Raw genomic sequence first — 208,187 nt, forward strand, 5'->3', positions numbered from 1 at the left:
ATCTTTTTGTTTCAACAACTCTTTAATCTTATCAGATCCAGAAGAGAATGTCAACAACTTTTTTTGTTTATTTTTTCTAAATACCTTTATCGCTCATTAGCAGCGACTTGATTATCATACCATTTCATTTGTTATTTGTCAATAACTTTTTTGAAGTTTATTTCGATAAAATCAAGCTTTATAAACTTTCTCATCTAAGCGACTTCGTTATTATAACATGATATCAAAAGTGCGTCAACACTATTTTTTATAATTTTTAGCGACACCTTAAAGGAATCATTTAGAACAAATAATAATATAGCAATCTCTTTATAAAATTGCAATAGAAAATTTCCTATTTTTCTTTATTATTTTTAAAGACGAATATTAAAGTATTTTTATTGTTTTTTGTTCACCTAAAAGCTATTTACAATTTACCAACGAATGTTATTCTATTTTATTGTTCGCTAGATTTCTTTATAATGACCATCCTAAATTTCTTATCTGCTTTTATTTGGCTTCTTCTTTCTTAATCGATAATATAAAAAACAAGCAAAGCACATGCTTTACTTGTCTTCTGTTTTTGCGATAGGAATAAAAATTCTAAAGATAGTCCCTTGCCCAACTACGCTTTCTGCTAAGATACGACCTTTGTAGTTTTCAACCAATTGTTTTGCGATAGACAATCCCAGACCATTTCCGCCCTTCGTTCTAGCCCTCGCTTTATCCACACGATAAAAACGATTGAAGATCTTATTAAGGTCTTCTTTGGGTATTCCTTCACCAAAGTCCTGTATAGCAATCTCAAATTCATTCAGAGTAGAAGAAATAGAGATATGGACTTCTTTTCGTGTAGTTGAATATTTTACTGCGTTATCCAATATGATAATAATTAATTGCTCAAAGTGATTACGATAAATTTGCAGGGTCACTTCTTTTGTCAAATCATCATCTAAAGTAATCACATAGTCTGGGTATAATATCTTGAAATTATTATAAACTTGATAGGTGACTTCTTTTCCTTTAGTTGTTTCATTTGCATAATGGACATCTACTTGTTCTGCTCTAGATAAGTCTAGCATCTCTTGAACTAAGCTTTTCATGCGGCTGATTTCTTGCATGCTGGCGCTTAATGATTCTTCCAATATTTCAGGATCATCTTTCCCCCAACGATTTAGCAGACTAAGATGCCCTTCAATGATTGCTACAGGAGTTCTTAACTCATGAGAGACGTCTTCCACGAACTGCTCTTGTTGTTCGATATACAAACGCATGCGGTCAAGCATCTCATTGAATATTTCAGCTAAATCTGCCAATTCATCATTCGTGTCGATTTCAGGCATGTGGATATCTGATTGCGGATCTTTACGTATAGTATCCATTGTATCTCTGAGTACCTTGAGTGGTTTCAAGAAGTAAGAAGATAAAAAGAAACCTAAAATACTACTTAAAATCAAAGAAACGACTTCTAAAACAATAAGAGTCAATAATAGCTTATTTCGGATATCATAGAAAGAAGATAATTCATAGAAGCTTTGCGCATAACCAATCTTTTCTCTTGTTCCTTTAGAATATATAGGCTGTATAGATAAAAAGCCAGTTTTCCCTTCTAGTGTAACAATCGTTGGCACTTTACGTGTTGTTTGGATCAAGTTTCGACTGTTTTCGTGAGTTTTAAAAATCAAGTTCTCATCTAAATCATACACATAAAGATCCATCGAAGGCTGCCCTAGCTCAGCTATAAAGGAATCAATCTTCATTAAGTTTCCTTCGACCAGTGAAGTATGATCTATGACCTCATCTCCGTCATTTGTCGCTTTTGTCAGATTACGATACGTATTCACTAATGTCAGTTCTTCATCCGAGTTAGCCAAACGAGAGGCTACTTCTGAAATCGTACGTTCTACATTGTTTCTTTCTTTTGCAACAATCAGATTGATAGATGATTTATAGGTAATGACCGCAAAAATTGTAAATACGACGAATATGAAGAAAGAACTCGCAAAGGCCCACTTGATTGTCAAGGAGGGCCCTTTCAGTTCTCTTTTTTCCGATTTTTTCGGCTTTATCACGAGCGCATCACATAACCTGTTCCGCGGACAGTTTGGATATAGCTTTCCTCCCCTGGAACGTCAATTTTATTGCGAAGATAACGAATATATACATCCACTACGTTTGTTTCAACTTCCGTTTCGTATCCCCACACTTTATTTAGTAAAACATCACGTGCTAATACCACGTTCACGTTTTCCATTAAAGTAAGTAGCAATTCGTATTCTCTTTTTGTTAGTTCAATTACTTCGTTTCCGCGACGTACGACACGGTTTTCTTTTTCGATAGTCAAATCACGATAAGTAATAGTGGTTTGTTTTGCCACATTTTTGTCACCTTCAATATCGATTCGACGCAACAATGCTCGAAGACGCGCTAATAGTTCTTCGATAGCAAATGGTTTGACGATGTAGTCATCTGCTCCATGGTCAAGTCCCGATACACGATCAATTACAGAATCTCTTGCAGTCATCATAATGATTGGTGTATTTTTGACTTGGCGTACGCGTCTGCAGACTTCTAAACCGTTCAATTCTGGAAGCATCAGGTCCAACAATATGGCATCCCACTCATTATTTAATGCCGCATCTAAACCAGTACGACCGTTGTAATGGACTTCTGCGTTATACCCTTCATGCTTCAACTCTAGCTCGACAAATCGAGCTAAGTTCTTTTCATCTTCAATGATTAGAATATTACTCATTTATTATTTTATCCTTTCTATCTACTGGCTTTTTAAAAACTCTATCATTATACCGATAATCTGCTTAAAAATCTATAGTCATTTTATCATGAATAGCAGTTTTAAAAAAGAGCTGAAGTCTACTCATAACAATTGACTTCAGCTCTTTCGTCCTCTTTTTATTTTCTCATTTCCTAACAGCCAAAAGACTATTATTCTTCATGGTACCATGAGTAATGGAAGATTCCTTCTTTGTCGACACGTTCATATGTGTGTGCGCCAAAGTAATCGCGTTGGGCTTGGATTATATTTGCAGGCAGACGTTCTGCTCTGTATGAATCGAAGTAAGCGATGGCTGATGAGAAAGTTGGTACAGGTACGCCAGCTTGGACAGCCAAGGCAACGACGTCTCGGACTGATTGCTGATATTTTTTCGTGATTTCAACGAAATAATCATCTAGCAATAAATTTTCGATCTCAGGATTTTTGTCATAAGCATCCGTGATTTTTTGCAAGAATCGAGCTCGGATGATACATCCAGCGCGCCAGATTTTTGCGATTTCGCCAAATGGCAAATCCCAATCAAATTCTTTTGAAGCGACACGTAATTGAGCAAATCCTTGAGCATAACTCATGATTTTACTGAAATACAACGCTTCTCGGATTTTTTCGACCAATTCTTTTTTGTCTCCTGTGAACTCAAAATCGTTCGTGCGAGACAAAATTTTACTTGCTTGTACGCGTTCTTCTTTATAAGCAGAAATGTAACGAGCAAATACAGATTCAGTAATCAATGGAAGTGGCACGCCTAAGTCAAGCGCACTTTGGCTTGTCCATTTACCTGTTCCTTTATTTCCAGCTGCATCAAGGATCACATCTACGACTGGTTTACCTGTGCCTTCATCGTCTTTTCGAGTCAGGATGTCAGCTGTGATTTCGATCAGGTAGCTGTCTAATTCACCTTGATTCCATTCTTTAAAGATATCAGCCATTTCTTCTACTGAAAGGTCTAAAATATTCTTCATCAAGTCATAAGATTCAGCAATCAGTTGCATATCTCCATACTCAATACCGTTGTGTACCATTTTCACATAGTGTCCGGCTCCGTTTGGGCCAATATAGGTAACACATGGTGCTCCGTCTTCTGCTTTTGCAGAAATTTGCTCTAAGATTGGTGCAACTAGCTCATACGCTTCTTTTTGTCCACCAGGCATGATTGAAGGTCCTTTTAAAGCTCCTTCTTCACCGCCGGAAACGCCTGTACCGATAAAGTTAATACCAGAGTTGGCTAATTCTTCATTACGACGCATCGTATCTTTAAAGAATGTATTTCCTCCGTCAATCAGAATATCGCCTTTATCAAGGTGAGGAAGCAACTCTTGGATTGTTGCATCTGTTGCTGGTCCTGCTTTGACCATCAGAAGAATCCGACGTGGTTTTTCGATTGATTCTACAAATTCTTCGATTGTGTACGTTGCTTTGAAATTTTTATCTGGGTGTTCTTCTACTACAGCGGTTGTTTTAGCCCCTGTACGGTTGAATAAGGCCACTGAATAGCCGCGGCTTTCTATATTCAAGGCTAGATTTTTACCCATAACGGCCATACCGACAACGCCGATTTGTTGTTTTGACATATGAACTCCTCCTACATACGGGATTTCTCCCTAATCTCTTACATTATAGCTTAACACGGCTACATTGCAAACTAAAGAACAACATATTTTTTATTTACCGCTTATAAAAAAATAAACCTCAAGGCTCCATGGTTAGCCTTGAGGTTTTACATTTTCTAATTAAAATGTATTAAGCTTCTTTTGACATTACGTCCTTACCATCATAGTAACCACAATTTGCACATACGTGATGGCTTTTTTTCATTTCACCACAGTTTGGACATTCGTTTAATCCTTTGATTGTCAACTTGTAGTGTGTACGACGTTTTGCTTTTTTAGCTTTTGATGTTCTTCTAGCTGGTACTGCCATTTTGCTACACCTCCTTGTAAAGTCTTGCACCTATAATAGATACAATATATTCCAATCTTACTTGTTATCGTCGTTTTTTGATTCAGAATCAAAAAGTTCAGATAGTTTTGCAAGACGAGGATCAATTTTATTCTCGGCTTCTTCCATTTTTCTGCGTTGGTATTCTTCTTCGGAAACAACTTCCCAATCATTGCCTTTTGGAAGTTCTGTTGCTGCTTCCTCTTCTTTCGTCAATACCCGCATCGGAATCGCCAATAAGATGTTGTCTTCAATTGACTCTGCTAAATTCAATAACGGACCTTCAATCAGCAAAATCTCATCTGCAGACATTTGCTCATCTCTGCTTTGGAATTGTTCTTCTGTCATGAATACTTCGTCTACAGAAAAATCCATCGGCAGTTCAACAGGTTCTAGCGAACGTGTTGAAGGAACTGTCAAAGTCGTCTGCACAGTGTAATGAACGATATAGCCTTTCTTATCAACTGAGACCAAACCTTCGACTTCCACTGGCGCAACATCAAGTATTAAATTGTCTCGCTTCATGAGAGCGGCTTTCAAGTCGAGCGTCTCATGAAAAGTTAACGGTGTCTCCTGGTATTTTCTCAATTCCAATAAAGACCATTTCATTTTTCATCACTCCTAAGCAACAAAAGCAATTATACAGGGCAAAAACCATGTTGTCAATGAAATTTTCTTGACACCTTGCAGTTCATAAAAAAACAGAAATATCTTTAACAGAAAGCCTCTGTTTGCTATCATCTTCAGAATCATTTACAATAATCATTATTCTATCAAAGGAGCGGATGATCTTTATGAACACGAAAGATATTGAATACTACGTCCAAATCGTCAAACAAAAAAACTTTACGAAAGTGGCTAATTATTTCCGTGTGAGCCAACCTACTATTACATATGCATTACAACGTCTTGAAAAAGAGTTTGACGCCGTACTTATCACAAGAGATCGTTCGCATCACGAATTAATCGTCACACCTTCTGGAAAGCAGCTGTTTCTCCATGCACAAACTATTCTCCAAGAGATTTCTACTGCAAGGGCTGAAATCACTCAGTTACAAAAGAAAAAGCTGCGTTTTGGCTTGCCGCCTATTATCGGCAATGAGTACTTTCCAAAACTGTCAGGTTACTTTATTAAGCATGAGTTGATGAATCAGATTGAAATCACCGATGGAGGCTCTCGGGACTTATATGGAATGATCCGTCAAGGGAGGATCGATTTAGCCGTATTAGGCTCAACACAGCCAATCGTAGATCAATATTTAGAAACAGAATTGCTTTTGGATAAACGTTTCATGATCGTCGTTCCGCCTACTCACCCTCTGGCCCAGCAGAAGGCGGTCTCTTTCAAAGATATATCAGATGAACAGTTTGTGTTATTGAACGAACATTATGTCCACCCAGCAGCATTCACTAAACTTTCTAAACAAACACACACTCAACCAAAAGTTGTTTATCAAAGCAATGATTTGACGATTTTAAAGAGTATGATCCGTGAAAATGTTGGTATCGGTTTTTTGACAGAGATTGCTGTACATCCTGAAGATCATTTAGTTTGCCTCCCACTTTCAGACGAAGTTCAGCCTCGCTTCTTGATTTCATTGGCAAAACGAACACAACAGCTTGTCACACCGCTTCAAGAACAAGTAGTCCAAGTCATCCATGAATTCGTTACAGCACAAAAAAACAGCTCTTCGTAAATGAAGAGCTGTTTTTATTTTGTATTAAGCTAAATTAGATAGCTGTTGTTTCGCCACGGTAAACGATGCCGCGACGTGAATCAACAGTAATCAATTCGCCATCAGTAATTGTTGTTGTTGCGCCTTTAGCACCAACGATTACAGGAATATCTTGTGCAATTCCTACAACTGCAGCGTGAGAAGTCAATCCGCCTTCTTCAACGATAACAGCAGCTGCTTTTTCGATTGCAGGCATGTATTCTTTGTCAGTTGATGGTACAACTAGAACCATTCCGTCTTTTGCTTTTTTTACAGCTTCTTCAGCAGATGAAGCAATAACTGCATTTGCAACGACAGATTTTTGTCCAACGCCTTGAGCTTCTAATAATTTAGAACCAATCATTTGAATTTTCATCACGTTAGTTGTTCCGCGTTCGCCAACTGGTACACCAGCAGTGATCAAGATTAAATCGCCTTCTGATGCGAAACCTAATTCAACAGCTTTTTTAGCTGCTAGTTCAAACATTTCATCAGTTGTTGATGGTTTTTCAGCAACTGTTGGGTAAACACCCCAGTTTAACATCAAACCACGTTTTGTGCGTTCGTCAAAAGTAACAGCCAAGATATCTGCATCTGGGCGATATTTTGAAATCATTTTTGCAGTGTAGCCTGATTCAGTTGCAGCAACGATTGTTTTGACCCCTAGATTTTTTGCAGCACGAGCTACAGATAAACCGATTGTTTCAGTTACATCTGTTTTATCGAATTCGTTCAATTGGAATGTACCTAATTCTGATAATGCATTTTCAGCTTCTTGGTCGATACGTGCCATTGTTGAAACAGCTTCAACTGGGTAGTCTCCGTTTGCAGATTCACCAGATAACATTGTTGCATCTGTTCCGTCAAATACAGCATTGGCAACGTCAGAAGCTTCCGCACGTGTTGGACGTGGGTTTTCTTGCATTGATTCTAACATTTGTGTAGCAGTGATAACTGGGATACCAGCAGCGTTACATTTTTTGATGATACGTTTTTGAACCATTGGTACTAGTTCAGCTGGGATTTCCACACCCATATCTCCACGGGCAATCATAACACCGTCAGAAACTTTGATGATTTCGTCAATGTTGTCGATACCTTCTTGAGATTCGATTTTAGGGAAGATTTGAACATGAGTCATGTCTTTTTCTTCTAAAATTTCGCGAATATCTAGAACGTCTTGTGCTTTACGTACAAAACTTGCAGCGATAAAGTCGATATCGTTGTCTAAACCAAAACGAATATCATCAGCATCTTTTGGAGTAATACCTGGCAAACTGATAGAAACGCCTGGTGCATTTACTCCTTTACGTGATCCTAGCATACCTGCATTTTTAACTTCTACGACTAATTCACGGTTTGCTTCGTCTTTTTCAATGATTTCCATGTCGATCAAGCCATCATCGAATAAAACGTGTCCGCCTACGTGAACATCGTCAAATAATCCTGGGTAAGTAACCGCGATTTTTTCTTTTGAACCTACATGTTCAGGATCCATAGAGATGCGTGTTTGATCTCCTACTTCAAATTTGATGTATCCTGCACGACCAAAATCAGCTTCTGTTGTGCCTTGAACAGTTGTACGGATTTCAGCTCCTTTTGTATCTAAAAGAATACCGACATCTTTTCCTGTCTTTTTAACTGCTTCACGGACCATAGTCATACGTGATAATTGTTCTTCATGGTCACCATGAGAAAAGTTAAAGCGGAAGACATTTGCCCCAGATTCAATCAATTGAGAAATAATTTCTACTGAGTTACTTGCTGGTCCTAATGTACTAACGATTTTGGTTTTTTTCATTTAAAAAACTCTCCCATTCAATTTTGTTTATTTAAAGCTGTACACAGCTTAAATAGCTTGGTTTCTTTCACTCTTAAAATGAAAGTGAATTATTTAGATCATATAATGATAAGTCTGGTTTATGCTTGTTGTTTTCTAGTGTATCAATGATGTCAGCTGCAACGATTTCGTTGTCATGGATACCGACACATAATCCACCTTTTCCTTCTTGAAGCAATTCGACAGCGTAAGCACCGAATTTACTTGCTAAGACGCGGTCGCGTGCGCTTGGTGCTCCACCACGGACAACGTGTCCCAAGATAGATACACGTGTATGATAGTCGCCAAATTCTGAAAGTTTTTCAGCGAATTCATTTCCGCCCATTACACCTTCAGCCAAGATGATCAAGCAATGTTTCTTCCCACGATCACGGCCTTCTTGGATTTTTTTAGCAACTGAAGCCATATCAAAATCATGTTCTGGGATGATGATTTCATCTGCTCCGCCAGCTACACCTGACCATAAAGCGATGTCACCTGCATTGCGTCCCATTACTTCGATAACGAATGTACGAACATGAGAAGTCGCTGTGTCACGAATACGGTCAATTGATTCTAGCACTGTATTGATTGCTGTATCAAAACCGATTGTGAAGTCAGTACCAGGAATATCATTATCGATTGTTCCAGGAATACCTACTGCTGGGAATCCACGTTTTGTCAAAGCCATTGCGCCATGATAAGAACCGTCTCCTCCGATAACCACTAGACCTTCGATCCCGAATTTTTTCAATTGTTCGATTCCTTTTAATTGACCTTCTTCAGTTGCAAATTCTGGATAACGTGCAGAATACAAGAATGTACCACCACGTTGGATCTTGTCACCTACATCTGCCACATCAAGACGACGAATATCTCCAGCAACTAAACCGGCAAACCCATAATTGATCCCGTATACTTCCAGTCCTTCGTAAATACCTTTACGAACAACGGCACGAACAGCTGCATTCATTCCAGGTGCGTCTCCGCCACTGGTCAAAATTCCGATGCGTTTCATAATAAACATTCACCTCATTAAAATACTTTATCCTAAGTATAACTTAGGTTTACAACCATTTTTGCGTTAACCACGACTAACATTCTAACATTATTTTTCTCGCTTGTCTTGATTTACGGATAAAAAAATGAAAAAAAATGAAAGCAAGTAGTATTTTTTACCGTAAGTTATTTGAAAACCACATTATCTTCGCCAAGTAGAGAAACAAGTTGTCCCTTTATACTCTTGCTGTCATCCACCCAATAAGCATCTGACAGAACAACTTTTCGTTGTGTTTTTTCGTGGTACATAATTACTGGAATATATCCTGGGTGTTTCTGAAAAATCCCTTGTAATTGTTTCATTATCTCAGGGTCTTCCCGTTCTTCTGTTATACGCAAATAGCACGTTTGTGAAGGATACTGTGTTTCTAACTGACGAGGATCAGCAAAGCTTTCTCCAATCAATTGTAGTTCCTGGTTATATTTGCTGATTTCGCTACGCCCTTGAACAAAAATCACTTGATCAACTGCAAACAGGTTACGATATTTTCGATAAAGAGTTGGAAAAACCGTGACAGAAATTTCTCCGCTACTATCGGTTCCTTCCACGAAGGCCATCAGTTCGCCTTTTTTTGTCCGAATCTCTCTAACTTCCTTTATCATCAATAGTAAATTGACTGGTTGATTAGGAACGATATCTGTAATCAGCTGAACCTGTTTAGCTAAACGAAGCCGGTCAAACCCTTCTGCAGGATGTCCTGACAAATAAACACCTAAGTATTCCTCTTCCAGCTTCAGTCGTTCTTCTAGTGTATAGTCAGCAACTTCTTCTTCTTTTAATGCCATGATTCCTAGCAAATCTAGACTGCCACCGCTGTAAACGATATTTTGGATTTTTCCTTCGAGATCAAGCATCAACTGTTTCCTGTTAGGAGATAATTCATCAAAAACACCTACTGCTGTCAGTGATTGCAGTAACTCTAATTTCAGCCACCGCTTATCGATCCGTATGAGGAATTGATCTACTGACTTGAACGGGCCATTTTGTTTTCTTTCATTCAATACATCTTCTACAAAATCACGTCGGATGCCTTTTATCGCTGTCAGCCCGAATCTGATTTCTTCCTTATTGACCAACTCAAAACTATAATTGCTTTGATTGATGGATGGTGAAGAAAGTTTGAGTTTATTTTTACGTGCTTCTGCAATATATTCTTTCAATTTCGTTGTGTTATGCCGAACAGAATTCATTAGACTGGTAAAGAAAGCTCCTGGATGATGAGCCTTTAGATATGCCATTTGGAATCCCACGAAGGAATAAGCAAATGCATGCGACCGATTGAATCCATAGTTTGCAAATTTTTCAATATATTCATATACAGTCACTGCTGTTTTTTCCGAATATCCTTGTTGTAATGCTCCTGATACAAAATGCGACTTTTCTTCATCTAATACGTCTTTTTTCTTTTTACTAACTGCCCGCCTCAAAATATCTGACTGTCCTAATGTAAATCCAGCCATAGTCGAGGCAATCTGCATGATTTGTTCCTGATAGACAATCACCCCGTATGTGTTTTTCAAAATCGGGATCAGTGAATCATCGGGGTAGCGAATGGCTTCTTTTCCTTTTTTTCTGGCAATGAAAGTATCGATATTTTGCATAGGACCTGGACGATACAACGCATTGACTGCGGCAATATCTTCGATGTTTTCTGGTCCTAATCTTCGTAAAACGTTTCGAATACCAGCGGATTCAAATTGAAATACTCCTGAAGTTTCGCCTCGTTGAAACAAGAGTAGCGTTTTTGCATCATTTAATGGGATCTCTTTTAATCGGATTTCCTGCCCTTCTACTCGCTTAACAGCCTTTAAAGTAAAATCAATAATCGATAAGTTACGTAGTCCTAGAAAGTCCATTTTCAAAAGACCGATGGCTTCTACCTCATTCATCGTATACTGAGTCAGAAAAGCTTCATCAGAACCGCGTTGGAGCGGTACTAATTCAAGTAGATTCCTATCGCTGATAACTACCCCTGCTGCGTGAGTCGAAACGTGTCTTGGCAATCCTTCTAAAATCACTGCGGTTTTGAATAAAAGTTGGTTTTTTTCGCTTGCCTGAACTAATTCTACTAGTTGACGCGATGTTTTGTAAGCTTGGGTCAATGTGATTTTCAGTTGGTTTGGTATTGCTTTTGACCAGCGGTTTGCTTCACTTTGTGACAGACCAAACACTCTAGCTGCATCTCTAAGAACCATTTTTGCAGCCATTGTACCAAATGTCGCGATTTGCGCCATGTGATATTGTCCATACTTTTCTCGAACATAATTCAATACTTCCTCACGTCGGTTGTCAGGAATATCCAAATCAATATCCGGCATCGTAAAACGTTCAGGATTTAAAAATCGTTCGAATAGCAAGTCATACTCTAATGGATCCACATCTGTGATTTCTAACACATAGGCTACTAATGAACCAGCAGCAGAACCACGGCCTGCACCGGTAACGATTTTATTTCTATGAGCAAAAGCCATTACATCCCATACGATCAGGAAATAATCATCGAATCCCATTTGATGGATGACAGATAACTCATAGTCCAAACGTTCTCGGTACTCCTTTGTATAATCAACGATCCGATGTTCTACTTGCGAGTAGCATAGCTCTCTTAAATATTCTCCAGCTTGTTTTCCCTGAGGGACGGGATAATGCGGGAGTAATTTCTGATGAAACTGAAATTCAAATGAAATCGATTCAGCTAAGCGCTGAGCACCTATTACAGCTTGTGAAAGACCTGCTTCTTCGAATCGTTTGATCATTTCTTGTTCTGAAATCAGGTAACCATTTGCTGATGGTAAAGGTGCAGATAAACTTTCTAAAGGCATCTGACTTCCCTCTTTGATATGCTTCATCACTTCAAGCGCAAAAAGGTCTTCTTGCTGTAAACTAGCGATTGGATGCAATGCACAAAGCGGATAATTTTCTTTTGTCACATACTGATACCATTCAGGCAATTGATTAGGCGTGTTTTCTGACAAGCCGATATAAAAATCTTTAGTAAAAACATTTTCAAGCAAAAACTGCCAATGACTGAAAAAATGTTCCTCTTTATTGAAAGCCTCAGAAACAGAATGAGTTGCCGGAACGACAAACACTAGATGGTCGGTTTCTATCATATCATCAAGTGCCATTTTTTCTTGGATCATTTTTCGACTGGAAAGTTTCATCAGTTGCTGATAACCTGTCTCATCTTTTGCGTACGCAAGCAAACCATAATTTTTTTCTTCATAAGTATAACTAAGATGTAATCCAATGATTGGCTGTATTTCTTCTTCTACACAAATACGATAGAATTCAGGTGCACCGTATAAGACATCTTTATCCGTTATGGCTAATGAAGTGTAGCCTTGTTTTTTTGCTTCTTGTACATATTCTCGAATACGGATCGTACTTTGTAAAAGAGAATAAGAAGTAATTGTATAAAGTTGTGGGAAAAACATCTTGCATTCCGCCTTTTTTTTCGTTAAAATTCACTAGCGTTAAAAGGTATGATCCTTTTACTTTCATTAAATAACAAGTGCTGAAGTTAATTGTTCTGCTTCATTTGCTTGCTTCTAGTCTGTAGAAATGAGTTCTTTCACAAGAACTCGAATTTTATTGAGATTTAGTCTCGTTTCTTTACATTCAAAGAAAATCTGGTAAAATTAAGATAGAAAAGAGGTGTTCTTTATGCGATATATCGTTACATTATTCTGGGCTGTCGTTCTAGGTCAAGTAGTCGGTTATATTGGTGCTGCATTAACAAGCGGAACATATGATTTTACTTTGACAACAATCATTTCATTAATTGCGGGTGTCATTATCCTTTTGATTGGTGCAGTTGCGCCAAGAAAAGAAACCTCTGCCCATTCGTAAAAAAACAGCCAAGAGCTTGAGATATCTCAAGCTCTTTTTTATTTCCAATTTTCACCACTATTATAATCTACTGCGAAGAACTTTACGAAAATTGAATAGAGAAAGAAGAATATTTGACAGGACGAATAAACTTGTCACAATAAAAACAGCACTGTAATTATAAGCATGCGCAACTGTCGACCCCAACATGGGTCCTAGAACCTGTCCAAAGTTACTGAACATCTGATTATAGCTATAGATTCGGCTAACCCCTTCTTGTGGCGTGATTTTACTGATCAGTGTATTGACAGAAGGCATCAAAGCACCAGTTGAAAAACCTAAAATAAAACGAAGTATACCTAATTGGAGTGGTGTCGTGACAAACGCCATGGGCAAATAACAGCAAAATGATAAGATGAGTCCGCCAATTAAAACTTTTTGATTCCCAATCTTATCCCCTAGTTTTCCTAGTTTTGGTGAAGAAAAGACTGCGGAAACACCAGCTATCGAAACAATCAAGCCGCTGACAAACAGGATATTTTCTGTATTTCCGCTCAATTCACGAATATATAAGGTCAAAATAGGGCTGATCGTAGTGATCCCTATCTGTAAAATCAAGGTCGTGATGAAGAGACCAATCAAAATAGAGAGATGATCCATTTTTGAAAAAATTTCTTTGGTGCTTATCAGATCTTTTTTCTCGATTGGATGGAAATCTTCTTTGACTAAGAAGATGGTCAACACCGTTGTGATCATCAACAAAGCCCCTGTGATCAAGAATACATTTTCCATACCAAACCACTGAGCCAATGCACCGCCCATAGAAGGTCCGATCAGATTTCCCGCAATCGCTCCGGTGGATAATGTTCCTAATGCCCATCCGCTCTTTTCTCTAGGCGCTTGTGAAGCAATCATTGCTGTTGCATTTGGAATATACCCAGACAAAATCCCGTTCCAAAAACGCATGATCAAAAGCCAATACGCGTTCGGCACAAAAGCTAAAGAACCCATCGTCAACGTCATCCCAGCTGCTGCACGGATCATCATGAGTTTTCGACCTTTTCGATCAGCTAGATTTCCCCAGATTGGTGCAACCACGGCAGATGCAAAAGCAGTAACAGAGATTGCTAGTCCCGAAAACAATTCGATTTGATCTTTTGGTGTTCCTAGTTGCTCAACATAAACTGGTATGAATGGCATAACTAAACTAATACTTGCACCAGTGAAAAAACAGCCAATCCATGCAATCACTAAATTTTTTCTCCAATTAATCTTCATCTATCATCCCTCTTTCGTCTCTTTTATCATACCTATTTTCGAATAAACAAGCAACGATCTCGCCAGTAAAAAGAGAAAAATCCCGCAAAGATTATTTTATATGTAACGTTCTTTTTATGTAAAAAAAAAGAGACCGGAAAAAATGCTGTTCCAATCCCTTCTCTTTATTTAAATCGTTGCTAGAATGATGAAGTTGATGATGAATAAAATATCAACAATCCACAAAGCAACAGAAACTTCATTGAATTTTCCTTTGATTACTTTGACAATTGTATAGAAAATAAATCCTGCTGCAATCCCATAAGAAATGCTATAGCACAATCCCATAAAGATCGATGCAAAGAAGGCTGGTAAAGCTTCTTCCATATCTAGCCATTTGATGTCTGCGAAAGAAGCCATCATCATTACTCCGACCAAAATCAGTGCTGGCGCAGTTGCTTGATTTGGTACAATGGCGATCAGCGGGGAGAACAGACTACTTAATGCGAATAGCACTGCCACTACTACTGAAGTCAAACCAGTACGTCCGCCGGCCCCGATTCCAGCTGCAGATTCGACATAAGTTGTTGTATTTGATGTACCAAAGATAGCACCTACGGAAGTAGCGATTGCATCGGCAAATAGCGCTTTATCCATTTTTGTTTTGAACCCGCGACCATCTTCCAATGCAATCTCGTCCTCTTTTGAGAAAATACCTGTGCGGCGTCCTGTACCGATAAATGTTCCGATTGTATCAAATGTATCAGATAAACTGAATGCGATGATCGTCATCAATACTTGAGGGATCTTGGAAGAATCACTGAATAAAGATTGCATTCCTTCAGAACCAAATGCTGCACCGAACGTTGTTCCTAATTCTTTAAATGAATTGCCTAACGAATTCGTTTGCCAATCAATGGAACTTAAATCAACAACACCCATAAAAATCCCAAGGACTGTGGTCGCTACGATACCGATAAGAATAGCACCACGGACGTTTTTTACAACTAAAATGGCTGTCAGTACCAAACCAATCACAGCTAACAAGATAGGTGCGTTGTCAAAGTTGGCTAACGCGGGAACGATTCCGCCATTTATCGTAACATTTGTTGCTTTTCCACCTTCAACGACAGAACTCGAAATAGCAGATTGGTCTGCTGAAAAAGATAAAAATCCTGCATTTTTGATCCCGACATACGCAACGAAAATACCGATCCCGCCACCAATCGCATGTTGAAGACTTTCAGGAATCGCCCGAATGATCATCTTTCGGATATTTGTAACAGTAATAAAAATATTGATTAATCCGCAAATAAAAACCATTGCCAAGGCTTGTTGCCAAGAATAGCCAAGCCCGAAAACGACCGTAAAAGTGAAAAATGCGTTCAATCCCATACCAGGTGCCTGAGCATATGGTACATTCGCGAACAATCCCATGACTAGCGTACCAATGATTGATGCAATGATTGTGGCTAGAAATACTGCTTGGAACGGCATACCTGATGCTGATAAAATCGTCGGATTTACGAATAAGATATAGCTCATGGCAAAGAATGTCGTTACTCCCGCCATTATTTCAGTTGATACATTTGTATTGTTTTTCTTTAAACCGAAAAACTTTTCCATAAAAAGTTCCACTCCCTGAATTTTTTTCTGATGGAAAACTATAATAATAAAAAATATGCAAAATATGGCAAATCCATCGAACAATTTCAAATTATATAGACGTTTCATTCGTTTTTCAACGTTTTTTTAACAAAAAAACCGAAAACAATACTTAATGTTCGTGTTTAACTCGTATTCATTTATTTACATAGCCATAACTGTATTTTTTGTTAGGAATAACTGATTCCTCTTGTTAATTAACTAAAATATGCTAGACTAAAACAAATGCTAGTTGAGGAAGGAAGGACCTTTATTGAATAAAAAATTAATTGCCATCGATCTGGACGGAACCACCCTCAATCAAGATTCGATGATTACCTCTAAAACAAAAGAAACCCTGAAAAAAGCAATCAATGCTGGTCATCATGTCAGTATCGCTACTGGACGCCCATTTCGAATGAGCCATCAATTTTACCAACAATTAGAGTTAACAACACCGATGGTTAATTTTAACGGCGCACTGGTGCATATCCCTAATCAACATTGGGATGGCGAAAGAGAAACATTGATTAATCGTGAAATTGCTTTTGAAATCTTATCGCAAAAAAAACAATTGAATTTAGACTTTATCGCTGCTGAAAATCGGGATACTTTTTTTATCGACAGCTTTGACTTCTTTGATGAAAAAATTTTTGCTTCTTCACGTCCTGGAGAAAAAAACTTGCTTTCTCCTAAAAATCTGACGACAAATCCTACATCTTTGCTTGTCCGAACAGACAAGCGTTTTGCAGAAGCTGTATCTGCTGAATTAACACGTCAATTTGGCAGTTATGTGGATGTTCGTACGTGGGGCGGTCCTACGGCGATCTTAGAGATTGTTTCAAAAGGAATACAAAAAGCAAAAGGTGTGCAAGAGATTGCTAACTACCTATCTATTGATCAACAAGACGTGATTGCTTTTGGTGATGAGCATAACGATTTGGAGCTGCTGGATTATGCAGGCTGGGGAGTGGCTATGGCTAATGGTACTGATCAGCTCAAAGGCATCGCAAATGATGTCACTCCTTTGAGCAATCAAGAAGACGGTTTAGCTGTTTATCTGGAAAAATTACTTAAACTACAATAGAGAATTAGATTCCACTAAAAAAGGTTGTGACAATTTTTGTCACAACCTTTTTTGCCGAGTAAACGGTGCTCAATCAGCTGTCCTTCGGTATTAGCTCAAAAACAGCAAAATATGAAAATCTATTTTCCCATTTTGTTTCTCTAATACTCAGATCAGGGTGCTGATTTCACACCCTCTTGATAAATAGTGTTCAAAAGCCAGTTTCTCGGTATGAAGTCAAATTTAAGCAAAAATATGAGAAGCTATTTTCACAAAATTTTTCTTCATACTCGAAACTAAGTGGCTTTTTCACGACCTCTTTTTTATTTTGCCATGAACATATCATAATACGCGTCCATTATTTCTTTAGCAATCGTCAAGTTCATGTGGTCTTGTTCATCTAATAAGTTCGGCAAGACCACACTGATTGCGATTTCCGGATTGTCTGTTGGTCCGTATGCCACGATATTACTATTGACTGTCGTAATATCTGGGTGACCTTCCGCAACCGTTTCTGCAGTCCCTGTTTTTGCAGAAAGGTCCATTTTCGCACTGGCTAATGGTTTAGCTGTTGTGTAAGGGTCGGTACCATGAACAACCTGATGGAATCCTTCACGGAGGATTGCCATATTTTCTGCAGATATATTGACCGTATTTTCTACTGTCGTGCCAATTTCTTTTTTCACTTCACCTAAATTCCCATTTTCGTCATTGCCATAGATTGCTTTGACTAGGTGAGGCTGTACTCGTTTCCCGCCATTAGCGACTGTTGAAGCATATTGAGCTAATTGGATCGGTGTATATGTGTCAAACTGTCCAAATGCCAAATCGGTAAAGTTACCAGGAGTATACCATTCTTTGCCATTATCCGCATTGAACTTCTTCATATACTCAACAGAGCGTGAAATCCCAGGAGATTCATTCGGCAAATCAATCCCAGTCGTTGTACCAAGACCAAATTCTTTGAAAGAGTCTCTCAATTGTTGATAAGCTTTAGCTTCTTCGTCTAAACTAGGTAGTCCCATTCCAGGAGTATAGTCTAGTCCTAGCATCTTTAATGCCACTTTGATCATATACGTATTGGAAGACAATTCCAATGCTTTGACTGCATCAAGAGCAACTTGTCCGTTTCGGTTAAAGACAGAGCTTTTTTCTGAAGCACCTTGTAGACGAATCGGTTCATCAATCAACACTTGATTCCCGCTGATCGCGTTACTTGCCCAACCTGCTGTCAAAGTACCAGCCTTGACTACAGACCCTGGAGCAAAGGCGCTAGTGATCGTACCCAAAGCATTCTCGGTGATTTCCTTGGAACCTTGCTCATGACTGAAACCAGTCATGGCTAACACTTCTCCTGTCTGAGGATTCATGGCTACTGCATAAGCACCAGGCGAGTACTGTGCTTTACCATTATTGATCAATGTTTGATAATTTCTTTTTAAGATTTCTTCTACTTTTGATTGGAATTCTGCATTCATCGATAACATTAAATTAGAACCTTTTTCCCCAGAGAAGATTTCTTTTTGATTCGAAACATTGCCTTCATTATCAAGAGAAACTTCATATTGGGTTTTAGTTCCTTGTAGGACATCTTCATATTGTTTTTCCAAATAACTTTGTCCCACACGATCATTTCGAGAATAACCTTTTGCTAAATACTTCTCTGCATCATCTGCCGGAAGTCCTTGTTTTTCAGTCGTCACACTACCTAAAATACTTTTCAGTGAATCTGCTGCGTTATATTCGCGTGTCCAGTCTGTGCCTGTCGAAACTCCTGGAAGCTCAGAAGCACGTTCCGCCACAACAGCTAATTCTTGGTCAGTAACACCAGAGTTCTTGATATAGACCGTGTTTAATTCATATGCACTGTTCATCCGTTTAAAGATGGTAGCGATCTTTAATTGTTCCTCGTTTAAGTTGATCTCATCATCTGTTACTTTATTGACCATCGCGCTGTATTGTTCGCTGTTTCCTAATTGCTTTTCTTTTGCCGAAAGTCTTTTTGTGACTTCCTTCAAATGTTCCGGATCAGCCAGCCAAAAATCTTTTTTATCTCTATCTGTCAGATTTTCATCTGCCGGCACATCAATCAGCGAGTTCAGCTTCGTTGCGATTTCAAGTAGGTCTTTAGCCGTCACTTGTGTGCCCCTCGTATAGGTGATTGCCTGATTCGCTTTATTTGTGACTAACGCTTTTCCTGTGGAATCGTAGATCATTCCACGAGGGGTACTTTCTTGGACTGTAATCGTAGAAGTAGATTTCACTCGCGCTTCCATCTCTTCACCATTCACGATCTGCAAATAGCCCAATCGAGCAATCAACGCAACAAATAACGTAAATATAATGAAAAAAAGAAAATTTAAGCGAAAAGGAACATGCGACCGGCGAAACGTTTTGTTTTTAGGCTCTTGTGCCCCTTTTCTTATTTTTTCTATCCAAGAAGTATTTACTATTTTTTTCATAAAATCTTTCATCATTTCCTATCCTTCCGCCTATTTACATTCATGCTTCATTGTACCCAAAAACTTCTTAATAAAAAAGAAAAAATGAGCGGAGCAAGAAATTCTTTACCTAATTTCAAGATAAAATCAACTTTTTGTTTCACAGCAAACCTCTGAAGTTGCATATCCAACTATTTTTTCATTAAAAACTAAACTTATTTTTGAAAATTATGCTTTCTAAAGTCGTGAAACACTTTAATAGAACATTTCTTTGTGGAAAACTATAAGTTGTTATTCTAAAAAAACTTATATCAAAAATAGTAAGGTAAATTTAGTTTTTTTATTTTGAATCCATAAAATAGTCTTGAATTGCTTCTCTTGTTTTTTTCACTTTTTCACTAAGTGATTCGTTTTTAGCCATATAAAAATAAAAAATGATATCAATCGTAGCGAATTGGGCCAAAAGTGAATTGGTTGCCGCACTTCGATTGGTGATTTCTTTTGGTCTTGATGTTTGTACGAGTACATCGGCTATCTTGCTAAGTGGGTTATTTCCAAATTGCGTCAACGCAATGATCTCGATATTCATATTTTTTGCTAGCTCAGCTAATGCAACTACATCTGCGCTTCTCCCTGAGTTCGAAACAAGCCAAAGTACTTTCTTCTTCTCATTGCTGACAAGTTGTGGGAGCAAGACATGGATATCTTTTTCAAAAATGATGGGCTTACCGACACGAGACCATTTTTGCAGAATGTCTTCTACCACTAAAGAAGAGGCACCCACACCATATAAAAAAACAGACTCAGCCGTTTCCAAACATTCTACGACTTTTTGGATCGTTTCTTCTTCCAGAATATCTACTGTTTCTTTTATCGCTACTTGCGCATTGTTCCCAAGTTTGTTTTTGATAGAGTAAAAGGACTCATTTGCTTCGATATCGCTAAATCCTTCATCGATTCCAGTCTGTAATTCTGTTGAAATCGTGATTTTGAAGTCCGTCAAACTTTGAAACCCGATTTTTTTTGAAAAACGTACAACTGTCGGCGCACTCAAACCTGAAGCCTCCGCTAATTCATTGGCTGTCATTGTGGGAACCTTCTCAATATTTCCAATAATGTAGTTGGCCAACTTTTTTTCTGCTGAAGAATAATCTTCCATCATACTTTCAATACGACTAATTACGCTCATAAGTTCCTCCATCCTTTTAATAATCGTCTATGTAAGTATACCATATCAGTTCCCTGTTAACGGTCGTGTACTGGATAAAAAAACAAAAAAACAATCCGAACAATAGGATAGCTCATTCCATCAATCCCACAAATTCTATTGTCCATCTGTGGGATTGTGGAATATCTGTTCTCTATTGTTTGAATTGTTTTTTATTTAGTGCTTTTTTATAGGCAGCTTATCTATTTGTTTTCTCTGCTGTAATTTTTGACTTCTGCTTCCATAGCATCAATAAAGATATTCAAATCTTCTACAGCTGTTTCTTTGCTTCCGTAACGACGTACATTCACTGTTGCGTCTTCCAATTCTTTGTCACCGACAACTAATTGGTAAGGAATTTTTTGTGTTTGAGAGGCACGAATCTTATAGCCCATTTTTTCATTGCGGTCATCGACTTCTACACGTAACCCTTTCATTTGCAAGCGTTCTTTGATTTCATAAGCATAATCGCCATGTGCATCAACAGAAACAGGGATGATTGTCGCTTGTATTGGTGCTAGCCATGTTGGAAAAGCACCTTTGTATACTTCTGTCAAATAGGCGACAAAACGTTCCATGGTAGAAACGATTCCGCGGTGGATAACTACTGGACGATGCGTATTTTCTCCATCTTCTCCAACATATGTCAAATCAAAGCGTTCCGGCAATAAGAAGTCTAATTGTATAGTTGACAATGTTTCTTCTGTCCCAAGTGCTGTTTTGACTTGGACATCTAATTTTGGTCCGTAAAAGGCTGCTTCCCCTTCTGCTTCAAAGTAATCTAGCTCTAATTCATCCATAGCAGCTTTCAGCATTGCTTGGGCTTTTTCCCACATTGCATCATCATCAAAATATTTGTCTGTATTGTTTGGATCGCGGTAGCTTAAGCGGAAACGATAATCTGTAATATTGAAGTCAGCATATACCGCGACCATCAATTCAAGCGTACGCTTAAATTCATCTTTGATTTGGTCAGGACGAACAAATGTATGACCATCGTTCAACGTCATTTCTCGTACACGTTGTAAACCTGACAAAGCACCTGATTTTTCATAACGGTGCATCATTCCTAATTCAGCGATACGAATTGGTAATTCACGGTAAGAATGGATGGCGTTTTTGTAGACCATCATGTGATGAGGGCAGTTCATTGGACGAAGAACAAGCATTTCGCCATCTCCCATATCCATTGGCGGGAACATGTCTTCTTGATAATGATCCCAGTGTCCAGATGTTTTGTACAACTCAACATCTCCCATGATCGGTGTATACACATGTTGGTAACCTAGACTAACTTCTTTGTCTACGATATAACGTTCGATCGTGCGTCGGATTGTTGCCCCTTTTGGAAGCCAGAATGGCAAACCAGAACCAACTTCTGGAGAAACCATAAACAAGTCAAGTTCTTTCCCTAGTTTACGATGATCTCTTTCTTTTGCTTCTTCACGCAGACGGATATATTCTTTCAAAGCTTTTTTATCAAAAAAGGCTGTTCCGTAAACTCGTTGCATCATTTGATTGTTTGAGTTTCCACGCCAGTAAGCACCTGCCACTGATAATAATTTGAATACTTGTATACGACCAGTAGACGGAACATGTGGGCCACGGCACAAATCGATGAATTCACCTTGTTGATAGGCAGTAATCACTTCTTCTTCTGGCAATTCACTAATCAGTTCTACTTTGTATGGGTCACTTGCAAAAATTTCTAATGCTTCTTGTTTCGAAAGAACACGGCGTTCGATTGGCAGATTTTCTTTGACGATTTTCATCATCTCTGCTTCGATTGCGGGAAGATCTTCTGCAGTTACTTGATTTTGTCCATTGTCTGTATCATAGTAAAACCCTGAATCAATAGCTGGCCCAACACCAAAGTGGATATTTGGATAGAGGCGGCGCATTGCTTGAGCCATCAAATGAGCTGCTGAATGTCGGACTAATCCAAGTGCATCTTCATGGTCTGGTGTGACGATCTCAATACTTGCATCTTCCTCGATTGGACGAGTCAAATCAATAAGTTTGCCGTTCACTTTACCAGCTAAAGCTTTTTTTGCTAAGCTTTTTGAAATACTTTCAGCGATTGCCAATGTTGTTGTACCAGCCTCAAATTCTTTGACTGCACCATCTGGAAAAGTAATTTTTATCATAATAGTTTCCTCCTTGAAATGTTTTGATTGATCAGATCATCAAGCTGAAAAACAAAAAATCCTAGCATCTCTTGAAAAGAGATACTAGGACGAAAAGTTCGTGGTTCCACCTAATGTTCAAACGCACATGCGTTCCTCAAACGTTGTAACGGTCCGACCGCCCTTGCTTCAACAAGGGTTTCGAAAGTGGTCATCCTTTGGTTTTCTCCTGGAAAAGTTTCAGCCTAGCTTTTCCTCTCTTATCGAAGACTCTCAAATTCAGTTGGCTTTCTCATCAATCAATTATGTGTTTATTTAACCACTAATAAATAGAAAAATCAAGTGTGAAACCAAACTTATTTTTTCCATTCCCCATTTACACCGTATGTTCCTTTTTTCATCTCGTTGATGATAACATGGATGTGTTCTTTTGGTGCTTGCGTGTTTTTATGAACAGCTTCCGTGATATCTTTCATCATATTTTCTAATTGTTCCGGACTGCGACCTTCTACTAATTCGACATGTACGAATGGCATAATGTTCTCTCCTCTTTCTGATCGTTCTTTTTTCATCTCGATTCTATCATACTATGTTTGTCTTGGGTACTGAATCCGGAAAAATGGCTGGGTCTTTTTTTGCTCTCAGCGCACTCAGGATAGAGACCGTATCCACGACTTCTTGCAAAACAGCCCCGAATAACGCAGGAACCAGACCCGTACTTGCTATTAACATCAAAAAAATACAAATAAAGATGCCAATCAGTACAGATTGTTTCGCTATTCTCATCGTATCTTTTGAGATCACTACTGCTTTTGCTACACGCAAAAGATCATCTTTCAAGATGACCGCATCTGCACTTTCACTAGCAACTGTAGAACCATGAGCGCCCATTGCAATGCCGATATCTGCAGCAGCAAGTGCTGGTGCGTCATTCACACCGTCTCCTATCATCGCCACAGGTCGTTGATCTTTAGGGATACGTTCTAAAATGGTCAGTTTATCTTGAGGCAAGCAATGAGCATGTACAGAATCTAATTTGACTTCCTCTGCAATCGCTTGAGCAATGGCTGATCCATCTCCGGTAATCATCATCAAATTTTTCACACCAAGATTTCTTAGCTCTTTGATTGTCCTTGCTGCTTCTGAGCGAATCTGATCCGAAAATAGGATGGTTCCTGCAAAGGATTGATCAATGGCTACATAGATTGCTGTTTCAGAAGTCTCGATTTCTTCCACTGAAACAAAAGAAGCGCGTCCAATCTTTACGTCATGATTATTGACTACTGCTTGGATTCCTTGACCTGTCACTTCTTTCAGTTGACTAACAGGATACAGTTGGCTGTTTTTCACGTTGTTCACTAACGAACGAGCTAAGATATGGCTAGATTCCTGTTCTGCACTTGCTGCATACATAAGTAGCTCTTCTTTTTTCATTCCATTGACTGGTTGAATCGCCTCTACTTCTAATATTCCTTTGGTAAGCGTTCCTGTTTTATCAAAAGCAATCGTTTTTGTACGTGCGAGCTTTTCAATCGTTGTTCCAGTTTTAACAACAATCCCGTTTTTACTTGAACGGCTCATCCCAGCAACTAAAGCGATCGGCGCAGCTAAAATCAATGGACAAGGCGATGCTACGACCAATACTTCTGCAAAACGCAAAGGATCTTTTGAGAACCACCAAGAAATACCGCCAATCAAATATGCGATCAATGTAAAGGGAACCGCATAACGATCAGCTAAACGGACGAATCGGGCAGGTTTTTCTTTTGATTCTTCGACTAATTTAATGATCATTTGATATTGGCTATCTGCAGCGCGTTTTTCAGCAATCATTTGGATTGATCCGTCTCCATTTAAAGACCCAGACATGATCTGATCTCCAGGTTTCTTTGTTTCTGGACGAGACTCTCCTGTCAAAGAAGATTCATCGACTGATGATTCTCCTTTGATCACTCGACCATCAACTGGTACAAGCTCGCCAGGCTTGACTAGCAGCTGATCATCCACATTTATTTCATCAATTACTATATCCTGCCATCTTCCTTCTTTGAATCGATGGGCGATTCTTGGGGTGTTGTCTAATAAAGATTGCAATTCTTTACCTGCTCGTTTATTCGCGTAATCTTCTAGACTATCTCCGCCTGTAAGCATGATCAATATCATCAAACTAGCCCAATATTCTTTGACGGCTAATGTTGCAAGGATTGCGGTAATCGCTAATATATCTACACCATATCTTCCTGAACGCAATGTTTTGATCATTTCCAAAAACATCACGAAGGCGAGAATCCCTCCAGTAAATGCAACAATCATAAAAGCAAGTCCCGGCTGATGGAAAACAAATTCACTTAACAAAGCTACTCCGCCAATAAATAAAGTAAGTAAAAATTTTTTTAAATGTGTCATAGTTTCTTCTCCTCTTTTTTGTGACTTAGAGGTTAGTCATCTTCAATTGCCTCTCTTTCTCTTAAGCATAGTACTTGCTTAACACTTTTTAAAACAATAGGCCTTAATTGAAAACAACTATCACTATCAGCGTTTCCAATAGTCGCCAGTCCGACAAACGAATCTATCGAGCAAAGAGGACTTTTTTCGATTCATCCGTTAAAAAGTACCTTTTTTCGAAAAACTGTGCTATACTTTTAATTCGTTATTTACGGCGGAAGGAGCAAACATGTGATGAATGAGAAACAACTAGAACAAACGCACGTGGATGAAACGATCGAACTAATCCAGATCGAACAAAATATGCTGGATACAAAACAACGAGAATTGACTCAAGAAATGAATCATTCGACAAAAGACACAGCTAATCACAAGATTCGAGCTGGTTCCAATGAAGCTTTTTATGAATCTGCTGTTGAATATCGTCAACATGAGCAAGAATTGCTTTTAAAATATCATACTCTTGAGGCGCAGCAAAAACGCCTACAAACGTTGTCTGTTATGAAAGACAGTCCTTACTTTGCCCGTATCGATTTTAAAGAAGACCGTGAAACAGAAACATTGTATCTAGGTATCGCTTCTTTAAGAGATCTAGCAGAAGAAACAATTGTTATTGACTGGCGCGCACCAATTGCCAACCTTTATTATGAAGGTGAGATTGGTCCCGCATTTTATGAAACTGAAACAGATAGAATAGATGTCGATCTGCAGTTGAAACGACAATTTAAAATCCAAGAAGGACGTATTTTATCTATGGTAGATACGTCGGAAGTAATCAACGATGACTTTTTGCTAGAGATATTGGACGAAGCATCAAGCAACCATATGAAAAATATCGTCTCTACGATACAAAAAGCACAAAATGCAATCATTCGGGACACAACAAGTAAAGTGATGCTGATTGAAGGAATCGCCGGAAGCGGAAAAACGTCTGCTCTGCTTCAACGTATTGCTTTTCTGTTGTATCATAATCGCAAATGGCTAGAGGCAGAAAACGTGCTTCTATTTTCACCAAACCATTTGTTTTCTGATTATATCTCGACTGTATTGCCTTCATTAGGTGAAAGCGGTGTGCCTACACAAACATTCAAAAATTATATTTCACAGCTGTTGCCAGAGTTTTCTTTATTAGACGAACAGCAACAGGAAAGTGGTTTTTTGCTAGGCGAAAAAGATCCGATACAAGTGATGAAAAGCGGATTGACCTTAGTGGATCAGATTGATCGCTATATCCAAAGCATCACAAGCTACGGTCCCTTGTTCCGTGATATGAAAATAAATGGTCGTACGATCCTATCGAGGGAATCGATTCGCCAATGGTATAAAGAAACAAATGAACAACTTCCCTTGCACCACAGACTCTCTCTGTTACAAACGAAACTACTGAAAAAATTAGGCGGTCTGCAAAAAGATGAAACACGTCAGCAATGGGTCAAAGATCTCGCGGAAGAGCAGCTCCAAGAACTATACGCAACAGATCCTAATCTTGAATATACAGAACAAAAGGAGCGTTCCTTACGTAAAAAACTGGCTAACCAAATCGTACGTAAACGATTCCGTCGAATTCATCGAGGAATCATGAATTATCAATTTGTCAATATAACGAAACAATATCTCCACTTTTTACAAACTGTGCCACTTTCTCTTCTGACACGACATAAAATCAGCGAGACCAGATGGCAAGAACATTTAGCAACTATTCGTACACATTTGCGTCAAAGAGAGTTGCCCCAAGAGGATGCTGTCCTATTCTTTTTACTAATGCGCCGAACGTATCCGGTGACGGTCACACACAAAGCTCGCTATATCTTTATTGATGAAATGCAGGATTTCGCACCATCACAAGTGGCATTGTTGCAAGCCTTGTTCCCAAAAGCAAATTTGACTTTCTGTGGAGATCTAAATCAAAATGTCTTTGGAAATGAAACGATTGTGGGATCATTGGAAGAACTTTTCGTGGACCGTGAAGTTACCCGTTTCCAATTAACGACAAGCTATCGCTCCACAAAAGAAATCACTGATTTTGCTAATCACTTTATTGCAAAAGAACATCAAGTAGAGACTACAGCAAGAAAAGGCGATTTGCCTTTGCTCATCCAAGGAACAACTGATGATGTCAAACTGAATTGGTTAGCAGATACCATTCGAACGACTCAGGGAAAAGCCCGGTATTGGCGTACAGCAATCATTGCTAAAACCCAAGAAGAATGCGAGACTCTTTATGCTCAACTGCCAGACGAGTTGAAACAACAAGTCCAGCTGATTTTAAATGAGAGTGATTTTATGAAGCGTTCCATTATTTTACTTCCAGCCTTTTTAGCAAAAGGTCTGGAGTTTGACCGAGTTTTCTTGTGGGATGTAGATGCAGATCATTTTTCTTCTCAGCAAGACAAATTGATCCTTTACACCATGTGTACACGTGCGATGCATGAATTGACACTTTTTACCTCCAATAATGAAAGTCCTTTGTTAAACAATATGGATATTTCATCTTATGAGAAAAAAGTATTGTAACTAAAAAGACAACTGCTATCGTCAATGTTAGCAGTTGTCTTTTTAGTTACAGCAATAATTGCAGAAAAAGTAATTTCATCATTTAAGGTCATTTATTCTATATATAAATCCAAATCTGTTTCAGGATATTTTAATTTGACAAGCGAAATAATCATTTTTAGTTCTTCCATGTTTTCTGGATATTCTGGGTCAAATACCTTGCTATGACGTCCAATACCGCCATTATCGATCAATCGGTAAATTCGGTTCCATTCAATGAACTGATCGATTGATTGGAAATTGCTGATTGGATAACCCCCACAATCCAAAATTTCTGATACACGAAATGCTAGGTATGCACTATCGACCACTTTATTTTTTTTCGTATCTATCTTCTCATTTCTTTCGATGAGAATTTTTTCAGGATGATGCTTTAAGCTCCACTCCAATAGTAGAAAGAAAGCCTCCATCCGATACTCTTCTTCAAATAACCGAAAGGCTGAATCAGAACGACGAAAAAGCAGCGGAATCAAATATTTTTGTCTATAAATCAGCATTGGTGCGCGGTCCACCATACACTCTAAATAACGGTTCAGATACCCTGTACCGACATAGTTTCCTAATCGATAGCCTTCAACGCCGAATCTTGCGTATTTTTGCGCTAATTTTGAACAATCAGTTACGTTCACTGCTAACTCTTCTACTTTGCGGTAACCGCTTAAGATACGTTCAAAAGGTTCTAAAGTGATTTTTGCTTCCATATTCTTCCCCGTCCATCTTCCACATACTTCATATCATTTCATATGATACTTATGCTCTCATCATACCACAGGTTGAATTAGAATAGAAAATAAATCACACAAAAAAACAAGACAATCTGTTAGTGAGATTGTCCTGCTTTTTGAAAAAAACTGAATACTTTTCGTTAAAACTGATTGCTTAGTCTTCTAATGCCACATTATGGAACACATGCTGTACATCTTCTAGATCTTCTAGCGCATCAATCATTTTTTCAAATGTTTCTTGGTCTTCTGAAGATAATGTAACTTCGGTTTGAGGAATCATTTGGATCTCAGCAATTGAAAAATCAGTGATTCCTTTTTCTTTTAATGCTTCTTGGATACTATGGAAATCCGCTACTTCACCGTAAACGATGATTTGTCCATCTTCTTCCATTACGTCACGAACGTCGATGTCTTTTTCCATTAGATATTCAAGGATCTCATCAGCGTCTTCTCCTGCAAATGCAAAGATTGCTGTATTGTCAAACATATAAGAAACCGCTCCAGAAACACCCATGTTCCCGCCATTTTTCCCAAATGCTGCTCGTACGTCTGCTGCTGTTCGATTCACATTGTTTGTCAATGTATCAACGATCACCATTGAGCCGCTTGGTCCAAATCCTTCATAACGTAATTCAGAGTATGTTTCATCTCCTGCACCTTTTGCTTTTTCGATTGCTCGGTCAATAATATGTTTTGGTACATTATAAGTTTTAGCGCGATCAATGACGAAACGTAGTTTTTGGTTTGCATGCGGATCAGGATCACCTGATTTTGCTGCTGCGTAGATTTCAATCCCAAATTTTGCATAAATCCGGCTATTATTAGCATCTTTAGCAGTTTTCTTTGCTACGATATTTGCCCATTTACGTCCCATATTTTCACTTCGCTTTCTGATTTGATAGTTTCATAACGCAAAAACGTCCTGTTCCATTATACTTGTGAATCACGATTCTGTGAAGCTTTTTTTCTTTCTTCCTTCATTCTTCTCATTTTCAGTCAAAGGTCTATACTTGGATTGGGATTTGTCCGAAATTCTGTTCTGGAATATTGCCTCCCAATTGATAGATTTGATCACTTCTAACTAACAGTTCCGCTTCTTGTGCCTCTTTTTTTCCGATTCGGGAATAAATAGAAATCTCTTTTTTTTCTTTTAAGAAGCTTCTTCCAGCATCGGTAAATCCAAGTAGTCGAAGATAGTTTTTATTTTGTTGGATAGGAATCTCTTGCTTTTTGATATTCAACAAGACATAACAAGATAATCGTTGGATCCGCGTCCATGTATATCTCTTTGTTTTTACTTTTGACACAAAATCTGCAAAATCGTTAGCTGTTGCTGCTGCTGTCTTCATACGAGTTTCTATTCCTTCGGTCATCTGATAGATATCTGTCAATTCCATCAAAGTAGAAGATAACAACCGATAACGCAAATACGGCCAATAGGATTCCCAAGTCTGTAACGAACAAGTGGAAAGATCTTCTTCTGTCTGAAATGGCACAAGTCCAGCGATCCTTTTTCCTTTTTCTAACGCATGGCGAATGGCTGTTGCACTGGCTATTGTTTGATCTGTAATTGTTTTTTCATGATAGCCTGCACTTTTACGCTGGATCGGATGTAACTCCATAGGGTGGATATACTTGGCATTTTCTTTTGCATAACTTAATCCTAAAATATGATTGGGTGAAGAAAAATCAAGCGCAATATCGGGATACAGACTGCGAAAAACTGCAGTCATTTTTTGCGGATAACTATACGTTTGATCAGACAGCTCGTGAAAAGACTCTTCTATCTTATCTTGATTCTGTTGAACAAATCGGCCGAAACTACCATAGTCAAACGAGGTTTCTTCTTCTGTTCCAAAACACAAACTGTCACAGTCCAATGCTTGCAAGATTTTCACTGCACCTTTGGCGAAATAATCAGCTGACTGAACCGCCCATTCGACAGGAAGCTCTACTACTAAATCCACACCATTTTGCAAAGCTTCATTCGCACGATGCCATTTATCGATGATAGCTGGTTCGCCTCGTTGCAAAAAGTTCCCGCTCATTACAGCAATGACGACCTCTGCTCCTGTTGTTTTTCGTGCCATTTCAGCATGATAGCGATGTCCATTGTGAAATGGATTGTACTCTACGATAATCCCGCAGCTTTTCATGTCCGCCCTCCTTCATAGTTTATCGATAAAAAAACACTAGAGACAAGTAAGGAAAAGTCAAAAATCAGAAAAAATACCCGAACTATATAAACTATTCTCGCAAACACAATACTTCTGCGACGAGAAGCTGCACCGCAAGAGCAATGCCTATATCGTTCGGATATATAATTTATGTTGACGATTTATTCTTTTCTTGTTAACTCAAGCAGGCAAAATTGCTAGTCTTTGTATGCTACGAAGAACCAGCGCTTTGATTTCTCTGATGCTGCTTCGTCTGTAAAATCAGAAAATGCTTCGACTTTCGAAAACCCACTGTTTTCCAGCATTCTTAAATAGCTTTCCAATGGATAGGTACGCTCTTCATGTAGTTCATCTTCACGGATAAATTGCCCAGATCCTTCTGGTTCCTCAACGAAAAAAGTCAGAAAATGTTCGATGCTGTGTTTCTCACTTCCTGGATAGCTATCCCACAAAAAAGCAAAATTATCCCCTTGATAATGATAGCTATATTCTGGAAAAACCTCGTCTACTTGATAGGTGGAGTGCACGTCAAATAAAAAACGGCCATTTTCTTCTAACGCTTGATAGACTTCATCAAAAACTTGCTGTACCTCTTGTCTATTTTTCATGTAGCACAACGAATCAGAAAAACAAGTAATTGCTTGATATTGACCGATTTCTGATAAATCGAGCATATTGCCTTCTACAAATTGGATCGATACGTCTTCTTCATATGCTCTCTGGCTTGCGATCATCAACATCTCTTCTGAAAGGTCTAACCCTGTCACTTCATATCCATCTTTTGCAAAGGCAACCGCTAATGCTCCAGTACCGCACGCCAGTTCCAAAATATTTTTTGTGTCTTCTTGCAAATGACGTTTCGAAAAAGCTAACCACTGCTGGTAAAGCGTTTCGTCCATCACTTCATCGTAAATGAAAGCAAATGTTTCATAAGCCATGTTAATCCAACCATTCATTAAGATCGACTAACGGCGCATCTGACCATAGTTTTTCCAAATTATAGAAGCATCGTTCTGGCGCATGGAAAACATGTACGATCAAATCTCCAAGGTCGATCAATACCCATTTTCCGCCTTCTTTTCCTTCAATACGTTTTACTTCATATTTGTTTTCTTCTTCTTTATCAATGATTTCTTCTGTAATTGCGTTGATTTGACGTTCACTATTTGCTGAACAGATCATGAAATAATCTGCTAACAAGGAAACATTTCGAACGTCTAAAGCGATAATGTCTTCTGCCCGTTTTGAATCTGCTGCTTTAACCGCAATTTTTAATTGTTCTTTACTATCTATGATGATTTCCTCCTAATATTGAATGGCTTATTTTTTTGCTACCCAGTAATTATATGTTTCGATTGTTTTTGGATAAATCTGTTGTTCTTGTGCAAGTAGATGGGATAGCGTATGTTTTGTTTCAAATGCTACTGCTTCATCTAGATCAACCCATGCAATTGTCCGTGCATCTTGCACCCCAGGAAAATCCCGACCTGGTTCAATATAATCTGCTACATAAATGATTTTGTCCAGGAGACTCATTTTAGCAGCGCCAGTCGTATGCACTCGTATCGCGTGAAGAATCTCTGAATCAGTGATTCCTAATTCCCGTTCTACAAATGAAGCACCAACAAGCCCATGCCAGATAGCATTATTATAATTCAATAATTCTGGATCAAAACCGTCTCTTACGATCACCATTTTGAACTCCTCATCTGGTCGTTCTTTCGCATAATCGTGTGTCAATGCAGCGATACTAGCTTTTTCAGGAGAAGCACCGTATTTTTTGGCAAGAGCAACAGCTGTTTCTTCTACTCCAAGCACATGCTTGAAACGTTGTTCGCTCATTCTCATCTGTATTTTTTGCATCAGGTTTTCTCTAGAATAAGCAGTATATTCATTACTATAGTCCATCTTCATACAACCCTTCATTTTGGATATAATCAATTACTTTATCTGGAACAAGATAGCGGATAGAACAGCCTTCTTTGATCTTTTGACGTATTTTTGTGGAACTGATGTCGATTTCAGGTACATCTACCCAAATCACAGGATATGGCGTATCTGTTGTGTAACCTGGTCGACGTATGCCCACAAAATTGACCATCGAAGTCAACTCATCAATTTTATACCATTTTGGCAAATATTCTACCATATCCCCGCCGATAATAAAGTAATAATCTGTATCCGGATTGTTTTGTGTCAATTCCTTCATCGTATCATAGGTGTAGCTTTTCCCACCACGAGCTAATTCGATCGTTTCAATCTGCAAAAAAGGGTTGTCTTCCACCGCTAATTCCAACATGTTGAGTCGATGTTTTGCATCAATCGTCTGTTTCTCATCAACATGAGGCGGCTGATAAGAAGGCATTAAAAATACGCGGTCAAGACCTAAATTCCGGCCAGCTTGTTCAGCCATCACTAAATGAGCAAGGTGAACGGGATTGAACGTTCCGCCTAGGATCCCTACTTGCTTTTTCTTCTCTAAGAATTGAGGCATTTCTTTAGGAAATAGTTGTGAACGAACAAATGTCTTAGCTTGCGTATTCATCATGGTCACTCCTTATATTGCTTTTACTTCATTTGATAACTTTTGATACTTTTCTTTTGTAGAAGGTTTGTATAATACGATCACTCGTCCAATGATTTGGACGATTTCACAGTCGATTTCTTTTTCTAATACTTGAGCTGCTTCTTCTGCAACCTCATCTGTATTTTGAAGTAGAGATACTTTGATCAGTTCTCTTTTTTCTAAAGCTTCTTCAATTTGGACGATCATTGCTGAATTAATTCCACCTTTACCGATTTGAAAAATCGGCTGAAGATGATGCGCTTTGCTACGTAAAAAACGCTTTTGTTTTCCTCTTAAACTCATAATTTTCCTTCTTCCTTAAATCAATGCTTTGCGTTTCAATACATCTACACCCTTTGGCGCCCAGCCCGCAATTACTGCTGGCGCTGTTACAGTGATCCAGCCTAGACCGGCAAAAACGATGTCTGTTTTTTCTTTCACAGAAAACTCAAAACGAACAAGCTCCGGAAATGCCTCGACTTCATCAGGACGAGGAGGCTGTAATAATCCACCTACATGTTTTTGATAAAATTCGTCTGCTTTTTCCAGTTTCGTTCGATGAATATTTACATCATTTGACACATAAGCAATAAATGAAGCACGATTGCCGCTGATAAAATCAAATCTTGCAAGTCCACCCAAGAAAAGTGTTTGCCCTTCATTCAGCTGATAAACTTTAGGTTTGATTTCTTTTAACGGGGCAATGATCCGCAAATCTTTTTTACCTAAGTAATGCGCCATTTGATGACGATGGATGATCCCCGGTGTATCAATCAAAAAATGTCCATCATCTAAAGGAATCTCGATTTTATCCAAGGTCGTTCCGGGAAACTGTGAGGTTGTGATCACATCTTGTACTCCCGCTGTATTTTTGATGATTTGATTGATAAGCGTTGATTTCCCTACATTTGTTACTCCGACGATATAAACATCCCGTCCATCGCGGTATTCTTCAATTTTTTCTAATAGTTCCGTCATCTCATGTGATTTCTTAGCACTAGTTAGTAATACATCTACTGGACGAATCCCTGCTTCGTGAGCACGTTCCTTCATCCATTGTGTTAATTTAGGTTTTTTCAATGATTTCGGTAATATATCCACTTTGTTTCCCACTAAAAGTACTGGATTATCGCCGACAAAACGGTGTAGTCCTGGAATCAGCGAACCATTGAAGTCAAAAATATCCACCACATTGACAATCAATGCATCTTTTTGCCCTAATTCATTCAGTAAGCGTAAAAAGTCGTCATCCGTCAATGAGACATCTTGGATCTCATTATAATGGCGTAATCTGAAACAACGCTGACAATAGACTTCGCCGGAAGCTAACCCTTTTTCCAAAGCCGTTTGCGGCGTGTATCCTAATTCACCGGGTTTGCTTGTTTGTATAACGGCACCACAGCCGATACATTGTAATTCTTCTGTCATTCGATTCCACCTCGCCAGCCCATATCAGGGTATTTTGCTAATAGATAGGCCATAATTCTTTTTTCCCAAAAACGATTAAATTGTGTCTTCCAACTATCTGTTGCGATAATGGGTTTTACAAGGATGCTACGTATCCCTGCACGATTGGCTCCACGTATATCAGTCATGATTTGATCGCCTACCATTACTATCTCATCATCTGCTAAATCCAATTGTTTCTTTGCTATGTTGATCCCTCTTGCTAAAGGTTTCATTGCTCGTGCAACATACAAAAGATCAAATTTTTCAATCGCTCGCGCGACACGTTTTGAATTATTGTTTGAAACAACAACAACAGGAATTCCTGCATTTTTCATTTCTAAAATCCAAGTAAGCAACTCTTCTGTTCCATCTGGATTATTCCATGCAATCAACGTATTGTCTAAATCTGTCAATACTGCTTTGATGCCTAGATTCTTTAATTGGGCAGGTGTAATCTGATAGATGGCTTCTACCATCCATGTTGGTTTGTAATTTGAAAACATGTTGTCTCCTCATCTGCAAAAAATGAAGGAGCACATAAAGTACTCCTCAACCCCGTATTATACTGCATATCAGCAAAAAAAACTACCTCTATACTCGTCCCTCTTTCAGAAAAAGCATTTCTTTACAAAATGACCCAAAATAAAGATTGATCACAGAAAAATTTAGAAACAAAAAACAACTAAGCGAGCAAGAATCATTCTTTACTCTTTGCTTAGTTGTTAAACATCTAATATTGTCGGAACCTCTTGTATCGTTTTTCCAATAGTTCATGGTGGTCGAATCGAACAAGTTCCGTTAATTTTTCAATCAACGCTTTTTTCATGATGTGAGCGACTTTTTGCCGTGGCAACTGCTCGCCGTTGAACGTTTCAGGAATCACTCGATCCACGATCCCTAGCTCACGTAGTTCTGGTGCAGTAATTTTCATCAACTCGGCTGCTTCTGCAGCGCGACTGCCGTCTTTCCACAAAATCGAAGCAAATCCTTCTGGGGAAAGCACAGCATAGATCGTTTCTTCTAACATCCAGACTTCATCCGCTAAACCTAGAGCAAGGGCACCGCCACTTCCACCTTCACCAATGATGACGGCGATGATTGGTACTTTTAAATCAGACATTTCGAGCAGATTTTTGGCAATTGCTTCTCCCTCGCCACGCTCTTCTGCTCCTATACCGCAATAGGCACCTGCTGTATTGATCAATGTAATCACCGGTCTATTGAACTTTTCCGCTTGCTTCATCAGTCGTAAAGCTTTGCGATAGCCTTCAGGATGAGGAGAACCAAAATTTCTGCGGATATTTTCCTGCAGATCCCTTCCTTTTTGAATACCTATCACTGTTACTGGTTTGCCATCTAATCGAGCGATGCCACCAACAATCGCTTCGTCATCTGCAAATAAACGGTCACCATGGCATTCCTCGAAAGAATCGAAGATCTCTTCAAAAAAGTCCAAGCTAGTCCATCGTTCTTTAGCTCTTGCTAACTGAACGACATCATGTGCTGTTTTATCCACGATCTATCCATCCTTTCTGTGTATGCAATTCAAGAAGCGTATGGATTTTCTGCTTCAATTCCATGCGGGGAACAATCTGATCGACGAAACCATGAGACAATAAGAATTCGGCCTTTTGGAAATCTTCTGGAAGTTCCTGCTTGATCGTCTGTTCAATGACACGTCTTCCAGCAAAACCAATCAAGCTTTGGGGTTCTGCTAAAATGATATCACCTTCCATTGCAAAACTGGCAGTTACTCCTCCGGTCGTCGGGTCTGTCAAAACAGTTAGATAAAAAAGACCTTCATTACTGTGTCGTTTGACAGCAGCAGAGATTTTCGCCATCTGCATCAGAGAAAAGATGCCTTCTTGCATCCGAGCGCCTCCAGAAGCCGTGAACAAAACGACTGGAAGTTTTTCCTTTGTTGCTCGTTCGAATAACCTAGTGATTTTTTCTCCAACAATCGTGCCCATGCTTCCCATGATAAAATTGGGGTCCATCACTCCAATAATGAAGGGAATTCCCTGAATGGTTGCTTTACCAGTGAGGACTGCTTCATGAAGCCCCGTTTTGTCTTGCATTTTTTTTATTTTTTCCGTATATTCAGGAAATGCTAGCGGATCTTCGGTTACAAGATCCGTATCCCATTCTTCAAAACTTTTTTCATCAATGATCAAAGCTAGACGCTGCCATGCACCGATTCGAAAAGCGTATCCGCAATGGGGGCATACTTTTTCTTCACCGATGTCTTTCGTATAAAGGATATGTTTACAATTTGGACACTTCGCCCACATGTTATCGGGAACAGATGGCGAGTTAGCAGGTTTGCTCTCTCTATTAGGATTGATCCGAATATATTTCTTTTTCTTAAACAGAGCCATCTATGCGCCTCCTATCTCCGTTTCTGGTGTCCAATTCGGTAAAAATTCTTCTTGTAAAAATGCTGTGCTGTAATCACCTGCTATTACTGCTGGATGACTAATCAAATCCATCTGAAATTCTGCGTTCGTAATGATCCCTTCTGTGATAAATTCACTTAAGGCTCGCTGCATCTTCATCAAGGCTTCAAAACGTGTATTTCCATGGACAATAATTTTTGCAATCATTGAATCATAATATGGCGGGATCGTATAGCCTGGATAAACTGCACTGTCTACCCGCAACCCCATCCCACCTGCTGGAAGTAGCAAGTTTTGGATTTTCCCTGGTGAAGGAGCAAAATGAAAAGCGGGATTTTCTGCATTGATTCGGCACTCGATGGCGTGTCCTTGGAATACTACTTCTTCTTGACGTACATTCAAAGGCTCACCGGCTGCTATCTCCACCTGTTTTTTTACTAAATCGATTCCTGTGACCATTTCTGTTACGGGATGTTCCACTTGGATTCGAGTATTCATCTCCATGAAATAAAATTCGCCTTCTTCATCCATCAGAAACTCGATCGTTCCGGCATTTTCATAATTGACTGCTTTAGCTGCTCGAACAGCAGCGTCTCCTAGTGCTTCTCTTTTTGATTGTGAAATCACTACAGAAGGAGATTCTTCCAGTACTTTTTGATTATTACGTTGCAAAGAACAATCTCGTTCACCTAAATGAATAACATTGCCAAAATGATCACCTAAAATCTGAACTTCTATATGGCGAGCAGGATAAATGATTTTTTCCAAATACATATCATCATTTCCAAATGCCGCTGCTGCTTCTTGCTGAGCTGAAGAAAAATGCTGTGGAAGTTCTTCTTTTGATTGAACTTTTCGAATGCCTTTCCCGCCACCACCTGCAGCTGCTTTCAGCATCACTGGATAGCCGATTCTGTCTGCTATTTCCAATGCTTCTTCTACAGTAGATAATACACCAGTACTTCCTGGGATGACCGGGACATTTGCTTCTTGCATCAATTGACGCGCATTGATTTTATTCCCCATTGCATCAATTGTTGCGCTTTTAGGACCAATAAATGTGATATTGCACTCTTCACACATGGAGGCAAACCGGCTATTTTCAGATAAAAATCCAAAGCCTGGATGAATTGCTTCAGCTTTTGTTACGATTGCAGCGCTCAGTACTTCTTGAACATTCAGATATGAATCAACCGCTTTTGCCGGACCAATACAGATTGCTTCATCTGCTAGCTGTGTATGAAGTGCTTCGGCATCTGCCTCTGAATATATCGCTACGGTTTGGATCCCTAATTCGCGGCATGCACGAATGATACGCACAGCGATTTCGCCACGGTTAGCTATCAAGACTTTAGAAAACATATTTCACCTATCCAATCATAAAGGTTAATTCCGCTTCGGCTACTTTTTTACCGTCAACCTTAGCGATTCCTTTGCCTATTCCGGCTGAGGCTTTCACTTTCAATATCTCAACTTCAAGATATAAGGTATCTCCCGGTGTAACTTTCTTACGGAATTTTGCTTTGTCCAATCCGCCGAAGTAAGCCGTTTTACCCTTGAACTGTTCAAGAGAAAGTAATGCGACTGCTCCTGCTTGCGCCATTGCTTCAACAATCAGTACCCCTGGCATAACAGGTTCTTCTGGAAAATGTCCTTGAAAAAAGGGCTCGTTGATCGTTACATTTTTCTTAGCAATGATCCGTTCTCCTTCAACCATCTCTTCCACTCGATCAATCAAAAGCATTGGATAACGATGCGGAATAATTTCTTTGATTTCTTGTATGTTCATTTATTTCCCTCTTTCCTGCTTTGCTTATTTTGGCTGGATCCTAAAGAGTGGCTGCCCATATTCAACAACTGACTCGTTCTCTACAAGGATTTCTGTGATTACTCCGTCGGTCTCACTAGTTATCTCATTCATCAGTTTCATCGCTTCAATAATGCAGATAACTTCTCCTTTGGCAACTTGATCACCTACTTTTTTGAAAACTGGTTTGTCTGGTGCCGGTTGCAGATAAACGATTCCCACGATTGGCGAAACAACCTCGATTCCATCAAATACTACCGATTCTTTTTCCTTCGTTGGTTTTGGAACAGTTGTTGCTTCTTCAGGCATGGCGTTAACTGGCTCCGAAACTGGCAACGTTTCGTTTGTTTGAACCATATTCATGCCTCGACTTGTTTTATTTTTATTCATGTACAATTCAAATTGACCTTCACGCAAGTCAAATTCCGTTAGCGAAGATTGATCAAATTGACTAACTAATTCTCTAATTTCATTGATATCCAAAATTATTCCTCCCAGCGTTTCATACAAAGAACCGCATTATGTCCGCCAAACCCTAATGAATTGCTCATTGCATAAGTAAAGCTTGCAGGTTTGCTTTCGTTTTTGACAACTGTCAAATCAATCTCAGGATCTTGTTTTTCTACATTGATTGTAGGTGGGATAAATTGATGTTCCAATGCCATCAGAGTGGCTAATGCTTCGATCCCGCCGGCTGCTCCCAATAAATGTCCAGTCATTGATTTCGTACTGCTGACATAAGTATCTCTGAAATTTTCACCTAGTGCGAGTTGGATTGCTTTTGCTTCTGCCTGGTCATTAGCTGGCGTACTCGTTCCGTGCGCATTGATATATCCAACTTGCTCCGGCTGTATACCAGCTTCTTCCATCGCAAGCTTCATTGCTTTAGACGCACCAGAACCATCTGGAGTAGGGGCTGTCATATGGTAAGCATCACAATTTGCACCGTATCCAACGATTTCTCCATAGATTTTGGCACCGCGAGCCTGTGCATGCTCTAAAGATTCAAGAACTAGAACACCTGCTCCTTCACCCATCACAAAACCATTTCGATTTTCATCAAACGGGATCGAACCACGATTAGGATCAGTTGATTCCGAAAGTGCAGTTAAAGCTGCAAATCCAGCAATCCCCATCTCACAAATCGTTGCTTCTGTTCCTCCAGCAAGAATGACATCTGAATAGCCATGTTTGATGTTACGGAATGCTTCACCGATTGAATTCGTTCCGCTAGCACAAGCTGTTACGATAGCTGTACAGATGCCTTTTGCGCCTACTCGTAAAGCAATATTTCCAGCTGCCATGTTGGCAATCGCCATTGGCACGAACATTGGAGAAACTCGTTTTGCGCCTTTTTCATGCAGACGGATAACTTGATTTTCGATTGTCGGAAGACCACCGATTCCTGATCCGATGATGACACCAAACCGGTCTTGATTCATTTTTTCTTTATCTAAACCGCTTATCTCCATTGCTTCTAAAGCAGCGTAGATCCCATAGATCGAAAACATATCCATTCGTTTGCTATCTTTTTTAATAAAATATTTATCGTGAGGGAAATCTTTGACTTCACCCGCTAAGGTGATCCCTGTTTCTGAAGCATCAAATTTAGTGATCGGTGCGATGCCATTCGTACCTTCTTTCAAGCTATTCAAAAAGCTGTCTGCGTCATTTCCAATAGGTGAAGTGACTCCATAGCCAGTAATTACCACTCGATTCATTTATTTGCTCTCCTTTTCTTATCCGTGCATGACCAATCCGCCATCGACATTGATGACTTGGCCGGTGATATATGGATTTTGTGCTAAGAAAACTGCTGTTTGTGCAACATCTTCTACTTGTCCGAAACGTTGCATTGGAATTTGCTTTTCCGCTTGCTCTTTGACTTTATCTGCTAAAACTTCCGTCATATCAGTTGTGATGAATCCTGGTGCAATGGCGTTGCATGTGATACCTCTAGTCGCAGCTTCTCGTGCAACCGATTTTGTCAATCCTACGACACCAGCTTTGCTAGCTGCATAATTTGCTTGTCCGATATTTCCAATCAATCCAGATACGCTAGAGAGATTGATGATGGCCCCTTCTCGCTGCTTCATCATTTTTTTCAAAACGTGCTGCGTCATATTGAAGGTACCGATCAAATTGATATCAAGACATTTTTTGAAATCTTCTGCATCCATCCGCATCACAAGTTTGTCATTTGTGATTCCGGCATTGTTTACTAAGATATGGATCGATCCAAGCTTTTCTTCTGCTTCTTTGATCATTTGTCCTACTTTCTCATAATTAGAGATATCGCCGGAAACTCCTACGCATTTTACACCGAATGCTTCAATTTCTTCTATCTTTTCTTTTGGAATCTCTCCGCGCCCATTCAAAATAATATTTGCTCCAGCGTTTGCAAAAGCTAAGGCCATCGCTTTGCCAATTCCTCTTGTGCTACCTGTGATAAATACATTTTTCCCTTTTACATCCATAACCTTCCTCCTTATAATTTTGCTATTGTTTCATCAAATGTCTGCTTATTTTCAACACGCAGAACTGGTATCGTTTTATCAATTTTTTTCATAAATCCGCTTAATACTTTTCCAGGACCGACTTCAATGACTTGCTCGATACCGATTGTTTTTAATTTATGGATACTCTCGTAGAAACGAACGGGTTGCATGACTTGCTGTTCGAGTAGTCCCGCAATCGTCTCTTTCTTCATTATTTCCGTTGTTGTGTTGCTGATGACTGGAAAAGAAGGGTCAGAAAATTGAATATGACTTAGATCCTTCGCCAGTTTTTTTGATGCTGGTGCTAAAATAGCTGTATGGAAAGGTCCACTGACATTTAGTGGGATCATCCTTTTGATTCCTTTTTCTTTTAAGAGCAAAACAGCTTCATCTACGGCTTTTTCTTCGCCACCAATCACGATCTGCTGAGGTGTATTGTAATTAGCAGGAGACACGATGCCGTACTTGCTTGCTTCATGACAGCTTTCCTCAATCGTCTCAATCGGCGCATTCATTACTGCGACCATTTTTCCGCTTCCAGCTGGGGCAGCTTCCGTCATATAAACGCCTCTCTTCGCTACTAGTGCAACGGCTTCAGTGAAGGATAACGCATCACTGGCTACTAATGCCGAATATTCTCCTAAACTCAGTCCTAAAGCTGCATCTGGGATGATTCCATGCTCCTTCAATAAGCGATAATACGCAATGCTGACTGTTAGAATAGCTGGCTGTGTATATTGTGTCTGATCCAAACGTTCATTTTCTGAAAAGCAGAGTTCGGCCATATCGTAGCCGAGAATCTCACTTGCTTCATCAAATGTCTGCTTTACAACGGCTTCTTCATATAAATCTTTTCCCATACCTTGATATTGTGCACCTTGGCCACTAAATAAGAATGCTGTTTTCATGTTTTTCTCCAATATATCCAGAATATATGTTTGATTCTTCTTATTCAAAAAGGCCGAGACATCCCTATTTCAGGAAATGTCCCAGCCCCCAACCTAATTTTAATGATTATGCAGTTTGTTTTTCTACGTAAGTCACTAAATCTTGAACCGTTTTGATTCCGTCTTCTGTTTCGATTTTTACATCAAATTCATCTTCAATTTCATTGATGATTTGGAATAAATCCAAGCTGTCAGCTTCTAAGTCTTCTTGGATGTCAGTAGTCAATTTGATTTCTTCAGTTTCTTTTCCTAATTCTTCTGCAATGATTTCTTGAATTTTTTCGAATACCATAATAATATATTCCTCCGATATTGTTTGCTTTTTTATTTTTATAATTTAACAGTTTACAGCCCCATGAGAATACTTCCCCACGTTAAACCTCCGCCATAGCCTGTAAATATTACTTTCTGTTGTTTTCCCAAGGTGATCTTTCCGCTAGAAACTGCTTCATCCAATAAAATAGGGATACTTGCAGCAGAGGTATTCCCGTACTTATCCATATTGGTCAGGAATTTTTCTTGCGGCATCTTTACTTTTCGGGCGATTTTCTCAATGATCCTGAGATTTGCCTGATGCAAAAGCAGATAATCAACTGGCGTGTCTTTCATGACTTCTTGGATATTGTTTGCAACATCTCGAACAGCGAAATCAAAAATATCTCTGCCGGTCATTCGCAAATAATACGAACCTTCTGAATCTTCTGAATAGAACGGGTTTTTATTTTGCTGGTAGCCAGCAGTCAGTGAGGTACTTCTGGTACCATCAGTTGCTAATTTTTCTTTCAGCAATTTTTTTTGTGGGTTTGCTTCTAAGAGAACCCCGCCTGCTCCATCACCAAATAATACAGCAGTCGTGCGATCAGACCAATCGATTAGCTTAGACAGTGTTTCACCACCAATTACCAATCCTTTAGTTGAGCCGCAGCGGATCATTTTTTCAGCCATGCTTAACGCATAAACAAATCCTGAGCATGCCGCGCTGATATCGAAAGCAATAGCATTAGCTGCTCCCAATTTTCCTTGCACTTGTGCTGCTACAGATGGTGTCGAGTAATCGGGCGACATTGTTGCTACTAAGATAAAATCCAAATCTTTAGGGTTCAGATTTTTTTGTTGCATCATTTTTTCCGCCACTAAGAGGCATAAATCAGATGTCTCCTGATTTGTTACACATCTTCGTTCACGAATACCCGTCCTTGATGAAATCCATTCATCCGAGGTATCCATCATCTTGGAAAGATCATTATTCGTAATGATCTTTTCAGGAAGGACGCTGGCTGTTGCAGTAATCATTCCAAATTGTTCCATTAAATATCCTCACTTATAGTCTTGCAAGAAGTCATGCAAGTTTTTCAGTGCATCCAGCAAGGCATGCTGTTCTTCCGTAGCCATTCCTTCTAAGATGTTCTTGACCATTTCACGATGAAAATGCTGATGGACCCGAAACAGTAACTTTCCTTTTTTCGTTAGTCCCAACTTTACAACACGACGGTCATCTTCACTGCGGATACGTTCGACATAGCCTTTTTTTACTAACTTGTTAATAGCAGTGGTCAAGGTCCCAACAGTAATTGATAGTTCTTTGGCTACTTCTGAAGTTGTTTTTTTCTTGTACATCCCGATTGCCTCGATCGTGTGCATCTCTGTGATTGACAGATCTTTGAATTGAGATTTTTTCAACTCAGATTCTTCGATTGTCAAAATATCATTGAAGACACTAACAAGATAATCATTTACTGTTTTTAAATCTGGTTCCATGTTCCACCGTCCACTAATTAGTTTGATTATCAAATCTTTTGATGTTCAAACTATATCTTAACTTTTTTCAAAATGCAACCGTAAAAGTTCATTTTTTTGTTATATGAGTTTATTTTAAGATTTTACTCATTTGAAAAAACTGATAAATCAGCATTTTTTATTTATTTTATTAGAAAAACTATTGCACCGACATATTTTGATTATCAAAGTATTTCTTGTTGATAGAATGTTCCAATTACCTAAAACTTGTCCATTATTTTAAAATTTGTTATAGTCTTTTTATTCAAAGCGTGAAAGGAGACCCTATGTTAAAAGAAAAAATAAAAAATCTCCCCATGCTGCCGGGTGTCTATCTTATGAAAAACCAAGAAGGGATGGTCATCTATGTTGGTAAAGCAAAACGGCTCAAAAATAGAGTAAGCAGCTATTTTCATCAGAATAAGCAGCATTCAAAAAAAGTATTACGTATGATTCATCATATAACAGATTTTGATTTTGTCGTAGTAGATACAGAATTAGATGCTTTGTTGCTTGAGTGTCAACTGATCCAACATTACCGTCCTTTTTATAACCGACAAATGAATTATTTCAGTAACTACAATTATGTACATATTTCCAATAAGGGATTTGTATTAACAGATACTCCTACGGCTCGAACATACGGGCCTTTTCGTCTCTATAAAAAAATGCCGTCTATTTTGCGTATAATGGAAGAAACGTATCAAATGCCTTGGTTGTCTGAAATCAGCTTATTAGCTTTGCGAGTCCAGCTTCCTGACTTACAGGAAATGACTTTTGAACAGAAAAAGAAGGAGATCCAAGGATTGTTTCAGGGTCGCAATAAAAAGCTACTGACTTACTTGAAAAAGAGACAACAACATTTCATCTATCAGCTGAATTTCGAAAAAGCTGGCATGCTTCAAAAAGATATCGAATTAGTTACTTATTTCATCAGACGGATCCAAGAACAAAAGCAGTTTTTAAGAACACCATCCCTCACATTCAGCATGCCACTGGCAGCGGACGATAGTCAGAAAAAGCACTACCTTATTTGTTACGGACAGCTTGCAGAAACAATGATTACTTCTGGGAACAATCCACCTGACTTTTATTATGAAAAAAAAGAAGCTCATTTATCTTTGAAACGCCAATTATCAAAAGAAGAAATCGATCCTGTACAAATTTTGATTAGTTACCGCAAAAAATTAGAAAAGGAACAGATTGAAATGGAGCAATTAAATAAAAAAGAAGCTGAAAAGCAACTAAATTAGCTGCTTCTCGGCTTCTTTTAGCCATCTTCAACTTCAAATGTCAATTATCCTAAAATTTATTGGATTAAATCATAGATTTCCATCGCTACGATATCGATATTATCGAATTCGTATTGCTGATGAGTATCTGTTTCAGTTAATTCAAATGTATCGGTCGCTTTATCATAAGTTACTGTACACTTTTCTACGCCTTCTTTTTCAAAACGGCGAACTTGCAGTTCATTATCTGCTGACTCGACCATAGCCTCCAGTCGTTTTATGATTGCGACTAATTGTGAATGTGTCATCGGAGGTCCTCCTTTTCTTATTTCTGTTATATTGTATCAAAAGCATAGCCTACTTGCATTGATTTTCTCTAAAAAAACTCGTTTTTTATGATTTTTTTTCTGGTATTTTCCCTTCAGGCCACCAAAGTTTGATCAACGCTTGAGTTCCGTCATTCTCAAAACCTTTATCTGCCAACTCTTCGTATAGTTTCAACGCTTGGATGGTTGCTGGCAAGACAAGGTTCATTTTTTCTGCTTCTTCTAATGCAATCTTTAAATCTTTGATAAAATGTTTGACAAAAAAACCAGGCGTGTAATCTTCTTTCAAGATACGTGGGGAATAATTACTTAAAGACCAGTTAGCTGCACTTCCGCCTGAAAGTGTCTCAATCACTTTCTCTAAAGCGAGACCGTTTTTTTGTGCATAGACAAGCATTTCCGTCATTCCTGTCATCGTGCCTGCAATCATGATTTGATTGGCCATTTTCGTATGCTGACCTTTCCCAGCAGAGCCATACAATGTAAATGTCGTACCAAATTCCTTGAATAAAGGAAGTACTTGATCATAGACCGATTCTTCTCCGCCCACCATGATCGTCAGTGTGCCATTCTTTGCTCCTAAGTCACCGCCTGACACCGGTGCATCTAATGCATCTGCACCTTTTTCTTTTGCTGTTTTTGCAATTTTTTCTGCCAGAGTTGGTGTACTTGTAGTCAAATCAACTAAAATACGTCCTGAGACATCTGCAGAAAAAATCCCCGATTCTCCATAGTAGATTTCTTCTACATCTTTAGGATAACCTACCATTGTAAACAGAATATTACTTTGTTCTGCTACAGCCTTTGGTGTATCCGCCCAGACAGCTCCTTCTGTTACTAAAGGATCAGCTTTTGCTTTTGTCCGATTATAAACAGCGACTTCGTGACCTGCTTCTAGTAGATGGCGTACAACAGCACTTCCCATAACGCCTGTTCCGATAAAACCTAGTTTCATTCTTTCGACCTCCTAAAAATCAAAAATCCTTGCTTCTATGCTAGTATACGCTAGAAACAAGGATTTTTTTATAAAAAATGTTTGAATTTTATCTTTTAAATGAATTTAATTTGATTTTGATTCGTTCAATCGAAGCTTCTTCTTCTTTTCTTCGCATCTCTTCTTCATGGTAAACAACCATATCTTGATAAAATTCGATCATTGCTTCGCCGAAATGAGTAGACGAAATGTCATAAAGTTTGGCTTCTAAAACCTTTGGATTTCTAGGGACTTCACTGGAAATATAATCAATAAGTGCGGGTGCAAAGTCTTCGTCGGTTTCAAAAGTTTTCCCTAATGAAGGATGATCGAACAATCGGTTCAAATAAGCATTTCCTTCTACGACACAAGGCGTGCCGGCTGCCATCGCTTCGGTATAAGTAAGCCCCTGTGTCTCTGAAGTAGAAGCACTGACAAAATAATCTGCCGCTTTATAATAAAGGGCTACATCATTGTTATCCACTTCTCCTGTAAACTGCACAAATTCTTCTAACTGCAGTTCGGAAATCAATTCCTCTAACTCTTCTACATAAGGACCTTTTCCTACAATAACTAATCTGGCATTAGGGTAAGCCGAGATAACCTGAGGAAATCCATTAACCAATGCTTGGATATTTTTCTCATAAGAAATCCTGCTTAAAGAAAGAATCATCAGATGATTTTCCTGAAGTCCTAATGACTCCCTTAACTTGTTGATATCCTCCTGAGTGATATCAGAACGTTTGAACTTCTCAATGTCGATACCAGTAGGAATCACACGAAGTGGTGCTACTACACCATAGCTACGTAATGTATCAATAACACGTTCACTTGGACAGACTACACCTGTCGTATGATTAGCAAATAATCTGGATAAGTATTTTACATGGGATTGCCTGATCACTTTTCCTTTACCGATATAATGAAGGTAATCTTCATACATCGTATGGTAAGTATGGATCAGGGGTATTTTCAACTTCTTAGCTACCATCTTCCCGAGTATTCCTGCTCCGAATTCTGTATGGGTATGGATCAGATCTAATTCTAGTTCTTTGGCAACCAAATAAGCATACCACATGCCTCTAACAACAACTCTTCGATCCTTGAAAGAAATAAACGGTACACTTGGCATTCGAATCACATCTTTTTCCAACTTGTCCGCATTAGGATCGGTTGTCGTAAAGATATAGACTTCATGCCCATGTTTTTCTAATTCTTGTTTTAATGTTTTGATCGATGTAGCCACTCCGCTGACTTGCGGAAAGTAGGTATCGGTAAAAAAGCCGATTTTCATGTTTTTCGCCTCCAAACTAGTCCTTTGTCTGATGTACTTTTTTTAATTTGCTAGAGACTTTTTCATTCAGCACACTTTCATATACGTTTTTAAGTTCTTCACCGATTTTATTGATACTTCGTTCTTTTGCTGTTTGATAACCGGCTTGTGTCAAACTCGGTAGCTCTTCATTGGTAATCTGTTGAATCAGTTGGATAAACGCTTCGTTTGTCTTCCCCATATAGCAGTTCTTGCTATCTTCTAACCAGCCATTATACACTGGAATATCTCGAACAAGTACGTTTTGTTTGCTTGCTAAAGCTTCTAAAACAACGATCCCTTCTGTCTCTTCATAAGAAGGGAAAAAGAATAGGTCTGCACCTGAATACGCACCTTCTATGATCTCTCCACGAATGTATCCAGGAAACAGGACATTTTCAGGATGATCTTCTTTTACAATTTTCCGGATGTTCCGAGGAATCGAGTACATGGGAACATGGCCAAACCAAATAAATGTGTATTCGGGCATCTTCTTAGCAATTTCTACGAAATCAATGATTCCTTTACGTTCGAAAAACAAACCGACACAAATGATTACTTTTTGATCCGGAGACAGTTTGAAATATTCTCTGAACTTTTGTTCTTTCATTGGATCAGGGCGATATTTCTCTAAGTCGATCCCATTGGAAATAGCTTGAATCGGCACACGGATACCATAGCTTTCCAACAACTGTTTTGAATAAGGTGTTGGCGTGATCAGATAGTCCGCTTTTTGGTACAATCCTACCAGATATTTTTTTACGATAGGAGAAAGCTGGTTCGATCCGATAAAGGAATTTCGGAAATCTTCCTCTGTAGAATGCGCATGATAGACAACTTTTTTTCCTTCTCTTCTGGCTTTATTGACCATGTTATGACTATTGATTCCGTATGTATTGATGTGCAGGATGTCATAATCTTCTTTTTCATCTAGTGTATAAGAGATACCGACTTCCGTCAGAGCACGTTTTTGATGATCAAGCGCACGCCCGATTCCAGATTTTGCAAGCATCTTTTCACTTTCAAAATATAATAATACCTTCACCTTACGTCCCCCTTCACTTATATAGTATAACATAGCCTACAAACTGTCACTCAAACTTAAGCCCTATTTTTGTCTATTCTTACTGACGAAAACGTTTTCTTAAAAAAGAACAAAAAAACTGGCGTAGCTCTTTTACAAGCCACACCAGCTTTTGATACGTTGTTTATTTTACATATTCATGAACAAGTTCAACGACTTCTTCCATCGTATCGCATTCTTTCAATGCACGATCAGCAAGTTCAGCCATTTTCGCTGTGTCCAAGCGTTTCATTAAACTACGCGTTTTAAGAATAGATGTCGCACTCATTGAGAACTCATCTAGACCCATACCTACTAGCAATGGAACAGCTGTTTGATCTCCAGCCATTTCTCCACACATACCTGCCCATTTTCCTTCAGCGTGTGCTGCATCAATTACATTTTTGATCAAACGTAAAATTGATGGGTTATATGGTTGGTACAAGTAAGAAACGCGTTCGTTCATACGGTCTGCTGCCATTGTGTATTGAATCAAATCGTTTGTACCTACAGAGAAGAAATCTACTTCTTTTGCAAACTTGTCTGCTAAGACTGCTGCTGCTGGAATCTCGATCATGATGCCGACTTGGATCGTATCAGATACTTCCTTGCCTTCACTGATCAATTTTTGTTTTTCTTCTTCAAAGATCGCTTTTGCTGCGCGGAATTCTTTGAGTGTAGCTACCATAGGGAACATGATACGTAAGTTACCATGAACAGATGCACGAAGCAATGCACGCATTTGTGTACGGAACATTTCATCGCCTTGTTCAGATAAACTGATACGCAATGCACGATATCCTAAGAATGGATTCATTTCATGAGGTAATTGCAGATATGGTAGTTCTTTATCTCCACCGATGTCCATTGTACGAACAACTACAGGTTTTCCTTCCATACCTTCTAATACAGCTTTATAAGCTTCATATTGGTCATCTTCTGTTGGGAAGTCTGGAGAATCCATATACAGGAATTCAGTACGGTACAGACCAACTGCTTCTCCACCATTATTATGGACACCAACTAGATCTTTTGGTGTTCCGATGTTTGCAGCTAATTCAAAATGCTTGCCGTCAGCTGTGACAGTTTCTGCATTTTTTAATTTTTCCCATTCTGCTTTTTGTGCTGCGTAATCTGCACCTGCTTTTTCAAATTCAGCTTTTTGTTCATCTGTAGGATCGATGATTACATCGCCTTCGATCCCGTTGACAGCCAAAATATCGCCTTCTTTGACTTTAGCAGTAATTTCTTTTGTCCCAACGATTGCTGGAATTTCTAAAGAACGTGCCATGATAGCAGAATGTGAAGTACGTCCACCAATGTCTGTTACAAACGCTTTTACAAAATTGCGATCTAATTGTGCTGTATCACTTGGAGTCAAGTCATGTGCAACAACGACCACTTCTTCGTCGATCATTGATGGATTTGGTAAAGTAACGCCTAATAAGTGCGCTAAAATACGTTTAGCAACGTCACGAATGTCTGCAGCACGCTCTTGCATATAAGCATTATCTTCCATTGCTTCGAACATACCGATATACATATCCGTTACTTCTTTTAGCGCTGATTCAGCATTTACGCTGTTGTCTTTAATATTTTGCTTGATTTGACCTACCATTTCTGGATCTGAAAGAACCATCAAATGGGCATCAAATACTTGCGCTTCTGCTTCACCTAAGCTTTGCGCTGCTTTTTCACGAATTTGCTGCAATTCTTCAGTAGATTTAGCTAATGCAGCATCCAAACGAGCTTCTTCAGCCGCAGTATCTTCTACTGTTGCCTTACTGAATGTTAAATCCGGTTGAACTAGCAGGTAAGCTTTTGCAACGGCTACACCGTCACTAGCGGCAATCCCTTTTAGCATTTCAACCATTATTCAGATAAGCCTTCTTTCTTCATTGTTTCAACGATTGCTGCCATTGCATCAGCTTCGTCAGCACCTTCTGCAGTAATAGTAACATCAGAACCTTGACCTACACCTAAAGACATAACGCCCATGATTGATTTCAAGTTTACTGATTTACCTTTATACTCTAAGTTTACATCAGAGTTAAATTTGCTTGCTGTTTGTACTAATAGTGTAGCTGGACGAGCGTGGATCCCAGTTTCTGCTACTACGTGAAATTCTTTCTTTTCCATATTAATCGGTCTCCTTTAAGTGAGTGTTGTTTTTATGTGAGGGTTTTCTTTTTTAGTAATTCAGAGAATCCTAACAAATGCCACCCTTTCATCTGTAAAGATTAACATTTTTTTTCGTTAGATACAACAGTTTTCATTCAATTTCAGATAAAAGTATTCAAATTATTCCGGATTCTTTTTCATCCTTTTCTTCACATTTTATAACAAACATGTTTATTTTCTTTTTCTTGTCGCTTTTTCTTCTCCTGACGTTTATCATTCTTTCCTTTGACCCTCTTTGTTTTCATATGAAACGAATTACTTGCTTCCTTTTTTATTTTTAGTATAATAAGAGTCAAAGGTCAGGAATGGTCAATATAAATTTCACCTTTTCTACCTCATAAATCTCTTAAAAAACTAGGGGTTATTCTTTTACCTCATGAAAAACGAGATGTAAAATATGGATGTACCCATTTTTGTGAAAGGACGTGAATGATTCATGCTTTGTCAAAACTGCGGCAAGAATGAGGCAACGATTCACTTGTATGCCACTGTCAATGGTCAGCGGACACAACTTGATTATTGTCAGAGCTGTTATCAAAAAATCAAAAATCAACAAAATGGAGGTCTGACTAATATGGCCCAAAACGATCCATTTGGATTTGGCAGTTTGGACGATCTTTTCCGTTCCATGTCTCGCCAAATGCAACAGCAAGGAAATTATGAGCAAACACCACCAACACAATTTGGCGGAAACAACAACTTCAATGGTGGTCAGCCACCTCAAGGCAATACAGAAGGTTTATTGGGAGAATATGGAATCAATATCACAGAACAAGCACGACAAGGTGATATCGATCCTGTGATCGGACGCGATGACGAAATCAAACGAGTCATTGAAATTTTAAATCGCCGAACCAAGAACAATCCTGTCTTGATTGGAGAACCAGGTGTTGGTAAAACAGCAGTTGTTGAAGGTTTAGCACAAAAAATCGTAGATGGTGATGTACCGCAAAAATTAATGGACAAAGAAGTCATTCGTTTAGATGTCGTATCTTTAGTCCAAGGTACTGGTATACGAGGACAATTTGAAGAACGTATGCAAAAATTGATTGAAGAGATCCGTCAAGCAGAAAATGTGATCCTATTCATAGATGAAGTTCACGAAATCGTCGGTGCTGGTTCTGCTGGTGATGGAAATATGGATGCTGGTAATATTTTAAAACCAGCTTTAGCTCGAGGAGAATTGCAAATGGTTGGTGCTACTACCTTAAACGAGTACCGCATCATCGAAAAAGACGCTGCTTTAGAACGTCGTATGCAACCTGTACGGGTAGATGAACCAACTGTCGAAGAAACGATTAGTATTTTGAAAGGTTTGCAAAAACGTTATGAAGACTATCATCATGTAAAATATACTGATGAGGCCATCGAAGCAGCCGCAACTTTATCCAATCGTTATGTCCAAGATCGCTTCTTGCCGGATAAAGCCATCGATTTGCTAGATGAAACAGGTTCTAAGAAAAACTTGACGATCCAAATCGTTGATCCTAAAACAATCGAGAAAAAACTGCAAGAAGCAGAAGAACAAAAAGTTTTAGCTTCTCGAGAAGAAGATTTCGAAAAAGCAGCTTATTATCGCGATCAGATCAATAAACTTCAAAAAATGAAAGAACGTCAGCTCACTGAAGAGGAAACACCTGTGATTACCGAAAAAGATATGGAAAAAATCGTTGAACAACGGACAGGTATTCCAGTGGGTGAATTAAAAGAAAAAGAACAGACACAACTGAAAAACTTAGCAGATGACTTGAAAGCTCATGTCATCGGACAAGATAACGCTGTAGATCGAGTAGCGAAAGCGATTCGCCGAAACCGTGTTGGATTAAACAAACAGAATCGTCCAATCGGCTCCTTCTTATTTGTTGGTCCAACTGGTGTAGGTAAAACAGAGCTTGCGAAACAACTTGCCTACGAACTATTCGGTTCACAAGATTCAATGATTCGTTTCGATATGTCTGAATATATGGAAAAACATAGTGTCTCTAAATTGATTGGTTCTCCTCCAGGTTATGTCGGATACGAAGAAGCTGGTCAATTAACAGAAAAAGTACGGAGAAATCCTTACAGTCTTGTCTTGTTAGATGAAGTAGAAAAAGCTCATCCAGATGTTTTGCATATGTTCTTGCAAATCTTAGATGATGGTCGATTGACAGATGCACAAGGAAGAACGGTCAGCTTTAAAGATACGATCATCATTATGACAAGTAATGCCGGAACTGGTAAAGTAGAAGCAAACGTTGGTTTTGGTGCGGCACGCGAAGGTGTTACTCGTTCTGTATTGAACCAATTAAACAACTACTTTACACCAGAATTTCTGAACCGTTTTGACGGGATCATCGAATTCAGTGCATTATCAAAAGAAAACTTGATGACAATCGTCACACTAATGCTAGACGATGTCAACCAAATGCTGGCAGCACAGCAACTTCACATCGAAGTTCCTACGAATGTCAAAGAAAAATTAGTTGACTTAGGCTATGATCCATCTATGGGTGCTCGTCCTCTTCGACGCACGATCCAAGAACAAATCGAAGATGGTATCGCTGAATTTTATCTTGATCACCCTTCTATCCATGAGTTGAAAGCAAAACTGGATAAAGATGGAAAAATCATCGTTACTTCTAAACCAGAACGTTTGGCAAAAGAATCAGCCGAAGAAACGGCTGAATAAATCCAGTTTTATAGCGTGAGACGGTATTTCTTTGAGAAATGCCGTCTCATTCTTTTTTCAGAAAAGTCAAAATACTGTTCATTTTATAAAAAAGAAATTATAATAAGAGAAACAAGCAATTAAAAATACATAAAAGAGGTGAGCGCCATGAAATTGGTAAATGTAACAAACAGCCATTCCCGTCTTGTATTAAACCAGCTTGAAAACACTGATGCCCATCTAGTCAAGGTCTACACAGCCGGAAATACCACTATTGTCTACACTGAAGCCCCTGAACATAATGAAATTCTGCTGATCAATGACAAACGTAAAATCCAGCCGAAAGAAATCGAAGATGCTAAAAATTATTTCTTAGATAAAATCAAAGACGCCGTTTACCACGAGGATGAAATCAAAGTAATCGAATTGGCAGGCCTTGTTGAGATCTCGATTCCAAAACATGAATTAGGCGCTACATTAGCCGTGTAAACAAATTTTGAACATAATAATTAAAGAGCGTGGGACAAAAGTAAAGAACACTTTTGTCTCACGCTCTAAACACGTATAAACGGCGGAAGCAGAAGCAACTCCTTCGGAAATAAGCTGAAATTCACAAAAATTTGAAAAGCAATTTTCGTGAATTTCTTCTTATTTCTTGGAGTTAAACGCTTCTGTCCCAGCCTCTTTTTCTTTCTAGCTTTTTGATTTTTCTCTTTTCTTTTGTACTTTTCTCTTTTCATTTTCAGTTCTACGCGTGTCTTTATTTTTAACTTTTTCCTCTTTATGGATGATTGATCGTACTTTTTGTGCAATCTGCTCGTTTTTGTCCCAGTCTTTTACATCTAATAATTGACATAATTGTAACATCTCTTCTTTTTTCTGTTTTTTTCTTTCACGTCTTTGCCATTCTGTTTCCATGTGTCACACTCTCCTTTCTTTAATCATATGTACGCAAAATAATTTTTATATTTTTTTGATTAGACATTTCTATGATTTTAAATAGTAAAAAGAGCCGTCACGGCTCTAAACAAAATATGAGAAGCTGTTTTTGTTTGGCTATTCTTATTACTTGATGCAGGGCAGCTTGTCAAGACTTCTTTACATCAAACTTTTTAATTTTACATTAGGATATTTATCCGCAAACCAGCGTTCTGCAAATTGGTTCTCGAATAAGAACAATGGTTGGTCGAAACGGTCACGAGCCAAGATATTGCGGCTTGAACTCATCTTCTCATCCAAATCTTCTGGATCGATCCAGCGAGCGATTTTGTGTCCCATTGGAGACATGATTACTTCGGCGTTATACTCATTTAACATACGATATTGGAATACTTCGAATTGTAGCTGACCAACAGCTCCAATGATATATTCTTCCGTTAGATATGTTTTATAAAGCTGAATCGCTCCTTCTTGAACTAATTGATAGATTCCTTTGTGGAAGGATTTTTGCTTCATGACATTTTTTGCAGTCACTTTCATAAATAGCTCTGGAGTAAATGAAGGGAGTTCTTCATAAGCAACTTTTAGTTTTCCTTCGAACAATGTATCCCCAATCTGATAATTACCTGTATCATATACACCGATGATATCGCCTGCTACTGCTTTTTCGACGTTTTCTCTCGAATCTGCCATAAATTGTGTGACATTGCTTAATTTCAGTTTTTTATTTGTACGTTCCAAACAGACATCCATTCCTCGTTCGAATGTTCCAGAACAGATTCGGACAAAAGCGATTCGGTCACGATGGGCTGGATTCATATTTGCTTGGATCTTGAATACGAAACCTGAAAATTCTTCCTCATAAGGACTTACCATCTGATCATCTTGTGTTTTGTGTCCATAAGGAGCTGGTGCCAATTCAACGAAAGTCTCTAAAAAAGTCTGTACACCGAAGTTAGTCAATGCAGAACCAAAAAATACTGGTGTCTGATCGCCACGAGCAATTTTTTCTTGATTAAATGCATCTCCAGCCTCTTTGATTAGTTCTACTTCTTCTAAGACTTGTTCATATAAGGAATTTTCAGTTAGAGGATGATTTTCGGGAAGCAGTCCATCTTCATCCAATTCTACTAATCGTTCATCCTGATAATTTTCCGGACGATAAAACTCTACACGATTATGGTAGATATCATAAAGACCTTCTAGCCCTTTACCCATACCGATTGGCCAATTCATCGGATAAGATTCGATATCTAATAGCTCTTCTAATTCTTCTAACAATTCCAATGGTTCACGACCATCACGATCTAGTTTGTTGATAAAAGTAAATATCGGGATGCCACGTTTTTTTACAACTTGGAATAATTTCTTTGTCTGTGCTTCGATCCCTTTTGCACTATCGATTACCATAACCGCACTATCCACGGCCATCAAAGTACGATAAGTATCTTCAGAAAAATCTTCATGTCCTGGTGTATCCAAGATATTTACTCGTTTCCCTTGATAATCAAACTGCATAACAGAACTAGTAACAGAAATCCCACGTTGTTTCTCGATTTCCATCCAGTCTGATTTGGCAAAATTACCTGTTTTTTTGCCTTTTACGGTCCCGGCTTGACGGATAGCCCCACCAAACAATAGTAATTGTTCTGTAATCGTTGTTTTCCCAGCATCCGGATGGGAAATGATCGCAAAAGTTCTGCGATTGTCCACTTGTTGCTTTAATTCTGGATTATTCATAACCTAACTCCATTTCTTCCATTCAATTATTTATATTTTCTCTAGGCACAGATTGTCCGATCTCTTAAAGAAAGACAATTTCATATAGGGCTGTGACAAAAGCCGTGTAGCAGTCTCTTTTTCCGAGTAAACGGCGTTCTAGAGACAGCCTATCAGCAATAAGCCCACCCAAGCCAAAAACACGAGAAGCTGTTTTTGCTTGGCTGCTCTTATTACTTAATGCAGGATAGCTTTTTCACAACCTTTGTCAACTACTACAACTGAATCAGTATAGCATGGATTCAGCGAATGAAAAAGCCACCAAACCATAAGAGTCAAATATTTTTTTGTCAGCTGACTAAAAGAAAAGACGTGTTGCTTGTTTATTCAAGCAACACGTCTTTCATAACCAAGTTTCCAATTATCTTCTTGGCTCGTCATCTTCGAATTCTTTTCTGAAGTATCTTCGTTCTTCTTCAGGTTCCGCTTCTGTTTCTTCCGGATCATGAAAAATGACACGGATTTTAAGGATTCGAGAACCTTCCATTTCTTCAGAAACCAGCGTAATATTATCGACATCAAACGATAACTTTTCGCCTTCATCCGGAATCATGCCTAATGCTGTAATCAAATAACCAGCCATCGTATCTACATCACTCATATGCAGATCGCTGTCAAAAGCTTCATTGAACTCATCAATCAGCATACGTCCTTGGATGATATATTCGTGTTCATCGATTTTTTCATAAAGATTCTCAACTTCATCTGATTCATCATCGATTTCTCCGACGATTTCTTCTAAAAGGTCTTCTAGTGTTGCTAACCCAACGACGCCGCCATATTCATCTAATAAAATAGCCATCTGATTCTGCGTCTTTTTCATTTCATATAACAGATCATCAATAAAGACCGTTTCAGGAACGAATAAAGGCTCCTGCATGATTTTCTTGATATCTAAATTATCAAAGCCGAATTTATGGGCAGCTTTTAGTAAATTCTTTGTATGAAGGATTCCGACTACTTTATCTTTGTCTTCGTTATAAACAGGGATTCTTGAATAGTTTTCGGATAAAACTTTATTCACATTTTCTTCCACAGTGTCGTTGATATCAATCATAAATGCATCCGTTCGTGGGACCATGACTTCTCGGGCAACTTTCGTATCAAGAGAAAAAACCCCTTGGAGCATTTCTAATTCTTCATTATTCAATACGCCTTCGTTTTCAAGCATATAACGCATTTCATCTCTGGTCATTTTTGAATCTTCATCATCAAAAGTCATCGGCGTGATACGCGCCAATAAACTTGTGGAAGCAGAAAGCAGCCAGACGAAGGGCTTAGCTACTACACCAATCAAGCGTATCAGCCCTGAAGTGAACTTTGCGACTTCTTCTGATTTATTTAAAGCAATACGTTTAGGGTACAATTCTCCAAAAACAATCGATACATAGGTCAAAATAGCCAGCACAATGATATTTGCAATATTTTTTGCCGCTGTGCCGCCACCTAATACCGGAGCTAACCGTTCCGATAAAGTATTAGCTAGTGAAGCACCAGACAAAATGTTGACCAAAGTGATTCCTACTTGGATTGTCGATAGGAAATTATTTGGATTCTGCAATATTTTTAAAAGCTTTTGAGATTTCACATCTCCTTCATCAGCTTTTTGCTCGATTCGATTCTTATTGATCGAAACAACAGCAATTTCGGAAGCTGCTAAAAAAGCATTGATCAATGTCAAAACGATCAATAATAAAATCTGCGCTAACAGCGACTGACTCTCAGGGTCAGCATTCATAATCGCATTCTCTCCTTATAAAATTAATTTTTAGTTTACGATAGAAAAAAACGTGGCACTATAGCCACGTTAAAATGGTATCACAAAGCAATTTTCTTTGCAATAAAAACAAGTGTACTAAAACTACCTACGAGGTCGTAGCAATTTTCTTCTTGTTTTCATTTTGCTTGTCTTCTTTGACGATTTTGATTATATAGGAAATGATCGTCTTGCAGATTGCGTAAAAAGGAACACCTAAGAAGATACCAAGCAATCCGGCAATATTTCCAGCTACTAGAAGAACGATAATGATCGTTAATGGATGGATTTTCAGTGATTTCCCAATTACATTAGGATAAATGATATTCCCATCCAACTGTTGGACGATTAGCACAACCACACAACAAAGTAATGCTTTTACCGGATCATTGAAGACTGTTACTAGAAATGCAGGTGCTAGTCCTAGATAAGGTCCTAAATATGGGATTAGGTTTGTCAATCCCGCAATGACCCCAAATAAGAAAGCATAATCCACACCAATTACCATATATCCTAAAAATGTGAAGGTACCAACGAATAAACATTCGATCGCTTGTCCGCTAATGTAATTAGCCAATGTTTTATTCAGTTGCCCCAATAACTCCACAATTTGGTTTCTTCTTTTTTCTGGGAAAAACTGTTGGATGTTTGGCACTAGTTTTTCTCCGTCTTTCAACATATAGAACAAGATGAATGGTGCTGTAATGATTACTACGGTTGCCGAAGCGATCGTTCCAACGATCGAACCTAAACTATTGGATACTCCACTAAGGAATTGCTGAATGATTGTCCCGTAAGAAATGTCTAATTGCTCAAAATATTTATTAATATCTACTTCCTTGAACAAAGGCAATTCGGCTACCTCTTTCAACCAGCTTTCTACCTGTTTGATGAAATCAGGCATATTAGATGCCAATGAGGAAATTTGCTGTACTAGACTTGGGATGACACTAAGTAAAATCCAAATAATTGCTGCAACTAAAAGGAGCAGCACAATTGCGACAGCCCATATTCTTTTGATTTTTGCTTTCATCAACAGCTTGACAATAGGATTCAATAAATAGTAAAGAAAGCCTGCAATCAGTACAGGTGCAAATAACGTGGAAAAAAATGTCCCGATCGGTTCGAAAATAAAGTTTATTTCTGATGAAATCATGATCAATGCAGCTATGATTAATAATTCAAGCGACCAAAACATTAGTTTAGACTGTCTAAGTTTTTCAAACAATAGATTTCCTCCTTTCTTTCTTACTAGTATATATTATATTCGTTAAAAATTCTTTTATTCTTTTTTTATTTTTGAAAACTTGCCATACTTTTTATTTGTTTTATTTTCCAGTATACTATACGAAAGGAAGGTGGCTAGACCATGAAAGTTGTACAAACAAAAGATACAATGAGCAATATTTACTTAGATGCTGTACGGATCAGGCATCAAGTTTTTGTAGTCGAACAGGGTGTGCCTTTGTCTCGAGAAATAGACAAAGATGAAGCCCATTGTATCCACTTCGTCCTGTACTCAGATAAAAAAGAACCGCAAGGAACTGTACGTCTTTTGCCTTTAGAAAACGGAAAAATGAAATTACAGCGGATGGCGATTCTTTCTGAATACAGACACCAAGGGTTAGGAAAAATACTGATTGAAGAAGCAGAAAACTTTGCTAAGAATCAAGGCTATAATACGATTTTATTAGGGGCACAGTCCACAGCTGAAACTTTTTACGAAAAACTAGGATATACAGCTTACGGCGATCCTTTTGAAGATGCTGGCATGCCTCATATTTATATGAAAAAGACTTTATAAAAATTTATTTCGAAAAAAGCAAAAAACAGCAAGCTTTTGAGAAAAATCTCTCACTGGCTTACTGTTCTTTTTTGTGTTTACTTACGCGACAATTGCTTGTAACGGTTATACCAAATATCAATATAGCCTTCCGAGAACGGGCCATCTCCATTATTGATCCAGTCAACCAGAATCTTCACATTTTCTTTTAGGATGAAGTCAATATCGTTAGGATAATTCATCATTTTGCTGTGCATCTCATATTCATCGACATCCAATAGTCGTTTCTCGCCGTCAGGAAATACCTTGATATCCAAGTCATAGTCGATATATTTCAAGGCCTCATCGTCCAGCAAAAAAGGTGAAGCTAGATTACAATAATAGGAAACCCCCTTTTCTCTGATCATTGCTATTACATTGAACCAGTATTTTTTATGAAAATAAACAATCGCTGGTTCGCGCGTTACCCATCGGCGTCCATCAGATTCAGTGACTAATGTGTGATCATTCACGCCGATCATAGAGTGTTCGCTTGTTTTTAATACCATGGTATCTCGCCACGTTCGATGCAATTTGCCGTCGTGCTTGTAACTTTGGATCGTCACAAACTCTCCTTCTTTTGGAACTCCCATAGCAACCCTTCCTTAAGCAGCATTTTGTGCTTTGTGTTTGGGTGTTCATTACACCGACATCATAATTATTATATCAATAAAAATGAGCTTTGCCTAGAAAGGATTCCTTTTGTTTCGATTTTTCTCTAACTGATCTACCAGTTTCATTTGGACCTTAGGAAAAACGACCGAATCAAATGCATCAGGCTTCAACCACTTCGAAGTTTTGTTCTCGGTAAATTCTTGTTCTGCTCCCTCGGTTGCCCGTCCGTAAAAAAGGAGAACATGCCATTTCAGATGACTAAAAATATGAGTAACTTCTCCTAAATGTCGTGTCTGCCAAACAAAGAGTTCCTGCTTTTCAAATGGGAGATTTTGCTCTTCTTCTGCTACTAGGTCATCAAACAGATCGATTTCTGGCTTTGTTTCCCATTCTTTTTTCAATCGCTCATACTCCTCTTGTGTCACTTCCATCATTGGAAATGTCCACATATTCGCCAGCAATTTTTGGCTATCTCTTTCTTCAAAATAATACGCTCCAGAATGATTTTGAAGAGCCGCACTGATATAATAAACGTCTTTTGGCTTTGCTTTTTTTGTTTTTACAGGAAAACTCGTTTGGATTCCTCGTTTGTTAGCTAAACAAAAGGCTTGGATCGGACAAGTCTCACACTTTGGAGAAGTTGGTGTACAGATAGCTGAACCTAGATCCATCATTGCTTGGTTGAATTCGCCTGGATGCTTTTCATCAATGATTTTCCGCATCGCTTCATCAAAGATTTTCCTGCTAGAAGCTTTTGCGATGTCTGCTTCAATGCAAAACAATCTGCTGACTACTCGCATCACGTTGCCGTCAACTGCGGGTTCTGGAAGTCCAAATGCGATACTTGCAATCGCTCCTGTCGTATAGGGGCCTATTCCTTTCAATGAGCTGATTTCTTCAGGCGTTTGCGGCATTTTTCCGTCAAATTCAGACATGATCTGTTTAGCAGCAGCTTGGATGTTTCGGGCTCTTGAGTAATAACCAAGGCCCTCCCATGCTTTTAAAAGCTTTTCTTCTGGAGCATTTGCTAACTCTTCAATTGTAGGAAACCATTCCATGAAACGATAAAAATAATCGATCACTGTGTCTACTCTGGTTTGCTGAAGCATGATCTCAGAGATCCAGATACGATAAGGATCACGATTATAGCGCCAAGGCAGGTTTCTTTTTTCTTGTTCATACCATTGAATGAACTGATCTTGAAATTCTTTTGTTTCTTTATCTGTCCATTTTTCCCATTCTTTATTCACTTTCCTCTTCCTTTTCCGTAATGAATCGCTGGATCATATCCAAATCAAATCCTTTTTGATATAAGCTTTGCTTTACTTTTAGATTTCTTTTTTTAGGTTCAAATCTTAAATTTCTTCGCCATAGTTTATCTCCTTGTTTGACTAAATAATCATATTCTATTTCTTGATCTGCTTCTTGCGGAAGATCAGCCATCGCTTGTTGGATCACTTCTTGAGAAAAGCCTTTCGTCATCAATGTTTGTTGGATTTTTCTCAATAATTCTTTTTGGCTTTTTCCGTGATTTTTTCCAAACGCTTTTTCGGCTGTCTGATGTGCATTTTGAACTTGGTCTTCAAATGTATATTGGCTGAGCGCTTGTTCAATGATTTCAGGTTTCAAACCTTTTTGCTGCATCTGCTGCGCTAATTTCTTTGGTCCTTTGTCACTTAAGCGTATATTCGTGCGCACATAACTTTCCCCATAGACCAAATCATCGACAAGGTCCAATTCTTTTAAGCGGGCTACGATTTTATTTCGATCTTCTTGAAGGATTTCCTTTTCTTTTAAGTATGTTCGGATTTCTTTTTCCGATCGCAACTGATAACTTAAGTAATTCATTGCTAGGTGAAAACCGAAATCAGCTCCGCTACTCTTCTTGATCTCTTGGATAGTTTCTTCGTCTAATTCCCGTCCTTTTAATAATCGATAGCGTACTAATACATCTTCAGATACTTGTAAAGCTTCTCCTTCAGATAAATCTACGCGATAGAAAGGGCCTTTGCCTTTACTGATTCTCGTAACGGTTAACATAAACATCCTCCTCGAACATATATTCTCTATCATACCACAGAAAATCCCCGTAATCAGGTATTATATGTTAGAATAAACCACAGAAAAAAGAAAAAAGGGAGATACTTATGGCAGAAACAATTGTCAAAACTGGACAAACGGTTCCTTTGAAAATCAAGCGTTTAGGCATAAATGGTGAAGGAATCGGTTATTTCAAACGGTTGATCATATTTGTTCCATATGCACTACCAAAAGAAGAAGTACTAGTGAAAATCACGAAAGCAACCCCTCGCTATGCAGAAGGAGAATTAATAAAAGTCAAAAAAACAAGCAAAGATCGCGTAGTGGCACCATGTCCTGTTTACTATGAATGCGGTGGCTGTCAATTACAACACTTAGCTTATCAAGCCCAATTGGATTTTAAAAAGGATCTGCTTTTGCAAGCATTGGAAAAATTCAAACCAGCAGGCTTTCGATCTTATCAACTTTTGCCGACGATCGGGATGGATGAGCCTTGGCATTATAGAAACAAAGCACAATTTCAGTTACGAAAAAATAAGCAGACTCAAAAAATTGAAGCTGGTTTATACGAAGCAAACTCTCATCAGTTAGTCCCTATAACAGACTGCTTGGTTCAAGAACCTCGAACACAAAAAGTAATGAATACTGTTGTTCAACTATTGAATAAATTTGATGCACCCATCTATGATGAACGGACAAACAGTGGAATCTTCCGCACAATCATGGTTAGAATCGGTGTCAAAACTGGGGAGTTACAAGTTGTTTTTATTACTCGCAGTAAAAAATTCCCGCAAAAAAACGCAATGATCCGTGAGATCAATGAACGACTGCCCGCAGTTGTTTCAATCATGCAAAATGTCCAGGCACAAAAAACGTCTCTCGTGATGGGGGATGAAACGATCCACTTATGGGGAAAAGAAGCCATTGAAGAACAAATCAATGAAGTGACTTTCGATCTTTCTCCTCGTGCCTTCTTTCAACTCAATCCTCAGCAGACCGAATTGCTTTATGGCGAAGGAATTAAAGCATTAGATGTCCAGCCTAATGAAACGATCGTGGATGCTTATTGCGGAGTTGGGACGATCGGCTTAAGTGTAGCAAAACAAGCCAAAGAAGTACGGGGAATGGATACCGTTCCTCAAGCAATCGCTGATGCAAAAAAAAATGCGGAAAGATTAGGATATCACAACACTCGATATGAAGTCGGGACAGCAGAGCAAGTTCTGCCTAAATGGTTGAATGAAGGTTTTCAGCCTGATGGTATCATCGTAGATCCACCACGTACGGGTTTGGATAACGCATTGATCCAATCATTATTGAAATACCCTCCAAAAAAACTTGTTTATATTTCCTGTAATGTTTCTACACTTGCCAGAGATCTGGTTGATTTAAGTAAAAAGTTCAAGATTGAATATTTACAGTCTGTCGACATGTTTCCTCAGACTGCACGTTGTGAAGTTGTCGTGAAGATGACGAGACTCGCTGACTAAATGAAAGAGGTTGTGAAAAAGTCTGCCCTGTATCAAGTAATAAGAACAGCCAAACAAAAATAGCTCTTCATGTTTTATGAATACTGTACTTGTGACCGAAGAGTTAACAGGAGGACACTATTTATTTAAAAAAAGGGTTGTGACATAGTTTTTGTCACAGCCCTTTTTGATTATTATTGGATATTCACGTCTATCACTTGATAAAATGCATTTGTCGTATCGCTGATATTCCATACTGCTAAAATCACATTATATCCTTTTCGATCCTGCGGAAGTGTGATCGTTTGGTTGACTGTTTTTGGTGGAACAGTTGCTTTGTCGTCTATTTTTGTGATCAATTCAAAATCACTAAATTTCAAAGGTTGATTAGGATTCCAAGTTGGTTTGGTAATGTAGTAATCCCAAGTACTTGTCCGATGTTGTGCTGTTAAATTCCAAGTAATATTTAATGTTCCTGGATTAACCATGTTTTTATGCCATCTGTTAGATGTCTGTTCATCTAAAGGCTCAAAGCCGCTGACTCCTGCACTAGCAATTTTTCCATCAATGAATGTATTTTTGGTAGCTTCGATACTTTGCGGTTCCCATTGTGCTCTTCCGACATTTTGATTTAAGTTTCCTGCTGCTGATGTTCCTAGGTATGCACGGCTTCCTGGAGAAGTAATATAACCATGCGCAAAACCTGGAATGCTAAAACCGAACAACCCTAAACTAACTAACCCAATAAACAATAACGTACTAATCTTTTTCATGTAGAAACCTCCTTCATTTGATAACCACATTGTAAACGCTTTATTGCATTAACACAAACATTATGATTTTATAATTTTATGTTGAAGTAAAAAAGGTGAAAAAAGTAAGATGCAGATTATAACAGAAGTAGACGAGAAAAGTACAAATAGAAAACATGAGAATCAAATCATATGATCTTTTTCAAAAACATCATTCATATAAACAAATGTTCAACTTTTTAATAACAACAATTATCAATTTTTTTCTTACTTCACAAACTAAATACAGGTCTTGCTGTGAGCCTTCATGGTAAACTACTATTATAGAAAGGAGTTAGTAAAATGAAGATGATAAAAGATATTCGTTTTTGGGTTTGTGTTATAGGAATTGTCATATTAGGCTTTTTATCAGGGTTGCTTAGCGGAAATCCCGGAGAATATTACTATTCTTTGCAACTTCCACCATTTGCACCACCTAGCTGGATATTTGGGCCGATGTGGACCTTACTGTATATATTGATGGGTATTTCTCTTTATTTGTTACTTAATCACAACAACAAAAAACAGCGAAACAATCTTGTCGGTCTTTTTGTGATTCAGTTCATTTTTAATTTTATATGGTCTGCTCTATTTTTTAATTTAAGAAATATTTTCATTGCAGCAATCGATATTACACTTTTAGTTATTTTCTTGTCAGTGCTTATGTATCAGTTGTGGCTGCATCATCGCCTGGCAATGTGGCTCATGATTCCTTATTATTTATGGGTACTATTCGCAACTCTATTGAATTATTCAATTTATTTTTTAAACTAAGCGCTAAAAAGAGACGTCCTGTAATTTAACACATAGAAAAAGTGCCACCTAAGTTAGATTTTTTGTCTAATTTAGGTGGCACTCTTTATTAACCAAACTATTTTTTTCTAGTACCCACTTGTTGTTCCATACTCATTATTCTGGTCATAACCATAACCATTTTGTTCCTGTCCAGCGTAAGGATCATAACTTTGAGTATCTTGACTTGGTGTATAGTACTGACTTGTATCTTCTGTTTGCTGATAATAGGTATTCGGATCTTGGTACTGATCATATGTGTTTTCTGAATAGGAAGAATAATCGGTGTACCCTTCACTATTCGATCCATCACCGTTTGTCGAATCGCCATCTTCCGAATCATCAAAGAACATCATTGAAGCATTCTCATTTTTCAAATTAGGTAATGTATCGCTTGTTTTTATATTTAATTGTTTCTTCAGTTCATTTTGGATCGAAAGAAGATCATTTTTTCCTAAAATTTGATAGTAGATATCATTGATCATTTGTCCTTCGCCTTGCAACTGGTCTTGTTTGATTGTTTCAAACGCCGGGGTGTAGTTCGTCGCTACATCAAGCATGTCATCCCAATCTAAGTCCGTCGTCACATTGTTCTCAACTGCTTTTAAAATTTTTCTATAATTGCTTACGCCATCTAAACTTAAAACTTTATTGACGATTTTCGTCACTACTTCCCGCTGACGACGTTGTCGACCGATATCGCCTTCTGGATCTTCGTGTCGCATTCGAGAATAGGCTAAACCTTTTTCTCCATTCAATGTTTGTTCACCTACTGGTACATGGACACCATCCAAAGTAAAGTCAATTTTATTATTCACTTTGATGCCACCGACCGCATTGATCAAATCTTCCATGCCATCCAAATTGATCGTTACATAATGATCAATAGGAATATCGAGCAGTTGCTCAATTGAATCCATGGCCATTTCGACACCACCAAATGCATAGGCATGATTTAATTTATCTACCGTTCCATAACCTACGATATTCGTATAAATATCTCGGTCCAAACTGATGATCGTTGATTTTTTTTGTTTCGGATTAACTGTTACTACCATCATCGTATCAGAACGTCCTTGTTCCGTTCTTCCTAATCCACCGGTATCTAAACCTAATAGCAAAACCGAAAAAGGTTCTTTGTCATCAATGCTTACTCTCTCAGAACGTTTGGAGGATATTCGATTAGAGTTTTTAGAAATTTTGTTTACTGTTTGGCTCGCTTCTCCCATAAATCTGATTCCGTATGCTGATAATCCGGCAATCAGCAAAACGAATACCCCTAACAAGGTTAATAGAACTTTTTGCCATCGCTTCATAATACACCTCTGTTTCACATTTTCTAAAATATTGTCTCATATAACTGTTCAATCAGCAAATTCACTTTTTAATCATAAGAAAACTTTAAAAAACATTTTTGTGTAACGATTATTATTTTTTAAAATTTCTCAAAATTCTTAACTATCATACCATACCGTGAAAAAGATCGAAAGACCGAATACACGCAGTTCGCAATCGTTTTATCTTTTTTTATGTATTTTTTCCAGAAAAAGCGAACAACAAGGTATTTTCCAAATAATCGTGCAGTAAAATGATCGCACATACCTTTCTCATCTTTTTAACAGTCTTTGCCTACCGTTCAGATTATCATTCGATTTCACGAAAATTTCTTCCTATGACTGTTCCTTTTGTTAAACCCATCTTCTATTCGTTTTATTTCCAGCTCACTGCATGGCTATTAAAATGACTCGAACTAGTGATTGCATTACCATCATCTTTTAATGGATAGATATGCTCCTCTTCAAAGTAAAACGATTTTCTTTTAAAGTAATAGAATTGACATGAGAATGAGTATGTATACTAGTGGTTTCACAAATGGTCTTTTATTCAACATCCAAAAAACTGAAATTTCTTTAAAATCCATTACTAACGAAGAAAATGTTCCTTGCTTGATAATTAGTTAGGACATGTCAAGTGAACAAATGCATTTACTTAGCCAAAAAATCTAAAAACTTCATAAATAGACAAAAAGACACGACTCTCTAAGAAGTCGTGTCTTTATTCAACAAATTATTATAATTTAGTCACTTCAGCAGCTTGAGGTCCGCGTGCACCTTCAACAATCGTGAATTCTACTTCTTGACCTTCTTCTAGGCTCTTGAAGCCGTCTCCTTGAATTGCTGAGAAATGAACAAATACGTCATCTCCGCCGTCTACTGTAATAAACCCAAATCCTTTTTCATTGTTGAACCATTTAACCGTTCCGTGTTCCATAAATGTATAGCCTCCAAAAAAGTTCTTGCAAGTAACCTTGCAAGAACATTATACCCAATTTAGAAAACGCTAGCAAGCTTTCGCTCTTTTATTTTCCAAATTATTTTTAAGACTGATATGACGGAGGAAATGGTTATTTTGCTGCTTCGAAACGTTTGTTTACTTCATCCCAATTAATAACATTCCAGAATGCTGCAATATAATCTGGTCGGACATTTTTATATTTCAAATAATAAGCATGTTCCCAAACGTCCAAACCTAGAATTGGTGTCTTTCCTTCCATCAATGGAGAATCTTGATTTGCAGTAGAGGTAATAGCTAATTTTCCATTTTCCATTACAAGCCAAGCCCATCCAGAACCAAATCGTCCAACGGCTGCTTTTTTGAATTCTTCTTTAAAAGAAGAAAAATCACCAAAAGCTTCATTAATCGCTTCTTTTATTTCTCCTGTAGGTTCGCCACCAGCATTTGGTGCCATGATTTCCCAGAAAAATGAATGGTTAGCATGTCCGCCACCATTGTTACGTACAGCTGTCTTGATATCTGTTGGAATAGCGTCCATATCAGATAATAATTCTTCTATTGTTTTTTCGCCTAATTCTGGGTATTTCTCAATTGCTGCATTTAAATTCGTCACATAAGTATTGTGATGCTTATCATGATGCAGATGCATCGTTTCTTCGTCAATATAAGGTTCCAATGCGTCATATGCATAAGGTAGATCTGGTAATGTGTAAGTCATAAAAAAATTCCTCCTCAATGTTTTCTTAATAATGTCTACATTACAAAGAGTAACAAAGAGAAGGAAATTCTTCAATTGTTATGCCTAGTCGTCTTTTTCACTTTGACCTACTTCTTCTTCAAAAACCTCAGTTTCTTTAAAAATAAACAACTTGCTGAAAATATAGTTCGCTAGGATAACAATAATTTGAGTGATGATTTTCGCCACATACTCATTGCTGTTCATAACATTGATCAACAATACCATTGCCCCCATGTCCAATCCGTAAGAAAGGATACGGTAGAAGAAGAACTTACCGCATTCAATAAGTGCATGTGTAAAATTCGGTGATTTTGAATGGAATACCCAAAGTTTGTTCGTTACAAAAGCAAACAATACAGAACAAAACCACGAAATAGAATTGGATAAGGCCATACTTAAATCAAAATATTGGCGTGCGAGAGCAAAACTAACAAAATTTACAATCGTAGCCAAACCACCAAAAAAGAGATAGACTAGTATCTCCCAATATCCTTTTGCTTCTAAATATCCTTTTAACTGTCGATACTGCTTCATGAGCCAACCTACCTTATTAAAAATTCTTATTTATCATACTCTATATTTCAATAACTTTCATCTTTATTTAAAAAAATTAATTTTTTTTGATCCTTTGCCTTTGTCTCTGCTTGGATCGTCACATGTGTAATACCATATTTTAATTTTAATAAAGAAATTATACGAGGATATATCTTTTCAATCTCGCTTAGTAGCTGATCTTCAAAATCAATATGTCCGTCGAAAATAATTATCTTTTCGCTATACTGCCAAATATGGACATGATGAACATCCTTTACCCATCGATTGCTTCAATTTCTTGTTCCATTTTTTCATAGTCGATAGCAGGTGCACTTTGTATCAAAATAGCGGCAGCTTTTTTGATCACCATTATCGCTTCTATCAATATATATATCGAAATGATCAGTGTAATAACTGGATCGATCCAGTAGATATCGAAAAAACGGATCAAAATTGCTCCGATAATCACACTTACCGAAGACAGTGTATCACTTAACAAATGCAAATAACTAGATTTTATATTCAAACTTTCATCTGCTTCTTGTCGTAATAATAATACTGAGAACAAATTCGCGAGCAATCCAATAACTGCTACTGTTAGCATCAAATGACTATTTATCTTTTCTGGTGAAGTGAACCGCTTGAATGCTTCAACGGTTAAAAACAAGGATAATATGATCAATATGAATGAGTTGATGAAAGCACTCAATATTTCTAAACGCTGGTAGCCATACGTACGTTTTTTATTTGCTTCTTTTCGGGCCATTTTTTGTGCCCCGTAAGAAAAAATAATTGCCAATGTATCACTAAGGTTATGGAAAGCATCTGAAACAAGAGACAAACTCCCTGACATAATCCCTCCAATAAATTCTGATAAAGTGATCACCGCATTCAAAACCACTACTCCAAATAGTTTTTTTGATGATCTCTGTGGCTGTGTAGGCACTATTCCTTCCTCCATTTTATTTATATTGGATAGTCTTTAGACAAGAATAACATTTTTTTGATATTTCACCAATCATTCAGCTGTTTCCCTAAAGCACTTGTATTTCACTTGATACTTCGCTAGAATTGCAAGTGATGACACTACTAGATGAGGAGTACTTATGACAACAAAACAATTAATTATCAGTTCCTTTATACGATTCAAAGACCTAAAGGAGGCGAGAAATGTCCCATTTTGGAAAGCCATTGTCTATCTTTTAGTTTTGAGTATAATTATGGCTTTGCCAATCTCTTTTCAAGTTTTTCAAGTCTTAAACAACATTCAATTGGATGGGCAAAAGATTGCTACTCGCATTCCTGATTTTACAATCCAAAACGGGCAGCTTCAAACCGAAGAAAAAGAAGGATTCATTTACCAAACAAACTCCATTATCTTCACATTTGATCCAGAGGGAAAACGAACAGAACAGGACATCTCTACTGATTTGATGGGGAATTTTGTTAGTGTCGGGATGTTAAAAGACAAACTTATCATTGCTCTTCCCAATACAGGCACTACCTCTGCTTTATTGAATAATAATCAGTTAGAACTTCCCTACACCAATGAATCTTTAAAAAATTTAACAGGTAAGCAGCTTCGATCCTTCTTAAGTGAAGCATCTATACCGATTTGGGTAAAAGCCCTGACCTTTCTATTTTCGATTTATCCTAGTTTCTTGAATCTGCTGATCACTTTACTATTTGCCAATGTCGCTGCTTTTCTCTATGCACGCTTTCGACTAACAAAAGCTACTTTCCTTGATTGCTTGAAGACATTGATTTATTCAATCTCGTTACCGACTATCATTGCAACACTCTTGATGATCTTTCTCCCTTCTTTTGACACTAGTGCATTTATTGCTTTTGCAGGTATCTTTATTTTTGCTCAAGCTGTCAAAGGATGGTCAAAAATATCGATCAGTTAGAAATACAGACAACTTATTATTTCAACTTCAATAAACTCTTTTAGAGGTTGTGGCAGAAGCTACTTCTGGAACACCGTTTATTCGGAAAAAGAGTTGTGACACATCTTTTGTCACAACTCTTTTTTATTTATACAATATTAATTTCTAAAAAAGCATGGCACTTCAAAGTTCTTCTTATATGCGCTACACTTAAAGTAAAGAAAGGCGGGTAATTAACTATGTCAGAAAGAATCATTTACGCAGATCGTCCATTTCGTGACGAATTTATCGAAGAAATCCATACTATAGCGCCTGGTTATGTCTTCAAGACAGAATTACAACCAGAAGATCTACCAAATGTAGAAATCAGTTTGGGTTGGAACTCAAACTATCAAGAAAAACTATTAGCCTCTTCTAACTTGAAATGGGTACAGTCTATCTCAGCGGGAGTTGATCAACTCCCCCTTGAAGCATTTTCAAAAAAACATATCTTACTTTCAAATGGAAGTGGTATCCACAGTGAATCGATCACCGAGCACGTATTAGGAATCATTCTAGGTTATTCTCGCGGTCTTTTCCAAGCACAAAGGGCACAGAGTGAAATGAAATGGTTAGGTTCCTCAATCCATTACCAACCTATCCAAGGGAAAAAAATATTAATCATTGGAACTGGCCATATTGGAAAAATGATTGCAAAGAAAGTCAAAGCATTGGATATGATTTGCTATGGAATCAATACATCCGGTCATCCAGCAGAAGGAATGGAAAAAACTTTTTCTTTAAAGCAACTTCAGGAAGTTCTTCCTGAAGTAGATTTCGTCGTCAATATCTTACCTCTAACGGAGGAAACAACTGGACTCTTTGATCAACACATATTTGAACACTTTGATTCAAAAGCTGTATTTATCAATGTCGGTCGTGGCGCTTCTGTTAAAACGCAAGATTTGATACAAGCATTAAACAAGCAGCAACTTTCCTTTGCGGCATTAGACGTTTTTGAGGAGGAGCCTCTCCCACAAGATCACCCGCTTTGGAAAATGGACAATGTACTGATCACGTCCCATATTGCAGGTTTGACACCTGATTTTCAAAAGAAATTAATGTCTATTTTTTTAACTAATCTAAAAAGCTACCTTGCTACTCATAACCTTCAAACCAATCAAGTCAAATTGTTTGCAGGATATTGATAGCTGAATCAGCCTACTTTAAACAAGAGGGTGTGACAAGTTGTCACACCCTCTTGCTTCTATTGTTTTTTAAAGTGATAGGTTGGTTCTTCTAATTTTGGATCATAATCTACAAGTAAATCATATCCTTTAAAAAACCATTCATCTGCATCCTCAATAAAAAACAGTGTCCCATCTATTTCCACTTTCTTGACAGGATGTTCAGGCTGTTCCACTGACATCCCAATCGAAAAACCATCATGAACTTCTGTTTTGCCGTAGACTTTTCCAAAAAAACGTATTCCGTAAGTTTCTGGCAGATCGATTTCTGATTCAAACCATTTTTGTGCTTTTGGTGTTACTGTTAATTCCATCCTAACAACCTGCTTTCTATTGATTCATCTTATCGTCTAAAATATCCACATCGCCTGTCTCACCAATCACTAGTAGATTATCGTTTTCACGAACGTATTCATCTGCTGCAGGTGAAGCGATCACCGTTTGATCTACTCTGCGAATTGCAACTACTGTTAGGTCAAAACGTTGTCTGAAATTTAATTCAGATAATGTTTTATTGAAAAATTTAGGATTGGATACTCGGATTTCTGCTAAAGAATATTTATCTGACAACTCTAGGTAATCTAAAATATTCTTTGACACTAAATTATGCGCAATCCGTATTCCCATGTCTCGTTCAGGATGGACGACGCGATCAGCTCCGATCTTTTCAAGTACTCTGGCATGATACTCATTTTGGGCTTTTGCTAAAATATTTGGTACGCCCATTTCCTTTACCATCAGAGTAACTAAGATACTGGCTTGAATATCTTCTCCAATAGCGACAATTACATGATCGAAATTTCTTATGCCTAATGATCGAAGTGTCATTTCATCCTGTGCATTTGCCACAACAGCATGAGTGGCTATATTCATATATTCATTGACCCGATCTTCATTACTATCAATAGCCAGTACTTCTTGACCAGCTTCGATCAGTGTTCGGCAGATACTTCCGCCAAATCGTCCAAGACCTACAATTGCAAAATTTTGTTTCACCGTTTTCCTCCTTTAGTATCTTCTTTTCTCAGTATAACAAAGCCTTTACAAAAACAAAAGCAAGCATCATTATTGTAAAAAAGCCAAGAAAAATAATAGTTATTTTCTCAGCTTTTGATTATCCTCTTTATCATCGTTTTTATTTCACCAAACCATGTTTGAATGCATAGATAGCGGCTTGTGTACGGTCTTCCACTTCTAGCTTAGCCAATATATTGGAAACATGTGTTTTTACTGTTTTCAGTGTAATAAACAATTCGTCCGCTATTTCCTGATTACTTTTTCCTTCAGAAATCAGCATTAAAATTTCATTTTCCCGATTCGTTAGTTCTTCATGTAATACAGGCTCATTTCGCCGACTCATTTTTTCCATCATTTTTGTTGTCACTTCTGGTTCTAATACTCGCTCGCCACGTTGCGTTGCCCTTATAGCATCAGCAATTTCATGTGCGGTAGAGGTCTTCAACAAATACCCTGCTGCACCTGCTTCAATGGCAGGATAAACTTTTTCGTCATCAATAAAACTGGTTACGATAATGATTTTAGCTTCTGGCCAATCTTTTAAGATTGCTTTTGTTGATTCGATACCATCCATTTCTTCCATGACTAAGTCCATTAAAATGACGTCCGGTCGAAGTGTCATCGCCTTCTCATAGCCTTGTCGTCCATTTTCAGCTTCTCCAATTACTTCAATGTCTTCTTGAATAGATAAATAAGAAGAGACGCCTAAGCGCACCATTTCATGGTCATCTACTAATAAAACTTTTATCATCCTTATCTATGCCTCCTTCATCAAAGGGACCTTGATTTCTACACTTGTACCTTGCCCTTTAAAACTAATGATTTTTACTGTTCCACCAATACCAACTACTCGTTCTTTGATATTGTTCAATCCATAACTTCCCGTTTTCGTTTCATTCATATTAAACCCTGTTCCGTCGTCAATAATACGTAACAAAAGATTATTGTCTATTTTGTGCAAATATACCTCTAATTCATTGGCTTTGGCATGTCTTAATGTATTTGATAACAATTCTTGAACGATTCGGAACAAGTGATCCTCAATGGAACTAGATAGTTTTACATCTTCTACATCCCATTTCAGCGAAATCTGGATTTTATTTTGCAATTCCTTCAATAACTGCTCGATACCTTGCTTTAAACTTTTCTCTTCTAAATTGACTGGACGTAGATGAAGAAGCAGCGCACGCATCTCGGACTGGGAAGCGTTGATGATCTCTGCTACCATTTTCAACTGCTTGCGGAACATTTCTGGTGTCTCGCTTTTTTCTGCTTGCTCCCTCAATGCCGACATCATCATCATTGCTGCAAACAATTGTTGCGAAACTGAATCATGCAGCTCACGGGCTAATCGATGTCTTTCTAATTCTAAAATTTCTTCTTTGGTTTGTCCATCTACATATTGGGGACGGCTCGTTACAATTTGTAATTCACTAGATACTTCAATCATTTTTTCTTTTATCTTAGTGATTTCCTTATCAATATCTTTGATGTATAAATCGTCCGATGCACTTGGGATCGGAAGAAGCAACAATTTGGATTCATAATTGCCAGAAGAAAGTGCACGCAGCTTTTCTTCGATTTTCCCGTATTTTGTCTTTTGAATAAGTGATAATAATAGAAAGACAATTAATCCTACACCTAAGGAAATGGCTAACAAATGGAAGATAAGCGGAACATATAATAAACGTGCACGCAGTAATTCTCCCCACCAATGACTTTGATTGCTGGCATAAAAATAAGTGAAAAGTGAAAATAGAATAATAAGGAAAACCGCAATCCCCGAATAAACAGCTAGCATCGCTCTGGATATTTTTCCCATCATATTCGTATCACCTCGACATCTCCAATCAAGGTATTAGTAATAATCTTCAATCTACGAGGGTTTTCATCATAATCACTGCTGTAGATTTTGATTTGTTCATTTTTCAAAGAAAATTGCTCTTCTTCAAACAAGACATTTCCTACTAATGTCGCATGCTCTAATCGGATGGCTACGCCCAAAGGTACTAAGATCCGTGTTCTGCCTATCCCTTTTCTTACAATCACAATATTATCATCTTTTGGCAAAAGCGTATTGCCCAAATCTATGATAGTATCACCAGAAATGACGGCGATGTTGATATCGTCCCATTCATAGACGTCGTTTCCAATACGTTGGTTACCGAATAATTGCTGTCTTTTCCGCTCATTATTATGTGTTTTTAATTGCTCTGTTTGGATCATCATGATCTGTTTCTTTCGCCAAAAAGCATTTTTGGTTAAATCTATCCCTGAAATCTCTACACCTTTCAGACCAATAAATAAAACGGCAAATACAGCCATCATCCATAAAGCAGGACTGTTGACTAAGCTAAAAAAAATGACCAAACTTCCTAATATCAATTGAAAATTTTGAAATTTAGTACGAGGATGTTTGCGCATAGCTAGATATATATTGAAAATACCGAATATCACTAAAAGCAAAAGTCCAGTATTGTTTACGATTTGCCAAACAGCAAATAACAGCAGTAGTGCTTCAACTACCACAAAAAAACGCCAAGAACTATTCATCGCTCTTTCTCCCTCCTGACACATTCTCATTTCATCATACCTATTTTTTTAACTGTTGGCTATAGGACTTTAGATGTAAGATCGTTTGTTGAAATCTAAAATACACAAAGAGAAAAAGATCTAGAGTGTATCATCAGTAAGATGAACTCTCTAGATCTTTCAGTCAGACTACGCTTGTTCTACTTTGACGATTTTAACTAACATATCGCCACCTGGAGTAACAATAGTTACTTCATCATTTTTACGTTTGCCAATCAATGCTTGCGCAATAGGAGAATCATTGGAAATTTTGCCAGAAAACGGATCTGCTTCAGCGCTTCCGACAATCGTGTACTCTTCTTCTTCTCCATCTGGTAGTTCGATGAATGTAACTGTTTTACCAATTGATACCTCATCTGCATCTACACCGTCGTTATCGATGATTTGAGCAAAACGAATCATATTTTCAATTGTTGTGATTCTTCCTTCAACAAATGCTTGTTCATCTTTCGCTGATTCATATTCAGAGTTTTCGGAAAGATCTCCGAAACCGCGGGCAATTTTGATTCGTTCAATGATTTCCCCGCGTTTGACTGTTTTTAGTTCTTCTAATTCTTTTTCTAATTTTTCTTTACCTTCTAGAGTCATTGGATAAACTTTCTCTACCATGTGTAACGTCTCCTTTTTTCGATAAAATACCGCAAAAGGTAATCTTTTGAGGAATATAGTCCAAAAAAGATTACCACGCTTTTCTTCAAATGTAAATGTTTTTCTAAAAATGATCAATGTCTAGAGCCTGTTTTTCTAAGAATTATTTACATATTTTTCCACTAATTCCATATGTTCTTCATAAGTTTTAGCGAAATAAACATTTCCAGTGCTCGTATCTGCTACGAAATAATAATAGTCATTTTCTGCTGGTTCTAATACTGCCTTGATTGCCTCTTCGCTTGGATTGTCAAAAGGTCCAGGTCCATAGCCGGTATTGGTATACAAATTATATGGTGAATCTACAGCTGTATCTTCATACGTCACTAATTCTTTGTGTTCACCTAATGCGTATAAAACAGAGATATCTGACTGAAGTGGCATATTTGCTTTGATTCGGTTAAAGAAGACTTGTGCAATGTTTTTACGATCATTTTCTTTTACGCCTTCTTTTTCAACTAGAGAAGCTAGAGTTAAAACTTCTTGTACAGTCAAATTTTTCTGCTTGATAGCTGAATAATAGTTTTGCATGACCGTATTCGTCTTGTTCACCATTTCAATCACTAGATCCTTAAGCGAAGTACTCGTGTAATAATCATATGTGGCTGGGAATAAGTAACCTTCCAAACGGTATTTTGTGTTCTCAGCTTTAGATGCACTTTCCAACAGTTCTGGGAATTTTTGGTGCAACTCGTTAAAGAAAGTCTCATCATTCACTAAATCTAAAAATTCTTTCTTGTCTTTACCAGTTACCTTCGCTACCCGTTCAGCAATCTGATCGATATCGTACCCTTCTGGAATGGCAATTTTCCCATCTGCAACTTTTGTTGGCTCAGAAGTACCGCCTTCTTGCAACTGTTTGCCAATCTCGTCAAGAGTCATATTAGGCGCTAACTGATAATAGCCAGCTTGAAAGCCAGTTAAATTTTTAAATTTTGTATAATAATTGAAAACAATCCCGCTTTTAATAATATTGTCCTTCTCCAAAATCTCACCAATCTGCTTGTTAGAAGAGCCACTCGGGATCTCGACTTGGACTAATTGGTCATCTGATTTATCTAAAGGCTTCAACCCGCTATCTACATAACGATACACGGTAAATCCAAGAAATCCGCCAATAATCAATAATGTAAGAGCAATCACTAAAATGATCTTCCTCACAATCTTATCTTCTTTTTTACGCAGATTTCTCCGCTTGTCGATTATATCTGCTGTAGCTGCCTTACTGGCTTCTTTTTTATCTTTACTTGGGTGTTGTTTGTTTCCTGACAAAACAACTCCTCCTTACTATCAAGTTCGTAACTTTATTCATTATACATGATATTTGAATTGGCGTGAATGATTTTATTTAAATATTCTATCAAAAATGTAAGTAGTAAATCCATTACTATAAGATTAAAATAAATGTTATCAAGATACAAGCTATTTTAGCTTTATTCTTTCTGTAAAAAAGAAAGGAGACTAAATAAACTATTATGAAAAAAGGAAAACATGCTAAAAAAAGAAAATATTCATTTTTAATGATCGTTGTCGTGTTGTTTAGCCTTAGTGCGTTCTCTACAGGAACTATTCTTGGATGGCAATTTTACAATAATGAACACTCTCAGATAGTTGCCCATGCTCAATCAGCTCAAAAAAAGTTGATACTGACTACCAATGAACAACAGCTCGTTGAAAAAATCGATCAACTATTAAGAAAAAATGATTATATTGGCTCAATTTACGTAAAGAAAAATAATCGCATCATCATGGAAAAAGGCTATGGCTATGCGAATAAACTCACGCAACAACCAAATGATCCTTCTCTTTATTATCAGATTGGTTCGGTTCAAAAAGCATTGACTACTCTTTTGATTTTAAAACAAGTCGAGCGTGGGCACCTTTCTTTAGATACTAAGCTGGCTCAATTCTATCCACAAATTGCTGGCAGCCAGCAAATTACTATCCGTGACTTGCTGTATATGCGCTCAGGCTTGCACCGAACTGCTTCTCCAACCATACCGATGACTGATGAAGAAGTCGTTCAATTTGCGATTCAGCACTTAAAATTTACAGATTATCAGACCTCTCATTATGATTCATTGAACTTTACCATATTGACTGGAATTTTGATCAAATTAACAAATCAACCGTATGAAAAATTATTGACCGATGATATCATCGAACCTTTAGGATTACAGCATACAAAATTTTATGACCAAGTCAAAAATTCATCCAATCATGCACTATCCTATCAAATGTCTAAAGAGGATGATTACTTTAAACCACTGACAGAATCTGAAACAGAGATCCATAACGAATTAGGGACTGGTAATATCAGTATGTCCGTCTATGATTTAAATACGCTGTTTACACAAGTTTTATCTGGAAAACTAGTTTCCAAAGACTTACTCTTCTCATTATGGCGTGAAAATGCGAATGGACATCCATATAGTGGTGGGGTATATAGCGGAGATAATTATATCCTGTCGCAAGGAAATATCGACTCTTTTGATACATCTGCTATATTTAGCAAAGATTCACAGGATGCTATCATCATGGAAAGCAATATAAAAGCTGACAAAACTATCAAACTGCCTACTGCTGATCTAAGAAACCAAATCTATGACCTGATGGAAGGAACTACTAAGTTGGCAAATAGCTGATATGATGAAAAGATAGCAAATACTACTTCTTTGAATAGCATTTGCTTAAAAAAAGTACTCGACTAAACGTAGGAAAGAGTGTGGGACAAATCTAAAAATCAATTTTTGCTACAGACTTTAATTCCAAATAAACAGAACAGAAAGAGGTGTTCTTCTTTCTGTTCTGTCCAAATTATTCTAAGATTTCTCTTTACCAACATTATTTGACAAAGGGCCTATTAAATCTAAAATAGTATCTTTAGATTGCTAAAATATGTGCTAGCAAATCATTCATGGCTTGTTCTTATTTTTAATTTTATGCAATAAAAAAGAAGAACAATTAGCGTGATTATAGAAATAAATAATGAGATTTTAGAAAAAAATGTGTATGAATACCTGATTGTTACTTTATTTATTCCACTTTCACTTTTTACTGTAACAAAAGGACCTCCTTGTTTTAGTACTGTAGCATTTTTTGAATTAACAGTAACCGTTAATCCTTTATACCGGAATACAGGTAAAACTATTGTTTTGCCTTTTGAAGATTTAAACGTAAATGTAATTTCATCTTTATTTGGAGAAAAGCTACTATAAATAACTTGACCATCTTCTGTAACTTGATGGTTTTTCAAAAGCAATTGATCTTTTTTATAGCCTATAGGTACATAATCAAAATTCTCAAATTCTTCAAGTTTATTTTCCATTTGTTCATTAGAATAAGTTCCTTGAAAATTCATTTCTTTCACCATGTTAACTACTGATGAATAATTTAAAATTGAAATAGCTAATATTAATAATAGTATAAAATTTCTTCTCCTTGTATAAGAAAATTTTTCCAACTGTGGAGAAATAAATAGAGATACTGAAAAAGATATGAACAATGTTGAAAATATCATAAAACGCCAAGGAGCTTGAATAATATTTAAAGGAGTATTTTGTAAGGCAAACCATGGAAATATTTTTGTACAAAGTAGAATAGATATTATACCCATTATATAAGTGATTTTAGATAAGATTCCTAATTTTTTAAAGTTAAATGTTAGTATAATTAAACAAATAAGCAAAGTTAAGCCAATACCAAATGATAGTAATTCTGAATCTATACTTCCAATCAAAAACTCTTTACCCAGATAAATTGCTCTTTTTTGTAATATATCCACATAAGGTCTATTCAGATCTTGATACAATGTCTGCTCAATCATAGGACCTATAAACGCTAGTGAAAGAAGTAAAGTAACTATAGCAGCTTTTATTAATTTAATAATTAAGAAGATTTCTATTTTCTTTTTCCGATAAAATTGAATAATTAAAGCAATTATAATCATTACCATAGTCATAGCTACAGAAAGAACATGAGTGTAAATTAATAAAGTCATGCTAATCGCCAACATAACCCAAGATTCTTTTTTTGAGTCGTAAAGCTTTATAAACCCGAGTAAAATAAGAGGAAGTATTGACATTGCGAGTAATTCCCCCATTGCCCCTCGAAGAAATATTTCTACACTCCTAAAAGAAGATGTTGTATATATAATAGCGAAAAAGGAGCTAGTAACATGTTTTTTGGTAATTTCATACATTACATAATGACATATAAATAGAGTAATGAGCGTAACAATATAAAGAAAAAGGTTATAGCCTATTGCTAAATTAGTAAACTTGATCAATAAAAATAAAGGATATAGAGTTAACCATGGGTAAAAATTATTTACTTGCATGCCATATGATCTAAACGTTTCAAAATTAATAGGGGAGCTAAAAATAGATTCTAAACTTAACGCACGATTAATGTGAAATGCCGTATCATAAAAGCCAAATATTTCCATGTTTTTAAATGCTGGAAATAAATATAATAAACTAACAAATGCATAAACTATAAATATTTTTACAGAAAAAATTTTTTTCAAATTCATATACCACCTCATGTTTTTTTATATTACATATAGTATCATTTATTTTTTTAAAACACTAGATTAGTCACTATATAAAATGTGATTAATTTTATTATTAATAAAATATTTTTTATATTACAAAAGTAGTGTTTCAAAGTTAGTAGAGAAAATGTAGTTATATATTTAAATTTTTACCAGAAAGAAATGAACACCTTCAATTATCTAAATCTCGAAAATGGTTAGATGTAATCATCAGGAAAAACAATCTTAAACGAATTACTATTCATGGTCTTAGACACACACATGCTAGCTTGCTTTTAGCAAGCTAGTGCAAATATTAAAGATGTGCAAGAGCGTTTAGGCCACTCTTCTATTCAAATCATTATGGATCTATATATTCATATTACAGACAAAAGAAAAGAAGAAACCGTAGCGCAATTCGCAAAATATAGGCTCTATAATTTATGGGACTGATGAATCAAAATTGATTCTTCAGTCCCATTGTTATTTTAGGTATATGATTCGTACATTGAAAGAGTTGAAAAACTATCTTCCGAAGCCGTCAAAAAGGACCCTGCCAAAAGTATTGATGGTGGATGAATTTCGTTCGCACGCTTCAATTGTGGATAAAATGAGCTTTATTTGTGCGGATGGCGAGACTGGAAAACTCATTGATATTTTGCCTACACGAAAATTGTCTCGATTAACACACTATTTTAGTCGCTGTGCAAATCCTGAAGCGGTGGAATATTTAGTGACAGATATGAACGCCGCCTACTTCCAACTGACAAAACGTGTCTTACCAAATGCGAAAGTCGTCATTGATTGTTTTCATATCATCAAACATTTGAATCAGGCGTTCAATGATTTTCGTGTACAAGAAATGAAAAGATTACACCAGTTAGGGCAACGACGGGAAGCCGAGAAAGTGAAAAAGAACTGGCGCTTTCTTCTAAAAAACCGTCAAAAAATCAATCACTATGATTACAAAACATGGCGCAGTTTTCGTGCACCTAAATACCCGCTACTCACTGAAGCAATGATGATTGATCGATTGCTGGCATTTTCAACGCCTTTAAAGGACGCCTATACTTTTTTCCATGAGCTGACCGAAGCCTTTAGAGACAAGGAATCAGACTTATTTTTTACCTTATTAAAAAATCTTCCTGAAACACTTGATGCACAACTTCGCACGAAACTTCAAAACCTTTTAACGTATGAAGAAGGTATTTACAATGCTATGATTTACCCGTATTCTAATGGCAAAATAGAGGCCAAGATTCCCCATATCAAGACACTGAAACGATTATCTTATGGATTTAAATCATTTGAGAACATGAAAATCAGGATTTTTTTGATCAATCAATTGATTCAAGTGAAATAACAAAAAAATCTGAGACAGAAGGTCAGTCCTTCTAGCCCAGATTTGATTTTACAAAACTCATCAGTCCTTATTGACAAAGAGCCTGAATTTACCCTCTAATCTTATCTTAGTATGTTTTAATTGATTTCAGTTTTCAAATAATTAGTCATTCCACTTAAAATACCATATTTCGGTTGATAGCCAATTGACTGGATCTTAGTAATATCTGCTAGAGAGTCATGGATATCACCCGAACGCTCTTCTTTGTATTCAAGTGTCAATTCTACACCGAGAATTTCATTGATTGCATGAATCAATTCCAAAAGTGTGGTTGCTTTACCCGTTCCAACATTGAATTGTTTCCCCAGTGCAGCTTCCTCATTCGCAACTAAAAGTAATGCTTGGATTACATCATCTATATAAACAAAGTCTCTAGACTGGCTTCCATCACCAAATAATGTAAATGAAGTTGCTTCTCCTACGATTTGTTTCTTATAGCGATCTACGAGAATAGAAATCACACCACTGTATGGAGAATTCGGATTTTGATTTGGACCATAGACATTGAAAAAACGAACTGCGCTACCGGGTACATCATATAAATGACAATAATCTAGCACATATTGTTCTGCAGCGAATTTATCAACCGCATAAGGCGTCAATGGGCGAATCACGGACTCTTCTTTTTTTGGTAAAGTCGGTTCATCCCCATAAACAGCCGCTGAAGAACTAAACACGATCCGTTTTAAATCAGGTTGATACTTGCGGATCAATTCTAAAATCATTAATACACTTTCAAAATTCACACGATGTGTTTCTACTGGTCGGGCAACTGAATCTGCCACACTAGCAACTGCTGCTAAATGAAAGATATAATCAAATTTATTAGCTTTCATGATCTCTTCCATCAAGGATTTCTCAGCGACATCTCCCTCAATAAAAGTGATATTTTTCGTCATATCAAGATTTTCTACTTTTCCCATTGATAAGTCATCGACGACGATTACCACATGTTCTTCTCCTAAATGATTGGCTAAGGTAGAACCAATGAAGCCAGCCCCACCGGTGATAAGATAACAGCTCATCCTTTTACCTCCGATATAAATAATTATAGATATCTTGAAGCTCCGAAGAATCTTCTAAAAATTTAGGAAACAAAAATTCTAACCATTTAAAATCTTCTTCACTATCAATATCTAAAATTAGATAATCTCTCATTTTTATTATCCCACATTGCCCATCAAAAATATAATTACTTTTTTTTAGAAATTCAGGTTTAAAAGAATACATTGAGGCATTCATTTCAAAAACTTCAGGTGTCTGTTGCCTAGATGTGTATCTTGATTTATTAACTATAGTAACTTCATTTTCAATTCTTTTTACCATATTAAAATAGGGATTACGTCTTGCAGAAACAACTGAAAAGTAGACGTCTTTATCTAAATTTTTTAGATGTTCATCTATTAATTCTTCAAGATTAGAAACTTCACGTAAAGGTGAAGTCAAATCTAAATCTATAATTAAATCAAATATATTATCTTCTCTTTCTAGTTGTAAGAATGAATCACGTATCACTTCAATTTTCCCTACAGTATCTGTAGCTAATTCAGGTTTACGTTCTACAATTTTCACAGACGGATTTAACTTAGTCGTCAATTCTACTAACTCATTACTGTCCGTATTCAAACAAGTCGTGCAATTATGTTCAGGATGTTTTTGTTGATAGATATCTATCATTGCTAAAGCGAAATGGACTAGGGGCTTTCCTGCCAAATATTTCAAATTTTTATTTTTAAACCCCTTAGACCCAGCTCTACCACAAATAGTAAATAAAATTTCCATTTATTTCTCCTCAGCTATTTTCAATACTTCGTTTGCATGATATAAATCATTCCAGTTTTCTTTGCCTGTTACTACGTTTTCAAAGAAATATTTCAACTCCTTCTCATACATATCATTAGCAGATTCAGGCATTTCTTTAACAATGTTTTCTTCAAAACTTATTTTATTATTTAATAAGTCAACATTGATACATTCATCTAAAGTAAACAATTGAAATTTTCTTGTAGGAACTCTTCCAAAATAATCTAAATGAATTTCTATAATTTTATCATCGTATCTCAATATATATGTTGCTAAATCATTACTGTTAATTTCAAGATTCGAATATTTACCAAACTGTTTTTTTACTGATTTAGGGAAACCAAATAGGTTTATAATATAATCCAATTCATGTATACAGTCTAATTCTACTCCTCCCCCCATAGATTTAAAGGCAGAATAATTATTTCTATAATCAGTACCTTTTCTCCAATCAGGAAGATAAGTAGAACAAATAGCTCTTACAGAATATACTTTTTTACTTTGAATACTATTACGAACAACTTCCATGATATTTTTATACCTCAGTGGAGCAGCAACATAAATATTTTTGTAATCATAATTATATTGAGTAAGATCAATACTCTCAGAAAAAGCAGGTTTTTCTAAAAATATGTAATCAACTTTTTCAACAATTACATTTAGTGTTTCCAGATGCTTAAAAGTCGGATTTGTAATAAAAGCTATATCATAATGTGTATCCAAATCGTCTCTATTTTGAATATACGTTATTTCTTCAAACTCTTTTTTTCCACTGCTACTATAAGCTGTTATATCAAAATTAATAGAATTCTTTTTTCCATAGCTTATTAGATTTTTTAGATGTCTCTTTCCAATTGACCCTAACCCAAAAAAAATTACTTTCATCATTAATTTACCTCAATGTCGTTAATTAAGTTAATAATATACTTATCTTTTTCAAAAGTATATTGGGGTTCCATTTTCTTTTCCAAAAGCGTGAAAAATTCTTTAATCTCCTCTAAATATGCATCTTCAATAATAGTATGTGAATAATTATTATCATGCATAACCTCATCGTACAATTGAATATCTGTCATACTAGAAGTTTCTTCATTCCATGAAAATAGAGAATCCGGGTTACCTTCCCATTCTATTAAAATCTTTTCACCAATTATAGTTAAATTTCTTTTAGCTACTCTTGAAACAACATCTACACTTAAAGTTCCAACTATACCAGTTTCATGCTCAATAATAAGAGTGAAACTGTCCGAATAATCAATATCAAGATTGGATAATTTCTGGGTCATTACAGTAAACGATTTAACTTTCCCAAATGTATCTATAATCCAAGGTAATTCAATAGCGAATATTTCTCTACACCCATTAGTTTTTTTGTTTGAAACAAAAAAATTGCGATAATCTTCCCAAGGATGCCAGTCGGGTAAATACTGTCCTACATGGTATTGATAAGAAATTTTTTTATTATGCGTCACTTTAGACTTAATGTATTGAATTTCTTTTCTCTTCAAAAATGTAGAAGATAGATAAAGTAATCTATCTTTCTTTTTAGCTACTTCGATTATTTCATCATAATATTCATTTAATAAATTGATTTCCGTAAAGATATTACAATCTAAATTTAAAGCCTCTTTTATAATAAATTCATGGGTTATAGGGGATGTACAAACAAAAACTGAATTTATTTCAAACAAATTTTTTGCCTCTGTTAGACTATTATAAGTTGGTATTCCAAATTCCTTTTCAACTTCCTTTCGTCTCGCCTCATTAGTATCAACACCACATAGTAAAATATCATTAAAGTGTTCTTGAATGAGTCTAAGTCTTCTTTTCCCCATGGAACCTAAACCAATAATTCCTATGTTCATAAAATATCACACCTACTTGAATATTTTTTTAAACTCATCAATAACAAATTCTTGTTCACTATCTGTCATATTACTTCCAGAAGGTAAGCATAAGCCGCTATTAAATAACTTTTCTGACACACTAAGATTATTATCATGGTAATACATTTTTACCCCTTGAAATACTGGTTGCAAATGTAGTGGTTTCCACAAAGCTCTTGTTTCAATGTTTTTTTCATTTAGTTTATTTATTACGTTAACTACTTGATCAATAGAATTATAATCATTGATCGTTAAAGTAGACAACCAACGATTTGGCACCATGCCATCCACTTCTGGCATCATTTCAATTCTATCAATTCCAGAAAAAGCTTCCTTATATCGATTGAAAATTTCTCTTCGTTTAGCTACTCTATCATTCAATACTTCCATTTGTCCACGTCCGATACCGGCAGAAATATTGCTTAGACGGTAATTATAACCTATTTCGCTATGTTGATAATACGGTGCTTGATCTCTTGCTTGTGTTGCTAAAAATCTTGAATGCTCAACATATTTTTTATCACTAGACACTAGAGCTCCTCCACCTGAGGTTGTGATGATCTTATTACCGTTAAATGAATAGATCCCAATTGTCCCAAATAAGCCTGACGAAATTCCCTTATAAGTAGAACCTAACGATTCCGCTGCATCTTCTATCACTGGAACATTAAATTGGTTTGCAATAGCTAAAATTCGTTCATAATCAGCCATTTGACCATATAAATTCACTACGATGATTGCCTTAGGTAATTGGTTGTTTCTTTCAGCTTCTTCTAATGCGCTCTCTAGTGCAACAGGGCTCATATTCCATGTATTAGGTTCTGAGTCAATGAACACTGGTACAGCCCCTTGATATAAAATAGGATTTACTGTAGCTATAAAAGTAAATGAAGGAGCAAAGACAATATCGTTTTTTCCAACATTAAGCAGTCTTAAGGCAAGATGTATGGCAGCTGTACCTGAACTTAACGCAGAAGCTCCGCCCTTAGAACCAGTATATTTTGTAATACTTTCTTCAAATTTATCCACATTTTCACCTAATGGCGCTATCCAATTATCTTTAAAAGCCTTAGCAACATATTTTTCTTCTGTTCCTCCCATATGAGGACTTGATAATAAAATTCTAGAATTCAAAATTAATTCCTTCTTTCTTAATTTTAGCTGGATTGCCATAAGCTAAGGAATGTGAGGGAATATCCTTAACAATAGTGCTCCCTGCGCCTATCATACACCAAGATCCAATTTTCTTCATCTGGATACATTGAGAACCAATTCCTATTTGAGTTCCTACACCTACATGTACTCCACCCGCTAAGCATACACCTGGAGATAAATGAACATAGTTATTAATTCTACAATCATGCTCAACAATGCTACCTGTGTTTATTATAGCATGCTCTCCAATTACAGCATCTGGGTTAATTACAGCATTCGCAAAAATAACAGTTCCATAACCAATTGAAATTTCTTTTGCCACTATAGCACTTGGATGAACAGCTATTCCATATTGCTCACTTGGCATATTCAATTTTTTTATAATCTTTTTTCTTACTACACAGTCACCAATAGCTACAATAAATTTATAGATTTTTTTTTTGCTATCCGCCCAGCTATTCAATTCGTTTATTTTCCCAAGATATTTCAGATCTTGCATTTTATTTTGCTTATCATCAAAAAATCCATATATTAACTTATTTTCTAATCTTAAGGTTTCAATAATGACTTTTGCGTGTCCGCCAGCCCCAATAATAATGTATGGATCACTAGTATATTTTAATAAGCTATTTGTTTTTGAATCCACTTAATATCTTCCCCATCATTCAATATTTGATTCAATGTTTTTGTTATTCTTCTAGAACTGTTGCCGTCACCGTAGATGTTCTTAACATTTTTCAAGCTTTTTATAAACTGAGGATCTTGTATTTTATTCAAAGCAGTTTCAATTTCATTTTCATTTAGATTTGCATTTATAATATTTTTAGATTGTTCTCGTCCATTTTGTCTGGTTCCTAAATTTATTACTGGTATTTTGAATGATGCAGCTTCAATTATCCCAGAAGAAGAATTTCCGATCATAAATTTGCACTCTTTTAATATAGTCAGGTATTCCTCCGGCTCTAAATTCGTAATATAAATAATATCCGTTTTTAAATATTTCTGGTACATTTTTCTGATAATTTCGCTACCAGCATCACTATTAGGTAAAATGCAAATAATTGGTTGAGATTGTTGTTCCATTGAATTGATCAAAGCTAAAATTTGTTTTTCTATATTTTCTAGTTCGGTTACAACTGGATGAAATACTTGCAAAACGTATTTTTTCTTTTCAAATTTTAGATGATATTTTTCTTTTATATCTCTAAAACTAGGTAATCTATTATTTAAAATAGTATCTATTCTAGGAGCTCCGACGGGAAAAACTCTCCAAGAATCTTCCCCCATTTTTATTAAACGCTCTTTGCTTTTTTCCGTAGCAGCAAAATGAACAGATGCTATTTTCGTTATGGCATGTCTTATTGATTCATCTACAGTACCAGACACTTCGCCTCCGTGAATATGTGCTGTTTTGATTCCAAGATACAAACAAGCTATCGCAGCTGCCAACATTTCTCCTCTATCCCCTAGTAATAATACAAAATCAGGGCTAGTTTGTTCAAATATATTTGTGAAACCATTTATCTCTAATGCCACAGACCGAGCCATGTTTCCCTTATTGTTCTCTAAAAACAAACTTTGAACTTCTCCACTAATTCTAAATCCGTCAGCTAAGATCAATTCTTTAGTAAATCCATATTTATGGGATAAATGCATTCCAGAAACAACAAATGATACATCCCAATTATCTTGTAGTAAATTCTCAGCAACAGGTTTATATATTCCATAATCAGCTCGTGTTCCACTTACTATAAGTATTTTTTTCATTCAACATCTTCCTCAAGCAGAACACTATCTGCACTTATTGGTCTTTTAACTTTTTTGCCAATATATTGATATAAAAACTTAGGAGCTATTCCATTTCCAGGACGTTTTATTGTAAGAGATTTCTCTGTAAGAATATCTCCCACATTTAAATTCTCAGTGACCACTAGGCTTTTTCTTGATACTTCTTTTGTACTAAGTTCAGAAGGCATTGCTCGCTTAACACCATCACCTAAAAATATTTCAGTGTTTCTAATATGCTTTACAAAATCTGCAAATTCCTGAGGATCTAAAGAAGCTTTATGATCTGGACCAGGTAGTTCCTTATCCAAGGTAAAATGTTTCTCAATTACCTTAGCACCCATCGCAACAGCACAAATACCAACATCATATCCCAATGAATGATCGGAGTACCCAACGGGTATCCCGAACATTTCTTTTAATGTGTTAATCGCCAATAAATTAATATCTTCAGAACTAGCCGGATAATTTGAAGTACAATGTAAAATAGTAACTGGACTATCTATGAAACAATCTACAGCCTCACTGACCTCATGAATATCAGCCATACCTGTAGATAATAAAACTGGCAACCCATACATATCTATTTTTCTAAGAAAAGGTAAATTTGTTAAATCTCCTGAGCCAATTTTAAATCCTTGTACACCAATTTGTTTTAGAAAGTCTGCACTTTCTTCATCAAAAGGAGTAGACAAAAAATCAATTTTATTTTGTATACAATAATCTTTTATTCTAATAAAATCAGATTGAGATAATTCTAATTTTTTTAGCATTTCAAATTGAGAACTGTCCTCTTTAAGATTATCCTTCTGATATTTTGCCATTGGAGCCTTTTTGGAAACTAGCTTATTCGTTTTAAATGTTTGAAATTTAACCGCGTTAGCTCCACATTCTTTAGCTTTATCAATACTTTCTAAAGCTAAATCTAGACTTCCATTATGGTTTACACCAATTTCTGCAATTACATATACTTCTGATTTCATCATAAAACTCCTTACCAAGTCACGACATTATTCTCTTTTGCGATTCTAATAAATTCCTGTCCACTCATTAATTCTGTTGCATCTGAAGAGTATGCAGTGATTTTAATTTTTTCATAATCTTTGTACAGTTCGTCAGTAGCATGATAGTGTGGTGGAATGATATACATTTTATCATTTTCATATGAGCGTTCAATTTCGTCTGTAGTCATTAGCTCTTCATATAATTTTTCTCCTGGCCTGATACCTACAACTTTTATTTCACCTCTATATTTTTCATCATGTGTATCATTATATATTTTTATTAATGATTGAGCTAAAGTTAAAATATTGATTGCCGGCATTTTTAAGACATATGTTTCTCCAAATTTTGAATTCATAGCAGCAGACAGAACTAATCTTGCAGCATCCGGTATTGACATCATAAATCGTGTCATATCAACATCTGTCAAAGTAATATCTTTATTGTTTTTTATTTGTTTACTAAAAAGAGGAATAACAGATCCACTTGACCCCATGACATTTCCAAACCTTACACAAGAAAATATTGTTTCTGTTTTTCCTTTATACTGATTGGCAGCTATTATTAATTTTTCACTCAATAACTTTGTCGCACCCATGGTGTTAGTAGGACTCACTACTTTATCTGTACTGATACCTACAAAATGTTTTACATTATTTTTGATCGCTGCATCTATTACATTTTGAGTTCCCATCACATTTGTTTTTACAGCTTCCATAGGATTATATTCACTTGCTGGAACGTGTTTCATTGCGGCAGCATGAAAAATAATATCCACATCACGACATGCATAATCAATCCTTTGAGAGTCTCTGATATCACCAATTAAAAATCTCAAATTAGTGTGATTTGAGAGCTCTTGTTGCATATAAAATTGTTTTTCTTCACCTCTACTATAAATTCTGATAGCTTTTGGTTCATATTTTAAAAGCTGACGAACAATTTCACTTCCAATGGAACCAGTTCCGCCAGTTACTAATATTGTTTTTCCTTTAAACACTTATATCTCCTCCTATGAATTATAGTCATCTATAATTCGATTCTTAATCTTTAAAAAATATATAACTAAACTAATTATCAATAATGATGTCAAAACGTAACGAATCAACATTTGATTGATTAAAATATGAAGTATCAAAGAAAAAATTGATACAAAAATTATTATGATACATATTTTTTTTGTGTCAAATAATTGTTTATTCGTAATTTTTTTAGCGATATTATAATGAAAAATAAAAAGTAAAAAATACGTAAATACGGTTGTGTATCCAGCAGCAATTATTCCTAACCTAGGTATGAAAATCATGTTTAATAGTATATTAACTATAGCACTTGCTACTGTACCAATCGCAATAAACGATGTTTTTTTCTCATAAAATTCAGCATTAACTGGTAAACTATATAAAAACTGAAAGAAATAGCCTAAGGTTATCGGAACCACTAAAGATAACCCAGAATAATAGTCTTTCGGAGCCATAAATTTTGCTAAATCAATCGAAACTACCATTACAATCATCGTAATCAAAGTAAAGACTACTAAATAATAGTTACTAACTTTCTTCACTTTTTTTTCATTATTTTTACTCATCTCACCATAGAACCATGGAACCCAGGCGTTATTAGTAGACATCCATATTACGCTTAGAATAATACCTATGTTACTAATGTAGGAATATATTCCACCCGCAGCAGGACCTAAATAAGAATTAATCATAATTCTATCGAATTGTGCTAAAACTATATTTGCTAAGGAATGTGGGATTAGCGGCAAAGAGATTTTTAAAGCGTATCTCCACTGTTTTTTATCAAAAAAATGAGCACCCTTTATCATTATTCTTAAATAAATTACTAAACCTATCAACACAAATGACAGTGTTCCGCCGACTACTCTGCCAACATATTTATCATCAAAATATAATGTCTGCATCAAAGCTACAGAGATTGCAATATTCAAAAAAGTAGATATAAAAGATAAAATCAAATATTTAAAATGGTTAAAGTTAATCGTAAAATAAGACTGGATATAACTAATTACAAAACTAGCAAAACTTTGTAATAACATCAAATTAAATACAAGTTGGTTCATATCAAAAAAAGCATTTGAAAACAAAAAATATATGTTCCCTATTAATAAGAACACAATTAACGAAAGTGTAGCTAGAGAAAGTACCGATGACATAAATTCATTTATGTCATCTTTATAGTCAAAACTTGCATTATTAATTGCCGAATTTAGGCTTAGCCCAACAAGAATCGAAAAAATTGATACAAATGAAGTGAAATTATTAATCAAACCATATTCTGCTTGAGTAGTAATATTTACAAAAATAGGAATAGTTATGAATGAAATTCCCTTAATAAAAAAATTCCCTATAGTATACCAGAAACTGGACTTAACTAATTTTGACTTGGAAAGTGTGTTAAATAATCCCATACTCTACCAACTTTCTTAATTCTGCCCAGTTTTCTGGGAGTAAAATTTTTTCTTCTGATAGACGGTTATATTGTTCACAGAAAAGAACAATATTTGTCAATGTTTCTTTTTTATCTTCAGATAATGCTGTATATTCATTTAAAATTAATTTAGCCAACATAATAGAGTTGATCGTCTTTTCAAACATCATAGATGGTGAAAAAGAAATTGTAGATATAGGACTAATCAAAAGTGTTGAAGAGAAGTCATTTTCAAGTAGCAAGACTTCAAACGGTAAACTGGAATTCAATATGTTTTTTTCACCATAACGATTTGTCCTTGCTCTAGGATGAAGCTTAATTAAAGTTTCTTTTTTTCCAGAAAATATACTATTTACTTTAGCGAAAATATCTGTTTCATCTATGCCATAACCATCAGATAATAAAGGTTGATCAAAAAAGATACATTTATCTCCGACAAAAACTTCTTCTATCCCAAAGATTGATTGTATGTTTTTCATCAATTTACTGTTTTCATCTATTTTGGGAATTTTTTTTATATTTTTTACATCATAAAGTAACAATTCCGGACAATAGACAAAATAATCGTCAATTTTTTTTTTGAAGATGCTATTTTTATTTAATATTTTAAAAACTCTTTGAACGTTTTTACTTGTTGAAAATATACTCTTCTTCAAATAAGTACCCAAACCATCTTCTATATAATTTAGTTTTACATCTGGATTTTTTTTGTAAACATTGGAGAAAAGTATTTTTGTGAAATAATTTTCCCCCTGTATAAAAATTTCATCATAAACGGATAAATCATCCGAGAAAAATTGATTATGGTTAGTTAACAAGTTAATTTTACGTTTAAAGGAAGAACCGATTTTCCGGTGATTCACAAAAACAACATCATTAAATAGCCCTAATTCTTTTATACGCTCACTATATCTTCTAGCGTTTTCAAATTCAGAATAAATAAATAAATCTCCTTTTGATTCTCGGTAAAAATTTTGATAAACATTTAATATATTAATCAAATGTAAAGGAGTCCAAGCAATGAAAGCTGTCTTCATATTAATTCTCCTTTTTTAAATACAAGTAAGAAATGCTTCCCAAATAATACCAGAAAACAATTGAAATGACATCGCGCTTATTGAAAAGTACATGAGCCTCCACCATTTCATCTATAAAAATAGATAGTATAAAAATTAAAACAATACCAAGAAACGCATAATTCACTTTACTTCTAAAAAATGTTTTGAGTAAACTAAAGATATTTAACACATAGAAAGCATAGATACATATAAAAGCAATTATACCACTTGATACAAGTACTTGAAGAAATCCATTATGCATGTTTCCATGTGCTCTTTTTAGTTCATTCACATCTGTAGTATCAAGATCTACTTTTTTCAAAAATTTTGCATCGCTATTCCCATAGAAATCGGTCTCTCCATAACCAAATAACAAAGTTGGTCTTATAACTTTAAGCGCAGCTTTCCAAATCGTAAAACGACCAGCTGAAATTTCGGAGTTATCACTAGAATGCTGTAATATTACTTCTTTTTCTGGAAGTGGAGTTTTATCTGATTCATTTGACTCTATAACTTCTACTTTTCTATCAATCGATACAGGAATTGTTGCTAAAAAATCCTTAGCATAATTAGTACCAAAAGAAAAATATACCAATAGAACTAATAATATGCTTACCATCCATTTGATTTTTACAGGTAGTACTTCTCTAATGCTCTTTCTAAATTTTGAATTGGCAAACAACAAAAGAAATAATACTAAAAAAGAACAAATTACTACCTGGGCACCTCTAGACGAAGAAAGTGTAATATAAAATATTTGTACGATAAAATTCATCATATAAAAAACACGAATCGTTTTTGTTATTTTTGAAATTAATACACTAATTAAACTTAAAATAATAGAAGTATATCCAAACATAGCTCCAACATTTGGACTTGTATAGACACCAAATAACCGATGTTCAATAAAACCTTGTCTTGCAAGTAATCCTGGCGTTCCTGTTGGGACATGATAAGAAATCAAAAAAATAAATTGATAGATAGATATTAGCGCAGCTAAAAAAATTATGATAATGAAAACATTATTAAAATACACCATTTTTTTCTTTTTTTCCTCTTCACTTTGTGAAAAGTCTGCAGGAAAAATTACTATCAAAGTAATCAGCAAATATCCAAAATTATAAATAGATGGAATTAAAAAATTTTCTCTGTTAATGATTATAGTTAAGATAAAACTAATCATTGCTCCAATCAGTAGCCAAGAAAAACGCATTTTAAAAAAATTTTTCTTTATAAAAACCTCATACAAAACTATAATTCCACCCCAAGCAAAAGCTATTTTCATCGGGATATTAGTTACATTAAAAGTACTAGGCATAAAATAAAGCAGACAAATGATTAAATTTATTACTCGAAACGCATCTCGACTTAATAAACTCTTCTCTAAAACAGGTACTATTCTATTCATCTATATTTCCAACTTTCAAAATTTCTTTATCAATTCTATTTAATAGTTTATCAGAGTAATCCGATTTAACTTTTCTTACAAATAATTTTTCACTTTCTTTTATTTGATCTATATCCCTTTCATCAAACCATTTGTTCATGGAAGGATCAATAATATGAATATTTGCTAATTTCGAAGTTTGTAAAGTAGTTTCTTCAATATTTTTCAATTCAAGTGGTAAATCTGGTCCTCCAATAACATTTTTATTTTTGAACGAGGAATTAAAAAAAAGTGTATGAAAAAATTTTTCATCTGGGGCAAACATACCTATTTTAAAATTCAGGTAGTCTTGTTGATTTTGTTCATACATTTGTATTAATTCTGTTAGGCATTCTTTCGACAAAGCCCACCATTGAGAACCATGATACAAATCAAATTTATGGTGTCTAATTTTTGGGGGAAGTTTAATCATCCTCAGACAACGATTAATTATAGCTCTAAAAATTTTAAATGCAGTTGTGTTATTCCTATTAATTCTAGGATAATCATGTTTTTGATATACATCTATATGTTTATAATAAAATTCTTTATGTTTAATTTGATCTAGATCTATTCCACGAATAAATTCCACTGAACTATTCTTTTTAAAATAATTATAAATATACTCATTATCTTTGATTGGATAATCAGCACCAGATAATAATACATATTTTAAATATTTCTCATTTTGTAATGCTCTCTTTACTAAATTGATTTCTGCTTGTACAATGGAAAAACCACCCCAATAAATTTTAACACGGTTTTTATTACATAAAAATTCAACATTATCATATGATTTAAATGCTTCAATAAATGGTTCTATATCAGTTTTTTTATCTATATGAATAATAAAAACTGCATTTTCGTTCAATCGATTGACCAATCTCTTTAAGTTGCCAATATCATTGTATGCCAATATCAAATAACATATTTTCAAAAATAATCACTCCTAAAATATCTTGAACATTTTTAATGATCTCTACTATATATACTCTCCATTTGTTCAGTAGTGTACGAAACATCATAACTCTTTAGTTCTTGTGTTATTTTATTAGCATACGGCTCTTTTATTACTTTTTTTGCCCATTCTTGTGGTGTTTCATCTAATGATACAAAATCCACATTATTTGTTAACTTTGTATCTTTGGAAATAGTATCTGCTAAGACTAATTTTAATTTTGCTGCTTGTGCTTCTAATCCAACCATTGGCAGACCTTCATAAAGAGAAGGCATTACAAAAACATCCATCACAGATAATAACTCGGGAATATCGTTTCTTTCTCCTAAAAATTTTACTCTTTTCTCTATATCCAATTCTACTGCTTTGGCTTTCAGTTTATTTCTAAGTGACCCTTCACCTACTAAAATCAAGTAAGAATCAGAATTCATTTTTAGTATTTCTAAAAAAATCTCTAACAAATAAGATTGATTTTTTTGTTTCTCTAATCGTCCAATGTTTCCCACAACAAAAGTACTCATTGAGATATCCAATTCTTTTCTCTTATTAACCTTAGCTTCTGAATTTTTACTATAAAGCTCTAAATCAATACCATTATGAACTATCTCAAAGGGATGGTTTTGAAACAGACTTTCACCAGCTTCTTGACTAACGGCAAGGTAGTCTGTTGCATTTTGTAACAACAATTTGGTTAAAAATTTACGCAATACATTCATTACAATATTTTGAGATTTTCCATCTTCAGTTGCATGGCTATGAGCAATTCTCTGTCTGATTCCATTCTTTTTGGCTAACCATAAATTAATTCCCCCGCCAAAATAAACCTGATTGTGAACTATAGAAAAAGATTCTTTTTTTAGTAACTTATTCACTTCTATTAAATATTTAAAAATATTTTTCTTAGGATTAGGTACAACAAAAATACGGCCTCCTAATCTTTCAATCTCTGAATGATAGTCTTGAACATCTGCATAATCTTCATAAATCAAAAAATCAAATTGATAGTTTGTACGATCAATTTTACGATATAAATTCATCATGAAAGACTCTGCTCCACCTAAACCCATTCGTCCCTGAAAGTGCAAAATTCTTTTCATTATATTTTCCTCCATTAACTAATATACTCGCTTCAAAGCAGCCATTAACCCTGGCATTTTCACTTCAACGAAGCTTCCAACTTTTACAGCAGATAAAAATAGTGGAGCTGGCATATTGTAAAGCAACTTTGTTATTTTTTTTGCTGAAGAATCCGTCTTAGCAATTTGCTTGGCTTCTCGGATCACTGGATCACTCAATATCTGCTTTGCTTCGTCTTTCTTCTCTTTTGAAGTTCTTGCAGAGGTACTATAAATAGAAAAAATAACTGAAGTTGTCCCTTTTAAAAGAAGCGCCGCCATACCGTCTTTATTAATATCGTCTGTTACAGTATTTGCTAATGAATAGAATTCTTTAAATGTTTCGAACTTGTTAGGTCGGTATTGATTAGTGATCCCCTTCCCACCTTCAAATTCATAAATATATTCTACTTTTGGGTTCATGATCACTTGATGACAGTATTCATAATAATGTAAGTTAAATATTCGATCCTCACAACTATTATAAGTTTTAAATAGAATTTGGTTATTTTTCAGAATATCGCTACGATAGCATTTGTTCCATACAACATACATCAACTGTTCATTCATTAACTGATACATGTCTTTTATAAACTCTTCGTGAGTTAGATAGTGACATTCTGTAACTAAGTTTTCTTTTTCGGAAACGATTCTTCCCTCGTCCATTGTACGAAAAACAAACGAACTAACAACAAGATCCGCTTTTGGACTCTTTTCTAGCAAATGATCATAATCTGACAAGATCGTTTTTACTGGCGTGTCATCTGCATCGAAGAATAAGAGATATTCTCCTTTTGACTGTCTTATTCCTTCGTTTCTTGCTAATCCGGGCCCTTGATTGGTCGTAGTAATCAATTCAAAACGTTCATCATTTTCAATCAGTTCTTGAATGATTTCCTGTGTTTGATCTGTTGATCCATCATTTACTAAAACGACTTCGTACTCTTCATAATCCAATTCTTTTAGAATATCAATCGTTCGACCAATAGTTGCTTCTGCATTGTATACTGGTACGATTATGCTGAATTTCGGATTGTTCATTTTTACGCCTCCCAACTAGCGAAAGATTTTTTCATTCGGAAAAGCAATTTCTGCCAATGAGATCACATTTTCGTCTTCTTCAAGTCCTTGAGAGGACATTTTATCAAATAGGATCTTGATGGTTTGCAGCAAGATCTTTAAATCAAGCATCAATGAATATTTTTTGATATAAAGTAAATCAAAACGTAATTTACTGTTGTAATCAGAGACATATTTTCCATAGACTTGTGCATACCCAGTGATACCAGCACGAACATTATGCCGTAAGTAGTAATAAGGGTTTTCTGCATTGAACTGATCGACGAAGAAAGGACGTTCAGGACGTGGTCCTACGATCGACATATCGCCTTTCAGCACATTGAAGATTTGTGGTAATTCATCAAAGCGGACAGCTCGAATAAATTTACCTACAGGCGTTACTCGTGCATCATTGCTCTTAGCTAAAACTGGTCCAGATTTTGCTTCGGCTGTGGCGGTCATCGAGCGGAATTTATAGATTGAAAATTCCTTTTGATTTTTTGTGATCCGCACTTGTTTATAGATGATTGGTCCCGGTGATGTCACTTTGACTAAAATTGCTGTGAATAACATAAATGGTGAAGCAATAACTAATAAAACAAGTGAAACGATGATATCAAACAAACGTTTGAATAGTTCATATTCAGGTTGGATTCTAAATCCAGATGCTTCAATAATACTTTCATCTTCGAAATTCATAATATTTGGATTGATCAATGTCAAGTTTTCAAATGTTGTATTCAAAAACAATTTTTTTTCATTTTTAGTAACTAATTGATAGATTTTGATTTTTTCAGTTTCTTCGATATGAGAAGCAAGATAGACAATATCGATGTCTTTAATCATATTTTTGATGTTTGCATAATAGTTATCAAGAATGACTGCTTCGACTTTATGTTTGTTGTTTTTCTTTGAACCAAAATTTTGGATTGCTGGTGCGACATCCTTTTCTAACCCAATAATGACGACCTTTTTATCTCGACTTACGCGTAAATAAAGTTTATATACGAGAATACGATAGATACTTAAGAAAAGCGTACCGAGAACAAATGAAAGTAAGATAACAAGACGTGGAAAAGCAAACCAGCGGCCCGCAAAAGTCACTACCATGATCCCTAGTGTCATCAATACCTGACCGATGACTGTGACAAACACGATGTCACTGATCATTCGATTATAAAAAACATATGCACCCAACAAAATGTTCAACGCAATAAAAATCACTGAAATAATAATTGCTGAGTGTTGGAAAGTTTCTAAATTTCGTAATGGGATCTCTCCACGAAACTTCAGTAAGAAACTACTATATATTGCTGCATTGTATACAATAACATCCATTAATATAATGAATATCCGTCGTGCAGCACTCCATTCTCCATTTTTATTCATATATACACTCCTAATCACAAAATAATACCTCTATTATCTTACCATAGTCACCTTTAAAAACCTAGTTTATAAGCAAATTGTAATGGAATTTAAAAATGTCTAATAAAAAGCTTTATACACCTCTAATCAAGACAAGGACTCTAAATTACAAATCTCCAGATGAATCGATTTTCACTAATGTTGGTAAATTAAAGAAGTCGAAGTATTTGCTGCTTTTTTTATCCACTCATAAAGTGAACCTTTATATTTTTCAGAGAATCCATCTTCCCAAAGCGCTGTCTAGTCCATAAGAATACCTGTATTACGTGAAGAATCGAAAAAATTGAAATCGATTTTTAATGACATTATGCTTATAGAAGAAAGTGAGGTAATATCTTATGAATAAACAAGAGTTGCATGATTTTATTGGTTTTCGACAACCAAATATATGTCAAATTGTCGCATATAAGGATGGGGTAGAAGTTTATACAGATGAATGGAATGGTTATAAAAAAGACGATACTTGTCATATCATGTCAGCAACGAAAAGTATTGTATCTTTGCTGATTGGCATTGCTTTAGAGCAAGGATTAATCAAAAGTATCGATGATAAAGTATTAGATTATTTTCCAGAGTATAAAGTGAAACGCGGGGAGAAAACTATTTACGCTATTACAATCAAGCACTTGCTAACAATGAAAGCACCCTACAAATGTAAAGGCGATCCATGGACAAAAGTCTGTTCAAGTGAAGATTGGACAAAGACATCACTAGATTTATTGGGAGGAAGAAAAGGTATAACCGGCGAATTCAACTATCAAACTGTCTGTTTACACATATTAACTGGCTTGTTGTATCAGACAAGTAAGCTAACAACTGTTGATTTTGCCAATAAGTATCTATTTGATCCTATAGGGATACCAAACCATGTCAATTATTATGCTGAAACAGCTGAAGAACATAAGCAGTTTACAATGGATAAGTCTCCTAAAACCAATGTCTGGTTTTGTGATCCACTAAATATCGGGACGGCAGGATATGGTTTGTGTTTATCGGCAAGTGATCTGGCAAAAATTGGTGTATTATGCCTAAATAAAGGGATGTATAAAGGAAAACAAATCGTACCACCCATGTGGATAAACGAGATGTTCAAACCTAGAACCAGTGCTTTAGAAGACTTACAAAATATGAGATATGGCTATTTATGGTGGGTATTAGATTCTGAGAACGAAATATATTCAGCAATTGGTAATAGTGGAAATGTTCTTTATATTGACGCTAAGAACAATCTGGTTATCTCCATCACTTCTTATTTTAAACCCATGATAATTGATAGAGTGGCTTTTGTAGAGGAATACCTTAAACCATTTATTTTAAAATAGCCTATATTAAAATAAAATATCGATTCTTTGACAGCTAGGGTTCGTGAAACTTTGGCTATGATTTTGTATCTATTGGCGCTCTGAGCATGAATAAGAGCGTGGGACAAAAGTAAGAAACACTTTTGTCTCATTCTTTAAAAACGAATAAACGGTGGGAGCAGAAGCAACTTCTTCTTAAATAAGCCGAAATTCACAAAAATTTGAAAAGCAATTTTCGTGAATTTCTTCTTATTTCTCGGAGTTAAACACTTCTGTCCCAACCTCGACTTATTTTTTTGAGTCGGCACCTTCTGCCTTTTTTTGACAAAAAACTATAAAAAGCCGTTATGTGCGAGCGAATCACAACATAACAGCTTTTTATTATAGTTTAATCTGGTCTCAACGAAAAGTCGCCGATTCCTTCTTTTGTTAAATTATCATTGTAAAATGGATCATGCGCAATATATGCTGGCCATTTATCTTGCATTTTTTTGATTTCACCAGCAAAACGTCTTTGTTTTTCTGGAGTATCTTCATAACCTCTTGATTTAGATTCGAAATGGTACAATTCTGCTTGATGTGCATAGACATTGTAACGACCCAGTTCATAAACTTTCAAGCACAAGTCAACATCGTTGAATGCTACTTCTAATGTTTCATCAAACCCGTTAACAGCATTGAAGTCAGCTGCCTTGACCATCATACAAGCTGCAGTGACTGCTAAGTAATTGACGTCAATGACCAATCGGCCGAAATAACCACAATGTGTTCGATCATAGTTATTCAATGCATGCCCTGCAACACCACCGATTCCTAATAATACTCCTGCATGCTGCGTTGTATCATCTGGATAAAACAGTTTTGCTCCTACACAGCCGATTCGATCAAACTGTGCATAAGAAACCATCACCGTCATCCAATCTGGCTCAATCACTTCTGTATCGTTATTCAAGAATAAAAAGTATTTGCCGTTTGCTTTTTCTGCTGCTAAATTGTTAATTCGAGAATAATTGAATGGAATGTCAATCAATTCTACGATAAAGCGGTCTTTCAGCTGATGCTTGTATTCTGCAAATAATTCTTGCATTTTTGGATCTGTACTTCCGTTATCCGCAATAATGATTTCATAATTTGAATAAGACGTTTTTTCGATGATCGAATCCACACAAGTTTTTAGATCTTCATAGCCATTCTTCGTTGGAATGATCACACTGACCAAATCCTCTTGCAAGACGTCATAAGCAATCTCATAAAATCCAGAAATTCTGCCAGGACGTACGCTTCCTTTGATGTTTCTTCTAGACAGGGCATCTGTCAATGCTTTCACTCCGGAATCATAGATATAACTTTTGGCTTCGCCATTACTTGCAGTTGATCCTGGGATCGTCCGCCAATGATACAAGACTCGGTCAATGTGGTAAATATGATCTGCAGGGATTTGTTCTGTCACACGAAGGACCAAATCATAATCTTGAGAACCTTCATAGCCTTTACGGAAACCGCCAAGTTCTTTAACAATGCTTGTTCGATATACGCCTAAGTGAGAGATATAATTATTTCCCATCAATGTATCAGGCGACCAGTCTGCTTTGAAATGCGGATCAAAGCGATTGCCATCTGCATCGATTTTATCTTCGTCACTGTAGATCACATCCAGTTCTGGATGTACGTTTAGCACTTTTGCCACTTCATATAATGCAAATGGCGGTAATTCATCATCATTATCTAAGAGTGCTATAAATTCTCCTTCTGCTATTTCCAATGCAGAATTAGTTGCCAGACTGATGTGTCCATTTTCTTTTCGGAAAACGACTTTGATTCTATCATCTTTTGCTTGATAGGATTCCAGACACTTTCGGATAGCTTGATCAGTAGAAGCATCATCACTGATACATAGTTCCCAATGATCATACGTTTGATCCAGTACCGAATCAATGCATTTTTCGAGCCATTTGATTTCAACGTTATAGACAGGCATAAGTATGGAAATCAATGGACGGTACGCAAATCCTTGTGCTTCTTTCCTTTGCTCTTTCAAATCTGGTTTCTCATGACGACTGATCCACTCTGCATAGTCGATCGATCCTAGCTTCAATTCCAATTTGACCCGACGGATCGCTTTTTTTACGCCATGAGTCCTTGCATAATTTATCCCTTTTTTCAGTAATCTTTTTTTTCTTTCCCATGAAGATTCAATGCCGTCATCATAAGGGTATTTACCGTTTAATTTCACAGCTATGCCATTTTGATGTCTCGCTGTTTGGAAGTCTAAGATGGCTTTTCCTCTCATTTTCCCTGATAAACGTACCTTAAAACCGCTTTGGGTCTTAACATCAAGATTATATAAATGATTGATATCCAATCTTACGACATGTGTTGCTTCAGCAATCACATTTTCTTTTTCTACCTTTATCGTAGGGATTTCTTTGGTCACTTCATCAATTGCCCAGCCCACAATAAGCAAATCGCCAGTGGCCCGTTCACGAGTGATTTGATCGATAAATACGGCAATTTCTTTTTTTTGCACGATTCGTTTACTCCTTATCTTTATAAGTTAATCATTATTTACATTTCAATGATCCATGATTGGCCATTTTGAGCTACTGCTTCCACTAAGAATGAACGTTCTTGCTCGCAAAGGATTCGTAACTCAAATCCCGCTTCTGTTCCTTTTGCGAGCTGTTCTGCTTGATTGACTTCTTCTCGTGAAACAGGAATTGCTTCGAAAAATGGCGATTGGTCAGCTGATAACTTATAGGACAAGGGCTGGCGATCCGAATTAGCGATTCCCCATCCGATGATTTTTAATATTTTTGTTTCTGCATCCCAGATTTTCTCGTCAATACATATAGAAAGTTCTTTTTCTTGGATTTTTTTCGAAGTTTCTTTCTTACGTCGTCCTAGTCTATGTTTTATTGTCCATTCATCACTTTCCAACAATGTGCAATAGCGATTTGTGGTTGTTTTTAACGTATGGTCTAGTCTTGTATTTTCCTCAAGAAGATGATGATTTTCTCTTTCTAATTCGTCATTTTTCTCAGAAAGCTGCTTTGTGACTTCAGCCATGGGACGAATCGTTTCCAACAATTCTTTCATTGTTGGTGTCAATTCCCCGATAAAGCGATAATGACAATGGATAGTCACTTCTTTCCCAGAAATATCCGTTAGAACGAACTCTGGTAATTCTTTCCCATCAAACAAATAACAATCATTTACTGTTTTGACTACAGCATTCGAATCGATAAATGTTAGTTTTTCTCCGGCAGCTTCTGCGCTGAATTCGATAAAGCTAGGTTGTTGCGCGAAGCGAAACACCATTCTTTCTGTTGTTTCTGATACGGGGAAACTTAGTGTCTCATTTTCCCCTGTGAAATTATTGAATGGTATTTGTTGGATTGTTTCATCTTGTTTCGTTTGCTGGGTTACTTCTAACACTTTTACATAATTAGAATTTTGTGGCTCTGCAATGGAACTTTGTGCTACTGGATGTTTCATCAATGAGAAAAAGTATTGGTAGACTTCACCAAATGGTCGCATTTTGAAATCATAGCGTACAGCTTCCGGCAATTCTTCATAAGTTGATTTTAATTCTGTATCACCTACAGCTAAGTACAAATAATCTTCAATATTAATGAATAATCCCGCTTTTTCAAAAACTTTTTGGAAGCCATCATGAGTATAAAAAGAATTATGGGTTTCATCTAGGAGACCATAAGAAGCCCACGGCAACTGGTTATTGAACAAATCGATCATGACAGAATTATGCGCCAAGTTAGGGAATGTAATCAGGATCTCTCCTTCTTCATTCAAAAATTCTCTGACTTTCTTCAATGTTTTTCCAGGATCTACCAAATGTTCTAAAACATCCGCAAACAAGACGTAATCAAATGTCTGTCCAGCATAATAGTTTGCCCACTCAAAACTTTCGATATCACCATAAAATCCATCTTGAGCAAATTCGCTGACAAAATCGAACAATTCCTTATCTAACTCAACAATGCTCACTTCACATTGTTTTGCTCCGATTAAATGTTTCGTTAATCGGCCGTTTCCGGGACCAAACTCTAAAACTTTACTTCCTGGTTTGATCTGTGCGGCAATTTTTCCCACACTGCTTTGTTCATCTAGGTCCATTTCAAAATCATATTTCATTGCTATGAGTCCCTTCTTCCCATTTATGGTCTAAGACCACGATGCCTTCTCCGATATAAGAACCGCTGACAAACAAGTTCATGTACTTTGTCTTATATACCAAAGGAACCGTTGCATTTTCTTCAAAGACCGCAACGTCAAAATAATATTCACCAGCTAACAAACCTAACTTTTCATACTCCAGATAAAAGATATTCTCTCCTTTTTTCCAAGGAATCTTGATACCATCTAGTAGAGTATTAAGTCCGCATACATAAAAATTGTCGACTGTTCGTAGCGCAATTCCTAAAACCGGATTTTTGATTGTATCATCTTTTACTTCATAAGTTACTTTAACGTATAGTTTTTCTCCTTGTTCCAGCATATCCACCGGATTTTTGTCTTTATCCAACAATTCCGCTTTCGTCACGTCGACGATATCTGGAGCGGCGAACCGTTCTACTTGGTTTTTATTCCGATCCACTGTTTTAACTGATTTTTTCTTTAAAAAGTTTTCATAATTCGTCGTTACTTCCATCGTATCGCCATATTCGACGACTTCTCCGTTTTTCAACCAATAGGAACGATCACAAAAACGACGAATCGAACTGATATCATGAGAAACGAATAAAATCGTCTTTCCCGAGTTCTTGATTTCTGTAAATTTTTCCATACATTTTAGTTGAAATTCAAGATCGCCTACTGCCAATGCTTCATCCACAATCAAAATATCGGGATTCACATTGATTGCTACAGCAAAAGCTAGACGAACGAACATCCCGCTTGAATAAGTTTTTACAGGTTGATAAATATGGTCTCCGATGTCAGCAAATTCAATGATATCATCGACCATTTCATCGACTTCTTCTCTTGAAAAGCCTAGTACCATTCCATTTAAATAGATATTTTCATAGCCAGAATACTCAGGATTGAATCCTGAACCTAGTTCTAGCAAAGCAGAGATTTTCCCTTCGATTTCCATCGTACCGGATGTTGGTGTCAGTACCCCTGTAATGATTTTCAACATCGTAGATTTTCCGGATCCGTTTTCTCCAACGAAACCGATCATCTCACCTTTTTTTATTTCTACATTCACGTTTTTCAACGCATAAAACACATCATGATAGGATTTCTTAAAAGGATTAAGAGCTTCACGAAATCGATCCGACGGTTTTGCGTACATATTATAAGATTTTGTGATATCTTTTAGTCTAATTGCATATTCTGTCATAGCTATTCTCCTTACAGCACATCTGAAAAATGTGGTTTCAATCTACGGAACACTGCAGAGCCGATTACGAACATTACTAACGTGAACACCCAGAAATACAAAGTATATGTTCCATGCTCCCAGAACCAAGCTTCACTTAAAAACGACTCACGATAGCCTTGAACAACATAGTACAGCGGATTTAATTTCAATATGCTTACAAGACCTGAGTCAAACTGGTTCGGGCTCCATAATATCGGCAATGTCCACATAATCAACTGCAGGACGATCGTAATCAATTGCATGATGTCTGGTAAAAATGGTTGGATGGATGCTGTCAGCCAAGTCAATCCTGTCAAGAAAGCACACATGCAAAATAGATAGTAAATCAGCTGTAAAGACATGGCTGAAGGATATATACCATTTATAAGCGCAACAGCTATGCCAATCAGAATGAAGAATAAATGGGTGTACAGATTAGATAGGATTTTCGTCGTGGGCAAGATACGAATATTGAATACGACTTTCTTTACTAAATAAGTATATTCCCGAAAAACAACCGTAGTTGATGCAAAGGCATCAGAGAAGAAGAACCAAGGAATCATCCCTGTAACTAAATATACGATAAATGGGTATTTTGCATCGATCATTTGTGCTTTCAATCCAACGCCAAATACCAGCCAATAAATCAATACAGTAAATAATGGATTGATAAACGCCCATAAGATTCCTAAAAACGATCCTGCATATCTTGATTTGAAGTCATTGATCGAAAACTGTAGCAGTAATTTTCTGTTCTGATAAATGTCCTTCATAAATAAATACAAATCTTTAAACATTTGTGTTCCTCCAAGCGATTTCAGTGAATTACAGTCAAGTGCCATTTTACCATATTTTTGGTACCGAGCTGCGTTCTTATTTATTTCTTAATTTTCTATGATACAAGATTTTCTCTAACGTTTCTATTTTACAGAAGATGCTAGACAATTGCAATAAACCAAAAAAGGCTGCGACGGTTGTCACAGCCTCTCTCGTATTTTGCGCCTATCAATGATAGCGTTGGATCCTGGAAGAATGAGCGCTATCTGGTTGTTCCTCATAACTTGGATCTCCAGCATTCATGTCGTCATATGGCTCTTCTATGTCATAGTATTCTTCCATAACTTTCGTTTCGTCATAGCGATGAACGGCCATAGCCAACAGGATATAAATAATCGGAACCCACGGGTATGAAGTCAATGTATCCTCCATAAATGACTGCATCATCACCGCAAAAAAGGCCCAGATAAAAGTCATCTGCCCGTTGGATAAATCTGCTTTCAACGTTAAGCGACCAATAAAAAGGATAAGCAGCAAAGCAGCAATTCCAAACCCTATTAACCCATAGATATTCAAAATAGAATTATAACTATTGTGGTTTCCTAAAAATTGGTTTCCTCGTTGGAAGATGAATGTTTTCATCCCAAGTAAAACTTGCTCAGATTTTTCTCCTAGCGTCTGATAGAATTTATGCCAAATATCTTCTCGACCGGTAAACAAATTGACTTTTTCGGAAACAGCGGCTAGATAAGAAATCGGTAAAGCTAAAAGAATCGTAGCCGTATAGGCAATAAACGGCGCACGAATGACACGCATCAATGATTTAGGGAAAAGATCCAATATCGCAAAAACAATCAATGCAACTAATGCGCCTCTTGATTGACAGACCCAAATGCCTAAAAAGGCTGCAACGACTGCTATCGCACCGATGATACGAACATACCACCGTTCAAAAGAACTGGCAAATCCGCTGATCAATAAAGCAAGAGTCATCAAAGAACTTCCGATTGTATTCGTATTGATCCAAATATCAGAAAGCGAATTGCCTGGAGTCCAGATGCTTTGTCCTTCTGGTACTTGGATCTCTGTAAATACACGATATAATGTGATTCCGAGGAAGACCGTAAAGACAAGCAGATAAATACCGCGATCCCATTTTGTCCACTCAATCCATTTAATTACTAAACAAAATAAAATAATCAAAGGAAACAGTAAATCTCCAAATAAAGACTCATTTCTTAATTCCCGAAAGTAAGAAAAGAAAATGAAAAGTGCAAGCGCAACACCTAGATAAAGAAAATCGACGCCTTTTGCTTTATAAACATTTAAAATGAGCAAAATAGCCACACTAAAAGTGATAAGTAGCGAACTGTTGTTATATATAAACAAAGTGGTTGGGAAGCTTAATCCTGCTGTCCAAACAGAAAAGACCAGCGTCAGCAACAAAAGCAAGAAACCAGCACTCATTTTGTTGACAAATTTTTGTACGATTGCTTGAATTATCTCCACTCTCCTTTCTAATAATACTTCAGGGTTATTCTCAGCTAGCCCATTACTGTAAGACTAGCTGATTTTCCTGAGTTTGTGTTTGTGGTACATCTGGATAATCCGGATATTCTACTTTAAAAATCATATAACCGTCTTTGTCCGGTCCATATAGTTGTGTGAATTGAGCTTCATATAACTGATTGTAATCAGTTAACGGTCGCTTACTGATTACATAGTTGATCCCTAATTTTTCTGCGTCTTCAAAATTCAACGTGACCGAGAACATATCTGGACGATCTAAAATGAACTTTGTATCTTCCTTAGCGATAAAAGCTCTTGTGTGAGCATACCGATTATAATACTTCTCATGTTCTTCTTTTGGATCGATTTTCTTCCATGCAGCCATATCTGGATAAAAGCGGACTGTATTGAAAGATTTCACACCCAAAGTTGGGGTGAAATTATACAGTTCATCTTCAGTCAACCAGACTTTGCCAGGATCTTGTTGATCGATTTTTCGGATTTCTTTTGCCAGTGTTTTTTCAAAAATCGCTCCAGTACCTTCTACGACTGGATTGACAAAGAAACCAGATGCGATGATCACGGCGGTAAAAGCAAGATAAAACGAGCGTCTCCAGCCAAATAATGCAAAAGCTAGAATCACTGTTCCCAACACAGCAACTGCGATGGTTTCGAAATCTGAAAAATAATTATCCATCTTCGAATGAGTAATTGCATAGAAATAAGACCATGCGTTTACTGCCAGTAAAATGAATTTATACCAAATAGGAATAACATCTTCTCTCCAAATATAAGCGATGAACCAAATTGATAATAGGCAAGCCGCAAAACTAAAAGTAAGGATGGCTCTTAAAGGAGGAACATAAGACAGCAGAGTAATTTCTGCTAGCCATTTTGGCAATCCAACGGTAATCCAAAAGATAGAAAACAGACAAAAAATCATCAAAATACGTCCCAATAACTTTTGTTCACTATCTTTTTTGCCAAATAACACAAATGGACTGGCTAGGAATACAGTCGGAAAGAAGTGATAGAACAAAGCCACTTCAGAGTTATTCGAATAGTTGATGTCTTCAAAAGGGATTTTCCAGTTTGTCAGGAAAGAAAAAAATTCGCCAATCGTCCACTTTCCACCGGTGCTGACTCGTTTTCCTGGATATAAGGTATCCAAAGAAGCTAACAATGCGTCTTTTGACGTCAACCAGAAATGAACCATGACTCCGCCAATAAATAAAACTGCCCCTCCAATCAACACTACATCCAACAGATCCCAAGAAATTTTCTTGCTGTAGTAAATAAGCAGGCCAACAAAATAAAAAATCAGCAAGTACGCTAGCATCACTTGATGGGCTGGGTAAATCACTAAAATAAACCCAATACCGAAAATAACTACCAAAAGCATCATCAACGTTCGTAGCCATTTTTTATCATGATTGTAGAAATAATGATAAAAAGCAGTCATCAATCCCAAAGTAAAGAAAATCAAATCGCCCACATGCTGCATGAACCACCACTGGACTGCGGGAGAAAATGTCAGCGCAAATGCACCGATCAGCGATAGAGCTTTTTTTCTCTTCGTTAATATCATCAGTACTTCGAATCCAAGCAAGACCATGACGACTAATTTCATCGCCCAATAAAAGGAAAGGCCTCGATCTCTTCCGAGGAAAAAGAATCCCCAGTTGAATGGTTTTCCGATAACCGTAATATCCTTTACAGGAGAATTATACGCAATGATCATGTTTTGTCCGTTCAGTGAATAATCTTCGTTCACCAACGGAAAGTCCTCTTCAGCTTGTGAGAGGTAAAAAGGTGTCTGCACCAGCCATTCATCTGACCGTACTTCCCGATTCTGTCCAAAAATCACATCAGTTTTTTTCCCATCGTCTCTTTGCGACACATATTTATCCCAAACACCAAGTGAACTTCCGTTTAAATTAAAAGTAACAATGACCACGATGACTAAAACGCCAATAAGGTATCGGAGTTTTAGAAACAGGTCAAGCACCAAATTCGAATCTGCCTGATTCGCTTTTGGTTTTTCTTTTCGTCGTGCACTTCTTGTTTGTTTTTCCATATCATGCTCCAAATTCTATTTGATAAAAAGGAAATTACTTATTCATTTTTTTGGCAGCTTCCAGCATTTGCGCAAGTGCTTCTTGCCAAGTTGGTATGACAAATCCTAACGCTTCTGTCTTTTTCAGGCTCATGACTGAATACTGCGGACGCGTTGCTTTTTGTGGAAATTCTTCCGATGTAACAGGCGCTACTTCCACATCTGTATCTTTCAATATTTCTTTGGCAAATTCATACCAAGAACAGCTATTTTCGTTCGACAAATGATAAATACCGAATGGTGCTTTTTCTTCGATGACATATACCATAAATTCTGCCAAAGTACGTGTCCAAGTTGGCCGCCCGAACTGGTCATTTACTACAGTCAGTTTGTCGCGGGTTTCCGCTAGGCGTTGCATCGTGAAGACGAAATTGTGTCCATAAATCCCGAAAACCCAAGAAGTTCGTATGATATAATAGTCTTCTAAAATCTCTTCTACTGCTTTTTCACCTAATAATTTCGTACGACCATATTCATTTAGTGGATTCGTTTGGTCATCTACTTCGTACTCTACATTTTTGTTTTTTCCATCGAAGACATAGTCTGTACTGATATAGACGAATTGAGCATTCACAGCTTTTGCTGCAAGTGCTACATTTCTTGTGCCATCGACATTGATTTTCTCATCTAATTCTTTTGCTTCATCTTCTGCTTTATCTACTGCTGTGTAAGCTGCGCAATGGAAAATAACATCCGGTTTTAATTCTGTAATATAAGCCATTGTTTTCTCGGCATCTGTGATATCCAAGTCTTTTGCATCTGTTGAAACATATGGCAGATTTTTTTCATCTAATAAATGACGCAATTCTGTACCTAATTGTCCATTTCCTCCAGTTAATAAAAACATATGGTTATCCGCTCCTTGATTTTTATTTTAAAAAAGAGACAGGCGAGCGCCTGCCTCACATGTGTTTTTCCATTAATACAGTGAAATTTCCTCTGTATTATTGTCCATTTTTGGCATATGCTGCTTCAACGGCCTCTTTTTCTTTTTTCCACCAGTCTTCATGTTCTTCGTACCATTTGATCGTGTCAGCCAACCCATCACGGAAGTTCGTAAACTCAGGCTGCCAACCTAGCTCTTCTCGCAATTTTGTCGAATCGATTGCATAACGCAAATCGTGCCCTGCACGGTCGTTTACATGGTCGTATGCGTCTTTTGGTTGACCCATCATTTCTAAGATCAATTCCATCACGGTCTTATTATCTTCTTCGCCGTCCGCACCGATCAGATAGGTTTCGCCAATTCTGCCTTTTGTCAAGATCAACCACACTGCTGAAGAATGATCATTTGTATGGATCCAGTCACGAACATTTTTCCCTTCACCGTATAGTTTTGGACGAATACCGCTTAAAATGTTCGTTACTTGGCGAGGTATAAATTTTTCAATATGCTGGTAAGGACCATAGTTGTTTGAACAATTTGAAATAGTTGCACGTAAGCCAAAAGAACGTACCCACGCTTTTACTAACAGATCTGAACCAGCTTTTGTAGAAGAATATGGGCTTGAAGGATTATATGGTGTTTCGGCAGTGAATTTTTCTCCTTCGCCTTCTCCATGTCCCGGTAGGTCTTCACGTAATGGAAGATCTCCGTAAACCTCGTCAGTAGATACGTGATGGTAGCGTACATCATACTTGCGGCAAGCTTCTAAAAGTGTATACGTACCAATGATATTCGTTTGTACAAATGGGAAAGGATCTTTTAATGAATTATCGTTATGGGATTCTGCCGCGTAATGAACAACTGCATCCGCTTCTTTTACTAGACGGTCCACTAATTCTGCATCTGCAACATCTCCTACGACTAATTCTACGCGATCGCTAGGAAGTCCAGCCAAGTTCTCTTTGTTTCCTGCATAAGTCAGTTTATCCAAAACAGTGACATGCACTTCTGGATGATTGTTTACCACGTAATGAACGAAATTAGAGCCGATGAATCCGGCACCTCCGGTAACAATGATGTTTTTCATAAGAAAATTTCTCCTTAATTCTTAGATTTCTCCGTAAACAAATGGATTTTCTGCTTCAAATTCTTTTAATGTCGGATGACGGTGATCTTTTTCCGACATAATCGCTCTTGATGGATCAATTGGCCAATCAATCGCTAAATCTGGATCATCAAATGCGATGCCTCCATCTGCTTCTGCATTATAGTAATTATCACACTTGTAAAGGAAGTTCACGTTTGGTGTCAAAGTAACGAATCCATGTGCATATCCTTTAGGTACAAGCAACTGACGATGATTATGTTCAGATAAGATAAATCCGTCCCATTGACCATAAGTCGGGCTGCCTTTGCGGATGTCCACTACTACGTCTAAAACTGCTCCAGTAACCACACGAATCAATTTTGTCTGTGCAGCTTCTCCTTTTTGGAAATGGAGCCCCCGAAGAACACCAGCTTCAGCAGATAACGAATGATTGTCTTGAACAAAGTCATAATCTAATCCATGTTCTGCAAATTTTGCTTTTGAATAGCTTTCTGTAAAAAAACCGCGATGGTCGCCAAAGACATCCATTTCCACGATTTTTACATCTGTTAATTTTGTATCTGTTACTTTCATCTGTAGGAACTCCTTATTCAGCGGCCAAATTCAATAAATATTGACCGTATTGATTTTTTTTCAAAGGCTGTGCAAGGGCTAGCAGTTGTTCTTTATCAATGTAGCCCATACGGTAAGCAATTTCTTCCAAACAAGCCACTTTTAAATTCTGACGTTTTTCAATCGTTTCGATAAAGGTAGATGCTTCAAGCAATGATTCATGTGTTCCTGTATCAAGCCAAGCAAATCCGCGTCCCATAAGTTCTACAGATAATTTTCCTTTATCCAAATATGCTTTATTGACATCTGTGATTTCTAATTCTCCACGTTCTGACGGTTTGATTCCTTTAGCAATAGAAATCACCTCATTGTCATAAAAATAAAGGCCAGTTACTGCGTAATTTGATTTTGGCTGAGCAGGCTTTTCTTCAATCGACAAAGCTTGCATATTCTCATCAAATTCTACTACACCAAAGCGTTCTGGATCATTGACATGATAGCCAAATACTGTCGCGCCTGCATCTTTTGAAGCTGCTCGTTGCAACATTTTAGACAGACCGCCACCGTAGTAAATATTGTCTCCTAATACCAAGCAGACACTATCATCTCCAATAAATTCTTCTCCAATGATAAATGCTTGTGCCAATCCATCTGGACTTTCTTGTACTGCATATTCGATCTGCAGTCCTAAATCATTTCCGTTTCCAAACAATTCCTTGAAACGTGGTGTATCTTGTGGCGTTGAAATAATCAGAATTTCTTTGATTCCCGCCAACATCAGAGTAGACATTGGATAATAAATCATTGGTTTGTCATAAATCGGCATCAATTGTTTCGATGTTGCCTTTGTTAAAGGGTACAGACGTGTTCCGCTGCCCCCAGCAAGAATGATTCCCTTCATGGATATATGCTCTCCTTTTTGATTTCAAATTTCACTTTGCTATTATCTCATCAATCGTTATATTTGTCATGGAAATATTAAGGATTTAAACATCTTTTATCAACGTTTAAACCATTTTCGTTTGATCAACGCCGTAATCAGATGAACACGCCAGGAAATTTTTTGGCGTAATTTAGAATGCGTTTCAATCTCACTCGCATTTAAATCATGTCTTCGATACAGTGTCAAAGGTTCTCTCAGAAACCCAGTCTTCCTTCCTCCCAACAAACCGATCCACATGTCATGCATAGGCACTTCTGAGGGAATCGGCAAAATATCGGATTTCAACGAAGAGCGAAAAGCCATACCTGCACCAATATAATGACTTCGTATCACATTATTGACCCATCCTTCTTTGGAATTTCGGAATGAAAAATAGGAAGCATGGATCTCTTGCAGCTTACTGTTCACAATGATCAAATCTGAAACGACTACTAACTGATCCGGATGCTGTTCAAAATAGTCAGTGATTTTTTTCACTTTTGTCTCTAACCAAACATCATCTTGATCTGCCAAAAAGATTAGCTCTCCTTTTGTCTGCTGGATCGCATAGCCAAAATTAGCGATCAACCCTTGACGAGGTCCTGAAAAAAGCTTTATCCGTCTATCTTTTTCTGCGTATTCAGTCAATATATCCCATGTATCATCTACTGACCCATCATCAGAAATAATCACTTCATCTTCTGCTGAAAGCTGAGATAAAATACTATCCAACTGCTCTCTTAAATATCTGCCCCCATTAAAGGTAGCTATACAAACCGAACGCACGAATTCACACCTTCCAATTCTTAACATATGAGCGCAAAGTCATCCGCCAGATATGCCGGTTTTTGACGGTCAAAAACTGTTTAACTGTTCTTAACAATAATTGTTGTCGGTGACTGGATAAATGTCTTTGATCATATTCATGATAAAATCGATTTTCTGCTTGTAAAATAGAACGGTATCTATTGCTTGTAACTTTTTCATAGTCTAATACCGAAAGATCATGTTCCAGTCGTACTGGTAATATCTCCACCATTTTTTCCAACTGATTCACTTTCCAAAACAGCCAATGGTCCAAAAAATCTAAAGAAAAAGCAGGATTAAACCCGCCAATCTTTTTTAGAAATTTGACAGACCATGCCACACCTGAATTGATTGCCATGATTCTTTCAGCTGTCGTACCGTCTACTTCTACTGCTTGTGCTGTACGATTGATATAATGATTTGAATAGACGGGAGAAACTTGCCGTCCCCCAGAAAAAATCATCGGAACTGCAGCAACACATTCATCTGTAAAAGCTACCTTACGCAAGATTTCAAAATAGTCGTCGACTAGCCTCGTATCCTGATCCAATGTAACGATACAACGTGTTCTTTCATTTGCTTGAGACAACGCATAATTATAAGCCGCCGCTAATCCAGGGTTTTGCGGATCATGATAGTAAATGGTGTTTTCTTTTTCAAACAGCTCATTTTGCTGTCTTTGAGGACTATTATCGTAAATAACAAGCTGAATATGCTTTTCGCTAAGTGCTTTGCTTAATGGTTCATAAGTTGGAGATTGGCTGAATAGTTGCTGATATAGCACGACTACTACTACTATTTCTGGTTTCATCAGAAAAAACGCCACCCCCACTTATTGAAAAATTTCATCATAGAAGTCAAAAACACACGAAAAAGTTTTGCATTTCGATGTGCACCCTTTCCATAAAAATGGACGACTGCATAAAAGGGTGTGTACAATAATTTGTAACCTGCTTTTTCAAAACTCAAGCACAAGTCATTATCTTCAAAGTACATGAAGAAACGCTCATCAAATCCCCTTATCTCTTTAAATTTATCAATATCAGCTACCATAAAACTGCCCGAGATCATTCGCACATAACTATCAACATCAGTGGGCAAGCCACGGCATTCAAAGACAGCTAGCCGTTTATCAAACCTTTTTTTGACCCATTTGAAAGGCACAAAGCGCAAAACATAATCAAAAACAGCCAGCCGCTCACGAATGAGGTGCTGAGTGGTCCCATCTTCATTAAGAATCTTAGGTGCTAACATCGCGCATTCGGGATGTTCTTTCAGTAACAACACCAATGCTGTAACTGTTTCTTCATCCACTAAAATATCTGGATTACAAATAATGCCATAGTGGCAATCGCTCTTCAGCAGATTGTGATTATGTCCATAACCGAATCCGGAATTTTCATCATGAAAATAGATTTCGATATACGGATATGTCACATATTCTTTTAGTCTGCTTTTATATTCCGGAAGGGAGTTGTTGTCAAAAATCCGAATTTTTATCGCTGTTTCATCTTTTACAGTGGAAATAAAATTATCTAGTGTCCGAAAAATCTTATCACTGTTCGCCGTTACAATACTAATAAGAATTGGCTGGTTTAATTTGTTATTCATCTATATGACGGTTCCATTTCTTCAAATATTTCTGTTTTACTTGCGTACGATACTCTTTATTCCCTAAAAATCGCAATGTTTTTAAAATAAACTGATGTTTCTCGTTAATCAGACCAATCAATTCAAATAATAAAATTGCAGCAAATAGCATAGCAATAATCAATACAATCGTTCCGATTCTTCCAGTATAATTCATGACCATAGCTGTGAAAGAAAACATCAAAGCCATCGCATAAATCGTCAGGACGGCACCTTTATGAGTAAATCCTAAACTGATTAGTCGGTGATGAAGATGTTTTTTATCTGCTGTAGAAAAAGAAACACGGTTTGCTTTTCTTCTAATGATAGCAAAAAACGTATCTGTTACCGGAACGCCCATGACGATCAGTAGAGAAATTGACGAAACAAAAGTTACGTTCTTCAGCCCTTGTAGTGAAAGGACGGCCATCATGAACCCTAAGAATAACGCTCCTGTATCGCCTAAATAAATCTTTGCCGGATAAAAATTGTACGGGAAAAATCCGATAATACTTGCTACAAGACAGAAAATAACGACCGGGATGTACACTGTGGAAGCATGAAGGAAAAAATACCCAATGATGCCTATCGTGATTAAACCAATCAATGAAATCCCTGCCGCTAACCCGTCTAAACCGTCAATCAGATTGACTGCGTTCGTGATACCGAAGATCCAAAAAATCGTTACAGGGAAACTAAGCCATCCTAATTGAACATAGCCAATAAAAGGAAGCGTAAAGGAATCAATACGTATATCTGCTACAAAATAAATAATAAGAGAGGCAAGCAAGATCCCTACACTCTTTTGTTTAGGCGTCAACTCAAATTTATCATCGAGTACTCCTGTGACGATGATCACCAAAGAAGCGAGCAAGATCGGCACAATATACGATTGTGGAATGATTTTACGGAATAAGAATAAAGTCGATATAACAAATGAAATAAAAATGGGCAGTCCGCCTGCGGAAGGCATTGGAACTTTGTTTATCCTTCTTTCATTTGGTTTGTCGACCATACCCGTTTGTACTGAAATGATTTTAAATACAGGTGTTAATATCAGTGATAATAAAATTGTCAGAAAAAATCTTATAACCATACTAAAAGAAACAAGCATATGGGCACCTACTTTAATTAAGAGTCATAATTATTATAAATTACTGATATAAATTTACAATAAGAACTCTTGTTTCTACTTTTTTTTATGAGAAAATTTAGCTTTCAATTTATTGAACCATTTTCGGCTTGGATCTCGACGTTTTTTGATTTGATGTCCCGTCACGTATTCTTGAACAACTGCATTGATGATTCCGCCCAAAATGATGATCGTAGCAGCAAAATTAAGCCAAAGCATGAGGACAATAAAACTTCCTATGATCTGATAACCGCTGATCCTCGTTGCAAAATATCTGGCATAGATACTAAACACTTGTGATAACAGCATCCAGCCGACGGTAGCGAAGATCGTACCTGGAATAATCGTCTTCAACTTCAACTGAGCATTAGGGACAATTAAATAAATCAAGAACATGATGACAAATAAAGCCACCAATGTGATTGGCCATTTCAAGGTTTGGAACTGATCAATAAAGTTCACAGGTATTTGTACAATCGGTTGGATAGCATCTAAAATCAGCTGTCCTAAACCAAGAACGATAGTTACTCCACTAATGGCAATCATGAACAAGACGATTACGATCAGCGAGAAGAAGCGAACGATCAAAAAATTTTTTCTATTTTCTACGCCATACGCTTTATTCATCGCAATTTGTAAAGCGTTAATACTTTGACTGGCAGACCACAAGGCCGCTAAAGCAGAAACGGATAGCAAACCGCCTGAACTTTGTGTCAAAAGGTCCTTGATTGCAGGACCAATAAACTGGTAAACGGTCTCAGGAATCACTTCTCGTAAATAGGTCAGCACAGTCTCTTGATCGATATGGAGAAACGGCAAAATATTACCAAAAGCAATAATCAATGGAAATAAAGACAAGAGTAAATAATAAGCAACGACAACCGAGGTCGTACTCATTTCTGAATCAGTGATGCGCTTTTGAGTCGTCTCAATAAAGCGCATCAGATTTTCATTTTGTTTTATTTTGTTCCAAACTTTCATGTACCTCTCCCGTACCTATTAATTGGCTGAATCAATAGGTACCTTCTTCTCCTTGTGATGTCAAGATTCTAGGGCCATCTTTAGTAATAGCCAATGTATGTTCATATTGGCAAGATAGTCCGCCGTCTCTTGTATAAGCAGTCCAACCATTAGGATCCATTTTCATTTTCCAAGTTCCGGTATTGACCATAGGCTCGATCGTGATGACCATACCTTCTTTCAATCGCAAACCTTTTCCAGCTTCTCCGTAATGAGGAACGGCTGGTTCTTCATGGATCGTCGGACCAACGCCATGACCAATAAAATCACGGACGATCGCTAGATTTTCACCTTCTACATATGTCTGGATAGCATGACCGATGTCGCCGATCCGATTTCCTACTTGTGCTTGCTCAATACCGATGTACAATGCTTTCTTCGTTACTTCCATCAATCGGTCGATCTCAGGTGTAGATTCTCCTACTACATAAGCCCAACAAGAATCGGAAATGCCGCCTTTCAAATCGATACACATGTCGACTTTTACCAAATCGCCGCTTTTCAAAGGTTTTTTACGAGGAAATCCATGACAAATTTCATCATTGATACTGATACAAGTCGCATATTCATACCCTTCGAAGCCAATTTGCGCAGCGATTCCTCCATGACTCTCGATATAGTTTCTGACAAATACCTCAATATCCCAACTTGTTATGCCTGGTTTGATAAAATCACGCAGATTTTTATGTACATCTGCCAATAAAGCGCCAGATTCTGCCATCATTTCAATTTCACGTGCTGATTTTAAAGTAATCATATTTTCGTCTCCTTTTTACAAATCTCTCTCATTTTAACATAGCGGCATACATTTAGCCAAATGACATTTCCCATGTGTCTCTAGGTTTTATTTTCTTTTCAACGATGTTTTGGTATAATTCATAATTGTTAAATAATTTTAAACAAGGAGGCACATCATGGCTTTAGCAAAAATCGTATATGCTAGCATGACAGGAAATACTGAAGAAATCGCCGATATTGTTGCAGAAGCATTTGAAAATATGGATATCGAAGTCGAAATCAACGAATGTACCCAAGTAGATGCAGATGAATTCGAGGAGGCAGATATTTGCGTCGTAGCTACTTATACATACGATGATGGCGATCTTCCTGATGAGATTGTAGATTTTTATGAAGACTTGCAAGAGTTGGATCTATCAGGGAAAATCTACGGCGTCTGCGGATCTGGAGATACTTTTTACGATGAATTCTGTAAATCAGTGGATGACTTCGATGCTGCTTTTGGAAAAACAGGCGCATCAAAAGGCGCAGAAAATGTAAAAGTAGACTTAAATGCTGAGGAAGAAGATATCGAAAATCTAGAAGCTTTCGCTAAAGAATTAGTCGCAAAACTTTAATATGCTTGAGATATAAAAGAGCCGTCCAGATTGAATCAATCTAGACGGCTCTTTTATTGTATTCATGGAAGAGTTCTTCGGGAGTTAAAAATGTATACGCTGTAAGAAAAACGAAATTTTCCTTATGTTGACACATCTCTTGTTATCTACTGATTGGCGAAACTCTTGAGTATATTCAATCGATTTCGATTGGTTCTTTGAGATTCAAGATTGCATCAATGCTGTCTTGGATCATTTTTTCAATCTGCTCATCAGTTGGATGGATAATGCTTGAAGACATCAAAGCTGCAATCCCGGTAGCTATGATCCATGTACCGTTATGCAAGGATTCGATCTGTTCTTCTGAAAGATCCGCGTAGGCTGGGTCCCGTTTCACTGTATTCACAAAGTAAGTATAAGAGAAATTTTGCATCTCTTTTCCTCCACCATATTCTTCTAAGTACAGTGAACGATACAACTTCTTCTCTCTTCTTGCAAAATGGATATAATTAAAAGCAAGATCGATAATCGTATTCCCTGTATGCTCAACTGGAAACACTTCGTATTGCAAATAATCATAGATTTGCTCAAAAAGTGCTTGTCTCAAGTCATCCATATTTTTGAACTCAAGATAGATCGGCTGCGTGGAACAATTCATTTTGTTCGCAATGTTTCTCGCAGTAAATCGTGTAAATCCCTCGGTGGCAGCTACTTCATAAGCAGCTGCCAAAATCTGTTCTTTAGTAATCGTCTTTTTTCTTGCCATATTTTTTTAATCTCCTCAATTTTTTTATAACGCTTCCACCATTGATTAATTTCATTGTAACATGTTTTTTTTGATATGCAAAATTAGTTTTCGATTTTCTTCACAAGCTAAAATAGCAAGTCGTGTCATAGAACGTGAAACGCAACCAGAAAAAAATAACCTCCTTTTTTTATTTAAAGCTACATTGTTTGAATCATGATTAAATGGTATCATGCTAATAGTTACCAGAAAAAATGGTGAGGAGGAATTTTTATTATGTTATCGAATTTTAATGAACTTCTAAAAAAATATGCACGCTTAATTGCAGAAACTGGCGTGGCCACAGAAAAAGGTCACACAGTCGTTTTACAGATCAGTGTAGACCAAGCACCCCTTGCTCGCTTGATCACACAAGAAGCTTACAAATTAGGAGCTGCTGAAGTCATCGTTCAGTGGACAGATGATCAGATTCAAAGAGAATTTCTTTTACATGCAGCAACAGATCGTATTGAGGATGTACCACAATCTAAAATCGTTCAAGCGGATGAATGGCTTGAAAAAGGAGCAAGCAGGATTAGTGTCGTTTCTGCCGATCCTGATGCGTTTGCCGGTGTAGACAGCCACCGAGTAGCAACTTATCAAGCAGCTGCCGGTAAAGCACTAATGAATTTGCGCAAGGCAACTCAGGCAAATAAAGTCAGTTGGACTGTTGTAGCTGCTGCTGGTAAACAATGGGCAGCAAAAGTTTTTCCAGATCTGCCAGAAGAAGAACAAGTTGATGCATTATGGGATCAAATTTTTAAAACAACTCGTGTCTACGAAGAAGACCCTGTTTTAGCATGGAAAAAACACGATGAGAAATTAGCAAAAAAAGCAGAAGAATTGAATCAAGAACAATTTTCTGCCCTGCACTACACTGCTCCTGGTACGGATATCATCATTGGATTGCCTAAAAACCATCTTTGGGAAGGTGCTGGAAGCTACAATGCTCGAGGGGAAAAATTCATGGCAAATATGCCAACAGAAGAAGTGTTCACCGCTCCTGACAGTCATCGTGTAGATGGGTATATTTCAAGTACAAAACCACTGAGTTATGCTGGTACGATCATCTCTGGTATGAAATTTACTTTCAAAGATGGAAAAGTAGTTGACTTTTCTGCCGAACAAGGCGAAGATGTCTTAGAAAAATTGCTTGATACCGATGAAGGTGCGCGTCGTCTAGGAGAAGTGGCACTTGTTCCTGACCCTTCACCTATTTCTCAATCTGGTATCATTTTCTTCAATACACTATTTGATGAAAACGCATCGAACCATTTAGCCTTAGGATCTGCTTATGCCTTCAGTGTGAAAGGCGGTACAGAAATGTCCGATGAAGAATTAGCAGAAGCTGGTTTGAATAGAAGTCAAACCCACGTAGATTTCATGGTAGGATCTGACAAGATGGATATCGATGGTATCCGCGAAGACGGTTCTACAGTACCGATTTTCCGTAATGGAGATTGGGCTTGAGCAAAATCTTGTTAGCACAAATAAAATAACGAAAAATATATAAAAAAGAGAGTGGGACAATAGTCAGAAAAAAATCTGATTATTGCCCCACTCTCTAGATATAAGTCAAAAAGATTGAACGTATTAGTGTACTTCCATTTTTCTCTTTTAAACTTCTCCTTCAACTTGTACAATGAATCTTTGCTCCCAATTCCAATCAAATGCAGTAGACCTCAACGCCCGATCAGTATGACCTCCTCTGGTCCAACTCATATAGTTCCCGTTTGACATATTTTCTATAAAAAATATATTTCCCAACGAATTCTGTCCGGCTGAATATAACTTCCACAGAGTCCCTACCCTCTCTTTGTTACCCGAGAAGTCCAAAAAGCTTCCTCCACTATCCCAAATATATTGCGGTGTAAAATTCATACTTCCCGGAATCTGCTCCCGGATATAATAACCACCGGCATTTGCATTGTACTCCATTACCCAACGTTGGGTTGAGTCAGATTGATTATAATTTTCCATTGAAATTTCAAAATATAGAATAGGATTATGAGGTATGCGTGACACAGTAAGCGTTGTATCACTAGCAGCTCGAAGCGAAAAAACTTTATTATTATATTCACTGGCATCCACCGTCCCAGTCCCTAAAAAACCACTACATAAAGATGTCAAGACGATTGTACTAAGTATCAATTTTGCTTTTTTCATTTTCTACTTCCTCCTTTTTTATCAAAGATTGAGAAACCCTTTAATTTCTCTTTTAAATGTTTTTTATATTTTTTATTAAGTGCTAAATAAGAAGATTCTTTATGTACTTATTCAAACTAACTAGGTATTTCAAATCGAACAAAAAACTTCTGACTTTCCAATTATTCTAGCTGTGAAGTGCTGTTTGTATCAACTATACTTAGTACTAATCCCACTTTCGAGATTCTCTATGTAGTGCGCCTGTACATTATGTGCCCAGATTAGCATAAAAAGTTAAACATACTTATGCCCACTAGAAAGGCTCTAGCTCCATAGCATTGGAAAAGCTACACACCTACCAGTAAAACCACTTTGTTCTATTACCCTTGCATCTGCGAAAGCCCTAAGTAAAACAATCAATGTAGCGCTAAGAATCCATTTTTTTAATTTTTCTCCTTCTTTCATTTTTATTTTTATTTTTTGCTTTCCGTTTTAATGAAAATGTTTTTTTATCACCTTCCTTCAACAACAATTATACCCTTATATCAATAAAAAATGAAGTTTTTTTAATTATAAAACATTTAATTTTTGTTGTTTTAAAATAAAAAAACCTGTACCACAAAGGATACAGGGGTTATTTATACGTTCCTGACTGGAATCGAACCAGCGACCTATCGCTTAGGAGGCGATTGCTCTATCCTACTGAGCTACAGGAACAATTTCAATAAATCAATTGTAGCTTGTTTGTTTTTTACTTGCAAGCTTATCTGCTAAAAAAATCAGCTTGTAGGTTAGGCAAAACGTTTCCACTAGCTCTTAACAGATGATAAACTAGGAGTAGAATGAAATAATACAGGGAGGTTCTTTCCAATGAATGATAAGCCAAAAGAAAAAGTATATGCCGAACGCTTAGATTCATCTAAAAAAAATCGGGAAAAGATCACGAAAGAAGCAATCCAAGACCACAAAAAAGAAAACCCTAAAACAAAAGAAAACAAAAAATTCAAATTTACGAAAAAAGATGATTTACTTTAATATTTTCCTTCAAATGTCAAACGAAAAATAAACGGGTGGTGACAAAAATATTGTCATCCCCCGTTTTTTATCAAAAATAGTCATTAAGGATTGGCTGTTGCTGTGGCAAGATCGAACTTAACATTTCTTCATATTCTTTTGCCACCTGTATCCTCTCTTGGAATACCAGCTCTTCAACTTTACGATATCCTAATAATAGCTGTGTGATATGTTGGATACTTCCGCGAACGATCGGTAACGCCGTTTGTTCTACTTTTGAGAGATGGTTTTTTCCATTTTTAATCGTTACTTCCACGATTCCTTCATTCCATTTTGCATACTGATCTTCTTCTATCTGAAGAGCAAAGGCAGCTTGTTTCTTTCTAAATGGATATTTTTCCAAAAACAAAGAAATATCCACGATCCTCGCCATCATATAAGGTGTGATCGTTACAGAAGCAAATGGATTTGCTAATAGATAATTTTGATCATTGCCACCGTAGCCACATGAATATTCAAATGTTTCAAAAGCACCGTTATGGGAACTTACAAAGCGGACAAGGCTGCAAAAGGCATCGTGATTCAAAAATCCCCATTCCACAATAATAAAGGAAGACGCTGCAAGCTGGTAAACGACATAGCCCATTGCTTCCCCAGTATCATCAAAATACAAAGCAAACTGGTAATTACCTTTTTGCTTGAATTTATACGTATACCACCAGTCTTCGCGCTTCAGACCAGCTCGTTGATTTTCAGGCATCTGTTCATAAATTCGTTTGATAGCAGCTTTTGCATCTTCGAAATTCATACGCTTCATCTTGCCAGATTTCTTTTTGGTAAAAGGCACGTCACGACTGTTTAGTTGATAACTGATTTTATCAAACGATTGTTCATAGCCATAGCGCCGATAGAAGGGATAGGAGAAGGGCGCCAGATAAGATAAGCTTACTTTACGATAACGGCAATCTTCAAGAATCTTTTCCATGATCTGATTGATTCCGCCTTGTCCCCTTGCTTCAGGATAAGAAGCAACATAGCCAATACCGGCCATTAAATACTCTTGTCCGTAAAAATTCACTGGGAAAGGAGTCGCAGTGACTTGACTTGTTAGCCGATCCTCCTCATCAAAAAAACCGTAATTCCAGGAATTCTCCGCAAGTGTACGAAAACGTTCTCTCCTTTCAGGTGTATCTGCCCCATTAAATGCATATGTGGCTAAAGCAAACATTTCCTCAATCGAAGATCCCCCTAGCTCTCTTACTTGTTTTGTCATTTTGCTGCCCCTTCCTACAAAAAAGCTAGTGAGGAATCTCAGGAAAGACTTTGCTTCCTCTGAAAAATCTCTTCTAGCTTACTTCATTTTTCAATAACTAAATAGTACCATTTTTTCAATGGTTTAATACGTTGCTTCGATCATCTCTAGCATTTTTTTGAAACGTCTCCGCTTAAAGTACATCAAGATCGTTCCTAAAAGCATATCATTCAACTTTTGAAGCATGCCGTAAGACTCCATTTTTTCTGTGTAATGAATCTCACAGGTCGAATCGTCTACTGGTTTGATTTGATAATGAACAACGAATTCATTCTTCGTTGTCGATGTACGAAACTTATAAGACTGGTTTTCAATGACTTCTTCGATTTTTATACGAGCCCGGTTATTTTGCGAGAATTGTTTGACGTACTCCAAATTTTTCAGCTGTTTTCTGGTCACTGATTTGCCGGTCGCTTTACGTACATCGAAAAGAACAGAATCCATAACTTTATCGTAAAAAAACGACGCTGGAATATTTAATTTTTTTGTGATTTCCATTAGTTATTTTTCTCCTTTGCTTCTTCTCTTTTTTTCCCCTTCATGAAGAAGTAGATTCCTAATCCTGTTAGGAAAAGACCCGTGACCATACTATACAAATCATACCTTTGCGAATGTGGATTCAAACTATACAACACGATCAAAGAACCAATACTACATAAAAATAAACCGTTTTTTATCATATCAACCATCCTATCTTTTTGAACCATTTTCTTAAACAGCTGTTGACTGAAAATAAAGGACTGTTCCCCAAGGCTGTGCTTTGATTAGTTCCTTTGCTTTTTTAGCCGCAGCTTCCGGATCTTCTGCACTTGTCTCAAAGAACATTTTGATTCCTTGTTTTTCTTTAAACGTAAATGTCATTCCTTCTTCATTGTATCCTTCTAACAATTCTTTGATTGCATCTTGTTGCATTGCACTGGCAATTGAAATCATTTTTCAGCTCCTCCTCGAAAATTCATTATGAGGAACGGAACTTAAAGCGTCCCGCTCCTCAGATTCATCTTATTGTTGTTCGCCTGCGGCAGGGTCCATTTTGTTTGCAGAAATGACAAACGGTGCCCAAATCAAGAAAGTCACGACCATACATACCAATGTTACGATTGGTGCTCGCCAATCCGCTCCTGTTGCTAAGAATGACAATAAGAACGGCGGTACTACCCATGTAACTTGTTGCGATACTGGTGCTACAAGTCCAAAGTAAGTTGCTAACCAACCGATAGCTGTCGCAACTACTGGAGCAATCAAGAATGGGATGAACATGATGGCATTCAATACGATCGGCAGACCAAACATCACTGGCTCGTTGATATTGAAAATACCGGGTCCAATGGATAATTTAGCTACTGTTAAATAATCCGCTCGTTTAGAGAAAATCAAGATAGCTATCAGTAAGACGATCGTTCCACCTGATCCGCCAAACCATGCAAAAGCATCGAACGATCCACGGACCCACATATAAGCTTTTCCATCTTCGATTGCATCTAACACGGCTGGTGTACCAGTTTTTCCGTTATAACCTTTTTGGAAAATATCAATATTGATTAGTTGTGCTTGTCCCCAGATTCCCTCTAGCACTGGTGCCAATACATTTGGTCCATGAATACCAAAGAACCAGAATACTTGAACAAACACTGTGACGATCAATACTGCTCCCAACCCTTGAGATAATCCTAGGAATGGTTCTGCAATATATTTTTGCACCAAATCAATGATTAGTTGCCCATCAGCTACACGACCTACGATATAATTGATAATAGCAATGACATATAAAGCGATCGTAGCTGGTAAAATGGCTGCAAATGCTTTAGATACTGCTGGTGGTACTGAATCAGGCATTTTGATCGTAATGTTAGCAAGCATCAATTTACAAAAAATAATGACTGAAATTGCTCCCATGATCATAACTGTAAAATAAGCGTTTCCATTCAAATGATCTAGTTTTAGCCAACCCCATAATCCAACTGACAGTGTACCATCTGCAATCGTTGCACCAATCTCAGAACTATTGATTGCATCTGCGACATTTGAAGGGACATTCACATCTAATGCTGCTGATAATGCTGGACCAAAGGAAATACCTTGAATCAAGGTAGCTAGACCAACGATTCCCCCAGCTAGATCATTTACTCCATAAGCTCGGGCAAGATTATACCCCCAAGAAAAGGCAAAGATCAATCCGGCGATTGCTAGTGTACCGTTCCAGACAAAACCATTGATTCCGATGATGACATTCAATACGGCAAAGATTCCTTTGTCTGCTGCTAAACTGTCAGCGTAGGTACTGTTAAACTGTTGCGGTAAATCTCGAATAATTGCATTGATCATTACAGCGACTGATCCCGCCATTGTTGCGGGCAGTGTGCCGATAAAAGCATCACGCAAAGCAACTAAATGTTTTTGCGCTCCGATTTTTGCGGCAACTGGCAGGATGTATTTCTCCATCCAACTTGTTAGTCCGTTCATTTTTTACTTCCTCCTATAAGTTTTTTATATAAAGAGAGTTCTCTTTATAACAAAATAAAAAATCCGTTCAAAAATTTTTCTTCTTCCGTTCAAAAAAGAAGTTGTATTTATTCGCTGTATACGCGACGATAAAGTTCGATGATTTCTTTTGCTAAATCAGTAAACGCAATAGACGTCATTAAATGATCTTGACTATGAACAGTCAATAACGTCACTTGCATATGATTTCCTTGTGCTTCTTGTGTCAACATATCTGTTTGTGCATGATGTGCTTGTATAAGAGATTCTTCTGCATCAGCGATTTTTCTATCCGCTAACTCGAAATCACCGATTTTAGCAGCCGCAATCGCTTCCATTGCGTCGCTCTTTGCATTACCGCCAAACATGATTAGTCCCATGATGGCTTCTAGATTTTGCTGATCTTCCACGTTGTTATCCCCCAACTACATACTTGATTTATTTCATTAGATTTTCTGCCTGTGCAAGTACTTTTTCTCCATTCATCATGCCATAGTCTTGCATATTGATAACATCTAACGGAATACCTTTAGGCGCAAGTTTTTGTTCGAATTGAGCTTTCATGAAACGTACTTGAGGACCTAATAATAAAACATCGACATTCTTAGATTCTAAATTATTATCTGCATCTGAGGCAGAGACAGCAAAAATATCGGCTTCCATTCCTTTTTCTTCTGCTGCTTTTTGCATTTTTGTGACCAATAAACTCGTACTCATCCCTGCTGAACAAACTAACATAATTGTTTTTTTTGCCATTTTTAACACTCCTTTTATTTTTTTTACACTTTTATATAATGCAAGAAGCATGCCAAGAAAAAAAGAGCTAAAATAGCGTTTTCATGCTTTTTAGCTCTTTTATATAGTGCGCACACTGATATTCAGTGTGTAAACAGTATGATTAGTGTGTTTATTTTTTTATTTTGTTTTCAAGAAACATTTGTGTAAGAAACGCGATATCATCTTCTGAAATTTTTACCTGATATTTTCGTTCCAGTGCCATCAAATTTGCTCGAACGATATCCATTTCCAAACGGTAAATTTTTGAGAAAATAGATAGTTTCTCAAATTGCCGATGCGATTCTTTTTTGATCAATCCGTCTAGCATGAAGGCTAAATGGATGACAATTCCAGTATCTACTCCTGGTTCTACGATAATCGACAAATCTGTCTGGATCTGCTGAACTGTTTTTTGCAATGAGCGGATCAATTCATCAATAGAAAAGACATCACTTAATGATCCTGAAAGCGAATCAACAATTTTAGCTGTTGGGACCTCATCATCAGCTATACGCTTCAAAACATTCAATTTTTCATCATCAAAAACGTCATAGGCAGAAAAAAATGGGATATTTTGATAATCAACGTCAACCGTTCCTGCAATTGCTTTGATTTCATATTCTTCCAATAAGGCATCAATGTGTTTTTTGAATGATTCGCGTTCTAAAAACTGCATCTGGATCAGTTCTACTTTGTTTTGATTAATCACCGGCATAATCCGTTGATACAATTTGGCAGCTACTCCCTCACCAGTAAAACATGTCACGATGACGGCTTTTTTACGCTGTAAAGTTTCAGCTTTTTCCGCTTTGAACTGATCACGTACGATTGATTCAAAGGAGAGCTGAATATTTTGATAAATGTCTTCTAAGCTTCTTCCAACACTTGCCATCCGTATCGCTTCTATCACAATCATCGTACTTGTCATTGTGATTGCTTTCGTCCGAATGCCAGTCTCTTCATAAATCAAATCACTGAAGGTGTTTAATGATCCCATATCTGTTAACAAAAGCAGTCCATTCGTCAAATGCCCCTGATAATTTTTGACATATTGTAGTACCTCTTCATACATTGTTTGAACTTCCATAACCAATGGCATATTAAAAGCTTTTCCTACTTTTGTTCCTAATAGTTCTTGCGCCATCTCCAACATACTTGAAGCGGTCTGTCTGCCGTGCATCAGTACGAGAACATCTACTTTGTTTTCTTTAACAGGCTCACTTTCTCCTAAGTTGATAGAAAGAAACATACTGATAAAGCCAATTTCATCAAAAGGAATCTCGACTTGTTCTTCTTCTTCAATGATTGTCGAAAGATCGATTGCTACCTGGAATTCCTTCTTAAAATTTTTTCGTACGTTATTCAAATCTGGATGGACAATCATATGTCCTTCTCTCACACGATCCAATGTACTTTGCAAATGCAAAGCAAAAGCAAAACGAGCTTTTTCATTATAAATACGGTCTAACCGTTTTTCAGCTACATCATACAATTGATTGGTTAGCCGCCAGATCTCATCTGGTAAAAGATCTTTTGGGATTGAACTTTTAGTCAATTCTTTGACATATGTCTGAAAATAAGCATCCACATCTTTTGAAATGAGCGTCTCCAAATCGATGTTCTCCACACCGGTTTCAGAAAGAGAAGTAACTTTTTCCTCAATATCGTTGTAGACTTGCATGTTTCTTTCTGGATCTTGTGACCAGACGACATCAGCAAATCCTGGTTCAAATGTCAAATACTGGCTCTTACTGTCCATGAATCGGTCGAGGCGTTCTGGTATTTCTTTGATTTTCAGTAGTCCTTTTTGTACTTGAAGGGAAAGTTCTTCTTTTCGAATGATCAGTTTTTTCTCATGATGCGTTCGGTAATGTAAAAAAGATTTTGCACAGACTAATTTCAAGTCTCGTTTCACTTGACCGATATTCCCTTCCGCATCATAAAGCATAAAGGCAAGAATCGCTTCTTTTTCGATATCGATACGTTGATTTAAACGGTTCGCTTCTTGTTTGATGAAAAGAGAGATGATCTCATAACGCTCATCCAGTGAACGCGAAGCAAGGTTTGGCAAGGTGATAGCCATAGGGATCCGTCGGTTGAAGGTAGTCAAGAAGCTTTCTGAAGATTCAGTCGTTGCCCCAATAATCTGAACTGATGCTTCATGTACTTGTGCACTTTCTCCAAGTGGACGATAGATACCTTTATCGATGAAAGTAAACAGCATTTCCTGTCCTTCCGGTGGTAAACGGTGGATCTCATCTAAAAACAATATACCGCCGTCTGCTTTGGCGATTAGACCAGGACTATCTTGCGCTGCTCCTGTGTAAGCCCCTTTTTTGATCCCAAAGATGTGTCCAAAGAGCAGTTGGGGATTTTGAGCATAATCCGCACAATTGAAAGAAACAAATGGCGCATCGGCTGAAAGCATTTCAGATTCGATTGCAAAATGATACATACATTCCGCAAACATTGACTTCCCTGTACCAGTTTCTCCAAAAATAATGGTATGTAGCCCCCGCGGCGGATAAAGAATCGCTGCTTTTGCCTGCTGTATACTGACTTTTAAAGAATCATTTTCTCCAACGAGCGTTTCAAAAGTCACTTGCGTAGAAGAGTCGACATGTACTTCATCAGATTTTGATTTTTCCGTTGGCAAGGAGTAAACGACTGGTCGGCCAGCGGTTTTTACAATATGATGAGCCTTATACAGTTCGCTTAAATATCGGCTTGCATTGCTTCGATCAATATTCAAGCGCTCAGCTACATCACTTGCTGTCAATCCTTGTTGGTTTTCTGTCAATAGATGCAAAATCTCTTCTTGACGTTCTTTCACATAATCCCTCCTCTGGCAACCAATTTTGTTCCCGTTTTCATAATCATAGCATAAAAAGGCGCTTATTTGCGCCTTGCTCCTTTATTTCTCTCTTTTTTTGATTTATTTTTAACTTTTTTTCTTGATTTGTTTTTGTTATGCTCTGGATTTTGTTCTTTCCCAGGAAAAGATTTCTTATACTTGTTATTCGCTGCGGTAGCTACATCTTCTTTGATTGGTTGATCCGTTTGTAACTTTCCTCCGTGCAGAAAAATCTCTTCAAGTGTTATGTTTGTCGGACGTAAAAGTCGTTTCAAATCTCTTAAATTGTTATCTTGTACGAGTGTGATCACTGTTCCTTCATTGCCCATTCGTCCAGTTCTTCCAGAACGATGCAAGTAAGCTTCTTCACTTAACGGCACTTCTGCATTCACGACATAAGGAAGTCCTGTAATATCTAAACCTCTAGCCGCCACATCTGTGGTCAAAAGTGCGCTGATCTTTTTCTTTTTGAATTGTTCCAACGCCGCTTTTCGGAGCAGCTTGTTTTGATCAGAGGCCAGGCTTCCTACAGGTACCCCTCTATACAGCAATTTTTCTTCCATCACACCTAATTCAGTCAGTTGATTAAAGAAAATCAGACCTTGAAAATCTTCTATGTGAGTGAGACGTCTTAGATATTCATCTTTCTTTCGTATTGGCACTCGTAAAAAGTAATGTCTCAAGCCTTTTCGAGAATCATCTTCTGCTGTCACGTCGATCGTCTCAAACGTTTTCCCAGTGATTTTTTCAATGCTTTCAAGGGAACGATCTGCTGTTGCTGAAAAAAAGGCTAGCTGATATTCTGTCGGAGCTTGATGAAGAATCTGATCAATGATTTGGCTGTTCCCCGCATCAAATAGCTGGTCTGCTTCATCAAATACCATTGTTTTCACTTGATGTGCTTTTATTTTTTTAGCTTTCATCAATTCCAATATTCTTCCTGGTGTACCAATCAAGATTTCTGGTTTTTTCTTCAAACCTTCAATTTGTCGTTTAACGTTTGCTCCGCCCACCAAAGATTGGACTTTCAATTCTTTGTCTTTTCCCCATTCACGTGCAACATCTGCTACTTGAATAGCTAGTTCTTGAGAAGATGCAAAGATAACCAACGCACTTGCTTCACCTGGTTCCACGTTTAGTAGTAACGGCCAAAGATAAGCCAGTGTTTTACCTGAACCTGTTGGAGAGATGGCTACTATGCTTTGTTTATTGCTTAATGGCTGAAAAACTGCCTGTTGGATAAGAGAAGGTGTAATAAATCCTTTATTCTCATAATTTTTCTGCCAATTTTCGGGAAATACTTGTACAAATTCGTTCATTAAAAATCTTCCTCATTATCTGCATCGAATTTGATGCCACCATTTTTTCTTAAATCATAAATCACTTGGTTCACATTTCTAGCCAGCTCGATCCACTCTTCATACAATAATCCCCAAGCTGCATCTTTCGGATGAGTTATGACATTGGCAAAATCCTCTGCTTCATCTGCCATTGGATTTTCTGCAGCTGTTACTGCTAAGTCAATGATTTCTTCGTGTACCCGATCATGAAACTCTGCTTGTTCGATTGCATTGACGCCATTCATCACTAGCGTTCCTGAGTCAAAATAGATCTCTGATGGCAGATAAGAATCACCGATTTTACCTGGTTGGATCGATACATCGAAAGTATCATAACGCAAGATTCCCCATCCAAGACCATCCACACCAGTAGAAATCTTTCTTGGGAAATAATGGACTTCTTTTGGCATTCCAAACCAAGCGACAGTTGCATACACAAGGTAAACACCTAAATCCATCAATGCACCACCTGAGAAATGAGTCGAGAAGATATTTGGTTCTTCTCCATCTAATACTTGGTCATAACGCGAAGAATATTTCATATAGCTGAAATTTGCACCGATTATCTCGTCTTTTAATGGTAAGTAATCGGCAATCTTTTTAAAACCTGATTCATGGATATTTCTTGCTGCTTCAAAAAAATACACATTGTGTTCATTTGCCAAATGGATGATTTCATCCATTTCTTTTGGCGTCGAAAAAGCTGGCTTTTCCACTATCACATTTTTACCTGCCAAAATTGCTTGCTTAGTCTGACTAAAATGAAGACTATTTGGAGAAGCTATATAAACAGTGTCCATATGAGCAATATTGAAAAAAGTCTTCAAATCTGTTGCAAATTCGATATCCCCTTCATAATGAGAACCAAATTCCTGTGCTTTTTCCAAATGTCTAGAATATACCGCTGTCAATTCATATTTTTTTGTGCTCAAAGCTGCTTGGACAAATTGATGAGTGATCCAATTTGTTCCAATAATACCTAAGTTGATCATTTTTTTACCTTCTTTCTATTGTATAGGATCTTCAAACGGGATAGCTACATCAAACGGGATAGCCTGCTTGACACTTACCTCATCTGCCGTTACTTGACAATTATAGGCGAGGATTTGAACACCACTTTGCTGCGCATGTCGAACCATATCAGCTAGTGCTGGTTGCATTTCTTCATGGATCGTTGCGAAATGAAGATGTTCGAATTGAGCAATAAACAAGACATAAGCAGCATAACCATCTTGTGCGGCATACGCTAATTCTCCAACATGTTTCAATCCTCTGAGGGTAGGCGCATCAGGAAAAGCACCAATTGCTTTATTTTCAAGCGTCATACCTTTGACTTCAACAAATGCTTTTTGTCCGGCCGCCGTCTCCAAATAAATATCAAATTTGGAGTGAAGATAAGTTACTTCACGCTTGTATGTTGTAAATGGACCAATTAATCCTGGTAAAAGGATCGTACCGTCTAAAATACCGTCAGTTGCCAACTGATTAGGCAATTGACTATCGATATTGAACCAATCACCCTTCTTTTTTACAGCAATCAGATCATAGTCGGTTTTCCGTTTAGGTCCAGGAGCAAATACAATAGCCACTTCAGCGCCTGGTATCAGGACCTCTTTTCCCCTACCTGTATTTTTGACATGCGCGATAATTATTTCTCCGTCTTTTTTCATACAATGTGCAATAAACCGATTCGGACGGTCAATAAAAAAAGCTGTTTCAACTTGCTGATACTTCAAATTCTGTCACCTGTCTTCCTACTATGTATCCTATCATAATTTGTGGAAAAACAGTAAAAAAACCAGTCGAAAGTCTTAGAGAAATTTTAGTTTTTATTCGGTACAATGAAATAAAGAAGGAAGAATGTTTCTATACGATGATTTTCTCATAAAGGAGTGATTTGGTGATAAAAAAAATGATCTATTTTCTTGGTTCACTCGTTGCCGTTCTCTCAAGTTGGATTTACTTGAAGAAGAAAAAACAAGCGGAAAAATCTGAAAGACTCTCGAGGTATCAAGGTACATGGTTCTTCAGTGATAGCCAGCAAAAACAACAATTACAGATTACATCTGATTACACGTTTTTGATCAACGGTCAGTCACTTGGCACATCTGTAGTAGAAATAGATGAACAGCGTTTAGTCGTACGTGATCAATATGGTTTTTATCTTATCTTTTCTTATCCCGAACAAACTCTTTATGATGAATCTGCAGATGTCTCGTATAAGCTGACATCTGAAAAATAGACACCTCCCAATATATATCTATTTAAACGAAAGTATGAGTCTTCTTTCTCATCTTTCGTTTTTTGTTGTAAAAACGTCCAAAAATCCTTTGTTTTTTATTTAGAAAAATAGTCAATTAACGTTTTTTTTGTTACACTTACTAATGATGGTTTTTACCATGAAAGGATGATCGAATATGACACCAAATCGAGAAGATTATTTGAAAATCATTTTAGAACTAGGCGGAGATACAACGAAAGTCAACAATAAACAAATCGTATCTAGCCTGGATGTCTCGGCTGCATCTGTCAGTGAAATGATTTCTAAACTTGTGAAAGAAGAGCTTGTAGAACATTCCCCTTATCAAGGTGTACAATTGACTGCAAGCGGGCTGCAAAAAGCTAGCAGTTTAATTCGCAAACATCGTTTATGGGAAGTTTTTTTAGTTGAACATTTAGACTATAGCTGGAATGAAGTCCACGATGATGCTGAAGTATTGGAACATGTGACTTCGGAACATCTTGCAGATCATTTAGAAAACTATTTGAATCATCCTGAACATTGTCCTCATGGAGGATCGATTCCTAAAAAAGAGGAAGTCGTCCATGAAGAACGCCGGCAAACACTAGAATCTTATCCTGTCGGTACAAAAGTGCGTATCGCACGAGTGCTTGATGAAAAAGAATTGTTGGATTACTTAGTCACAATTGACCTGAATATCAACGAAGAGTATGAGATCGTTGATATCGCAGCTTATGAAGGACCAATCACTATCCAAAATGATAGAAAGAAAATACCCGTCAGCTTCAAGGCGGCCAGCACGATTTTTGTCGATAAAATATAAAGGAGTGTATCTACATGTCTAATGAAAAAAATGTATTGTTTACGATATTCGGCGGCACAGGTGACCTAGCCCAACGTAAATTGTACCCGTCTTTGTTCCGCCTGTACAGAAAAGGAAATTTAGGCGAGCATTTTGCCGTGATCGGGACCGCTCGCCGTCCTTGGAGCGATGAACACTACCGTGAAGTTGTCAAAGAAACGATCCGTGCATTGAATCCTTCTGATGAAGAAGCAACTACTTTTGCTAGTCATTTTTACTACCAATCCCATGATGTAAATGATTCAACACATTATCAAACATTAAAAGAATTGTCTGACCGATTAGATGGACACTATCAGTTAAACGGCAATCGCGTCTATTATTTGGCCATGGCACCTCAATTTTTCGGAACGATCGTTTCTCATTTAAAATCACAAAACATTATGACAAAAAATGGCTTCAATCGTTTGATTATAGAAAAACCGTTTGGATCGGATTACCAATCTGCTTTCGAATTGAATCAGCAAATCAGAGAAGTATTCCCTGAACAAGATATTTTCAGGATCGATCATTATTTAGGGAAAGAAATGATCCAAAACATCTCAGCTATCCGTTTTGCCAATAATATTTTTGAGGCTCAATGGAATAATCGTTACATCGATAATATCCAAATCACTTTTGGTGAAAACCTTGGTGTAGAAGATCGCGGGGGCTACTACGATCATAGTGGCGCACTGAAAGATATGGTGCAAAATCATATTTTGCAAGTTGTAGCATTACTTGCAATGGAACCACCAGTAGCATTTTCCGAAAAAGAAATCCGTACAGAAAAGATCAAAGCATTGAAAGCAATCCGCATCTACAACGAAGAAGAAGTGTTAGAAAACTTCGTTCGTGGACAATATGCTCAAGGTGAATTAGATGGCGTACAATTCAAAGGTTATCGAGAAGAAGACAAAGTGGATGCTCAATCAGAGACCGAAACCTTCGTCGCAGGAAAATTCACTATCGACAACTTCCGTTGGTCTGGTGTTCCCTTCTATGTGCGTACAGGAAAACGTTTGACTGAAAAAGGTACTCGGATCAATATCGTGTTCAAACAGGTTCCTGTTAATGTATTCAAAACATCTGTCGATGAACCATGTGACGATACGACACTCCCACCGAATGTTCTAACGATCTATATCCAGCCAACTGAAGGATTTTCTTTATCCCTGAATGGAAAAGAAGTAGGTCAAGGGTTTGAAACGGAACCAATCAAATTAGAATTTCGAAATAGTGCAGAAATGGTTGAAAATAGCCCAGAAGCTTACGAAAAATTACTGCTAGATGCGTTGAATGGTGATGGAACGAATTTCTCTCATTGGGAAGAAGTCGCTCAATCTTGGCATATCGTGGATGTCATTCGCAAAGCTTGGGACCAAACACAACCGGACTTTCCAAACTACAAGGCCGGATCAATGGGGCCTAAAGCAGCTTTCGAATTACTTGAAAAAGACGGATTCGAATGGATCTGGCAACCAGATAACTGGTATCGCGAACGTGGAAAATTAATCGATTGATAACAAAAGGGGTTGTGACAAAAAACATGTCACAACCCCTTTTCCATTTTACTTTTCTTCGAATCCTTCAGCTACAGCTTCAGGATAGAATGCTTCAACGATTTTTGCACAACGACTGCATAGATGAGGAAGTTTTTCATCTACTCCTACATCTTTACGAACTTGACGACAGCGATCGCACGTTTCTCCGTCTGCTTTTTCCACTGTAATAGCAACATCATCAAATACCACAGCATTATCTGGCACTTGTACATCTGCTTCCATTACTTCAAAGTAGTCTGGGGAAACGATCAGCAATTGTGCAATATCTGCATCCAAAGCTTTTAACATTTCACGAACTTGTTGTTTTGGATAAACAGTTAGTTTTGCTTCCAATGATTTACCAATCAATTTGCTATTTCTTGCTTCTTCCAATGCTTTTAAGACCTTGTCACGGAAATCCATGAAAGCAGCCCAAGTGTCCATCAATTCCTCTTGGTTCGCAAACTCTTCATAGCCAGGAAATTCGCTTAACTGAACGTATGCTTCTTCTTCTTTCAGGAATGACCAGATTTCTTCCGCCGTATGTGGAATGATAGGCGTCAATAGTTTCGTCAAAGCTACAGCTGTTTGATAGAAAACAGTTTGCATGCAACGACGTTGATAATCATCTTCTGCTTCGATATAAACCACATCTTTAGCAAAATCCAGGTAGAAGGACGATAGATCAACAGTCAAGAAGTTCATAACTGTACGATAAATATGCATGAAATTATATTTGTCATATCCTTCTTCTCTGATTTCTTTGATTACTTGGTTCAATCGTACGGTCATGTATTTGTCTACAGAGCGTAAATCATTGTACGAAACAGTATCTTTTTTAGGATCGAAATCTTCTGTATTCGCTAATAAGAAACGCATCGTATTTCTGATCTTACGATATACCTCTGCCACTTGACTTAAGATATCCATCGATACACGAACATCTGCTTCATAATCGACACTAGATACCCACAAGCGAAGGATATCTGCACCAAATTGTTTGATCACTTTTTCTGGTGCAATGATATTTCCTAAAGATTTACTCATCTTACGGCCTTCGCCATCTAAAGCAAATCCTTGAGAAATAACTGATTTATATGGTGCTACGCCATTGATAGCCACACTTGTCGTGATACTTGAGTTGAACCAGCCACGATATTGGTCTGATCCTTCTAAGTACATATCTGCTGGGAATGATAATTCTGGTCGTTGACGTAAAACAGCTTCATGAGAAGAACCAGAATCAAACCAGACATCCATGATATCTTTTTCTTTTGTAAATTCGCCATTAGGAGAACCTGGGTGAGTAAATCCTTCAGGAAGAAGTTCTTTTGCTTCTTTTTCAAACCAGATGATTGATCCATGTTCAGCGAATAATTTTGCTACATGTTCGATTGTTTCTGGCGTGATGATTGCTTCACCATTTTCAGCATAGAAAATCGGAAGCGGCACTCCCCATGCACGTTGACGAGAAATGACCCAGTCGCCGCGATCACGGATCATATTATATAAACGTGTTTTTCCCCATGGAATAACCCAATCTACTTTTTCTACTTCATCCAAAATATTCTGACGGAATTTATCGATAGATGCAAACCATTGTGGAGTTGCACGATAAATCACAGGTTTTTTCGTCCGCCAATCATGAGGATAACTATGGGTAAAGAAATCTAGTTTCAGCAAAGCTCCTTTTTCCTTTAATAAATCAGTAATCATAGGATTTGCTTTATCATAAAAGATTCCTTCAAATCCAGGAGCTTCTTCTGTAAACAACCCTTTTGAGTCTACAGGTGACACTACAGATAGTTTATATTTGCTACCGGCGATATAGTCATCTTCCCCGTGTCCTGGAGCAGTATGGACTAATCCAGTACCAGCGTCTAAAGTAACATGGTCACCTAAAATTACGAGCGATTCACGGTCATAGAATGGATGACTTGCAGTCATATATTCCATTTCTTGTCCAGCAAATTCTTTTAGAACCGTTACATTTTCCCAACCGATTTCTGTTTGAACTGTTTCTAGCAAATCTTTTGCTACAACAAACTTACGGCCATCAGCTTCGACCAGTACATACGTAAATTTGGGATTTACAGCAATACCTTGGTTTGCTGGCAATGTCCATGGTGTTGTCGTCCAAATGACGAAAGCTGTATCTTCATCAAGGATGCCTTTGCCGTCTTTGACATTGAAAGCTACAAAAATAGATGGAGATTTTACATCTTTATATTCAATTTCAGCTTCCGCTAAAGAAGACTCACTTGACGGAGACCAGTAAATGGGTTTCAATCCTTTGTAAATATAGCCTTTTTCAGCCATTTTACCAAATACGCGTACTTGTGCAGCTTCATACGAAGGGTCTAATGTGACATAGGGATGTTCCCAATCTCCTGCAACCCCTAGGCGTTTGAAATCTTCTCGTTGCTTATCTACTTGGGAAAGTGCATATTCACGACATTTTTCCAAATATTCTGCCATGGACATTTCTTTACGTTTCACGCCTTTATTAGCCAACACTTGTTCGATTGGCAATCCATGTGTATCCCATCCTGGAACATATGGTGCGCGGTAGCCAGACATTGATTTTGAACGAATGATAATGTCTTTACTGATTTTATTCAATGAGTGCCCTAAATGGATATTTCCATTGGCATAAGGAGGTCCATCATGAAGAACAAAGCTAGGTTTTCCTTCGTTCAATTCTTGTCTTTTTTGGTAGATTTGATTTTCTTCCCATTCTTTTTGCCATTCGCCTTCTCGGTTTGGCAAATTACCACGCATAGGGAATTTTGTTTTTCCTAATTGCAAGGTTTCTTTCATTTTCATTCAACCATTCACTCCTTCGTTTATTTTCCGGACACAAAAAGGCATGTTCAGCCGCAAGGGACGAACATGCCGTGGTACCACCCAAATTTAGTTGCATCTATCTAATGCAAACTCTCTGTGACCAATAACGAGGTCAGCCGCTGCTTCTTACTCTAGTTTCAGAAAAGCAGTCTCAAGTAGAGGATCTTTCACGATGCAGTGTCTTACCGATCTTCCACTCTCATCGGCTCGCTTTAAGAATAACAAAGTGCTTTTCTGTTCTACTCGTTTTCATGTTCACCAGGTACGATTGAGATATCGATAGCCTGTGTATCAAATGCCGTCATAGGTGCTTCTATGACTCCTGTGTCTGAGTTTACATCAGTATCATTTTCGTTGTCAAGCTGTTTTGCTAAAACTTCTTTGATCACTTCATGGCTGTCAGTCACATAGCTAGAGAATGGTTGTAAAATTTCGTCCCATTCTGGACTTTTCACTTGTTCCAATTGAGATTCAAGCATCAAGCTGATACGTTGATGGAATACTCGTGTCTTTTTCTTAAGATCTTCTGTTTCTGTCGCAAGCTGTCTTGCTTTTTCTGTTGCATCTGTCAAGATTTTTCTTGCTTTTTCTTCTGCATCAGTTGTTAATTGGTGTGCACGTTTTTCAGCATTCGCAACTAACTCATCTGCTTTGTTTTGTGCAGAAGTAACGATCACTTCAGATTCTTTACTTGCACTTGTTTTTACTTTATCCGCTGTGTCTTGAGCTACGATGATCGATTGGTTCAATGCATCTTTCAATTCATTGAAATACTCAAGTTTTTCTTCTGAATGTTTGACTGCTTTTTCTAATTCACGATTTCTTTGAGTCAATTCTTCATAGTCACGAACAACTAAATCTAAGAAATCATCTACTTCGTCTTGATTATATCCCCGCATTTTTGTTGGGAATGTCTTATTTTGGATATCTAATGGAGTTAAAGCCATGAGTAAACCACCTTTTTATTTTATTTACGTAATACACCGAACAACACCCTGTACTTTTCTTTTTTCGTCTTCCCCTCAAGTTCTTGGATCTGGACTCTGCCGTAACCCCTGACTGAAATAATATCTAATAGTTCAAGTACAAAATCAGGTCTTGTATTTTCTGTCCAATTCACTTTTACTTTACCAGCTTCGATCAGCTGCTTGGACCGCTGTCTGGAAATATTATAAATCTCAGAGATCACACTGTCCAGTCGCATAGAACTAACAGTCCCTCTTTCTTGTGTCCAGCTGTCTTTCGGCAAAATCATTTCTGTGTATTTGATTGGTTCCAAGCGTACAGCAACTTTTCCAATCTTTGTTACTTGTGCAGCAACAAAATGATCCACCTCATTTGCAATAAATACTTGCCAGCGATCGCCATCTGAGATGATATCACCAAAGTAAGAGCGTTTGATACCTGTTCCCACTAAAGTCCCAAGGATTTTCCCATGACTTAGACTGGCAAATTTGCTAGGATAATGGATTTCATACAATGCTGTTTCAAAATCTTCCTCTACAGGTTCGTAATAATCGGGGAAAATCAAACATCTTTTTCTTTCTGCCTGTTCATATCCACCATAAAACATGAAACGCAAATCACTGCTTTGACGAATCAGTGTTTCTAAAATATAGGATTGTCTGGGGTCAAGAAATTCAGTCAGATATGGCGCATATTGTCCTTGAACTTGTTCAATCCAATCACCTACTGAGTCGATAAATGCACGTTCATCTGCCCGAAAGTGCTGGTATACATTTGCATCCAAAATTTTCCCCTCCTATCTATTCTGAGAATAAAGATTTTATTGCTTGAATCAATAAACTAAATGGATAGTTATCCATATAACGATCTGTGCTAATCCTTGTACGGCTAAGTTCAAGATTAGAATGGCCCCTAAAATCGTGAAATCCAAAGGACCGATCCTTAAAGGCAGACGATCGAATAAACTGATATACGGTTCACAGATCTTAGCTAAAAACCGTCCTAATCCTGATTGATAACCGCCTGGAAACCAAGAGAGCAAAGCATATACCATCAAGATAATGCTATAGAAATAGGCTGCCCGTTGAATTAAATGAAGTAATAGCGCAATAATATAAATCGTAGTTCCTCCTCTTACAGATCAAACAAATTCGCATCTGCAAAAGATTGAGCGGTTGAACTGTCAATCTCCATCCCTGTCGGTGTACAAAGAAAAATCTCATCTCCAACGCGTTTGATATCTCCATCTAATGCATAAACTGTTCCTGTTAGAAAATCAACAATTCTTCTCGCTTGCTTTTCTTCCACTAAATGAAAATTCACTAAGGTTGCTTCTCCAGCGATGATTCTTTTAGCAATCGCCATCGCTTCAGAATAAGCTCTTGGTTCCATCACAGTGATTTTTCCCGCAAGATTTGCTTTAGGTTGTGTAGACGTTCTTGAAGCTGTTCTTTCTTTCGCTACAGTTTTTGTAGGTGATTGATGTAGTTCAATTACTTTTTTCTTTTCAGCCGGCTGAATACTTTCATGCGTTACAGGACGTGAAGTCGCCGTTTTTTGTTTCTCATGAGTATTCGCAGCAGATACAGAATGAGTTGGTTGATTCTGTGTTATATTTTTTTTAGTTGGCTGTACAGCCTTTTTTGTTGTTTCAGGATAATCTTGGTATTCGTACTCTTCCTCATCAGCTAATCCGAAAAAATTAGCAATTGCTCCTCTGTTTAAAAGCGGCATTTTTGTTCCTCCTTTATTCGTCTTTGAATAGCGCTGTTCCTACACGGATAAATGTTGCACCTTCTTCAATCGCAATTTGAAAATCCTGACTCATCCCCATGCTTAATTCATTACATGGTGCATGGGCATAACCTTTTGCTTGAACAAGATCACGCAATTCTTTCAGCGTACCAAACACTTTATGGATTTGCTCATCAGAAGCTTCTTTAGGCGCCATAGTCATTAAACCAACAACCTTGATTTTTGTGCAGGCAGCTAAAGATTCCACAAACGGTAAAAGCTCATCTGGTGAAATTCCATGTTTTGATTCCTCACCAGAAACATTTACTTCAATAAAACAGGATAATTCTTTTTCTAACCGCTTCTGGATTTCTTCTGCTAATCTTAAACTGTCCAACGCATGAAAGTAATCAATTTCATTTACAATCAATTTTACCTTTCTGCGCTGTAAATTACCAATTAAATGCCACTTTATTTCGGGAAAATCAAATAAATCTTGTTTCTTTTGTAATAGTTTATCTACTCGGTTTTCTGCACAATTCATAACGCCAGCTCTGCCCAATTCTTCAGCTTGAGCTGATTCAACAGATTTTGTTACAGCTACTAATGTAACTTCTTTCGGATCACGATGAACAAGAGCACACGAATCCTGAATTTCTTGCTTGATTTTCTGCAAGTTGTCAGCAATCATGTGCTCTTCCTCTCCTTTATTTTTTACGACGGAAAAACGGTGGCGTATTTAATTCATCATCGCCATGAGATTTTGTTTCTTCGCGGTTGAATGTATCAAATTCTTTTTTTTCGATATTGTCAAAATTGGAATCATCAACTCTAGGACGAACATTTTGTTCACGTCTGATATCCCAATCGCCAAAACTGTTTTCTTCTTCTGCAGAAGTTGGTTTAGCTTGATCCATATCTAATACAGTCTTTTGAGCAGGTGATTGCATTTGTGCTTGTCTAGCTGGACGGCTAGACTTGCGCTCCTTTTTTGATTCATCGATACCTGTTGCGATGACCGTCACGCGGATTTCATCGCCCATTTCTTCATTGATAGATGTACCTAGAATAATATTTACATCGCCAGTTGCTGCATTTGCTACGATATCTGAAGCATCTTGTGCTTCAAACAATGTCATATCCAAACCGCCTGTGATGTTAAGAAGTACTTGTTCCGCTCCATCAATAGATGTTTCAAGCAATGGAGAGGAGATTGCTTTTTTCGTTGCTTCTACTACGCGATCTTCTCCACTAGCTACACCGATTCCCATCAATGCTGTACCTTGGTTTTCCATCACTGTTTTCACGTCAGCAAAGTCAAGGTTAACGTAACCTGGTGCCGTAATCAAGTCAGAGATACCTTGTACACCTTGACGTAAAACGTTATCTGCTTCACGGAAAGCTTCAAGCATTGGTGTCTTTTTATCTACAACTTCTAGTAAACGGTTATTTGAGATAATCAATAATGTATCGACATTTTCTTTCAAACGAGCGATACCTTCTGCAGCAAAACGGCCACGTTTAGGTCCTTCAAAAGTGAACGGACGTGTAACGACACCAACGGTCAATGCGCCCAGTTCTCTAGCGATCCCTGCAACGATTGGCGCAGCACCTGTACCAGTTCCTCCACCCATTCCTGCAGTGATGAAAATCATATCTGCACCGTCTAAAGCTTCTCGTAAGGATTGTTCACTTTCTTCTGCCGCTTTTTGTCCAACTTCTGGTTGAGAACCAGCCCCTAAACCACGAGTATATTTTGGTCCTAATTGGATAACTGTTTCAGCTTTTGAATTTTTTAACGCTTGCACGTCTGTGTTGGCCGTAATGAATTCAACACCTTTGACGTTTTCTTCAATCATTCGGTTCACAGCATTTCCACCGCCACCGCCGACTCCGATGACTTTGATTACTGCGCCGTCATTGATATTATTATCAATTGAGAATTCCATATCTTATTCCTCCCAGGATGAATTAATCAAAAATATTTGTAAAGAAACCCTTGATTTTATTTTTTACATTTTCTCCGGATTCTTTTGGTTCCGGCTCATCGTAGACTGTTTCTTCAGGTGCTTCATAGCTTTCATATGTGTTTGTTGTTTCTTGTTCAACTACCATTTGACGAGCTGCTGAGGTCTCACCTGTAACAGCAATTTTTGCCAATTGATACACTTCGCTCAAGTTTGCTGAATAATCAACGATACTTATTACATTTGTAAATACCGGGTTTCTCAGTCCCATGTGATTTGGAACATACAGTTTCACATTTACGCCGAAGATTTCTTGCGCCAAGTCCACAACACCTGGAAGACTAGCAGCTCCGCCTGTCAATACGACGCCACCTGGCAACTCTAATGCTTCGATTTGGTCCAATGCATCTTTTGCTTTGTTGAAAATCTGTTCCATACGAGCTGAAATAATTTCTGACAAATAGCGTTCATCGACTTTCACTGGTTCTGACTGGCCAATTACATCTACTGGAAACTCTTCATCTGGTGATGTCCGTTCCGGATATGCATCCCCGTAATTTATTTTCAACGCTTCTGCATTGTTAAAAGACGTATTTAATACAATAGAGATATCTTTAGTGACAAATTCGCCACCTTCTTGGTCGAGACTGGTAAACTTCAATTGCTTATCATGCATAACAGCTGTTGTCGTTTGGCCACCACCCATATCAATAACGATCGTACCAAAATCTTTTTCTCCGTCAGAAAGAATTGATTCTGTCAGCGCTAAAGGAGTAATCACCATTTCATTGACGATTAATCCGGCATTTTCCACGCATTTACGTATGTTATGGATGATCGTTTTTGGTCCGGTAAACAACAGACCGTACATTTCTAATCTTACGCCGATCATTCCACGAGGGTCTTTGATCCCCTCGAATCCATCGACAGTAAAATCTTGTGGCAAAATTGACACGATTTGACGTTCAGGAGGTATTGAACGAACAAGGGCAGCAGAAGCCACATTTCTGACATCTTCATCGGTGATTTCCTTTGAATCTCCGTTAACTGCAATCATTCCCTGGCAATTTTCTACTTCAAGCATGTTTGCTGGCAAACCGACACTTACGCCTTTGATCTGGATACCTGCTTTTTCTTCTGCTTGTCGTACTGCTCGTTGTATCGCTTGGACCGTTTTATCGATATCAACGATAATGCCTCGGTTAATCCCTTCTGATTTTGCGTTTCCTACTCCAATAATATTCATTTGGCTGTCGATATATTCAGCCACGACAACTTTAACAGATGTCGTTCCAATATCAAGGCCTACATACATTCCTGTTTTTGCCATGAATGGGATTCCCTCCTACTTACTATTCCATATACAAGCGAACAACTAGCGTCCGTTTTAAAATATACTTATTAATAGATATATTCACTGCTTTCAATTCTACCATAAATTACTGGTTTTTAGAAAGTACATTCTTACTTTTTAAAGTTGTTTTATCAATTTTCATTTAAACTTGACGGAGTTGTACTTGGATTGTCTTCTATTTGACTTGTTTCACTTGAATTATTTGAATCAGATGAGCCGTTTGTATCAGACGATTCAGGTGTATCTGCTGCTTGCGTTTCTGACTCTTCACTTGACCCATTTATTTGATCCGCGTTTTCTTCACTTCCAGTTGTTTCTTCCGTTTGGTCCGATTCTGCCGTTTCTTGAGTACTGCTGTAAGGATATGAGTAGATGCCAACTTCCATGTCGATTACACCTTTTTCATCCATGTCTTTGGCTACTTGCGAATAATATTTCATTTGGTTCGCAAGATTATTGATATTTACAATGACTTGATTGCCATCATTCATGTTCAATTGGATCAGGTTTTTATTACTTGCTCTTGGTGTATACTTGATTTCAGAGATTGCTTTTTGCAATTCTGATGATAACTGATTGTATTGCTTTGTTAATTCTTTGATTTTTGCTGAATCTTTGAACTCTTCCAAGATAGGGAGATTTTTTGTAGGATTTGCTACTTTTTCATCTAATACTGTTCCATTTTCAATTACTGGATAGTATTGGTTATCTTTTGCAATCAAAGCGATTTCTTTATATTCTGTCACATCCAAATCGAACTCATTTATCCCTTTGAAGTGTATAGTTGCTTTTTCGATTCTCGGCTGTGCTTTTTTTAGCCGTTCGATATAAGTGGATCGATCGAAATACTGCCCCCAGACATTTTCTCCCAATGACAATTTGGTATCAGAGATGATTTCCTGACTGTTGACTACCTTATTACCTGACACTGCAACTGCTTGTAGCTTGCTATAAGGAGAAACATAATAGATCAAAAAAATCAGCGGTATGCCCAATACAGTAATAATCAATGCTAACCGACGAAACAGTACTTTATGCCTTTGACTTTTTAAATTGGGGAGACGATTCAAAAAAGAACCGTTATACGGGCCACCGTTTTTCTTTTGCTTGATCTCTTCAAAAAATTCGATTTTTTTCTCGGACTGGCTTTCTGACTGGCTTATTTCTTGCTGTTCCTCTTGAACCGTTCTTTCTTCTTCAGAATCTGAAAGGGGTGTATCTAATGGTGTGTCTTCTTTTTTTGGCTCTTGGTTTTTCATCCCTTGTTCTGCCAGATATTTTCGGTTAGCCTTTTGCCAAGGAGTCAAATTGTTTTCATCAGAAGACGGATGAGACAATTTTTTAGGTTCTTTTTTCTTACTCACTAAGACCACCGCCTTTATTTTTTGATTATTTGATTCACTACGTCATAAAGACGTTTTGAAGCATCAGGGATGCCTTGTTCTTTAGAAGCTCGGCACATTTGCTTTTGCAATTCTTCATCATCCATGATTTCGTTAATTGTCTGACTTAGTGATTCACCCGTTAGCTCATTATCCGCAATCATTTTTGCTGCTCCTGCATGAACAAGACTCATTGCATTTTTAGTCTGATGATCATTCGTAACATATGGACTAGGAACCAGCACTGCCGGAAGCCCCAAAGCTGTAAATTCTGCGATCGAAGTTGCACCAGCACGTCCCACTAGCAGATCGCTCGAAGCCATGACTTCTGCCATATTTTTGATGTAAGGTTGGACACTAATGTTTTGTATTTCAGGATTTATTTTATTTAGGATTTCTTCATAATATCTTTCTCCTGAAGCATACAAGACTTGATAAGAGGAAGGAATATATTCACTTAAAAAAACCGATACCGCTTGATTGATTTTAAGTGCTCCTTGACTGCCGCCAAAAATCAAGACTGTTTTCTTTTCTGGATCCAACCCAAATGTTTTCAAAATATCTGATTTTTTAGTATCTGCTACTTCTTGTGCTCGAGGATTACCTACAAGGACTGATTTGTTTTCAGGAAAAAAAGGAGCCGCATCTTTGAATGAAAGAGCGATCCGATCCACATATCGGCTTAAAAATTTATTGGTAACACCTGGTACACTGTTTTGTTCATGGATAATAGTTGGAATTCCCATTTTTGATGCAGCATACACTACCGCTCCGGATACATATCCTCCAGTACCGATAACGATATCTGGTTGAAAATCACTGAGGATTTTTTTTGCTTGACGGATACTCTTAAGAAACAATCGGATTGTCTTGATATTATGCATGGAAATTTTTCGTTTAAAGCCTTGAATCTCCAAAGTATGGAAAGGCATTCCTGTATCAGGGACAATTTTATTTTCCAGACCACGTTTTGCCCCCACATACATGAATTCCGCATTCGGTACTTGTGTCTTCACATAATTGACAAAGGCAAGAGCTGGATAAATATGTCCTCCCGTTCCTCCGCCTGTAACCAAAATTTTCATTTTTTATCGCTCGCTTCTACTTTTTCTATTTTAATTGATTCACAGCTTCCATGAATCGGTTTCCTCTAGTTTCAAAATTAGGGTATTGATCCCAGCTGGCATTCGCTGGTGATAATAAAATCACATCACCATCTGTACTGTTTTCTAATGCTAAAGGAACTGCTTGTTCTACAGAATCGGCTGTTACTATCGTCTCGATGCCTGCTTTTTTTCCAGCATCGATCAATTTTTCTTTTGTTTGACCAAATACGATCATTGCTTTGATTCCTTTTAGTGAAGGAACCAATTCATCAAATGTATTTCCTCTATCTAATCCGCCTGCCAATAACACGACCTTAGCCGTTTCAAATCCGCTTAGAGCCATTTTAGTCGCTAAAATATTGGTTGCTTTTGAATCATTATAAAATTTTCTGCCTTGAATCTCTCCTACATATTGCGTACGATGCGGCACGCCATGGAATAAATGCAACGTTTGTCGTATAGCTTCATTTGATATACCATACAATTTTGCTACAGTAATAGCAGCTAGCGCATTTTCTACATTATGCGTACCAGGTACGCCAAGTTCAGAGATTTCCATTATTTTTTCTTTTCTATAATAAATTGCGTGATCGTCAGCATACGCACCGTCTTCCAACACTTCTTTTGTCGAAAAAGGTAGGACGCGTGCTTTTGTTCTTTGTGCTAATTCTTGTAGTTCTGACTGATTCCAGTTAAGAACCAGATAATCTTCAGCTGTCATATTTTTTTGAAGGTTCCATTTAGCTTTGACGTATTCTTTTCTTGTGCCATGATAATCAATATGTGCTTCATAAATATTGGTGATCACCGCTATATGAGGATGGAAATCTGTGATTCCCATGAGTTGAAAACTAGATAACTCCATCACGATTTTATCTTCTGGTTTCGCTTCTTGCGCGACACCACTTGCTGGATACCCAATATTTCCTGCTAAACGTGCAACTCCTTTGTCTACGCCTGCATTCAGTAGTAGTCCAGTCATTGTTGTTGTCGTGGTTTTTCCATTCGTTCCTGTAATCCCAATAATTGGGCATTCCGCTACTTCGTAAGCTAGCTCCACTTCCGTAATTACCGGAATACCCATTTCTTGGGCTTTTGCTACTAAAGGATGGCTGTAGGGAATCCCAGGATTTTTGACCATCAACGAAAATTCTTCATCTAGTAATTCGATTGGATGACTGCCTGTTATTACTTTTATCCCTAAAGAAAGCAATTCTTGTGCTTCCGGATTTTCATCAAAAGGTTTTCCGTCATTAACGGTGACAAGTGCGCCCAATTCATGTAATAATTTGGCCGCACTTACTCCGCTTTTTGCGAGTCCTAAGACAAGCACTTTTTTATTTTCACATGTTGATATTTTTTTCATTTCCTGTCATCTCCTACCAAACGATCCATAATGTGATCAATGAAGTCACAATGCTGATCAACCAAAAAACTGTATCAATCTTCCACTCCGACCATCCGCACATTTCAAAATGATGGTGGATTGGAGACATTTTAAAAATTCGTTTTCCCGTAAGTTTAAAGGATGTAACTTGAAGCATCACACTTGCAGTTTCCATAACATAAATCAAGCCAATCAAAAGCAATGTCCACTCTTGGTTCAGCATCATAGAAATTGCCGCTAAAAGTCCGCCCAAAGCTAATGAACCGACATCTCCCATAAAAATCTTGGCAGGTTTCCGGTTATAGACGAAGAATCCAAGTAAGCCACCTAAAACACTGAGACAAATGATTAATACATCATACTGATGCTGATGCCAAGCAATCAGACCGTAAGCTGCAAAAGAGATGCTGCCTAAGCCAGCAACTAATCCATCGATACCATCCGTCAGATTGACCGCATTTGAAAATCCAACAAGCCAGAAGATAGCGAAAACCCCATAAATGATTCCTAAAGGCAGATCCAACCCAAAGAAATTCAATACACCTGGATAGCCTTCAGAACGGTAAACAAGATAAAAGATGATTCCCCCTAGAACCTGTCCAATCAGTTTCTGTTTCGAGTTCAGCCCCATGTTTCTTTTCTTGAAGATCTTTATAAAATCATCAAGAAAACCAATTACTCCATATAATGCTAATACAAAAAGCAAGATGAAAAGAGTAGGAGTCAGCTGTTTTTGCCAAGCTCCAACCCAAATCCCTGTCAAAATAGAGCCGATCAGAAACACTAAGCCGCCCATTGTAGGAGTTCCGGCTTTGATATTGTGCCACTTTGGTCCCTCCTCGCGAATCGCCTGACCTTGCTTTTTCATTTGAAAGTAACCAATAAATAGCGGCATTGCGGCAATCGTCATTGCACAACTGCTGACAATGGGAATCAATGCTTGTGTCCATTCCATGCTCTTTTCTCTCCTATTTCTCTTCTTATTCTTCTAAAGTAAAATTAAGTTTTTCTTTTGTGATTTTTTCATATGGAGCAAGTTCTTGTTTGACACAATAACCATCCCCATCAAAACTAACTTCGATACCAAGGATTTTCCCTAGCTTCATGATATCTGCTTTTGACCATCCAGTTACATCAGGCATCAGCTTGTCGCCGCCAGTATATAGAATCAGTTTTTCTCCAGAGATCAACTGATCACCGTTGGCAGTAGATTGTTTTTGTACTTTTTTCCCGTTACCGATAACGACAGGTTGCAGTCCGCTTTTTTGAGCATCCGCTGCTGCAACATCTGCTTCTAGATTACGATAATCGGCTACAGATACTTTTTCTGTTTTGGTTTCTGTATCCGTATCTTCTTCAGTTTCTTTAAAATCCATTGCCCGTTTCATCAATGGATTTGCGATTTTAGCCAAAGCCATTCGATCATATGTCTTAGGGTGTTTCATTGTTAGATACAAGACATAGTCTGGATCTTCAGAAGGAACCATCTCCACAATCGAATACAGGTAGGCTGTATCTCCTGTTTGGTATCCCCCTGTATCAGAAGCGATTTGGGCTGTTCCGGTTTTTGCCGATACATTGTATCCAGGTACACTATATACGCCATAAGCACTACCGTAGTTTTCGCTTTCGACAACATCTCTCATATATTCACGGACTTTTTCTGTTGTTTCTTTTGAAAAAGGTTGTCCTAGAACTTCTGTTTGAGTTGTTCGCTCTTCTCCAGTTTGAGGATCCACTACTTTGCTGATATATCGAGGTTGAATCATTGTACCGTTATTCGCAATAGAAGTGAAAGCTTTCATCATTTGGAAATTCGTCACACCTACCGCTTGTCCATAAGCACTCATTGCTCGGTCGACAATATTTGATGTAGGCAAAGCACCATTTACTTCGTCATCTAATCCAGAATGGGTACTTTGTCCAAATCCTAGTTTTTGTAAATAATTGTACCATCGTCCGCCTAATCGCTGTTCCAGTATGACCATCCCGACGTTACTTGACCATGAAAGAGCTTGTCGCATGGTCAGCACACCTTTTTCACCAAAGTCATGGTCATTGATCGTCGCATCTTCTACTTGGATTTTTCCAGATTGGAAGGTTTCATTCTCGTTGAATTCTCCTTCTTCGATAGCGGCTGCAGTAGTGAAAACCTTCATGGTTGATCCTGGCTCATAACTATCTTGTACCAAGAAATTACGCCAGATAGCATCTTCTCCAGTCAAACCTTCCATTGTTTCGGGATTGAAAGTAGGACGCTGCCCCATCGCCAAAATCTCTCCAGTTTTTGCTTTCATCAAGACTGCTGTCAATTCTTCCGGTTGATATTCTTCATTTACTTGATCCATCAGTGTTTCCAAATAACTTTGTAGTCTACTGTCCAAAGTCGTGTAGATATCTTGTCCATCAACAGCTTTTTCTTCTTCTGCTACTGTACCTGGCAGAGGATTTTGAAAATTATCTTTTTGATAAATAATCTTACCATCTTTACCGCTCAAAATATCATTGTAAGCAGACTCCAAACCTAGTTTACCAACTAAGCCATTCTCATCTTTGTCTGGAACTGCATATCCGATAAAATGAGAAGAAAAGACGCCATTTGGATACATCCGAGCCTGATGGTCGACAAAGTAAAGACCAGCGACACCTTCTTTTTTCATATCTGCTTCGATGTTTTGCTTGGTTTCTTGGGAGATATTTTTCCCATAGCTACCAAATTCAACTTGATACAGCTCTTTTTTTGCGCCATCTTCTAAAATATTCAGTGCATCTTTTTTGTCTATAGAAAGATTCTTATGCAGGATTTCTGCTATTTTATCAAAATTCTTTTCTTCGACATACAGTTTTTTATCCCCAGAAGTATATGTTTTTGAGAGTATCGCTTTAATTGAATAAGAGGAGGCATCTTCTGCGAGCGCCACACCGTTACGATCATAAATCGTTCCTCTTTTTGCTTTTACTACTTCACTTCCTTGGTACAACTGTTTTGTTTTTTCAGCTAATGAGGTACCAGCAACATGACCTCCAATAACGATATACGAGAAACGGACGGCAAATAAAAAGAACAATCCAATACTCGTAGCAAATAAAATGATACCTACTTTTTTGCGATTGTTCATCGGATTTAGATTTTTCTTTTCCATAAACCGCCGAATTTTATTTTTAAGACTCATTTACTTCACTTTCCTTAAATTGTCGTCATTAATAGACAATCCTTTTTCTTCTGCGATTTGTTTAATCCGTTCAGTACGAGAAAGTTCATTTTTTTCTTGTTCTAAACTCGTTTTTTCTTGCTTTTTATCATTGATTTCTGTTTGTATTGATGTGATTTCTTTTTCAGCTCCGCTGATATTTGTACGCAACATGACTGTTAAAACACATAAAGCAACAATAGCAATCGCCACGCTTGCCACAGCAATTTTTTCCAAAGCAGAAATCTGCTTCAATCGTTTTGCTGGTGATTGTGGAAGAATGATTTCTTGATTCGAAGAAGAATCTGGCATTTGTTGTTCTGGCTGATCCACCAATTCAGGTAAATCATATTCGTACTCTTGCATTTTCTTTAATTCTGCCATCATTCTACTCCTCTTTCATTCTTATTTTTTCTGCAATACGTAACTTTGCACTGCGTGATCGATTGTTTTCTGCTAACTCTTCCTCTGAAGGAAGGATTGGTTTACGAGTAATAACTTTCAGTTCCGGTTGAAATTCGTCAGGTATGACAGGAAGTCCCGGTGGTAAATCTTGTACCGTACTATATTCTTTAAACATACTTTTGACAATTCTGTCTTCTAATGAGTGAAATGTGATCACACTGATTCTTCCATTGACTTTCAACAACCGGATTGCCTGTTCTAAAGAGGTCTCTTCGGCACCAAGTTCGTCATTTACTGCAATCCGCACAGCTTGAAAAATTCTTTTTGCAGGATGCCCGCCTTTTCTTCTTGCGGGAGCTGGGATGACTTGTTTAATGATTTCGACAAGCTCACCAGTTGTTTGGATTGGTTTTGTTTTTCGTACTCGTTCGATTTCACGAGCAATTTGTTTGGAAAATTTCTCCTCGCCATAGCGGAAGAAAATCTTTACTAATTCATGGTAGGAATATTCATTAATTACGTGATAAGCGGTTAAAGGAGCTGACTGATCCATACGCATATCCAAGGGTGCATCTTGATGATAACTAAATCCACGTTCTGCTTCATCTAGTTGAGGAGAGGAAACCCCTAAGTCATACAAAATACCATCTACCTTATCTACATACTCACTCAAGCGTTCTTCTAATTCTCTGAAATTCGCTTTGATAAATGTGACCATCCCTTGTTCGACATAAGAAGCTAAACGCAGCTTGGCGTGATCGATTGCTTTTTGATCTTGGTCAAACGCATACAGGTGCCCTTTAGAACTTAGTTGGCTCAATAAATATTCACTATGTCCGGCACCGCCGAGTGTACAGTCTACATAAACGCCATCCGGTTTGATGTTCAATCCATCTACCGTTTCTTTCAACATGACTGTATAGTGTTGAAATGTTTCAGTCATTAGTCAGCCTCTTCCTATTCTTATAGTCCGAAATCAATCATATTTTCAGCAATTTCGTCAAAATTCTCTTCTGCTTCTGCAGAAAAATCTTCCCATCGTGTCTCATCCCAAATTTCAATTCGGTTAGATACGCCGATGATTACGCACCCTTTTGTCAAAGCTGCATAATTTCTTAACGTGCTTGGTATATTGATCCGTCCTTGTTTATCAAGTTCGCATTCAGTGGCAGCCGAATAGAAGAATCGCACAAATGTACGTGCGTCTTTTTTAGCCAACGGCATTTCGTTCAGCTTAGCTTCCAGATTTTCCCATTCGCTCATCGGATAGCCGAAAAGACAACCATCCAATCCGCGTGTCAGAACAAACTTTTCGCCAAGTTCTTCACGAAGTTTTGAGGGAACGATTAAACGTCCTTTTGCATCAATATTATGTTGGAATTCACCCATCAACATTGAAAGCCCCCCATTCCTCCACTAACTAAAATTAGTCTACCACAATCCCCCACTTTCTACCACCTTTTCTAGGAAATCCGGGAACAACTTTTTTTATTCATAAACATTTTTTTAAGAATCAAGCTGCAAAAAGCCTTTTAAAAGACTTTTTGCAGCTTTTCTGCTTTTTTCATAGGTAAGAAAGTATATTCACAATAATCAAGACCGCGTACAAGACGATTGTCAGCAGAAAAACCAAACGCCAAGTCATCTTGAAATAACGCGAATAAATGATTTCTTCATAATAATATGCTTGAAAAATAGCAATACAGATGCCCAGTAGTAAAACAGAAATAAAGAAAAACGGCAGGATAGAAATTGTCGCTGTGTTTCTAGACAACGCATGCATACCGCCCCACAAAAAAGGAATCGCCAAATCAGGGGCTTTTATTTTAAAACGACGATTTAACGAAAATAATTTTACAAGAAATTGGCAACCAAACAAAACGATTACCGGGTAAATATACCAAAACAAGATAAGTGGTGTGAATGTGCCCATGAACGTAAACTCCTTTTTTATCGTTGCTTCAAGTATACTGTATATACTTTACACAACTGTTTCATTTTATTTAAATTTATGCAGTTATATTCTATATCTTACAAACACATTCCATGTATTCCAATCCCCTATCCGTTATAATAAAAGAAACAGGCAACAGGAGGAAAATCATGATCAAATATTTTACATTAGATAATGAGAAACTGCGTAATACCGGAAAGGAAACTGACCAAACGATCTGGTATTGTGTAGAACGTCCCAATCAAGAAGAGATTCATCAGCTGACACATCAATTTGAAATTCCGTCAGATTACATCACTTCCATATTGGACGATGCAGAAAATTCCCGTACAGAAGAATTCAATCAATCAAAGTTGACAAAACCAGCGTTATTATTGTTACAATATCCGTTTGCTAAAACAAGTCCTAGCGGTTATTTTCAAGTGGATACATACCCGCTCTCTATCATTTTGACGCCCAAAAAGAAGCTTATCACAATTACGAATCATGAACCACTATTTTTAAAGAAAGTCTTTAGTCAAACCTTTCCAAAAAGCGATGTTTCACCCAATCTCAATATCTTCTTTCAATTCATCTGGCAGGTTACACTGTCTTATAACAGTTATTTAGCTACGCTTCAATCTCAATGCGATACTTTGGAAGCCAAACTTCAAGTATCAACTGAAAACAAACAACTTTATCAAATCATGGATATCCAAAAAAGCCTTGTTTATTTCAGAGAAGCGACTTCTGCTAATTTAGATGCATTGAAAGAATTAGCGCAAAATAAACTTTTCCAAGAAAATCATGCGTTGAAAAACCATCTGCGTGATGTATTGGTAGAAACAGAGCAAGCAATGACTACTTCTCGCATTCAATTAAAACTAGTAGAACAAATGAATCAGACTTTTTCAGCAATTGTATCGAATAATTTGAATAATATTATGAAAATTTTAACTTCTTTAACGATTATATTAACTATACCAACAATCATCGGAAGTATCTATGGGATGAACATCAAGCTACCCATTGCTGAAAGAGATGATGCGTTTATCTGGCTAGTCCTATTAACATTATTTATTTGTATCGTAACTACCTATTATTTAAAAAAAGGGAAGTTTTTATAAAAAAGACCTCTTGTAGAAAAGACAAAAAGATTGTACACTTGGATTAACTAATTAATTACGAGGTTGAAAACAATGCGTGAAAAAAAACAAACAAGTACTTTTGCTAAAGTAACAAAATTTGTCATTTGGACGATGCTGATTTTAACGATTGGGTCTGTTGTATTGACTGCTGTCATGAGTGTCATGTAAAAAATAAAATATAGCTATCAGCTGCTAAAAAGGACCTGAACCACTACGAGGTGGATCAGGTCCTTCTTGCGAGTTGCAATAGTTCTTTTGCATGTTCGAGTGTCAGTTTTGTAATCTCACTTCCAGCTAGCATGCGTGCAATTTCTTCTTCTCTTTCTTTTGTTTTCAATTCTGAAACAGAAGTTTGCGTACGACCATCAATCACTGCTTTCACGATATAATATTGATAGTCGGCGACTGCGGCGACTTGCGGTAGATGAGTGATGCACAAAACTTGAGAGTATTTCGATATTTGAGAAATTTTATCCGCGATGGCTTGTGCAACTCTTCCACTTACACCTGTATCCACTTCATCAAAGATAATACTTGTCACACCTTGCTCAGAAGAAAAAATCGTTTTCAAAGCCAGTAACATCCGAGATAATTCGCCACCAGAAGCGACTTTCACTAAAGGCTTCAGCGGCTCTCCTGGATTGGTCGTAATGTAGAATTCGATTTGGTCAAACCCATCATGATTCAATTGTCTGTTTTCTTCTTTTAAGAAACGTACTTCAAACTCAGTGTTTTCCATATACAGACTTTTTAATTCATGCAGAATGGATTTTTCCAATTCTTTTGCGATTTTTTTACGCGCTTCATGAAGATCTGCGGCTTGTTGCTGAAGTAGAAGCTCTTTTTGCTCTAGTTCCTCTTTCATTTTGTCCAATTGACCTTCTGAAAAATCAGAAGAAGCTAGCTCTTCGGTGATTTCGTCATAGTAAGCCAATATCGACTCAATGGATTCGCCATATTTGCGTTTCAACTGTCGGATTAATTCTAGACGTTGAGTCACTTCTTCTAAACGGTTCTCATCTAACTCCAACAAATCGATTTGACGACTCATGTCTCCGATTGCATCTTGTAACAAATAGTAAGCACTTTGGATATTTTCATAAATTGCTTCATACTCCACATCTAGATGTGCGATCCCTTGCAATTCTGCAACGGCCAAGCCAACGCCATCTACACTGTTTTGTTCATTATTCGTCAGTGCTCCGTAGCCTGCAGCTAATCCATCAGCAATTTTTTGATAATTGCTAAGTTTTTCTCTTTCTTCTTTTAATTTCTCTTCTTCTCCGACTTGCAAATCAGCAGCAGCTATTTCTTCTTGCTGGAAATGGAGCATATCTATTCTCTGAACATAGGATTTTTCATTTTGCTGCACTTTTCGTACCCTTTTTTCCAGCTCACGATAAGAGGTATATTCTTGCTGATAACTCTTTTTCTTCTGTTGGAAAGCTGCATCTCCAAAACGATCCAATAAAGCAAGATGTGATTCAGGCTGGAGCAGTTCCTGATGTTCGTTTTGCCCTTGGATATCCACTAAATAACTGCCGATTTTCCTTAGATTAGCTAGCGTGATGATGTGACCATTCACTCGGCAAACATTTTTTCCAGTCAACGACATATCTCGTCGAACGATCAGATTGTCTTCATCCGTTTCGATACCTAATTCAACCATCAATTCAGAGAATCCTTCTTGTTTCGGAAGTTCAAACAATCCTTCAAGAATGCATTTTTCTGCGCCTTGACGTATATAATCGCTTGAACCTCTTCCTCCTGCTAACAAACCTAAAGCATCGATAATGATGGATTTACCCGCACCAGTCTCTCCGGTCAGCGCGGTCATTCCTTCGTGAAAAGAAAGCCGCAATTCCGGAATAATCGCAAAGTTAGTAATACTGATTTCTTGTAGCATCACATTCGCTCCTCAACTTAAAGGTAATGCAGGAAGTCTTTCTTTAGTAAAACTGCCTGGTCTTCAGTTCGTGTAATCATCAAAACATTATCGTCATCATTGATAATCGAAAATAATTCTTTCTTGTAGCGCTTATCGATCAAATTCGCTGCTGCCGAAGCATTCCCCGGCAAAGTTTTCAAAGTAACAAATTTTTCCATTTGGTCAACTGCTACGAAAGCGTCTTTTAACAGTTTTTCCAATTTAGTATTTACATCTTCATTTGTTTCAGCTGGTATACTATAACGGTAGCCGCCATCTGAGGCCGGTACCTTAATCAGTTTTAGTTCCTTTATATCTCTGGAAATCGTAGCTTGAGTAACAGATATTCCTTTGCTTTTCAGGATTTCAACAAATTCTTCCTGCTTTCGGATATCTTGCTCACTCAACAATCGAGTAATCAAACGATGCCGATCTTTTTTTCTCATTACGTCTTCGCTCCTTAGCTTATTCTTCTTAACCAATGATAGCTTATTTCCTTGGTATAATAAAGAAGAATCCGCATACTTCTCACTTGATTTTCACAGTTACAATTTATTTATGGTCAAACTGTTCGTGTGCGTTTGAAACCACTTCTGCCATATTAATAGCTGGATTGATCGTGCCGCTTTCAGGTACCTTCCTCAAGTGAGCCAAGAACTCGATATTTCCTTCTCCCCCCGTGATTGGAGAATAACTTACTTCCAGCACATCATATCCACCTTGTGCCGCAAATGACAAAATGTCTTCTAAAATTTTTTGATGGGTCTGTGCGTCACGAACAATTCCGTTTTTCCCTACAGCTTCTCTGCCTGCTTCGAATTGGGGTTTGATTAAGGCAATCACTTCTCCCTCTTCTTTTAAAATAGCATGTAATGGAGGCAGCATCAGTTTTAGTGAAATAAAAGAAACATCGATGACAGCAACTTCTGGAATCCCTAAGGTAAAGTCTTCGGGTTTTGCATAACGAAAATTCACTCTTTCCATTACGACGACTCTAGGATCTTGTCTGATTTTCCAAGCTAGCTGATTGTAACCGACATCTAAAGCATAGCTCATTTTAGCACCATTTTGCAAAGCTGCATCAGTAAATCCGCCAGTGGAAGCACCGATATCTAACAATGTTTTTCCTTCAACAGATAGATCAAATGCTTTGAGCGCTTTTTCTAATTTTAATCCACCCCGAGAAACATAAGGAAGTTTTTTACCTTTGACTCTTAATTCACTACTTACTGGAATTTTTTCTCCCGGTTTATCAAACCGCTCGTTTTTTTCGTTGTAAATCAAACCAGCCATAACTGAACGTTTGGCTTGTTCTCTTGTTTCAAATAATCCTTGTTTGACCGCTAATACATCTACGCGTTCTTTTTCCATTCTTTCCCTCATTTCTCCACATCAAATTGCTTGATCATCTGGCGCATCAGCCTGCCATCAAAAGAAAAAACGTCCTCTTCTAATTTGTCTATGATCTTATTAGCGGATAACAACTCAATCTCCAACGCCTCATGTGTCTTTTCTAGTCCTAATAAACGCGGGTAAGTGTTTTTTTCCATACGTTCATCTTTGCCAGCTGTTTTCCCTAACGTTTTCGTTGTACCAATCACATCAAGTAGATCATCTCTTATCTGGAAAGCCAAACCTAAATGTTCGGCTAATCGTTGAAGTAGCAATAAGATTTCTTCAGGTTGCTTCGCTAATATACCTCCAGCTAGCAAGGCATAACGAATCAAACGTCCTGTCTTTCTTTCATGAATAAATGCTAATTCCTCTAATGAAAGCTTTTTTGATTCTCCTTCGATATCTGCAGCTTGTCCAGCCACCATACCTTGTGCCCCCGCACAAACAGCTAATTGCTGAAGCAACAGAAGCTTAGGAGAATGACCCAAGTGTGCCATACTGATCAGCTGGAATGCGCCTGTCAGTAAACCATCTCCAGCCAATATAGCTAACGCTTCGCCGAATACTTTGTGATTGGTAGGTTTTCCCCTTCGAAGATCATCATTGTCCATCGCAGGCAAATCATCGTGGATCAAGGAATACGTATGCACCATTTCTAAAGCAGCTGCTACTTGATAGACGGGAACATCGATAGGCTCATCAAAGGAAGCAACGGCCGCTAAAAGTAATAAGGGACGGATTCTTTTTCCACCTGCTTTCACTGAATAAGTCATCGCATCACAGAGCGCTCTATCCGTCGTATGTTCATCTAAAAAAGACAAGATTTCTTTTTCTACAGCAGGTAGATGAATAGCTGAAAAGTCAGTTAATCTCATCTCAGCTTTCCTCGTTTCCGTCAAAATCAACTTCTTCATTTGATTCTGTCATCATTTTCGTCAAAGTTTCTTCTGCTTTAGCTAAGGTATCTTGGCAATGTTTGCTTAATTCCATTCCTCGTTTAAACGAATCTAGAGCTGATTCTAATGGAACGTCCCCTTGTTCTAGCTGCATGACGATTTTTTCTAATTCTTGCAGTGACTCTTCAAAAGTTGGATTTTCCATATTCTTATTCTCCTTTATCTATCTCTTGTACTTGTCCTTTAACGATTCCATCTTGATAATGGATTGTCAGCAAATCCCCTTGATGAATCTCGGAGACACTTTTTACTACTTGATCATTTAACGTCGTATAGCTGTAGCCTCTTCCCATGATTTTCAATGGACTCAACAAATCAAGAGATTGAACAGCTTGAGCAAAACGCTGCTGCTGTTGTTTCATATATTGTTGGATTTTCTCTTCTAAACGTTTTTCTAGATAAGCAGTTTCTTGGCGGGCTGCTTTGACTCGATAAAGCGGAGCCACTTGTTCCAATTGGTGGCTTAACGCGATCGTTTGCTTTTCTTTTGCATGATAAATCTGCTGTGTAGCTTGATATAATCGCTGTTTCAATTGATCTAATTTGATGGTCTGACCTTCATACAATCTTTCAGGCTGCCGAAAGACATAGGAACGTCGAGCACGCTCGAACCGTTCTTGTTTGCGCTGGATCTGGCGTACAAACGCCTGCTGCAATCTAGCTTGCCGTTCTTGAATGCGCATCAACTCTTCTGACAAAACAGGAACAGCTAATTCTGCAGCTGCTGTTGGAGTAGCAGCCCGAACATCTGCTACTAAATCAGCGATCGTGGTATCTGTTTCATGTCCCACAGATGAGATCACCGGCGTATTGGCTTGATAAATCGCTCGGGCAACCCGTTCTTCATTAAACGGCCACAAATCCTCAATCGATCCGCCCCCACGACCAATGATCATTGTATCAAAATCGCCCATCTCTTCTACTCGTCGGATATTTTTGACAACATTGTCCGCTGCTTGATTCCCTTGTACAACGGTTGGGAACAAAACCAATTGGACAATTGGATACCTTCTTTTCACCGTCGTGATGATATCGCGTATAACCGCTCCGCTTGGACTGGTAAGAATCGCGATTCGCTTTGGGAAACGCGGCAACATTTTTTTAGGACCTTGAAAAAGGCCTTCCTTCATCAGCTTTTCTTTTCGTTCTTCCAATTCTTGATATAAAGCACCTATTCCATCAGGCTCCATGTGCTCTACATAGATTTGATACGAACCTCCCGCTTCATAGAGTGAAATACGCCCAACAACAAGGACTTTCATTCCTTCTTTTGGATGGAATCGTAATTTTTGGAATGCACCTTTGAACATAATAGCAGATATTTTTGCATGATCATCTTTTAAGCTGAAATATTGATGGGCATTGGCGCGTAAACGGAAATTCGATATTTCACCGGTTAAATATACCCGTTCTAAATAAGGATCGGCATCAAATTTACGTTTCAAATACCTCGTTAATGTAGTGACAGTTAAATATTCTTGTGCCATTTATTCACCTGCTCCAAAAGCTTCGGCAGATTTTACGGTTTGATACATCAGCATTGTGATAGTCATTGGCCCTACACCCTTTGGCACAGGAGTGATCCAGCCTGCAATAGGCTCCACTTCATCAAATTTCACATCACCGATCAGCTTACCGTTAGCATCACGGTTCATCCCTACATCGATCACTACAGCACCTGGTTTTACGAATTCTTTTGTGACAAAATGTCCACGTCCTATTGCTACGACTAAGATATCTGCTTCTTGTGCCAGTTCAGCCAGATTTTCGGTTTTAGAATGAGCAACAGTAACAGTTGCATCTGCCATCAAGAGCAGCTGAGCCATCGGTTTGCCGACGATATTGCTTCGTCCGATAACTACTGCTCGTTTACCCGCCGGATCGATAGAATAAGCTTCAAACATTTTCATGATGCCGTATGGCGTACAAGGAATCTTGTCCGGTTTACCCGCAAGGAGTCTGCCTAAATTCATTGGATGAAAACCGTCTACGTCTTTTTCAGGACGGATAGCTAACAGGATCTTTTCTTCATCTATATGCTTTGGCAATGGTAATTGGACCAATATACCATGAAATCTAGGATCTTGATTGTATTTTTCGATTTCTGCAAGTAGTTCGTTTTCAGAAATCGTCTCAGGATAACGCTCTACTGATGAATGGATTCCGATTTCTTTTGCTACGCGTTCTTTATTTCTTACATAGATTTGACTGGCTGGATTTTCCCCTACCAATAAAACAACTAATCCGGGATGGATACCATTATCTTTCAATTTTTGGATTTTTTCAGCAATGTCTGCCTGCATTTTTTCAGCTAATTCTTTTCCGTTAATCAATTCTGCCATCTAACCACTCCCAGATATTTTTTGTGTTTTCATTCTACCATAGAATTTTCCCGATTTATAACAGGTTTATGATGATTCACAGAAAAAAGCTAGGACTTACGCCCCAGCTTCTAATTCTTTTAATACATTGGATAAAACACCGTTGACGAATTTACGCGAACGGTCATCACTAAATGTTTTTGCCAACTCAATTGCTTCATTTAAAGCAACAGCCGCTGGTACATCTGTCACATAAGTCATTTCAAAAATCGCGATACGCAAGATCACCAAATCCATTTTTGAGATCCGATTGATATGCCAATTGTTTTTCAAATGTTTTTCGATCACTTTATCCAATTCATCTTTTTTTGCACAGACACCGCCAACTAGCGTATCAAGATAAACAGGAACAAACTCTGATTCATCTTCATTGATCATGTCGCGGTGGTCTAATTCGATTGCGTTGAAAATCGCATCTTCTTTTGTTAGGTCTGCATTGAAGTCTAACGGAAATAAAGCCTGCAATGCCATCTCCCGAATCTCGTGTCTTGATAATTCTTTATTCATTCTCTTCCTCTTCGTCTTCAAAAAGTTCTTCGATTGTTGGTTGTTCTAATTTTTCAGGAACAACAGCTACTACATGGATATTGACTTCAGCTAGATCGATATCTGTCATGAAAAGGACTTGCTGGCTAACCCGTTCTTGCATTTCCATTGCAACTTTAGGAACTGAAACACCATATTCCAGGTAGCAGTAAAGATCTACTTTCAAGCCATCTTCCTCATTTGCCAAGTAAACACCTTTTCCGTGAGCTGCTCGTCCTAATAATTCAGTGACATTGCTGGCAAAAGTTCCGCGCATTCCGTATACGCCTTCTACTTTAGAAGCAGCAATCCCGATGATTACTTCGATGACTTCAGGAGCAATCACAATCTCTCCCAAATCTTGGTTTGCGTTTAAAATCAAATTTTTTTCATCTGCCATTTATTTATTCCTCCCTTTGCCTAAGCACGAGATACATCCGAATTCTCTATGATGCGGCTATAATGATCATTTGGTAAAAAAACTGCCGCCGATCAGCTGCAAATTGCTATGAATTGGAGAAAATATCCAACTTTATTATCTCTTACAGCTTAAAAGTTCTTCTATAGTGTATCATTAAATCAAGCGATTTTCTATAACAAAGTCTGTGAACACTGATTTTTACGCTTACTTCTTTTATGGACGAGACTATAAGATGATCAATTCTTTTGGTGAACGAGTCAATACACGATTGCCATCTTCTGTGATCAGCAAATCGTCCTCAATACGTACCCCACCGATTCCTGGTAAGTAGATCCCTGGCTCGTCAGTAATTACATTTCCTGGTACAAATTGTTTTTCCGCACGAGAAGAAACATTCGGTCCTTCGTGGATCTCCAGACCGATCCCATGTCCTGTAGAATGTCCAAATGCTTCACCGTAACCATGTTTTGAAATATAATCTCTAGCAACTGCGTCTAATTGTACACCAGTCATTCCTGGTTTCGCAGCATCAATAACCGCTAATTGCGCATCTAGAACTACTTGATATATTTCTTTTAATTTTTCTCCAGGATCACCAATAGCGAATGTACGTGTCATATCAGAAACATATCCTTCGTAATAGCAGCCAAAATCCAACGTGATCAAGTCACCTTGTTCGATGAGTTTCTTGCTTGCTACACCATGCGGCATAGCCGAACGCAATCCGCTAGCAACGATCGTATCAAAAGAAACACCTGAAGCGCCAAGAGAACGCATATAAAAGTCTAGTTGATTTGCGACTTCAATCTCAGTCATGCCCGGTTGGATCATTTTCAGGATGTGATCATAAGCCATATCCGCAATATTACATGCTTTTTCGATAATGGCGATTTCTTCTTCATCTTTCACTTCTCTAAGTTCTTCAATCATCTGTGAAACAGGTACTAATTCCGCATCGATGATTTCTTCTAAAACCGAATATTCTAAAAATGAGACTGTTGTTTCCTCAAAAGCTAATGAGTGCAGTTCTTCTTTGCGTACTAAGTTTGCTACCTCATCAAAAATAGGTCCGACATTTTTAATAATTTCAAATCCTTGAGCCTGCGCTGCCGCCTGCTCGGTATAACGAAAATCAGTAATAAAAAATGCATTTTCCAAAGTAATAACAGCTAATCCTGTCGTACCTGTAAAGTTCGTTAAGTAACGAAGATTGTACGGACTGGTAACCAAAAATGAATCCAAATTTTCTTCTTGCATTTTTTTGCGCAATTTTTCTACACGTAGCATCATAATGAAACTCCCTCTTTCTTTGCACGCTTTTTTCTATTATAGCAAACTTTTCTTCGTACACGACAGTTAAATAAAAATTTCCGGAAAACTTCTTTTTCTTTTAAAGAAAGAAAGCCAAAAAGGAGTCACAGTCTCGCTGCAACTCCTTTTAGTTTACTATTTTGTAAAAAACTTATGACCGTTTTCCAAAGAAAAACGAGACAACTGCTACCAAAATCACTGCACCTAAAATAGATGGAATAAGTGCCATACCTGCAGCTTTTGGTCCCCATTCGCCGAAAATCGCTTGTCCAATACTTGAACCAACTAATCCAGCAATGATATTCGTGATACAGCCCATCGAATTTCCTTTGCTGGTGATTGCACCTGCAATCGCTCCGATCACAGCTCCAACAATCAATGTCCATAACCAACTCATAATATAACCTCCTTCTTTGCTAATCAATTTTAGCATAAGGGATTTAAAGGGGACAAATAATTGGTTTGGTCAACTTTTATTTTTTACTTGGGTTTGAAAATCCCTTTGATCCCTCGTTTGATAACATCGACTAAGCTTAATGATTTAACCATATGACTAGGTTCTACATATTCACGTATCGCTTTTAACACCATTTTGGGCTTTTTAGAAGAAAAAGAATAAGTCCCATTTCTTTTTGTTTGGATAGCAAAACGAGGAATCCATTTTCCTTTGAACATAACGGAAGCAATCACATAGTCGACTTCTTCCCATGGAATCTGAACAAATTTTCGGGCATCTCTTTCATTGTAAAATTCAAAACCTTTATCGCCAATCATGATTTTTCCATACTCAGCAATTCCCAGATAGGAAGTAGCATTAATCGTTAAATCGACTTTCGTATTGATTGATTGTACCATTTATTCTACTCCATTCTTTAAATTAACTAGTGAATCAATTATAGATGTTTTTACCTATTTAAGCAAAGAATCTTCTAATGTACTGATAAAAAAACTGTGCCAATAGGAATTGGCACAGTTTTCCAAAGTAACCGTTTTTTCAGAAACAAGTAGTTTCAACCATTACTTAACTTACATATATTTTCAAGATTACATTAACCCAATCAAGTGGAAGACAATACCAACCACAAATAATCCAAGGATAATGACAATAGGTGATACTTTTTTCTTAAGTAACCACATACAGAATAATGTTAAACATAGAGCAGCTAGACCAGGAATCAAACTATTCAAGTTATCTTGTAAAGTAGTTACTTTTTCAGATGACAGTGACAAACCAGCAGCTTGTTGTTCCAATGCAGTTTTAATTCCTTCTGCACCAGAAGGCAAGTTATTCCAGTCGATATAGGCACCTTTATCAAGTTTGACTGTTGAAACAACAGGAGTAAAGTTAATTGATACCCAGCGATTAACTAGCGATCCAAGAATAAACATCCCTAGAATCGAAGCACCTTTTGTGATATCTTGCAATAATCCACCAGATAAATCTTCTGTAATTTTAGAACCAGCTTTATAACCAAATTCTTGTGTATACCACATAAATGCCATACGGATGATGTTCCAACCTAGGAAGTAAATGATAGGTCCTAAGATGTTCCCGCTCATCGCTAGAGAAGCAGCCAACGCTCCAAGGATAGGTTTTACTGTAAACCAGAATACTGGGTCACCGATACCAGCTAAAGGCCCCATCATACCAACCTTAACCCCTTGAATTGTTACGTCATCAACAGGTGCACCATTTGCCCGTTCTTCTTCAAGTGCTAGAGTAACCCCAATAATTGGAGATGCTACATATGGATGTGTATTGAAGAACTCTAAGTGACGTTCCAATGCAGCCGCACGATCTTCTTTTGTTTTATATAATTTTTTAATTGCTGGAATCATAGAGAATGCCCAGCCACCATTTTGCATACGTTCGTAGTTCCAAGATCCTTGAAGGAAAGTCGAACGCCACCAAACAGAAACACGATCTTTTTTAGATAATTGAATTCTTTCTTCTGCCATTTTCGTGTACGCCTCCCTTAATAGTTATCGATTATATCGCCCAGTGGGTCACCAGTATTTGAGCTTCCACCATTATTACCAGAACCGCCACCTTGTTTAGAAAGTGCCAAGTAGATAAGAGCTAAAGCTACACCGATTGCCCCTAGTCCGATAAGTGTAATTTCGGAAACAGTTGCTAAAACAAAACCAATTGCAAAGAATGGCCATACTTCTTTAGTTGCCATCATGTTAATAACCATTGCATAACCTACAGCAACAACCATACCTCCACCAATAGCAAGACCGTCTGTTAACCAGACTGGCATAGATTCTAGCAAGCCTTTCACTGGACCTTCGCCGATAGCTAAGATCAATCCAGCAGGAATAGCAATACGAATACCTTGCATGCAGATAGCAATAATGTGCCATAATTCAACTTTTCTAAAGTTACCTTCTTTTGCAGCAGCATCCATTAAATGAACGAATGCAGTTGCGATTGTACGGCAGATGATTGTTAATAATAAACCAGCAACAGCAAGAGGTACAGCAATAGCGATAGCTGAAGAAACCCCAGCTCTTCCTTGTCCACCTAATACTAAAATAATTGCAGATGCAACAGATGCTAAAGCAGCATCAGGAGCCACAGCAGCGCCGATGTTTGCCCAACCAAGAGCGATCATTTGTAATGTACCACCTAAGATAAGACAAGGGATTAGGTTCCCAGTAACTAAGCCAATTAACGTACATGCGATTACTGGTTGATGGAAATGAAATTCATCAAGAATTCCTTCCATACCAGCTAAAAATGCAACGATAATGACTAATATCACTTGAATAAAGTTTAATTCCATGATGTTAATCCTCCATTTTTTCTGATAGTTTTACTATGCGTGTTTGTTTAATTCATCTTGTGCTTTCTTCAAAATTTCATCCATGTTTCCTTTTGAATCATTTGGTACTTTACGTACATCGAAATTGATTCCAGCTTCTTTTAATTTATTGAAAGTATCAATATCAGCTTGGCTAAACGCCAACACTTTATTTGGTTGTACTTTACCAGGTGAGTGTGCCATTGATCCGACATTCACTGTCTCCAACGGTACGCCGCCTTCAACTGCTCTTAAAACATCTTGAGGATTTTCGAATAACAGTAACGCGCGTTGTCCGCCAAAATGTTGATCATCTTTCGCAAGTTCGATCATTTTTTCAACTGGAACAACGTGTGCTTTTACACCTGGAGGAGCAGCTTGTTGGATCAATTTCTTACGAAGATCGTCTTTTGCTACCGCATCAGAAACAACGATAATGCGTGTTGGATTCGTTGCTTTTGTCCACGCTGTTGCTACTTGTCCATGAAGCAGACGTGAATCGATACGGGCTAAAACATAACTGAATTTACCAGGAGCTCCTGCAGCTGACGTTTGTTGTACTGCTACTTTCGGTGCTTCTGCCGGTTCTAATTCTTCCGGTTTCACTTTTACACCATCTTTTGCTGTTTCAATGATATGCGCTGCAATTTCATGAGCAGATTCCATTGAAAAGCGTGATGCATAGGCTTCAATCAACATTGGCAAATTCAAACCGCTGACGATTGCCCATTTATCTTTGTGCTCTTCGAATAATGTGTTTGATTGATTGAACGGTGTTCCGCCCCATAAATCAACTAAGAATAACACTTCGTCTTGATTATCAAAAGAAGCAACCGCTTCTTCCAATTTGGCTCTCAAGTCATCTGGACCTTCACTTGGTTTCAAAATCACAGCTTTGACGTTTTCTTGTTCGCCAAAGATCATTGAACCGGATTGTAAGATTCCTTCAGCAAATTGTCCATGACTTGCTAGGATAATCCCTACCATATTTATACCTCCTATTTACTTTTGTTGTAACAAATTCAAAAATATTAATAATTGCTAACCATTACAACAGAATTATTTGACCTTTTCCAACAACCATTTTTGTTACACCTTTTTGATTTTCGCTAGTAGTTCCATCAAAAGGATTTTCCTGTCAGCAGGTACTTTTCGAATCTCTAACTCCACTTCTTGACTGTTCAAGTAACGAAAGGAATCAATATCTTGTTGATTTACTGAAACAAAATTGGTAATCATTGATTTGCCTTCAGTAAAACTCATACCGCCGATATTCAACGACTTCAACTGTACACCGCAGCGGACAACCGCTTCAACATCTTGAGGATTGGTGAATAAAAGCATCACTTTTGCTCGTGATAATAGTCCACTATGATAGATTTGAATCATTTTCTGCACGGTTATTACATTTGCTGTGATTCCCGGCGGTGCAGCTTCTTTTAATAGAAACTTTCTCAATTTATCTTGAGCAACTACATCGCTGATCACAATGATACGTTCAACACCTGTTTGCTTCGACCAAACTGTTGCGACCTGCCCGTGGATTAAACGATCATCTATACGTGCCAATCGAATATCCATCTGCAAAACTCCTTCTTCCTCACTACTTCACAGAAACCCCTATCATTTCTGTGTGAACAACCACCTCCTAGCACACACTACTATAAGCAAAAAGCGTGCCAATTTTTTTGTGATACACTAATTGAATTTAAAGGATTCTTAACCAATACACAAAAACGATACACTATAAAAGTGTATCGTTTTTGTGTATTTAAGGCATAGTGTATTCTTTTTTATCTAGCTGATTATGCACTAGACGTAGCAGATAATACATTTCTTCTATTGGCACTTTTACTTTTATCTTATCTTCTAGCAGGACAACCGAGGCTGTTAATTGATTATAAAGAGGATCACTCGTTATATTCGTCAATTCGTTTTGTTCCACCATCAACGTTTCATTTCGAATAATCCGTTCGATCATTCCTGCTGTGTGCATCACTAAGTTGATCTTAAAGCCATATTCTTCATTGCCAATTCCCATCGTCTGAGAGATTTGTGTAGAAAATTGCCACATTGGATCAATTAGTTTACTACCATTGATAAAGATGAAGTTCTCAGAGATAAATTCAACACATGTTTTTTTAGCTGTCTCTTCATCTAGCGAGACGAATTCAGTTTCTTCCATTTCTGATTCCATAAGCAACTGATCCAAAATGACTTCGATATTTTGATCAATGAAGCGCTCTAAAGGAATAAATGGTGCTTGGATATTCAAATCAGTAATTCCAGTAGTTGCTATGATCTGATATTCTTTTTGGATAACTGGCAATTCTTCTTTCACTTCCACAATCGACAAAGCTAGAACTTCTAATTCTGTTTCTTGACGCTTATTTACCGCTCGTTCGATCAATTCTTTGATTCTTTGCGCTGTACCTTCGCCAGATGCACAAATGGCCAAAACAGCTTTTTTCTTATGGATAGGTTTTGTTTCCCGGACAGGTTCTACAGAAGATATTTCTGCGTAACCTCGAAAATTCTTCAATGATTCATGCAACATATCTAAATCTGTCCCTAATACAGAGACCTTTCGTACAGTTTCCAAAACTAGAGAAGTTGTTACCATGTCAACGGTACGTACAGGTATCCCGGTGTCTCGCTGAATTTGCGAATTAAATGAGGCGAGGGACCCCATATCCACTAATAGTATGACCCCGCTTCCTTCATCTACTTCTTGTACATTGCGTTCAATGCGGTCTAAAGCTGTTTTCGGATCCATATCCAACGGCATGTCTACTGCTCGTACGTTCTCTGCATCTAACAACTGTTGGACAACCTGAACCATACTGCTCGCTGTACTGTTTCCGTGAGCTGCAACGACTACACCGATTCTGCCGCTTGCTTGGTTCGCCCGTAACGAGACGAGTAGAACAGTCAAGTAGTAGTCTTCACTTTCTGGAATATCCACTTGAAAATACGTTTCTATATAACTACGCACTTCTTTCGCAACAGCATATTCATCTGGAAAATCAAATGCCATCTCACGGATATTATCATTCGTATGCCGTTCTTCTCCTAAATTGATCTTTTTCAAAAACGAACTGATATGCAAGCTCATAGCATAAATAAAGTTTTGCTGAAAGTCATATGGTAAAGATCTTTTGACCATTACATAAATCTGATTGGTCACTTCTATGATTTTTGGATCTACAAATTCTGCTAATTTGCTATCTGCATTAAAAGAAAACCCATGGTCTTTATAAAAAGACTTCAGATGGATGTTGATATCTGTAGAAATAAAGTGATTGATTGCTTCTTGGTCCAACCCATCCGACTTCAGCAAAGCTGCTTTATCTCCGATGATATCATATAGATTATAAGGTAATTCATAGGAGTCTGATTGGATTTTCATGATTGTATCGTTTGGTGCTACAGTTATCTTTGGCTCCAATATTTTAGAAAGCTCTGCCATTGCACTGCGGTTGCTTGCTAATTGAATCAATCCGCTACGAATCCCTTCTGTCAAATCATCAATCGTAATCGATATTTCGGGAGATTGCATATGATTTAGAAATCCTCGTGCGCATACTAACTGGATATTCGACTTCAATTGACCTATATTCCCATAAGTCACACTGCCAATCAGTGCTTTTGCTACATCTTCTGTCAAAGAGATCTTTCGTTGCGTGCGGTTCGCTTCGTGGGCAATCATAATTTTTACTAAATCGACTTTCTCATTTGCAGGGCGTTTTTCAAAAGCCGGAAGTTTGATATTAATTGGGATACGCCGAACAAAAGTTTCCAATAGCGAAGAGCCTGGATCTTCTGTGGTCGCACCTACGATTCGTACATTTGCTTCATGAGATTTCGTTGTTTCTCCAAGTCGACTGTAAGTCCCGTGATCCATAAAGTAAAAGATCATTTCTTGACCTTCTGGAGGCAATCGGTGAATTTCATCCAGAAATAACATACCACCATCCGCTTGATCGATAATTCCCATTTTTTCTTCATCTGCACCTGTAAAGGCTCCTTTTGCATACCCAAATAAATGGCTCATCAAAAGCTCAGGGTTATTCGCGTAATCAGCACAATTGAAAACAATCAGTTCCGTTTCCTCATCTATTACATGATGTGCTTTGGCAAAATGATACATCGCGTGCGCAAAATAAGTCTTTCCTGATCCGGTAGGTCCTGTAATCAAGCAATTTAATCCTCTTGGCGGATACAAGATCGCAGCTTTTGCCTGTTCCACTGAGTTTTTCATGCTACCATTAGCTCCAATGATTTTTGCAAAGATATCCTTAGTATCTATCTGGAGCGTATTTTTTTCTTCAGAGACCGGCGTTTCTTTGTAACTGACCACATGTTTTGCAGCTGGCTTTACGTGCGTAGCGAGTGTTTGATATATGTAACGTACTGGTCGTCCATCTGTCTTTATCAGTTTTCCTTCGCGCACTAGCTGATTCAGATCTTTACTGCTATTCGTTCTTTGGATTCCTAACACTTCAGCAATTTCTTGTGTCGTTACTCCTTGGTCATATTCTGCCTTTGTTAAATGAGCGGTTTTTTCTTTGACATACATATAAATTCGGTCCATGCGTTTTGCCAATGGTATCGCTCCTTTTCTATAGACTGTTGTTCTTAGGCTTCAAAACATAATACTATGTATTTATTTCCGTTTCGTCAACTATTTACCTGATTTTGTTTCGTTGACAACAAGCGAAGGGACAAGCGTAATGAAGATAAAAGAACACAAAATATCAACTCCATTTTTATATCGGAAACAAGAAAAAGAACACTATTTATCCTACAATGATGCTGCTGATAGCAAACGATATCGCTTTCATCAATAAAAACAATAGTTATCAAAACATTCTGATTACAAAATGGCAAAAAAATCTTAAGCGTAAAAAGACATGGCAACCTTCGCATCCTTCATTCCAACTTTTTTTATAAACAAAAAAGAGGTTGTGACAAAAATCTTGTCACAACCTCTTTAATCGCAAGCTTCAATTAAGCTTCTTGAGCTACTGGATAAACAGACACTTCAATTATACTGTTTCCTGATAAGCTCTCAATTCTTCTGAACCCATGATGTTAGTGCTTTTCTTCTATTATTAAATATCTTGGAATTTTCTATTCTTTCTAAAAAGTATGGTCAAAGTATGGTCACTATTGATAGAATATTAATAGTAGTAGAAAGCTGATATCTAGGAGGAACTAATGTGAGTAAACAATGTGCAAAGTGCGGAGGTAAAATTGGCTTAACTTCATATAAAATCAAAGATAAACAAATTGTTTGCGGCAATTGTATGAAAAAAGCTGGTTACGGTATGACTACTCCTTATAAAATAATAAGATCTTTGAATTTAGAAGATTTAGATAAGGATCCATCAGAAAAAAGAAAATTAAACATATCTGATCATACTGCACAAAACAATCATGATATAGGTAATGATAGAATGAGAACCACTGAAGAGATGGTAGAATTTTGTCTTAAATACGGCTACGGTAAAGGAATGACTAAAAAATGGACAACTCATCATTTTAACTTAATATCAGATCAACTTAACAGTGACGAATACGTAATCTTCTGCTTTGTAGGATTGCATAATTATATCTCATCAACTAAGCATGACAATAATTATGCATACGCATTAACTAATAAACGTTTAATTGTAGCTCAACAAAAAATGATAGGCAATAATGTACAAAGTATTATATTAGACAATTTAAATAATATTAGTAAAAAAAGAGGAATGCTGTTGGGTACATTAACTATTGATACTCTTGGTAAAGTATTGAATGTTGCAGTTGATAAAGATACTGTTGATAGGATAAGTGATTCTTTAAACGAAATTATTTATAATTTAAAAAGAAGAAATATTTCTGCTACAAATTCCAATACATCAACAATTTCCTCAGCTTCAGAAATAAGAAAATATAAAGAACTATTGGATGATGGAATCATTACAGAAGAAGAATTTAATAAAAAGAAACAAGAATTATTAGATTTATAATATCTATCAAAGAAGATGAGCATTTAATTTAGCTCATCTTTTTCTATTTACAATACAAACATTTGTTCGTATACTCTTTTTGAGGTGAACATTATGTTGATGGAAGGAAAAACACAATTATGGTTTAAATTCGATCCTTCGAATAGATTTATCAAAGATTTTTATAAAGTATGGAATTCAGAAGTTTTCTTTTTAGCAATCGAAGATAGCTTATTAATCAATCTCTACTATTCCAATAAAAACTACTTTAAAATCCCTGCTGCGAAAACGAGAATGAAAAAAGATGTATACTTTTTGTTTGATATCGTGACTGACGTGCCAGACGCACGGAGCGATCATCGGCGTTACGATTATATAAAGTATACTTTTGTTGATCCAGAAAGGTATAAAGATTAAAGTAGGCTACCTAAAAAGGTAGCCCGGAACGGATTTTATCACCATACTTATGAAAGGAGATATTTTTTAAGTTAGTATTAAGATTGTGTAATATGATGATATCTATATTTTATAGTATCAGTGCTATAAAATCAAAAATAAGTCACTAGTTAACTACCACTCCAATTGTAAGCCTTTTTTCTCACTTTTTTTCAAAAATATGGTATGCTTTTTAATGGCTTCAAATATAAAAGAGTTTAAAGCGTAACACACTTATGGGGGAGTGGTTTTTGGGGAACGCTTTAAACTCTTCTTTATTATTATCTCACAATATAACCCAAATGTCTTTCCATTTAAAAATCAAAGTAAAACTTTTCAAATATACAGAAGTATAACTATGTGAAACATCCTTTCATTAATCCATAAAAGGATACATAAAAAAGCCACTCATTTGAGTGGCAATGAAGAAAAGCTTTAGCTTGTATAATACTCTTCAAAAAATTCTAACACAGAACGATTCAATTGGCTACATTAATGTACCCTGTAGGACTCGAACCTACGACCGGACGGTTATGAGCCGTCTGCTCTAACCAACTGAGCTAAGGGTACGGAAAGCCATCACAACTACTGCAAACAAAAAGAATGGACATAGACTAGATAATAATGGTTTTCATTCTTTGTTGTGATGGCACATTAATTATTACACATTTAATAGCAAAAAACTAGATTGTACTTATTCTTTGTAAAATATATTATTTTATGTTACTATTTCCAAGTTATAAAAAGAAAAAAGCTTCAGATACTTATCTTTTTGGGGAAAGACTCTAGGGTGAGGGGGTATCTGAAGCTTTTTTCTATGTTCATTATCTCACATGGTTATTTTTTAGTCTATTATTTGATTAGATTTTTCAGAAAAAATGAAAAAACCTCAGCCAAGGATGATTGGTTGAGGTTTTTGTTTTGCAAATTTAAATCTTTTTAAGTTCACTATACGCTTGTTTAACGTTGTAATAGATACTTGCAATAATTAGTTTTACTATTTTAACTTCATAATCATTACAACTAATCCACTGTTTGTTTCATAATTTTCAATAACCTCAAAACCAAAGTCTCTATAGAAATCAATTAACCTCGGAACATTTTCACATTCAATCCATACATATCTAGCATTAATAATTTTTTTTGCCTGTAAAACCGTATCATAAGCTATCGTCAATATCTGAGTTCCATTTATAGCCTCTATTTTTTGAGCTTCTTCAGAATAATTTTTACCAACTTGCCCTATCAAATAACTATTAACTATGTAACCACCAGTTTCAGTTTTTGAACCATTCTGACACAATCTTCTTTGTTGGGACTTACTGAGATTGTTATAATTTTTTTTGCTCATAATTAAAGATTTGTTAGCTAAAGAAAAATAACCAACTAACATAGATTTATCTTTATATGAGCTAAATAAAAGATGCGTAGTTGCTAAAGCAGCTTTCTCGAATTCTATTGCTTTTTGATGCAAAAAATATTCCACATCATTAACTTGACCAGTTATAGGATGTGGAATAGATTTAAATGTCTTTAGTATGTTATTTACACTTTCTAAATCCGGAGCAACCTCTAATAAATCACTTAAACTGATAATCTGTATTCCCATCTAACTATTACTTCCAAAAAAAATATTTTTTATTTTTTCTTTGTCATCGATTACTTTTAAATTAGTTACCAACTGTTTTCTAGGTGATTTATCATTAGATAATGCATTAATTAAAGAGTTAGCATTCTTTTTTGTAAACCTATACTCCTCAGTAAAACTTTTAGTAGCCATAACAATCGCCTCCGTTTATGTACCTACGCAAAAAGTATATAGGAAAAAACACGTCAAAATAATGTACTTGTACAAAACAATCATACACCATTTTACGCTTTAACTTTCCTTTGCTGTAAGTTCAATATACCATCATTGGTTTAATTGTACAAGAGAGATGGCTAAAAAATCAGCTAATTTTGTTAGTATATCTGATAATAAATCAATAATGAAAGTGCATGTATATAAAGAACAAAACGTATTTTTACTATCTAAATTTGTATACAGCTTTGCTAACAAATTAGCTAACAATATTAGCAACTATATTGAAAACTATATGTACTGCCCCTCATCGAGGGGCTATTTTTTATCGTTGTGGAATATTTAAATACCAACGCTTATCATGAAAATCTTGTGCTCCACCCTTAGTGTTTCCTTCTGGATCATTCGTTGCACGCATCATGCATATATTTTTCTAATAGTCTAATTACGAATTTATTTTGTTATGATAAAATAAAATTTGTGAATTGGAAGGTGAAAGAATGTCAGAGGAACAACATAAATTAATAAAAACAGTAAATAATTTTTTACATTGGTATTTAGGTAAAGAATACACACCCAAAGATATCTTAGAATTGATCTTAACTATTGTAGCTATCGTTTTTATAATATTTGGTTTTTTAAAAAATAAAACATACTATGAAGATGTGTTTCTAGAATTCTACTCTATAGATACGCAAGGAAAATATTTCCCTCAGAATATTTATGATGAAATATCATTAGATGAAAGTCCCACAAAAATTGTTCTAGTTTCCCCTGCAAACGTGCCCATGAAAGTTGACATCATGAAATTTAAAGATATGGAAAACGATAGTGAACTTATATATAAATCTACGGGCTACTCTAAAACTATTGAGCCTGGTGATGCACTAAAAATTGCCTATACAGAAAGCGAAGGGATTCCTAATTATCAACTTCATATTTCAACAGAATATGGCGAAGCAGATGTACCATTGATCTATAACGGAAGGTACAACAATATAAATAAAACAAAAATAAAAGCTACTAGAAAAGTTATACCATATTTTTTAGACAAAATATTGAATTAACTATGTACCGCCCCTCATTGAGGGGCTTTTTTTAATAGGATAGTACTTGTCCTGGATAAATCAAATTAGGATTTGATAATCTATTGCCCTGTGCCAGCGATTGATAGGTTGTTCCTAACTTAGATGCGATTGATAACAAGTTATCGCCTGGTCGAACAGTGTATGTTCTAGTAGCACTTGCTGTTCCACTCACTTTTAGAACTTGTCCAGCATAGATCATATTCGGATTGCTTAGTCCATTTAACGAAGCAAGTGCTTGATACGTTGTTCCATATTTTGTAGCAATTGAAGATAGTGTTTCTCCATATTGAACAACATGAGTTTGGATAGCAGCTGATGGTTTATCTGGAACAGTTGTAGAATCTGGCAAGATTTCTACATTTGATTTTTCAATCCAAGATAAAATATTCGCAAGTAAAACTTTGTTGCCGTTTACCTGTTGAACCTTATAGCTTTCTCCTTTTACCCATTGTGGGATCGCTTCTCCAGTTGCCCAGTTTTTCGCTGAGAAATTCACTTTCACAGTGTCCCCCACTTTAATTTCTGATTTTGGCGTATCATTAGCTTCTTCCCCTGCATCCGTTGCTGGAGTGTCTGTTGCTGGTTTATCTGAACCTGTATAACCGTTATCTGTAATGCCAGTTAAATCGATATTACCATCTAATCCACCAGCAATATAAGTTGAGGTAAATTGATAGATACCGATACCGTCCACCGATGGAAAAATATTCCAGTTAGGAGTTGGCGTTACATTATAATCAGGATAAGCAGAGATCCATAGAGAATCTGGAAACTCTTTGATTACTTGCTGATAATAAGCATTTGCCAATAAGAATGGCTTACCTGAATAAAGCATTGGAGTATAGCCTGCTGCTTTGATTCGACGCATACCATAAAGAATGGCATCCGTATTTGCTTGTTTATTAGAAGATGCTCCTCCCTCAAAATCAATCGCTACTATTGATCCTTTAGGCGTTTGAATCTTTGGCAAGAAATAATCCATCGTTTGTTTAGCAATCATTTGAGATCCCCATACATCCCACCAAATATAGGTATGTGCTCGTTTGCCTTGAGCAATTGCAGAAGCAACTTGCGTGGAGTAGGTCCATTGGTCATATAAACCAGCTCCGTTATAACCACCAATTTGTGCAATAGCAAATTTATCATGAGCGTACCCAAATCTTCCGTTCTCACCTTGATAAATCGACCAATCTACACCCTGATCATTTTTTGCAGCAAATACATTCACAGGCAACAAAAAAAGAGCTACGAGAGCTCCTGCTAAGATTTTCTTTTTCATATTCTTCCTCCTATTTTTTCAAATTATAAGCCGACACACCAGTGATAACGCCTAAAAATGTTGCTACTGCATTGATAGTGAGTACTGTCATATCTGTTCCATTCCATCCATATGCTTTTCCTAACATGGCTACTAAAGCAGATGCAGCTGGCAATACTGTTAAAACTGTCCATTTAATGATTTGATAATACTTATCGGGTAAAATCATTTCTTCTTTACCTCCTTTCTTTTTCATCTTCTTCTCTCCCTAAATAAAGTTTTAATTTGTTGTGTGTGTTCTACCAATTTTTTTTCATGTGCATCTAATCTTTCATCGTGTTTCTTTAGTTCTTCATGAATCATCAATCGATCTGATTTGCTCGATTCTAAATCTTTTGTTAATAGTTCCAAGTTGTAACTCACTTGTGATAGTGTTTTCGTAATTTTTGTAAATGATGCAACAATCGGTCTAATTACTAATAAAATCAAAGAAACGATAGCGGTTATTGATCCTGCTATCGCTCCCCATTCCCCTAAATTAATCATATTGCAACTCCTTGTATCAAAATAAAAAGCACATCAATTAAGATGCGCTCTCTTCTTTGCTAATGATTTTATCTGCTTCTTCGTCTGTAATGCATAGCGGAACGAACAGTCGAACTTGATCGTCAGTAAAACAGCCCCAATCATACATCATTTTCACATCGCTAAAACTAAACATACTACTCACCTCCCTTTGAAGCTGGATTTAATTGCTCTTTAATTTCTGCAATATCCTTGCTGTTTTGAATCGAAGCAAGCATCATTTTTGAATTGATTTGTGCTAAACTATCAGCTTTTTCTTTTAATGCAGTGTTTTCCTGTTTAATTGCTACATTGTTTAGCATTGCTTTAGAATTTAGCTGTTTCAATTCATCATTTTCTGCCTTCAGCGTTTCGTATAATGCCTTAATATTAGCCAATTCATCTACGCTATCAACAGCATTCCCTTTTTTCTCTTCTTCAGTTGCCAATTCGACCCATTGGTTTAGTTCCAAATTGAATTTCGGTTTCCAATTTGGAATCGGTGGTTCGACTTCTGTGCATTCTTCCGGTAAATGTTCTTCATCATTCACAATGATTTGCTCGAATCCGTAAGGCTTGATTGATTTGTAAACTACTTTCATTAGATTTCCTCCCTTAAATTGAATAAGTGATAACAAATGAATAATCTGATCCATAACTTGAATTTCTTCTCCATTTAATGGCTCCATCTGCACCAATAGATAACTGAGCACTGTTCAAAGTAGAACGGTCTATCGAGCCAACCAGTTGCTCAAAACTGATCGGTGTCCGATAGCCTTCTGGAACAGTTAAAATAACCGAATCATTCCCGCCACTGCTTTTTCCATTTAAAGCCACAAAATATATAGAAACTGTTTTTCCTTCACGATAAAGCTTTGCTGTCCCTGTATTACCGTTAGTGACAACCAGATTTACCACTTCATAGCTGTTATCATCAGTCGTCAAAACACGTTTATTATTGATTGTTACAGAACCTGAAAAATTCTTATGTCCTGCAATGGCTTGGTCTCCATCTGTCTGCACCAATACTTCTTTACCATCAATAGCTTCTACATGCGTTTTTAAGTATTTAGAAACTCCGTCTTCTTTTAATTGAACAATATCTGGCATTATACGGTCCCCACTTTCTCAAATGTAATATTTGCTAATCCATCGAGTTTAGCTTTATCTTCTTTGGACATCAAACCATTAGCTGTAGTTGTAGCCACAGCTGTCGTTGTTGCATTTGTTCCAGGATCTCCCTTGTCTCCTTTATCCCCTTTAGGCAATACAAAATTAAACTTCGCTGCACTTGCAGTACCAGCATTTGTGACACTAGCTGTTGTACCACTCGTTACTGTCCCTACAGTAATTGTGGCAGCCTGTCCAGGATCTCCTTTATCTCCCTTAATAGTTTCCGGCTTTCCCTCAACAGCATCCCAATGAGTTTGGGGGTAAACCTGAACATCATTCTGTTTTACTTTTACAATATCTGTCATTTCTCTATACCTCCCCTACTTTTTCAAACGACACACTTGGTATTTTTGAATCTGTATAAGCTTGTGCATTTTGGTAAGCTTCACTCATTTTTTGATCAACATATTCTTGAGTGACACCGCCACCTTCTCCACCACCAGTTGCAGAGATTACTCCTGTATTTGAAATACTGATATTAGCTCCGGCAGTATAGTTAAATTGCTTATCGGCGGACAAAACATCATCAGTCATCGTTAATCCTTCGCCAACGCGAATACCACCTTTTACAAATTCGGAGGCAGTTGGTAAAACGTAAAAACCAGTCACATCTGCATTTATTTTTCCATCTTCATCAATAGTGATATTTTCTCCTGCAGTGTAATTTTTCAGTGAATCGAGCTTTTCTTTTAACTCTAGTGAGAAATTAACATCAGATTGTCTGACTGCAGAGACTTTTCCTGTCTCATCAATCGTCAATAATTCACCAATTTTTATGCCACCCAAACGGTCGACAGTGGCAATTGGCAACACATCGTCACCTTCTCCACTGTTTAAAATTTTTTGATACATTTCTGCAGTGATAATTCCGTCATTCTCTTCACTTGCATAAGGCAATTCTGTGATAGCATTTCCTAACCCTAGATCTTCTTTAGTAATAACAACAGCGCCAATTTTCCCATTGACAGATAGAACTTTTGCATCACCAGCCATAAATTCCTCTAACCCAAGAACTGCAGAAACATGAGTGATTGGGAAAAATTGTCGTTGTACGCCCGTTTTTTCATCCGTTTCCATCATGCGTTTTGTTTTAGCCATTAGATCACCCCTACTTTCTCAAGAGTGAAAACATTCTGTTTTGGATCATCAACAGTTGCAACAATCAAAGCTCCTTCTTCAATTGGTAATTCAACTGTTCCGATCTTTTCGACTTCGTGATTATCTGAAAAAAGATCATCCTGTAAAATATCAGTCACTTCAATTTCACCGTATTCAATCGTGAAAAGCGCTGCTTTCATTTTTTGATACAAATAGTGTAGATCGGCTAGGAAACGTTCAGAAATCGATTCATGGCGTACACCTTGAAGATCTACACGCGTATCCATTAATTCGGCTAACATTACTCCACCTGGATCGATAGACTTCAAAATATCTTTGATTGATTCAAACCAATTCAAATAATCTGTTTCTTGTCCGTCTCTCCATGCTTCAAATGTATTTTGTTGGTCTTGACGCCATTGTTCAAATTCCTTTTTACGTGCATTCATCCAATCTGTGAAGTCGCCTTTGTTTTCATTGATAAAAGCTGTCATATCCGCAATTAAATCTTCGACTGTCTGCCAATACGATCCCATTTCGCCCTCTGTTTTTGAGACGGCTTTAATCACAAAATAGGAGAAGTCTTGCGTCGTAGCAATTAACTCATCATCTTTATAAATGATGAAATCTGCTATTTGGCGATGTAGGCATTGCATCGAATACTGATCAAATGTGTACTGAATTTTTCCTTTTTTTGCATCGATAACTTTAGTACCTAATTGAACTGGATATTTGTCTCCGACAACTGATTCAAAATAGACTTTACAACTAGTTAAATCATATGGCATTCCATTTTCAGTGATAGTTGCTTCCATAGTTTCTGAATTCTTATTGCCTTGCCGTACCTGAATCATGCCAACATAGTTATACGGCTCAGTTGTGCTGAGTACTACGTTCCACTTTGCCATTAATTACCACTCCTTTCTCAAAATCAGGTGGGATACAAATAGAAGCTATCTGACCAGATCCGAAGAATTCACGATCATATTCCGCCACAATTCCACCTGATTCCGCATTTTGTTCATAGGTCTGAATACGCCCATTTTCTAGGCCTTTGATTACACCTGTGTGGCCGTAATATTCATGACTTTCAAATGCATCACTGATTTTTGCGTTTCTTTCCCAATTGATAATTGAGCCAACAACTAGCTGGTCATACTCAGGATGAGCGATGACCGTCCATAAATACAATGACCATGGATAGGCTCGTCCAATTTCAGCAGCGGAAAATACATTGCCATGACGTACTTTGATCTCATATTTAGTGCCAGCTCCCATGTCAGGACCAATCATCACGCCGGCATATTCCGCAGATAATGCGTAACATTGATGGTTTCCAATAGGTTGATTCAACAAACTTTTCAAATGATTTAATCCTTTTTCTTCGATCACAAAATCACCTCTATTTCTTCGCTCTGGCGAGACAAACATCGCCACCGTTTAACAAATAACCGAAAGACCAATCTACGCGACCGATACCAACACCATTGGAATTCATACCGCCCATTTCAACAATAGACGTGCTATATCCCTTCCAATCCTCTGCTAAAATAGCGGTATGGCCATCATTACCAGCACCTGCACCTAAATTAACAATGATGATATCTCCGGCTTTCGCTTCATTTGGGGATATTTCAGTAAGATACTGACGTGCTCCTCTTGCATCTGCAGCCATTGAACCCGTGTACCATAGAGTCCCACGTGTTGCGGTTTTATATCCTGCTTTTGTCAAAGCTAGCCAAACAAAAGAAGAACAGTCAGCATATCCATTACGATCAGGATTCTCGACACTACCAAAATTCCAACGCAATGGTTGAGAGTAATGGAAATAACCCATCAAGCTTTTGGCTGTACTGAGAATACTGCCAGTAGATGGGACTTGAAGATCTTTAAATTTGTTATACCAATCAACTGCCCATTCTTGTCGTTCTGGATGAGTCGTTGCTGGTCTTTCATAATTTCGTTCAAATGTATAAGCAGCAGCTGCTGGATCAGTCATTGCTTTATATCCAGAAACACTTGCCGGTTGAACAATTCCTAACCATTGACCGTTATACATTGTCCAATCTAATAACTTTCCTTGAGCTGACATTGTTCGATAATCTTCTGTAATTCCTGCGGCTCTCATCAGGTTTTGAACATAAGTCCTGCCATCCCATGTTGCTGGAGGAACCAAAGGATATGCTGAACCATCCCATTGAACGATTCCATAAGCTGGACCGCCGACTTGTGCAACATCTGGATTCATTGCAGCACCGGCTTCTCCTTGAACATTTCCAAGGATTCCAGCAATGGATGCTTTGGAATACCCTCTAGAAAGAAGCATGACCCATAATTCCCAAGCAAATTTGTCCGCTTGACTGATAACCTCTGGTGGATACATGCCATTCCAACTACCGCCATCATTATTTCCACTTCCGCCTTGTCCAGGGAATACTTCTTGTCCGTTAATTGTGAGTTTCCCACGAATATTGACATTTTTCATGAATTCCGCGTCCCCAAAGGCATTCAGCTTTTCTTGTAAGTTAAGACTTCCAAATAATATAGAAGTTCCATTCCCAAGTATTACCCAACCTTTTCCTTCTTTTGGTGAAATGAGAATATATTTTCCATCGCCGTTTGTTCGAATGACTAACGAATTATCTTCTAACGGTGTAGGAGTGGATGCGCCAGGAAAAGGATTGCCTACAGAATCAGTAGTACCAATTGTGCCAATGGATTCTTTGGTATTCCAGAACTCCATCCCTTTTTTGGTTAGCTCCATGATTTTTTTGTTGCTGTTCACAATTTGCAAAGCTCCTTTTACTAGCTTGAGCTGATCACCCACAGCGTTAAATGAAGTTTCAAAAATATCTGCTCTAATACGTCCAGATTGGATATAATTGGCATTGAAGTTTCCATCAATCGTCCATGCCGTTTTGAAATTTGACTCATTGAATTTTCCATCAATAAAACCAATCCCTTCCGAATTAGCTACAAGAAAATGGTTAGAAGTATCAATACTATCCCCATTCATCCAAACCATCTGATATGGTTGACGACTTTCGCCTTTACCAGTATCCCAAGGATTCATCATGATAATTGATCCACCCTTTGCTCCGCGAATGATATCCGACTGCCATTTAGAAACTTCGGTGGACTCATAAAAGGTCATCTTCTTCTCATCAAGGGTCTGTATGGCAGTTTGAGTATTTGAAGCTTGACGTGTTGATGAAGTATTTAAATTATCACCTAAGCCAGTTTCGACTTTTCCTGTTAATCGATCAATCTTCACACTGAAAATTCTAGTCTCGTAATGATAGCCGCGGTCATCACGATGAATACGTATAATATTACCTAAACTATCTGCTCCGAAAATAGTTGCTTTAAATTGAACTAGCGGACGTGAACAGTTAACCAATTCTTGATAGGTAAGCTGAATTAGTTCAACAGGATCTTCGCAGTCTTCGAATATAATTACCTTCTCACGCTTACGACGTTTTCCGTTTTTAGTAGGAATACCATATTTTTCAGTCATCTCAGGGATTTCCAAATATATCTGGCCAGTAGGCTTGTTTAACGGATCCCCTTTTGATTTGGACCAGTATACTTGATCAAACTCAATTCGACGACCATAACCATCTCCAACCTCTTCACCACGACCGCGGCCGATTAGAGAAGTATAGATGTTACTTCGATTCACTTCTTTTTCAATTGTCAAGGCTTTGTCACCGTACTCATATCGCTCATTACTGTATTCGCCAATCTGCTTGTAAACTTCTATCCATTTATCTGTGACGCCTTCTCCACTTAGATTGCACCTAAAAACAATCTCGCATCCTAACGTTTGTAGATTTTTTAAGGCTTCGCGGATACTACAGTAGTAAAAAGTCATAGAAACTGCTGGCAGTGTTGAATCTAAATGACCAACTCGCCACTCACCTAATGTAAAATCTATGACTCTCTGGATGGTTTTCTGAAAAAACTCGTTAGCCGGACGAATATCATTAATGATATAAGCATCCAATTCATCAGGACCAAAATTAATCCCAGTAAATATCAACAATGAACCCGGATCAGCAATTCCGATAATTTTATACATAGAAAAAGACGACTCGCTTTCACGAACCGCCATATAAGCTGACTCTTTAATTTCGTCATCAAACTCCATGCTAACTGCTAACTTATCATTAATTAACTCATCTTTACTTGGTGTGATTTCCTTTTCTTGAACTACAGAAAAAAGTTTATCTTCCCCTACTATTTTTATAAGTTTTTGGCTTTCATCGAAAAAATAAACATCTTTGTCCATTACAACCACACTCCTCTATATCGTATTAAGGGAGTGCCGTTATCACACTCAACTAGATCACCGGTCCTAACCATAAAGTTTTTAAAGGAGCTAGTAAGATCAAGAATTCTCGTTTTATTCACTCCATTTACAAAAACTTTTCCCTCAGCTATGTCCATCTCGATAGAGTCACCTTTTTTTATCATTGAGTTAGTCACACTAATATTTTGACGGCCATTTGTAATTCTTAAGCTCCCATCATTATTAGCCTTTAAACTAATTGAAATCGGAGCTACTTCATACGGAAGATATTCTGCTACTATGCCGTTTGTTTCAAATATACGTGTATATTTTCTGGGATCAGAACAGATTATAGAGAAACTAGATATTACACTATGAACGTTTCCTGGAATATTATCACAGGTCTGATACCTTCCGTAATAATACATATCCAACTCATCGTTAAAGTGAATTTCTACATCTTTATCCCTGTAAAGCAGCCTCATCAATTTATTAAAGCTTCGTTGAAATTCAATAGGATTCTTTTCTTCTAATTTAAAATGTATAGTTAAAATCCTCTCTGGAAGTCTTTGAGAACTAATACGAACACCTATGCTCACCGCTTCACTCTCAATCTCTAAAGAAACCATTTCTCTACCTTCCACATACAAAGTCTGGTACCCTTCTATATAATTCTCGATAAACTTCCCATCATAATTCAATGCAGACGTCGGTATCCATGTTTTCTGACTGTCGTTTTTAACCGTGTCTCTGAATTCATACATTGGATTATGCCACTCCATCATATTTCCCTCACTTTCTAGAACAATAAATTAATATCCGCCTCTTTACCTTGAATGTTTGAAATATCCTCAACAAACGCTTCAAACACTTGATTTCCTAAGCGAATATTGAAAACTGCAGGACGTTTATTTTTGCCGTAGTTAACACTATGCTCTATTTGTGTTGTGAAATTTCTATTTGCATTTTTTAAATTCGCTGAAAGATCAATATCAGGTGTACGAGTAAAACTATCTGCAATCATATTAGCCATGTTTCCTACATTGCTTTGGACACTGGCAAAGCCATTAGTTAAACCTACGTTTAGTCCATTCATGATTGCTTGCCCAGCTGGGATTAACAATTTTCTATCGTATCGAATAGGTCCTTTGTGTTCCCTAATCCAGTCACCAATACCTCCAACAAAATCTTGCACAGATTTCCATGCATTTTGTAACCCTTCTAGAAAACTATCCATGATAGCTTTTCCGGCTGCTAGTAAATCGATATTTTTCAAGTTATCAAACCAGCCAGTTAATCTATCCACCGTATCACTAACAGCATTTACTAAATTATCCCATGCCTCTTGAGCACCATTTACTAAATTGTTGAAAGTATCTATAGTGCCTTGTTTTAGGTTTTTCCAACCTTGAATAACGTTATCTTTGGTTCCAATAACTAGATTAATAAACCAAGCTTTGAAAGAATTCCATAAATCCTTCGCTTCTTGAATCATATTATTAAACAGATCGATTGTCCCTTGTTTCAGGTTATTCCATCCCTGTTTAATACTATTTACAATATTATTAGTTGTCTCTTTGATCCATGTAGTAAAAGAATTCCACACATCTTTGATAGTAGTAGCTAACACATTCCAGATATTTATAACAGTATCCTTTAAGGAGGTGTAATAACCAACAACTATATCTACAAACGTTGTGATAATGTTTTCGATATTTGTAGTTAATGTAGTCCACAGCATTGAAGCATCTTCTTTTAACTGATTAAAATTACCTGTTATCAAATCAATTAAAAGTAGAATTGGACCCATTACAGCAGTTTTTATAATTTCCCATGCAGAACTTGCGATTGATCCAATTTGAGCCCATAGGTTCGTAAAGAAATCAATCATTGGCTGAAAAACATTTTTTATTGCAGTAACGTATGGCGAAAGTATGTTTAAGACACCTTCCCAAGCTTCGCTAGCTGATTCCTTGATACCTTTCCAAATATTTGAAAAGAATTCTTTAATCTCAGACCATTTGCTAACAATCCAGTCTGCTGCTTTCCCAGGAGCTTCTTGAATTGTAGTCCAAACATTGTCTGCGCCTTCTTTAATAGACTTCCATAAATTGTTAAACCATTCTCCTGTAGATTTCCATGCGCTCTGAATCCATTCTACTGCCGAGCTTACAGCAGACTTGATTCCTTCCCATAAGCCAATCCAAAAGTTTCTAAAATCTTCACTCGTATTCCAAAGATAGATGAAACCTACAACGAGTAGTGCTACCGCAGCTATAACCAATCCGACTGGACTGGTAAGAAAACCTATGGCGGAACCTAATTTCTTGAACAAAGAGATTCCGTTACCTAATACACCTAACCCCACTTTCATGGTTTGAAACGCTTTAACCAGCATTCCTAATGCATACAATACTGGCCCAATTGCAATAGCGATTGCTCCTATGGCCACTACTAATCTTTGAGTTGATTCTGGAGCACTTACAAATTTTTCTACTAAGCCGGATATGGCATCTGCTACTTTTTTGATGGATGGTGCTAGAATCTTTTGAATTACAATAGCTGCTGACTCAAAAGCTCCAAACATTTGCTCGATGGAAGAATTCATATTATCTTGCATGGTCCGAGCCATATCGTCAGCTGCACCATCAGAATCTTTCAGAGATTTTGTTAATTTGCCCAATGAATCAGGTCCTTTATCAATCAAAGCCATCATCCCTGATAATGATTCTTGCCCATATAGTGTTACTAAAGCATTTTGTTGTTGTTCAGGCGTCAGGCCTTCAAAAGCTTTTTTAAGTAATTCTACTTGAGTTTTTAAAGGTTTCATTTTACCGTCAGCATCATAAAACGAAACACCTAAATTATCCATTGTATCTTGCATAGCCTTTGTTGGCCTTGCTAACCTAGACAATGCTCCTCGCAACGTTGTACCTGCTTGAGAACCCTTAATGCCTGCGTCACTCATAATACCAATAGCTGCTGCAGTTTCTTCCAAAGAAATACCCATTGAATTGGCTACAGGAGCAACATACTTCAATGCCTCTCCCATGTCTCCAACTTCAGCATTGGTATCCGAAGCAGCACGAGCAAATACATCAGCAACATGTCCTGCTTCACTTGCTTCTAAACCAAATCCTCTCAAAGCAGTAGCAGTATTTTCAGAAGCTAGAGCCACATCCCCTCCAGATACAGCTGCTAAGTCTAAAAGACCTGGCATTGCTTTCATGATTTCTTGCGCGTTAAATCCAGCAGAAGCTAAGTTTTCCATACCATCAGCAGATTCTTTAGCACTAAAAGCAGTCTTAGCACCCAAATCGATCGCTTGCTGTTTCATTTGTTCGAAAGCATCACCCGTCGCACCAGAGATAGCTTTTACACGACTCATTTGTGCTTCAAAATCGCCACCAACTTTAGCAGCTGCTACACCTACTCCTATAAGAGGTGTGGTAATATACTTTGTCATTGCGGCACCAGTACCTTGCATCACTTTACCAACAGCGGTTGTCATACTGTTTGAATTCTTTTCAAAAGTTTTAACAGCATCTTGTGCATCTTTAAAAGTCTTTACAAATCCACTATCTGTGGCTTTTAATAAGGCTTCAACAGAAAATTGTTCCATGATTTTCCTCCTTTCCTCAAGAGTTAGCTTTAGTTAGTAAGCTTTGGAATTTTTTATCTTGTTTTGAAAGTTCGGAAGCTCCCATGATTGAATCTTCGATTTTTTGATAATTAAAGAATTCTTCAAAGGATCGATATACAGGAACTGTCTTTTTGCCTACTTTTTTCTCCGCTTGGACTTGCTGATTTGCCCACGCTAATTCGTGAATCAACTTTTCTTTGTCAAGCCAAGATAACTGGGCTGCAGTCATACGAATGTTGTATTCATATAAAGTCATTCTTTCGATATCTGAGATATTGTTTATTCCCAAATATCGAAAAGAGTTGATAAGAATTTGTTCGTATGCCAGTGCAGAATCTATTCCGCTTGTTGTTTTTCCGCTTCTTTCAATTTCTGATTCAGGTTTCGAACCGCTAACTTTCCCGCATTCGACTCAGCCAATTCTTTTAGGACTTCATCAAACAATTTTTCGATGTCTTTAACTTCATCGATGTAATCATCCATTTCATCCAACGTAATAGTTTCTTCTTCTGTTCTATTTGCTATTTCTAAGACTCGTGACAACGTGTTGACATTATAAGAACGTAATTCCGGTAAGACTTTTGCTGAGAGTCCCATTCCGAATTCCATATTTCCATCGATGAAAGGCATCACTTTGTCTAATTCACGTACAAATTTAGTGCCAAATTTAAACGAATATTCTTTACCTTTAATTTTTAATTTCAATGTTTTTCATCCTCCTAAAATAAAAAAGAGAGCATCTAAGCCCTCTTATGCTCCTGTCGAAGTTGCTTTCACGGTATCTTTGAATGTATATTGAACGACAGCAGCTTGATCTTCTGTCAAGGTTGCATAACCATCTTGACCAACACCATTTACTGCAAATGATAAACTTAATTCAACGTTATCCTCTGCAGCAGCCGATGGAGTAAATTCAGACACATACGCTTGGTAATAAGTAGCTTTGTACTTATTTGCATTATCATCTGTTCCCTGTTCTGCTTTGTTGATTTCCCAAATTTCAATGATATCGCCATTTAATAAGGCTTGTTTCATTTCATCTACATGAGAATCTCCTTTAGCAACTATTGAAGTAGCCGAAAAATCATATTCAACTGGACTTAAACTTTGAACGTTTCCGTCTTTTGTCACTGTAGAGTCTGAATCTCTTGATAAACCATTTTCGTGTTCTGTTTGAAATGCCATTTTCCAAGCAGCTTCCTGAGTTTCTTTTTTCAATAAGCGATAAAGCAAAATGACATCAATACCTTTTAGTGCTTCCATGTTCTTCCTCCTATCTAATTCTAAATTCAAGTGTGACAACCGCCCGCTTTAGCGGTGTATTCGTTGTTGTGTCGTCCATCACTTGAATTCCACTTGCTTGATAATTTAAAGCCCAATAATAGCCTTCTGTGGCTTCTATCAATCTAGCTTCATTAAAAAGAGCAGATGCCATATCTGACACCTGCTTTCGTTTCTTCTGTAATCCCCAGACGGATAAAACTACAATCACAGTACCTTTCATATCAGTTTTATTCGCTTCGTGAATCGTTTGAGTGTTCTCAAATTCCACAAAAGGATAACCAACATTATCTAAAGGCTTGTAATCATATGTTTTGTATCCTAGTTTTTCTTGGGATATTTTAAAAAATTCATCAAAAATTGATTGATCTCTTGTCTTAATCATCATTTCACCAAGGCTTTCATTTCAGCCATAAATTTGACTTTTTGGTAATTAAACGCTGGTCTAACATAAGGCTGTGCCGACATAAATCGAGTGCCATATTCTACATAAGGTGCATAATCTGCTGTCGGTCCTGCAATCCCAGTTAAGCCAGCTTCTGACAAGGTCATGTTGATTGATCTTCGTAAATAACCCGTATCCACTGGCGCACCTTTTTGCATTCGTTCAGTCATTTCAGCAGTATTACTTTTCACGACTTTTTGAACGTCATTAAGCGTTGCTGCTTTTTTCAGATGTCGCATCAGCTGATCGATTCCTTTATATTCAAGTTGTGCCTTCATCAAGAACCACCTCTTGCACAATTAGACTATTTCTATATGCTGGATTTCTAGCTGTTGTTTTTTGCCAAGTCTTTCCTTCAATCTCGATATAGTCAAATGTAGGGATAGAAAAAAGAGGCTGCGTCCTAATGACCTTCGCCCCTTCTTCTACACTACCAAAAATAGTCACACTTCTATCAGTGCCAATATCTGTCATGTTTGCCTCTGTTCTTGTTCTTTCTAGTTTGCCTTCAATCCACTCACCGAGATCTGGATCATATTTAGAGTCAGATGAACGTTTAACAAATATAATTTCATCTGTAAATCTCATATAAATTTAAACCTCCCTCGCTTTGGCTTGTACAACTCTTCCTGATCTTTACGCTTAAATTCGTCAATCTCATTTTGATATTCTGAAAAATCCGAATCAGGAAAAGCCATAGATAAACCTTCTTGAGAATATGACTGCATACCTTCTTGACCAATTCTATTGAATCTTTTCAACGATACTTCATATACAACTGTTTCAAATTCTTTAGGAACTTCTTGCGTATTTAACAAGGTTTTCATACGCTCATTCGTTCTTCGCTCAATAACTTCAAGCTTTTCATCTATTGTTCCTTTAAGAAGTTTTTTAATATCATCTGCAATCATCATATTTTTACTTCCTAACTAGCAGGTTGACCAGTCACATTGATTGAAGTAGTGAATTCTCCAGAAGTAAATGTGAATGTTGCTGACCCTTCTGCTGCAATCGTTCCATCAAAACCACCATTTTCATTTTTGGTCACTGTTGCGATAGCTCCATCACTTGAAGTTGCTGTAGTAGCTGCAACAACAGCAGCTGCATCGCTAGCATCTGCAGGCACAGCTGAAATAGTAAATGTTTTAGTATCGCCTACTTTACCGGTCCATGTCTTTTGATTTGGCACAATACCGGTAGCAGGCGTTACGCTTTTGGGGAAATCTTCCCAAATGCTTCATCTTTTACAATCATAAATCCAACATCCATTGTTGCACGCAAAGCAATCAGTTCTTGCTCAAACAAGTTAACTGGGGTTCCATCTTCATTAGTTAAAGTAGACAATTGGGCTTCTTCAGAAATCTTAAATGAAATATTATATGGGATCCCATAAAACATGTAATTAAAGTCTCCAGCGTAAAGTGTTCCTTTATCTAAAGACTTAAGGTCTACTACTGGTAATCCGTCAATTGTATTAGCAGAGCGATCATAAATAAACTCAACATTTGACCCGACTGTTTGAGCTGCAGAACGTAATTCTGTACGATTTTTTCGGTTTGAAATAAACGCATTAGGTTCGAATTCATTTTCTGCTAACTTGTCTTCTAAGGCTAGGATATTATCATAAGTCAATCCGCCTTCAACCACATTCCCCGCACTAATAACTGATCCGTCTAGTGACTGAGGAAATGGGTTTTCTTTATTTAATAAGGCAGCTGCATCAAATTTTTTATAGAAAGCTTCAGCAATTTTTGGCTGCATCTCAGCAAAGAAATCTGATAATTTATAATTTAAATATTCACGAGAAACCGGAAGAATGACACCGAGTTTTTTTGCAGTCATCGTAGCTTTCATCCATTTAGGTTTAGATGTTTTAATTTTTTCACCTTCACCCACCCAATATGCGCCTGGTCCTTCTGCAAAGTATTCAAATTTCTTTTCTTTGTCAGTCATTTCTTCATATTTTGCTAACTGCATGATCTTAGAGTTTTCCATAACTTCACTCAAAATGAGCGTATTATATTTATCAGGAATTTTTCCCTCTTTCGTTTCATATACCATAACATTATCTGGATCCCATGTTTGAGCAAACATTTGCAAGTTCATTGGTAAAAGTTGTTTCTTTTTCATTAAGTTTTCCTCCTATTTGATAATTCGATTTTTAGCAGCTAGTTTAGCTACGGTTTCTTTAGTATTTTTCGATGCTGTAAATTGCCCACCTTCATTTGGTGGTGTTTGTCTTGCGTTTTCTTTCTTAATCAAAGAGGCAAAGTTAGTGATGACTGCTACAGCTTGTTTTGTGGCATCTGCATCATCAGAAACAACCAGCCTAAGCAAATCATCATCGTGTGGTAAATTTGCATCTATCAGCATTTTAGAAGCTTCTTTCGTCATTTCAGATAATGCCTGTCCACGCTTTAATTCAGCGATTTCAGCTTCTTTTTGTTTCAACTCATGCTGTAGTTTTTCTTCCGCATTCATTTTTGCCAGCTTTTTAGCTTCTTCTTTTTTTGCTTCTAGTTCTTTTTCCCACGCTGCTTTTGCTTTGTTCGTCTCAGCAGCAATCATTTTCGCTACTTCATCACGAGAAAATGTTTTGCCAGTATTGTTTTCTTCTTTTGCTGTGGGCGGTATCTCTTGTGAGCCAGCTGGTAGGTTTCCTTTTTGTCCCTCATCACCAGATCCACCGTCTCCTGGTTCAGAAAAAAATTGTAAGCTCATTGGCATAAATAAACGTTTTTTCATGATTAATCCTCCACGGTTACGCCGCTACCCGATAAATTTGACCAGTTACGCCAGTCAGCCGAAAAATAGCTTTCTCTTTAACGCCTGTAAGCTGTAAGAAGGCACAATAAAAAGCCGTTAGCAAATGTGCTAGCGACTTCTATATTTATTGACTATCAACGTTTAGCGATCCACAATGGGATAAGTGGAACATCTATCAAAAGGATGTACCGGCATCATGTTTTTGCCAACTTCCATTTCACTTACTAAATATGGACCATCAGCGGCAATGCTTTTACATAATTGACAAGCGTTAGGCTCAGTTACCCATCCATATTTCTCGATATCCGCATCTAGGTAACTTTCCTTCTGTACGCCACTTTGAACTCTTGTTGTTTCGGTTACCATCAAACGTTGTGTATTAAACTTAGTATTCTCTCTTCCTTCTTCTGTTAGAAACTTACTCAATTCTGGAGCCAACTGTTTAGGATTACGGCCCATCGTCACACTTCGAACAAGCAACTTATCCAAATCTGCTTTCAATTCTGCTTGATACATCCAAAGACGTTCGCTGAACGTTGCAATTCCATCCGCTCGAAAAGAACTGTTTATTACTTGCTCCACTAATTTGGCATAACCGCTTTTAGCAATCGTCATTTCTAGGATGCCTGCTTGACGTTGCAGTTCTTTCAAGCCGGCATTGGTAAGCTCTCCCGAGAAGTATTTATCCATATCATCAAACGTGGCTATCAGCTCAAGCCCAATATTCGCCTTTAGCAATTCCAAACGATTGACACGCATTGTAAGGTTGTATAGCTTCAATTCCTTGTTTGCTGTAGGCGAGAAGTCTTTTTCTTTAACGTACTTCTTAGCCTTGCGAGCAAATGCTTTTACATCCATTTCGCTTGCACGCTTCATCGCTTCGCTACGAGTGATTTTCTGACCATTGGAAAAACTATCCCACTGCGCGTCTATCTCTTTCTGTATCGCATCTTGTGCGTATTGCATGCGACTTTTAATTTCTGCCATGCGCTTTTTATCATCTTTAATTTGTTGCTTTTGCCATTCTTTTTCCCGTTTGATCCAATATTCTTGGGAGTTCATTTAATCACTCCCCTGTTTCATCTTTTTTGTTGTTAATTACTTCTTCACCATCTGAATCAAAAATGCCAATCTGCTTTTGCGTTTCTTTATTTACTCGTTTCAACTCTGCCTGTACATCTGGAACAAAAGAAGCGAGTCCTAAGATCGTCTCTTGACTGAGTTCAGCTCCAGCATCAACCAAAGATTTCAACTCTTCCAGAATGGCTTTAGGTAGATTAGGCGTAAATATTACACGGAAGTCTTTCAAATCGGAGTTGTCCATTTCAGAAATACTTGATTTTAGGCTAAATAAAAAACGATAACGCCGCATAAGACCTTTTTTGAATAGCCTTTGCTTTGTTGCCGTCATTTGTTCAAATCCAAACAATTTATATTTCATTGCTTCTCCTGATTGCACTCCGGAAAAATTGTCATCTGTAAGATCAGGAACCATTGAGATTTCGTGAATATCTTTGCGCACTCTGTCTTTGTATGCTTCTACACCACTCACATCATATTGTTTATAAATATATCCTGCAGTCACACTTGTTTTATTACCGTTCACATCAGTTCCAGACTCAAGCAAAAGCATATTTGCTTCTTTCTGCTTGATGGCGTCCTCTGTGGATAGTCCTGCTGCTTCAATATCACCACTAATAACTAGAAGAGCATCATTTAGATCAGTCATATAGTTGGCGGTATCAGACTGCCCTGCATCGTATAGATCAATCAAAGATAGTACATCTTCATACAAGCCCATCCGAAAACGATTAGGAGAATACTCTGTAATAGGTACCTCTTTATATTCATGCGGTTCATCCTGGGGATTCTTCAATTCAATTACTGTTAGTGTCGTCTCATCATAAGTGATACTTTTTTCTTTTGTGTATACGATTGGTTGAATATACTGTTTATCAGCATCCTTGTTGAATCTTGTCTTAGGATACCGTACAGCCAAAATAGGCTCTCGTTTTACTGTAGTATCATATACAACAAACGTTTCAAATACATTAGCCAAATCAACATAATCTGTATCATCTGAATCTCGATAGATAATCTCATAGGCTCTCCCATACTTATCCATATCAAGCCAGAGTTCAGCATTTAACCCGTCTATGTCATTATTAGTATTAAACTCTTCGATTTCTTTTTGTTGATTTGTGTCCTCGATTTGCACTTTTATAGGATTGCCTGTGTTGTACCCAACATCAAACGTACAAAGAACTTTTCCAAAGTTATGTGCTGATCGGTGATCCGCTTTTTCCTTTTCTCTACGCCTACGATTATCCATGATATTTGTATTTCTAGCTTTGTAATAATCATCTAATACACTTAGCCTTTTTACCTGATATTCATGATGATGTTTTATCATTGCTGCTAAAGTATCTAAATCGTTAAGTAAATCTTCTGCTGAGCTAAACCTATAGTGAAGATTGGAATCTACGCTAAATTTTACATAATTTGTGTTCACGTCGTTAGAATAATGTATATCAGATCCATGTTCAAACTCGTTTACCTTATTCATTTCTCACACTCCTTAAAACATGCGCTTAACACGTTTAATCTTTTCGTTGACATTAACTTTTGGTTTCTTAAGAAGCTCATGAGTATATATCGCATATCGAACGGAGTCTAGCACATCATCATATTCTTTTATTGGCTCGCCTTTTTTCTTGTCCCAAATGTATTGATAAATTTCATCCCGAAATTTCATCACTCTATCTTGACAGATAAACAATTTATCTTGTTTAAATCTCTTGGCGACTTCCTCAACTCCAGATAACCGTGCTTTATGAGCATTTTTAGCATTAACCTTTTCTCTTACAAATCTAGCCACATGCTCCGGTCTCGCAGAGTCACAATAAAAAGGCACTCGTAAGCCGTAACGCTCTTGAATGCCTTTTGCTACATCTACCCAATAATCAATCTCTTCAAATTGAGTAGCATGTTCTTCGATTAAATAAGCTGTTCCGTCATCCGTTTCACCTATAACTACGATTGAACCCCAGTGTTCATATCCCCAGTCAACACCACAATAAAAGTTGCTCAAAGGTGGTAAGTCTTTTGACTGGATGTAGTGCTTGCTAGCATCAAAATCACGATAAACGACACCTTCTGCAGAAACCCATAAACCTTTGATATCACGATCATAAAACATGCCGCTTGGTGTTGATTCTTTAATATTATTTCTATAGCGTTCAGATAAAAAAGTATTATCATCCAATTCAAAGTGGAACGATTGAATGTTTTTACTTGAATTGTCGATATACTCTTTCTTCAGCCAGTGTTCCGGGTTGTCAGGGTTTGTGTCAGCTAGGATTCTCGCTCCTGTTCCTGAACAACGTGAAATGATTTCTGCAAATACTTCCTGCCGAGCGAGCGAGGCTTCATTGATGTAAGCACCGTACGCTGTCATACCACGAATTGCCCCAACACCACCGATGTTTCCTGTATATGCTTGTACAACCTTAACGCCAAACAGCTTGAAGTTTCCGTGTTTGTCGAATTTGGGTTCTATGTTGTACATGTTGTATAATTCCTGAAGGATGTTCTTTTGGATCGTTGCACTAGAAACTCCTGCCAGGATATACATTGGTTCCTTAACGCCTTCCTTATCGGCAATCTTTCGTACACGTCGCAATTCAAACAAGAATAGATCATTGTTTATTTTTGTTTTACCAGAACGTTTTGCTCCATGTAATAGCGTGATGAACCAATCATTCTTAATAGTTTTGTTTAACACGTCGATTTGCTTTGGATTATAAATATCAACTAGTGCCATCTAATTCACCACTAATCTTTTCTAACAACTCATCAAGTTTTTCTTCGGTAGATTTTTCTGAGTCACTGCGTAACAAGTTAGCTTTTAGTTTCAGCATATCAATTTCAACCTCTAGCTTATTGGCTTGGTTGTTATATACTTTGTTTCTTGATTCCTCTGTAGCTAACGCATTAAGCTGTTTAATTGCCTTCGTTAATTGGTTACTGATCCTAGTAAGCGCATCTTCAATAGATAAAATGTCATCTATTTTTCGATAAGTCTTTCTTGAAATCTGTACGTCTTGCATAACCTCACGCTTGATTTCTAGCTTTTTACCATCCTTTTCGATTGGTGTTTTAATCTTTCGCAGTTGTTGCAGGCGATCAATCTCTTCATCGTTTAAACCAGCCTCGGCTTGCTGAATTCTTTTCATCATTCGAAACTGCCTTATCTTTAACAACCGTATTTCCTCAGACAAAACAAAAGAAGGATCATTATTCAAATTAGAATAGATGTCCTTCTCTTCATCGCTTAATGTTTCGTAAAATATGGTTTCATACTCGCCAGTTTTCAAAGCGTTCTTGTTCCCTACTGGCGGTGATGCTCGGCTATTGCCTTTATTTCCCTTTGCATTCTGATTACCAAAAGGAGCGCCTCCTTGATTAGTAACGTTACCTTTCGCATTGGTAACATTACCTTTCAATTCAGCACTCCATTTATCTATTGATTTCCATTTTCTAATTTGAGAATCTGAAACATTTAATTCTGATGCAATATCCTTTAATTGCTTTTCTCCGTTGGATTCTAACCAGATTCTTTTGGCTTCATCACGTCTTGGATCACGTTTTCTTGCCATTCAATATACACCACCTCGCATTCTGTTTAGGTTGAGTTTTGTTTTCTATTTTCCTTGTTTAGCTTTATCCCACTCATTTTTTAAATATTCACGAAAAATTTCACGAATTGTTTGAATTGAGCTGTCAATTGAACTTCTCTTTTCATCAGCATAATTTCTACTACTTTCAAATAAGTATGGGTTGTAAAAACCAAGTCTAGCATCCTTTGACTCTATATCTTTTATAATAGCTATTGACTCTAATATAGCGTTCTCTACAGAATCATGATCATCTTTTTTACTAAAGTGAAGTAGTATTTTTTCCCCAGTCAATATAGATTCTTGTATACTTATCATTAATTCATCTTCTCTTTTTAATAGTTGTTTTTTCAAATTATCCTTTCTATTATATATTTCGTCTTTATTTTCAACTTGACTTAAATCTCTACTCAGATCATGAATTTCTTTCTGCATATCATACATTCTACTAACAGTTATTTTTATATCAAACAGATAAGATATATACCTACTAACTAAATTTCGTACTTCAGTTATCCACTCTATTCTTGCTTTTGCTTTTAAATTAGCATCTATTTGCTGTTTAGCTATTTTTCTTTGTGTGCATATATTCATAATTACACCTACAAACACAAGAGCAGCAGAGATAGCAGAGACAGTAGCTGAAACAGCTGACCAAACAATCCCTCCATTTGAATCATGAAAAAAATCTGGTAACATTTTATTACCTCCGTTAGTTTTATTTTAATTATCTACTAACTACCAATATCTTTCAACATCAAATCAGCTTCAATCAATATCTTTAAATCGGATACTTTATCCAACTTGATTTGTCCTGACTGGAGATTTTTAAGCCATTTCCCCAAAGCTACTCGAATAATTTTCTTATATTCATCTATTGATTCTGCCTGCTCCATCGCCTTTTCAATCTCATAATCAAAATCAAAGTTTTCATTTTCCATTGTCTAAGCACCCCTACATCTGTTATGATGCTAAAAGATACAGAGGGTATCGGAAAACCACGCGTGGGCATTCTCTGTATCTTCGGGGGCTTATGTTCTCGTTGAAGTAGTCGAGTGTTAGCGCACTCGGCTTCTTTTTTATTCTGAAACTAAAATTGCTTCGTTGCCTGTTGCTCGTTCCCATCTCTCAATAATTACATCACAAAATAGAGGATCTAATTCGAGAGTATAACAAATACGTTCCAACTGGTCACAGGTCATTAATGTACTACCTGAGCCACCAAACAAATCTAAAACGATATCCTGTCTTTTAGAACTATTTTTTACTGGTATAGCAATAAGTGATAGTGGCTTTTGCGTCGGGTGATAATATGCATTCACATCATCTTTGGGAACTCTCCAAATGGTTGCTGGTAAATCTTCTAGTAAGTCGTCTTGCCAAACCGTTGTCTGTTTCCTATCTCCGTACCACGTAGGTGCATATCTTTCCTTATGTGCATAGAAAACTGGTTCATGTTGCCAACGATACTGACTCCAACCAAATGTTGCATTATTTTTAACCCAAATACACTGCGACCGAACTATAATTCCTGCGGCATTCATGCTATTTTCAAATTCTCGCTGATAAGAAGATCCATGAAAGACATAAATTGCCGAGTTGTCTTCCATGGCATTAGCATAGTTTTGGAATACAGACATTAAAAATTGATCAAACTCTTCATCACTCATATCGTCATTCATAATTTTATCTCGACCAGATTCGTTTAATTCTTTATTATCAGATTTCACTGCTACATTATATGGTGGGTCAGTGACAACTAAATTCGCCTTTTTACCTTGTAGCAATCTTTCGACGTCGATCGCTTTCGTAGCATCGCCACATAATAAATAATGCTTACCCAGCTTCCATAGTTGACCATATTTAGTTCTAGGATCAGAATGATTTTCTATAAATTCATTCACTTCGAATCCATCTTCTATTACAGGCTTTTCGGTATCTTCTTTATAATCAAACGCAGTAAGTAATTCTTCTACTTCTTCCGATTCAAAACCTGTTAAAACAATAGTTTCATTTTCTAATTCTTTCAACAAAACAGAAAGCTTTTCATCATCCCAACGACCAGTAATCTTATTGAGAGCCACATTAAGAGCTTTTTCCTTATCAAGTGGTAAATCAACGACAGATACCTCTATCTCTTCATACAGCTCCAAATCTTTAGCTACAGCGACACGCTGATGACCACCAACTAGATTTCCTGTTCGTTTGTTAAAAATAGGCGGATCAACAAAGCCAAATTCTAAAATGGACTGTTTTAACTTCTCATATTCTTCCATACCAGGTTCTAACTTAACTCTTGGATTATAATCAGCTGGTTTTAAATCCTGTAATTTCATTCGTTCAATTTGCATTTGTATCCCTCAAATTCTTGTTTATGTTTTTTTGAATATTCTGCTCACTAAAATACCCACTTCCACAGTAACGCAGGTTGTATTTGTCGATTTCTTTTGGAGTCGCTTCTCGTACCATTTCAATGATTGAATACTTCTTTTTGATTTGTACTGATCGAACTACTCTACTTGGATCATTATCATTTGGCTGTGGATACCTATTAGACAGTGATACGTACCAGTAGTTTCTCATTATGTAACCTCCTATAAACAAAATAAAAAGACCACTCAATGAGTGATCTACTTTCTGAAAATAGTTTATCTAACAAATACTTTTAATAGCATTCCGTTAATTTTAATTGATCCTGTTTTTCCATTCAAACTCAAAGAATATACACCTGAGTTTTGTGGCTGTATGTCGATTTGATTTGCTTTGGAATAGTATACATATGCTACTTTTCCTAAACCATCTATATATGTTTCGCAAGGGCAATCTTGCATTTGTATTTCAAGCTTTATCTCTTTCACTTCGTGTTCCTCCGTAGTATAAACTAATTTACTTTATGTTCTAATTATACCACAAATAGAATGATTTCCATTATCTAGCTAAACTATTATAGTGCTATCTAGTTGCTTCAAATTCTAACTTTTATCATAATAACAACAGACAAGGATGATAGATAATAAGAACAATCAGGATGAGTTGAAATTCACATCCTGATTGTTAATATTTCCGCTGCTGTCTATCAAAGCTTAATTAAACGATGAGGGAGATTTCCTCCCTTACATTTTATTTTGTCTCAGACCTATCACTAATCTTTCGACACTACCATAATATCACTGATAAATGGCTAAAAACCGCCATCATTCCGCCAAAAAACCGCCATTTTTTATGCGTCAGTCACTACACAAAGTTTCTCTTTGACCTTTAAAGCACAAACACTATAATAGTAGCCACCAATCCCATCATCCGCTGTGCATTCTGCTTTAGCGATCTCATTACGATTATGATAAACAACGACTTCAGCATAAGAGGTATGTCCGTCACCGTTATATTCATACTTACCTTTGTCAAAGATTTTTATATCTGTAATAACCGCATCAAGTTTTACATTTTTGAATTCACCCCCAGCCCATGCGCAACAATCATACTCGCTACATACAACTTCTAATTTTGTTCCATCTTCTAAAATTAATTCGCTCTCTGACCATTCTACGATTTTTTTGAAAATAAGATCTTTTTTCAACTCTTTCAATGATACATAATCTTTCCACATTATATGGTCCTCCTATTTATAAGCAATTATTTCCCCATGTTTATACGCTTCTGCAAACTCTATTAGAGCTTCCGACTTCATCCGTTGTATGCTTCTTTCTGAATAACCCACTTCACGGCTAATCCTGTAGTTTGAGAAGCTATCTGGCACACAGAAGCTGTAGTAGAGTATCTGACGACTAATCAGACTAAGAGCCATCAAAGCCGCTAAAATCGCATCTCTCTCCGCTTCTATATCCATCATCTGAATGATCGCGTTCTCTGCCTTATTACCGTGCTTCGGTGCCTTCGGCATATCCGTAATGATAGGAGACTTAATATCTATCAAAGAGCGACCTGCCATCCGCTCCAAACGCCGAAAGTTCTTCAGCACATCTCTCGCATTACATCTTGTCTGTTTGAAATCTACCTCTCGTAACAATTGCATCAAGTCAAACCGCTCCTTTATGTGATATAATAAACTTGTCGAATTTATTATATCAGCAGCTTTTTATTTCAATACTCTTATATAGGCAGTCAGTGGTCGGCTGTCTGTTTTAGTATCTACAGTATTTATTCTATCTACCTGTTTTATTACAAATAACTATCGATTTTATTATTATACTTTCATTTTCCTTGCTTTCGAAAGTGCTACTATATCAAATATGTGGGAGAGCTAGGAGATGGTATTTTGATACTATTAAGCAAACTATTGTTTTGGATTCCTTTTTTCGATGTTCTCATCTTTTTATGGTTCTTTACCAAATGGAACAAATACGATATTTTTTTACTTTTTTGCTCTGCTCCTGTATTTTACTTTATTTCACGAATTATTGATTATTCCTACGCAGAATCAGTTCACCAATATAACTTTTATTTAAAAGGTTTGGTGTGTTCTATCATTTTCTATATATTGATTCTCTTCTTTATAGATAAGAAGAAATGATCTTAGCCAATCGTTGGATTGGCTTTTTATTTTTCTTTAAAATAATTACCCGCTTAAAAACGAAAAGCATTACAAAGACATATGAGTAGATCATTCCTTTTCATCCTCACTAACCTCATAAAGCTCCGCAAACTTCCAATACTCTTCATTCACCGATTTGATCTGTTCTTCAGTAAATAAATCACACCAGCCATCGTTTTCGCAGCCCCAAATGATGTCGTATTGTCTGTTACGTTCGACTAATATCTTTTTGTTACCTTCTTCATCTTTTAGGAATGGAACCATGTACAACGACTCTTTCTCGACCTCATAGCCGTATAACCATGCTCGAGCAACTAATTCTTGATGGTCTGCTTCAAATAACCAATCTTCATCTTCTGTTATTCTTTTATATTGATTAACACCATACTCATACGAACCTGATAGACAACTAATTAAATCAGCTTTTTCTTTACATAGTTCTATCCAATCAGCCACAAATCGCGGCACAACTGGCTTCTGCGGTTCGTCTAGTTGTTTTATTATCGTAATAACTGCATTTATACCTTCGTTATAGCAAGCAGCTCTTGCATCATTTCCTATCGTTTTAATACTTTCTAACTTTTTGATTGCTTCCTGTTTATTCATCTTGTTCCTCCAATAACTCACTATTCTCGTAGATGTTTCCGATGACTTCATACGTGTATTCTTCAAACAGCTCTGTGTTAAAAATTCGATACTCTAAGTCTTCATCGACAGTGGCACAAACTAATCCCGAATGTCCTATTGAATTTTTAACAATACAAACTTTATTGTCTAAGCAATCGAATCCATTTTGCACGCTGATTGATACTAGATCTCCCTCAAATATCTCCACACCGTTCTTATCTTTCAGTCCTGTGGATTGCATGAGTTCAATATCATCAAAATTTCTAATATAATCAGCGTTAAACCAAGCGACGGATTGTTGGGAAATCACAAGCTTTTTTTCTTTGAAAGATATAGATTCTATCTCTTGTATAGTCTCTGTTTGTTTATCCCGCACTCGAAACTTTGGTATCATTTGCTGTCCTCCTTCTGTAACTCACCGTAAATTGAACATCTACGGCGAATTTCTTTTACTCTGCGTTCATTTTCGATTGTGGGCCGAATTTTATAAGCTCTTTTTGCCATTTTCAATTGATTTCTAGCACCTCTTAATGCATCTGAATAGATTTCTTTTGGCATCATCATTCGCTGTCCTCCATGTATTCGTCTAGTATCTCTTTATATTTCTCTACAAACTTGAAACGATCTTGATGAAGTTTCTTGCTCCAACCTGTTTGCTGATCCAACTCACGCATCTGATCGAACCCTTTTTGAATTTCGTTGTAATAGAATTCAATGTTTGCTGCTGCTTTCCAATGTCTGCTACTTCGCACTCCTGCTCCTGTTTCAGCCATTTCCAACTTAACTAATTCCGCTCGTTCTTTTGATTTTTTATCTTTCTGAATCTTCATCATGATTTTCTTGAGGATGATATCACTGTATTGTGTAATGAGATCCATTATTTCTCCTCCACATACCTAAACTGTCGTCCCTTTGAATCAATCCATAAGCTCCTAGCTCTATCCCAGATAATGTTTTTGCTTAATCCAGTAATTTCAGATAACTGTTCAGCAGTACCTGTTACTAGAATTCGATCACCATGCCAGATTGCAATTTTTCTCGGCGTTCTCCGTTTAGTTTTTTTAATTCCACATTGATTTACCGAGCTTTTGGACTTCTGCAACTATTTCTTTGTCTTCTTGCCAAGATTCTAACTTGGTTAATTCAGCAATTCGTTTCATTGCTGCTTTCTTATCCATGCTCATTCCTCCAATCTACGAATTTTCCTTCTTAAATTCTCTATGTGCAAATCGATTGCCTTTCTCGCCGTTTCATTGACCATCACTGCCTTTGTTCGTTCCAAATCGTCAATCTCACGCTGAAGGCTTCGAATACGCATTTGAATCACTTCTTCTGTTGTCATGATGATTCCTCCACGTATCTAAACGTTCTCTTCTTAACGTCTGTGTATCCACACCTAGCTCTTTTTCTCACAATTTTCTCGTGCAAGCCTGTGAGACTTGCTAACTGTTCAGCTGTTCCTGTCACTAGAAGTTTGCCACCGTGCCAAATTGCGATTTTCCGTGGTCTTGGCTTGTTACTCTTGTCTGCCCACATCGCTCTTCCAAGCCTCATCACTTCTGATGCAGCTTCTTTGTCATTTTGCCAATCTTCTGAATAAGTCAATTCGATAATTCGCTGCATTGCCGCTTTCTTATCCATCCCGACATTCTCCTTTCAATAATTTAAGTACTTGATCAAGTGCGCTCTCGCGTCCGCCGTGAAACGTGTTGAGCCACTTGTCTTCATACGAGGCGCTTTGCCTTAAAGCTTCTTGATGCATTAGTTCGATCTGTGCTGTAAATGTTTTTAGATCCATCTGATTACACCTTCTCAAGTTCATTAAGATGTTTTTGCAATCCTTTAATGCAATCAACAAATAGTAATTTTGTATAAGCTAAATTTCTTAATTGTGTTGCATCGATATAAAGTGCGAAATAGTATCTGAGCTTACTCCAACTCGAACGATCATTCTTAATTCCTTCGATTCCAGCTTCTTCGAGTTGATCATATACGTCTCTCAGGATTTCTATTTCTTCACCAGTTTTATACTTTGCTATTTCATTAATTAGTTCTAGATAATCGATTTTCAATTTTCCACCTCTTAGAATGGTGCTTTTGATTGTCTATTAGCTCGTTCTAGCGCTTTTTTCTTAAGATAGGCTTCTTGATCGATTGCCCACTCAGGAAGCTTCTCTCGTCTTCCTGTGCGCTTGTATCCACTAATTGCATTCTTAGGCTCACTTTTTTCTTTTCTTGCCCAACTTCGAATAGTTGCCAAATAGTTTTTATAAGTCTTACCTGATGATTCACAATACTCAGATAGCCGTTCTATTCGCTCTTGGTAGTCATTAGGGAATTCTGTTTTGAGTTTCTCCATCTGCTCATCTGACAAAAGAACATTTTTATACTCTCCGTATTTATGACGGATGGGCTTAGCCTTCGATTTTTTCGAAGGCGGTAACTCTCTTATATATTCTTTTGTATTATTAAATGTATTATTAATAGATGTATTATTATCTTGATAGATTTCTTGGTGACCCCCCACCAAATTTTCTTGGTGACCCCCACCAAGAATTCTTATATACCTAGCCTCGATTTCTTTACTACCCTCTTTGTACTTAACTTCTCTATAGATATAGCCCTTTTCTTCAAGTGACTTTAGCCAATTCTGAATGGTTGGTTTGCTTACTTTATATTGATTGGCAAAGTACTCATTGCTAGCCCAGCAATAACCTTTCTCATTACATAGAGCTGTGATTTCTCCATAAAGAAGTTTTGCACTAGGTATCAAAGAATCGTCATATCTAACATTTGCAGGTATGATGGCGTAATAACTTCTGTGATCCACTTTTCATCCTCCGATTCTTAATTTCTTGATTGTCTCCTGATTTAACTTAATCCCTTTGATTTGATACTTATTTTTGAAATTGATCACACCTATTTTGTGCTTCTCCGTATGATGGATTCTGCAGAGTGCTGCAAATGTGTACTCTGAATGATCAACTTCTTTGCGCTTTCGTCTTCCTAGCGCTTTGTCAAAGTGATCGATGTCAGCTCCTGTTTTGCCACAGATGCAACAAACTCTTTTTGTAATGCATTTGTAGAAGTAATACTCTTGGTTCGCTGGTAAAATATCATAGCCTTCTTTGAAAGGAATATGATGTTCAAAGATGAAATCTAAGATGATATTTGCTAAGACATTAGCATCGCTTACAGTTGTATTCGATTCGTCTTTGAGGCTTATTTTGCGCCCTGTGACACCTTCGAAACGGAAGTAGAAGAATTCCTTCCAGAAGTCCGTTGGCATGCCTGTATCGATGAAAATATCGCCTATCAGCGCATAGATGAAGTTTCGTTGCTGTACTGTGAAACGTCTAGGATCAATAAACCGAATTTCAATAACTCGATCACCATCGTAGCCGTCATACATCGTCTTTAGTCGATCAATGTTCACTTCTTCATTGATAGTTGCACCTATGTCTTTTCCTTTGAACTTTTTCAGAACTGCTGAATATGAATCGATTAATGGTTTAAACACTCATATCACTTCTTATCTAATTCTTTTCTCTTAGCTGCTATTGCTCGCTCCATCAT

212 protein-coding genes, 2 tRNA genes and 4 pseudogenes are annotated in these 208,187 nt (G+C 37.1%); 26 read left to right on the forward strand and 192 right to left on the reverse strand.

Going from position 1 to position 208,187, the window contains the following annotated elements:
- Nucleotides 1-545: 545 nt before the first annotated feature.
- The 5 genes from AB3I27_RS07575 to AB3I27_RS07595 form a co-directional block, all read right to left on the reverse strand.
- Nucleotides 546-2,051 (reverse strand): HAMP domain-containing histidine kinase, encoded by a 1,506-nt coding sequence (locus tag AB3I27_RS07575; RefSeq protein ID WP_002310397.1) that lies wholly within the window; start codon nucleotides 2,049-2,051, stop codon nucleotides 546-548.
- Complete coding sequence (locus tag AB3I27_RS07580) at nucleotides 2,048-2,734, reverse strand: response regulator transcription factor (protein ID WP_002290973.1); 687 nt, start codon at nucleotides 2,732-2,734, stop codon at nucleotides 2,048-2,050. The genes AB3I27_RS07575 and AB3I27_RS07580 overlap by 4 nt, the downstream gene beginning before the upstream one ends.
- A 191-nt stretch (nucleotides 2,735-2,925) precedes the next feature.
- Nucleotides 2,926-4,347: an NADP-dependent phosphogluconate dehydrogenase gene (gndA, locus tag AB3I27_RS07585; protein WP_002290971.1), complete on the reverse strand. Its 1,422-nt coding sequence runs from the start codon at nucleotides 4,345-4,347 to the stop codon at nucleotides 2,926-2,928.
- A gap of 169 nt (nucleotides 4,348-4,516) precedes the next feature.
- On the reverse strand, nucleotides 4,517-4,696 hold the full coding sequence (gene rpmF, locus AB3I27_RS07590) for a 50S ribosomal protein L32 (protein WP_002290970.1): 180 nt from the start codon (nucleotides 4,694-4,696) through the stop codon (nucleotides 4,517-4,519).
- A gap of 57 nt (nucleotides 4,697-4,753) precedes the next feature.
- Nucleotides 4,754-5,323, reverse strand: a complete 570-nt coding sequence (locus AB3I27_RS07595) for a DUF177 domain-containing protein (RefSeq protein WP_002290967.1) — start codon at nucleotides 5,321-5,323, stop codon at nucleotides 4,754-4,756.
- 185 nt (nucleotides 5,324-5,508) lie between these two features.
- Between AB3I27_RS07595 and AB3I27_RS07600 the strand changes: the two genes are divergently transcribed.
- The gene (locus AB3I27_RS07600) at nucleotides 5,509-6,411 is read left to right on the forward strand and encodes a LysR substrate-binding domain-containing protein (protein ID WP_002310396.1); all 903 of its coding nucleotides are present in this window, start codon (nucleotides 5,509-5,511) and stop codon (nucleotides 6,409-6,411) included.
- Between the two features lie 34 nt (nucleotides 6,412-6,445).
- On the opposite strand, the gene pyk is transcribed toward AB3I27_RS07600, so the two are convergent.
- The 3 genes from pyk to dnaE all read right to left on the reverse strand — a co-directional run bounded on the left by pyk (nucleotide 6,446) and on the right by dnaE (nucleotide 12,745).
- On the reverse strand, nucleotides 6,446-8,230 hold the full coding sequence (gene pyk, locus AB3I27_RS07605; protein ID WP_002290965.1) for a pyruvate kinase: 1,785 nt from the start codon (nucleotides 8,228-8,230) through the stop codon (nucleotides 6,446-6,448).
- A gap of 73 nt (nucleotides 8,231-8,303) precedes the next feature.
- Nucleotides 8,304-9,266 carry a 6-phosphofructokinase gene (pfkA, locus tag AB3I27_RS07610; protein ID WP_002310395.1) on the reverse strand — a complete coding sequence of 321 codons (963 nt, stop codon included), beginning with the start codon at nucleotides 9,264-9,266 and terminating at the stop codon, nucleotides 8,304-8,306.
- Nucleotides 9,267-9,433: 167 nt separating this feature from the next.
- Complete coding sequence (gene dnaE, locus AB3I27_RS07615; RefSeq protein WP_002314168.1) at nucleotides 9,434-12,745, reverse strand: DNA polymerase III subunit alpha; 3,312 nt, start codon at nucleotides 12,743-12,745, stop codon at nucleotides 9,434-9,436.
- Between the two features lie 229 nt (nucleotides 12,746-12,974).
- Here dnaE and AB3I27_RS07620 point away from each other — a divergent pair, with 229 nt between their 5' ends.
- Nucleotides 12,975-13,160, forward strand: coding sequence for a YjzD family protein (locus AB3I27_RS07620; RefSeq protein WP_002290959.1), 186 nt, complete (start codon nucleotides 12,975-12,977; stop codon nucleotides 13,158-13,160).
- Nucleotides 13,161-13,220: 60 nt separating this feature from the next.
- Here AB3I27_RS07620 and AB3I27_RS07625 read toward each other — a convergent pair whose 3' ends face one another.
- Both AB3I27_RS07625 and AB3I27_RS07630 read right to left on the reverse strand, forming a co-directional pair.
- Nucleotides 13,221-14,417 carry a multidrug efflux MFS transporter gene (locus tag AB3I27_RS07625; RefSeq protein WP_002310392.1) on the reverse strand — a complete coding sequence of 399 codons (1,197 nt, stop codon included), beginning with the start codon at nucleotides 14,415-14,417 and terminating at the stop codon, nucleotides 13,221-13,223.
- Between the two features lie 168 nt (nucleotides 14,418-14,585).
- Nucleotides 14,586-16,022, reverse strand: coding sequence for an NCS2 family permease (locus AB3I27_RS07630; protein ID WP_002310391.1), 1,437 nt, complete (start codon nucleotides 16,020-16,022; stop codon nucleotides 14,586-14,588).
- Nucleotides 16,023-16,314: 292 nt separating this feature from the next.
- On the opposite strand from AB3I27_RS07630, the gene AB3I27_RS07635 reads away from it, so the two are divergent.
- Complete coding sequence (locus tag AB3I27_RS07635; protein ID WP_002314169.1) at nucleotides 16,315-17,127, forward strand: Cof-type HAD-IIB family hydrolase; 813 nt, start codon at nucleotides 16,315-16,317, stop codon at nucleotides 17,125-17,127.
- A gap of 302 nt (nucleotides 17,128-17,429) precedes the next feature.
- Here AB3I27_RS07635 and AB3I27_RS07640 read toward each other — a convergent pair whose 3' ends face one another.
- The 5 genes from AB3I27_RS07640 to AB3I27_RS07660 all read right to left on the reverse strand — a co-directional run bounded on the left by AB3I27_RS07640 (nucleotide 17,430) and on the right by AB3I27_RS07660 (nucleotide 25,286).
- Complete coding sequence (locus AB3I27_RS07640) at nucleotides 17,430-19,583, reverse strand: peptidoglycan D,D-transpeptidase FtsI family protein (RefSeq protein ID WP_368022964.1); 2,154 nt, start codon at nucleotides 19,581-19,583, stop codon at nucleotides 17,430-17,432.
- Nucleotides 19,584-19,887: 304 nt separating this feature from the next.
- The gene (locus tag AB3I27_RS07645; protein WP_002310387.1) at nucleotides 19,888-20,736 is read right to left on the reverse strand and encodes a MurR/RpiR family transcriptional regulator; all 849 of its coding nucleotides are present in this window, start codon (nucleotides 20,734-20,736) and stop codon (nucleotides 19,888-19,890) included.
- 221 nt (nucleotides 20,737-20,957) lie between these two features.
- Entirely contained in the window at nucleotides 20,958-22,901 is a 1,944-nt protein-coding gene (gene thrS, locus AB3I27_RS07650; protein ID WP_002290867.1) for a threonine--tRNA ligase, read from the reverse strand.
- Nucleotides 22,902-23,236: 335 nt separating this feature from the next.
- The gene (locus tag AB3I27_RS07655; protein ID WP_002287649.1) at nucleotides 23,237-23,416 is read right to left on the reverse strand and encodes a 2-hydroxymuconate tautomerase; all 180 of its coding nucleotides are present in this window, start codon (nucleotides 23,414-23,416) and stop codon (nucleotides 23,237-23,239) included.
- A 46-nt stretch (nucleotides 23,417-23,462) separates the two neighbouring features.
- Complete coding sequence (locus AB3I27_RS07660) at nucleotides 23,463-25,286, reverse strand: heavy metal translocating P-type ATPase (protein WP_104771552.1); 1,824 nt, start codon at nucleotides 25,284-25,286, stop codon at nucleotides 23,463-23,465.
- Nucleotides 25,287-25,559: 273 nt separating this feature from the next.
- Here AB3I27_RS07660 and helD point away from each other — a divergent pair, with 273 nt between their 5' ends.
- Nucleotides 25,560-27,839, forward strand: a complete 2,280-nt coding sequence (gene helD, locus AB3I27_RS07665) for an RNA polymerase recycling motor HelD (RefSeq protein WP_002316971.1) — start codon at nucleotides 25,560-25,562, stop codon at nucleotides 27,837-27,839.
- A gap of 92 nt (nucleotides 27,840-27,931) precedes the next feature.
- Here the strand turns inward: helD and AB3I27_RS07670 are convergent, their stop codons facing one another.
- The 21 genes from AB3I27_RS07670 to AB3I27_RS07770 all read right to left on the reverse strand — a co-directional run bounded on the left by AB3I27_RS07670 (nucleotide 27,932) and on the right by AB3I27_RS07770 (nucleotide 44,201).
- A complete protein-coding gene (locus tag AB3I27_RS07670; protein ID WP_002290861.1) occupies nucleotides 27,932-28,579 on the reverse strand; it encodes a hypothetical protein in 648 nt (215 codons plus the stop codon).
- A gap of 178 nt (nucleotides 28,580-28,757) precedes the next feature.
- The gene (locus AB3I27_RS07675) at nucleotides 28,758-29,477 is read right to left on the reverse strand and encodes a YebC/PmpR family DNA-binding transcriptional regulator (protein ID WP_002290860.1); all 720 of its coding nucleotides are present in this window, start codon (nucleotides 29,475-29,477) and stop codon (nucleotides 28,758-28,760) included.
- Nucleotides 29,478-29,607: 130 nt separating this feature from the next.
- The gene (locus AB3I27_RS07680) at nucleotides 29,608-30,759 is read right to left on the reverse strand and encodes a nucleotidyltransferase (protein WP_222896841.1); all 1,152 of its coding nucleotides are present in this window, start codon (nucleotides 30,757-30,759) and stop codon (nucleotides 29,608-29,610) included.
- Nucleotides 30,760-30,977: 218 nt separating this feature from the next.
- On the reverse strand, nucleotides 30,978-31,718 hold the full coding sequence (locus tag AB3I27_RS07685) for a class I SAM-dependent methyltransferase (RefSeq protein ID WP_138315194.1): 741 nt from the start codon (nucleotides 31,716-31,718) through the stop codon (nucleotides 30,978-30,980).
- Between the two features lies 1 nt (nucleotide 31,719).
- Nucleotides 31,720-32,076 (reverse strand): ribosome silencing factor, encoded by a 357-nt coding sequence (rsfS, locus tag AB3I27_RS07690; RefSeq protein WP_222897093.1) that lies wholly within the window; start codon nucleotides 32,074-32,076, stop codon nucleotides 31,720-31,722.
- A 24-nt stretch (nucleotides 32,077-32,100) separates the two neighbouring features.
- Nucleotides 32,101-32,694, reverse strand: a complete 594-nt coding sequence (gene yqeK, locus AB3I27_RS07695) for a bis(5'-nucleosyl)-tetraphosphatase (symmetrical) YqeK (protein ID WP_002314176.1) — start codon at nucleotides 32,692-32,694, stop codon at nucleotides 32,101-32,103.
- Nucleotides 32,678-33,328 (reverse strand): nicotinate-nucleotide adenylyltransferase, encoded by a 651-nt coding sequence (locus AB3I27_RS07700; protein ID WP_002334656.1) that lies wholly within the window; start codon nucleotides 33,326-33,328, stop codon nucleotides 32,678-32,680. The genes yqeK and AB3I27_RS07700 overlap by 17 nt, the downstream gene beginning before the upstream one ends.
- Nucleotides 33,329-33,337: 9 nt before the next feature.
- Nucleotides 33,338-33,649, reverse strand: a complete 312-nt coding sequence (gene yhbY, locus AB3I27_RS07705) for a ribosome assembly RNA-binding protein YhbY (protein ID WP_002310375.1) — start codon at nucleotides 33,647-33,649, stop codon at nucleotides 33,338-33,340.
- Between the two features lie 15 nt (nucleotides 33,650-33,664).
- The gene (gene yqeH / locus AB3I27_RS07710; protein ID WP_002310374.1) at nucleotides 33,665-34,774 is read right to left on the reverse strand and encodes a ribosome biogenesis GTPase YqeH; all 1,110 of its coding nucleotides are present in this window, start codon (nucleotides 34,772-34,774) and stop codon (nucleotides 33,665-33,667) included.
- A complete protein-coding gene (locus AB3I27_RS07715; RefSeq protein ID WP_002310373.1) occupies nucleotides 34,771-35,298 on the reverse strand; it encodes a YqeG family HAD IIIA-type phosphatase in 528 nt (175 codons plus the stop codon). Before AB3I27_RS07715 ends, yqeH begins: the two co-directional genes overlap by 4 nt.
- A 227-nt stretch (nucleotides 35,299-35,525) precedes the next feature.
- Nucleotides 35,526-36,311, reverse strand: coding sequence for an acetyl-CoA carboxylase carboxyl transferase subunit alpha (locus AB3I27_RS07720; protein ID WP_002314178.1), 786 nt, complete (start codon nucleotides 36,309-36,311; stop codon nucleotides 35,526-35,528).
- Nucleotides 36,304-37,173: an acetyl-CoA carboxylase, carboxyltransferase subunit beta gene (gene accD / locus AB3I27_RS07725; protein ID WP_002310370.1), complete on the reverse strand. Its 870-nt coding sequence runs from the start codon at nucleotides 37,171-37,173 to the stop codon at nucleotides 36,304-36,306. Before accD ends, AB3I27_RS07720 begins: the two co-directional genes overlap by 8 nt.
- The gene (locus AB3I27_RS07730) at nucleotides 37,174-38,553 is read right to left on the reverse strand and encodes an acetyl-CoA carboxylase biotin carboxylase subunit (RefSeq protein ID WP_002314179.1); all 1,380 of its coding nucleotides are present in this window, start codon (nucleotides 38,551-38,553) and stop codon (nucleotides 37,174-37,176) included.
- 7 nt (nucleotides 38,554-38,560) lie between these two features.
- Nucleotides 38,561-38,980: a 3-hydroxyacyl-ACP dehydratase FabZ gene (gene fabZ, locus AB3I27_RS07735; protein ID WP_002310367.1), complete on the reverse strand. Its 420-nt coding sequence runs from the start codon at nucleotides 38,978-38,980 to the stop codon at nucleotides 38,561-38,563.
- Between the two features lie 24 nt (nucleotides 38,981-39,004).
- Nucleotides 39,005-39,481, reverse strand: a complete 477-nt coding sequence (gene accB, locus AB3I27_RS07740; protein WP_002314180.1) for an acetyl-CoA carboxylase biotin carboxyl carrier protein — start codon at nucleotides 39,479-39,481, stop codon at nucleotides 39,005-39,007.
- Between the two features lie 2 nt (nucleotides 39,482-39,483).
- Nucleotides 39,484-40,719 carry a beta-ketoacyl-ACP synthase II gene (gene fabF / locus AB3I27_RS07745; protein WP_222896843.1) on the reverse strand — a complete coding sequence of 412 codons (1,236 nt, stop codon included), beginning with the start codon at nucleotides 40,717-40,719 and terminating at the stop codon, nucleotides 39,484-39,486.
- Between the two features lie 18 nt (nucleotides 40,720-40,737).
- Nucleotides 40,738-41,475: a 3-oxoacyl-[acyl-carrier-protein] reductase gene (fabG, locus tag AB3I27_RS07750; protein WP_002290842.1), complete on the reverse strand. Its 738-nt coding sequence runs from the start codon at nucleotides 41,473-41,475 to the stop codon at nucleotides 40,738-40,740.
- A gap of 11 nt (nucleotides 41,476-41,486) precedes the next feature.
- Nucleotides 41,487-42,404 carry an ACP S-malonyltransferase gene (gene fabD, locus AB3I27_RS07755; RefSeq protein WP_002290841.1) on the reverse strand — a complete coding sequence of 306 codons (918 nt, stop codon included), beginning with the start codon at nucleotides 42,402-42,404 and terminating at the stop codon, nucleotides 41,487-41,489.
- Nucleotides 42,405-42,510: 106 nt separating this feature from the next.
- Complete coding sequence (locus AB3I27_RS07760; RefSeq protein ID WP_002287614.1) at nucleotides 42,511-42,735, reverse strand: acyl carrier protein; 225 nt, start codon at nucleotides 42,733-42,735, stop codon at nucleotides 42,511-42,513.
- A gap of 53 nt (nucleotides 42,736-42,788) precedes the next feature.
- The gene (locus tag AB3I27_RS07765; protein WP_002290840.1) at nucleotides 42,789-43,751 is read right to left on the reverse strand and encodes a beta-ketoacyl-ACP synthase III; all 963 of its coding nucleotides are present in this window, start codon (nucleotides 43,749-43,751) and stop codon (nucleotides 42,789-42,791) included.
- A 9-nt stretch (nucleotides 43,752-43,760) separates the two neighbouring features.
- A complete protein-coding gene (locus tag AB3I27_RS07770; protein WP_002310362.1) occupies nucleotides 43,761-44,201 on the reverse strand; it encodes a MarR family winged helix-turn-helix transcriptional regulator in 441 nt (146 codons plus the stop codon).
- Nucleotides 44,202-44,506: 305 nt separating this feature from the next.
- Here AB3I27_RS07770 and AB3I27_RS07775 point away from each other — a divergent pair, with 305 nt between their 5' ends.
- On the forward strand, nucleotides 44,507-45,472 hold the full coding sequence (locus tag AB3I27_RS07775) for a GIY-YIG nuclease family protein (RefSeq protein ID WP_002290834.1): 966 nt from the start codon (nucleotides 44,507-44,509) through the stop codon (nucleotides 45,470-45,472).
- Nucleotides 45,473-45,528: 56 nt separating this feature from the next.
- Here AB3I27_RS07775 and AB3I27_RS07780 read toward each other — a convergent pair whose 3' ends face one another.
- The 6 genes from AB3I27_RS07780 to AB3I27_RS07805 all read right to left on the reverse strand — a co-directional run bounded on the left by AB3I27_RS07780 (nucleotide 45,529) and on the right by AB3I27_RS07805 (nucleotide 51,264).
- Nucleotides 45,529-45,759, reverse strand: coding sequence for a YkuJ family protein (locus AB3I27_RS07780; RefSeq protein WP_002287607.1), 231 nt, complete (start codon nucleotides 45,757-45,759; stop codon nucleotides 45,529-45,531).
- 85 nt (nucleotides 45,760-45,844) lie between these two features.
- Nucleotides 45,845-46,732, reverse strand: coding sequence for an NAD(P)-dependent oxidoreductase (locus tag AB3I27_RS07785; RefSeq protein ID WP_002290832.1), 888 nt, complete (start codon nucleotides 46,730-46,732; stop codon nucleotides 45,845-45,847).
- 88 nt (nucleotides 46,733-46,820) lie between these two features.
- Nucleotides 46,821-48,044 (reverse strand): glycosyltransferase family 4 protein, encoded by a 1,224-nt coding sequence (locus AB3I27_RS07790; RefSeq protein WP_002290830.1) that lies wholly within the window; start codon nucleotides 48,042-48,044, stop codon nucleotides 46,821-46,823.
- Nucleotides 48,045-48,060: 16 nt separating this feature from the next.
- The gene (locus AB3I27_RS07795) at nucleotides 48,061-49,107 is read right to left on the reverse strand and encodes a glycosyltransferase family 4 protein (RefSeq protein WP_002290828.1); all 1,047 of its coding nucleotides are present in this window, start codon (nucleotides 49,105-49,107) and stop codon (nucleotides 48,061-48,063) included.
- Between the two features lie 163 nt (nucleotides 49,108-49,270).
- Nucleotides 49,271-50,998 (reverse strand): phosphoenolpyruvate--protein phosphotransferase, encoded by a 1,728-nt coding sequence (gene ptsP, locus AB3I27_RS07800; RefSeq protein WP_002290826.1) that lies wholly within the window; start codon nucleotides 50,996-50,998, stop codon nucleotides 49,271-49,273.
- Nucleotides 50,998-51,264, reverse strand: coding sequence for a phosphocarrier protein HPr (locus tag AB3I27_RS07805; RefSeq protein ID WP_002287602.1), 267 nt, complete (start codon nucleotides 51,262-51,264; stop codon nucleotides 50,998-51,000). The genes ptsP and AB3I27_RS07805 overlap by 1 nt, the downstream gene beginning before the upstream one ends.
- Before the next feature lie 478 nt (nucleotides 51,265-51,742).
- On the opposite strand from AB3I27_RS07805, the gene AB3I27_RS07810 reads away from it, so the two are divergent.
- The gene (locus AB3I27_RS07810; protein WP_002287598.1) at nucleotides 51,743-53,977 is read left to right on the forward strand and encodes an ATP-dependent Clp protease ATP-binding subunit; all 2,235 of its coding nucleotides are present in this window, start codon (nucleotides 51,743-51,745) and stop codon (nucleotides 53,975-53,977) included.
- Between the two features lie 147 nt (nucleotides 53,978-54,124).
- Complete coding sequence (locus AB3I27_RS07815; RefSeq protein ID WP_002290825.1) at nucleotides 54,125-54,445, forward strand: DUF1827 family protein; 321 nt, start codon at nucleotides 54,125-54,127, stop codon at nucleotides 54,443-54,445.
- 204 nt (nucleotides 54,446-54,649) lie between these two features.
- Here the strand turns inward: AB3I27_RS07815 and AB3I27_RS07820 are convergent, their stop codons facing one another.
- The 4 genes from AB3I27_RS07820 to AB3I27_RS07835 all read right to left on the reverse strand — a co-directional run bounded on the left by AB3I27_RS07820 (nucleotide 54,650) and on the right by AB3I27_RS07835 (nucleotide 59,628).
- The gene (locus AB3I27_RS07820; protein ID WP_002290824.1) at nucleotides 54,650-54,874 is read right to left on the reverse strand and encodes a hypothetical protein; all 225 of its coding nucleotides are present in this window, start codon (nucleotides 54,872-54,874) and stop codon (nucleotides 54,650-54,652) included.
- 180 nt (nucleotides 54,875-55,054) lie between these two features.
- Nucleotides 55,055-56,635 (reverse strand): peptide chain release factor 3, encoded by a 1,581-nt coding sequence (locus AB3I27_RS07825; RefSeq protein WP_002290823.1) that lies wholly within the window; start codon nucleotides 56,633-56,635, stop codon nucleotides 55,055-55,057.
- Between the two features lie 400 nt (nucleotides 56,636-57,035).
- Nucleotides 57,036-58,412 (reverse strand): hemolysin family protein, encoded by a 1,377-nt coding sequence (locus tag AB3I27_RS07830; protein WP_002290822.1) that lies wholly within the window; start codon nucleotides 58,410-58,412, stop codon nucleotides 57,036-57,038.
- A gap of 127 nt (nucleotides 58,413-58,539) precedes the next feature.
- Nucleotides 58,540-59,628 carry an AI-2E family transporter gene (locus tag AB3I27_RS07835; RefSeq protein WP_002321492.1) on the reverse strand — a complete coding sequence of 363 codons (1,089 nt, stop codon included), beginning with the start codon at nucleotides 59,626-59,628 and terminating at the stop codon, nucleotides 58,540-58,542.
- 171 nt (nucleotides 59,629-59,799) lie between these two features.
- Between AB3I27_RS07835 and AB3I27_RS07840 the strand changes: the two genes are divergently transcribed.
- Nucleotides 59,800-60,234 (forward strand): GNAT family N-acetyltransferase, encoded by a 435-nt coding sequence (locus AB3I27_RS07840; RefSeq protein ID WP_002290819.1) that lies wholly within the window; start codon nucleotides 59,800-59,802, stop codon nucleotides 60,232-60,234.
- 77 nt (nucleotides 60,235-60,311) lie between these two features.
- On the opposite strand, the gene AB3I27_RS07845 is transcribed toward AB3I27_RS07840, so the two are convergent.
- The 3 genes from AB3I27_RS07845 to recX all read right to left on the reverse strand — a co-directional run bounded on the left by AB3I27_RS07845 (nucleotide 60,312) and on the right by recX (nucleotide 62,907).
- A complete protein-coding gene (locus AB3I27_RS07845) occupies nucleotides 60,312-60,845 on the reverse strand; it encodes a DUF402 domain-containing protein (RefSeq protein WP_002290817.1) in 534 nt (177 codons plus the stop codon).
- Between the two features lie 93 nt (nucleotides 60,846-60,938).
- Entirely contained in the window at nucleotides 60,939-62,117 is a 1,179-nt protein-coding gene (mutY, locus tag AB3I27_RS07850; RefSeq protein WP_002290815.1) for an A/G-specific adenine glycosylase, read from the reverse strand.
- The gene (recX, locus tag AB3I27_RS07855; protein WP_002318634.1) at nucleotides 62,110-62,907 is read right to left on the reverse strand and encodes a recombination regulator RecX; all 798 of its coding nucleotides are present in this window, start codon (nucleotides 62,905-62,907) and stop codon (nucleotides 62,110-62,112) included. The genes mutY and recX overlap by 8 nt, the downstream gene beginning before the upstream one ends.
- A gap of 107 nt (nucleotides 62,908-63,014) precedes the next feature.
- Here recX and rlmD point away from each other — a divergent pair, with 107 nt between their 5' ends.
- On the forward strand, nucleotides 63,015-64,397 hold the full coding sequence (gene rlmD, locus AB3I27_RS07860; RefSeq protein WP_002290813.1) for a 23S rRNA (uracil(1939)-C(5))-methyltransferase RlmD: 1,383 nt from the start codon (nucleotides 63,015-63,017) through the stop codon (nucleotides 64,395-64,397).
- 173 nt (nucleotides 64,398-64,570) lie between these two features.
- On the opposite strand, the gene AB3I27_RS07865 is transcribed toward rlmD, so the two are convergent.
- Nucleotides 64,571-65,149, reverse strand: coding sequence for a lytic polysaccharide monooxygenase (locus AB3I27_RS07865; protein ID WP_002292856.1), 579 nt, complete (start codon nucleotides 65,147-65,149; stop codon nucleotides 64,571-64,573).
- Nucleotides 65,150-65,470: 321 nt separating this feature from the next.
- Here AB3I27_RS07865 and AB3I27_RS07870 point away from each other — a divergent pair, with 321 nt between their 5' ends.
- A complete protein-coding gene (locus tag AB3I27_RS07870) occupies nucleotides 65,471-65,941 on the forward strand; it encodes a TspO/MBR family protein (protein ID WP_002292857.1) in 471 nt (156 codons plus the stop codon).
- A 107-nt stretch (nucleotides 65,942-66,048) separates the two neighbouring features.
- Here the strand turns inward: AB3I27_RS07870 and AB3I27_RS07875 are convergent, their stop codons facing one another.
- The 5 genes and pseudogenes from AB3I27_RS07875 to AB3I27_RS07895 form a co-directional block, all read right to left on the reverse strand.
- Entirely contained in the window at nucleotides 66,049-67,275 is a 1,227-nt protein-coding gene (locus AB3I27_RS07875) for an LCP family protein (protein ID WP_002295400.1), read from the reverse strand.
- Between the two features lie 754 nt (nucleotides 67,276-68,029).
- Nucleotides 68,030-68,230, reverse strand: a complete 201-nt coding sequence (locus tag AB3I27_RS07880) for a cold-shock protein (RefSeq protein ID WP_002292860.1) — start codon at nucleotides 68,228-68,230, stop codon at nucleotides 68,030-68,032.
- Between the two features lie 133 nt (nucleotides 68,231-68,363).
- Complete coding sequence (locus AB3I27_RS07885) at nucleotides 68,364-68,972, reverse strand: superoxide dismutase (protein WP_002292861.1); 609 nt, start codon at nucleotides 68,970-68,972, stop codon at nucleotides 68,364-68,366.
- 84 nt (nucleotides 68,973-69,056) lie between these two features.
- Complete coding sequence (locus AB3I27_RS07890; RefSeq protein WP_002292862.1) at nucleotides 69,057-69,527, reverse strand: GtrA family protein; 471 nt, start codon at nucleotides 69,525-69,527, stop codon at nucleotides 69,057-69,059.
- A 47-nt stretch (nucleotides 69,528-69,574) separates the two neighbouring features.
- Nucleotides 69,575-70,488: pseudogene (locus AB3I27_RS07895) on the reverse strand (cation diffusion facilitator family transporter).
- Between the two features lie 145 nt (nucleotides 70,489-70,633).
- Between AB3I27_RS07895 and AB3I27_RS07900 the strand changes: the two are divergent.
- Together AB3I27_RS07900 and AB3I27_RS07905 are read left to right on the forward strand one after the other, a co-directional pair.
- The gene (locus AB3I27_RS07900; RefSeq protein ID WP_002292866.1) at nucleotides 70,634-71,437 is read left to right on the forward strand and encodes a DUF1189 domain-containing protein; all 804 of its coding nucleotides are present in this window, start codon (nucleotides 70,634-70,636) and stop codon (nucleotides 71,435-71,437) included.
- Nucleotides 71,438-71,655: 218 nt separating this feature from the next.
- Nucleotides 71,656-72,603, forward strand: coding sequence for a phosphoglycerate dehydrogenase (locus AB3I27_RS07905; RefSeq protein WP_002292867.1), 948 nt, complete (start codon nucleotides 71,656-71,658; stop codon nucleotides 72,601-72,603).
- A gap of 59 nt (nucleotides 72,604-72,662) precedes the next feature.
- Here the strand turns inward: AB3I27_RS07905 and AB3I27_RS07910 are convergent, their stop codons facing one another.
- The 7 genes from AB3I27_RS07910 to mltG all read right to left on the reverse strand — a co-directional run bounded on the left by AB3I27_RS07910 (nucleotide 72,663) and on the right by mltG (nucleotide 78,171).
- On the reverse strand, nucleotides 72,663-72,956 hold the full coding sequence (locus AB3I27_RS07910; protein WP_002292868.1) for a HesB/YadR/YfhF family protein: 294 nt from the start codon (nucleotides 72,954-72,956) through the stop codon (nucleotides 72,663-72,665).
- Between the two features lie 16 nt (nucleotides 72,957-72,972).
- Entirely contained in the window at nucleotides 72,973-73,638 is a 666-nt protein-coding gene (locus AB3I27_RS07915) for a TrkA family potassium uptake protein (RefSeq protein WP_002292869.1), read from the reverse strand.
- A 139-nt stretch (nucleotides 73,639-73,777) separates the two neighbouring features.
- The gene (locus AB3I27_RS07920) at nucleotides 73,778-74,410 is read right to left on the reverse strand and encodes a response regulator transcription factor (protein WP_002289153.1); all 633 of its coding nucleotides are present in this window, start codon (nucleotides 74,408-74,410) and stop codon (nucleotides 73,778-73,780) included.
- A gap of 6 nt (nucleotides 74,411-74,416) precedes the next feature.
- Nucleotides 74,417-75,484, reverse strand: a complete 1,068-nt coding sequence (liaS, locus tag AB3I27_RS07925) for a two-component system sensor histidine kinase LiaS (protein ID WP_002342241.1) — start codon at nucleotides 75,482-75,484, stop codon at nucleotides 74,417-74,419.
- Complete coding sequence (liaF, locus tag AB3I27_RS07930) at nucleotides 75,481-76,212, reverse strand: cell wall-active antibiotics response protein LiaF (protein ID WP_002292871.1); 732 nt, start codon at nucleotides 76,210-76,212, stop codon at nucleotides 75,481-75,483. The genes liaS and liaF overlap by 4 nt, the downstream gene beginning before the upstream one ends.
- A gap of 168 nt (nucleotides 76,213-76,380) precedes the next feature.
- Nucleotides 76,381-76,860 carry a transcription elongation factor GreA gene (gene greA / locus AB3I27_RS07935; protein ID WP_002292872.1) on the reverse strand — a complete coding sequence of 160 codons (480 nt, stop codon included), beginning with the start codon at nucleotides 76,858-76,860 and terminating at the stop codon, nucleotides 76,381-76,383.
- Nucleotides 76,861-76,995: 135 nt separating this feature from the next.
- Nucleotides 76,996-78,171, reverse strand: coding sequence for an endolytic transglycosylase MltG (gene mltG, locus AB3I27_RS07940; RefSeq protein WP_002289159.1), 1,176 nt, complete (start codon nucleotides 78,169-78,171; stop codon nucleotides 76,996-76,998).
- A gap of 203 nt (nucleotides 78,172-78,374) precedes the next feature.
- Here mltG and AB3I27_RS07945 point away from each other — a divergent pair, with 203 nt between their 5' ends.
- Nucleotides 78,375-79,544: a serine hydrolase gene (locus AB3I27_RS07945; RefSeq protein ID WP_002289161.1), complete on the forward strand. Its 1,170-nt coding sequence runs from the start codon at nucleotides 78,375-78,377 to the stop codon at nucleotides 79,542-79,544.
- A gap of 266 nt (nucleotides 79,545-79,810) precedes the next feature.
- On the opposite strand, the gene AB3I27_RS07950 is transcribed toward AB3I27_RS07945, so the two are convergent.
- Entirely contained in the window at nucleotides 79,811-81,445 is a 1,635-nt protein-coding gene (locus tag AB3I27_RS07950; RefSeq protein WP_002349576.1) for a YfhO family protein, read from the reverse strand.
- A gap of 484 nt (nucleotides 81,446-81,929) precedes the next feature.
- Here AB3I27_RS07950 and AB3I27_RS07955 point away from each other — a divergent pair.
- Nucleotides 81,930-82,796, forward strand: a pseudogene (locus AB3I27_RS07955) (ISL3 family transposase); the annotation flags it as partial.
- 116 nt (nucleotides 82,797-82,912) lie between these two features.
- Here AB3I27_RS07955 and AB3I27_RS07960 read toward each other — a convergent pair.
- The 16 genes from AB3I27_RS07960 to AB3I27_RS08035 are packed head-to-tail and all read right to left on the reverse strand — an operon-like array spanning nucleotide 82,913 to nucleotide 99,925.
- Nucleotides 82,913-83,860, reverse strand: a complete 948-nt coding sequence (locus AB3I27_RS07960) for an NAD-dependent epimerase/dehydratase family protein (RefSeq protein WP_002289372.1) — start codon at nucleotides 83,858-83,860, stop codon at nucleotides 82,913-82,915.
- 4 nt (nucleotides 83,861-83,864) lie between these two features.
- Nucleotides 83,865-84,617 (reverse strand): acylneuraminate cytidylyltransferase family protein, encoded by a 753-nt coding sequence (locus AB3I27_RS07965; RefSeq protein ID WP_002289370.1) that lies wholly within the window; start codon nucleotides 84,615-84,617, stop codon nucleotides 83,865-83,867.
- Nucleotides 84,618-85,526, reverse strand: a complete 909-nt coding sequence (locus AB3I27_RS07970; RefSeq protein WP_002289368.1) for a dehydrogenase — start codon at nucleotides 85,524-85,526, stop codon at nucleotides 84,618-84,620.
- Nucleotides 85,526-86,503 (reverse strand): Gfo/Idh/MocA family protein, encoded by a 978-nt coding sequence (locus AB3I27_RS07975; protein WP_002289366.1) that lies wholly within the window; start codon nucleotides 86,501-86,503, stop codon nucleotides 85,526-85,528. Before AB3I27_RS07975 ends, AB3I27_RS07970 begins: the two co-directional genes overlap by 1 nt.
- A gap of 12 nt (nucleotides 86,504-86,515) precedes the next feature.
- The gene (locus tag AB3I27_RS07980; protein WP_002289364.1) at nucleotides 86,516-87,697 is read right to left on the reverse strand and encodes a DegT/DnrJ/EryC1/StrS aminotransferase family protein; all 1,182 of its coding nucleotides are present in this window, start codon (nucleotides 87,695-87,697) and stop codon (nucleotides 86,516-86,518) included.
- Nucleotides 87,648-88,325: an acetyltransferase gene (locus AB3I27_RS07985; protein ID WP_002289363.1), complete on the reverse strand. Its 678-nt coding sequence runs from the start codon at nucleotides 88,323-88,325 to the stop codon at nucleotides 87,648-87,650. Before AB3I27_RS07985 ends, AB3I27_RS07980 begins: the two co-directional genes overlap by 50 nt.
- Nucleotides 88,298-89,446, reverse strand: a complete 1,149-nt coding sequence (gene neuC / locus AB3I27_RS07990) for a UDP-N-acetylglucosamine 2-epimerase (protein ID WP_002289362.1) — start codon at nucleotides 89,444-89,446, stop codon at nucleotides 88,298-88,300. Before neuC ends, AB3I27_RS07985 begins: the two co-directional genes overlap by 28 nt.
- A complete protein-coding gene (neuB, locus tag AB3I27_RS07995) occupies nucleotides 89,443-90,447 on the reverse strand; it encodes an N-acetylneuraminate synthase (RefSeq protein WP_002292874.1) in 1,005 nt (334 codons plus the stop codon). The genes neuC and neuB overlap by 4 nt, the downstream gene beginning before the upstream one ends.
- 11 nt (nucleotides 90,448-90,458) lie before the next feature.
- A complete protein-coding gene (locus AB3I27_RS08000; protein ID WP_002289359.1) occupies nucleotides 90,459-91,466 on the reverse strand; it encodes a UDP-N-acetylglucosamine 4,6-dehydratase family protein in 1,008 nt (335 codons plus the stop codon).
- 12 nt (nucleotides 91,467-91,478) lie between these two features.
- Entirely contained in the window at nucleotides 91,479-92,900 is a 1,422-nt protein-coding gene (locus tag AB3I27_RS08005) for an oligosaccharide flippase family protein (RefSeq protein ID WP_002292875.1), read from the reverse strand.
- Nucleotides 92,887-93,957, reverse strand: a complete 1,071-nt coding sequence (locus tag AB3I27_RS08010) for a polysialyltransferase family glycosyltransferase (RefSeq protein ID WP_002292876.1) — start codon at nucleotides 93,955-93,957, stop codon at nucleotides 92,887-92,889. The genes AB3I27_RS08005 and AB3I27_RS08010 overlap by 14 nt, the downstream gene beginning before the upstream one ends.
- A gap of 1 nt (nucleotide 93,958) precedes the next feature.
- Nucleotides 93,959-95,386, reverse strand: coding sequence for an O-antigen ligase (locus AB3I27_RS08015; RefSeq protein ID WP_002292877.1), 1,428 nt, complete (start codon nucleotides 95,384-95,386; stop codon nucleotides 93,959-93,961).
- Entirely contained in the window at nucleotides 95,379-96,341 is a 963-nt protein-coding gene (locus AB3I27_RS08020) for a beta-1,6-N-acetylglucosaminyltransferase (protein ID WP_002289068.1), read from the reverse strand. The genes AB3I27_RS08015 and AB3I27_RS08020 overlap by 8 nt, the downstream gene beginning before the upstream one ends.
- Nucleotides 96,342-96,373: 32 nt before the next feature.
- Entirely contained in the window at nucleotides 96,374-97,459 is a 1,086-nt protein-coding gene (locus AB3I27_RS08025; RefSeq protein ID WP_002289069.1) for a glycosyltransferase family 1 protein, read from the reverse strand.
- Between the two features lie 18 nt (nucleotides 97,460-97,477).
- On the reverse strand, nucleotides 97,478-98,518 hold the full coding sequence (locus AB3I27_RS08030) for a glycosyltransferase family 2 protein (RefSeq protein WP_002289071.1): 1,041 nt from the start codon (nucleotides 98,516-98,518) through the stop codon (nucleotides 97,478-97,480).
- Nucleotides 98,519-98,533: 15 nt separating this feature from the next.
- A complete protein-coding gene (locus AB3I27_RS08035; protein WP_002289073.1) occupies nucleotides 98,534-99,925 on the reverse strand; it encodes a sugar transferase in 1,392 nt (463 codons plus the stop codon).
- Nucleotides 99,926-100,302: 377 nt separating this feature from the next.
- Here AB3I27_RS08035 and AB3I27_RS08040 point away from each other — a divergent pair, with 377 nt between their 5' ends.
- Nucleotides 100,303-101,286 carry a serine hydrolase gene (locus AB3I27_RS08040; protein WP_002289074.1) on the forward strand — a complete coding sequence of 328 codons (984 nt, stop codon included), beginning with the start codon at nucleotides 100,303-100,305 and terminating at the stop codon, nucleotides 101,284-101,286.
- Nucleotides 101,287-101,653: 367 nt separating this feature from the next.
- Here the strand turns inward: AB3I27_RS08040 and AB3I27_RS08045 are convergent, their stop codons facing one another.
- The 16 genes from AB3I27_RS08045 to map all read right to left on the reverse strand — a co-directional run bounded on the left by AB3I27_RS08045 (nucleotide 101,654) and on the right by map (nucleotide 119,863).
- On the reverse strand, nucleotides 101,654-103,792 hold the full coding sequence (locus AB3I27_RS08045) for a glycosyltransferase family 2 protein (protein WP_368022965.1): 2,139 nt from the start codon (nucleotides 103,790-103,792) through the stop codon (nucleotides 101,654-101,656).
- A 38-nt stretch (nucleotides 103,793-103,830) separates the two neighbouring features.
- Complete coding sequence (locus AB3I27_RS08050; protein ID WP_002289078.1) at nucleotides 103,831-105,417, reverse strand: bifunctional 2-polyprenyl-6-hydroxyphenol methylase/3-demethylubiquinol 3-O-methyltransferase UbiG; 1,587 nt, start codon at nucleotides 105,415-105,417, stop codon at nucleotides 103,831-103,833.
- Entirely contained in the window at nucleotides 105,407-106,627 is a 1,221-nt protein-coding gene (locus tag AB3I27_RS08055; RefSeq protein WP_002289079.1) for an ABC transporter ATP-binding protein, read from the reverse strand. Before AB3I27_RS08055 ends, AB3I27_RS08050 begins: the two co-directional genes overlap by 11 nt.
- 11 nt (nucleotides 106,628-106,638) lie before the next feature.
- Nucleotides 106,639-107,445, reverse strand: coding sequence for an ABC transporter permease (locus AB3I27_RS08060; protein ID WP_002289081.1), 807 nt, complete (start codon nucleotides 107,443-107,445; stop codon nucleotides 106,639-106,641).
- 208 nt (nucleotides 107,446-107,653) lie between these two features.
- Entirely contained in the window at nucleotides 107,654-108,934 is a 1,281-nt protein-coding gene (locus AB3I27_RS08065; RefSeq protein WP_002292878.1) for an EpaQ family protein, read from the reverse strand.
- 43 nt (nucleotides 108,935-108,977) lie between these two features.
- Complete coding sequence (locus AB3I27_RS08070; protein WP_002320026.1) at nucleotides 108,978-111,011, reverse strand: hypothetical protein; 2,034 nt, start codon at nucleotides 111,009-111,011, stop codon at nucleotides 108,978-108,980.
- Nucleotides 111,012-111,045: 34 nt separating this feature from the next.
- Complete coding sequence (gene rfbD / locus AB3I27_RS08075; RefSeq protein ID WP_002314207.1) at nucleotides 111,046-111,897, reverse strand: dTDP-4-dehydrorhamnose reductase; 852 nt, start codon at nucleotides 111,895-111,897, stop codon at nucleotides 111,046-111,048.
- A gap of 97 nt (nucleotides 111,898-111,994) precedes the next feature.
- Nucleotides 111,995-113,023 carry a dTDP-glucose 4,6-dehydratase gene (gene rfbB, locus AB3I27_RS08080; protein ID WP_002292882.1) on the reverse strand — a complete coding sequence of 343 codons (1,029 nt, stop codon included), beginning with the start codon at nucleotides 113,021-113,023 and terminating at the stop codon, nucleotides 111,995-111,997.
- A gap of 21 nt (nucleotides 113,024-113,044) precedes the next feature.
- Nucleotides 113,045-113,617: a dTDP-4-dehydrorhamnose 3,5-epimerase gene (gene rfbC, locus AB3I27_RS08085; protein WP_002292883.1), complete on the reverse strand. Its 573-nt coding sequence runs from the start codon at nucleotides 113,615-113,617 to the stop codon at nucleotides 113,045-113,047.
- A 13-nt stretch (nucleotides 113,618-113,630) separates the two neighbouring features.
- Entirely contained in the window at nucleotides 113,631-114,497 is an 867-nt protein-coding gene (gene rfbA / locus AB3I27_RS08090; protein ID WP_002292884.1) for a glucose-1-phosphate thymidylyltransferase RfbA, read from the reverse strand.
- A gap of 99 nt (nucleotides 114,498-114,596) precedes the next feature.
- Entirely contained in the window at nucleotides 114,597-115,304 is a 708-nt protein-coding gene (locus tag AB3I27_RS08095; RefSeq protein WP_002292885.1) for a glycosyltransferase family 2 protein, read from the reverse strand.
- 4 nt (nucleotides 115,305-115,308) lie between these two features.
- Nucleotides 115,309-116,136, reverse strand: coding sequence for a glycosyltransferase (locus AB3I27_RS08100; protein WP_002292886.1), 828 nt, complete (start codon nucleotides 116,134-116,136; stop codon nucleotides 115,309-115,311).
- Entirely contained in the window at nucleotides 116,136-116,936 is an 801-nt protein-coding gene (locus tag AB3I27_RS08105) for a glycosyltransferase (RefSeq protein ID WP_002292887.1), read from the reverse strand. Before AB3I27_RS08105 ends, AB3I27_RS08100 begins: the two co-directional genes overlap by 1 nt.
- Nucleotides 116,929-118,068 carry an MraY family glycosyltransferase gene (locus AB3I27_RS08110; protein ID WP_002292888.1) on the reverse strand — a complete coding sequence of 380 codons (1,140 nt, stop codon included), beginning with the start codon at nucleotides 118,066-118,068 and terminating at the stop codon, nucleotides 116,929-116,931. Before AB3I27_RS08110 ends, AB3I27_RS08105 begins: the two co-directional genes overlap by 8 nt.
- A 75-nt stretch (nucleotides 118,069-118,143) precedes the next feature.
- Nucleotides 118,144-119,067 (reverse strand): YihY/virulence factor BrkB family protein, encoded by a 924-nt coding sequence (locus AB3I27_RS08115; RefSeq protein ID WP_002292890.1) that lies wholly within the window; start codon nucleotides 119,065-119,067, stop codon nucleotides 118,144-118,146.
- Between the two features lie 31 nt (nucleotides 119,068-119,098).
- On the reverse strand, nucleotides 119,099-119,863 hold the full coding sequence (gene map / locus AB3I27_RS08120) for a type I methionyl aminopeptidase (RefSeq protein ID WP_002292891.1): 765 nt from the start codon (nucleotides 119,861-119,863) through the stop codon (nucleotides 119,099-119,101).
- A 157-nt stretch (nucleotides 119,864-120,020) separates the two neighbouring features.
- Here map and AB3I27_RS08125 point away from each other — a divergent pair, with 157 nt between their 5' ends.
- Nucleotides 120,021-120,461, forward strand: a complete 441-nt coding sequence (locus AB3I27_RS08125) for a flavodoxin (protein ID WP_002292892.1) — start codon at nucleotides 120,021-120,023, stop codon at nucleotides 120,459-120,461.
- A gap of 175 nt (nucleotides 120,462-120,636) precedes the next feature.
- Here the strand turns inward: AB3I27_RS08125 and AB3I27_RS08130 are convergent, their stop codons facing one another.
- The gene (locus tag AB3I27_RS08130) at nucleotides 120,637-121,206 is read right to left on the reverse strand and encodes a TetR/AcrR family transcriptional regulator (protein WP_002292894.1); all 570 of its coding nucleotides are present in this window, start codon (nucleotides 121,204-121,206) and stop codon (nucleotides 120,637-120,639) included.
- 255 nt (nucleotides 121,207-121,461) lie between these two features.
- Here AB3I27_RS08130 and AB3I27_RS08135 point away from each other — a divergent pair, with 255 nt between their 5' ends.
- Nucleotides 121,462-122,694: an aminopeptidase gene (locus tag AB3I27_RS08135; protein WP_002292896.1), complete on the forward strand. Its 1,233-nt coding sequence runs from the start codon at nucleotides 121,462-121,464 to the stop codon at nucleotides 122,692-122,694.
- Between the two features lie 147 nt (nucleotides 122,695-122,841).
- On the opposite strand, the gene AB3I27_RS08140 is transcribed toward AB3I27_RS08135, so the two are convergent.
- Together AB3I27_RS08140 and AB3I27_RS08145 are read right to left on the reverse strand one after the other, a co-directional pair.
- Nucleotides 122,842-123,390, reverse strand: a complete 549-nt coding sequence (locus tag AB3I27_RS08140) for a hypothetical protein (RefSeq protein ID WP_222896852.1) — start codon at nucleotides 123,388-123,390, stop codon at nucleotides 122,842-122,844.
- Between the two features lie 622 nt (nucleotides 123,391-124,012).
- Nucleotides 124,013-124,086: transfer RNA gene (locus AB3I27_RS08145), tRNA-Arg, on the reverse strand.
- Nucleotides 124,087-124,239: 153 nt separating this feature from the next.
- Between AB3I27_RS08145 and AB3I27_RS08150 the strand changes: the two genes are divergently transcribed.
- Nucleotides 124,240-124,404, forward strand: coding sequence for a hypothetical protein (locus AB3I27_RS08150; protein WP_368022966.1), 165 nt, complete (start codon nucleotides 124,240-124,242; stop codon nucleotides 124,402-124,404).
- 70 nt (nucleotides 124,405-124,474) lie between these two features.
- Here the strand turns inward: AB3I27_RS08150 and eis are convergent, their stop codons facing one another.
- The 11 genes from eis to sfsA form a co-directional block, all read right to left on the reverse strand.
- Nucleotides 124,475-125,656 carry an enhanced intracellular survival protein Eis gene (eis, locus tag AB3I27_RS08155; protein WP_368022967.1) on the reverse strand — a complete coding sequence of 394 codons (1,182 nt, stop codon included), beginning with the start codon at nucleotides 125,654-125,656 and terminating at the stop codon, nucleotides 124,475-124,477.
- A 123-nt stretch (nucleotides 125,657-125,779) separates the two neighbouring features.
- Nucleotides 125,780-126,193, reverse strand: coding sequence for a DUF3284 domain-containing protein (locus tag AB3I27_RS08160; RefSeq protein ID WP_002292900.1), 414 nt, complete (start codon nucleotides 126,191-126,193; stop codon nucleotides 125,780-125,782).
- The gene (locus tag AB3I27_RS08165; protein ID WP_002286596.1) at nucleotides 126,193-126,375 is read right to left on the reverse strand and encodes a DUF3188 domain-containing protein; all 183 of its coding nucleotides are present in this window, start codon (nucleotides 126,373-126,375) and stop codon (nucleotides 126,193-126,195) included. The genes AB3I27_RS08160 and AB3I27_RS08165 overlap by 1 nt, the downstream gene beginning before the upstream one ends.
- 31 nt (nucleotides 126,376-126,406) lie before the next feature.
- Nucleotides 126,407-126,628 (reverse strand): hypothetical protein, encoded by a 222-nt coding sequence (locus tag AB3I27_RS08170; RefSeq protein ID WP_002292901.1) that lies wholly within the window; start codon nucleotides 126,626-126,628, stop codon nucleotides 126,407-126,409.
- A 69-nt stretch (nucleotides 126,629-126,697) separates the two neighbouring features.
- Nucleotides 126,698-128,158, reverse strand: a complete 1,461-nt coding sequence (locus AB3I27_RS08175; RefSeq protein ID WP_002292902.1) for a PTS sugar transporter subunit IIC — start codon at nucleotides 128,156-128,158, stop codon at nucleotides 126,698-126,700.
- A gap of 107 nt (nucleotides 128,159-128,265) precedes the next feature.
- Nucleotides 128,266-128,586, reverse strand: coding sequence for a PTS lactose/cellobiose transporter subunit IIA (locus tag AB3I27_RS08180; RefSeq protein ID WP_002286604.1), 321 nt, complete (start codon nucleotides 128,584-128,586; stop codon nucleotides 128,266-128,268).
- 28 nt (nucleotides 128,587-128,614) lie between these two features.
- Nucleotides 128,615-128,932, reverse strand: a complete 318-nt coding sequence (locus AB3I27_RS08185) for a PTS sugar transporter subunit IIB (protein WP_002286606.1) — start codon at nucleotides 128,930-128,932, stop codon at nucleotides 128,615-128,617.
- A gap of 151 nt (nucleotides 128,933-129,083) precedes the next feature.
- Nucleotides 129,084-131,786 (reverse strand): sigma 54-interacting transcriptional regulator, encoded by a 2,703-nt coding sequence (locus AB3I27_RS08190; RefSeq protein ID WP_002291837.1) that lies wholly within the window; start codon nucleotides 131,784-131,786, stop codon nucleotides 129,084-129,086.
- A 62-nt stretch (nucleotides 131,787-131,848) separates the two neighbouring features.
- Nucleotides 131,849-133,126, reverse strand: a complete 1,278-nt coding sequence (locus tag AB3I27_RS08195; protein WP_002291838.1) for a DEAD/DEAH box helicase — start codon at nucleotides 133,124-133,126, stop codon at nucleotides 131,849-131,851.
- Nucleotides 133,126-134,139, reverse strand: coding sequence for a Gfo/Idh/MocA family protein (locus AB3I27_RS08200; RefSeq protein WP_002291839.1), 1,014 nt, complete (start codon nucleotides 134,137-134,139; stop codon nucleotides 133,126-133,128). Before AB3I27_RS08200 ends, AB3I27_RS08195 begins: the two co-directional genes overlap by 1 nt.
- A 15-nt stretch (nucleotides 134,140-134,154) precedes the next feature.
- A complete protein-coding gene (gene sfsA / locus AB3I27_RS08205; protein ID WP_002291840.1) occupies nucleotides 134,155-134,883 on the reverse strand; it encodes a DNA/RNA nuclease SfsA in 729 nt (242 codons plus the stop codon).
- 176 nt (nucleotides 134,884-135,059) lie between these two features.
- On the opposite strand from sfsA, the gene AB3I27_RS08210 reads away from it, so the two are divergent.
- The 3 genes from AB3I27_RS08210 (at nucleotide 135,060) to zwf (ending at nucleotide 137,753) form a co-directional block, all read left to right on the forward strand.
- Nucleotides 135,060-135,389 carry a DUF4828 domain-containing protein gene (locus tag AB3I27_RS08210; protein ID WP_002347905.1) on the forward strand — a complete coding sequence of 110 codons (330 nt, stop codon included), beginning with the start codon at nucleotides 135,060-135,062 and terminating at the stop codon, nucleotides 135,387-135,389.
- A 175-nt stretch (nucleotides 135,390-135,564) separates the two neighbouring features.
- Complete coding sequence (locus AB3I27_RS08215) at nucleotides 135,565-136,212, forward strand: metal-dependent transcriptional regulator (RefSeq protein ID WP_002286616.1); 648 nt, start codon at nucleotides 135,565-135,567, stop codon at nucleotides 136,210-136,212.
- A 14-nt stretch (nucleotides 136,213-136,226) separates the two neighbouring features.
- A complete protein-coding gene (zwf, locus tag AB3I27_RS08220) occupies nucleotides 136,227-137,753 on the forward strand; it encodes a glucose-6-phosphate dehydrogenase (RefSeq protein WP_002291842.1) in 1,527 nt (508 codons plus the stop codon).
- A gap of 48 nt (nucleotides 137,754-137,801) precedes the next feature.
- On the opposite strand, the gene ileS is transcribed toward zwf, so the two are convergent.
- From ileS to AB3I27_RS08305, 17 genes are all read right to left on the reverse strand, one after another.
- A complete protein-coding gene (gene ileS, locus AB3I27_RS08225) occupies nucleotides 137,802-140,600 on the reverse strand; it encodes an isoleucine--tRNA ligase (protein ID WP_002291844.1) in 2,799 nt (932 codons plus the stop codon).
- 260 nt (nucleotides 140,601-140,860) lie between these two features.
- Nucleotides 140,861-141,568 carry a DivIVA domain-containing protein gene (locus AB3I27_RS08230; protein ID WP_002291846.1) on the reverse strand — a complete coding sequence of 236 codons (708 nt, stop codon included), beginning with the start codon at nucleotides 141,566-141,568 and terminating at the stop codon, nucleotides 140,861-140,863.
- A 20-nt stretch (nucleotides 141,569-141,588) separates the two neighbouring features.
- Nucleotides 141,589-142,371: an RNA-binding protein gene (locus AB3I27_RS08235; RefSeq protein ID WP_002291847.1), complete on the reverse strand. Its 783-nt coding sequence runs from the start codon at nucleotides 142,369-142,371 to the stop codon at nucleotides 141,589-141,591.
- A gap of 48 nt (nucleotides 142,372-142,419) precedes the next feature.
- Nucleotides 142,420-142,707, reverse strand: coding sequence for a YggT family protein (locus AB3I27_RS08240; RefSeq protein WP_073357513.1), 288 nt, complete (start codon nucleotides 142,705-142,707; stop codon nucleotides 142,420-142,422).
- Nucleotides 142,708-142,721: 14 nt separating this feature from the next.
- Nucleotides 142,722-143,321 carry a cell division protein SepF gene (locus AB3I27_RS08245; RefSeq protein WP_002291852.1) on the reverse strand — a complete coding sequence of 200 codons (600 nt, stop codon included), beginning with the start codon at nucleotides 143,319-143,321 and terminating at the stop codon, nucleotides 142,722-142,724.
- Between the two features lie 13 nt (nucleotides 143,322-143,334).
- Nucleotides 143,335-144,012, reverse strand: coding sequence for a YggS family pyridoxal phosphate-dependent enzyme (locus AB3I27_RS08250; protein ID WP_002291853.1), 678 nt, complete (start codon nucleotides 144,010-144,012; stop codon nucleotides 143,335-143,337).
- A gap of 16 nt (nucleotides 144,013-144,028) precedes the next feature.
- On the reverse strand, nucleotides 144,029-145,270 hold the full coding sequence (gene ftsZ / locus AB3I27_RS08255; RefSeq protein ID WP_002291854.1) for a cell division protein FtsZ: 1,242 nt from the start codon (nucleotides 145,268-145,270) through the stop codon (nucleotides 144,029-144,031).
- Nucleotides 145,271-145,292: 22 nt separating this feature from the next.
- Nucleotides 145,293-146,618 carry a cell division protein FtsA gene (ftsA, locus tag AB3I27_RS08260; protein ID WP_002291855.1) on the reverse strand — a complete coding sequence of 442 codons (1,326 nt, stop codon included), beginning with the start codon at nucleotides 146,616-146,618 and terminating at the stop codon, nucleotides 145,293-145,295.
- 155 nt (nucleotides 146,619-146,773) lie between these two features.
- Entirely contained in the window at nucleotides 146,774-148,006 is a 1,233-nt protein-coding gene (locus AB3I27_RS08265; protein WP_002316940.1) for a cell division protein FtsQ/DivIB, read from the reverse strand.
- Between the two features lie 14 nt (nucleotides 148,007-148,020).
- Nucleotides 148,021-149,109: an undecaprenyldiphospho-muramoylpentapeptide beta-N-acetylglucosaminyltransferase gene (gene murG, locus AB3I27_RS08270; protein WP_002310278.1), complete on the reverse strand. Its 1,089-nt coding sequence runs from the start codon at nucleotides 149,107-149,109 to the stop codon at nucleotides 148,021-148,023.
- Between the two features lie 25 nt (nucleotides 149,110-149,134).
- The gene (gene murD, locus AB3I27_RS08275) at nucleotides 149,135-150,496 is read right to left on the reverse strand and encodes a UDP-N-acetylmuramoyl-L-alanine--D-glutamate ligase (RefSeq protein ID WP_070872814.1); all 1,362 of its coding nucleotides are present in this window, start codon (nucleotides 150,494-150,496) and stop codon (nucleotides 149,135-149,137) included.
- A 13-nt stretch (nucleotides 150,497-150,509) separates the two neighbouring features.
- Complete coding sequence (gene mraY, locus AB3I27_RS08280; RefSeq protein ID WP_002291862.1) at nucleotides 150,510-151,472, reverse strand: phospho-N-acetylmuramoyl-pentapeptide-transferase; 963 nt, start codon at nucleotides 151,470-151,472, stop codon at nucleotides 150,510-150,512.
- Nucleotides 151,473-151,497: 25 nt separating this feature from the next.
- Nucleotides 151,498-153,690, reverse strand: coding sequence for a penicillin-binding transpeptidase domain-containing protein (locus AB3I27_RS08285; protein ID WP_002310275.1), 2,193 nt, complete (start codon nucleotides 153,688-153,690; stop codon nucleotides 151,498-151,500).
- Nucleotides 153,691-154,092: a cell division protein FtsL gene (ftsL, locus tag AB3I27_RS08290; protein ID WP_002297992.1), complete on the reverse strand. Its 402-nt coding sequence runs from the start codon at nucleotides 154,090-154,092 to the stop codon at nucleotides 153,691-153,693.
- A 4-nt stretch (nucleotides 154,093-154,096) separates the two neighbouring features.
- Nucleotides 154,097-155,056, reverse strand: coding sequence for a 16S rRNA (cytosine(1402)-N(4))-methyltransferase RsmH (gene rsmH, locus AB3I27_RS08295; protein WP_002345577.1), 960 nt, complete (start codon nucleotides 155,054-155,056; stop codon nucleotides 154,097-154,099).
- A 20-nt stretch (nucleotides 155,057-155,076) separates the two neighbouring features.
- Nucleotides 155,077-155,508, reverse strand: a complete 432-nt coding sequence (gene mraZ / locus AB3I27_RS08300) for a division/cell wall cluster transcriptional repressor MraZ (RefSeq protein ID WP_002291870.1) — start codon at nucleotides 155,506-155,508, stop codon at nucleotides 155,077-155,079.
- 169 nt (nucleotides 155,509-155,677) lie between these two features.
- Complete coding sequence (locus AB3I27_RS08305; RefSeq protein WP_002310272.1) at nucleotides 155,678-156,046, reverse strand: DUF3397 domain-containing protein; 369 nt, start codon at nucleotides 156,044-156,046, stop codon at nucleotides 155,678-155,680.
- Between the two features lie 170 nt (nucleotides 156,047-156,216).
- Here AB3I27_RS08305 and AB3I27_RS08310 point away from each other — a divergent pair, with 170 nt between their 5' ends.
- Together AB3I27_RS08310 and AB3I27_RS08315 are read left to right on the forward strand one after the other, a co-directional pair.
- Complete coding sequence (locus tag AB3I27_RS08310; protein WP_002291874.1) at nucleotides 156,217-157,173, forward strand: magnesium transporter CorA family protein; 957 nt, start codon at nucleotides 156,217-156,219, stop codon at nucleotides 157,171-157,173.
- A 72-nt stretch (nucleotides 157,174-157,245) separates the two neighbouring features.
- Nucleotides 157,246-157,362, forward strand: a complete 117-nt coding sequence (locus AB3I27_RS08315) for a DUF4044 domain-containing protein (RefSeq protein WP_002291876.1) — start codon at nucleotides 157,246-157,248, stop codon at nucleotides 157,360-157,362.
- Between the two features lie 55 nt (nucleotides 157,363-157,417).
- Here the strand turns inward: AB3I27_RS08315 and recN are convergent, their stop codons facing one another.
- From recN to AB3I27_RS08400, 17 genes are all read right to left on the reverse strand, one after another.
- A complete protein-coding gene (recN, locus tag AB3I27_RS08320) occupies nucleotides 157,418-159,100 on the reverse strand; it encodes a DNA repair protein RecN (protein WP_047927753.1) in 1,683 nt (560 codons plus the stop codon).
- A 17-nt stretch (nucleotides 159,101-159,117) separates the two neighbouring features.
- Nucleotides 159,118-159,567, reverse strand: a complete 450-nt coding sequence (locus AB3I27_RS08325) for an arginine repressor (RefSeq protein ID WP_002291879.1) — start codon at nucleotides 159,565-159,567, stop codon at nucleotides 159,118-159,120.
- Nucleotides 159,568-159,673: 106 nt separating this feature from the next.
- Nucleotides 159,674-160,492: a TlyA family RNA methyltransferase gene (locus AB3I27_RS08330; protein ID WP_002291881.1), complete on the reverse strand. Its 819-nt coding sequence runs from the start codon at nucleotides 160,490-160,492 to the stop codon at nucleotides 159,674-159,676.
- Nucleotides 160,493-160,500: 8 nt separating this feature from the next.
- Complete coding sequence (locus AB3I27_RS08335; RefSeq protein ID WP_002329021.1) at nucleotides 160,501-161,391, reverse strand: polyprenyl synthetase family protein; 891 nt, start codon at nucleotides 161,389-161,391, stop codon at nucleotides 160,501-160,503.
- Between the two features lies 1 nt (nucleotide 161,392).
- Nucleotides 161,393-161,617, reverse strand: coding sequence for an exodeoxyribonuclease VII small subunit (locus AB3I27_RS08340; protein WP_002286657.1), 225 nt, complete (start codon nucleotides 161,615-161,617; stop codon nucleotides 161,393-161,395).
- 4 nt (nucleotides 161,618-161,621) lie between these two features.
- The gene (xseA, locus tag AB3I27_RS08345; protein ID WP_002291885.1) at nucleotides 161,622-162,959 is read right to left on the reverse strand and encodes an exodeoxyribonuclease VII large subunit; all 1,338 of its coding nucleotides are present in this window, start codon (nucleotides 162,957-162,959) and stop codon (nucleotides 161,622-161,624) included.
- On the reverse strand, nucleotides 162,960-163,814 hold the full coding sequence (locus AB3I27_RS08350; RefSeq protein ID WP_002291887.1) for a bifunctional methylenetetrahydrofolate dehydrogenase/methenyltetrahydrofolate cyclohydrolase: 855 nt from the start codon (nucleotides 163,812-163,814) through the stop codon (nucleotides 162,960-162,962). It lies immediately after the preceding gene.
- A 96-nt stretch (nucleotides 163,815-163,910) separates the two neighbouring features.
- Nucleotides 163,911-164,360, reverse strand: coding sequence for a transcription antitermination factor NusB (nusB, locus tag AB3I27_RS08355; protein WP_002286662.1), 450 nt, complete (start codon nucleotides 164,358-164,360; stop codon nucleotides 163,911-163,913).
- Nucleotides 164,353-164,778, reverse strand: coding sequence for an Asp23/Gls24 family envelope stress response protein (locus AB3I27_RS08360; RefSeq protein WP_002291889.1), 426 nt, complete (start codon nucleotides 164,776-164,778; stop codon nucleotides 164,353-164,355). Before AB3I27_RS08360 ends, nusB begins: the two co-directional genes overlap by 8 nt.
- Before the next feature lie 246 nt (nucleotides 164,779-165,024).
- The gene (locus AB3I27_RS08365; RefSeq protein ID WP_002291890.1) at nucleotides 165,025-166,089 is read right to left on the reverse strand and encodes a Xaa-Pro peptidase family protein; all 1,065 of its coding nucleotides are present in this window, start codon (nucleotides 166,087-166,089) and stop codon (nucleotides 165,025-165,027) included.
- A 172-nt stretch (nucleotides 166,090-166,261) separates the two neighbouring features.
- Nucleotides 166,262-166,507 carry a GlsB/YeaQ/YmgE family stress response membrane protein gene (locus AB3I27_RS08370; protein WP_002291892.1) on the reverse strand — a complete coding sequence of 82 codons (246 nt, stop codon included), beginning with the start codon at nucleotides 166,505-166,507 and terminating at the stop codon, nucleotides 166,262-166,264.
- 83 nt (nucleotides 166,508-166,590) lie between these two features.
- A complete protein-coding gene (locus AB3I27_RS08375) occupies nucleotides 166,591-166,965 on the reverse strand; it encodes a DUF956 family protein (protein ID WP_002291894.1) in 375 nt (124 codons plus the stop codon).
- A 189-nt stretch (nucleotides 166,966-167,154) separates the two neighbouring features.
- Nucleotides 167,155-168,069: a PTS system mannose/fructose/sorbose family transporter subunit IID gene (locus AB3I27_RS08380; RefSeq protein ID WP_002291896.1), complete on the reverse strand. Its 915-nt coding sequence runs from the start codon at nucleotides 168,067-168,069 to the stop codon at nucleotides 167,155-167,157.
- A 17-nt stretch (nucleotides 168,070-168,086) separates the two neighbouring features.
- Nucleotides 168,087-168,899, reverse strand: a complete 813-nt coding sequence (locus AB3I27_RS08385; RefSeq protein ID WP_002291898.1) for a PTS mannose/fructose/sorbose transporter subunit IIC — start codon at nucleotides 168,897-168,899, stop codon at nucleotides 168,087-168,089.
- 33 nt (nucleotides 168,900-168,932) lie between these two features.
- A complete protein-coding gene (locus AB3I27_RS08390; RefSeq protein WP_222896877.1) occupies nucleotides 168,933-169,904 on the reverse strand; it encodes a mannose/fructose/sorbose PTS transporter subunit IIA in 972 nt (323 codons plus the stop codon).
- 102 nt (nucleotides 169,905-170,006) lie between these two features.
- Nucleotides 170,007-170,498, reverse strand: a complete 492-nt coding sequence (locus AB3I27_RS08395) for a mannose/fructose/sorbose PTS transporter subunit IIB (protein ID WP_002289455.1) — start codon at nucleotides 170,496-170,498, stop codon at nucleotides 170,007-170,009.
- Between the two features lie 190 nt (nucleotides 170,499-170,688).
- Nucleotides 170,689-173,496 (reverse strand): sigma 54-interacting transcriptional regulator, encoded by a 2,808-nt coding sequence (locus tag AB3I27_RS08400; RefSeq protein WP_172401376.1) that lies wholly within the window; start codon nucleotides 173,494-173,496, stop codon nucleotides 170,689-170,691.
- A 643-nt stretch (nucleotides 173,497-174,139) separates the two neighbouring features.
- Between AB3I27_RS08400 and AB3I27_RS08405 the strand changes: the two genes are divergently transcribed.
- Together AB3I27_RS08405 and AB3I27_RS08410 are read left to right on the forward strand one after the other, a co-directional pair.
- Nucleotides 174,140-174,934: a PH domain-containing protein gene (locus AB3I27_RS08405; RefSeq protein ID WP_002301595.1), complete on the forward strand. Its 795-nt coding sequence runs from the start codon at nucleotides 174,140-174,142 to the stop codon at nucleotides 174,932-174,934.
- A 93-nt stretch (nucleotides 174,935-175,027) separates the two neighbouring features.
- Nucleotides 175,028-175,330 (forward strand): DUF5960 family protein, encoded by a 303-nt coding sequence (locus tag AB3I27_RS08410; RefSeq protein WP_002366100.1) that lies wholly within the window; start codon nucleotides 175,028-175,030, stop codon nucleotides 175,328-175,330.
- A gap of 514 nt (nucleotides 175,331-175,844) precedes the next feature.
- On the opposite strand, the gene AB3I27_RS08415 is transcribed toward AB3I27_RS08410, so the two are convergent.
- The 4 genes and pseudogenes from AB3I27_RS08415 to AB3I27_RS08430 form a co-directional block, all read right to left on the reverse strand.
- A tRNA-Ile gene (locus AB3I27_RS08415) sits at nucleotides 175,845-175,918 on the reverse strand.
- A gap of 427 nt (nucleotides 175,919-176,345) precedes the next feature.
- Nucleotides 176,346-176,957: a hypothetical protein gene (locus AB3I27_RS08420; protein WP_010724139.1), complete on the reverse strand. Its 612-nt coding sequence runs from the start codon at nucleotides 176,955-176,957 to the stop codon at nucleotides 176,346-176,348.
- The gene (locus tag AB3I27_RS08425) at nucleotides 176,958-177,128 is read right to left on the reverse strand and encodes a hypothetical protein (RefSeq protein WP_002337240.1); all 171 of its coding nucleotides are present in this window, start codon (nucleotides 177,126-177,128) and stop codon (nucleotides 176,958-176,960) included.
- Nucleotides 177,129-177,474: 346 nt separating this feature from the next.
- Nucleotides 177,475-177,570, reverse strand: a pseudogene (locus tag AB3I27_RS08430) (N-acetylmuramoyl-L-alanine amidase); the annotation flags it as partial.
- A gap of 79 nt (nucleotides 177,571-177,649) precedes the next feature.
- On the opposite strand from AB3I27_RS08430, the gene AB3I27_RS08435 reads away from it, so the two are divergent.
- The gene (locus AB3I27_RS08435) at nucleotides 177,650-178,216 is read left to right on the forward strand and encodes a hypothetical protein (protein ID WP_174127921.1); all 567 of its coding nucleotides are present in this window, start codon (nucleotides 177,650-177,652) and stop codon (nucleotides 178,214-178,216) included.
- A gap of 31 nt (nucleotides 178,217-178,247) precedes the next feature.
- On the opposite strand, the gene AB3I27_RS08440 is transcribed toward AB3I27_RS08435, so the two are convergent.
- The 45 genes and pseudogenes from AB3I27_RS08440 to AB3I27_RS08660 form a co-directional block, all read right to left on the reverse strand.
- The gene (locus AB3I27_RS08440; RefSeq protein WP_325908059.1) at nucleotides 178,248-179,516 is read right to left on the reverse strand and encodes a LysM peptidoglycan-binding domain-containing protein; all 1,269 of its coding nucleotides are present in this window, start codon (nucleotides 179,514-179,516) and stop codon (nucleotides 178,248-178,250) included.
- A 10-nt stretch (nucleotides 179,517-179,526) separates the two neighbouring features.
- Nucleotides 179,527-179,724 (reverse strand): phage holin, encoded by a 198-nt coding sequence (locus AB3I27_RS08445; RefSeq protein WP_002336349.1) that lies wholly within the window; start codon nucleotides 179,722-179,724, stop codon nucleotides 179,527-179,529.
- Nucleotides 179,725-179,747: 23 nt separating this feature from the next.
- Nucleotides 179,748-180,041, reverse strand: a complete 294-nt coding sequence (locus AB3I27_RS08450) for a hypothetical protein (RefSeq protein WP_325908058.1) — start codon at nucleotides 180,039-180,041, stop codon at nucleotides 179,748-179,750.
- 37 nt (nucleotides 180,042-180,078) lie between these two features.
- Nucleotides 180,079-180,216: an XkdX family protein gene (locus AB3I27_RS08455; RefSeq protein WP_002290625.1), complete on the reverse strand. Its 138-nt coding sequence runs from the start codon at nucleotides 180,214-180,216 to the stop codon at nucleotides 180,079-180,081.
- A 1-nt stretch (nucleotide 180,217) separates the two neighbouring features.
- Nucleotides 180,218-180,661 carry a hypothetical protein gene (locus AB3I27_RS08460; RefSeq protein WP_325908057.1) on the reverse strand — a complete coding sequence of 148 codons (444 nt, stop codon included), beginning with the start codon at nucleotides 180,659-180,661 and terminating at the stop codon, nucleotides 180,218-180,220.
- 13 nt (nucleotides 180,662-180,674) lie between these two features.
- Nucleotides 180,675-181,169, reverse strand: coding sequence for a hypothetical protein (locus tag AB3I27_RS08465; RefSeq protein WP_325908056.1), 495 nt, complete (start codon nucleotides 181,167-181,169; stop codon nucleotides 180,675-180,677).
- Entirely contained in the window at nucleotides 181,169-181,537 is a 369-nt protein-coding gene (locus AB3I27_RS08470; protein WP_047929318.1) for a hypothetical protein, read from the reverse strand. Before AB3I27_RS08470 ends, AB3I27_RS08465 begins: the two co-directional genes overlap by 1 nt.
- 4 nt (nucleotides 181,538-181,541) lie before the next feature.
- Nucleotides 181,542-182,330 (reverse strand): hypothetical protein, encoded by a 789-nt coding sequence (locus AB3I27_RS08475; protein ID WP_325908055.1) that lies wholly within the window; start codon nucleotides 182,328-182,330, stop codon nucleotides 181,542-181,544.
- Nucleotides 182,330-183,238 (reverse strand): phage baseplate upper protein, encoded by a 909-nt coding sequence (locus AB3I27_RS08480; RefSeq protein WP_325908054.1) that lies wholly within the window; start codon nucleotides 183,236-183,238, stop codon nucleotides 182,330-182,332. The genes AB3I27_RS08475 and AB3I27_RS08480 overlap by 1 nt, the downstream gene beginning before the upstream one ends.
- On the reverse strand, nucleotides 183,204-183,722 hold the full coding sequence (locus tag AB3I27_RS08485) for a CHAP domain-containing protein (RefSeq protein ID WP_077940677.1): 519 nt from the start codon (nucleotides 183,720-183,722) through the stop codon (nucleotides 183,204-183,206). Before AB3I27_RS08485 ends, AB3I27_RS08480 begins: the two co-directional genes overlap by 35 nt.
- Nucleotides 183,723-183,732: 10 nt before the next feature.
- Nucleotides 183,733-186,621, reverse strand: coding sequence for a phage tail spike protein (locus AB3I27_RS08490; protein ID WP_325908053.1), 2,889 nt, complete (start codon nucleotides 186,619-186,621; stop codon nucleotides 183,733-183,735).
- A complete protein-coding gene (locus AB3I27_RS08495) occupies nucleotides 186,621-187,406 on the reverse strand; it encodes a distal tail protein Dit (protein WP_239690766.1) in 786 nt (261 codons plus the stop codon). Before AB3I27_RS08495 ends, AB3I27_RS08490 begins: the two co-directional genes overlap by 1 nt.
- A 14-nt stretch (nucleotides 187,407-187,420) precedes the next feature.
- A complete protein-coding gene (locus tag AB3I27_RS08500) occupies nucleotides 187,421-190,243 on the reverse strand; it encodes a phage tail tape measure protein (protein WP_325908052.1) in 2,823 nt (940 codons plus the stop codon).
- A gap of 16 nt (nucleotides 190,244-190,259) precedes the next feature.
- Nucleotides 190,260-190,520, reverse strand: a complete 261-nt coding sequence (locus AB3I27_RS08505) for a hypothetical protein (protein ID WP_325908050.1) — start codon at nucleotides 190,518-190,520, stop codon at nucleotides 190,260-190,262.
- Between the two features lie 80 nt (nucleotides 190,521-190,600).
- Nucleotides 190,601-190,969 carry a tail assembly chaperone gene (locus AB3I27_RS08510; protein ID WP_002293018.1) on the reverse strand — a complete coding sequence of 123 codons (369 nt, stop codon included), beginning with the start codon at nucleotides 190,967-190,969 and terminating at the stop codon, nucleotides 190,601-190,603.
- A gap of 45 nt (nucleotides 190,970-191,014) precedes the next feature.
- A complete protein-coding gene (locus tag AB3I27_RS08515; RefSeq protein ID WP_002293017.1) occupies nucleotides 191,015-191,527 on the reverse strand; it encodes a phage major tail protein, TP901-1 family in 513 nt (170 codons plus the stop codon).
- Nucleotides 191,528-191,537: 10 nt separating this feature from the next.
- Nucleotides 191,538-191,930: a phage capsid protein gene (locus tag AB3I27_RS08520; protein ID WP_325908049.1), complete on the reverse strand. Its 393-nt coding sequence runs from the start codon at nucleotides 191,928-191,930 to the stop codon at nucleotides 191,538-191,540.
- On the reverse strand, nucleotides 191,930-192,268 hold the full coding sequence (locus AB3I27_RS08525) for an HK97-gp10 family putative phage morphogenesis protein (RefSeq protein WP_010722880.1): 339 nt from the start codon (nucleotides 192,266-192,268) through the stop codon (nucleotides 191,930-191,932). The genes AB3I27_RS08520 and AB3I27_RS08525 overlap by 1 nt, the downstream gene beginning before the upstream one ends.
- Nucleotides 192,252-192,578, reverse strand: coding sequence for a hypothetical protein (locus AB3I27_RS08530; RefSeq protein ID WP_325908048.1), 327 nt, complete (start codon nucleotides 192,576-192,578; stop codon nucleotides 192,252-192,254). The genes AB3I27_RS08525 and AB3I27_RS08530 overlap by 17 nt, the downstream gene beginning before the upstream one ends.
- Nucleotides 192,575-192,904, reverse strand: a complete 330-nt coding sequence (locus AB3I27_RS08535) for a phage head-tail connector protein (protein WP_002323928.1) — start codon at nucleotides 192,902-192,904, stop codon at nucleotides 192,575-192,577. Before AB3I27_RS08535 ends, AB3I27_RS08530 begins: the two co-directional genes overlap by 4 nt.
- A gap of 11 nt (nucleotides 192,905-192,915) precedes the next feature.
- Nucleotides 192,916-193,179: a hypothetical protein gene (locus tag AB3I27_RS08540; RefSeq protein WP_002323699.1), complete on the reverse strand. Its 264-nt coding sequence runs from the start codon at nucleotides 193,177-193,179 to the stop codon at nucleotides 192,916-192,918.
- Between the two features lie 17 nt (nucleotides 193,180-193,196).
- Nucleotides 193,197-194,120 (reverse strand): phage major capsid protein, encoded by a 924-nt coding sequence (locus tag AB3I27_RS08545; protein ID WP_325908047.1) that lies wholly within the window; start codon nucleotides 194,118-194,120, stop codon nucleotides 193,197-193,199.
- 12 nt (nucleotides 194,121-194,132) lie between these two features.
- Nucleotides 194,133-194,735 (reverse strand): DUF4355 domain-containing protein, encoded by a 603-nt coding sequence (locus AB3I27_RS08550; RefSeq protein ID WP_325908046.1) that lies wholly within the window; start codon nucleotides 194,733-194,735, stop codon nucleotides 194,133-194,135.
- Between the two features lie 162 nt (nucleotides 194,736-194,897).
- Nucleotides 194,898-195,818, reverse strand: coding sequence for a minor capsid protein (locus tag AB3I27_RS08555; RefSeq protein ID WP_325908045.1), 921 nt, complete (start codon nucleotides 195,816-195,818; stop codon nucleotides 194,898-194,900).
- A gap of 4 nt (nucleotides 195,819-195,822) precedes the next feature.
- Entirely contained in the window at nucleotides 195,823-197,322 is a 1,500-nt protein-coding gene (locus tag AB3I27_RS08560) for a phage portal protein (RefSeq protein WP_368022968.1), read from the reverse strand.
- A 12-nt stretch (nucleotides 197,323-197,334) separates the two neighbouring features.
- On the reverse strand, nucleotides 197,335-198,579 hold the full coding sequence (locus tag AB3I27_RS08565) for a PBSX family phage terminase large subunit (protein ID WP_222896889.1): 1,245 nt from the start codon (nucleotides 198,577-198,579) through the stop codon (nucleotides 197,335-197,337).
- Nucleotides 198,566-199,414, reverse strand: coding sequence for a phage terminase small subunit (gene terS, locus AB3I27_RS08570; protein WP_222896890.1), 849 nt, complete (start codon nucleotides 199,412-199,414; stop codon nucleotides 198,566-198,568). The genes AB3I27_RS08565 and terS overlap by 14 nt, the downstream gene beginning before the upstream one ends.
- 45 nt (nucleotides 199,415-199,459) lie before the next feature.
- Nucleotides 199,460-200,131, reverse strand: a complete 672-nt coding sequence (locus AB3I27_RS08575) for a hypothetical protein (RefSeq protein ID WP_222896892.1) — start codon at nucleotides 200,129-200,131, stop codon at nucleotides 199,460-199,462.
- 35 nt (nucleotides 200,132-200,166) lie between these two features.
- On the reverse strand, nucleotides 200,167-200,373 hold the full coding sequence (locus AB3I27_RS08580; RefSeq protein ID WP_222896893.1) for a hypothetical protein: 207 nt from the start codon (nucleotides 200,371-200,373) through the stop codon (nucleotides 200,167-200,169).
- 138 nt (nucleotides 200,374-200,511) lie between these two features.
- Nucleotides 200,512-201,783 (reverse strand): site-specific DNA-methyltransferase, encoded by a 1,272-nt coding sequence (locus AB3I27_RS08585; protein ID WP_096705266.1) that lies wholly within the window; start codon nucleotides 201,781-201,783, stop codon nucleotides 200,512-200,514.
- Complete coding sequence (locus AB3I27_RS08590; RefSeq protein ID WP_174122063.1) at nucleotides 201,773-202,015, reverse strand: hypothetical protein; 243 nt, start codon at nucleotides 202,013-202,015, stop codon at nucleotides 201,773-201,775. The genes AB3I27_RS08585 and AB3I27_RS08590 overlap by 11 nt, the downstream gene beginning before the upstream one ends.
- Nucleotides 202,016-202,080: 65 nt before the next feature.
- Entirely contained in the window at nucleotides 202,081-202,290 is a 210-nt protein-coding gene (locus AB3I27_RS08595; protein WP_096705264.1) for a hypothetical protein, read from the reverse strand.
- A gap of 362 nt (nucleotides 202,291-202,652) precedes the next feature.
- Nucleotides 202,653-203,039, reverse strand: coding sequence for a hypothetical protein (locus tag AB3I27_RS08600; RefSeq protein WP_222896894.1), 387 nt, complete (start codon nucleotides 203,037-203,039; stop codon nucleotides 202,653-202,655).
- Between the two features lie 12 nt (nucleotides 203,040-203,051).
- On the reverse strand, nucleotides 203,052-203,465 hold the full coding sequence (locus tag AB3I27_RS08605; RefSeq protein ID WP_222897096.1) for an ArpU family phage packaging/lysis transcriptional regulator: 414 nt from the start codon (nucleotides 203,463-203,465) through the stop codon (nucleotides 203,052-203,054).
- Between the two features lie 588 nt (nucleotides 203,466-204,053).
- On the reverse strand, nucleotides 204,054-204,590 hold the full coding sequence (locus AB3I27_RS08610; protein WP_262389360.1) for a DUF1642 domain-containing protein: 537 nt from the start codon (nucleotides 204,588-204,590) through the stop codon (nucleotides 204,054-204,056).
- The gene (locus tag AB3I27_RS08615; RefSeq protein ID WP_222896896.1) at nucleotides 204,583-205,005 is read right to left on the reverse strand and encodes a YopX family protein; all 423 of its coding nucleotides are present in this window, start codon (nucleotides 205,003-205,005) and stop codon (nucleotides 204,583-204,585) included. The genes AB3I27_RS08610 and AB3I27_RS08615 overlap by 8 nt, the downstream gene beginning before the upstream one ends.
- Nucleotides 205,002-205,175: a hypothetical protein gene (locus AB3I27_RS08620; protein ID WP_222896898.1), complete on the reverse strand. Its 174-nt coding sequence runs from the start codon at nucleotides 205,173-205,175 to the stop codon at nucleotides 205,002-205,004. Before AB3I27_RS08620 ends, AB3I27_RS08615 begins: the two co-directional genes overlap by 4 nt.
- Nucleotides 205,172-205,489 carry a DUF1140 family protein gene (locus AB3I27_RS08625; protein WP_222896899.1) on the reverse strand — a complete coding sequence of 106 codons (318 nt, stop codon included), beginning with the start codon at nucleotides 205,487-205,489 and terminating at the stop codon, nucleotides 205,172-205,174. Before AB3I27_RS08625 ends, AB3I27_RS08620 begins: the two co-directional genes overlap by 4 nt.
- Nucleotides 205,489-205,789 (reverse strand): annotated as a pseudogene (locus tag AB3I27_RS08630) (hypothetical protein). The gene AB3I27_RS08625 and the pseudogene AB3I27_RS08630 overlap by 1 nt, the downstream one beginning before the upstream one ends.
- A 2-nt stretch (nucleotides 205,790-205,791) precedes the next feature.
- Entirely contained in the window at nucleotides 205,792-205,953 is a 162-nt protein-coding gene (locus AB3I27_RS08635) for an antitoxin (RefSeq protein ID WP_222896900.1), read from the reverse strand.
- Nucleotides 205,950-206,252, reverse strand: coding sequence for a hypothetical protein (locus AB3I27_RS08640; protein ID WP_222896901.1), 303 nt, complete (start codon nucleotides 206,250-206,252; stop codon nucleotides 205,950-205,952). The genes AB3I27_RS08635 and AB3I27_RS08640 overlap by 4 nt, the downstream gene beginning before the upstream one ends.
- The gene (locus AB3I27_RS08645) at nucleotides 206,245-206,409 is read right to left on the reverse strand and encodes a hypothetical protein (RefSeq protein ID WP_002330489.1); all 165 of its coding nucleotides are present in this window, start codon (nucleotides 206,407-206,409) and stop codon (nucleotides 206,245-206,247) included. Before AB3I27_RS08645 ends, AB3I27_RS08640 begins: the two co-directional genes overlap by 8 nt.
- A gap of 4 nt (nucleotides 206,410-206,413) precedes the next feature.
- Complete coding sequence (locus AB3I27_RS08650) at nucleotides 206,414-206,683, reverse strand: hypothetical protein (RefSeq protein WP_104674267.1); 270 nt, start codon at nucleotides 206,681-206,683, stop codon at nucleotides 206,414-206,416.
- A gap of 11 nt (nucleotides 206,684-206,694) precedes the next feature.
- Complete coding sequence (locus AB3I27_RS08655) at nucleotides 206,695-207,441, reverse strand: helix-turn-helix domain-containing protein (protein ID WP_104674268.1); 747 nt, start codon at nucleotides 207,439-207,441, stop codon at nucleotides 206,695-206,697.
- A gap of 3 nt (nucleotides 207,442-207,444) precedes the next feature.
- The gene (locus tag AB3I27_RS08660) at nucleotides 207,445-208,131 is read right to left on the reverse strand and encodes a putative HNHc nuclease (protein WP_174127993.1); all 687 of its coding nucleotides are present in this window, start codon (nucleotides 208,129-208,131) and stop codon (nucleotides 207,445-207,447) included.
- Between the last annotated feature and the right edge of the window lie 56 nt (nucleotides 208,132-208,187).

The organism is Enterococcus sp. C46 (genome assembly GCF_040887565.1).
Taxonomy (GTDB): Bacteria; Bacillota; Bacilli; order Lactobacillales; family Enterococcaceae; genus Enterococcus_B; species Enterococcus_B lactis.

Excerpts from the sequence above, each read along its gene's own strand:
- AB3I27_RS07870 (WP_002292857.1), top strand. The coding sequence starts at position 65,471 with ATGAAGATGATAAAAGATATTCGTTTTTGGGTTTGTGTTATAGGAATT.
- AB3I27_RS08390 (WP_222896877.1), bottom strand. The coding sequence starts at position 169,904 with ATGGTAGGGATTATCCTAGCAAGTCATGGACAATTTGCTGAAGGAATC.
- AB3I27_RS08310 (WP_002291874.1), top strand. The coding sequence starts at position 156,217 with ATGATCAAATATTTTACATTAGATAATGAGAAACTGCGTAATACCGGA.
- AB3I27_RS08620 (WP_222896898.1), bottom strand. The coding sequence starts at position 205,175 with ATGATGATGCCAAAAGAAATCTATTCAGATGCATTAAGAGGTGCTAGA.
- AB3I27_RS08125 (WP_002292892.1), top strand. The coding sequence starts at position 120,021 with ATGGCTTTAGCAAAAATCGTATATGCTAGCATGACAGGAAATACTGAA.
- AB3I27_RS07885 (WP_002292861.1), bottom strand. The coding sequence starts at position 68,972 with ATGACTTACACATTACCAGATCTACCTTATGCATATGACGCATTGGAA.
- AB3I27_RS08165 (WP_002286596.1), bottom strand. The coding sequence starts at position 126,375 with ATGATAAAAAACGGTTTATTTTTATGTAGTATTGGTTCTTTGATCGTG.
- AB3I27_RS08215 (WP_002286616.1), top strand. The coding sequence starts at position 135,565 with ATGACACCAAATCGAGAAGATTATTTGAAAATCATTTTAGAACTAGGC.
- AB3I27_RS07765 (WP_002290840.1), bottom strand. The coding sequence starts at position 43,751 with ATGGAACAATTTGGAATGATTACTGCAACAGCCAGCGTCCTTCCTGAA.
- AB3I27_RS08380 (WP_002291896.1), bottom strand. The coding sequence starts at position 168,069 with ATGGCAGAAGAAAGAATTCAATTATCTAAAAAAGATCGTGTTTCTGTT.
- rpmF (WP_002290970.1), bottom strand. The coding sequence starts at position 4,696 with ATGGCAGTACCAGCTAGAAGAACATCAAAAGCTAAAAAAGCAAAACGT.
- AB3I27_RS08325 (WP_002291879.1), bottom strand. The coding sequence starts at position 159,567 with ATGAGAAAAAAAGATCGGCATCGTTTGATTACTCGATTGTTGAGTGAG.
- AB3I27_RS08055 (WP_002289079.1), bottom strand. The coding sequence starts at position 106,627 with ATGACAGAATATGCAATTAGACTAAAAGATATCACAAAATCTTATAAT.
- AB3I27_RS08605 (WP_222897096.1), bottom strand. The coding sequence starts at position 203,465 with ATGCAATTGTTACGAGAGGTAGATTTCAAACAGACAAGATGTAATGCG.
- AB3I27_RS08030 (WP_002289071.1), bottom strand. The coding sequence starts at position 98,518 with ATGAACAATCCGAAATTCAGCATAATCGTACCAGTATACAATGCAGAA.
- AB3I27_RS08440 (WP_325908059.1), bottom strand. The coding sequence starts at position 179,516 with ATGAAAAAGAAAATCTTAGCAGGAGCTCTCGTAGCTCTTTTTTTGTTG.
- AB3I27_RS07980 (WP_002289364.1), bottom strand. The coding sequence starts at position 87,697 with ATGGCAATCCAGCTAAAATTAAGAAAGAAGGAATTAATTTTGAATTCT.
- yhbY (WP_002310375.1), bottom strand. The coding sequence starts at position 33,649 with ATGAGTTTAAGAGGAAAACAAAAGCGTTTTTTACGTAGCAAAGCGCAT.
- AB3I27_RS07815 (WP_002290825.1), top strand. The coding sequence starts at position 54,125 with ATGAAATTGGTAAATGTAACAAACAGCCATTCCCGTCTTGTATTAAAC.
- gndA (WP_002290971.1), bottom strand. The coding sequence starts at position 4,347 with ATGTCAAAACAACAAATCGGCGTTGTCGGTATGGCCGTTATGGGTAAA.
- pyk (WP_002290965.1), bottom strand. The coding sequence starts at position 8,230 with ATGAAAAAAACCAAAATCGTTAGTACATTAGGACCAGCAAGTAACTCA.
- AB3I27_RS07810 (WP_002287598.1), top strand. The coding sequence starts at position 51,743 with ATGCTTTGTCAAAACTGCGGCAAGAATGAGGCAACGATTCACTTGTAT.
- AB3I27_RS07970 (WP_002289368.1), bottom strand. The coding sequence starts at position 85,526 with ATGATGAAAGTAATTTTTTTTGGGTTAGGGTCAATTGGAAAGAGACAT.
- AB3I27_RS07580 (WP_002290973.1), bottom strand. The coding sequence starts at position 2,734 with ATGAGTAATATTCTAATCATTGAAGATGAAAAGAACTTAGCTCGATTT.
- AB3I27_RS08200 (WP_002291839.1), bottom strand. The coding sequence starts at position 134,139 with ATGATCAACTTAGGTATTATTGGAACAAATTGGATCACTCATCAATTT.
- nusB (WP_002286662.1), bottom strand. The coding sequence starts at position 164,360 with ATGAATAAAGAATTATCAAGACACGAGATTCGGGAGATGGCATTGCAG.
- AB3I27_RS08230 (WP_002291846.1), bottom strand. The coding sequence starts at position 141,568 with ATGGCTTTAACTCCATTAGATATCCAAAATAAGACATTCCCAACAAAA.
- AB3I27_RS08035 (WP_002289073.1), bottom strand. The coding sequence starts at position 99,925 with ATGAATAAAAATGGAGAATGGAGTGCTGCACGACGGATATTCATTATA.
- AB3I27_RS08365 (WP_002291890.1), bottom strand. The coding sequence starts at position 166,089 with ATGATGCTACGTGTAGAAAAATTGCGCAAAAAAATGCAAGAAGAAAAT.
- AB3I27_RS07835 (WP_002321492.1), bottom strand. The coding sequence starts at position 59,628 with ATGTTTTGGTCGCTTGAATTATTAATCATAGCTGCATTGATCATGATT.
- xseA (WP_002291885.1), bottom strand. The coding sequence starts at position 162,959 with ATGGCACAAGAATATTTAACTGTCACTACATTAACGAGGTATTTGAAA.
- AB3I27_RS08615 (WP_222896896.1), bottom strand. The coding sequence starts at position 205,005 with ATGATACCAAAGTTTCGAGTGCGGGATAAACAAACAGAGACTATACAA.
- AB3I27_RS08520 (WP_325908049.1), bottom strand. The coding sequence starts at position 191,930 with ATGATTAAGACAAGAGATCAATCAATTTTTGATGAATTTTTTAAAATA.
- AB3I27_RS08175 (WP_002292902.1), bottom strand. The coding sequence starts at position 128,158 with ATGAACGGACTAACAAGTTGGATGGAGAAATACATCCTGCCAGTTGCC.
- AB3I27_RS08530 (WP_325908048.1), bottom strand. The coding sequence starts at position 192,578 with ATGAGATTTACAGATGAAATTATATTTGTTAAACGTTCATCTGACTCT.
- AB3I27_RS07945 (WP_002289161.1), top strand. The coding sequence starts at position 78,375 with ATGAAAAAAGGAAAACATGCTAAAAAAAGAAAATATTCATTTTTAATG.
- AB3I27_RS08505 (WP_325908050.1), bottom strand. The coding sequence starts at position 190,520 with ATGACTTTATATGAATACAACATTCGTATGACTGCAGCCCAGTTATCT.
- AB3I27_RS07780 (WP_002287607.1), bottom strand. The coding sequence starts at position 45,759 with ATGACACATTCACAATTAGTCGCAATCATAAAACGACTGGAGGCTATG.
- AB3I27_RS08550 (WP_325908046.1), bottom strand. The coding sequence starts at position 194,735 with ATGAAAAAACGTTTATTTATGCCAATGAGCTTACAATTTTTTTCTGAA.
- AB3I27_RS07900 (WP_002292866.1), top strand. The coding sequence starts at position 70,634 with ATGACAACAAAACAATTAATTATCAGTTCCTTTATACGATTCAAAGAC.
- AB3I27_RS08445 (WP_002336349.1), bottom strand. The coding sequence starts at position 179,724 with ATGATTTTACCCGATAAGTATTATCAAATCATTAAATGGACAGTTTTA.
- AB3I27_RS07805 (WP_002287602.1), bottom strand. The coding sequence starts at position 51,264 with ATGGAAAAGAAAGAATTTCACGTAGTAGCAGAAACTGGGATCCACGCT.
- AB3I27_RS08335 (WP_002329021.1), bottom strand. The coding sequence starts at position 161,391 with ATGAGATTAACTGACTTTTCAGCTATTCATCTACCTGCTGTAGAAAAA.
- rsmH (WP_002345577.1), bottom strand. The coding sequence starts at position 155,056 with ATGACTGAAACATTTCAACACTATACAGTCATGTTGAAAGAAACGGTA.
- AB3I27_RS07785 (WP_002290832.1), bottom strand. The coding sequence starts at position 46,732 with ATGAAACTAGGTTTTATCGGAACAGGCGTTATGGGAAGTGCTGTTGTA.
- ftsZ (WP_002291854.1), bottom strand. The coding sequence starts at position 145,270 with ATGGAATTCTCAATTGATAATAATATCAATGACGGCGCAGTAATCAAA.
- neuC (WP_002289362.1), bottom strand. The coding sequence starts at position 89,446 with ATGAAAAAAATACTTATAGTAAGTGGAACACGAGCTGATTATGGAATA.
- AB3I27_RS08195 (WP_002291838.1), bottom strand. The coding sequence starts at position 133,126 with ATGAACGAATTTGTACAAGTATTTCCCGAAAATTGGCAGAAAAATTAT.
- AB3I27_RS08110 (WP_002292888.1), bottom strand. The coding sequence starts at position 118,068 with ATGCTTGTTTCTTTTAGTATGGTTATAAGATTTTTTCTGACAATTTTA.
- AB3I27_RS07840 (WP_002290819.1), top strand. The coding sequence starts at position 59,800 with ATGAAAGTTGTACAAACAAAAGATACAATGAGCAATATTTACTTAGAT.
- map (WP_002292891.1), bottom strand. The coding sequence starts at position 119,863 with ATGATTACTTTAAAATCAGCACGTGAAATTGAAATGATGGCAGAATCT.
- AB3I27_RS08480 (WP_325908054.1), bottom strand. The coding sequence starts at position 183,238 with ATGGCAAAGTGGAACGTAGTACTCAGCACAACTGAGCCGTATAACTAT.
- AB3I27_RS08245 (WP_002291852.1), bottom strand. The coding sequence starts at position 143,321 with ATGCCGCTTTTAAACAGAGGAGCAATTGCTAATTTTTTCGGATTAGCT.
- AB3I27_RS07670 (WP_002290861.1), bottom strand. The coding sequence starts at position 28,579 with ATGGAAGCAAAAATCACTTTAGAACCTTTTGAACGTATCTTAAGCGGT.
- murD (WP_070872814.1), bottom strand. The coding sequence starts at position 150,496 with ATGAAAAAAATATCAACATGTGAAAATAAAAAAGTGCTTGTCTTAGGA.
- AB3I27_RS08140 (WP_222896852.1), bottom strand. The coding sequence starts at position 123,390 with ATGAAAAAAGCAAAATTGATACTTAGTACAATCGTCTTGACATCTTTA.
- AB3I27_RS07965 (WP_002289370.1), bottom strand. The coding sequence starts at position 84,617 with ATGGAAATTTTATTTACTATTTGTGGTAGAGCTGGGTCTAAGGGGTTT.
- AB3I27_RS08625 (WP_222896899.1), bottom strand. The coding sequence starts at position 205,489 with ATGGATCTCATTACACAATACAGTGATATCATCCTCAAGAAAATCATG.
- AB3I27_RS08450 (WP_325908058.1), bottom strand. The coding sequence starts at position 180,041 with ATGATTAATTTAGGGGAATGGGGAGCGATAGCAGGATCAATAACCGCT.
- AB3I27_RS07715 (WP_002310373.1), bottom strand. The coding sequence starts at position 35,298 with ATGTTTTCAAATTACAAACCAACATGGATGGTAGAAGCCATCTATCAG.
- AB3I27_RS07890 (WP_002292862.1), bottom strand. The coding sequence starts at position 69,527 with ATGAAGCAGTATCGACAGTTAAAAGGATATTTAGAAGCAAAAGGATAT.
- AB3I27_RS08305 (WP_002310272.1), bottom strand. The coding sequence starts at position 156,046 with ATGGGCACATTCACACCACTTATCTTGTTTTGGTATATTTACCCGGTA.
- neuB (WP_002292874.1), bottom strand. The coding sequence starts at position 90,447 with ATGAAATCAGAAGTATATGTAATTGCAGAAATTGGTGTAAACCATAAT.
- thrS (WP_002290867.1), bottom strand. The coding sequence starts at position 22,901 with ATGATAAAAATTACTTTTCCAGATGGTGCAGTCAAAGAATTTGAGGCT.
- AB3I27_RS08465 (WP_325908056.1), bottom strand. The coding sequence starts at position 181,169 with ATGCCAGATATTGTTCAATTAAAAGAAGACGGAGTTTCTAAATACTTA.
- AB3I27_RS08475 (WP_325908055.1), bottom strand. The coding sequence starts at position 182,330 with ATGGCTAAAACAAAACGCATGATGGAAACGGATGAAAAAACGGGCGTA.
- AB3I27_RS08105 (WP_002292887.1), bottom strand. The coding sequence starts at position 116,936 with ATGAATAACAAATTAAACCAGCCAATTCTTATTAGTATTGTAACGGCG.
- rfbD (WP_002314207.1), bottom strand. The coding sequence starts at position 111,897 with ATGTTTTTATTAACTGGAGGAAATGGACAATTAGGTACAGAATTGCGT.
- AB3I27_RS08340 (WP_002286657.1), bottom strand. The coding sequence starts at position 161,617 with ATGGAAAATCCAACTTTTGAAGAGTCACTGCAAGAATTAGAAAAAATC.
- AB3I27_RS08060 (WP_002289081.1), bottom strand. The coding sequence starts at position 107,445 with ATGTTTAAAGATTTGTATTTATTTATGAAGGACATTTATCAGAACAGA.
- AB3I27_RS08515 (WP_002293017.1), bottom strand. The coding sequence starts at position 191,527 with ATGGAAGCACTAAAAGGTATTGATGTCATTTTGCTTTATCGCTTATTG.
- AB3I27_RS08495 (WP_239690766.1), bottom strand. The coding sequence starts at position 187,406 with ATGATGGAGTGGCATAATCCAATGTATGAATTCAGAGACACGGTTAAA.
- liaF (WP_002292871.1), bottom strand. The coding sequence starts at position 76,212 with ATGAATAGTTCTTGGCGTTTTTTTGTGGTAGTTGAAGCACTACTGCTG.
- helD (WP_002316971.1), top strand. The coding sequence starts at position 25,560 with ATGAATGAGAAACAACTAGAACAAACGCACGTGGATGAAACGATCGAA.
- rfbC (WP_002292883.1), bottom strand. The coding sequence starts at position 113,617 with ATGAAAGTAACAGATACAAAATTAACAGATGTAAAAATCGTGGAAATG.
- rfbA (WP_002292884.1), bottom strand. The coding sequence starts at position 114,497 with ATGAAGGGAATCATTCTTGCTGGGGGCAGCGGAACACGTCTGTACCCT.
- AB3I27_RS07775 (WP_002290834.1), top strand. The coding sequence starts at position 44,507 with ATGTTAAAAGAAAAAATAAAAAATCTCCCCATGCTGCCGGGTGTCTAT.
- AB3I27_RS07830 (WP_002290822.1), bottom strand. The coding sequence starts at position 58,412 with ATGAATGCTGACCCTGAGAGTCAGTCGCTGTTAGCGCAGATTTTATTA.
- AB3I27_RS08640 (WP_222896901.1), bottom strand. The coding sequence starts at position 206,252 with ATGGATAAGAAAGCGGCAATGCAGCGAATTATCGAATTGACTTATTCA.
- pfkA (WP_002310395.1), bottom strand. The coding sequence starts at position 9,266 with ATGAAACGCATCGGAATTTTGACCAGTGGCGGAGACGCACCTGGAATG.
- rfbB (WP_002292882.1), bottom strand. The coding sequence starts at position 113,023 with ATGAAAAACATCATTGTTACCGGAGGTGCCGGATTCATCGGCTCTAAT.
- AB3I27_RS08460 (WP_325908057.1), bottom strand. The coding sequence starts at position 180,661 with ATGAAAGTAGTTTACAAATCAATCAAGCCTTACGGATTCGAGCAAATC.
- AB3I27_RS08420 (WP_010724139.1), bottom strand. The coding sequence starts at position 176,957 with ATGGGAATACAGATTATCAGTTTAAGTGATTTATTAGAGGTTGCTCCG.
- AB3I27_RS07620 (WP_002290959.1), top strand. The coding sequence starts at position 12,975 with ATGCGATATATCGTTACATTATTCTGGGCTGTCGTTCTAGGTCAAGTA.
- fabF (WP_222896843.1), bottom strand. The coding sequence starts at position 40,719 with ATGAATCGAGTGGTAATTACTGGCTATGGAGTCACTTCACCTATTGGA.
- AB3I27_RS08130 (WP_002292894.1), bottom strand. The coding sequence starts at position 121,206 with ATGGCAAGAAAAAAGACGATTACTAAAGAACAGATTTTGGCAGCTGCT.
- AB3I27_RS08490 (WP_325908053.1), bottom strand. The coding sequence starts at position 186,621 with ATGGACAAAGATGTTTATTTTTTCGATGAAAGCCAAAAACTTATAAAA.
- AB3I27_RS07675 (WP_002290860.1), bottom strand. The coding sequence starts at position 29,477 with ATGGGACGTAAATGGGCAAATATCGTAGCAAAGAAAACTGCTAAAGAT.
- AB3I27_RS07730 (WP_002314179.1), bottom strand. The coding sequence starts at position 38,553 with ATGTTTTCTAAAGTCTTGATAGCTAACCGTGGCGAAATCGCTGTGCGT.
- AB3I27_RS08565 (WP_222896889.1), bottom strand. The coding sequence starts at position 198,579 with ATGGCACTAGTTGATATTTATAATCCAAAGCAAATCGACGTGTTAAAC.
- AB3I27_RS07790 (WP_002290830.1), bottom strand. The coding sequence starts at position 48,044 with ATGAAAATCGGCTTTTTTACCGATACCTACTTTCCGCAAGTCAGCGGA.
- AB3I27_RS08040 (WP_002289074.1), top strand. The coding sequence starts at position 100,303 with ATGAATAAACAAGAGTTGCATGATTTTATTGGTTTTCGACAACCAAAT.
- AB3I27_RS08285 (WP_002310275.1), bottom strand. The coding sequence starts at position 153,690 with ATGAGTCTTAAAAATAAAATTCGGCGGTTTATGGAAAAGAAAAATCTA.
- AB3I27_RS08360 (WP_002291889.1), bottom strand. The coding sequence starts at position 164,778 with ATGGCAGATGAAAAAAATTTGATTTTAAACGCAAACCAAGATTTGGGA.
- AB3I27_RS08005 (WP_002292875.1), bottom strand. The coding sequence starts at position 92,900 with ATGGGATTATTTAACACACTTTCCAAGTCAAAATTAGTTAAGTCCAGT.
- AB3I27_RS07760 (WP_002287614.1), bottom strand. The coding sequence starts at position 42,735 with ATGGTATTCGAAAAAATTCAAGAAATCATTGCAGAAGAATTAGGAAAA.
- AB3I27_RS08010 (WP_002292876.1), bottom strand. The coding sequence starts at position 93,957 with ATGAAGACAGCTTTCATTGCTTGGACTCCTTTACATTTGATTAATATA.
- AB3I27_RS07770 (WP_002310362.1), bottom strand. The coding sequence starts at position 44,201 with ATGGAACCAGATTTAAAAACAGTAAATGATTATCTTGTTAGTGTCTTC.
- AB3I27_RS08575 (WP_222896892.1), bottom strand. The coding sequence starts at position 200,131 with ATGTTACCAGATTTTTTTCATGATTCAAATGGAGGGATTGTTTGGTCA.
- AB3I27_RS07950 (WP_002349576.1), bottom strand. The coding sequence starts at position 81,445 with ATGAGGTGGTATATGAATTTGAAAAAAATTTTTTCTGTAAAAATATTT.
- AB3I27_RS07910 (WP_002292868.1), bottom strand. The coding sequence starts at position 72,956 with ATGGAATTAACAGTAACACCAAAAGCACAAAAATGGTTTGAATCAGAA.
- AB3I27_RS08170 (WP_002292901.1), bottom strand. The coding sequence starts at position 126,628 with ATGATTTCAATTGCCAGTGCAATGCAACAAGATGCAATCAAAGAATTG.
- greA (WP_002292872.1), bottom strand. The coding sequence starts at position 76,860 with ATGGTAGAGAAAGTTTATCCAATGACTCTAGAAGGTAAAGAAAAATTA.
- fabG (WP_002290842.1), bottom strand. The coding sequence starts at position 41,475 with ATGGATGTAAAAGGGAAAAATGTATTTATCACAGGTAGCACAAGAGGA.
- zwf (WP_002291842.1), top strand. The coding sequence starts at position 136,227 with ATGTCTAATGAAAAAAATGTATTGTTTACGATATTCGGCGGCACAGGT.
- AB3I27_RS07600 (WP_002310396.1), top strand. The coding sequence starts at position 5,509 with ATGAACACGAAAGATATTGAATACTACGTCCAAATCGTCAAACAAAAA.
- accD (WP_002310370.1), bottom strand. The coding sequence starts at position 37,173 with ATGGCTCTGTTTAAGAAAAAGAAATATATTCGGATCAATCCTAATAGA.
- AB3I27_RS08435 (WP_174127921.1), top strand. The coding sequence starts at position 177,650 with ATGTCAGAGGAACAACATAAATTAATAAAAACAGTAAATAATTTTTTA.
- mraZ (WP_002291870.1), bottom strand. The coding sequence starts at position 155,508 with ATGTTGATGGGTGAATTCCAACATAATATTGATGCAAAAGGACGTTTA.
- ileS (WP_002291844.1), bottom strand. The coding sequence starts at position 140,600 with ATGAAAATGAAAGAAACCTTGCAATTAGGAAAAACAAAATTCCCTATG.
- AB3I27_RS07905 (WP_002292867.1), top strand. The coding sequence starts at position 71,656 with ATGTCAGAAAGAATCATTTACGCAGATCGTCCATTTCGTGACGAATTT.
- AB3I27_RS08470 (WP_047929318.1), bottom strand. The coding sequence starts at position 181,537 with ATGACAGATATTGTAAAAGTAAAACAGAATGATGTTCAGGTTTACCCC.
- AB3I27_RS07920 (WP_002289153.1), bottom strand. The coding sequence starts at position 74,410 with ATGATAAAAGTTTTATTAGTAGATGACCATGAAATGGTGCGCTTAGGC.
- recX (WP_002318634.1), bottom strand. The coding sequence starts at position 62,907 with ATGTTAACCGTTACGAGAATCAGTAAAGGCAAAGGCCCTTTCTATCGC.
- AB3I27_RS08150 (WP_368022966.1), top strand. The coding sequence starts at position 124,240 with ATGAATGATAAGCCAAAAGAAAAAGTATATGCCGAACGCTTAGATTCA.
- AB3I27_RS08600 (WP_222896894.1), bottom strand. The coding sequence starts at position 203,039 with ATGTGGAAAGATTATGTATCATTGAAAGAGTTGAAAAAAGATCTTATT.
- AB3I27_RS08385 (WP_002291898.1), bottom strand. The coding sequence starts at position 168,899 with ATGGAATTAAACTTTATTCAAGTGATATTAGTCATTATCGTTGCATTT.
- AB3I27_RS08580 (WP_222896893.1), bottom strand. The coding sequence starts at position 200,373 with ATGGAAAATGAAAACTTTGATTTTGATTATGAGATTGAAAAGGCGATG.
- AB3I27_RS08015 (WP_002292877.1), bottom strand. The coding sequence starts at position 95,386 with ATGAATAGAATAGTACCTGTTTTAGAGAAGAGTTTATTAAGTCGAGAT.
- yqeH (WP_002310374.1), bottom strand. The coding sequence starts at position 34,774 with ATGACAGAAGAATTACAATGTATCGGCTGTGGTGCCGTTATACAAACA.
- AB3I27_RS08370 (WP_002291892.1), bottom strand. The coding sequence starts at position 166,507 with ATGAGTTGGTTATGGACATTGATTGTTGGAGCTGTGATCGGAGCGATT.
- fabZ (WP_002310367.1), bottom strand. The coding sequence starts at position 38,980 with ATGAACATACAAGAAATCAAAGAAATTATTCCGCATCGTTATCCAATG.
- AB3I27_RS08425 (WP_002337240.1), bottom strand. The coding sequence starts at position 177,128 with ATGGCTACTAAAAGTTTTACTGAGGAGTATAGGTTTACAAAAAAGAAT.
- AB3I27_RS08070 (WP_002320026.1), bottom strand. The coding sequence starts at position 111,011 with ATGGAAAAACAAACAAGAAGTGCACGACGAAAAGAAAAACCAAAAGCG.
- AB3I27_RS07820 (WP_002290824.1), bottom strand. The coding sequence starts at position 54,874 with ATGGAAACAGAATGGCAAAGACGTGAAAGAAAAAAACAGAAAAAAGAA.
- AB3I27_RS08610 (WP_262389360.1), bottom strand. The coding sequence starts at position 204,590 with ATGAATAAACAGGAAGCAATCAAAAAGTTAGAAAGTATTAAAACGATA.
- AB3I27_RS07960 (WP_002289372.1), bottom strand. The coding sequence starts at position 83,860 with ATGAGCTGTTATCTTATCACCGGTGGGGCTGGCTTCATTGGTTCTACC.
- AB3I27_RS07700 (WP_002334656.1), bottom strand. The coding sequence starts at position 33,328 with ATGATGAATACGCAAGCTAAGACATTTGTTCGTTCACAACTATTTCCT.
- AB3I27_RS08375 (WP_002291894.1), bottom strand. The coding sequence starts at position 166,965 with ATGGTACAATCAATCAATACGAAAGTCGATTTAACGATTAATGCTACT.
- AB3I27_RS08185 (WP_002286606.1), bottom strand. The coding sequence starts at position 128,932 with ATGGCAAAAAAAACAATTATGTTAGTTTGTTCAGCAGGGATGAGTACG.
- fabD (WP_002290841.1), bottom strand. The coding sequence starts at position 42,404 with ATGAAAACAGCATTCTTATTTAGTGGCCAAGGTGCACAATATCAAGGT.
- AB3I27_RS07660 (WP_104771552.1), bottom strand. The coding sequence starts at position 25,286 with ATGACACATTTAAAAAAATTTTTACTTACTTTATTTATTGGCGGAGTA.
- AB3I27_RS07640 (WP_368022964.1), bottom strand. The coding sequence starts at position 19,583 with ATGATGAAAGATTTTATGAAAAAAATAGTAAATACTTCTTGGATAGAA.
- AB3I27_RS07865 (WP_002292856.1), bottom strand. The coding sequence starts at position 65,149 with ATGAAAAAGATTAGTACGTTATTGTTTATTGGGTTAGTTAGTTTAGGG.
- AB3I27_RS08250 (WP_002291853.1), bottom strand. The coding sequence starts at position 144,012 with ATGATTGCTGACAACTTGCAGAAAATCAAGCAAGAAATTCAGGATTCG.
- AB3I27_RS07825 (WP_002290823.1), bottom strand. The coding sequence starts at position 56,635 with ATGAATAATCCAGAATTAAAGCAACAAGTGGACAATCGCAGAACTTTT.
- AB3I27_RS08545 (WP_325908047.1), bottom strand. The coding sequence starts at position 194,120 with ATGAAAAAGAAACAACTTTTACCAATGAACTTGCAAATGTTTGCTCAA.
- yqeK (WP_002314176.1), bottom strand. The coding sequence starts at position 32,694 with ATGAAGATGGACTATAGTAATGAATATACTGCTTATTCTAGAGAAAAC.
- AB3I27_RS07645 (WP_002310387.1), bottom strand. The coding sequence starts at position 20,736 with ATGAGCGTAATTAGTCGTATTGAAAGTATGATGGAAGATTATTCTTCA.
- AB3I27_RS08500 (WP_325908052.1), bottom strand. The coding sequence starts at position 190,243 with ATGGAACAATTTTCTGTTGAAGCCTTATTAAAAGCCACAGATAGTGGA.
- AB3I27_RS08395 (WP_002289455.1), bottom strand. The coding sequence starts at position 170,498 with ATGGATATTCGATTGGCACGTATAGATGATCGTTTAATCCACGGGCAG.
- AB3I27_RS08330 (WP_002291881.1), bottom strand. The coding sequence starts at position 160,492 with ATGGAAAAAGAACGCGTAGATGTATTAGCGGTCAAACAAGGATTATTT.
- ftsL (WP_002297992.1), bottom strand. The coding sequence starts at position 154,092 with ATGGCAGAATTAAAGAAAATGCAAGAGTACGAATATGATTTACCTGAA.
- AB3I27_RS08160 (WP_002292900.1), bottom strand. The coding sequence starts at position 126,193 with ATGGAAATCACAAAAAAATTAAATATTCCAGCGTCGTTTTTTTACGAT.
- AB3I27_RS08410 (WP_002366100.1), top strand. The coding sequence starts at position 175,028 with ATGTTGATGGAAGGAAAAACACAATTATGGTTTAAATTCGATCCTTCG.
- AB3I27_RS08555 (WP_325908045.1), bottom strand. The coding sequence starts at position 195,818 with ATGAACTCCCAAGAATATTGGATCAAACGGGAAAAAGAATGGCAAAAG.
- AB3I27_RS08455 (WP_002290625.1), bottom strand. The coding sequence starts at position 180,216 with ATGTTTAGTTTTAGCGATGTGAAAATGATGTATGATTGGGGCTGTTTT.
- AB3I27_RS07630 (WP_002310391.1), bottom strand. The coding sequence starts at position 16,022 with ATGGAAAAGTTTTTCGGTTTAAAGAAAAACAATACAAATGTATCAACT.
- AB3I27_RS08135 (WP_002292896.1), top strand. The coding sequence starts at position 121,462 with ATGTTATCGAATTTTAATGAACTTCTAAAAAAATATGCACGCTTAATT.
- AB3I27_RS08590 (WP_174122063.1), bottom strand. The coding sequence starts at position 202,015 with ATGAGAAACTACTGGTACGTATCACTGTCTAATAGGTATCCACAGCCA.
- AB3I27_RS07975 (WP_002289366.1), bottom strand. The coding sequence starts at position 86,503 with ATGAACATAGGAATTATTGGTTTAGGTTCCATGGGGAAAAGAAGACTT.
- AB3I27_RS08050 (WP_002289078.1), bottom strand. The coding sequence starts at position 105,417 with ATGAAATATGATTTTGAAATGGACCTAGATGAACAAAGCAGTGTGGGA.
- AB3I27_RS08315 (WP_002291876.1), top strand. The coding sequence starts at position 157,246 with ATGCGTGAAAAAAAACAAACAAGTACTTTTGCTAAAGTAACAAAATTT.
- liaS (WP_002342241.1), bottom strand. The coding sequence starts at position 75,484 with ATGATGGGAAAAATATCCAGAGCGATGCTAGCTGTTTATTCGGGGATT.
- AB3I27_RS07595 (WP_002290967.1), bottom strand. The coding sequence starts at position 5,323 with ATGAAATGGTCTTTATTGGAATTGAGAAAATACCAGGAGACACCGTTA.
- eis (WP_368022967.1), bottom strand. The coding sequence starts at position 125,656 with ATGACAAAACAAGTAAGAGAGCTAGGGGGATCTTCGATTGAGGAAATG.
- murG (WP_002310278.1), bottom strand. The coding sequence starts at position 149,109 with ATGAAAATTTTGGTTACAGGCGGAGGAACGGGAGGACATATTTATCCA.
- AB3I27_RS07625 (WP_002310392.1), bottom strand. The coding sequence starts at position 14,417 with ATGAAGATTAATTGGAGAAAAAATTTAGTGATTGCATGGATTGGCTGT.
- AB3I27_RS07655 (WP_002287649.1), bottom strand. The coding sequence starts at position 23,416 with ATGCCATTCGTACATGTCGAATTAGTAGAAGGTCGCAGTCCGGAACAA.
- AB3I27_RS08585 (WP_096705266.1), bottom strand. The coding sequence starts at position 201,783 with ATGCAAATTGAACGAATGAAATTACAGGATTTAAAACCAGCTGATTAT.
- terS (WP_222896890.1), bottom strand. The coding sequence starts at position 199,414 with ATGGCAAGAAAACGTGATCCAAGACGTGATGAAGCCAAAAGAATCTGG.
- ftsA (WP_002291855.1), bottom strand. The coding sequence starts at position 146,618 with ATGGCAAAAACAGGAATGTATGTAGGCCTTGATATTGGAACGACATCT.
- AB3I27_RS08560 (WP_368022968.1), bottom strand. The coding sequence starts at position 197,322 with ATGAATAAGGTAAACGAGTTTGAACATGGATCTGATATACATTATTCT.
- AB3I27_RS07875 (WP_002295400.1), bottom strand. The coding sequence starts at position 67,275 with ATGAAGCGATGGCAAAAAGTTCTATTAACCTTGTTAGGGGTATTCGTT.
- recN (WP_047927753.1), bottom strand. The coding sequence starts at position 159,100 with ATGCTACAAGAAATCAGTATTACTAACTTTGCGATTATTCCGGAATTG.
- AB3I27_RS07680 (WP_222896841.1), bottom strand. The coding sequence starts at position 30,759 with ATGAAAAGCTGCGGGATTATCGTAGAGTACAATCCATTTCACAATGGA.
- AB3I27_RS07685 (WP_138315194.1), bottom strand. The coding sequence starts at position 31,718 with ATGGCTTATGAAACATTTGCTTTCATTTACGATGAAGTGATGGACGAA.
- AB3I27_RS08535 (WP_002323928.1), bottom strand. The coding sequence starts at position 192,904 with ATGATGATTGCAGATGATATTAAAAAACTTCTTAAAGGAACAATAGAT.
- AB3I27_RS08645 (WP_002330489.1), bottom strand. The coding sequence starts at position 206,409 with ATGGATCTAAAAACATTTACAGCACAGATCGAACTAATGCATCAAGAA.
- AB3I27_RS08100 (WP_002292886.1), bottom strand. The coding sequence starts at position 116,136 with ATGAAACCAGAAATAGTAGTAGTAGTCGTGCTATATCAGCAACTATTC.
- ptsP (WP_002290826.1), bottom strand. The coding sequence starts at position 50,998 with ATGGTTGAAATGCTAAAAGGGATTGCCGCTAGTGACGGTGTAGCCGTT.
- AB3I27_RS07845 (WP_002290817.1), bottom strand. The coding sequence starts at position 60,845 with ATGGGAGTTCCAAAAGAAGGAGAGTTTGTGACGATCCAAAGTTACAAG.
- AB3I27_RS08525 (WP_010722880.1), bottom strand. The coding sequence starts at position 192,268 with ATGAAGGCACAACTTGAATATAAAGGAATCGATCAGCTGATGCGACAT.
- AB3I27_RS08210 (WP_002347905.1), top strand. The coding sequence starts at position 135,060 with ATGATCTATTTTCTTGGTTCACTCGTTGCCGTTCTCTCAAGTTGGATT.
- AB3I27_RS08350 (WP_002291887.1), bottom strand. The coding sequence starts at position 163,814 with ATGGCAGAATTGATTAACGGAAAAGAATTAGCTGAAAAAATGCAGGCA.
- rlmD (WP_002290813.1), top strand. The coding sequence starts at position 63,015 with ATGGCAGAAACAATTGTCAAAACTGGACAAACGGTTCCTTTGAAAATC.
- mraY (WP_002291862.1), bottom strand. The coding sequence starts at position 151,472 with ATGGAATGGACACAAGCATTGATTCCCATTGTCAGCAGTTGTGCAATG.
- AB3I27_RS08025 (WP_002289069.1), bottom strand. The coding sequence starts at position 97,459 with ATGAAAAGAATTTTGCACTTTCAGGGACGAATGGGTTTAGGTGGAGCA.
- AB3I27_RS08400 (WP_172401376.1), bottom strand. The coding sequence starts at position 173,496 with ATGTATGTCAAAGAAAAAACCGCTCATTTAACAAAGGCAGAATATGAC.
- AB3I27_RS08635 (WP_222896900.1), bottom strand. The coding sequence starts at position 205,953 with ATGACAACAGAAGAAGTGATTCAAATGCGTATTCGAAGCCTTCAGCGT.
- dnaE (WP_002314168.1), bottom strand. The coding sequence starts at position 12,745 with ATGTTTTTCCCACAACTTTATACAATTACTTCTTATTCTCTTTTACAA.
- AB3I27_RS08115 (WP_002292890.1), bottom strand. The coding sequence starts at position 119,067 with ATGAAAGTTTGGAACAAAATAAAACAAAATGAAAATCTGATGCGCTTT.
- AB3I27_RS07880 (WP_002292860.1), bottom strand. The coding sequence starts at position 68,230 with ATGGAACACGGAACGGTTAAATGGTTCAACAATGAAAAAGGATTTGGG.